The following is a 219611-nucleotide window of genomic DNA, read 5'->3' on the forward strand; positions in this document are numbered from 1 at the left end:
TTCAGAGAGGCCACCGATATTGGAATGATCGCGGTTCGATTCCGCGAATCGGCGTTCAGGCGGCCACAGCGGCGGGGCCCCTCCCGTACCCATCCCGAACACGGAAGATAAGCCCGCCTGCGTTTCGGGGAGTACTGGAGTGGGCGACCCTCTGGGAAATCCGATTCGCCGCCACCACTCATACTCACCTTTCAGCCCGCACAGCAGCCGCTGTGTGGGCTTTCCGTATTTATACAGTACGAATGTTATTGCCGTTGTCTCCCGTTGGTAATACGAGCAGTGCGCTCGAGCACACCCCCGAGATCGGTCCGTACCGCTATATTTAAACGACCACAGTGACAACAGAGAACCGCGCCAAGGTGGCAGAGTCCGGCCGAACGCAGCGGCCTGCAGAGCCGCCCACCGCCGGTTCAAATCCGGCCCTTGGCTTGCTTCTATATGGTGAGTGACTGGACTAGCTGGCGGACGGGTCGTCACTCATAGTCGCTCCGTCGAGCGTAGTGATCACCACAACGTACATTACGAACCCACAGAGCGATCACCGGGTCTCGAACAGACGGTCGTTTCAGACCCCATGTCGTCACACCACCGGTAGTCGAACCGTTTCGGCAGCACTCTCGAGGTCGTTCCGGCAGGAAGGTGCCGAGTGTACTTCGAGCGTGTGGTTGCGGTGACGTCACTTTGCTATCCAACTCGTATGGGTTTCATTACCTGTCGCTTGTGGATTCATTTGTGACAGGAAAGCGGGCCGGGCGCGATTATGAACGACGCCGAGACGTTCCTGCTCACTTCGTTGCGCGGGCTGTGACTCGTCTACTTCAAATCGCTCTAGCCGCTTTGCTCCTCGCGTAATTGCTCGGAGCAAAAGCGGGCCGGGCGCGATTTGAACACGCGACCGTCTGGTTAAAAGCCAGACGCTCTGCCAAACTGAGCTACCGGCCCTCTGTTCTGTACTATCGGGGAGTGCCGGTTAAACGTTTCTTTCTCGGTTTGTGATACTGTAGACCTCAGTCGAAGTACTCCTCGAGCGCGGCCGTAACGAGCTCCCCGGGAGCGACGTCTTCGATCGATGCGCGGCGTCGAAGGTCTCGGTAGCTATCGGGAGAGAGGGCAACCTCGATCCGGCCGAGTTCGACATCGTACTCTCTGAGCGCGTGCTCGATCGGTGTTCCGTCGTTGACGGCGCTGGCGACGCTGCGGACCTCTCGGACGGTAAGGTCGCCGTCGAGTGTGGCCCAGGCGAGGAGCAGTCGAGCCTCACCCCCGACGCGAGCGATATGCTTGGCCGCCGTCGGCGCGATACGGCCGAGTGCGACCTGCTTGCGGACCGACCGTGGCAGGTCGTGAACGCGAGCCCACTTGCGGATGAACGAAACCGTCGCGTTCCCGCCGGTCCGCTCGGCCGCGGCCTTGTACGATCCCTCGCCGCGAACGAGCGTGGCACAGGCGGCGGCACCGCGAAGCATGTACAGGTGGTCATCGTTCGTGTCGCCGCTTGCGAACTGCCGAACGGTCTCGGCGGCGTCGGCGAGGCGGTCGGGATCGTCGGGATCGAACTGAACGGCCTCTCGAGCGTGTGGCCCGGCGACCGATTCGTCACCTCGGATGACGGGTGCGCCGACCGGCGACTCCCGGTCAGTGGGGACGGGTTCGGGAGGACCGTCTGTGTCGTCCCCCATCTGATTCCGACGACGATCGTCAGTCATGTCGAAGTAGATGGTCCGTGAAGCCAAAAAGAACGAGGTTTTGGCGACACCCGCCGGTCATTCGTCTCGCTTTTCGGCGAGGTGCTCCCAGATTTCTGTGCAACCGGCTCCCTCTTCGATTCCGTCGAGATGTGAATCGTCCGAATCGTCGTCGTCGTCGATTGGTTCCGGTTTGCAGTCCGGGGCGTGTGCCATGGACGACTGTTAGGGGTCCGAACGAATAAGTGGCGCTTCAGCCGCAAAGGATACCCGTGCTCACCCGTCTCGGACAATGGTGCCGCTATCTCGGACCGTCCGGCGGTTGGCCGCGTGGCGGACCGACGCCGGCAACGATACGCCAGTGCCGATCGAACGGTGCGCTTGAGCCGAATCGCGCGTTCGAACGCCCGACGCTCCGGATCGGCGTCCGTTCGGTCCCCGATCCCACCAGAGGTGACAGGAGAAACGGTTTCTCGGGTCACCGTGTGGGGTAGGGAGCAGGCAAATTTGGCCGATAAGTGTGGAGTCGCTGGGAAACTGGACGACCCGGGCCGAAACGAGGACCTGGAGCCGACGGAGACTCGGTTTCGGGATCGGCTCGCACACCTCTTGCTCCGATCGATCGGCCGGACTGTGAGTTCGATTGTCGCCTGCCCTCGCAGGGAGTCGACTTTTTCTTTCGGTCGGCGGAGGCGCTGGTGGAACGATGACAGTCGAAACCATTCAGGAGCTGTTCGAGCACGGTCTCGAGGACATCTATCACGCTGAGCACGAACTGCTCGACGCACTCGAGGACCTCGAGGAGAACACCGAACGCGAGGAGATCTCGTCGGCGTTCGCCGAACACCGCGAGGAGACCGAGGGACAGATCGACCGTCTCGAGGAGGTGTTCGAAATCTTTGGCGAGCCGCCCGAGAAGGAGGAGTGTGAGGGCATCAAGGGATTGATCCAGGAGTACGAGGAGTTTACCGCCGAGGATCCCTCCCAGGAGGTACTCGACTATCACAGCATGGCCGCCGCGGAGAAGACTGAACACTACGAGATCGCGGCCTACGGGAACCTCATCCCGCTCGCCGATCAGCTCGGGATGGACGAGGCGGCCGACCTCCTCGAGGAAAACCTTCGAGAGGAGCAGGAGGCTCTCGACGAGCTGACGGAACTGACCGAGTCCTTCGAGATGGACGCGATTCCTGCAGAGTAACACCATGACGGACGAGACCGAAAACGAAACCGACGACGAGACGCAGTACGGCGGCACCGAGGACGAACAGCCCGAGACCTCTATCGACGACGAAGACGACGAGGACGACGAGGAGTAACCCCGTCTTTCTCGTGGCACCGGTGTACGGGGCCCGTCCCTACTCGAACTGAAACGCGCTTCCGTTGCATCGATCGATGGAGCGTCTGCCGACGCCGATGTATGATTTCGACGGAACGACGGCTCTCGTTACTGGTGGAAGCTCCGGTATCGGACGCGCGATCGCGCGCCGGTTCGGGGATGCGGGTGCGACAGTGCTGAACGCCGACCTACTGGAGGCGCCGAAAGACGTCGGCGCAGAGACGCCAACCCATCTGGCGATCCGCGAGGCGGGTGGGGAGGCCGAGTGCGTCGAGACGGACGCTTCGCAGCCGGCTGATCTGACGACTGCAGTCGAAGCGGCTCGCGAGTTCGGGGGTGTCGACGTGATGGCCAACAACGCCGCCGTGATCGAGAACCGTTGCCTCGACGAGTGGACCCACGAGGCGTTCGATCGGGTGTTCGACGTCAACGCTCGTGGACGTTCTTCGGAACGCAGGCGGCTGCCACCGACGTGCGCGACCGCGAGACGGACGGCTGTATAATCGACACGGCGTCGATCAGCGGGCGGTTCGCACAGCCGAACCTTGCCCCGTACGAAGCGGCGAAGGCGGGCATTCGGATGCTCACGCGCAGTACGGCACTCGAACTCGCCGCCGACGGAATCCGGGCGAACGCGATCGTCCCCGGAAAGATCGCCACGGAGTTTCTCGAGGGAGTGACTGAGGACCAACGTCGCGCGGTCGCCCAAGAAGACACCGTCAAGACGGTTCCGCTCGCCAGGGCCGGAACGCCGGCGGATATCGCCGGCGCCGCGCTCTTTCTGGCGTGTGACGACGTCGGCTACGTTACGGGCGAACTCCTCCACGTCGACGGCGGCTATCAGGTCGTCTGATCGGTTGGGATTCGATCGGTCGGTCGCAAGACCCGTGCTGGCACATAACACATATAATCCTGCTCGAGGTAGACACCTGCGGAGGAACACAGCATGGCAGATGCCAAGACGGCTCGAGCGGAGTGGGGGACGCGGTTCGGCTTCCTGATGGCGATGATCGGCGCCATGGTCGGCGCCGGGAACATCTGGCGGTTCCCGTACGTAATGGGCGAAAACGGCGGGGGTGCGTTCGTTCTCGCCTTCCTCGTCCTGTTGTTCCTGCTTGCGGTACCGGGACTGATGGCCGAGGTCGCCCTCGGCCGCTACACGAACAAAGGTGTCATCGGCGCCTTCCGGGACGTCCTCGGACGGGGCGGGTTGGTCGGGCTCGGCGTGATCGTCCTGCTCGTCAACATCGCGCTGATGTCGTACTACTCGCCGCTGATCGGGTGGACGCTGTACTACGCGGTTCACTCGCTGTTGTTTTCCTTTACCGCAACCGGGTTCGAAGCCGAGGCGTTCATGGACGCGTTCTTCGCGAATCCGGCGCTGATGATCGGACTCCACACCGTGGTCATGATATCTGTTGCCGCGGTCCTCCTGCTTGGGATCCGGCGCGGCGTCGAACGGCTGGTCGTCTACGCCGTGCCGGCGCTCGTGATCGCGCTCGTCATCATGACGGCTCGCGGACTCACCCTCCCGGGTGCGAGCGAGGGGATCGCCTTCACGTTCGGCGTCCAGTGGGACGCCCTGCTCGAGGGGTCGACGTGGATCGCCGCGCTCGGTCAGGCGCTGTTCTCGACGGGACTGGGCTGGGGAATCGCCCTGACGGTCGGGAGCTACCTGCGGGAGTACGACGACGTTCCCCTCGGTGGCGGCGTCTTCACCGCAATAGGCGAGTCGAGCATCGGGATCCTCGCGGCGCTGGCGATCTTTCCCGTCGTCTTCGCGGTCGGCGTCGAACCCGACGCGGGCGCGGGACTGGCCTTCGTCTCGCTCGTCCAGGTCTTTCCGGAGATTCCGCTCGGTGGGCTCGTCGCGGTCCTGTTTTTCGTCGGGTTCTTCCTCGCGACCTTCACGTCGGGGGTCGTCATCACCGAGGTCAGCGTCACGACGCTCACCGAGGAGACGAAGTACAGCCGGAAGCAGACGGTACTCGGGGTTTGCGGGCTAATCTGGCTGCTCGGCATTCCAAGTGCGTACTCCGCCGACATCCTCGATTACCTCGATTTCGTCTTCGGCAACTGGGGACTCCCGCTCGCGACGCTGGCTATCATCGGCGTCATCGGCTGGGTCCTCGGTCCGGAGCGACTCCGCCTGCTGGCGGTCAACCGCAACGCGGGAATCTACGTCGGCAAGTGGTGGGACCCGGTCATCAAGTACGTCATCCCGGCGGTGATGATCTTCATCATGGCCTACTTCGCCTGGGAGGACTTCGGCTCCCCGGAGATGATCGGCGGGATGCTGGTCATCGTGTTGTTCCCGATCATCGGCTACGGGATCATGTCGGTCCTCGAGGGCCGCGGCGGCGGCCCGGACACTGCGGACGTAACCGGAGGTGACGACTGATGGTGCTGACCGCCGAAGTGATCGGGATGCTCGTCTTCACGCTAGCGGCGTTCTGGGGTCTGGCGACCTGGTCGCTCGTGCGAACGATGCGCCAGGAGGGACGCAAGGTCGAGATCCTCGAACAGCAGGATCGGATGGACACCTACTCACCGGAGGCGCTGGCGGAGCTCCGGGAGTGGATCCAGGCCAATCCCGACGATCCGCTCGTCGACGACGCTCGCCGCCGACACAACGAGTGCATCGAGGCCCTCGAGGAGACGGACAGGCGGTTCTACGACTGGTCGGATGAGGAGATCGACCGCCTCGAGCGAGTCTGAGCGGGAGGGCTTTTGGTACTCGAGGAGGTAGACCGAGTGTGACGACGTCGGCCCCGGCCCCCGAGGAGGAGTACTCGATTCGGCCTGCGGAGCGTGCTGATCTGCTCGCGGTCGTTCGAATCGAGCGCGAGTCGTTTCCTCAACCGTGGCCCTACGACGCGTTCGAGCGCTTTCTCGACGAACCCGGCTTCCTGGTCGCCGTCGACGCCCTCGGCGCGGTGGCGGGGTACGTCGTCGCCGACGTGAACCGTCAGTACGGCCGCAACCGCGGCCACGTCAAGGACATCGCGGTCCGTCCGGAGCGCCGGGGAAGCGGCGTCGGCTCCGCGTTGCTGTCGCGTATCGTCGCCGTCCTCCTCTCCCACGGTGCCGACTCGATCAAACTCGAGGTCCGGGAATCAAACGACGCGGCCAAACGCCTCTACCGGAAGTTCGGCTTCGAACCGCTCCGGCGTGTGCCGGGCTACTACGACGACGAGGACGCCATCGTGATGGTCCGAAAGCTCGAGTGAGCGGTACGGGAGCGGGGAGGTTTTAGGACCGACGACCCTACCCCTCGGTATGGGATATCGCTGTCCGATCTGTGAGACCGAGGAGGCCGACGCCGTCCACCTCGCGAACCACCTCGCCGTCACCGCCTCGCTGGGACGGCCGGATCACGAGGCCTGGCTCGAGGACCACGCCCCGGACTGGGGCGACTGTACTCCGGAGGAACTCGGCGAAATCGTCAGCGAGCACGCCGAGACCGTCGAGACGCCCGAGTTCGACGGTCACGACCACGCCGATCACGGCCGACCGGGCGGGCTCGAGGGGGACCTCGCCCGCCAGAGTCGCCAGCCGGGTCGCGGCTCGATGACGGCCGAGGCGGAGCAGGTACTCCGGGAGGCCCGGGAGCTGACCGAGCAGATGGCAGACGGTGAGGCTGAATCCGGGACCGAGAACGGAAACGAAAACGCGTAACTGGCGGACCCGCGAGGATCCTCGTATGGAGATGACGGGAACGTTCACGTTCGAGTCGGCCGCGGAAGCGCGCGAACGCTACGAGTCGATCGGCCCGACAGCACAGACGGTCGTCCGCGAGGTTGCGAAGGCGATGGCGTTCGATCGCGAGGAGTACGACGAGCGCGTCGACGGCGACGTCGTCGAGATCGCCCGCGATGCGCTGTTCGCGAGCCTACTCGAGGTGCGGGTCGGCTCCCGCGAGGAGTACGAGGAGTGGCGCGAGCGCTACGATGGCGAGGTGACCGAGGTCGGCCACGAGCGCGTCGACCGCGTCGTCTGGCACGCCGGGCCGACCGGCGAGGCCGTCGCGGCGACCTTTCAGGACGAGGAGGCGGCCGCCGTCGCGACGCTTCGTCGCCAAGCGTTCGGTCGGCTCTACCGGGAGCTCCTCGAGGACTGATACGGATTGCTGTAACGATTTACCGGCGCAACCGCCGCCCGGGTCGCGGTTGCGCCGGAAGTGACTTACAGTAAACCGTATGACGACGTCCTCGAGCGCGGAGGCGATATCTATTCCCACCTCGAGCACGCAGCCGTTCTCCATGACCGACATCGACGACTGGGAGCTCCTGGAGGAAGTGACCGAGTACGACACCCCCTGGTACGAGGGCGGCTACGACCGGCTCCGCCAGCCCGACGGCTCCGAAAAGCAGTACTACTGGGCCGATCTCCCGCCCGCGGTCGTCGTGGTCGCCCGGGTCGACGCCGACGTTCTCGAGAGCGACGAGAACGGGCAGGATCACCTGCTGTTCGTCGAGCAGTACCGCCCGACGATCCGCGAGACCCACCTCGAACTTCCCGCGGGGATCGTCGAGGACGGCGAATCCTACACGACCGCGGCCGCCCGCGAACTCGAGGAGGAGACCGGCTTTCGCCCCTCGAGCACCGCGCTCCTCCAGGAATACGCCGTCGCGACGGGCGTGCTCCGTCACGACCGAGCGGTCGTCTACGCCGAGGGTCTCGAGCCCGGCGAGCGCGAGCTCGACAACAACGAGTTCCTCGAGGTGACGACGGTGCCGATCACCGAAGCCTTCGAGCGCGCCCGCGAACAGCCGGCCAACGACTCGACGCTGACCGCGCTGTTGCTCGCGAAGGAAGACGGGCTGCTCTGACCGCGGATCGGTGCCGGAACCCGTGGCGCTTATTCGAGCGGCGTTCCAACCCCGGAGCAATGGACGGCGAAATTTCGACGTCGGAGGTACGTGAGTTACTCGAGGACGACGCCGACGTTCGGGTCGTCGACATCCGCGACGAGCACAGCTTCGCGCACAGTCGGATCCCGGACAGCGAGAATCTGCCGTTTCAACAGCTCTCGGCACGGATCGAGGAACTCGAGGGAGCGGACCACATCGTCACCGTCTGCCCACACGGAAAGGCGAGCGTCCAGGCGGCCCAGCTCATCGGCTCCTACGAGGGAACCGCCGACGCCCGCGTCGAGAGCATGGCCGGCGGACTTGAGGAGTACGGGATGAGATACGGGCTCGCCCGCGGTGAGGACGGCGAGTCCGACGACGCCGCGGACGCCGAGCCGCCGGAGTCGCCGTTCTGAGTTCGGTTCGGCGCCTCGCTCACGGAAAATTCGAGCCGTCGGCTCGGCGGTTTCTCCGTCGAAAAAGATCGATCGCTGAGAGACACGGTGCGCGAGTCGTGGAGTTCGGAAGTCGTCTCAGAGCATCGCGGGCTGGATCAGGCGACGTTGAAGCCGCGGTCCCGAAGGAAGTCCTCGATGCGACCGGTGTGATTACCCTGGAGTTCGATCTGACCGTCCTCGACGGTCCCGCCGCAGGCGAACTTCGATTTGAGATCCGACGAGAGACTGTCCAGGTCGACGTCCTTCGGATCGAATCCTTCGACGATCGTTACCTCTTTTCCGTATCTGCGCTCGTCAATGCGGATGTTGAGTTGCTGTTGTCCCTTGGCTACGTCCTCACAGACGCAAAGCTCTTCGGGCAGCCCGCACGTCGAGCAGACTTCCGACATTACGATCGAAAGTACGGAATGGGCATATTAAACACTATCGGGACCCGCGCCGCGTCGGGCGGTCTTTTTAAAATCGATCGAGAAGCGGGAGTCGCTCTCGAGCCAGGTCGTCGACGATCGCAATCGCCTCGTCGGCCGACTCCCGATCGACCCCGCCGCCGTAGGTCGCCCGCTCGTAGCAGCGCGCGACCCGCTCTGCGCGCGGGTCCAGTGACTCCGCCGCGGACAGCGCCGAGAGGTACTGTCGGCTCGACTCGCTGCGGCGCCGCGGACGGTACTCGCGGGCTAGGACTCGCTCGAGACGACGGTACGCTCGCCGTGCGTCCTCGTCGGGGTCGCCGCGGCGGCCGTGCCAGTAGAGGCGGAACTCCCGACGGGCCCGCCGGCTCGCGCCGGTTCGCCGGACCCCCGCAGCCAGCCCGATCAACGCGAGGAGCCCGATCGCGAGCTGTTCGCGAGTGATCGTTACGACCTCGCGCGGATCGAAGCCATCGTCACTTCCCGCGTCAGCGCTCGCGCCGTCGTCGCCGTTGCCGTCGTCGACGTTGGCCCCGTCGTCAGCGTCGTCGGGTTCCGTGTCGTTGGGATCGTCGTCGTCCGCCTGGCCGTCGTCGTCGGACTCGTTCGGCTCCTCGTCGCCCTCCGACTCGTCGTCATCTTCGTCGTCGGAGATCGGAACGTCCTCGCTCTCCTCGATGTCGACGCCGTCGTGGCCGTCCTCGCGGGCCTCCTCGAGGCGGTCGTTGTGCTCGTCCTCGCGGGCGTCGCCCGGCGTCGGCTCGAAGGCGACCCAGCCGTGGTCGGGGAAGTAGACCTCGACCCAGGCGTGGGCGTCCAGTCCGCGCACGACGTACTCGCCGTCGTCGATCTCCTGCCCGCTGGTGTAGCCCGTCGCGTACCGGGCCGGGATCTCTTCGGACCGCAGCATCTGGACCATCGACGTCGCGAAGTAGACGCAGTAGCCCTCGTCCATCTCGAAGAGGAACTCCTCGGCGACGTTACCCGAGGGCTGGTCGACGTCGAGGGAGTATCCCTTCGACGAGCGGAGGTACTGTTCGATCGCGACGGCGGCGTCGTAGTTCGTCTCCGCGTCGGCGGTCACCTCGGCGGAGTACTCCTCGAACTCGCTCGAGGTGTCCTCGGGAAGCTGGAGGTAGTCGCTGTCGTCGATCACGTGGTCGGGGTAGTCGGTCCCCGCCGCCCGGAGCTCGTCGGGGTCGGGGTCGACGACGGCGCTCTCGACGGCGTACTCGTCGCCCTCGACGAGCGTGTCGGCCGGCTGGGGCTGCCCGTGAGCCGAGACTTCGGCGTGTCTCACGGGCGGTCCCTCGAGTTCGACCTGCTGGGCCGCACCGGGGAGCACGCCAAGTTCGGTCTGTGCGGTGACGCGCTGGCTGACCGTCTCGGGATCGCCCGGCGGCCCGTCGATCGAGCCGTCGTACTCCTCGAGGGAGCCGGACCTGACCCACTCGTCGCCCGCGAAGCGATCGTAGACGCCGGTTCGCCAGTACGATTGCTCCTCGGAGTCGACCGTGAACCGGACCTCCGGCGAGAGGTCGACCTGGCCGCTGATCCCGGAGCGCTCGTCGGCGGTGTCGATCGTCCCCTCGAGCGTGCCGTCCCCGCCGCCGGAGAACGTCGCTCCCTCGTCCTCGCCGGGGAGGATCGTGACCGACAGCGAGAGGACGATCATCGCCGCGAACACCACCGCGAGCAGGTCGGCCTGGGCGACCGAGCCGCCGCGGCGCTCGAGCTCGCCGAAGCCAACGGCGCCGATCCCGGAGGCGGTTCCGATCAGGGTGATCGTCGTCCCGGCGTCGCCGGTCAGCACGAGGAACAACAGCGCGAGGCCGCCGGGGACGACGGCGAGGGCGTAGCGACCGCGCACGGCGAGATACCACGAGAGGAAGGCGGGGCCGGGTGCGAACCCGAGCGTCCAGAGTCCCGCCTCGACCATCCGGAGCAGGGGAAGTCCGGTCGCGAGCGCGGCGGTGTCGTCGAGGATCGTTCCGGTTGCGGCGAGCGCAGCGTCGACGCCGACCCCCGTGGCCTCGAGGTAGTAGGCGAAGCCGACGGCAACAATGACGATCGCTGCGGCCGTCGCCGTCCGAGGACGGATCGCCCGCGCGAGGACCGTCGCCGCGACGAGCATCGACCCGACCAGCAGGAGCAACGACCCGGTGCCGCCGACGACCTGGGTCACCTCGCGCAGCACCCAGACGTACGAGCCGATCAGCGCCGCCACGCAGGCGAGCGCGAGCAGCCGGAACGGGCCGGTGCCGACCGACCGCTCGAGGTCGACGTCGACGGTCCGTCCGCGCGAGTCGGTGCTCACGCGGCCACCCCCGGGGAGCCGTCCGTCTCCGTGTCCGCGTTCGACGATCCGTTTCCGTCGCTCCGGCTGTCAACAGCCGTCCGACCGTCGGCGCCGCGGAGCCGATCGAACGGAATCTCGTGGCCCTCGACGACGACCGTCGTTCCGTTTGCGTCCGCCTGGACCAGGACGTCGGCCTCGGTTCGGCTCCGCTCGTCGAGCTCCTCGGCCTCGAGGACGGCGAGCGATCGGAGCAGCGACCGATGGTGCCGGCGGCCGGTGCCCGGCGGGTGTCCCTCGGCTCCGACGGTCAGCCCGACCCTGACCTCGCACTCGAGGAGGTAGGTCGCGACGCTGGCGACGGCCGCGGCCAGCTCGTCCTCCCGACCGGGGGTACACTCGGCGGCGACCCTGGCGGCGCCGACGGTCTCGTCGGCGGCGAACTCCTTGACGACGAGTTCGTCGTCCGGCCGCTTGGCCGCGGACTTCCAGTGGACCTCCCGGAGCGGATCGCCGCGCTGGTACTCCCGAAGGTGGTCGAACTCCTCGCGGTTGGCCTCCCGCGCGACGCCGGCGAGGACCTCGAGGTCGCGACTCGCACCGTTCTGCAGGTCGTAGATCCGCGGGTAGGCGAGTACCGTCGTCGTCTCTTCGTACTCGAACCGCCGCTTGAAGAGTCCGAACACGTCCCGCACCGCGATCGACACCGGACCGATCCGGTGTTCGCCACGCTCCTCGAGGGTGAGATCGTACTCGAGTTGGGTCTCGCCCTTGAGGGTCGTCTCGACGGTCGGGTCCGGTGCGGCGAGTCCGTCGCCGACGTCGTCGCGGACGGTCGCGGCGACGCTGGAGTCGGTTTCGATCGCGACGGTGACGGTTCGGGTCTCGCCGAGGAACCCCTCCGGAACCGGGGCTCGCCTGACCGCGGGTCTGTCGGCTCTGACCGTCGTGAGGACGCCGGCGACGACGACCACCACCAGCGGGATGACGACGGCGTCGAGCGAGCGCGGCCCGTACTGCCAGCTCATCACGGCTCCGAACGCGACGACCGCGACGACCCCCCAGCCGCGACTCGTGAGTCTCATTCGACGGTCGTGTACTCGAGGGCGTCGGCGACGACCGACTCGCCGTCCCTGTCCCGGCTCTCGGTCTTGATCCGGTGGCTCAACACGACCGGGGCCTCCGTCTGGAGATCGTCCGGAACGACGTACTCGCGGCCCGCGAGGGCGGCTCGAGCCTGGGCAGCCCGCAGCAGCGAGATCGTCGCCCGCGGGCTGACGCCGATGCGGGCGTGTTCGCGGGTGTAGCCCGCCAGCCGCGTCGCGTACGCTCGAACCGGCTCCTCGACGCGGATCTCGGCGACGGTCTCGCGGGCGCGAACGAGCGTCTCCAGATCCGTTACCGGCTCGAGGGAGTCGATCGGGTGGCGGCCGACGGCCCGGCCGAGCAGCTCCGTCTCCTCCTCGGCGTCGGGATACCCCAGACTGAGCTTCTTCATGAAGCGGTCGATCTCGGCGAACGGCAGCTCGTATGTCTGGTTGGGTTCGACGGCGTTCTGGGTCGCGATGACGGTGAAGGGATCCGGCAGCGCGCGGGTCTCGCCGTCGACGGTGACCTGTTCCTCGGCCATCGCCTCGAGCAGCGCCGACTGGGTCTTCGGCGGCGCGCGGTTGATCTCGTCGCCCAGGACGACGTTGGCGAAGATCGGTCCCGGGTTGAACTCGAACTCGCGGGTCTTCTGGTTGAAGACGTTAACGCCGGTGACGTCCGCGGGCAGAAGATCGGGTGTAAACTGGATCCGTCGGAACGTACAGTCGACCGAACGGGCGATCGAGCGGGCGAGCATCGTCTTGCCGACGCCCGGAACGTCGTCGAGCAGGACGTGTCCGCGCCCGAGAAGCGCCGTGATCGCGTGTTCGATCGCGTCGTCGTGTCCGACGATGACGCGGGAGACGTTCGACTCGACGTCCGTACAGAGGTCCTCGATCGTCGAGACGGGGAGGGGTTCCGGTTCGGAGGGAGCGCGGTCGGCCGCGGACTGGGAGGTCGGCTCGCTCATGGCTCGAGACGGTCTCCGTTGGGAACCCGCAAGCTACTCATCAGTACGGTATCAGGGAGTTAGAACCATATGTTTTGTGTTGACGGGGACCGGTCTGCGGTTCGTACTCGAATGCCAGCCTAACGGTCCGTTCGAGCGTCGCCACTACGGGGATGTAGCAGTCAGAAAACGATACCTCCGTCGTGACACCTCAGAGCCGTTCGACGTCGTTCGCCCGCGGGCCCTTGTCGGCTTCCACGATCTCGAACTCGACTTCCTGGCCCTCCTCGAGGTCGGGGCCACCGACGTCTTCCATGTGGAAGAACACGTCCTCGTCCGCGTCCTCGGTTTCGATGAAGCCGTAACCGCCCGTGTCGTTGAAGAATGCGACCGTACCTTTCGCCATTGCAAGTTCATAGAACCGCGACAGAGATATAAATGTTCGGGAGGGAGTACCGCACTCGGGATCTCGAGCGGTTACCAGGACTTACAGTCCGGACAGACGAGCGCTCCGTCCTCTCGCCAGACGCGCTCGACGGTCGTCTCGCAGCGCTGGCAGGTGTAGGAGCCCCAGGCGTAGGTCGACAGCGCCGTTCCGTGCTCGCTCGAGTCGCGGTCGCTTCCCTGATCGGCCTCGTCTTCCGTGGAGCCGTCCCCATCGGATTCCTCGCGTTCCCGCCCGCGTTCGCCGTCGTCGGCCCGATCCGTCGACCCGGTGAACGAGGAGAGCGTCGCGTCGTCGGTCATCGCTCTCGCGTACGATCGGGGACGGGTTAAGTTCGACCGTTCGGTGCCGGGATCGGCACCCCCAAGTACCATCCCTGACAACACGCAGCTATGGACTCCGCCGTAGTGATGAACGTGATCGTGGACAACGTTCGGGAGATGAACGAGTACTTCACCGAGGTCGCGATGGGCGACGGGCTCGCCCCGCTGCTCGTTCTCTTCGGGACGTTGCTGATCGTCTTCTCGCTGGGCGTCTTCGGCGCCCTGACGCTGGGCGCCGTCGGCGACCTCTTTACCTCGAGCTAGAACCGCCCGACTGTTTCGGACTACGCGACGCGCTCGAGCGCCTCGCTCGCCCGCTCGATCGAGTCCTCGAGCTCCGGCCCCAGCGGCGAGCCGACGACGATCCCGTCGACGTGCTCGAGGGCGGCCGCGAAGCGGTCTGCGACCGTTTCGGTCGTGCCGGCGATACAGAAGCGGTCGATCATCCGCGGCGTCACGTGCTCGAACGCCTCCCCTAGCTCGCCGTTCTCGACCGCGTCGCTGATCTCGCTCGCTGCCCCGCGGTCGATGTCGTGGCGGTCGAGAACGGGATCGGCCGCGCCGCCGACGATGAAGGCGACGGGCGGTCGGGCCGCCTCGCGGGCCGCGTCCTCGTCAGCCGCGACGCTGGTACTGGCGAACGCGAGCGACTCGAAGCTCCCGTACTCCTCGAGACGGTCCTCGAGGCCCTTCTCGAGCTGTCCTGCAGCCCACTCGAGGTCGTCCGGGTGGGCCGCGTTGATCAACACCCCGTCGGCGTGTTTCGCGCTCATCCGGAGCATGTGGGGCCCCTGCGCGCCGACGTAGACCGGCAGCTCGCGGGGCTCGAGGTTGAGCGAGGCGTCGCGGGCGGTGAACGTCCCCTCGTGGGTGATCGTCTCGCCGGCCCAGAGGTCGCGAGCGACGTCGAACGACTCGAGCACCCGCCGCAGCGGCCGCTCGTGGTCGTACCCCAGATTCGAGAGCGCGGAGCGATCGCCGGCGCCGATCCCGAAGACCCCGCGGCCGTCGCTGACCTCGTCGATCGTCGCGGCCTGGCTCGCGAGCCTGACGGGGTGGGTGTCGTAGGGGTTGACGATTCCCGGTCCCAGTCGCATGGAATCGGTCGCCTCGGCCATCTTCGCGAGCGCGACGAACGGGTCGCGGTTGAAGTAGTGGCTGCTCGCGAACGCGACGTCGAACCCCTCGCGTTCCGCGACGCCGGCGAGTTCGCCCATCCGCTCGGGCGCGTGTTCCGGCGTGAGTTCGATGCCTCGAGTCGTCTCCTCCGTCGATGTCTCGTGATCAGTCATTGTTCGAATTCCCACTCCCGCAGGGCCTGGCGAACCAGATCGTCCTCGACGTCTCTGAACAGCTCGTCGCTTCCCTCGAGGTCGCCGAAGCTCCAGTCGCTGACGACGACCGCGGGGGTGCCGTCGGCGCCTTCCCCGGTGACGAGGTTCGCGGCGCTCGCGAGTTCGTCGACCACCGACTGGACGGTGACGCCGAGTTCGCGGCCGTCGCGGTCGGGTTCGCCGCGCCAGTCCCGGCTCGCCGACATTCCGGCCCAGCCGAGCGCGACGCCGCGCTGGCCGTGACGGAACGGCCGCCCGCAGGTGTCGGTGACGATCACGGCGACGTCCTCGTGGCCGCGGGCCGCGAGCCCCGCGCGGATTCGCTCGGCGCTCCGGGTCGGCCTCCGCGGAAGCAAGAGGAGGTCGTGGTCGGGAACGTTCGAGCGGTCGATCCCCGCGTTGACGCAGATGTGGCCGAAGCGGGTCTCGGTGAGCATGAACGGACGCTCGATCAGCAGCTCCGTGCTTTCCTCGAGGACGGCCTGGGCGAACCGGGGGTCCTTCTCCTCGCCCGCGACCGCGCCGATTCGTTCGGCGAGCTCCTTCGCACGACCGCTGACGGGGTAGTCCTCGAGATCCGCCGTCCGCCCCTCGGCCTTCGAGACGATCGTGCTCGCGACGGTGAGCACGTCGCCGGGCTCGAGGGCGGTCCGATCGGCGACGAGATCGGCGATGTCGTCGCCGGGCCGGATCTCGGGCAGATCCGCCACTGCGTGCAGTTCCATACCGGAGCGTGGGGCAGCGCCGTCAAAAGCGCACCGTCACCGGAGCGTTTGTCCGGTCCGAAAGCGACTCCTGGGTTCCCGACCTCGATTCGGATATGACCGCGACTACCGACGCCGACGACGACCGTGACCGTTCTCACGTCGTCACCGCCTTCCTCCGCAGCGACGGCGACGTGCTCCTGTTGTGCCGCAGCGACGCCGTCGGCACCTACGCGGGCTGGTGGGGCGCAGTTTCGGGGTTCGCCGAGGGGGAGCCGGACGCACAGGTCAGCACGGAGATCCGCGAGGAGACCGGCCTCGAGGACGACGCGGTGTCGCTCGTCCGCTCGGGCCGGCCCGTCGAGTTCGCCGACGCGGAGCTCGGGCGCGAGTGGGTCGTCCACCCCTACCTCTTCGACTGCGAGGACCGCGAGGTCGAACTGAGCGAGGAGCACGACACCGCCGAGTGGGTTCCCCCGACCGAACTCGTCGATCCCGACTCGGATCGCGAGACGGTGCCGGAGCTGTGGACCGCCTACGAACGAGTCGCGCCGACGGTTCGCTCGATCGCCGCCGACGGCGAGCACGGCGCCGCCTCCCTGTCGATCCGCGCGCTCGAGGTTCTTCGGGACCGTGCGGGCTTACTCGTCGCCGAGCGCGACGCCGGCGAGCCCGCGAGCGATCCCGACGAGGAGTGGGACGAACTCGTCGAACTCGCCCGTCGGCTGCTCGAGGCCCGGCCCTCGATGGCGGTCCTGCGAAACCGAGTGAACCGAACGATGGCCGACGCCGAGGCTGCAGCAGACGGAGCGCGAGCCGGCGCGCCCGCCGTCCTCGAGGCTGCCCTCGCGGGCATCGACCGCGCGCTCGAGGCCGACGCGGAGGCGGCGGCGACCGCGGCCGACATGCTCGAGGGAAGCGTCATGACGCTGTCGCGATCCGGCACCGTCCTCGAGGCGCTCCGCGCGGGCGAGCCCTCGCGGGTGTTCGTCGCGGAGTCCCGACCCGCCCGGGAAGGCGTCGGCGTCGCCGAGGCGCTGGCCGCGGACGTCCCCGTTACGCTGCACACCGACGCGGCCGCAGCGCACCTGCTCGCGACCGAGGACGTCGACCGGGTGCTCGTCGGCGCGGACACGATTCGCGCCGACGGCGCCGTCGTCAACAAGACCGGAACTCGGACGCTGGCGGTCGCCGCCGCACGGGAGGACGTTCCGGTGACCGTCGTCGCCGCCACGGACAAACTCTCGACCCGCGAGGAGCTGAACCTCGAGTCCGGCGACCGCTCGGCGGTGTACGACGGCGAGGCCGGTATCGACGTGGCGAACCCGACGTTCGACGTCACGCCCGCCGACTGCGTGAGCGAGGTCGCCACCGAGCGTGGGTTACTCGAGTCGGAGGCACTCGAGGACGTCGTCAAGGAACTGCGCGAACTCGAGGAGAGGCGGGCGTAGACGAAGACGTCGGTGGACGTTCGAGAGCCGGACTCCGTTCGAGCCGTCGGTGTTCGGTCCGCTCGAGCGGTCCGTTGCGTGGGGTTTTTGCGTGCGACCGGCGTAGGTCGGTCGTGGCGGCCGTGACGAAGAGTTACCCCCTCTGAGCCCCTTGTGACGAGGGATTTTCCCCGAGCCGCCATCGCTTTCGAACTCCCTGTAGTGCTGACTGAATCAGTTCACACACCGATCGTGTGATCCGGTGTGCACCGGCTTTCAGTGGCTACTGGAGTCACGACGCCGTTCTCCGTACTGCTAGTTACTGGACCCAACGATCTCAAAGCGAACAGCTCTCGTCGCAATCGAGTCCCCGCGTTCTCGTTTTGATCCTCCCTTCGAACGGGCAGATCCGGACGGCGAGCGTCGGTGGAAGTTCGCCGTTAGATTCCTATGAGTAGTATAATAAACCTAGTTAAACCGGTCGTTGTACTAGGTTCGTTCGTGCTTAAGTAACGGAAGCTTATGGGAACACAGTATGGGAGTGGAAAACTCACACGATCCCGGCCGGAGGACACAGAACCACGACGACCGAGCCGACGAGGACGCCGACTCCGAGCGCTACACGGCCGCGGCGGCGGCCGAGTTAGACGAGACGGCGTTCGAGGGCGGACCGATCGGCCGGCGGACGTTTCTCCAGGTAGCCGCGGCAGCGGGCGCGGCGTTTACGCTTCCGGGAACGGCGACGGCCGACGACGTTTCCGACGACGCGATGACGGACGTTTACGAGTTCGTCGTCAACTACTCGCGGGACGACTACGCCGCGCCGACGGTGCTCGAGTTCGAGGACCGCGACGCGCTGGCGGCGTTCGCCGACACCTACGAGGAGCCGATCGCCGACGACCTCGACCGCCCGCCGAAGGCGGTCACGCGAACGGAGCCGACGCCCGCTGCCCACGCCCACCTCACTGCCGACGAGGTCGGGGACGTCCTCGAGGATATCGGAGACGTCGACTCGATCGACTTTTCGCCGGGCTCGAACCCGTTTTGGAAGCTCGAGGGCGGGTACGACGACGGCGTCTTCCCGCCGGTAGAGGAGGCCCGAAACTACGCCTCCCATAAGGAAACTGAGGCGGCAATGCGCCACCTCGAGCGGGAGTACGACGATCGCGTCAACTTCGAGCGGATCGGTCACGGTCCCGGGCACGAGAACCTCTACACCGAAGCCGAACAGGATCCGCGCGACGTCTTCGTCGTCGAGGTGACGAACGATATTCAGGACGAGCGGGCGTTCGAGGAGAAGGAGAAGTCGGTGAACCTGGTCGGGATTCACGGCGACGAGCGCCAGGGCGTCGAGGCGGGGATCCGCGTCATCGAGGAGGTCGCGAAGGGCGAGGCCGAGGACTTCATGCATCTGCTCGACGACGTCGTCCTCGTTTTCATGTTCGTCAACCCGGACGGCTGGGTCGTCCGCAAACCTCACTACGAGTTTACCGACGACGACGGCGAACAGGTGTACAACTTCCAGCGGGGTAACGCGACGGGGCTTGACACCAACCGGCAGTACCCGACGATCGGCTGGGCCAACCCCGAGTTCTGGCCGGCGGAACCCGAGAACACCCCGGAGGTAAGGCCGGACGACGAGGAGGGACGGGGCTACCACGACATGGTTCCCGACGCGCTGGCGAACGTCGAACACCTGCGCGGGTACGAGAACGTCACGTTCCTCGTCGACTTCCACGGGATGCACGCCTCCGACTGGTTCATGCTGAACCTGGAGACCAACGCGCCGTTCGACCACGACGGACAACACGAACTCGACCAGGTCAACGTCCAGATCAGCGAGGACATGGAGTCGTCGCTCGGCGGGATCGAGGGGATCCAGGAGGACGTCGACCGCGTCGCGGTCGATCGCTTCGACCTCCCGGAGGAGGAGGCGCCGTACAACCCGAACGGGCTGTTCGACTACGGGACGATCTACGACTGCATCGGCTACCAGATCACCGGCGGGTTCCTCGGCTGGGCCGGCCAACCCGAGGAGTGGGGCGGACTCGGCGCCCGAACGGTCGCCCCGGAGATGGCCTGGGCGAACAACGACACTCACGACGAGAAGGAGTGGAAACCGTACATCGTTCGCCATCAAACCGAGGCTTACCGCATCGAGATGCGCCAGTACGCCGAGATAGCCGCCGCCGAGACCGAGGCCACCATCGCTACCGGCGACGCCGACACCGCCTACGTCGGCTCCGACACCCTCACCCGCGCCTCGAGCGATCTCTCCCACACCGACGGCTCGGAGACGGGACGCGGGCAGGGACCGCCCGCCCACGCGGAGGGAACCACTGTCGACAAACTCCACGACCTCGTCGAATCCGGTCTGGACGGCGGAACGACCGCAACTGCCGTCGAGGAGACGTCGACGCTCGCGGTGCGGTTTCACGCCCACGACCACGAGGGTGGGACGATCCGCGTGCGGAACCCGGCGGGCGAGGTCGCCTACGAGATCGACATGGCTGCGGACGCCGAGGGCGCCTGCTGTCTGAGCGGGCGGGAGCACTTCTACGTCTCCGACCCGAAACCCGGCGACTGGTCTATCGAGTGTGAGGGACCAGCCGTCGAGGTCGATATCGTGGCCATCGAAACCGACGCGGAACACGAGGATCCGGAGGCCGTCTTCGGCTATCCCCAGCGGGAGTACGAGGTCAACCCGATGCGGTTCTTCGAGGATCTCGAGCCGTTCCTCGAGGACGGGTCGATCGACGAGCTGAGCGTCCACCACGTTCGGGTCGGACGGCTGCTGCGGGGTCGGTCGGGCGAACGACAGTACGACAATCTGGTCGTCTCCCACGCCGAGGGGCTCGCCGACGGGGAGTACGTGGCCGCACTCGAGGCGTTCGTGGAGGCGGGGGGGAACCTCGTGTTGACAGACACCGGGGTCGCCCTGCTCGGCGCACTCGAGGTCGGCGGCGCCGCAGAGATCGGCGACGAAGATCTGCGGTCGCTCGAGGTACAGATCGCGAATCTCCGGGATCGGGAGTTCGATCACCACCTGCTGACCGACATCCGCGAGATGCAACAGGAGATGTGGAAACCGTCCCAGATCGGCTACACTGAAGACAACGACTCGCCCGCGACGGTCGTCGACGAAGCGGCGTTCGAAGCCGCTGGCGGTTCGGTCGCCGGCCGAATTGAGCAGTGGGAGGGCCCGTGGGATGAAGAAGAACTCGTCGACGAAGGTATCGCTGCCGGCTCGATCGAGGCCGGAGACGGCGAGATAACCGTCCTCGGATCGCTGCTGCCGCCCGCCCAGCAGACCGAACTCCACCCGTTCGGGATGGCGAACTACGCGCTGTCGTTCATGGGGCACACGCTGCTGTGTAACGCGCTCGGGTTCGAGCAGCGCCGGTACTACGACGGCGACCTGATCGGGACGTGGGGAACGGTGCGGTAGCGCCGTCTCAACGAGGTAAAGCTTCAACAGTCGGTCGCGCCTATCGGCGGCCGTATGACTTCCGTACCCGCACGGATCGGCGTCCACGAATCGGTCGAACTGGTGTTTCCGCCGTCGGAGCTCGCCGACTCCCTTTCGGAGCTTCCCGTCGACGTCGCCGTCATCGGCGACGACGAGATCGACTCCTGTGACGCCGTCGTCACCCTCGAGCACCGCGACGCCTTTCTCGAACTGGAGTGGGTCCACTCCATTCAGGCCGGCGTCGATCGCTTCCCGTTCGAGGAGTTCGAGGAGCGCGGCGTCCTGCTGACCAACAGTACGGGGATCCACGACCGCTGGGTCGGCGAGACGGTTGCGAGCTACCTGCTTGCCTTCGCCCGACGTCTCCACCGACACGTCGCGAACCAGCAGGAGCGACGCTGGGAACAACCCGACTGGGACGATGGCTTCACGCTGCCGGGGACGACTGCCTGCGTCATCGGTACGGGTACCCTCGGCAGCGGCGTCGCCGAGGTATTGGGCTCGCTGGGCGTTCGGATCACGGGCGTTCGCCGCTCGGGTGACCCCGTCGAGGGGTTCGAGGAAGTCTACGCGAGTGAGAACCTGCTCGAGGCCGTTTCCGACGCTGACTTCGTGATCGTGACGCTCCCGTTAACCGAGGAGACCCGCCACATGTTCGACGCCGACGTCTTCGAGTCGATGGCCGACGACGCCTACCTCGTCAACGTCGGCCGCGGCCCGGTCGTCGACGAGCCGGCGTTGATCGACGCCCTCGAGACCGAGTCGATCGCGGGCGCGGCGCTAGACGTCTTCGAGACCGAACCGTTGCCCGAGGAGTCACCGCTGTGGGAGATGGAGGAGGTGATCGTCTCACCTCACTGTGCGGCCTTCTCCGAGGACTACTATCGGGCCGTCGGCGACCTCGTCCGGGAGAACGTCGACCGGGCGGAGCGCGGCAAATCGTTCCACAACCGGGTCGTCTGACCGTGTCGACCGTCGGGGTCCGACGCGCGAAACCGGACGACGCCGAGGCGATCGCGGAGGTCCACTCCGCGGCGATCCGCGAGCGCGGCGCGGGCTACGACGAGCGGGAGCTGCGAGCCTGGCTCGCGAACGTCCATCCCGAGCGGTATCCGATCGGCGAGCGCGAGGCGGGGATCGACGTGCTCGTCGCCGAGCGCGACGATCGGATCGTCGGGTTCGGCTGGCTCGATCGCGATCCCGCCGAGCGGGACGGGTCGATCGGCGAGGTCGTAGCCGTCTACGTTCGTCCGGACGCCGTCCGCGAGGGGATCGGCACGGCGATCCTCGAGCGACTCGAGGGAATCGCCCGGGAGGCGGGACTCGCGGAACTCGTCCTCGTCCCCTCGAAGAACGCGATCGACTTCTACCGCGGCCGGGGGTACGACCCCGACGAGACCGTCGCACTCGAGATGACCGCGGACGTCTCGCTTGCGGGCCTCCGGATGCGAAAGCACCTCTCGTAGCGCGGATCGCGGGCGTTCGACGGGATACAACGCGGAGTTCGTTCGATCGTCACTCCCCCGACGACGGGTCCTCGCGCACCTCGAGCACCTCGAGTTCGATCTCTACCGGAACGCCCGCGAGCTCGTGGTTGAAGTCGACGGTGGCGGTGTCGTCGTCGACAGCCGTGATCCAGCCGGTCTTCCCATCGTCGGTGTGGACCTGCGTCTCGGTCTCGAGCGAGCCCTCGGCCGGCGAGTCGTCGATCTCCTCGAGCGGGAACTCGACGACCCACTCCTCCTCGTGCTCGCCGAACGCCCCCTCGGGCTCGAGGCGAAACGTCGTCTCGACGGGCAGCTCCTCGGGTTCGGCCTCGAGTTCCCGCAGCGCCCGCTCGACGCCCGGTACGACCGCCCCCTCGCCGACGCGGATCTCGAGTGGCTCGTAATCGCGCTCGTCGTGGTAGATCCCCGTCTCCCTCGCGAGTTCCGGGTCGGTGGTGTCGAACGGCTCTCCCGCCTCTCCGTCGTCGACGATACGTCCCGTGTAGTGACAGATCGCGACCTGCCCGAGTTCGACCATCGTCTGTACCGACCACGGTCACGTCCAAGAAGCCGTCGCCGGCCGTCGTCTGCCGAGGGTCTGTATGGGTAGCCTCGAGGATGTGTCCTGACCGCGTTCACTCCCTGAGACGCTGAAGAGCAGCTCGCCCGGCGACCGCGACGGTCGCGAGCAGCCCCGTCCCGGCGGCGATCGCGGGACCGTTCTCCCGAACGGTCGAGCCGGCTCCGTCCCCGCTCGAGTCGCTCGCGCTCTCGTTCGTCGCCGCCTCGCCGTCGTCATCGCTCTCGATTTCCTGACCGTCGTCTTCCTCGCCGTCTTCCTCGGTCCCCAGCATCTCGTCGGGACCGACGTCGAGGTCCGAGAGCGCCTCGCGGAGCGTGACGATCTCGAGGTCCCGCGCTTTCGCCTCTTGAATGGCAAAGCGGACGCGCTCTTCGGTCGTCTCGTCGAACTGGCTGTGGCCGACGACGATCCCGAGGTACTCGCCAGCGGCGACCTGGTCGTAGAACGCCTCGATCTCGGACTCGGTCGAGGACTGGCCGTCGATGCTCGTCCGTCCGAGATCGTACGGGTCGATGTCGGCGATCCCGTTCAGCCCGTCCCCTTCGCGGTTCGCAAAGCCCGCGTAGTGCTCTTCGACCAGCTCCTCGACCAGTCCCTCGCTGCGGCCGAAGGGGGAGACGAAGTAGTCGACGTCGACGCCCATCTCCTCGAGCTCCGCCTTCGAGCCGACGACCTCCTCGCGGATTCGCTCGTCGGTAAAGCGGACGAACGTCTCCCCCGCTGTGAACGACTCGCCGACGGGATCCTCGAGCTCGAGGTAGAACCCGTCGTCGTCGTCCTCGCCGCCGCCGGCGATGGCGTTCTCGACCGTTCCGTCCTCGTTTCCGACGACGATCGGTTCGTCCTCGTGATCGCCGAGGAAGCTACCGTCGACCGAGAGCCGCTCGTCGTCCGGCTCGGCCGGTGCGGTCAGATAGAGGTTGCCGACGACATCGTGACTCGCCGTATGGGACATGATCTCCCACCCCGCCGACTCCATCTCGCGGAGATGTTCCGGAAGCAGCCCCCACCCGGTGTCGACGTACTCCGTGACGGCCGCACAGCAGGCCGGTACGCCCTCCTCCTGGTGAACCGGGAACGTCTGGTCCCAGTCCTCGCGCCAGCTATCGTCGTAGATGAACACGAGCCGTCCGTTCGTCTCTCCGTCGTTGCCGTCGCTGGCCGCGGTTGTTCCGGCGCCGACCAGCGCGAGCAGGCTCGCCGCACCGAGTCCGAAGAGTCCGCGTCGGGTGGTCCGCACCTCGAGGGCCGAGACACCGGCCCCTCGATCGTCGTCCATACTCGAGGACGTCCCGTCCGGGCTATTATTATCGTTCGATTAAGCGCCGAGAGTACTCGAGCACCGTCCCGAACCGTGTCGGAGACCAACATAGCTCGTCTGCTCCGGGGGTCGAAGTGGAGACGCCACCCGAACCCGGGAGAGCGAACGAAACGGGGACCCGATCAAAAGAACTTGAACAGGTCGTCCCGGCCCTGCTCGTGGAGGTGGTCGCGAACGGCCTCATTCAGGGGGTCGATCCGCCCCTTCTTGGCGGTGATCGGCGCGATCGTCTCCTGCCACTGTTTCCAGGGCGGGAGCAGCCCCAGCCGATCACAGAGTTCGTTCAGGCGCTCGTCGCGGTCGTCGACCTTGTCCATCTTGTTGACCGCGACCACCGTCGGAATATCGAGTTCGCGCAGGAAGTGGTACATCTCGACGTCGTAGGGGATCTCGTCCGGGCCGGAGTGACGGTCGATGATGTCGATGACGCTCTTGCCGTCGACGACGAGGACGGCCACGAGAACGTTGTCGGCGTACTCCTCGAGGTAGCGGACGATATCGGTCTTGATCTGCTCGCGGCGATCCTCGTCGACGCCGCTCATGAAGCCGAAGCCGGGGAGGTCGGTGACGACGAAGTCCTCGGCGGTCCAGTCGAAGTGGTTAGGCTCGCGGGTGACGCCGGGTTTACCGCCGGTGTCGAACGTGTGACCGGTGATCTCGCGCATGAGCGTCGACTTGCCCACGTTCGAGCGGCCGACAAGGGCCACCTCGGCCTCGCGGTCGGGACGGGTGTCGAACATACTCGATCGTCGTCTCGCCGCGGTTTATACGTGGCGCGACGGCTCCGGGAACAGCGCTCCCGGCGCCTCCACCGCGATATCGAGGCGGCGACAGAGATCCCACAGCGTCGCGCCGTTGCTCGTGACCACCGGGACGCCGAGTTCGGCCTCGAGATCGCCGACCGCCTCGAGCGAGCGGTAGTTCGTACACGAGAGAAACACGGCGTCGATCGACGCGGCGAGGTCGGCGTCGACCACCTCCAGCACCTGTTCGTGCGCATCTTCCGGCTCGAGCATGCCGATTTCTGTATTCGCTTCGATCCTCCGGCCCTCGATCGCGACGACCTCGAACCCCGCCGCCTCGAGGAACTCGCGTTCCTTTGCGTCGAGGTCGGCGGTGTAAGGCGTGACGACGGCGATTCGCTCGGCGCCGAGGGCCTCGAGGGCCCGACACACCGATCGAGCCGTCGCGACGGCCGGAACGCCCGCCGCCTCGCCGATCTCGGCCTCGAGCTCGGCGTCGAAGCCGGGACCGTGAAGCAGGCTGCCGGTCGTGCAAGCGTAGGCGACGGCGTCGACGTCGGCGTGGCCGAGCAGCTCGCCCCCTCGAACCGCGTTGTGACTCATCGCGTCGAGCGCCTCGACGGTGACCGACTCGAGGGCCATCCGCGCCGCGTGGACAGTCGTCCCCTCGGGGGCGAACTCGCGGAACTCCGGTTCGGCCGTCGTGTTCGAGGAAGGAACGATTAGCCCGAGTCGGAGGGGTCGGTCGGAGTCGTCGTCGCTCACGGCTTCTCACCGTCCGTGACCGTGCCGTCGGCTCGATCCTCCTCGAGCGCCTCCGGGTCGCGTTCGTCGGGGTCGCCGTGGCCGCCGCCGCCGGGCGTCCGGACGGTGATCGTCGTTCCGGCCTCGACGTCGACGGTCGTCTTCGCGGCGACGGGTTCGCCGTCGATCAGATTCTCGCCGACGGTGCCGTCCTCGCCGCCCGCGACGCCGCTCGGCGCGTGCCGTCTGCGTTCGGTCAGCAGCGACACCGTCGCGTCGGTCTCGACGGTGAGGCTGCGCTCGAGGCCGAGTCCGCCCCGGAATCGGCCGCGACCGCCACTGTCGGGACGCAGGGCGTAGCGGTCGACCCGGAACGGGTACTCCGTCTCGATCGATTCGACGGGCGTGTTGAGCGTGTTCGTCATCCCGACCTGGACGCCGTCCATGCCGTCGCTGTCGGCTCGAGCGCCGAACCCGCCGCCGATCGTCTCGTAGTAGGTAAAGGAGCCGTCGCGGGCGCCGACGGTCAGGTTGTTCATCGTCCCCTGGCTCTGGGCGGGGACGCGCTCGGGCGCGGCCTTCGCGAGCGCCGTAAAGACGACGTCCGTCGCCCGCTGGCTGGTCTCGACGTTGCCGCCGACGACCGCGGCGGGCGGGGTCGGATTCAACAGCGACCCCTCCGGCGCGTCGACGGTGACGGGCTCGTAGCAGCCGTCGTTCGGCGGGATCTCGGGGTCGGTCACACAGCGGACGACGAAGTAGACCGCGCTCTTCGCCACGGCCAGCGGCGCGTTGAGGTTCCCCGTTACCTGACTTGCCGTCCCCGCGAAGTCGACCTCGACCGACGCGCCGTCGATCGTCACCGACGCCCGGAGTTCGATATCCTCGTCGGTGATACCGTCGCCCTCGAGGACGTCAGTCGCCTCGTAGGTGCCGTCCGGAAGGTCGCGAAGCTTGGCGCGCATCCGGTCGCCGGAGTAGTCGATCACGGCGTCAAAGCCCGCGAGGACGGTTTCGCGACCGTGTTCGTCGAACAGCGCCTCGAGGCGCTCGGCGGCCCGCTCGTTCGCCGCCAGCTGCGCCCGGAGGTCGGCCCGCCGCTCTCTGGGGTTACGGACGTTCGCGAGTACGAGCGCGCGGACGTCCTCGCGAACCTCGCCACCCTCGACGAGCTTCGTCGGCGGGAGCCTGAGTCCCTCCTGGTAGATCTCGCGGGCGCCCGCTGGCATGCTGCCGGGAGTCATCCCGCCGACGTCAGCGTGGTGGGCCCGCGAGACGGCGTAGCCGACGATCTCTTCGGCGACCGTGATCGGCGACACCATCGTCACGTCGGGCAGGTGGGTGCCGCCGGCGAAGGGGTCGTTGAGGACGAACACGTCGCCGGGTTCGGGATCGTACTCGCGGACGGCGTCGACGGCTTCGGGCATCGCGCCAAGGTGGACGGGGATGTGTTCGGCCTGGGCGACCATCCGCCCCTCCGCGTCGAACAACGCCGTCGAGCAGTCACGACGTTCCTTGATATTCGGCGAGTAAGCACCTCGAATGAGCGTCTGGCCCATCTCCTCGGCGACGCCCTCGAGCTGGTTGCGCAGTACCTCCAGAGTGATCGGGTCGATCTGTGCGTCGCTCATCGGGAATCATCCTCCGTCATGACGACGGTTCCGTCCTCGAGCACGTCGCCTGCCCAGCCGGGCGGGACGACGGTCGTGCTCTCGGCCTGTTCGAGCACCGCAGGGCCGTCGACGACCCTCTGAGACTGGAGGCGATCGCGCTCGTAGACGGTCGCGGTTCGTGCGCCGTCGACGTCGGGGAAGTACGCCTCGCGCGTACCGAGACGGGCGTCGCCCCCTCCCTCGTGACGGACGGTCGGCGAGGCGCCCTCGACGGTGGCCGACGCTCTGAGCGTGACGATCTCGACCGCCTCGTCCATCCGGTAGCCGTAGGCGCGCTCGTGAGCGGCGTGGAACCGCTCGGCGACGGCCTCGAGGTCGACGGCGTCGTCGACCCGAACGGTCAGCTCGAAGCTCTGTCCGGCGTACCGGCAGTCGGCGGCGCGTTCGATCCGCGCGGCGCCGGGGTCGGAGGCGTCGGCGAGCACGCGCTCGACGAGCTCGTCGTAGACCGCGTCGACGCGGTCCGGCTCCGCGTCCGCGCGGGCGAGCTGGACGGTCCGGGCGGCGTCGTAGCTCTCGTCGGCCGCGAGCAGCCCGAACGCCGAGAGCACCCCGCCGGGCCGGGGGACGACGACGCGGTCGACGCCCAGCGAGTCGGCCAGCGCCGCGGCGTGCATCGGTCCCGCGCCCCCGAAGGCGACCAGCGCGAACTCGCGGGGGTCGTGGCCCTGTTCGACGGTTACCGACCGAATGGTTCGGGTCATCGTCGCGTTCGCGACCCGGTAGACCCCCTGTGCGGCCTCCAGCGCACCCTCGAGGCCGGTCTCCTCGGCCAGGTCGGCGAGCGCGTCGCGGGCCGCATCGACGTCTAAGGTCATTTCGCCGCCGAGCGCGGTGTCGGGGCCGATGTAGCCAAGCACCACGTTGGCGTCGGTGACGGTCGGCTCGGTGCCGCCCTTGCCGTAGCAGACCGGGCCGGGCTCGGCGCCCGCGGATCGAGGGCCGACGCGGAGGGCGCCGCCGTCGTCGACCCAGGCGACCGAGCCGCCGCCCGCGCCGACGGTGTTGACGTCGACCATCGGCGTGCGGATCGGGAGGCCGTCGATCTCGGCGTCGGTCGTCCGCTCGGCCTCGCCGTCACGGACGAGGCTCACGTCGCTCGAGGTGCCGCCCATGTCGAACGTGACGAGCCCCTCGACGTCGGCGTCGTCGACGGTCGCCGCGGCGCCGACGACGCCCGCTGCTGGCCCCGACAGCGTCGTCGTCACGGCGTGTTCCCGAACGGTCTCGGGGTCGGCGATCCCGCCGTTGGCCTGCATGATCTGCGGGGCCGGCAGTCCGAGCTCCTCGGACTCGTCGACCAGTCGGCCGACGTAGCGGTCGATCGCGGGCCGGACGTAGGCGTCGACCGCGGTGGTCGAGGTGCGCTCGAACTCGCGGAACTCCGCGAGCACCTCGTAGGAGGCCGAGACCGGCACCTCGAGCTCCTCGCGCAGGACCTCCGCGACTCGTCGCTCGTTGTCGGCATCGGCGTAGGCGTGGAGCAGACAGATCGCGACGCTCTCGACGTCCTGCTCTCGCAGGGTCGCCGCGAGGTCGCGGACCTCATCGGGGTCGACCGAGCGCTCGACGCCCTCGGCGGTGGTCCGCTCGTCGACCTCGAACCGCCGCCGTCGGGGGACGAGCGGCTCCGGCTTCTCGGCCTCGAGATCGTACAGATCGGGCCGATCCTGTCGACCGATCTCGAGGACGTCCCGGAACCCCTCGGTCGTCACGAGCGCCGTCTTCGCGCCGCCGCGCTCGAGCAAGGCGTTGACCGAGACGGTCATCGCGTGGGCGAAGGCGTCGATCTCGCCGGGATCGATGCCGGCGTCGTCGCAGGCCTTCGCGATCCCCTCGAGGACGCCGACGTGCTGTCTGTCCGTCGTCGTCGGCACCTTGGCCGTGACGAGGCGGTCGTCGGCGGAGAGGGCGACGTCGGTGAAGGTGCCGCCAACGTCGACGCCGATTCGGGTGGCGTCGTCGCATGCTGGTTGCGTGTCCGTGCGTCCGTCGGATGCGGTTGTGTCGTACATGTCTGAAAGTGAGAGGTTCTTCAGAAGACGGCGAAGCCGAGCAACACCTCGAGCCAGCCCTCGACGATCAGGACGTCGTAGAGCGTCTGGACGCCGATACCGACGACGACGAGGGTGACGAGCCCGCCGAGGACGTTCTGGAGCGTGCTGTTCGTGTACTCGCCGAGCAGTTCGGTGTTGTTCATCGCGTAGATGAGGAACAGGGCGATGACCGGTAACAGCAGGCCGTTGGCGACCTGCGCGAAGACGATCACCTGTACCGGATCGAAGCCGACCGCCGAGAAGAGGACTCCGACCGAGAGGATCGTCACCCAGATCGCCCGGAACCGGGTCGATTTCAGATCGCGCTCCCAGCCGAGCGCGCCGGCGGTCGCGTAGGCCCCCGCGAGCGGCGCGCTCATCGCGCTCGTGAAGCCGGCCGCGAAGAGGCCGATCGCGAAGAAGGTCAGCGCGTAGCCGCCGAAGACGGGCTCGAGCTGGTCGGCCATCTCGCCGACGTCGGCGATTGAGGTTCCCTCGGGGAACACCGCGGCCGCGGTCACGACGATCGCCGTCGTGATGAGCCCGCCGACGACGACCATCCCGATCGTGTCGGTGCGACACTCCGCGAGGTCGTCGGGACCGTCCCAGCGTTCCTGGACGGTGCTGGCGTGCAAGAAGAGGTTGTAGCCGACGACGGTGGTGCCGACGAGGCCGGCGATCAGGTACGCCGACCCCTCCGGTACCGTCGGCACGAGGCCGCCGGCGAGCGCCCCGAGGTCCGGCCGGACCATGATCGCGTTGAGCAGGAACGCCCCGCCCATGACGGCGACGAGGCCGATAAACACGCGCTCGATCAGCTTGTAGTTGCCCGACCAGAGCAGGGCGCCCGCGACGATCCCGATCAGCGGTCCCCAGACGTTCTCGCTGACGCCGGTGATCGTCGCGAGGCCGGCCGCGCCGCCGACGATGTTGCCGGTCTGGAACGCCGCCGTGCCGATCCCGATCGCGCTGACGACGAGCAGGACCGACGCCCACTTCGCCAGTGGGTTCGAGAACTCGTCCCTGAGCGCCTCGCCGAGTCCCTCGCGCGAGATCAGTCCGAGGCGCGCGCTCATCTCCTGGAGGACCATCGTCGCCAGAATCGAGAAGGCGATCGTCCAGACGAGCACGTAGGCGTACTCCGCGCCGATGACGCTCGCGGTCGTGACGGTTCCCGGACCGACGAACGCCGCCGCGACGAGCGCGCCCGGTCCGATCGCTTTCAGCCTGTCTACTATACCCATGGTGAGTGTACACAGTATCCGCTCTCCGAGAGCAGCATAAGGGTTGTTGAGCGAAGCTCATACGGCTCCGCCGACGTGACCGCTCGAGCAGTCCATCGTATGATCGAGTATGATCCCGTATGAAGAGCTGGCTACTCGGGGCTCGAGCGCTCGGTGACGATCGTCTTCGAGACGCCGCGTTCGATCTCGAGGTCGATCGGCATCGAGGCGGTGCTGCGCTCGATAAAGCGGGTCATGAACCACTGGATCGCCTCCGAGGGAAAGACGACGTGGTAGACGCCGTTGGCCTCGTCGCGCACTTCGAGGAAGCCACAGAAGGAGAGCCACTCGAGGAGTTCGCCGACGCGTTCGAACCGCGCTTCGTACTCCCTCGCGTGGTAGTCCGAGACCCGGTCGGCCGCCTCGACGAACGCCGGATCGGGATCGCCGCCCGCGTAGAGGTGCTCGAGGAAGGCGTGCAGGAAGTCGACGTCGAGCAGGACGTGTTCGCCGGAGGAGAGCATCTGGTAGTACTGTTCTAAGTTGTCGCTCGGTCGCCCGCTCGCGGCCTCGAAGTTGGCGGCGTAAAACGATAGCGCGCGCCGGACGACCTCGCTCTGTCCCCTCCCGGTCTCGCCGGCGAGCGTCTCGAGGGCCGCCTTCGTCTCGTCGTCGAGCGAGACGGTGACGCGGTGTGCCATAGCGTCCGGGAGGAACGCGAGACGGGTATAGTTCACGAACCGACGAGTGCCGACCACCGGTCTCCGAGCCGCGCGGCTCGGAAATCGTCGCGGCGGCGAAACCGACCGACAGCATACCGAAAGCGTCCGGAGTTATGACCCCTGGGGTCTACCTACCTGCTGTGCGGCTCGTACAGCTGACGGTTCCGACGGGAAAGCGACAGACGATCCTCGAGACGCTCGACGATCGAGGGATCGATTACGTCGTCACCGACGAGGAGAGCGACCGGGACTACACGGCGGTCGTCTACTTTCCGCTGCCGGCGCCGGCGGTCGAACCGGTGCTCGACGAACTCCAGGAGGCGGGGGTCGGGGAGGACGCCTACACGGTCGTGGTCGACGCGGAGACGGTCGTCTCTCGACGGTTCGAGGCGTTGCGCGAGGAGTACGAGGAGGGAAACGTCGAGTCGGATCGGATCTCGAGACAGGAGCTCCAGACCGAGGCGGAGTCGCTGACGCCGACGTTCGGCGTCTACTCGACGATGACGATCATCAGTGCGATCGTCGCAACGGCCGGACTGCTGCTGGACTCGCCGGCGGTCGTCGTCGGCTCGATGGTGATCGCGCCGCTGATCGGCCCGGCTCTCGGTGCCAGTGTCGGCTCGGTGATCGACGACGAGGAGCTGTTCGTCGAGAGCCTGACCTACCAGATCATCGGGGTCGTCTTCGCGATCGGTGCGGCGGCCGTCTTCGCCTGGTCGGTACAGGTCACGAATATCGTCCCACCCGGGCTCGAACTCGCGGAGGTCGACGAGATCTCCGAACGTCTCGCGCCCGACCTGCTCTCGCTGGCGGTCGCCCTCGGAGCCGGCGTCGCCGGGATCGTCAGCATCGCGACGGGGATCTCCGTCGCGCTCGTCGGCGTCATGATCGCCGCGGCGCTGATCCCGCCCGCCGCGGCCGCGGGAATCGCGATCGCCTGGGGCCAGCCCTCGGCGGCGATCGGGTCGACGGCGCTGGTGTTCGTCAACGTTCTCTCGGTGAACCTCGCTGGGCTGTTGACGCTATGGTATCTCGGCTACCGTCCCGAGAACCTGTTCGCGCTCGGGGAGACCGAACAGCGGGTGCGAAAACGGGTCGTCGGACTCGTCGTGATCGTACTCGTCTTCTCGGTGTTTCTCGGGGCGATCACCTACTCCTCGTACCAGGCCGGAAACTTCGAGGAGAACGCCCGCGAGGAGATCACGCTCGCGCTCGACGAGGAGGAGTTAGAGCAGTACCGCCTGCTCGAGATCGAGGTGATCATGGACGAGGACTACCCGATCCAGAGTCCCGAACGCGTGATCGTCACGATCGGGGGGCCGCCCGGCGAGACCGCGCCCGGACTGGCGCCGGAACTCAATCAACGGGTCGAGCAACACGCCGACGGCGACATCGATATCGAGATCCGGTACGTCAGTATCGTCGAGGAGTGAGCGCTGCCCACCCCGCTATCGGACGTTCGCCTCTCGGTCAGTTTTCCGCTCTCAACGGCTCCGGAGCCGCTCGAGCGTCGATCGGGGATCGACGCCGGACGATCGGTCGGCGTCCGATCCGTCGTCTGTCGCGGTCCCGTCCTCGTCCTCGGTTCCGTCGTCGCCACCTCGTCCGAGCCGACGTCGGACCCACGCTCGCGGCCCGCCGATGCGGTTGACGAGGTACGTCGGGAAGTAGAGCACGAGCAGCCCGAAAAACAGGAAGCTCACGCCCCAGGCGTAACGCCCCGCGAAGAGGTAGTTCGCCGCGAGGAAGAACAGCGGCCCGGCAAGCGAGAAGCCGGCCGCGGTCTGTAACATCCAGAGGATTCCTGGTCCCTTCATCGTCCCGTGACCCTCACTCCTCGAACGGCAGTTCCGGTTCGTAGCCGATCGCCTCGACGGCCGCGTCGAGGACGGTCTCGACGTTCTCGCCGGTCTCGACGCTCATCTCGTAGTCGGCGTCGACGTCGGCCGTCCAGCGGTCGGCGCGGTCGACCTTGTTCGCGACCGTGAACACGGGAACGTCCTCGAACTGCGCGGCGATGGCGTCCCGAAGCTCGAGCTGGGACTCGATCGGATACCCGCACTCGCCGCTGGGGTCGAGGACGACGAGCATACAGTCGGCGAGGTGTTCGATCGCGCTCACCGCCTGCGATTCGATCTCGTTTCGATCCTGTGGCGGGCGGTCGAGCAGGCCGGGGGTGTCGACGATCTGGTAGCGGATGTGGTCTCGCTCGAAGTGACCCAGCCCGATCCCCTTCGTCGTGAAGGGGTAGGAGGCGGTCTCGCCGCGGGCGTTCGTGACGTCGTTGACGAACGACGACTTCCCGACGTTCGGGTAGCCCGCGACGACGATCGTCGGCTCGTCGGGGTTGATCTCGGGGAGGTCCCGCAGGTCGTTGCGCGACTCGTTGATGTACAGCAGCTCGTCGTCGATCTGTTCGACGATGTCCGCGAGCCGGGCGAACGCCTGCTTGCGGTGTTTGCGCGCGGTGTCGATGTCGGTCTTGCGCAGCTTCGGCTGGTACTCCTGGTGGATCTCGCGGGCCTTGCGGCTGGCCCACATCGTTTCCGAGAGGCTCTGCCGAAGACGGTCCACGTCGACGATCGCGTCCGCGATCTCGTAGTAGAACGGGTCGACGTCGTCCTCGTAGGCGAAGTCCGGCCAGGCCGTGACGACGTTCTCCAGGTTGTCGGAGATGATGTTCGCCGCGGTCTGGAGCATCGACTGCTGGGCCTCGAGGCCGCCCTTGGCCTTGCCGGCCCGCGCCGCCCGCGAGAACGCCTTGTCGATCAGCTCTTCCGACGTGGGCGTGGTCGGAAGGTCTTCGAAAATCATGCCTCCAGCTAGAACCCGCGGTCGTAAAAGGTCGTTCGTTATCCCGCGGCCGTCGCGGGGGCCGTTCCGACGGCCGTCCGGGTCCCGACCCGCAGTATCCACGCCGAGTCTTATGTCCGCTCGAGCCTACCTTCACCTATGACAGACTGGCGTTCCGTCGTCATTGGCTTTCTCGTCATCACCATCTTCGGGATCGTCGGGCTCACGCTGCCGGGCGTCGGCCAGCTCGCGGCGGGACTGATCGGCGGGTTCGTCGCCGGCTACCTCGCCGGCGGCGGGCTCGGGCGCGGGTTCTGGCACGGGCTGCTCGCCGGCGCCCTCGGCGGGATCGTCGCCGGCGTGCTCGTCGCGCTCGTCGTCGGCGTCGCCGGCTGGGCCGGCGGGCCGATCGGCGGCGCCATGAGCGGCCTCGCCGGGTTCGGGATTTTCCTCGTCGCGCTGGCGCTGTCGTTTATTATGGCCCTCGAGAGCGCGATCGCGGGTGCGATCGGCGGCCTCTTCAACTCCGGCTCCTCGAGCGAACCGGGGGCTCCGGAGCGCCGCGTGTAGACCGATCGCTCGAGCGACGAGTTGCGAAGAACGTCGCGGGAACGGACGCCGTGCGGAAACTGATCGTCTGGGTTCAGGAGGCGATCGGGGCGGGAAAACCGGTTCCGGACCTCGTGGAAATCCGAAAATGCGGTGCCGAGATCTGTTGAAAACGAGAAATGGGGGATCTCGACTGGAAGCTGCCTGGGCGCGTCGCTTCCGCGGACGTTCGCGTCAACTGGAGGCCATCTCGCGGCAGCTCTCGACGCAGTTCGGGAGGATCTCGGCGCAGGCCTGACAGTGGTCGTGGTCGTGGCCCTCGCACTCCTCGGCGCACTCCTCGCAGAGGTCCGCACAGAGCTCGCCCAGTTCCGCGTGGTAACTCGAGTTGCGGGCCATGAATCGGGCGTGCAGCGAGGCGATGTCGGCCACGTCCCGGCAGAGCCGGATGCAGCGGGCCATCTCCTCGCCCTCGTCGACGCAGGCGTCGGCACACCACTCGCAGACCTGCGCGGCCTCGAGACAGTTGTCGATACACTCCTGCATGTGGTCGTCGGCGTGTTCGATCTGTTCGACTGCCATGCAGACTCTCTCACACCGACCGGGACAATCAATCTGGGCCGGGCGGCTGCAAGCGTCCGCGCCGTCGGGCGCTCACCTAGCGCCGCGCCTCGAGTTCGGCCTCGAGCTCCTCGAGGTCCATGTCCTTCATCGACAGGAGGACAAGCAGGTGGTAGACGATGTCGGCGGCCTCGTAGGCGATCTCCTCGCGGTCGTCGTCTTTGGCCGCGAGCACGAGTTCGGTGCTCTCCTCGCCGAGTTTCTCGAGCACCGCGTTCTCCCCCTTCTCGTGGGTGAACAGCGACGCGGTGTAGGAGTCCTCGGGTAGCGTTTCCTTGCGATCCTCGATGACGGCGAACAGGGCTTCGAGCGTGTCGTCCATTCAGAACTCACCGGAGACGTCACGGATCGATTCGAGGTGCTCGAACTTCTCCCTGTCGTCTCGGCCGTCCTCGAAGACGTCCTCGGTGACCTCGATCGGTGCGTTCGTCCGGGCGGCGAGCGCGAGCGAGTCGCTCGGGCGCGCGTCGATCACCGTCTCGCCACGAGGGGTCTGGAGGTGGAGGTCGGCGATGTAGGTGCCGCCCCGGTTGTTCGCCCCGGATTCGATCGCGCTGACGACGACGCGCTCGATCCGGCTGCCGAGTTCCTCCATGACGTCGAGCAACAGGTCGTGAGTCAGCGGCCGGCCGATGTCCTCGGCCTCGAGGCCGCGATCGATGCTGACGGCCTCGTTGAACCCGATGAATATCGGGACGACGTCGTCTTCGCCCTCGAGTTCGAGAACGACCACCGGAACCGGACCCTGGGGTGTTCCCGCGACGCGGACGGCGTCGATCGCTGCGTTCATGTTCGGTTCGACGGGGGGCAGCGGAAAAACGTGTTCGGTCGCACATGCTTGCACGACCGAGTGCGGGCGAGCGATCGTACCGATCGATTCGGTCCTACGCGGGACCCTCGAGCGCCGGTCCGATCGACTCCTCGTTCTCGAAGAACGCGAGCCCGTGGAGGCGGCTGTCGGGGGTCAGCTCGGGGTGGAAAGCGGTCGCGACGACCGGGCCGTCTCGCACCGCGACCGGTCGTCCCTCCCAGCGCGCGAGCACGTCGGCGTCACCGACGTCGTCGACGGCGGGCGCGCGGATGAACACCGCCGGAAACGGCTCCGCGAGCCCGTCGATCTCGAGGGGCGCCTCGAAGCTGTCCCTCTGTCGCCCGAAGGCGTTGCGCTCGATCGACGCGTCGATCAGGCCGAGGTCGTCGACGCGGTCGTCGTTCGCGTCGCTCGAGGCAAGGATCAGGCCCGCACAGGTCGCAAGTAGGGGCTTCTCGGCCGCGACATGGCCGCGGATTTCGCCGGCGATCCCCTCGCCGTGGACGAGCCGCGAGATCGTCGTCGACTCCCCGCCGGGCATCGCGAGCAGGTCGCAGTCGGGGACGATTCCGGACTCGCGGATCTCGCGGACGGTAACTTCCCGTCCGTGGGCTCGCGCGGCGCGTTCGATCGCGTCGGCGTGTGCGTCGACGTTACCCTGAACGGCGACGACGCCGGCGGTCAGTGACATGGCTGTCGGGTACGGAGCGGACGGGCAAAAACGCCGCGTCACGGACGCGCCGCGAGCGCTTCGGCGCTGCAGCTACCGAGACGCTCGTCGAGAACGACGGGCGTGAGGATCAGGAGACGAAAATCAGCAACTGGACGAGCACGCCCAGCATGATCCCCGTAGCGATAACCGTCTTCGGGTCGATACGGATCGCGTTCGAGTCCTCTGCGTCGAAGTACCGGACGAGTCCGGCACTGGACATCAGCCCGCCGGAGTTCTGTCCTCTGTCCATACGTACACCATCGGGTCGGGCTGAACTAAAGCTTTCGACGATCGAACGGGTTCGAGGGAACGGCAGTAGCGTTCACGAATTTCTCGTCGAACTGACGCTCGGGGCCGCCGCGAACGGCCTCGAGAGCGACCCGGTCTGGATCGACGCCGATGGCGACCCCCATTACCGACGCCGAGTGGACCTCCGTCGCCGTCGGCGGGAGACGCTGTTCGAGGATTCGTTCGCCGATTGGATCGTGCGACGGCGGGAATCGGCCCGCGGCGTCCTCGACATCGGCGTGAACCCCCGAGTGGGAAACCCTTATGCGCGGCGCGTGGCAAGTACCCCTGATCACATGTCCGTCACGCTCAAGGACTTCTACGCAGACTGGTGTGGCCCCTGTAAGACCCAGGATCCGATCCTCGAGGAGCTCGAGGACGACTGGGAGGGGCGCTTCGATGTCGAGAAGGTAAACGTCGACGAACAGCAGGACGTCGCCAACGAGTACCAGGTACGTTCGCTGCCGACCCTGATCATCGAGAACGACGACGGCGTCGTCGAACGGTTCGTCGGCGTCACCCAGCGCGAGGACCTCGAGGACGCCCTCGAGGACGCCGGCGCGTAGTCCGTCGATCAGCGGACGTTTCTTGCGTCGTTTTCCCGCCAATAGTGGGCCGTAGAGCTTTGTTTCTCTACCGGGGTGGGTGACGGTAAACTGTCGTCTAATTGCCGAGGGGGTTTCAATGCCTGAAATAACAGGCCGTGGCTGGATGGGGACAGCGTTCACAGCTACGTACATGTCGGATGGCGCCGGTGGACTACCAGCCACGCTGGAGATCTTACTCGTCGAGGACAACCCTGGGGACGTGCGGCTGACGAAGGAGTCGTTACGAGCGACGCCGATCGACCACACGTTCCACGTCGTCGACGACGGGAGCGACGCGCTCGACTTTCTCCACCGCCGTGGAGAGTTCGCCGATGCACCCCGCCCCGATCTCGTGCTGCTCGATTTCAAGCTGCCGCGGCTGAACGGCGACGAGGTCGCGACCGAGATCGAGGGAACGCCCTCGATCGAGGAGATTCCCCTGGTCGTGCTCACCGGCCACCCCGCACAGGACCGGGTGCTCGGGCTCGACGAACTCCCCATCGACGACGCGATCACGAAACCCGTCGACGCCGACGGCTTTCTCGAGACGCTGCGCTCGCTGGAAACGTCGTGGTCCCGAGCCGAACTCGAGACCGAATCCGCGCCGGCATCAGAATCCGAGTCAGAGCGCGCCCGCTAGTCGAACTTCACGCCGACGTCGTGGAGGTCGTCGTTGTACCGCGCGATGTTGATCACGAGCGGCGTAACGCTCTCCACTTCGGCCGCGTTGGCCAGCGGGCCGACGTCGAGCCCCCGAAGCCCCTCGACCTCCTCGGCCAGCGCGATCACCCGTTCTTTCGCGTCCGAATCGTCGCCGACGACGAGCGTATCAAGATCCAGCTCGAGTTCGAGGTCCGTGAGCGCGCCCGCCGCGAGGTTGTGGAACGCGCCGACGACCGGCACCTCGTCGGGCGCGCGCTTCGCGACGAGTTCGGTGACGCTGCCGGCGCTCGGGGGGTGGTAGTGGAGCCCGTCGTCGTCGCCCTGCATGCCGACCGCGGGCGTGACCACCACGGTGTCCTCATCGAGGACGTCCGCGACGGCCTCGACCGTATCACCCACGTAGTACGGCGGGACCGAGAGCACGACGACGTCGGCCCGATCCGCGGCCATCTCGTTGACAAAGCCCTTCAGGTTCGACTCGGCGCCGATCGCCTCGAGGACGTCCTCGTACTCCGCGACCGCGTCGCGGGCCTTCTCGGGATCGCGAGAGCCGATGAGGATCTCGTGGTCGGTATCTCGCGCGAACCGAAGCGCGAGCCCCTCGCCGATGTCGCCGGTGCCGCCCAGTAGTGCGATTCGCATACGACTCCCTGGGGACGGCAGCCGAATAAAACGGTGGGGGGTCGGCCGATCTCGCCGGGTTCTCGGGCGCCAGTTCGTAATCAGTAGTCGCCCTGGTTGCTGTAGATGCGTTCGTGGCTGTGAGTGTAGATCTCGACGATGTTGCCCCACGGGTCCTTGCAGTAGGTCATCCGGTAGGGCTGGTCGGGGAACAGCTCCCAGACGTCGGTGTGGTGCTCGCCGCCGCTGTCTTCGATCTCGGCGGCGAGTTCCTCGATCTCAGGATCGATGACGCAGACGTGGAAGTAGCCGGCGTCGGACGGCTCCGGATCGGGGCCCGACTCGGTGTCGTCGAACTCGAAGAACTCGATCGCGACCTGGTTGCCCGTCGCGACGTGGGCGATCGAGACGGTGTCGAACTCGCCGAGCACGTCCGCACAGAGCCGTCCGATGTGGTCCTCGCCGTGGTCGACCTCGACGGGACCCATAATTGTCTCGAAGCCGAGCACGTCCTCGTACCACTCGAGCGCTGCCTCGATGTCCGGAACGGTGACGCCGACGTGTGCCACTCCGCGGGGGTAGCGAGCCATACCTGACGGTGGGGTCGCCCGCGGCAAGTGCGCTCGCCCGGCAGCTGACACCTCGGTATCAGGGCGCGTCGTGATCCTCGGGGTTCATCGCCTCGCCGACGTTGCCGTCGTAGGCGTCCCGCTCCTCGATCTCCCGCATCCGCTGGTTGAGGCGGTCCTCGAGGGCCTGGCGGCGCTCCTCGTCGACATCGGCGTCGGTGCTCATCGCCTCGAGGTCCTGCTTTGCCGTCTGGAGCACCGAGATCGCCTCCTCCTGCTCGAGGTCCTCGACGCGGCCCAGGTTCCGCTCGACGTCGTCCAGCGTCGTGTCTGTCATACGCCCTCTGTTCGCTCGGTAGCGTATTGAAAGGCAACCCGGCAGGCGAACGCCAGGAGCGTTGTCGTCGCAGCGGATCGGTGTAGAGGAGGCGGATCCGCTAATTACGCACACGTACCTTTTTCCGCGTCGGGATTCCGCGCGAATCGCGGAACCACTCGCGCAAAAATCTACGCTAAAAAGCCGCTCGCTCCCGATGGTCGCTCGCGGGTGCTGTGCTCGAGCCGCACCGCAGCGGTATCAGTTTCGGCTGTACTGAACGCAAGTCACACAGCGACCCGACCGAACCGCACTGCCAACTACTGATAGGGATCGCCGCCGTGGTCGTCGGTATGCATACTCCTGCCGTCATCGCCCACCGCGGTTACGCCGGCGTCGCTCCCGAGAACACGATCGCCGCCGCCGTCGATGCGGCGGGACACGAGGGAACCGCGATGCTCGAGATCGACGTCCAGCCCGCCGCCTGCGGCACCCCGGTCGTCTTCCACGACGAGCGCCTCGAGGGAACGCGGGACGGGCGCCCCGTCACCGACGCCTCGGGGATTCTCTGGGAGACGCCCCTCGAGACGCTCGAGTCGCTGTCGGTGCTTGGAACCGACGAGTCGATCCCGACGCTGTCGGCGCTGTTCGAGGCCGTCCCGGAGACGGTCGGAATCAACGTCGAGCTGAAGTCTCCGGGGGCGGCCGACCTGCGCGTCGGCGAGTCACTGCCGGCGGACGCCTTGGAGAAGCGCCGGGAGCTGTGGCGGCCGTTCGTCGAGCGCGTCCTCGAGGACTGCGAGGCGTTCGACGGCGAACTCCTCTTCTCGTCGTTCTGCGAGGGGGCGCTCGCCGCCCTTCGAGCTACTGCCGACTACGCGGCTGCGCCGCTCGTCTGGGACGACCTCGAGGCCGGCCTCGAGATCGCGCGCCGGTACGACTGCGAGGCGATCCACCCGCCGCGGAACGCGATCGCGGGGACCGCGCTCGCGAGCGAACCCTACTACGGGCTCCCGACGAGCGAGCCCGCACTCGACGTCGTCGAGGCGGCCCACGAGGAGGGCCGCGCGGTCAACGTCTGGACCGTCGATAGCTGGCTTCAGTTCGACGAACTCGCCGCGGCGGGCGTCGACGGGATCGTCGCGGACTACCCGGGACTCGAGGCGAGGGCGGGAGCAGGGATGGGAACGAAATCCGCCCGGTAGCTCACCCCTCTCGAGCGGGCAGGTCCTCGTTCGCCGGCCCCTCGAGGACCTCGCCGTCGGGATCGAACCGCGAGCCGTGGCAGGGACAGTCCCAGCTCTCCTCGGCGTCGTTCCACTCGACGAGACAGTACATGTGGGTACAGACCGCCGAGACGGCGTGGAGCTCCCCGTCCTCGTCTCTGGCGCAGGCGATCGGCTTCCCGCCCTTGCGAACGATCTTGGCCTCGCCGGGCTCGAGGGAGGTGAGGTCCGGCGTCACGAGCGTTTGGAACCAGTCGGTGACGAACTCGCTCGCCGTGTCGGCGTTCTCGGTGAGGGTCTTGCCCAGCGAGGCCTTCGGCGTCAGTCGGAGCGGGTCGAACAGATCCAGCTCGGGAACCGGTTCGCCGTCGATATCGGCCGCCAGCAGCCGGCCCGCGGCGGTGCCGTTGGTCATCCCCCAGCCCCGAAATCCGGTCGCGACGGAGACGTTCTCGGTTCCGGCGCCGGCACGACCGATGAAGGGCACCTTGTCGGCGGGCTTGTAGTCCTGGGTCGACCACCGGTAGGCGACCTCGTCGACGGGGAACCGCTCGCGGGCCCACGACTCGAGCCGGCGGTAGCGGTCGGCGGTCGAGCCACCCTGTCCGGTCTTGTGGTTCTCGCCGCCGACCAGCAACAGCTCCTCCCCGTCGTCGCGGTAGGTTCGAACGGAGCGGTAGGGGTCGCCGCTGCGGTAGTACATTCCTTCCGGAGGCTCGCCGTCGAGGCGGATCCCGAGGACGTAGGACCGCTTCGGGTGCATCCGGGCGAAGTAGCCCGCCCGATCGCGGATCGGGAACCCCGTCGCGAGGACGACGTGTTTGGCCCGGACGGTTCCCCGCTCGGTTCGGACGAAGCAGGGCGTCCCATCCTCGAGATCGGTCACGCTGGTCTCCTCGTGGAGGTGGGCACCCCCGTCCTCGCGGAGTTCGTCGGCGACCGCGAGCAGGTACTTCCGGGGGTGGAACCAGGCCTGGTCGTCGAACCGGACCGCGGCCTGGGCGCGCTCGAACGGCGGGACGGAGGTCACGTAGCTCGCCTCGAGCCCCGCCGCGCGGGCGGCGTCGACCTCGCGTTCGATCTCGTCAGGCTCGTTGCTGTAGAGGTAGGAGGGGTGGCGTTCGAACCCGCAGTCGATTCCCAGCTCCTCGATCCGACGCTCGACGCGATCGATCGCCTCCTCCTGGACGGTGGCGTACCGACTCGCCTGCGCTGGACCGAACTCCCGGCGAAGGTGGTCGTAGATCGCCCCGTGCTGACTGGTCAGCTTCGCGGTCGTCTTCCCCGTGATCCCCGTCGCGACGCGATCCCGCTCGAGGACGGCGACGGTCAGGTCCCGCTCGCGTAGCTCGATCGCCGTCGAGAGTCCGGCGATCCCGGCGCCGACGACGGCGACGTCGACGCTGCGATCGCCCTCGAGCGGGTCGGGATCGGGATCGTCCTCGCGGGTGCTCGCGAGCCAGACTGAGGTCGCCTCGCCGGGGAGGTCGCCGCTTGCGAAATCGGACATCGGAATCTGACGGTAGTACACCGAACGCGCGGAAAAAACGGATGGGGGGAGCTGCAGGCCGCACGGTTTCGGCCGCTTCAGTTTTGGCCGATCGACGCTGCTCGACCGCGTCGATCTACTCGAGCAGGTCTGGTAGCTCGTTAACCGACTCGAGGACGGCCGCGGCGTCCTCGCGCTCGTAGGCCCGACGGCCCTCCTCGCCGGTGAGCCCGCCCGTCAGCACGCCGACCCCGCGGTAGGTTCGGTCGGGATCGGCCTCGCTCGCGTTGGTTGCCGTCCGCACGTCGTCTAAGGTGTCGCCGACGAAGACGACGTCGTCGGCGCCGAAGCGCTCGGCGAGGACGGTCAGCGCCCGGGGGTGAGGTTTCCCCTCCTCCCAGTCGTCCATCGTAAAGCGGTGCTCGAGGGGGATCGCCTCCTCGAGGCCGACCCGCTCGAGGGCGATCTCGGCCTCCGCGGCGGGACGCCCGGTCAGAACGCCGACGTCGTACTCGGCGAGGAGCCGATCCCGGGTCTCGGGCTCGAGGACGACGGGCTCGTCGTGGATGAACCCCCGCGTCTCGAGGTCGGGCTCGCCGCCCTCGAGACCCCGGTAGAGCTCGCTGCCGAGGTACAGCTGCTGGAAAACGTCCCGGAGCCCCTCGCGGTCCCACCGATCGGTCACGCGCTGGGTCGCACGAGCGCCGATCGCCTCGCGGACGACAGTTTCGGCGGCCTCGAGCCCGCCGCCGCGCTCGGCGATCCCGTCGGTGAACTCCTCGATCGAGGCGCGGTACCCCTCCCCGGTCGCGAGCACGTACAGCGCCGCGGCGTAGGTCAGCTCCCAGTCGTTGTTGAACCCGCCGGCGTTCTTGAACGCCTGGATGTCTTCCTTGCGGATCGTGCGATCGTGGACGTGCTCGACGGACTCGAGGATCGCCCGGCGGTAGGAGTCGGCGACGTCGACGAGCACGCCGTCGATGTCGAGGACGACTGCGTCTGCGTTCATACGGGGACGAACGCGCCCCCGGAAATAAAGCCGGACGGTTCAGATCGCGAGCGCGTCGACGGCCGCGAGCGCGAGGACGAACAGGCCGACGGCGTAGAGGACGTGGGCCCACAGCCAGGAGAGGACGTTGACGACGTAGATCAGCGCGACGACCGGGAGACCGAGTAACACGACCGGGGATCGGCGCCACTCTCGCCGGGAGCGAGTCCACAGGGTTCGGGCGTCGGTCGTGCTCGGGAAGGCGGCCATCCCGACCGAGAGCCCGATCCAGCCGAGGACGCCGGCGACGACCGCGTACTCGAGGGGGGCCGTCAGAACGCCTCCGGCCGCGGAGACAGCAAGGGTAGCGCCGACGAACGCGGCGACCGCGACGAGCGTGTTCAGCAGGAACGGGGCGACGCTGATGACCACCGACTGGCGGTACCGGTCGGGCGTGGCGTGGCGGACGTACCCCGGTGGGTTCCCGAACCGGAAGTAGACGGCCTCGATCACCCTGACGCCGACGAGCCGACAGGCGCTCGCGTGGGCGAACTCGTGGACGACGACACCAGGAAGGACGAACAGGGAGATCGCGATCCGTAGGAGGAATCCCAGCCCTCGCAGGACGACCGCGAGCGAGACGAGGAGCCCGAGGACGGCGAGGACGGTAGTGGCGGGTGGCAGCGATTCGACGGCCATCGTTCCCGCTACTCTCGCGAACCCGTGTAACTCCTTCGCGTTCTAACGGGGCGCGCCGTCACTGCGGGCGACGTACAGCGTCCCCTCGCGAACCGTCCGTCGTTCGACCGGTACCGCCGGCTGGTCGCCCCCCAGCGTCGTAAACAGGAAATCGGCGCCGACATGCTCGGCGACCTCGAGCGTCGGCCGGTGGAGCTCCGGGGGCAGGTTCCGGGCGTAGATCACGTCGGCACCCTCGTAGACCTCGAGGTCGGGGTCGACGACGTCGTCGGTGACGAACTCGACGGCGACAGGGACCGCTCGCGGAGTGATGTCCGTCGCCGTCACGGAGACGCCCGTCTCGGCGAGGGTCGCCGCCAGCTCGGTTCGGCGCCCGATTCCGACCTCGACGACCCGGTCGTAGGCGGCGAGGTGCGTCTCGAGCCTCCCGGGTTTTCTGCGGGAATCGGCCATGGCGGGACGTTTATGCTACCCGCGATCATAGCAGTTGTCATGCTCGTCGATATCGTGCCGGTCGGCAGCGTCTCCGCGGAGGTCAAGCGGGCCGCCTCCTCCGCGTTGCGATCGGTCTACGACTGCGACGTCACGGTCAACGACTCGCAGTCGGTTCCGACCGGCGCGTACGACTCCGGCCGGAACCAGTACTGCGCGGAGACGTTCATTCAGCTCGCCGAGCGGGTCGGTCGCGGCGAGAAGAACATCGCCATCACCCCCCACGACCTGTTCTACCGGCGTCGCAACTACGTCTTCGGCCTCGCCTACCTCGACGGCAGCGGCAGCGTCGTCTCCACGTACCGCCTGCAGACCTCGAGCGACGGCGGCTTCTCGAACAAGAGCGCGAGCGAGATCTTCGAGAACCGCGTCCGCAAGGAGATCGTCCACGAGATCGGCCACACCTACGGACTCGAGCACTGCGACAACAACCGCTGCGTGATGAACTTCTCGCCGACCGTCCGCGAGGTCGACATCAAGGAGGAGAACCTCTGCGGAAGCTGCCAGCGACACGTGCACTGACGACTCGAGTCCGCGTCCTCGGGAAGCGCCCTCGTTCTCGAGCGGCCCCTCTCAGTAGTTTTCGATCCACCGGTCCGGAACCGTCGTCGAGTCTGGCGATTCTCGGCCCGGTGGTGAAAAGCGCTGAACGGCCGTTCAGGGCGCCGTACGTGTTCGTGGTTGCGATTCTCCGGGAACACGTTTATTTCCGTTCCGTGTAGATGTATCCGTATGGTAAAACAGCAACTCGAACTCGCGCTCAGTCGTGCACGGTACGCAGCCATCGGCGCCGCCGTCGGCGCCGGCCTCGGCGGTCTGTTCAACAAAAACGCCGCGAGCTCCGGTGCGGCGGTCGGCGCCCTCGTCGGCGCGACGGTCGGCGAGAGTCGCCTCTCCGCCCAGTCGCGCCTCGACGAACTGCGAGCGCGCAAGGACGAACAGTTCGGCGACGTGCTCTCGAAGTCGAACAACGAGTAAGTTCTCGAGTCGACTTACGGCGAGTAGTAGTACTCGCCTTCCCGCTTTTGCTCGCGATCGAGCTGTGACTCCGGCTTGTTGATCCGCGGACGCGAGGTGCGCTCGTCCCGCCGGAACGTGATCTCGAGGTTCGAGAGGAACTCGTTCATTCCCTCCCGCATCGGCTGAGGCTCGCTGGCGTGGCCCTCGACTGCGGGCTCGCCCTCGAAGACCATCAGCCGGTCGGCCAGCAGGTCGATCGTGTAGATGTCGTGATCGATGACCATCACGGTGGCGTCCTGCTGTTCGGCGTAGCGCCGGATCGCGCTGGTAGCTTGGACCCGCTGTTCGACGTCGAGGTGGGCCGATGGCTCGTCGAGCAGGTACAGATCCGCCGAATCGGAGAGACAGGCCGCGATGGCGACCCGCTGGCGCTCACCGCCCGAGAGATCCGAGAGGTTCTGCTCCATGATGCGCTCTAACTGCAGCGGCTGAGCGATCTCGGTGTTCCAGTACGAGGAGCCGAACTGATCCGTAATGGAGGAGAGGAAGGCGTCGACCCGCATGTGCTGGTCGATGGTGACGTACTGCGGCTTGTACGAAATATCGAGATCGAGGTCGGCGTCGCCCGCGGTCGGCTCGAGGTTCCCCGTTAGCAGCTTCGCGAACGTCGACTTCCCGATCCCGTTGGGGCCGACGATGCCGAGCACCTCGTTGCGGTGAATCTCCCCGCCCTCGATCTCGAGGGAGAACTCGCCGTCGCCGTAGCTTTTGGTGAGGTCGGGGTAGTCGACCAGCACGTCGCCGTGGGACGCGATCCGGGGGGCGTGTTCCTCGAACTCGATGGGGTCCTGTCGGATCCGCATGTTCTCGTTGTCGAGATACCCGGAGAGGTACTCGTTGATCCCGTTGCGCACCGACTTCGGCGAGGTGATGACACCGTAGGCACCGGGCTCACCGTAGGCGACGTGGAGGGTGTCGGCGAGCAGGTCCAGGATCGCGAGGTCGTGCTCGACGACCAGCATCGATCGGTTCTCCTCCTCGGCGAGTTCGCGGATCAGCCGCGCCGCGGTGACGCGCTGGCCGATGTCGAGGTAGGGCGTCACCTCGTCGAGGAAGTAGAAGTCCGTATCCCGTGCGAGCGTCGCCGCGATCGCAACCCGCTGGAGCTCCCCGCCCGAGAGGTCCTCGATCGCCTGGTCCATCACGGGCCCGATCTCGAGGCGTTCGACCAGCGAGTCGAGCGCCCCGCGTTCGTCCGTTCGCTCGAGCAGTTCGCGGGTGTTGCCGTCGAAGCTCTCGGGAATCTGGTCGACGTACTGGGGTTTGCGGGCGACGGTGACCTCGCCGTCGCGGACGTCGGCGATGTAGTCCTGCAGTTCGGTCCCGCGGTAGGCCTCGAGGACGTCGTCCCAGCCGACCTCGCCCTCGCGGCCGAGGTTTGGCTCGAGTTCGCCCTCCAGAATGCGGACGGCGGTGGTCTTCCCGATCCCGTTCGGACCCAGAATTCCGGTTACCTTCCCCTCCTGAGGCGCCGGCAGACCGTACAGCGAGAAGGCGTTCTCGCCGTAGCGGTGGACGGGGTCGTCCTGGAGCTCCTGGGGCAGGTTGATAATCTCGATGGCGTCAAACGGACACTTCTCGACGCAGATGCCACAGGTTTCCCCCAGACAGATCTCCTCGGAGATGTGGATCTGGTCGGGCTGGCCCTGGTCGGCCTCCTCGCCTCGGAGGGTGATACACTCCTTGCCCGTGCGGTTCGGCGGGCAGTAGTTCTTGCACTCGTAGCTACACCGGTCGGGCTGGCACCGATCTAAGTCTACGACGGCGATGCTGTCGTCGGCCATCTCAACCCATTGCCTCCGTCGTGAGGAGGATCCCCAGAACCACGAACCAGAACGAGAACGTCATGAACGTGATGAACAGGTAGTGTTTCACGCCGAACTCGTCGTCGCCGTAGATGTCCGTGAAGTCGTAGAGGACGAACTGGACGAGGATTGCCCCCAGAACGAGCAACAGTCCCCGCGTGTCGGTCGCGGCGGCGCTGGCCGCCTCGACGGACGACACGTCACCCGCCATCGCCAGCGAGGCGAACGCCGCACCGACGCCGAGCAGCGCTGACAACGCCGTCACGCTGACCGAGCGGATATGCTCGCGTCGGTCGCTAATCGATTCGGTCGACATGGCTCGAGTTCTGTCGTCGGTGGTGAAAAGGGGTTCGCATTGTGGAGCGAGCCAGCGCGTTCACTCGGCCTCGAAGGAGTCCGTCGCCGTCTCGCTCGTGTCGGTTCGTGTGAACGCCACCTCGCCGGGGCCGGGATCCGTTGCCTCGACGCCGACCGAGACGACGATTTCCTCGCCGCCGGTCCCCCTGTCGTTGACCTGGTAGACGAGTTCGCCATTGTTTCGCCAGACGTCGCGGTCTTCCCCCGGCCCCTCCTCAATGACGACGTCTTCGCCGTACTCGAGGCCGTCCACATCACCCAGATCGATGCGGACCTCGTCCTCCCACGGAGCGAGCCCATCGCTGGGTGTGAAGCTAAACGTCTGACGGTCGTCACCTGGGCGAACGTCGCCGGCTTCGACGTCGAGGAACGGTTCGTCTCCGGCGCCCTCGCCATCGATTCCGAACTGAGCCGTCCCGACGTCCCCGGTTTGCGACCGCGTGAACGACGCTTCGTAGGGGCCGCCGCTGCCGTCGGTTGCGTACCCTCCGACCTCGAGGACGATCTCGTCGCCGTGGTCGTCGTCCGAGTCAACCTGGTAGACGATTGATTCGCCACCGGACCCCCACACCTCGCCGCTCCCCTCGACGATCTCGAGGTTATTCTGGTCCCAGAACGTCTCCTCGTAATCGACGCCGTCACCCTGGGCGTCGCCGAGATAAATCTCGATCTGCTCGTCGGGCTGTCGGTTCTCGGCGAGCGTGAAGCCGACTTGCTGGCGTTCCTCGCCCGGACTCACGAACCCGGAGACGTCGTCGACGAAGATCGAGTCGAAACCGGCTCCCGGGTTCGCTCCACCTGGCGGTCCTGGATCTGATTCTCCGGGACACTCTCGATCGATCGCGAACGACCGCTCTAGGTCCTCGATCGAGATCCCGTTCCCGCTGGCGGAGTCGACCGCGACCTCGAGGTCCGTCTCTCCGGCACCCGTCCCGGGTTCGCAGGTCACCGCGTAGGTCGTCTCCTCGCCCGGCGAGAGCGTGTCGTCGAAGCCGCTCGCCTCCTCGAGTCCAGACCCTTGAATCGTCACGTCGGCGTCGATCGACAGCTCCTCGTCGGCGTTGTTCGTCATCACGAGGACCGTTTCGGCGTCGTTCTGATCGCTGACGACGGTGTCGACCGCCTCGATGCCGAGGTACGCCTCCTCGTCGTCGGCGGTCCCGACCGAAACGCCGCGGTCCGCGGAGATCGAAACGAATCCGAAGGTCGGCCCCGCGAGCAAGACGACGCCGAAAACGACACAGAGTATCGCCAGGGATTTGATCGTTCGCATGTTACGGTGGGCGTTCTACCTCTCCCAGCCGCATCCGTCGGTTCTGAACGACGTGGACAATCGACGACGCCGCGAACAGCCCGACCACGAGGGTCGTCCAGCCGAGCGCCGGAATTGTCCCGGTCGGAACGACCTCGAGCCACAGGCCACCCATTACGATCGACGCGATCACGGACAGTCCGAGATAGTAGACACCCCATGGGACGCTGTCGCCGGGAACGATATCGAGGTAGACGTCGAGTTCGGCGGCCTCCTCGGTGAGTTCGATCGTCCGATCGTCGAAGACGACCATCCCAGCCCGCTCGAGGGTCGGCAGGTGGCTCTGCTGGAGGGAGGTGTAGACGCGCTTTCGTTCCGCAGCGGTCAACTCCGAGATCTCCTTCTCGAGTTCCCAGGCGGCGACGTGCTCGGCGAGGTCGCCGAGCTCGACCGGTCCGTCCTCGCGTTTGCAGTAGTGGATCGCGTACCGCCGCCGCTGGTTGGAAAGCAGGCCGAATATCTCGCCGCGGTCCGGCGTCGGCTCGTCGAGATCCGTCTGCGCCTCGCCGGCGGCCCTGTTCGTCGCCATTAGAACGTCAGTACAGCGCACAGTACTGACTACCGATAGATAAGCCTACTGGCCAACGCGTTCGTTTCACCGTTCGTTCCGGAGCTGAAACGGTACGATGACCGTTGTGGTCCGCTTCTGGGAGGGCTTGAATAGATAACAACTATCTAAGCTGACTTTCAGGGTAACAAATACAAAGTGTGTGGGCCGTGTAGCTCGAGACAGGAACCGTCCGCGACCTCGCTCGAGATCACGGTCGCCGGCGGCAATAGGTAACTTCCATAATGAAACTCAATCGACGAAACACGCTCATCGGACTCGGAACGATCGTCGCCGGCGGCGGCGCAGCACTCGGCACCGGCGCGTTCAGCACTGTCGAGGCGGATCGAACGGTCAACTTCGGAACGACGGACGACTCCGACGCGCTGCTAGCCTTTGAGATCAACAGCGAAACGCTCGGCGGAGAAGATGACGGGCAGATCGAAATCAATGTCGATGATCTAAACGAGGACGCCAAGACGACGTTTGATGGGGCGATTACGGTTACGAATAACGGTGAGAACACTGTCGATCTGAGTATCGACGAGATTCCTGGAGATATGGCTATTGAGCACGATGAAACGGATCTGGAGGAGGAGGAAAACGGGGTGGGACTCGATACCGGCGAGGATAACAGCATTGATCTAGACGTAATCTTCGATACCGAAGATGAACTGTCGACAGAAAATGGAACGGTGACGTTCGTCGCTGAAGCGCAAGAAGAGTCCGAAACATAACTCTCGAATCGTTCGCCTCTCTGAAGCGCGCATGATTTCGGAACGAAACCGTTACGATTGTCACTTACCTGACCGACGAGCTGCCCGCGCTCGACTCGAGCGACTGCGACCGGGGTTGATAACAGGCACCCTCGTTTGATACTTTCCCAATCGGCAGACAGGTTTAAGATATTCACACTCGCTACAGTAGACAGATACTGAATGCGAACGCTCCTCGCTCGAGGCGCGGCCGGACTCGTCGTCCTCGCCGTCGCCCTGCTCGTCGTCGGGCAGGTGCTCGGCCAGCCGATCCTGCTGGGCTACGTCGCGACGGGGAGCATGGAGCCGACGATGGACGCCGGCGACGGGTTCGTCGCCATACCGGACACCGTCGCCGGCTCGCCCAGCGAGGGCGACGTCGTCGTCTTCGACGCCCAGGAGCTCCACGGCGGCGAACTGACGACCCACCGAATCGTCGAGGAAACGCCCGAGGGGTACGTGACGGCGGGTGACGCCAACCCCTTTACTGACCAGGGTGGCGACGAGCCGCCGGTGAGCGACGAGCAGATCGTCGCCGTCGCCTGGCAGCCGGGCGGCGAGGTCGTGACGATCCCCTATCTTGGAACTGCGATAATGGGCGTCCAGAGTGCCCTCGAGTCGGCGTACGGGACGGTCGCGTCAGTTATCGACGTCTCGCCGGCCGACAGCCACGGTATGGGTTCGGTGTTGGTCGGGCTCGGCGTTGCGCTGTTCGGCGTGGGACTCCTCCTCGATCGAGTGGGTGTTACGCGACGCGAGACGGCGCGGTCGACCGCCCGGGAGAACGTCTACGCGTTCTGGGGAACCGTCGTGCTCGTGGTGTTCGTGATCGTCGCGCTGGCCACCGCGGCGATGGTGGCCCCCGCCGGTACCTACGAGTACGAGGTCGCCGTCACGGAGTCGCCGACCGACGATCCCCAGATACTGGCTCCGGGCGAGACGAGCGAACTGACTCGAGAGGTCGAAAACGCCGGCTACGCCCCGGTGGTCGTCGTCCACGAAACCGGCGGGGGGCTCGAGGCCGAGCCCGGATCGCAGACGCTCGGTCCCCGCTCGGAGAGCGCGACGACGCTGTCGGTATCGGCTCCCCAGGAGACCGGCGAGTACACCAGCCACGTCGGAGAGTACCGCTATCTGACCGTCCTTCCCCCTTCGCTGCTCGTCTGGTTGCACGGAATTCACCCGCTCGCCGCGATCGCCGCCGTGGATCTCGTGCTCGTCGGCGCCGTCGTCGGAACCGTCATACTCCTGTTCGGACGGGGCGACTTCCGGATCCGAAGCCCCGGCGATCACGTTCCGCTCTCGACGCGGCTTCGGCGTCGACTGCGTCGGTGGCGGTAGGTATTTGGGGCCGCTACCGTTATCACGATCGGGACTCTTGCCGCACGTATGAACAGTTCTCCCCAGCGACCTGTTCGCTCGAGGGACACTCGGGTTCGAAGACGGCGCGAACACCGGGAGAGGGCGCTGGGTGGAGGTGAGCGTGATCGATAACCCACGTCTTGATCTGGTGATCGCGGACCGCGGTCGATCCCTCGCGATCGCTCTCGCGCTCGTGGGAGTGCTCGCACTCGTCGGCGCCGGCTGGGTTGCAGCGACGCCGGGGACGTCGACGACGACCGAGGAGGTCGATCAGGAGACCGTCGCAACCGAGGTGACGACGAGCGCGACGATCGTCGAGGACGGCCCCTGGGAGGCCGGGACGGAACTCGAGGAGAACCCGGTCTACACGCTGCCCGAGGCGCCGGAGCTGACCCTCACCGCGGAGACGTCGGTTCCGAGCGACGACGCCGAGGTCGTCCACGAGGTCCACGTCCGCCACGAGGCCGAACACGAGGACGCGGTCTTCTGGGAGGAGACGGTACGGGAGGAACGGACCGCCGCAGCTATCGAGGACGACGTCGCGCGATCGGAGACGACGATCGACGTCGACGCGCTCGCGGCCGAACGAGCCGACGTCGAGGCGGAGTTCGACGACGTCGGAACCGTCAGAACGGTGCTCGAAGTCGTCGCCGTCTACGATACGGGAACCCACGCCGACGAGCAGACGGTGTCGAGTCAGCTCGAGCTGACCGAGGACGCCTACTGGCTCGAGGAGTCGGAGCTGACGGAGTCGACCGACCACAGCGAGACGGCCCAGGTCGAGGTCGGGGAGTCGCCGAACGCGGCGGCCGTCGCCGGGTTAGCAGCGCTCGGACTGCTCGCACTCGCCGGAGCCGGAGTCGTACACACGCGACGACCGATCGATCCCGAGTCGGCCCGTCGATCCGTCCACGAACGCCGCTACGCGGAGTGGATCTCGGAGGGATCGATCCCGATGTGGGTCGGCGACTACCACGTCGAGCTCGATACCCTCGAGGACGTCGTCGACGTCGCTATCGATACGAACGCACGCGTTGTCCACGACCGACAGCGCGGACTGTTCGCCGTCGTCAACGACAACGTCGTCTACTACCATTCCGAACGCGGCAAATGGGAGCGAACCGCCTGGCCGGAACTCGAACTCGGCAATACGGCCGCAGAGACGAGCGACGGATCCGCTATTGCCGCCGAGGAGTCGGTCGGCGAACTTCCGGATCCCGACGACGACGACGCCTGGGAACGGATCTGACCTGTCCATCGACCGAGCCGTGGCCGGTGTCCCCGCTCCCGACGGCCGTTTTTGAGAAGTCCCCGGCCAGACTGACTGATCGGTCAAATAGTCGGGATTTTGCGGCATAGAACCCATGGAACCATTTTACTCGCTCCGTGTGGGCGATATATTATGTCGAACTCCATCCCTGTAAGGCTCAACTTTTATACTACTGGGAGCTTTCGAAACGTAATATGACCGCGACTGACGGCGAGGACCTCGAGGATCTGCCACCGAGCGCGAAACTCGTGTTCAAGGTTCTCGAGTACGACGGTCCGCTCACGCAGAAACAGATCGTCGAGGAGTCGATGCTCTCGGCTCGAACCGTCCGCTACGCCCTCGAACGACTCGGAGATATTGGCATCGTCGACGAGGATATCTACTTTGCGGACGCCAGACAGAGCCTCTACCGCCTCGAGGAACCCGTCGCGGCCGACGGCAGCGGCGTCGAGGAATCCCCGAAGAAGGACGCCTGCTGCGCGGAGTAGACCGGAAACGGCAGGATTATTTTTCAGTGGTGATCGCGTCCGTGTATGGACAAGGAGCGATTGCCGCGGTGGGGGTGGCTGCTGGCCGGACTGTTCGTCATGTCGATCCTGGCACAGATACTCAACCAGCTCGTGTTGTTTCCCGCGGGACTGCCGGAGGCGTACCAGTCGATCACGGTCATCACGCTCATGTCGCCGGTGTTGATCTACGTCGGCGTCTGGTACGACGAGAGTCGCCAGCACTACTGGGACCGATCACAGGAGCGGATCGCGGGCGACCTGGCGTTCGTCGTTGCCGGCGCGGCGCTGGGTTCGTCGATCGTTCTGGTCGCGATCGTCGATCTCGGACTGCCCCAGATCGTCCAGGACATCGTCGCGATGGCCGTCGGTTTCATGCTCTCCTGGGGACTGTTCTGGTGGCGGAACCCGGACGTCTACCTCGAGTAGCGGTCAGGGATCGACCGACGCGAACCCGTCCCGGTTCGCGATTTCCGGCGTGTGCGGCGTCGTCCGCTTGTGTGCCGTTTCGGCGAACAGCGAGACGATCTCACGGGCGAGGTCGGGGTCGATCTCGAGGGCGGCGACCGCCTCCTCGAGGGTCTGGCCCTCGTCGACGAGGCGGTAGAGCAGGGGATCGATGACGTCGTACGGAGCGCCGAGCTCGCCGGCGTCGGTCTGAGTCGCCCAGAAGCCGGCGGTCGGCGTCTTGCTGATGATGCGTCTTGGAACGCCGAGTCGCTTGGCGAGCGCCCAGACTTCGGTCTTGTAGAGGTCTCCGATCGGATACGTGTCCGCAGCACCGTCGCCGTACTTCGTGAAGTAGCCAAGCAGGAGCTCCGAGCGATTTGCCGTTCCGACGACGAGCCGGGAGCCGCGGTTCGCGGCGTAGTACGCACAGCACATTCGCAGTCGCGCGATCACGTTTCCGATCGCGCGGTTGCGCTCGTTCGGTCGCTCGGCAGACGCCGACTCGAACTCGGCCCCGATCGTCTCCTCGAAGGCTCCCAGCAGCGGCTGGAGCTGGATCTCGCGGAACTCCATGCCGAGCCCGTCGGCGATCGTCCGGGCCTCGTTGACCTGCGTCCGATCGCTCTTGTGACAGGGTAAGCCGAGCCCAAGCACTCGGTCGCTTCCCAGCGCCTCGACGGCCAGCGCGGCAGTCACCGTCGAGTCGATCCCGCCGCTCATCGCGACGACGATACCGTCCGCGCCGGCGTCGGCGACGGTCCGGCGGAGGTCGTCGGTGATCCGGTCCCGAACGGCCTCGAGGGCGTCACGATCAGTAATGAACGGTCCGACACCGTTCTCGAGCTCCGAGTAGACGAACGTTTTTCTTTTAGCACCCATAGTTGAATCACGTGGTATTGATCTACAACAACTCAGACATTTGTCTTTGTTAAGTGCTTTACGGTTATACAGCTAGTACCCTCTGTATGGGTGGTCGTAGCACGACTGTGGAGTGGAAAAGACGTTCATCTATCTCAATACAGTCGAAATAACTGGACGAAACAAAATCTGATTCACGAACAGCGGTCCGTATCTCTAAAGTCAAGCTATCGAAAGAAGGGACCCGTCTCGACCACTCGCTCGCTGACTCACGGGCGCTGCCCGTCCGTCCTCTGGGGGCGTTGCGCCGCGCTCTCGTTCGGTCGCGGTCGGAGTCTTAGGAGGGAACAACCGTGATCGGATCCTTGCGGTCGATCGCCTGTTCGAGATCGTCCGCGATCGCGCTGCCTCGCGAGACCTGGATCTCACGCACGGACCTTTTTCCGCTCGGGTCGGCGAGCCGACCGCTCGCGCAAAAATCTCCACCAAAAAGCCGCTCGCTTCGCTCGCGGTCGGAGTCTTAGGAGGGAACAACCGTGATCGGGTCCTTCCGATCGATCGCCTGCTCGAGATCGTCCGCGATCGCGCTGCCTCGCGAGACCTGGATCTCGCCGCCGCGGCTCACCGTCGCGGTGAAGAGGTAGTCGCCGCCGGCCTGGACCTCGACGGTCTCGCCGTGGCTGCCGTCGACGGGGATGACGATGTGCCTCGAGGTGATCTCCGGCGTGACCATCTCGCCGGGCTGGGAGCTGGCAGTGTTTCCGCCGGCTCCGCCGCCGCTACCGCCGCTTCCGGCTCCGTAGTTCGGATTCTCGTCGTGGGTTCGGACGTCGATATCGATCCCGAGTCGGTTCTCGATGTCGGTGATGCGGCCGCCACCTTTGCCGATCACGCTTGAGATGTCGTCCTCCTCGACGTAGGTGATCGCCTTGTCCTGGCTCTTGAGGTCGACGTCGACGTACCCTCGCGCGACCGAGCGGATCTCGCGTTCGATCTCCTGTTTGGCGATGCGGTCGACGCCCGACTCGCTGCCGGGGCCGCCCTCGTCGTCGTTGAGCGGGACGGTGACGACCTGGCGGTTGAACGTGTAGATCTCGTAGTCGGGTTCGCCCGTCTCGAAGTCGGTGACCTGGATGACGGGTCGAGCGAGGTCCTCTTCGGTGAGCCCCGCGGGGACCTTGACCTCGGTGCGGACGTCGTAGACGGTGTTGACCTCCCCGGCCTCGATGTAAACGACGGTGTCGACGACCTGGGGGATCATGCCGAGTTCGACGCGGCCGACGAGTCGCTGGAGCGCGTCGATCGGTCGGGTCGCGTGGACGACGCCGATCATGCCGACGCCGGCCAGGCGCATGTCCGCGAAGACCTCGAAGTCATCGGTCTTGCGGACCTCGTCGTAGATGGTGTAGTCGGGTCGGACCATCAGCAGGGCGTCGGCCGTCTTCTCCATTTCGCCGGCCAGCTCGGTGTACTGGGTGATCTCGGGGCCGACCTGCAGGTCACGCGGTTTCTCCATCGTCTTGACCGCGTAGTCGTTGTTCGAGATGAAGCGGGCGACCGCCTGTGCGAACGTCGACTTCCCGGCGCCCGGCGCCCCCGAGATGAGGACGCCCCGCTGGCGCTCGAGCAGCCGCTCTTTCAGCTCGTCGGCGTTCTCGTAGTCCTCGATGTCGGTCTGGGCGATCGGGCGGACGGCGGTGATCTCGATGCCGTCCGAGAACGGGGGTCTGCCGATGGCGATCCGGTAGTCCCGGAACTGGACGATTTTCATCCCCGGTTCCGAGAGTTCGATGAATCCGTCGTGGGACTCCTTGGCGCCGTCGACGATCTCGCGGGCGTACTCGTCGATCGTCTCCTCGTCGAGCGGTTCGTCGGCGATCTCCTCGTAGCGCATCTCGCCGAGCTCGCCGCGTTTGGCCTTCGGGACGGCGCCGGCTCGCAGGTGGACGCTCATCGTCCCGTCGTCGAAGAACTCCTCGATCGTCAGCGTGCCGACCTCCCGGACCTCTGGGGAGACGTGCTCGACCTCGAGACCCTTCGCCTGGGCGACCTCGGCCTGGACGATGTCGCTCGTCAGGAACGTGGCGCCCAGCTCCTCGGCGAGGTCGCGGATCAGCGCGTCGATTTCGCCCTCGGAGGCGTGGCCGCGCTCGATGGCGTTCGGTCGGTCGCCGACGTACTCGAGCGTAATGGCGCCCTCGTCGGCGAGGTCGGCGAGCCGCTGGAGCTCGGAAAGTCCGTCCCAGCCGCTGTCGAGGCCGTCGTTGGCCTGCGCCTCGAGTTCCGCGACGACGGCTTCCGGCACCGAAATCGTCGCTCCCTCGAACTGCCCGTCTTCGATCGTCGCCGAGACGCGGCCGTCGATGACCACGCTCGTATCCGGCACGACATTCATACCGTCTACTGGGTCCCGAACGCCAATAAGGGTGTTCAAGCACATGAAGGGGGCGTCAGTCGGTCCCACGACTGCGGTGCAATCAACTACTCCGAAATGAAAGGGACGCCCATGTCGGTCATCGATCTGACTCGGGAGCTCGTACGGACGCCGAGCCACGAGGACGAGACGGCTGCAGGAGACCTGCTCGAGGAGTGGTTGCGCCGCGAGACCGCGGCCGAGGTAACGCGGGACGAGGTCGGCAACGTCCTCGCCAGCAAGGGAACGGGAAAGGAGACGCTTGCGCTCGTGGGCCACCACGACGTCGTCGAGCCCGCCGACTCGCAGGTCCGCCCGGGCGGCGACGAGTACGTCGTCGAGGAGCGCGACGGCCGACTGTACGGTCGGGGAACGGCGGACATGAAGGGAGCGGTCGCCGCGGCAGCGGTCGCGTTCCGCGATGCGGACCCTGCCGGCGAACTCGTCTTCGCGAGCTTCGTCGGCGAGGAAGTCGGAGGGGTCGGCGCTCGCCACGCCATCGAGAACGGGTTCGCGCCCGACTACGCGATCGTCGGCGAGGGATCGACCGGGTACTCGGCGCCCGGCGTCACCGACGTCGCCGTCGCCCACAAGGGACGCCGCGGGAGCACGATCACCGCCCGCGGAGCGCGAGCTCACGCGAGCGAACAGGAGGCCGGCGAGAACGCGATCTACCGGGCGAGTGACGCCGTCGACGTCGTTCGGAATCTCGAGGCGCCGACGGTCGAGGTGGCCGGCGAGCGGCTCGCGGGCAGCGTCGTCGTCACCGAGATCGAGGGCGGGACGGCGATGAACGTCGTTCCCGACCGCTGTGAGCTGACGGTCGACGAGCGGACGGTGCCCGGCGAGCGGGCGACTCTCGAGCGGGTCGAGGACCTCGAGGGCGTCGAGTGGACGATCGATCAGGACCTGCCGCCGATGGAGTGTGACGACGAGGCGTTCGCCGAGGCGGTCCTCGAGGCGGCTGACGGTGCCCAGTCGGGCGCGCCGAAGCTCGTGACGAAACCGCACGCGACCGACGCCGGTTGGCTCTCGCGAGCGGGGACCGAGTGCGTGATCTGTGGCGCCTCGGAACCCGGTGAGGCCCACACCGATACGGAGAGCGTCTCGATCGCGGTGCTCGAGCGCTGTGTCGACCTCTACCGTCGCGCGGCCGAGACGTGGCCGCGCTGACGCCGCTGTCGCGCTGTCCCCTCACTCGCGGTCGGTCGTATCGTCGGTTTCGCCGGTCGGCGCGGAGACGTCGGCGGAATCGGTCGACGGTTCGGATTCCTCGTCGCTTGCCGGTTCCGTCGCGTCACCCTCGCCGCTGGATCCCTCCGTCGCGTCACGTTCGTCCGGGCTGTGCTCGTCGCCAGCGTTCGCGTCGCGTTCGGTGACGTTCTCGCTGCCACACTCCGGGCACGCCTGCTCGGTGTAGAACGTGTTTCCACACTCCTCGCAGCGGTACCCCGCCTCGTCGGCGGCCGCCTCCTTCGCCTCGTGCGTGAACTCGCCGACCTTGCGGCCGAGTTTCTCGAACAGTCCCATTGGTCACGAATTGGCGATCGAATCGGATAACTCTTCACCGTCGGTGAGCGCGACGCCGCGCTCGTATTTTCACGTCGGAAAAGCGAGTGCGTATCTGACTTCCTCCCACGACTGAAGTCGTGGGTTTTCTCCTCGAATCTCTGTAACGCGATGCAGTAGGACGGTTAGGCACCGGGGACGCCGGCCGCCTCGAATCCGGTAAGCCCGACGAACGCGAGCACGTACAGCACGACGAGCACCGACAGCCAGGCGACGACGGTGATCGTGAGTGCCTCGATCCAGCCGCCCGGATACCGGGAGTTGATCACGGCGAGGTACGCGAGGAACACCAGTATCGGACCCAACAGCGGGATCCAGCCAAGGAAGAACCCAACGACTGCCCAGACGATCGCCCCGACGAGGGCAGTGATGAACGCGTAGGTGTAGTCCTCGACATCCGCGACGAACTTCGCCCCGAGGAAGATCCCGAGGGCGCCGATGAGCAAGCTGACGATGAACACGACGAGTGATGCGACGACCATTGCATCACGTTACTCACCAGTCTCGACAAACAGTCCGTGGCTTGCAGTTCCCACAGATGTATCATTCTCGAGCTTTTTTCGGAGAACTGAACTCGAACCGCTACGGCGAGTGGATTCCGGAACCACGACGTTGATGGCACTTCCGTAAGTATTGCGAGCTAATGGCAACCGACCAGGCTCAGAGCGAGCAGCGCGGCGAGACCTACGATCAGTTCGAAGAACGCATTACACGCATCTCGAACGTCGGCAACGCGGCCGGAATCCTCCGCTGGGACCAGGAGGTCGTCATGCCCGAGGAGGGGACGCCCGCCCGCGCACAGCAGCTCTCGGCGCTGTCCTCGATCAGCCACGAACTGCTGACCGCCGACGAGACCGGCGACCTGCTCGAGACCCTCGAGTCCGCGGAGCTCGGGGACGAACAGCAGGCCGCGGTTCGGGAAGTGCGACGTCAGTACGACCGCGAGACGAGCGTCCCACAGGAACTCGTCGAGGAGATCTCCGAGACGAGCGCCAACGCCCACCCGACCTGGAAGCAGGCGAAGGAGGAAGACGACTTCGAGCAGTTCGCGCCGACCCTCGAGAAGCTCGTCGAACTCAAGCGGGAGTACGCCGAGCACATCGACCCCGACGCCGACCCCTACGCCGTGCTCTTCGCCGACTATGAGCCCTACCTGGATCTCGAGACGGCCGAGCGAGTGCTCGATCGCCTGCGCGAGGAGCTCGTTCCGCTGATCGACGCGATCCAGGACAGCGACGTCGACCTCGCCACCGATACCTTTGCGGGAGAGTTCGACGACGACGACCAGGAGGCGCTGGCCCGCGACGTCCTCGACGCACTGGGGTACGACTGGGGTCGCGGTCGCCTCGACACCGCACCCCACCCGTTCTCCTCGGGGACGCAGTTCGACGCCCGCGTCACGACCCGCTTCGAGGAAGACGACCTGCTGGGCTCGCTGACCTCGACGATCCACGAGTTCGGCCACGCCAACTACACGCTCGGACTGCCCGACGAGGCCTACGGCACCCCCCTCGGGGACTCCCGTGACCTGACGGTCCACGAGTCCCAGTCCCGCCTCTGGGAGAACCACGTCGGCCGCTCGCAGCCGTTCTGGGAGCAGTTCCTGCCGACCGTCGCCGACCGGTTCGGAGAGCTCGAGGACGCAACTCCCGAAGAGGCCTACGAGGCCGCCAACCAGGTGTACGACGACAACCTTATCCGGGTCGAGGCGGACGAACTCACCTACCACCTCCACATCGTGATCCGCTTCGAGATCGAGCGCGACCTCATCTCGGGCGACCTCGACGTCGAGGACGTTCCCGAAGTCTGGAACGACAAGTACGAGGAGTACCTCGGCGTCCGGCCCGAAACCGACGCGGAGGGCTGTCTGCAGGACATCCACTGGTCTCACGGCTCCTTCGGCTACTTCCCGACGTACTCGCTCGGCTCCGTGCTCGCGGCCCAGCTGTACGCCGCTGCCGAGGACGACCTCGGCGATCTGGACGACGATATTCGAGCGGGGGAGTTCGACGAGCTCAACGGCTGGCTGCGCGAGCAGATCCACCAGCACGGCTGCCGGTACACCACTCCTGACCTGATCGAAGAAGCGACCGGTGAGGAGTTCACGGCCGACTACTTCCTCGGGTACGTGAAATCGAAGTACGGCGAGCTGTACGACCTCGAGGACTACTGAGACCGTTCGTCGGGATCGCTTCTCGCTTCTCCGAACGAGTATCCCCTATTCGGGTGTCGATCGGGAGTCCGTGCGATCGGGAGCGCGACGACGTAGTTCCGCGTCCGAAAGCGGGCCCACGGACGCGGCACGAAATCCCCCAGCTGAAGCCGCGGGGGAATCAGTCGGCCGTCTGTTCAGTTTTCAGCGTCGAAAGCTCCCGTGCGATGAACCGCCGCTTCGTGAGGACGAATCCGACGGCGATGAGGACGAATCCGAAGACGGTCGAGAGGTAGATCTCGTCGCCGAGATAGAGCCACCCGACGACCGCGGCGATGGCGGGCGCGACGTACGAGACCATGTTGAGTTCGACCGGGCCGAGATTCTCGAGCAGGGTAAAGTACAGGAAGAAGCCGAGCACGCTCGAGACGACCACGAGAAACGCCAGCGAGCCGATCGCCTCCGGGTGTGTCCACGCGCCGACGTCGATCGGTTCGCCCACCGACGCGCTCACCGCGTGCATGAGAATCGCTCCGCCGAGCATCGCCCACGCCTGCATGGTAAGCGTGGGAAGCGACGACTCGATCCGCTGCGAGAGGACGCTTCCGAGCGCCATCGCCGAAGCGGCACAGAAGATGAGACCGGTAGCGATGACGTCCGAGGACAGCAGGTTTGCGGGGTCAGGCCGTGCGATGACGACCACGCCGGCGACGCCGAACAGAAGCCCGCCGATGCCGATCGGAGTCAGCGAGTACTCCGGGACGAACACCCGCGAGAAACCGGCCGAGAGAATCGGGGTAAGACTCACGACGATTGCGGCCGTCGCGGCGGTCGTGTACTGTTGGCCGGTAAAGAGGAACGCGTGGTACGCGGCGATGAGAAACACCGCACCGACGGCGACCTCCGCCCACTCGTTTCGCCCCCGTGGACGCCACGCGGTCTCCGCGTGATAGACGTACGCGAGGAGCAGTATTGCGGCGAGATCGTACCGAAACGCGGCGAGCAACACCGGCGGAAAGTGCAACAGCCCGGCGCTGATCGCGACGAACGTCGTTCCCCAGATGAGACAGAGGGTGAGAAACAGACCGCCGTTCCGATATCGGGTCACGGATCGGGTGTTCTCTGCACCCGTGCTTGAGCGTACCGAACCGTTTCTGTGGGTCGGTTCTCGAGTTCGCTGGAACGAGCCCGACTTGAATTTGCTGCCAGCTCGCGTCTCGATCCGAGCGTTTAGTATTCCCTACCGTATACTTCGAACCGAAACATGGGGACCGCTGACGAAACCCACGACACCGCTGACGCGCCCGACGCCTACCACGCCCTCCTCGAGCGCTCCGAGAAGCTCACCGATGTCCAGATGGCCTCGATGGCGCTGGGCTGGGACCAGCGCGTGATGATGCCCGAGGGCGGAACCCCTGCTCGAGCCGGCCAGCTCTCGACGCTGTCCGGACTGGGTCACGAGCTGCTGGTCGACGACGAGGTCGGCGAGTGGCTCGAGGAGCTCGATTCTATCGGCCTGAACGAGGAACAGGCGGCCGTCGTCCGCGAACTGCGCCGGGAGTACGACCGCTCCGCCGAGGTGCCCGCAGCGCTGGTCGAACGGCTCGCGGCCCACCAGGCCGAGACCCAGCAGGTCTGGCAAGAGGCGAAAGCCGCCGACGACTTCGAGCGCTTCGCGCCGAACCTCGAGGAACTAATCGGCCTCCACCGCGAGCGGGCGGCGGCGATCGACCCCGATGCGAACCCCTACAGAGTGCTGTACGAGGACAGCCTGCCCTACCTCCCGCTCGAGACCGTCGAGGGGATCTTCGACGAGCTTCGCGAGGGGCTCGTCCCGCTGATCGAAACGATCGAGGCCGAGGGCCGGGAGCTTCCCTCGCCGTTCCGGGATCCGGAGTACGCGTACGACGAAGCCGATCAGATGACCCTCTCTCAGGAGGTCGTCGATCTGCTCGGCTATCCCGAGGGACACGGTCGCCTCGACACCGCACCACACCCGTTCATGTCGGGCAACCAGTTCGACGCCCGGATCACCACCCGGTTCCGGGAGCACGACCCGATCGACGCCCTGATGGCGACGATCCACGAGTTCGGCCACGCCAGCTACCAGCTCGGACTGCCGAAAGAGGAGTACGGCAACCCCCTCGGCGCCTCGCTCTCCTCGGGCGTCCACGAGTCCCAATCGCGGTTCTGGGAGAATCACGTCGGCCGGACGCGGGCGTTCTGGGAGTTCTTCCTCCCGACGATGAAAGACCACTTCCCGCACCTCGAGGACGTCACCGTCGACGAGGCCTACGCCGCAGTCAACCGGATCTACCCGGAGAACCTGATCCGCGTCGAGGCGGACGAACTCACCTACCACCTCCACATCATCCTCCGGTGTGAGATCGACCGGGCGTTCGTCGAGGGCGACCTGTCGGTTTCCGAGATTCCGAGCGTCTGGAACGAGAGGATGGACGACTACCTCGGCGTCGTCCCCGAAACCGACACCGACGGCTGTCTCCAGGACACCCACTGGTCGTACGGCTTCGCGGCGTTCCAGGGGTACACCGTCGGCAGCGTGCTCGCAGCCCAGCTCGACGCCGCGATCCGCGAGGATCTCGACGTCGACGGCCTGATCCGCGAGGGCGAGTTCGAGCCGCTCTGGGAGTGGCTGGCCGAGCACGTCCACCGCCACGGCCAGCGCTACCCCACCGAGGAGCTGATCGAGGTCGCGACGGGCGAACCGCTCACGGCGAAGTACTTCCTCGAGTACGTCGAGTCGAAGTACGGCGAGCTGTACGGACTCGACGATTACTGACGAACCCGAACCGGACACATTCGAGCCCTTCGGAAACGCTTAGGGGGTAACGGCCGTCCGACTCGGTACGATGACCGACACGCTCGAGCAGCAGACGGCGATCGTCACCGGAGCGAGCGCGGGGATCGGCGCGGCGACCTGCCGGGAGCTTGCGGACGCGGGGGCGAACGTCGTCCTCGCGGCCAGAAGCGAGGGCGACCTCGAGGAGTTGGCCGACGACCTCGAGAGCGAACACGACGTGGAGACACTCGTCGTCCCGACGAACGTCCGCGAGGAAGCGGACGTCGACGCCCTGATCGAGGAGACCGTCGATCGCTTCGGCGGGTTCGACATCCTGGTGAACAACGCCGGGCTTTCCCGGGGAAGCGAGATCGCCGAGATGAGCACCGAGGAGTACGAGACGATGCAGGAGACCAACGTCGACGGCGTCTTCTACGCGACTCGCGCGGCGATTCCCCACGTCCGCGAGCGGGAGGGTCACCTGATCTTCCTCGGCAGCTTCGCCGGGCAGTATCCCCGCTCCTTTAACCCGATCTACGCCGCCTCGAAGTGGTGGGTTCGCGGGTTCGCTAAGAGCGTCGCGGCACAGGTCGGGGACGATGGCGTCGGCGTCAGCATTGTCAACCCCGCGGAGGTCCGCTCGGAGTTCGAGACCACCAGCGGCGAGACGTTCGCCGAGGCGTTCGACGAGAGCGAGGCCAGCGAGCCCGAGGAGGTCGCCGAGGCGATCCGCTTCGTCGCGAGCCAGGACCGCTCGAGCGTGAGCGAACTCGACATCAACAGGCGGGACAAGTTCGCGGACCGGTTCTAATAAAAGGGGCTGGGAGTGCCGGCTCCAGTCTTACCCCCGAACGGACCGACTCTTGGGTATGCGCATCTCGATTCCCGGCTTCGACGGCGTCTACTTCGACACCGACGCGGAGTCGTCGGCGCTGACCCTCGCCTTTACCGCGGCGGGTCGCCGCGCGCCGAAACCGCAGGGGTACGCCGTGCAGCTGCTGCCGTACCTCTGGTCGTTTAACGTCGACCTCCGCGAAGTGCCCAACGATCACCCGATTCAGTACCTCCACCCGGAGGGCGCCCAGAGCCTGGGCGAGCTCCCCGCCGAACGAGGGGTTCGGCAGGCGGGCACCGAGCTCGAGACAGTCCTGCGGTTCGCGTGGGCGGTCAACGACGAGCTCGAGTCCGCGACCGGGAAGATGGTCGGCCGCCAGCGCGACCACGACGGCGTCACCATCGAGATCACCGACGGCAGCGTCGGCGTCGACGGCGAGGAACTCGGGACCGACGAGTTCGACATCGACGAGGACTCGACCGAGACGACGATCGACATCGAGGACGATCCGACCGAACAGCCGGGCGACTCGGCGGATCCGGACCACGAGTTCGGCGACGACTCCGAGCGGGATCTCGACGAGTACTGATTTCGTCGCTTCGCCGGGGCCGCAGCTTTTGATCCTGCCGTTCCTACGGGAGGTATGCGAATCGTTACGACGCTTCCATCGGCGACGGAACTCGTCACCGCGCTGGACCTCGAGCCCGTCGGCGTCTCCCACGAGTGTGACTATCCACAGCGCGTCGCGTCCCTGCCGTCGATCACGCGCTCCCGCGTCGACGCTGACGCCTCGAGCGAGGAGATCGACCGCCAGGTCCTCGAGATCGGCGAGACCGACGGCGGCGTCTACGAGGTCGACGTCGACCTGCTCGGAGAGCTCGAGCCGGACCTGATCGTCACGCAGGGGATGTGCGACGTCTGTGCGGTCGACGAGGCGGTGATCGCCGACGCGGTAGATCGCATCGAGGACGATCCCGACGTCCTGACGGTCGACCCCCACACCGTCGAGGACGTGCTGGACGACCTCGAGCGAGTCGGCCGTGCGACAGGTCGCGAGGAGCGCGCTCGAGCGGTTCGAGCGGAGCTCGAGGACCGAATCGAATCCGTTCGGGAGCAAACAGCCGCTATCGCGAGCGAGGAGCGACCCCGGGTCGCCATCTTCGACTGGACCGACCCCGTCATGATCGCGGGCCACTGGACGGCCGAACTCGTCGACTGGGCCGGGGGCGAGTACGGGCTGGCCGACGTCGGCCAGCGCTCGACCCCTCGCGAGTGGGAGGAGATCCTCGAGTACGATCCCGAACTCGTGGTCGTCGCGCCCTGCGGGTTCGGGCTCGAGCAGACCGCCGCGAATCGGGCTGACCTCACCGAGCGCGAGGGGTGGGACGAGCTCGCGGCGGTCCGCGAGGGTCGAGTGTGGGCGATGGACGGCCACCACTATCTCAACCGGCCCGGACCGCGGCTCGTAGACACCCTCGAGGCGCTGGCACCGATCGTCAGCCCCGAGCTGTTCGACGGGCCCGCCGACTCGGTCGCGGTCCCGTTCGACGAGCTCGAGGGGCTCGAAACCGACAGAAGCGATTCCTCAACCGAGCCGCGAGCGGATCCGACCCCGTAGCCGTGCTGGCACTGCCTGAAACCGTTCGCGACGAGATCGTCGACCGAGCTCGTGACGGGATACCGCTCGAGATCTGTGGCGTCCTCGGGGGCGAGTACGAGTCGAACGGTCGAAGCGAGGTTCGATCGCAGTACCCCGCCGAAAACGCCGCCGAGCACCCTCGAACCCGGTACCGGATCGACCCCGAGGAACAGCTCGCAATCTTCGATCGCCTCGAGGATCGGGGCGAGGAGATCGTCGGCTTCTATCACTCTCACCCGCAGGGCCCACCCCACCCCAGCGAGACCGACGCGGCCGACGCGACCTGGCCCGACCGGTCGTACGTCATCGTCTCGCTCGACCCCTTCGAGATCGGCTCCTGGCGCTGGCGCGAGGACGACGGGTTCGAGCGCGAGGACGTCGCCGTCGAGTGACCGTGCCCGGTTCAGGTACCGAGTCGGGTACCGTCACACACTGGTTAGCTGGCAACAATTATGCCGTTCGAGGGGTAACCGAACGTCATGGGTGAGCCCCCGCCGAGCGACGGCCGCCGATACGAGGCGGACCGACGGTCGTTCGTCGGTCGGCCGCTGCTGATCGCCATCGCGATGACCCCGCTCTTGCTTCTGGGTCCCGGTCGCGAAATCGTCTCGACGGAGGCGACGCTGCTCGCCGCTGGCGTCGGTGTCACAGTCGGCGCCTCGGCGTCGTTTGCCCTCGAGGAGGTTGATCTCTCCCACGTCGACGACATCGCGGCGACGATCGGGAGCGTCCTCGGTATCGTCGTCGCAACGGTCGGGCTGTGGCTCCTAGTGCCGACGGACTACGCGCCGACGCTGCCGCAGTTCGCGGTCGCGTTCCTCTGGGGGTTTGCGCTCGCGGACGTGGCACGCCGACGCCTCGAGCCGGAACGTAATTCGCCGGAGTTCGGCGCCTGACGGTCGTCGACGCCGAGCGCCGTGGCTTTCGTCCTGGCCTCTCACCCCCGGCAGAACGGACTCGAGACGGAGCCGACCGAACGGGGAGTCGAGCCCTCGCTCAGCAACACCGCACCGTCTCCGTCCCCGGCTCCAGTCGGAGGCGACCTCCGATCGGCAGCGGCGCGATCGGGGTCGTGTGTCCCCAGTCGAGACCTAACAGGACGGGCGCCTCCGAGTTGTACCGCCGAACCTGCTCGACGATCTCCGCGTACAGTCGCTCGCGGTAGGTCTCCCGTTGCTCGCGGGGCGGCTCCTCCAGGAAGCTCCGGGTCGGTGGACGCGCGATCGCGACGCCGTCGAACCGCTCGAGCAGCCCGCGCTCGCCGAGACACATGAGGGTCCCGCCGACGGTGTCGGGCCCGGGGACCGATTCGGCGGTTTCGAGACACAGGATCGCCCCGTCGAGGTCACTCCGTGCTGGCATGAACCGATCGGTCGCCAGGAACCACTCGACGATCGCGCGACACCCGCCCCACGCTCGCCCTTCGACGGCGTCGCTTCCACCTGCCCACCGTCGGCCCGGGTTCGGCTCGTAGGTCGGCGGCGAGTCCATCGCCGAGGGATCGGTCCACCACGTCGAGGGCTCGTCGGTCCATTCGGCGGCCGGCTCGAGACGACCGAGGACGTCCTCGAAAAACGCGCGCCGACAGTACCGCTCAGTGTAGCCGGGCAGCTCGCCCGGGACGGCGAGCTCGTTCATCAGCTGTGCGCCGTTGTACGAGACGACGCCCGCGTTCCACAGGAACAACTGGAGGGCGGTGTTGTCACTCATCCCGTAGAACCGGGTCGGATTGGCACGGAGGACGTCCGGGTCGAGATGTTTCAGGATCCGTAGCTGGTCGTTGCCGCCGATGGTGGCAACGATTCCACCGATATCGGGATCGCGGAAGGCAGCGTGGACGTCCGCAGCTCTGGCGCGGGGGTTGGCAGCCAGAAACTCGTTTCCCTGCCGGGCCGTCGGGTAGATGACTGGCTCGAGCTCGAATCGGTTGCGAAGCCGTTCGAGGCCCAGCTCGAAGATGTGGGGTGCTTCCCGCGCCCCGCCGCTCGAGGGAGCGAGGACGGCGACGAGATCGCCCCGTTCCAACGGTGGCGGCGTGACGAATTCGGACATACATCATCGTCACGCCGACCTGATATACTTCTGTCGCGACTCGTTGCCGTCGGCCGCGAGGAGTCATCCTCCGTTGCCGTCGGTCTCGAGGTCCGCGGCCTCCTGTTGTTTCTTCGCGGCCTCCTCGCGGAACTCGGTGATCCGATCCTGGAGCTCGCGGCCGACCTGATACTTGAAGTCGTCGGGCATCAGCCCGCGCTGGATATCGATCGTCACCATCGTGTCGCAGTCGTCGACGATCTCGGGGGCCCACTTCCCCGCCGCGAGTTTGGATTCGTCGGTGACGACGGCGTCGCCGTCCTCGACGTCGATGAAGGCGGTGACGGTGTTCCAGATCCCCGGATCGCTGGTCGTCGCCTCGTCGAACAACCCCTCGAGTCGGCTCTCTTTGACCGGTTCGTCCCGGAGCTCGATGACGAGGTCCTCGAGCGCGTCGGCGATCGCCTCGTCCTCGGCGGCTCGCTCGCGAAGCTCCTCGGGCCCGGGGTCGTCGCGTCCGGATCGGCTCATCGGTTCCCCTCCGTCGCGATCGGTCCGTCGGTCATGGGCGTGGCTACCCGCTTCGGGACCGTAAACGTACGCTTCCGGGTCGGGCGACGGATCCTGCCTCAGTCCCGTTCTCGTAGGACGTCCGGCACCCACTTCCGGTTCGGGTCGTCAGTCCGGTCCATCCAGGCGACCAGTCGCTCCCGCATCGCCTCGCGAACGTCGGCGTAGCCGGGGTGGTCGATCAGGTTCTGCAGCTCCGCGGGGTCGTCCTCGAGATCGTACAGTTCGTCGATATCGGGCCCGTTGTAGACGTACTTGTACCCTCTCGTTCTGACCATTCGCTGGGTGTAGAGCCCGAACTCGTCGCCGTGGTACTGTGCAAACACTGAATCCGGCCGATCGTCGGCCGCGTCGGCGTCCCCTTCGAGCAGAGAAACGAGACTCCGCGAGTGGAACGAGTCCGGAACCTCGAGACCACCCATCTCGAGGAAGGTCGCGGCCAGATCGTGGAGGTGAACGGGGTCCTCGCAAACCGAACCGGGGTCGACGACGCCCGGCCAGCGAACCTGTAGCGGGATCCGGTAGGTGTCGTCGTACATCAGCGGCCCCTTGTTGAACTGGCGGTGGCCCCCGACGAAGTCGCCGTGGTCGGAGGCGTGGACGACCGCAGTTTCCTCCTCGAGCCCGCGTTCCTCGAGCGTCTCGAGGATCCGCTCGAGCTGGTCGTCGATCATGGTCACGAACCCGCGGTACTTCGCGACCGCCTCGGCCCAGGTGTCCCAGTCGAAGTCGGCGACGCCCCGGTAGTGCAGGAAGTTCTCGTGGACCCGGGGTTTCCCGTCGAACGTCTCGGCGTAGCTGTCGGGGCGGTCGATCTTCGCTGGGTCGTACATCGAGGCGTACGGCTCGGGGACGACGTAGGGGTGGTGGGGACCGTAGAAGTCCGCCCGGTGGAAGAACGGCTCCTCGCGGTCGTCCTCGGCGTGGGCCTCGATCGCGTCGATCGTCCGCTCGGCGAGGAAGTAGGCTCGTGTGTCCTCGACATCGACCGGCGACGTCGCGGCGACGAAGGTTCCGTCCTCGCTTCCGCCGCGGGTGTAGATCTCGTCCTTGAGCTCGGTCTCCTCGAGGGGGGTCCCGCGCTCCTCGCGGTACTCGCGGAACGCCTCGTCGATGTCGTCGTGGTGTACGTCGCTGCCGCCCAGATAGGAGAAACCGAAGTCCTCGGGCGTCTGGTCGTCGCCGACGTGCCACTTGCCCGTGTAGGTGAGTTCGTATCCCGACTCGGCGAGCAGCTCGGAGAACGTCGGCAGCTCCGTCGGCAGGTTCGCCCGGATCGCGTCGGCCTCGTGGCTGTTGTTCAGCATCCCGTGACCGTGGGGGAACAGCCCCGTCAGAAGAGAGGCCCGAGCGCTCGTACAGATGCTGATCGGAGTAACGGCCCGCTCGAAACGCATCCCCTCGTCCGAGAGCCGATCCACCGTCGGGGTCTCGACGGACGGGCCGTCGGGCGCGGAGTAGTCGTAGCGCTCCTGATCGGTGAGGACGAACAACACGTTCGGACGACCGTCGGCGTCTGGCATCGGGCGTCGTACGGCGAGCGCGCAGTTAACGGTGGTCCTCGACTCCCGGAGGACTGCTCCCGTAATTCACTGAATTGAACCAGATAATTCAAGAGCCCGTACTCGAAACTCCGGATGTGCCAGTCGCGTACTGCGAGGAGTGTGAGTGGAGCCGTCGCGTCGACGACGACGGCGAACTCAACGAGGTGATGATCCGCCACTACGTCGAGACCGGTCACTCGGTCGAGCAACGCGAGCTCCGGGAGTCGGATCGGGAACTCGAGTCCTAGCAAGGGTTGAGTAGACGGGTTCTTCGTTCAGTCGGAGTCGTGCTCGAAATCGATCGATTCGTCACGTAATGCGTGCGTATGGAACAGAGAGGAATACGCCGAGCGAAGCGAGGCGTTTCACCGACGGCGAGCCCCGTGGGCGAGCCGTCGGCCTTTTTTCATCGAAGTTTTTTGCCGGGGGTTGAGGCTGACGCCTCGGCGTCAGCCGATGCCCTCGGTAAAAAAGTTCGCTGTACAGAACACGTGTTTCACGCGACTTTCTCGAGAAGCACTCTGCTACGTCCGTCTATCAGCCAGCTTCGCGTAGGCGTCCCACGAGGGATCGACACGCGGATGTTCGAGCCGTTCGCCGTCGGCGAGGACGCCCCCTTCGTCGCCGTCGGAACTCGTCTCGACCCGCCCGATGTCGGCCACGACGGTGCCGCGTTCCTCGAGTGCCTCGCGAACCACGTCGACGCCGCCGGGGTCGACGGCGATGACGAGCGAGCCGCAGCTGGTCGCCGCCCAGGGGTCGATCTCGAGGTGCTCACAGACTTCGGCGACCCCGGGACGTATCGGGACGGCGGCGCGGTCGATTTCGAACCGCGCGCCCGCACCCGTGGCCATCTCGTTTAGGGCGCCCGCCAGCCCGCCCTCGGTGACGTCGTGCATCGCTCGGACGGGTCCCGCCGCGGCTGCGGTGAGGGCGTCCCGGACGCAGTGGACCTCCTCGAGCCGTTCCTGGGCGTCGGCGATCACGGCGTCGGGTAGCTCGAGTTCCTCGGGAAAGAGCGTGCTCAGGAGCCCGACCGATTCGACGGCGGGACCAGTGGTCAACAGGAGGCGGTCGCCCGCCCGCGCGCCGTCCGGACGGACGATGGCAGCGTGGTCGCCGACGCCCATCGCGGTCGCGGCGCCGATCCAGGGGTGGGAGGGGTCGGAGTAGCGGGCGGTGTGGCCGGTCACGACGGCGACGCCGAGGTCGGCACACTCCTCGTGGATCGTCTCCCAGACGGTTCCGAACGCCTCGTCGCTCATCGTCTCCGGAAGCGTAAAACAGATCGAGAGATGCGACGGCGGGATGGCGCTGACGGCGACGTCCGCGAGGATCAGATCGAGCGCGAACCGGGCGGCGCGCTCGAGGCCGAGCGCGGGAAGGATCGAGACGGGGTCGGTGGCGGTCACCAGCGCCCGCTCGCCGACGTCGATGACGCCGAAGTCGACGCCGTGGCTCGGCCCTAGGACGACGTCGTCGCGCTCGGCGCCGAGGTTGGGTGCGATCCGCGATTCGAAGAACTGCCGATCGATCTTGCCGAGGTCGCTCACGATCGGTGAATGCGGGGACGGGCTCTTAGCGACGGCGGTTCCCGGAACGAACGATCGCGTCTCCTCGTCCGGGACGCGGTCGGCCCGCCGCGACCGATCTCAACTACGCAACAGTCCGCCGTCGATCGGCACCTCGGCGCCGTTGACGAAACTCGCCCGCGGGCTCGAGAGGAAGGCCACGACCTCCCCTAGTTCGCGTGGATCGCCGATGCGATCCATCGGGATGTCGTCCGCGAGGTCGATCAGTCCCGACTCGTAGTCGTCGTACTCGCCGCGCTCGACGCGGGCCTCGACGAGTTCCTCGATGCGGGGGGTCTCGATCGTTCCCGGAAGAACGGCGTTGGCCCGGACCTCGGGGGCGAACTCCCGCGAGACCGTCTTCACCAGGCCGATCACGCCGCGACGAACGGAGTTCGACAGCAACAGACCGTCGGCGACCTCTCTGACCGTTCGGGAGGTGATGCAGGTAATCGTCCCGTGTTCGGAGTCGCGCAGGTGTGGATGCGCCTCCTCGATCGTCCAGACGACGCTCATCACCAGCAAGTCGTAGGCCTGATACCACTGCTGTTCGCTGGTCTCGAGGAAGGTCGTGCTCGGCGGGCCGCCCGCGGAGGTGACGAGGTGGTCGAGTCCGCCGAAGGTCTCGACCGTCTCGCTCACCAGTCGCGAAACGTGGTCGGGATCGGTGAGGTCGGCCTCGACGGCCAGCACCTCGCCCGCGGCCGTCTCCTCGAGTTCCTCGCGGGCCGCCTCGAGCCGTTCCGCGTCCCGGCCGCAGATCGTTACGTTCGCACCCGCCTCGGCCAGCGCCTGCGCGCTCGCGAATCCGAGTCCGCTCGAGGAGGCCGTCACTAGCGCCGTCGTGTCGTCGAGATCCAGTTCCATGTCGCGACCGACGTCGTCCGGATACAAAGCCCTCCGGACTCCGGCACCGCGGTCACTCCTGGTGGCGAACCCGAACGACGCCCTCGGAGCTGACGCTGACGGTCAGCGGCGCGGACACCTGCCGACCCGTGATTGCGCTTCCGGCGGCGTCGCTAACGACCTTCATCAGATCCGGGGCGGTGTGGTCGACCTTGACGCCGGCTTCGTCGCAGGCCTCGTAGACGAGCTGTGGAACGTCGTAGAGATCGGTCCCCTCGGGAACCCGAACGCGGACCGGGGCCTGCAGCGCCTCGGCGAAGGCGACGGTCTCCCTGGCCTTGGCGACGTTCTCTCGGGCGCTGGCCTCGATCGAGGAGACGTTGGCACGTGAGGTTCCCAGCGCGTCGGCGATGTCGGCCTGGGAGACGTCCCGTTCGCGTAACGCGAGCACCTGCGCCTGGCGGTAGGTCAACACGCTGTTCTCGGGATCGAAACCGATCTCTTCGAGGACCGTCGCGACGTCATCGATCACGACGATCCCCTCTGTCGGCGCTCGGGTGGGCCCGCGTCGGCATACGAGACACTAGCCGGTTGCGGGATGAAAGCTTCCACGGTCACAGGCGGGTCCGCGAGCCGTGCCGTGGTTCGAACGAAATCGACACTGTCCACTCGAGGGGATCTACGAGCCCCAGAAGTTCTCGCGGCTACCGAGTCGCTCGCGCTTCGGTGCGGTGTGTCTCTCGTTGGACTCGGTCTCGTCGTCGGCGGTAACGCGGCCATCGTCGTCGACTCCCTCGCCGCCGTTGTCGTCGTCTTCGTCCTCGTCCTCGTCCTCGTCGTCCTCCTCGCCGTCCATCGGCAGGAGCTCGAGTTTCTCCGCGCGTGCGTGGTTGCTGTGGACTCGGGTGATTTCGACTCGTGCCCGAGCCTCCGGCAGGACGCCGTCGACCATCACGATGAAGCCGTCCTCGGTGCGACCGACGCCGGCGCCGCTCTCGTGCATGTCGACGACGTCGATCACGACCTCCTCGCTGGGTTTGACGGGCTGGGTCTTCAGATCCTGGATCGGCTGGTTGTAGTGGTTACACCACTCCTTGCCACCCCGATCGCCGTAGTGTTGACAGCCCATCCCCGAGATCCGCTCGGAGAAGCTCGGGCAGTCATCAGCGAGTGGACAGTCTGCCATGCGGTATACTACCGGTGGCGCCGTTAAACCGTTTCCGTCTCGAGATCCGGGCTGGGACCGTCTCCCACGGGATTCGCCCGCCGAGAGTGTGATGGGTGAACGACGAGCGGAGGATTCGTGGGACGAACACCGAATCAACTGGTCGTTCGTGAGGCGGTGTTTCGAAAACGTTTACGGGAGGGGCGCCCGATCGATAAATGATGAAGATCCTCGTTACGGTAAAAGAGGTCTCGACCGTCGAAGACGAGTTCGAGATCGAAGGCACGACGATCGCCGACCAGTACCTCGGTGCCGACCTCAACGAGTGGGACGACTACGCCGTCGAGGAGGCCGTCCAGCTCCAGGAAGCGGGCATCGCCGACGAGGTCGTCACGGTAACGATCGGCCCCGAGGACTGCGAGCAGACGATCCGTCAGGCCCTCGCGAAGGGTGCCGACCGCGCGATCCGCGTCTGGGACGACGCCCTCGAGGGCGTCGACCTGCTCGACGTCGGCGCCAAGACCGAGATACTCCGGGCGGTCGTCGAGGCCGAAGAGCCCGATCTTGTGCTGACCGGCGTTCAGTCCGGCGACGACAACTGGGGCGCCACCGGCGTCTCCCTGGCCGAGGAGCTCGGCTTCGAGTGGGGCGCCGTCGTCAACCACCTCGAGCACGACCTCGCCGAGGGCACTGCGTCGGTCCGGCGCGAGCTCGAGGGCGGCGTCGAGGAGCTGACCGAGATCGAACTCCCCGCGGCGCTGACGATCCAGACGGGGATCAACGAACCCCGCTACGCCAGCCTGCGAGGCATCCGACAGGCCCAGCGAAAGGAACTCGACGTTCACACGCTCGGTGACCTCGGCGTCGACGAGGGGGCAGTCGAGGGTGCCGTGACGGTCACGGACATGTACGAGCCCGAAAGCGAGACCGACGCGACGGTCTGGGAGGGCAGCCCCGAGGAGACCGCCGCGGAGCTCGGTGAGCTCCTTCGCGAGAAGGGGGTGGCGCCATGACCGCCGTCGCACGCACTGCGCGCGACGAAATCATCGCTTTCACCCGAGGTGAAAGTCGATGACTGATATCCTCGCAGTCGCCGACCACCGCAGGGGCGAACTGCGCGACGTCAGCTACGAGACGATCACCGCGGGTCGCCAGCTGGCGGACGAAACCGGCGGCGACCTCCACGTCGCCGTCATCAGCGGTCCCGTCGGCGAGTTCGCCGAGAAGCTCAACCGGGAGGGCGTCGACGTCGTCCACACCGTCGAGTACGGCGAGGAGTTCAACCACGACGTCTACGCGCAGGTCCTCGCCCAGCTCTACGACGAGCTCGCACCCCAGTACGTCGTCGCGCCAAACAGCGTCAACGGCCTCGACTACGCACCCGCCGTCGCGAACGCCCTGGACCTGCCGATCGTCACCGACACCGTCGGCCTCGAGACCGACGGCGAGACGCTGACTGCGACCCGCGAGATGTACGGCGGCAAGGTCGAGACGGCCAACGAACTGACGGGTAACGCCGTCGTCACCATCCGCGGCGCCGAGTGGGCCGGCGCCGGCGGCACCGGTGACGCCGAGATCCGGGAGTTCCACGCCGAGATCGACGAGGACACGATCCGCTCGACGGTCACCGGCTTCGAGGAGGTCGGCGGCGGCGACGTCGACATCAGCGACGCCGACGTCCTCGTGAGTGTCGGCCGAGGGATCGAAGAGGAGGAGAACCTCGAGCTCATCGAGGAGCTGGCCGACGCCCTCGACGCGACGGTCTCTTCCTCGCGCCCGATCGTCGACAACGGCTGGCTGCCCAAGAACCGCCAGGTCGGCCAGTCCGGGAAGGTCGTCACGCCCGACGTCTACATCGCGATCGGCATCTCGGGCGCCGTCCAGCACGTCGCCGGCATGAAGGGCTCGGACACGATCGTCGCGATCAACACCGACCCCAACGCCCCGATCATGGACATCGCCGACTACGCGATCCACGACGACCTCTTCGACGTCGTTCCCGCACTCACCGAAGAGTTCCAGTAACTGTTCCGCACGAGCGGAGCGCGGTTCGAACTGAGTCCGTGAGCGAGAACCCCGAAGAAGCCGAACGGACGTGGAAGTCCGTGATGGAACGAGGGCGGTCTTTTTGGTCGAGGTTTTTGCACGAGCGGTCACGAACGAAGTGAGTGATCCGAGTGGAAAAAGGTCGTTCTGATGTCGTCCCGGCGCTGACCGAGGAGTTCCAGTAGTCGATCGATCCGCCAGCGGTTCCGGCGGGCGCGTCTCGCGACGGGAACTCGAGCGAGCGTCGTCGACAACCGTCACCTACTTTTTCGCCCTCTCCTAAGCGCGGGTAATGGAACTTCTGGAGCGTCGACGGGCGCTGATCGAGGAGCGTCTCGTGGCGGTCGTCGACGGGGTCGAACCCGAGACGCTCAACGAGGAAGTTCGCCACGTCGCGCTCTCGGGCGGCAAACGCGTGCGACCGATGGTGACGCTGCTGGCCTGCGAAACCGTCGGCGGCGAGCCCGAGGACGCCGTCGACTTCGGCGTCGGCATCGAACTCGTCCACAACGCCTCGCTGGTGATCGACGACATCATCGACCGCTCGGACCTACGTCGAGGGACCGCAAGCGCCTGGGCCGAGTTCGGCCACGGGCCGGCGATCATCACCAGCGACGGCCTGCTCGGAGAGGCGTTCGCCCTCTTTTCGGCGGATCCCAGGGCTACCCAGGTCGTCGCCGAGGCGATGGTCGAACTCGGCGTCGGCGAGGCGACCGAGCTCTCCTCGAAGCCGACCAACGAGGAGGAGTACATGACCCTCGCGAGACGGAAGACCGGTGCCCTGTTTCGAGCGGCGGCCGAACTCGGGGCGATCGCCGCCGACTCCGACCCCTTCACCGTAGAGGCCCTCGGCGAGTACGCCGAACGCGTCGGCGTCGCCTTCCAGATCCGCGACGACGTTCTCGACGCCGTCGCCGACCCCGAGGAGCTCGGGAAGCCGACGGGCCACGACGCCGAACTCGAGCGTCCCTCGGTCGTCCAGGTGACCGATCTGAGCCCGGCCGAAGCCAATGCCCGCGCCCGCGAGGAGGCCAATCGGGCGATCGATGCCCTCGAACGGGTCGACACCGTCGACCGCGAGTCCCGGGACTACCTGCGCGAGCTGGCGGAGTTCGTCGTCGAGCGCGAGCAGTAGTTCCGCGCCGGCCGTACCGTTTCAGGCGCTGTCGGGTCGGTGTGGCTCCTCGCTCTCGTCCTCCGAGAAGTGCGATTCGGCGACCGCGAACGCGAGCGTGCTCACGATCCCCAGCAGCGTTCCCGCCGTCAGCGCCGTCGCGAGGAAGGTGAGCCCGACGGCGTCGAGGAAGTACGCGCTCACCGCGTAGAGCACGATCGCGATCGAGACGACGTAGAAGGGCGCGTTGAGGTAGCGCCACTCGAGGCGGCCCGCGATGTACTCGTCGGTGATCTGGCCGAGGCTCGTGGTGACCCCTGCGGCGGCGAACCACTGGACCGAACCGTACAGCAGCGCCGAGAGCATGACGGGGACGCCGACCTCGCCGGCCGCCTCGGCCTGGACCCGCTCGAGTTCGTTCGCCCCGCTGACGCCGCCCAGAACGAGCAACGCGGTCGCGACGACGTAGGCGAGGATCGTCGTTCGGCCGGCGTACAGCGACCGCCTCGCGCTCTCGACGGCGTCGTCGAGGCGCTCTCCGAGGCCGAGCCCCCGCGAGATGAGGTAAAGCCCGAGCAGCGTCGAGGTCACGCCTAAGACGACCCCGGGCATCTCGAGGACGGTTCCGATCAGCGCCAGCGGATAGATCAACAGCAGAATCCCGAGCGGGATGAGGACGGTTCCGCGGGTCTCGGGATCGTTCAGCACCTGCTTGAACGTGTAGTACATCGACTCGAGGTTCTGGGCCTGTCTGACGACGACGCGGCGCACGCCGTCGATCGGCACTCGAGAGCGGATGACGGGGATAACGGACTCGTCCTGTGCGCCGTCGGTGACGACCAGCGCGGTGACGTCTTCTGCCGTCGAGAGGCTCGCGAGGACGGTGTCGACCTCGTCGCCGACCTCGCGGTTGGCGTCGACGTCGCCGTCCTCGTTGCCCGTGACGATCGCGACCTCGACGCTCTCGTTTCGGGAGGTGAGGTCGTCGTAGATGTGGACGCCCTGAAAGGCGACGTTGACGTCGGAGTCCTCGGGATCCGCGGTCGCCAGCGCGACAGCCGCCTTCTCGACGGCGTCGCGACCGATCACCGGTGTCGTAAAGTCGGTCTTGCGGCCGAGGTCGTCGTCGAGGTCGACACACAGGACCAACAGCATCGCTTCGTGGTTGGACACCGCAGTATTTCCGTCTTCTGGGAGCGACGGAATCCGCCGCGCGCTCGCCTCGTTCGGCCCGTGTGAACCACGGACAGGATCGAACGCCGACGTTCCGCACAGTTTTTGGGGCTCGGCCGGCTACGTCCCTTCGAATGATATCGAAGGGCTGTGAGCAGTGCGCGAAAGGCGGCAAGATGGTGCTGTTCGTCTACGGTTACTGCGACCAGCGCGACTGCTTTTACTGCCCGCTTGGCGAGAACCGCAAGAACGTCACCGACGTCTACGCGAACGAACGACAGGTCGAACGCGACGAGGACGTTCTCGAGGAGGCCCACCGGATGGACGCCCTGGGCACCTCGATCACCGGCGGCGAACCCCAGGAGGCCCTCGAGCGGACCTGTCACTACCTCGAGCTTCTCAAGGAGGAGTTCGGCGAGGACCACCACACCCACCTCTACACGGGGATCACGGGCGGCCGCGAGAACATGCGCAAGCTTTCGGAAGCTGGACTCGACGAGATCCGCTTCCACCCGCCGTACGAGCTGTGGGGGGACATGCACGGCACCGAGTGGGAGGAGATCCTCTACATCGCCCGCGAGGAGGGGCTCACTCCTGCCTTCGAGATCCCCGGCATCCGCGCCGAGGAGGAGTTCCTCGAGTTTCTCGACGAGGGCGCCGCCGACTTCTGTAACGTCAACGAGTTCGAGATGTCCGACGGGAACTACCGCCGAATGCAGGAGGAAGGGTACGAGCTCAAGGAGGGCCACATGAGCGCCGTCGACGGCTCCCGCGAGCAGATTCTCGAGGTGATGGGCGACCACGAACGGGTCTACTTCTGTACGTCCGTATTCAAGGACGCGGCCCAGCACCGCCGCCGACTGAAGCGGGCCGCCCGAAACGTCCGGCGGGAGTTCGACGACGTCACCGACGACGGCACGCTCGTCTACGGAAAGACGTACACCGATCCCCGGCGATTCGCCGAGCTGGGCGTTCCCGAGGAGTTCTACACCGTCAAAACCGAGCACGTCGAGGTCGCCTGGTGGCTCTTAGAGGAGATGATCGAGGAGGGCGACCTCGAGGACGGGGAGATCATCGAGCAGTACCCGACGTACGACGGGCAGGTCGTCGAGCGGACGCCGTTGGCATAGAGCACCGCGAGTGAGCGAGGCGAACGAGCGGCTTTTTGGTGCAGATTTTTCGAGGAGGGGTGAGTGAGCAGCGCGAACGAACCCGACGAGAAAAAGGTGCACGTGGCAGGTCGTCGAGCGGACGCCGTTGGCATAGAGCACCGCGAGTGAGCGAGGCGAACGAGCGGCTTTTTGGTGCAGATTTTTCGAGGAGGGGTGAGTGAGCAGCGCGAACGAACCCGACGAGAAAAAGGTGCACGTGGCAGGTCGTCGAGCGGACGCCGTTGGCATAGAGCACCGCGAGTGAGCGAGGCGAACGAGCGGCTTTTTGGTGCAGATTTTTCGAGGAGGGGTGAGTGAGCAGCGCGAACGAACCCGACGAGAAAAAGGTGCACGTGGCAGGTCGTCGAGCGGACGCCGTTGGCATAGAGCACCGCGAGTGAGCGAGGCGAACGAGCGGCTTTTTGGTGCAGATTTTTCGAGGAGAGGTGAGTGAGCAGCGCGAACGAACCCGACGAGAAAAAGGTGCACGTGGCAGGTCGTCGAGCGAACCCCACTGGCGTAAGCCGCAGTTTGTGGCCGGAAGCGTGACTCGAGCGACAGTGAGAGTCGCGCGACCCGGGGGAGGGCAGGCGGTTGGCCGGTGTGTGGCAAGCGACCGTAGAGAACGGACGGTTCTACCGAACGTCTCGGAAATCGGCTGTCCGTCCGAAAATCGTTCGGGCTCGAGGTCGTCCGGTTCTAGAGGGACCGACGAGAACTCGAGTGCGTTTTCCATCCCGGAGTCGTGCGTCGAACCCCGCGAACGCTCTCCGGTTGCCGAGACCGTTTTCACCGGGGCCGACCGCAGGCCCCACAAGCCGTGCGAACGGCAGGGGATCGCGAACGAAGCTAACTCTGCCGACGGCGCTCTCGAGCCGAAAAGGGACCGTCAGCCGAGTTCCGTCGGATCGACTTCCGGCAGCGTGATGAGGTTCTCGCGGCCGATCCGGAGCTTCTCGATCTCCTCGTCGTCGGCCATCTGTGAGAGCAGTTGGGAGACCTTGGCGTTCGACCAGCCGGTCTCGGAGACGATCGAGCCCTGTTTCATCCGACCGCCGTTTCGCCTGAGCAGCCGGAGGACCCGCTCCTCGTCGCTCAACAGCTCGGGATCGACTGCCTCATCCGACTCGTCCGCCCCGGATTCCTCGGCGTACGCGAACGTCTGGCCCGACGATTCTCGAGACGTTGATTCGACACCGCCAGTCGACGCTCGAGTCGCGTCGGCGTCGACCGCGCCCGGTTCGGCGTCCCGCTCCGAAGCGCTGCTCGGGTCGTTCCCTCGGGTCGGCGGCAACCCTCCGCTGGTACGTTCCCCTGCGTTCGACGGGAGGAGCCCGGAGACCCACAGCGCCGGCGACCACTCCGAATCCGAGGACCACCGCGCCAGGGCGTAGCTTCCCGTTCCGATCAGGATCGCGAGAACGAACACCCCACCGAAGAGTAGCTCGGCGCTGGCGGGGTAGAAATCGGCGCCTCCGGACGAGCCGTCGTCGGCCCCGCGGAGGAAGGTCGCCTCGAGTTCGTCCTCGTCGAACTGGTGGGGGCCGTCGACGATGAGCGCGCTATCCTGTGGACTCACCGAGAGGTTGTAGTCGTGAAAGCCGTGGTCCGAGGGCGCCTGAATCACGAGACGTTGCTCCTCGGCCAGCGCCGAGAGCCACGGTCCGTCGTCGCTCTGGAACGCATCCCCGACGTGGATCTGCGTTCCGTCGACTGCCGCAAACTCGGTCCAGGTAAACGAGTACGAGAGGACGCCGACCGTCGATCCAGACTCGTTCGATCCGTCATCGCCGTCCGCGGAACGGAGCTGCGGGTCGTCCCAGCCGGCGTCTTCGATCGTCATCTCCCGGTCGGTCGCGTCCGCGGCGGTCTCGACGTGGGGTTCGAACAGGCTTCGATCGTAGACCCCCTCGTCTTCGTCAGTCGAAACCGTCTCGGCGTACTCGAGGAACGCCTCGGCCTCGCTCTCGTCGCTCAGAAGAAACCGGCTCTCGATCGTCCAGACGGCATCCCCGGTCTCGGTGACGTTGATTCGGATTTCCTGGGCCGGATCCGCGCTCTCGAGTATCGGACCGTCGTCGACCGCAGGCTGTGTCGCCTGCACCGAGGGCGTGCTCGCTGGTTCCGACGCCGTCGCTGTCGATCCGGTGGCGGCTGCTCCGAGGACCGAACCAGCAAGTACCACCACCAGTACGACCGACGCGACGATCGAAACCCGCATACATACCACCAATACTCTCAGAGTAAAAAACACTTTCTATGGGTGAATAAAAAATCACAGCGGTGCTTGAAGCGTTTCCGGTCCTCTCGAACGGTCCCGAAACGACGGTCGGCCGATCGTATTTTATATCATGAGTTCTTATGCTGTATTGATGAAGGGTGTGATGGCCGTCGTTCTCGCAGGACTACTCGTCCTCTCGGTGCCCGCAATGGCCGTTTCCGCGGTCGATGGGGAGCCGAACGAGACGGATGAGATCGTCTTCGAGGCGAACGAGGCCGACCAGGGAGCGACGTTCGTCGAGGCGAACGGGACGTCGAACCGACTCGATCCCGGTGAGGAGCAGCGAAGCGAACGGGTCGAGCACGGCAGCGGTCTCGGCGCGTCGCTCATGGCCGCGGACGACGAGCTCAGAGTCGACTCCGAACAGGAAATGCTCGTCCGAAGCGGGTTCGACAACGCCTCCGACGAGGAGCGCGAAGAGCGGGTCCGGGCGGGGTACGATCGGCTACAGGAGCGGATCGACGAACTCGAGGATCGCGAGCGAACGGCGGTGCAAGCCCACGCGGCGGACGAGCAGTCGACGGCCGAACTACTCCAGACGTTCTCGCGGAACTACCACGAGTCGGAGACGGTCGAGCGTGCGCTCGACGATCTCGTCGGATACGCGAACGAGGTTCCGGGGTACTCGCTCTCGACTCGAGACGACGCGAGAAAGCTGGAGATGCACCGCAGCGATACCCGATCGCAACTCGAGACGGCGAGTCGGTCCGACGGTGGCGGACAACCGCTGGCCGTTCGGACCGCCGAGACCGGCTACACCCTCTCGTTGCTGGATGGGAACTACGTCCGGGAAACGACTCGGTTCGACAGCCGGAACACGACGCAGTCGAACCAGTTCGACGACATCACCGACGCGCACGGAACGGCCCAGGAGCTGTATCCGTGGGTGTTCGGAGCCGACCACGAGAGCCACTCCTCGGACGCCGTCGAGAGCAGGACGGGACAGCTGTACCGAATTCAGGCGATCCACGATCAGGGACAGCTAACCACGTACCTCGACGGCGGGACGGGCGCGGCCTACCGGGAGGTTCAGACCCTCGACTATCGGCAGCTGCCGACGATCAACAACAGCCAGTGGAACGACGACGGGCTGGCGCTCTCGATCAACGAGACCGCGGCGAACGGACCGGCCGAAGTCGTCGTGACGGACGCCGAAACCGACGAGCCGGAGCCCGCCACGGTTTCGGTCGACGGTGAAGCGGTCGGTGAGACGGATTCGAACGGTTCGCTGTGGCTCCTCCCGCCCGACGGCGAGTACGACCTGCGAGCGGAGACCGACGACGGCAGCATCGAGGGAACCGTCTCGAGTAGCGACGCGCCGAGCGACGGCGAGTAGCGGTCGTGACCGACTCTTTATATAGGGAGGCGAGGCCAGAGAGCGCCGTGATACTGGGATCGGCGTTCCGCGCCCATGGATCCGACGACCGCGGGATCAACCCCGTGATCGGCGTAGTGCTCCTGATCGGCGTTACCGTGGCACTGGCGGCGGTCGTCGCGGTCGGTGCCGGGGGGCTGAGTCCGACATCCCCCAAGAACCCGGTCGCGTTCGACCTCGCGGCCGACGGGAGCGAGGGGACGATCACGGTCGAACACGTCGCCGGCGATCCGATCGACGTCGAGGAGCTCGCGCTGACGGTCGCAGTAAACGGTGAGCAGCTCTCCGAGCAGCCGCCGGTTCCCTTCACCGGTGCCGCGGGCTTCGACCAGGCACCGAGCGGTCCGTTCAACTCGGCGAGCGGTTCGACCTGGAGCGCCGGTGAACGCTCGACGCTCTCCGTCGCGGGAACCAACACGCCGACGATCAGCTCCGGTGACACGGTTTCCGTGACCATCGCCGTCGACGGCCAGCAGGTCGCCTCGCTCGAGACGACCGCCGACTGACTACTCGGGGGCGCGGGCGACGGTCGTGATCGCGACCTCGGGCTCGTACTCCGGCCCCATGAAGGCGTGTCTGACGTCCTCGAAGCCGGCTGCCTTGAACATCCGATCGGCCTCGTACTCGTCGTAAAACAGCATCATCGCGTCGGCGAGGCGCTGCGCGATCGGGTTCTCGGGGTAGTTGGGCCCGACGACCAGGACCTGGCCGCCGGGTTTGAGCACGCGGCGGAACTCGCGGAGCGCGAGGATCGGGTTCGGCCAGTACTCGATCGAGCCCGACGACCAGACGACGTCGAAGGTGTCGGTCGCGAACGGGAGCCGTTCGGCGTCGCCGCGGTGGAAGTGAACCGGCGGCGCTCGCTTGCCGAGCTTGGCGTAGGCCTGCTCGAGCTGGTGTTCGCTCTGGTCGACCGCGTACACCTCATCGACGTGCTCGAGCAGTCCCTCCGTAGCGAACCCGGTGCCACAGCCGACGTCGAGCACCGTGGCTTCGGGCTCGAACTCGAGCAACTCGAGGGCCTCGCTGCGCATCTGCTCGTTCCAGATAAACGGGTTGATGCGGTCGTACACCTTCGAGAGGTACTTATAGAACAGCCGAGCTCGGGCCTTGTTCTCGAGGACTCCCATTGGAGAGGGGTTTTGATCCGACGGCAATATGTCTGCTGTTCCCGGTCGATTCGGCGCCGGACAATCGCTGACTACCACCGACCTGCGTCGCGATCGACCGCGATACTTTCGCAACTACCATATACGCGTTGCCGCAAACGTTCGTTTGCTTAGAATATGCCGAGGCCACAGGTTCTCGAACGAATCAAGTCGGCGGAAGAGGAGGCCGACGAGATCGTCGCACAGGCAGAAGACGACCGCGACGAGCGGATAGCCGAGGCCCGGAAACGTGCCGAGGAGATTCGCACGGAAGCGGAACAGGAAGCGCGGGATCTCAAGGAGCGCCGCCTCGAGGAGGCGCGCGCCGAGATCGACGAGGAGTGTGAGCGCGTCCTTCGTGAGGGCGAACAGGAGCGCGAGGCGCTCGCCGAGCGTGCCCAGAGCCGGGTCGACGAAGTGACCGACTACGTCGTCGAACTGTTCCAGGAGGACGTTCATGTTCAGACCTGAGCGGATGAGCAAGGTCTCGGTGGCCGGTTCGAAGGGCGTCATGCCCACGGTCATCGAGACGATTCACAACCTGAATCTGGTTCATCTCTCGGACTACGACGGCTCCTGGGAGGGGTTTGACAACGGGACGCCGATCGAGGGGGCCGACGACGCCTCCGAGAAGCTGGTTACCGTTCGCGCCCTGGAGAGCACCCTCGAACTATCGGCCGACGAGACGACCGTGGGTTCGGTCGACGACGGCTGGGAACAGCGACTCGAGGAGACGCGGACGCGGGTCAACGAACTCGACGACGATCGCAGCGAGATCCGCGAGGAGCTCCGGCAGGTCGAGGAGCGACTCGACCGCGTCGAACCCTTCGCGGAACTCGAAGTGGATCTCGATCTGCTCTCGGGCTACGAGACGGTCGACGTCGTCGTCGGCGAAGGGCCTGCCGACGAGATCGAGGCCGCCCTCGAGATGGCCGACGAGATTCGGGCGTTCGAGACGTTTACTGGCGGTGACGTCGTCGCCATCGTCGCTGCACCCGCCGAGGGCGTCGGTGCCGACGACGGCCTGATCGACGACGCGCTCGTCGGCGTCGAGTTTACGCGCCACGAGATCCCCGAGACCGACCGGGCGCCGGAAGCATACGTCGCCGAACTCGAGGAAGAAAAACAGGAACTGCAGTCTCGTACCGACGAGCTCGATGCGGAGCTCGAACAGATCAAGGCCAACCAGGGGGGGTTCCTGCTGGCGCTCGAAGCGGAGCTGACCGTCGAGGTCCAGCGTGCGGAAGCGCCCCTGCAGTTTGCGACGAGCGACCGGGCGTTTATCGCCGAGGGCTGGATTCCCACCGAGCAGTACGAGGAACTCGTTGCCGCGTTGCGCGATACGGTCGGCGAAAGCGTCGAAATCGAGGAACTCGAGCGGGCCGAGTACGACGAGCACGAACACGGTGCCGTCGAGCACACCGACGACGCGGAGACGGAAGCCGACGCCGACGCGGACTCCGACGAAGCGTCCTCGCCCAAACAGAAGGCAGCAACCGACGGCGGACAGCCCACACGCGCCGATGGCGGCGGCCACGGCAACCGTGCCGTAACGATGGACAACGAGCCGCCGGTCAGGCTCGACAACATCACGCCGGCAAAGCCGTTCGAGCTGCTCGTGAAGATGGTCAGCCAGCCCAAGTACAGCGAGCTGGATCCGACGTTTTTCATCTTCCTGACCTACCCGTTCGCCTTCGGCTTCATGATTGGTGACATCGGCTACGGGATCCTCTACATGCTGATGGGCTGGGGAGCCTGGAAGGTCTTCGACTCCGACGCCGGCAAGGCGATCGGAACCATCGCCATCTGGGCCGGTGTGTTCACGATACTCTTCGGTTACCTGTACGACGACTTCTTTGGCGTCTACATGAGCGATGTCGGCATACACCTGCCGCTTGCCGGCGTGCTCACCAAGGGCCTCCAACACCCCGAGAGCTGGGCGATGCTGTGGATCGTCATGAGCGTCGTGTTCGGGATCATCCACCTCAACATCGGCCTGGTGCTGGGCTTCATCAACGAGCTCAGCCACAGCCTGAAGGCAGCCGTCATGGAGAAGTTCTCCTGGATCCTCGCGATGAACGGCCTGTTCCTCTGGCTGTTCAGCACCCACGGGGAGGGCCAGAAACCCGACTTCCTCGTCGGGACCGAGAGCGTCCTCTACGAGACGGACCAGTTCGCACTCGGGTTCGAGGGACTTCCGGAGGTCGTCGGCCTTGCGGGGATCGCGATGTTGGTCGTCGGTGTCGTCATGGTCGGCAGCGCCGAGGGCGTCGCCGGCCTCCTCGAGACGCCGGCCTGGGCGTTCGGTCACGTCCTCTCGTATCTCCGAATGGTCGCCGTCCTGCTCGCGAAGGGTGGGATGGCGTTCGTCGTGAACCTCCTGGTCTTCGGTGCTGCGGCCGACGAGACCGGCTACATGGAGTTCGCGTACTTCGGCGCGCCGGCGGCTCCCGAGGCCGGTGAAGTCGTCTTCGAAGGGCTCGTCTGGATCGGGTTCGACGGCGGCCCCATCGTGATGGCGCTGGCACTGATCGGCGCCGTCGTGGTGTTCGTCCTCGGCCACATCGTGGTCCTCCTGCTGGGGATCACCGCAGCCGGGATCCAGATGCTCCGCCTGGAGTACGTGGAGTTCTTCCAGAAGTTCTACGACGGCGGCGGCGAGGAGTACGATCCGTTCGGCCACGACAGCCAGTCCGACGGTCAGCCAGCTCCACAGGCTGACTGAGCACACTGCTGTCGGCCGTTCTCGTCGTTTTTTCTCTCGAGCTGAGACGATCCGTATCGATATCTTTCGGAGTCGACCGATCGACGGTGAATTTTATCGTGGTAATAGGTACCGTCCCTGCCTGAGTCGGTGGTACAGCACGGCTCCGTCGATTCGTTTCGAGAGTTTTATAGGGTGTGCAGAGACAGATACGCTTGTTCGGAGCAATCGATCCACAGAGGAAGTATATAAGCCATGATGGAAGAACTTGTACTCGCGACCGAGACCGTGCTACAGAATGGAACCACCGAAGAATCGCCGTTCCTGACCGATTCGGGTGCAGCCGCCCTCGCCGTCGGTCTGTCGGCGCTCGCAGCCGGATACGCCGAGCGTGGTATCGGGGCCGCTGCAGTCGGCGCGATCGCGGAAGACGACGACCTCTTCGTGCCGGGCCTGATCATGACAGTCCTGCCGGAGACGCTCGTTATCTTCGCGCTCGTCGTCGTCTTCGTTATCTAAGCATACCCCCCTTCTCCCACCAATGAGTTTGGACACAGTCGTCGAGGATATCAGAGAAGAGGCCCACGCGCGTGCGGAGGAACTCCGCGAAGAGGGCGAATCTCGCGCCGAGAAGATCATCTCGGAAGCCGAGGATGATGCCGACGAAATCCTCGAGGAGGCCGAAGGAGATGTCGAGCGCGAGATCGAGCAACTGCGTGAACAGCGACTCTCCAGTGCCAAACTGGAGGCGAAACAGAAACGCCTGGAGGCCAGACGCGACGTCCTCAGTGACGTCCGCGAGCACGTCGAGTCCGAACTCGCCGACCTCGAAGGCGAGACCCGCGAAGAACTTACGCGGGCGCTCGTCGAGACATCCAGCGTCGAGTTCGAGAACGCAGACACCGTCCGCGTCTACGGTCGTGCCGACGACGAGGAGCTGATCGAGTCGGTTCTCGAGGAGTACGACGGCTACGAGTACGCCGGCGAATACGACTGTCTCGGCGGCGTCGTCGTCGAAAGCGATCAGTCCCGCGTTCGGGTCAACAACACCTTCGACTCGGTGCTCGAGGACGTCTGGGAGGACAACCTTCAGGAGATCAGCAACCGGCTCTTCGAGCAATGAGCTCAGGCGCCTCGAACACGGAGTACGTCAGCGCTCGCGTCCGCGCACGAAAAGCAGCGCTGTTTACGGACGAGGATTACCGCAAACTCGTGCGTATGGGGCCAAGCGGGATCGCACGCTTTATGGAGGAGTCGGAGTACGAACGCGAAATCAACGAACTCGGTGCGCGGTTTTCGGGTGTCGACCTGATCGAACACGCCCTCAACCGCAACCTTGCGAAACACTTCGGAGACCTGCTCGAGTGGTCCGAGGGTCGGCTGTACGATCTCATCGCTCGGTACCTCCGAAAGTTCGACGTCTGGAACATCAAGACGATCATCCGTGGGATCTACACGGGCACACCTGCCGAAGAGTTCCAGACGGACCTGATTCGTGCCGGCGAGCTCGACGATGCGACGCTCGACCGCCTGCTCGAGGTCGAGACGATCGAAGACGTTGTCGAACTGCTCGACGGGACGACCTACGCCGAGCCGCTCGGGGACGCCCGCGAGGAGTTCGAAGAGACGAACACGCTCGTGCCCCTCGAGAACGCCCTCGATCGGGAGTTCTACGTGCACCTGCTCGACAACCTCGGCCGCCCACAGGAAGGGCCGGAGGCCAAATACGTCGAGTTCCTCCAGGCCGAAATCGACTTCAGAAACGCCCGAAACGCCCTACGACTCGCCCGCAGTGGCGCGGACCTGGATCCGGCCAGCTACTACATCGAGGGCGGTGTGCTGTTCGACGAGTCCGACCTCAACCAGCTCGTCGCCAATCCCGACGAACTCGTCGATCACATCGCCGACAGCAAACGCTACGGCAACCGGCTCTCGGAGGCACTGTCACGGTTGCGCGATGCTGATAGCCTTATCCAGTTCGAGCACGCAATAGATGCTGCACTGCTCGAGTACGCCGACATGCTCTCGAGTATCCACCCGACCTCCGTGTCGGCCGTCCTGTCGTACATCCTCGCGAAGGAACGCGAGGTCGAGAACATCCGTGCGATCGCACGCGGTCGCGAGGTCGGACTTTCAGAAAGCGAGATCGAGGAGGAACTGGTGATCCAATGAGCCAGGAAATCGCAGTCGTCGGCAGTCCGGAGTTCACCACCGGGTTCCGACTCGCGGGCGTTCGCCGCTTCGAGAACGTCCCCGAGGACGAGAAGGAAGACTCGCTCGACGACGCCGCGACGGCCGCCCTCGAGGACGAGGGAGTCGGGATCGTCGTCATGCACGACGACGACCTCGAGTACCTCTCGCGGGGCGTTCGTCAGGACGTCGAAACGAGCGTCGAACCGGTCGTCGTCACAATCGGGAGCGGAACCGGCGGCGGCGGACTGCGCGACCAGATCAAGCGCGCGATCGGTATCGACCTGATGGAAGAGGACGATCAAGAGTAAACTATGAGCCAGGCAGAAGACATCGAATCCGTCGACGAAGACGGTGTAATCGAAAGCGTGAGCGGTCCCGTCGTGACCGCCACGGACCTCGACGCCCGGATGAACGACGTCGTCTACGTCGGCGACGAAGGACTGATGGGCGAGGTCATCGAGATCGAAGGGAACCTGACCACGATTCAGGTCTACGAGGAAACCTCCGGGGTCGCCCCGGGCGAACCCGTCGAGAACACGGGCGAACCGCTCAGCGTCGACCTCGGACCGGGGATGCTCAACGCGATCTACGACGGCGTCCAGCGCCCGCTCGACGAGCTCGAGGAGAAGATGGGCTCGGCGTTCCTCGACCGCGGGGTCGACGCACCCGGCATCGACTTCGAGCGCGAGTGGGAGTTTACCCCATCCGTCGCCGAGGGCGAGATCGTCGAACCCGGTGACGTCATCGGGAAGGTTCCCGAGACGGCGAGTATCACCCACAAGGTGATGGTGCCGCCGAACTACGAGGGCGGCGAGATCACCTCGATCGAGACCGGCGAGTTCACGGTCGACGAAGTGATCGCCGAACTCGACTCCGGCGAAGAGATCACGATGCACCAGGAGTGGCCCGTCCGCCGGGCCCGCCCCTCTGACGAGAAGGAGACGCCGACGGAGCCGCTGGTTTCGGGCCAGCGGATCCTCGACGGCCTGTTCCCGATCGCGAAGGGCGGGACCGCGGCGATTCCCGGTCCCTTCGGTTCCGGGAAGACCGTCACCCAGCACCAGCTCGCGAAGTGGGCCGACGCCGACATCGTCGTCTACGTCGGCTGTGGCGAGCGCGGCAACGAGATGACGGAAGTCATCGAGGACTTCCCCGAGCTCGAGGACCCGAAGACGGGCAAGCCGCTCATGTCCCGGACGTGCCTCATCGCGAACACCTCCAACATGCCGGTCGCGGCCCGCGAGTCCTGTATCTACACGGGGATCACCATCGCGGAGTACTTCCGTGACATGGGGTACGACGTCGCGCTGATGGCCGACTCCACCTCCCGGTGGGCCGAGGCCATGCGCGAGATCTCGAGCCGGCTCGAGGAGATGCCCGGCGAGGAGGGCTACCCCGCCTACCTCGCCGCGCGGCTCTCGGAGTTCTACGAGCGCGCCGGCAAGTTCCAGCTGATCAACGGCGAGGAGGGATCGATCTCGGTCATCGGCGCCGTCTCCCCGCCCGGCGGGGACTTCTCGGAGCCGGTTACCCAGAACACGCTGCGTATCGTCAAGACGTTCTGGGCCCTCGACGCCGACCTCGCCGAGCGACGCCACTTCCCATCGATCAACTGGAACGAGTCGTACTCGCTGTACCGCCAGCAGCTCGACCCCTGGTTCCGGGAGAACGTCGCCGAGGACTGGCCCGAACGGCGCCAGTGGGGCGTCGACGTCCTCGACGAGGAGGGCGAACTCCAGGAGATCGTTCAACTCGTCGGCAAGGACGCGCTGCCCGAGGACCAGCAGCTGACCCTCGAGGTCGCTCGCTACCTGCGCGAGGCCTGGCTCCAGCAGAACGCGTTCCACGACGTCGACACCTACTGCGAACCGGAGAAGACCTACCGCATGCTCGGCGCGATCAAGACGTTCAACGACGAGGCGTTCGACGCCCTCGAGGCCGGCGTTCCCGTCGAGGAGATCCAGGACGTCGACGCCGCACCCCAGCTCAACCGGATGGGCGTCGCCGACGACTGGAACGAGTTCATCGACGAACTCGAATCGGACCTCAAAGAGCAGATCAGAGCACTGTACTAACATGAAAGAGTACCAGACAATCACGGAAATCAGCGGTCCGCTGGTGTTCGCCGAGGTCGACGAACCCGTCGGATACGACGAGATGGTCGAGATCGAGACGCCGCAGGGCGAGACCCTGCGCGGACAGGTACTGGAGTCGAGCGAGGGGCTCGTCTCGATCCAGGTGTTCGAGGGAACGGGCGGTATCGACCGCAACGCCTCGGTCCGGTTCCTGGGCGAGACCATGAAGATGCCCGTCACCGAGGACCTGCTCGGCCGGGTGCTCGACGGCTCCGGGAACCCCATCGACGGCGGCCCGGAGATCGTTCCCGACGATCGCGTCGACATCGTCGGCGAAGCGATCAACCCCTACTCCCGGGAGTACCCCGAGGAGTTCATCCAGACCGGCGTCTCCGCCATCGACGGTATGAACACGCTGGTCCGGGGCCAGAAGCTGCCGATCTTCTCCGGGTCGGGGCTGCCCCACAACGAACTCGCACTCCAGATCGCCCGCCAGGCATCGGTGCCCGAAGAGGAGGAGGGTGACGACGAGGAAGGGTCGGAGTTCGCGGTCATCTTCGGCGCGATGGGGATCACCCAGGAGGAGGCAAACGAGTTCATGCAGGACTTCGAGCGCACGGGCGCACTCGAGCGCTCGGTCGTCTTCATGAACCTCGCGGACGACCCGGCGGTCGAACGCCAGGTCACGCCGCGGCTCGTACTCACCACGGCCGAGTACCTCGCCTTCGAGAAAGGGTACCACGTGCTGGTCATCCTGACCGACATCACCAACTACTGCGAGGCGCTGCGCGAGATCGGTGCGGCCCGCGAGGAGGTTCCGGGCCGGCGTGGCTACCCCGGATACATGTACACCGACCTGGCCCAGCTCTACGAGCGCGCGGGCCGGATCGAGGGCAATGAGGGGTCGGTGACGCAGATTCCGATCCTGACGATGCCCGGCGACGACGACACCCACCCGATTCCCGACCTCACCGGTTACATCACCGAGGGACAGATCGTGATGGACCGGGACCTGAACAGTCAGGGGATCGAACCGCCGGTGAACGTCCTCCCGAGCCTCTCGCGGCTGATGGACGACGGGATCGGCGAGGGGCTGACTCGCGAGGACCACGGCGACGTCTCCGACCAGATGTACGCAGCCTACGCGGAGGGTGAGGACCTGCGCGACCTCGTGAACATCGTCGGTCGCGAGGCGCTGTCCGAGCGAGACAACAAGTTCCTCGACTTCGCCGATCGCTTCGAGACGGAGTTCGTCCAGCAGGGGTACGACACCAACCGCTCGATCGAGGAGACGCTCGATCTCGGCTGGGACCTGCTGTCGATGCTGCCCAAGGAGGCCCTCAACCGGATCGACGAGGACCTCATCGAGAAGTACTACCGCGAAGATGAAGCCGAGACCGCCGAAGTCGAGGCCTAACGCGGCGAAAGACTGCGAACGCGGTTGCAGCTGTAGTTTCGATTTTTCGACGGACATCAGACGCAGTGATAGCACCGATCGTTCGGCGATGAGTGTCTCGATCGTTGGAAGCAAAACGATCATAACGATCGTTGCTTGAGGTTGATCCATGCAGAAGCCACTGCTCGTCACGGAGTTTCTCGACCGGGCACGAACGCACTACGGCGAGACGGAAGCCGTCGTCGGGACGGACGGTAAGCGGTTCACCTACGACGAACTTGGCGAGCGTGCCGATCGGTTCGCCGCGGCGCTGCAGGAGCGTGGTATCGAGAAGGGCGATCGCGTCGCGGTGCTCGACCCGAACACCCACTACCACCTCGCAGCGGCCTACGGCTCGATGCAGGCCGGCGCAGTCCACACGCCGTTGAACTACCGGCTCACGCCCGACGACTTCGCGTACATCCTCGAGGACGCCGGGGTCGACGCCGTCTACGCCGACTACGAGTACGCCGACCGAATCGAGGAGATCCGCGACGAGGTACCGACGGAGACGTTCATCACGAACGACGTCGACGCCGTTGAAGGGGGTGAGGCCGCCGAAGGCGGTCGATCCTCGTCGGACTCGTCCGACGGTAAGTGGGAGGACTTCGAGCAGGTCCTCGAGGACGCCACGCCCGAGTACGACCGCCCCGAGATGCACGAGGACGAGATCATCACGATCAACTACACCTCGGGGACGACGGGCGACCCAAAGGGCGTCTGTCGGACCCACCGCGGCGAGACGATTCATGCCTACCTCGTGGCGGTCCACCAGAACCTCACCGACGACGACATCTACCTCTGGACGCTGCCGATGTTCCACGTCAACGGCTGGGGACACATCTACGCCGTCACGGGGATGGGTGCGAAACACGTCTGTACCCGCGGGGTCGACGCCGAATGGCTCTTCGAGACGATCCGCGAGGAGGACGTCTCCTACCTCTGTGGGGCGCCGACGGTGTTGAACATGCTGATCGACTACTACGGGGACAACGCAGTCGAGACGACGGGCGCGAACGACGTCCGGATCGCGACCGCGGGATCGGCGCCGCCGGAGGCGACGCTGCGGACCGTCGAGGACGAGTTCGGCTGGTACCTGAAACACGTCTACGGCGCCACCGAAACCGGGCCGCTGATCACGACCTCGGACGCCCGGCGCCACTTCGACGACGACAGCGACAGCCGGTTCGCGGTCAAGAAACGCCAGGGACTTGGCTTCATGGGCACCGAGGTTCGGGTCGTCGGCGAGGACGGCGAGGACGTTCCCTGGGATGGCGAGACGCTCGGCGAGGTCGTCGTCCAGGGCAACCAGGTCATGGAGAAGTACTGGAACAAACCCGAGGAGACCGAGGAAGCCTTCTCCGACCGCGCGGAGGGCTACTACCACACCGGCGATCTCGCGACGATCGACGAGAACGGGATGATCGCGATCCAGGATCGCAAGAAGGACATCATCATCTCCGGCGGGGAGAACATCTCGAGCATCGAACTCGAGGACACGCTGTTCGACCACCCGGAGGTCTCCGACGCCGCCGTCATCCCGTCGCCGAGCGAACAATGGGGCGAGACGCCGAAGGCGTTCGTCGTGCCGGAGAGCGGCGACCCGGACGAGCCGGGTATCAGTGAGGACGACCTCGTCGCGTTCACCCGGGAGCACCTCGCGAACTACAAGACCGTCCAGCGGATCGAGTTCGTCGAAGCGCTGCCGACGACCGCGACCGGGAAGGTCCAGAAGTACGAACTCCGCGAGCAGGAGTGGGACGACGAGGAGGGAATGGTTGGCCAGGGGTAGCGGCTCCGACCGCTACCGGCGGTTTCGGGTCGTTTCCGGTACCGACTGCGGCGACGCGGAACTGTACAGGAGCGGGCAGACGAGCGACACGGACGACCGCTTTCTCGGCTGAACCCCAGGTTCTATCCGAACTCTCCCGCCGCGACTGGTCGTTCAAGAGAGCGGTCGTTGCCTCCGCAATCGTTACCCGACTGGTCGTCGGCATCGAACGTATGGCACCCGTTCGGGCGTCTACGTTCAACGTCCGGTACGACGACTCGACGGACGAGTATCCGTGGGGCAAGCGGTGCCCGCGAGTTCTCGAGACGGTCGACCGGATCGATCCGGATCTGCTGGGCTGTCAGGAGGCACTCGCCCACCAGTACGACGACTTGCAGGCCGGCCTCGAGGCGTACGACTGGCACGGCGTCGGCCGACGGGACGGCGAGTGCGAGGGGGAGTTCGTTCCGGTCGCGTGGCGACCGTCGCGGTTCGAGCGCCTCGAGACGGGTGCGTTCTGGCTCTCGGAAACGCCGGCCGAACCGAGCGTCGGGTGGGACGCGTCCCTGCCCCGGGTCGCCACGTGGGTTCGCCTGCGGGACCGGAAGCGCGACGAGACCGTCTGGTTCTGTAGCGTCCACCTCGACCACCGCGGCGAGCGGGCACGCCTTGAATCCGCACGACTGCTGCGTCGGCGGGCGATGGACCGCCTCGAGCAGGGAGATGTGCCGGTCGTGACCGGGGACGCGAACTGTACGGTCGGATCTGCGCCCCACCGGACGCTGACGACGGGCCCGCTCGCGGATGCCCGTCGAGTCGCGAGCGAGCGGTCGGGTCCCGCCGGAACGTTCCGCGGTTTCGACGACGGCATCGGTGACCGGATCGACTACGTGTTCGTTCCGTCGACCGTTGACGTAAGGCAGTATCGAACGCTCCCACCGAACGAGACGACGCCCCGGTCGGATCACCTGCCAGTGGTCGCCGATCTCGAACTCGAGGACTGACGTGCCCGGTCACGTCGCGAGTGCGGCCGCGAGAGGCCGATCGCTCGAGCCGGCAAAACTGTAAACAGTTATCCGACTGGGAGCGCAAATCCTCCACAAGATGGCCAAGGACGTCAAACCGACCCGCAAGAACCTGATGGAGATCGAAGACCGGATCGAACTCTCCGAGCGCGGGCACGGGACCCTGGAGAAGAAGCGGGACGGGCTGATCATGGAGTTCATGGACATCCTGGACAAGGCCCAGGACGTCCGCGGCGACCTCGCCGACGACTACGAGGACGCCCAGAAGAAGATCAACATGGCCCGGGCGATGGAGGGCGACGTCGCGGTTCGGGGCGCCGCCGCGGCCCTGCAGGAACACCCCGAGATCACCACCGAGTCGAAAAACATCATGGGCGTCGTCGTCCCGCAGATCGAGTCCTCGCGCGTCTCCAAGAGTCTGGATCAGCGCGGCTACGGGATCATGGGCACCTCCGCGCGCATCGACGAGGCCGCCGAGGCCTACGAGGACCTGCTGGAGAGCATCATCCTCGCCGCCGAAGTCGAGACGGCAATGAAAAAGATGCTCCGGGAGATCGAGACCACCAAGCGGCGCGTCAACGCCCTCGAGTTTACGATCCTCCCCGACCTCTACGAGGGCCAGGAGTACATCGAGCAGAAACTCGAGGAGAAAGAACGCGAGGAGACCTTCCGACTGAAGAAGATCAAGGACAAGAAAGAGCAGGAGGAAAAGGAGGCACAGCAGGCTAAAGACGACGTCGAGGAAACCAGGGAGGCCGCGACCGGCGACACCGCCGGTACCGAGTCTGAGGAGATGGGTCAGTCGACCGCCGGCAGCGTCCCCGGCGGCGACTGAGTCGCGATGGCCTGTTCGGCGTGTGGGTCCGGCGCGACGATCGCACTCTCCCTTTCTGCCGAGTATCGCGACCACGCACCGTCAAACGCCGCGGTGATCGACGTCTGTACGCAGTGTCTCACGGTCGATCCGATCGAAGGTACACCCGATTCGGTTATCGAACCCGACGACGAGCCCGACTTCTCCCGGATCAGCGACGCCCTCCCGACTCGCTCGGAGCGAGCGATTCCGCTGCTCCTCGCGATCGACCTGTCGTCCTCGCTGGCGACCAACCGATCCGCGATCGAGTCGCTGCTCGAAGACGTCGAACGCGCCGGCACGGACCCGCTGCTGGCGATCGATCGACTCATTGCGGATCCGACCCTCGAGCCGGCAGTCGACCTCGAGCGACGACGCCACCAGCTCGAACAGCTGCTGTACTAGAAGGGGTCCCCGGAACTACTTCGCCGTCGGCGTCACGTTGTTGCTGACCGCCTGCTTGACCTGCAGCGCCGCGCTCGCGGCCAGTCCACGGGCGACCTCGTCGCGTTCGTCGGCCGAGATGAGTTCCTCGGTCGGCTCCTCGAGGTCGGGCTGGAAGCCGGCGCTGACGGGATGGCCGATTGGCGGCTGGACGGCGACGGTCACCTGAAAGCCGGCCTGGCCGCTGGCGACGTCGGCGTCGACGATGTACTCGTTCGGCAGGAACTCGCGGGTTCGGGCGGCGATCCGCGACACGTCGCGGCTGAGCGTCCGCCGCTGGGTACTCGAGAGCTCCGGAACGTCCGCCGCGGCACGCTGACCAGCACCGGTCTCGCCCGGCAGCCCCGCATACGGCGTATTTCCGTTCATGAGAAGTTGTATCCTGTGTATAGAGGCCACAGGTGAAAAGCGTTCGCCTTCGGGCAGCTCAGCAGATCGGCTCGCTCTCGCCGTAGACCGCGAGCGCCAGTGCCGTCGTGTACGTCCCGGCATCGGCTCGGCTGCTCTCGACGGCGACGCTCGGTTCGTCGAAGGGCCAGTCGCGCAGCTCCTGGCCCGCCTCGAGCCCCTCACGGACGCGGCGTTCGACGTCGTCGCGGTCCATCTCGCCGGCGGTCTCGTAGAACAGTCCCGGTCCGCCGTCGACGGACTGGTTCCACGCGAGTGCCGCACTCGCCCGGCCCGGCCCAGCGGTAGTCGCTCGAGCCTCGACGACGGTCAGACGCTCGCCCGCGGGACCGAGGTCGGGCGCGGTGCCGACGGCCTCGACGTCGGTGTCGGCGGGGATCACCGACGAAACCGAGACGAGGTTGTAGTTCTCGACGCCGGCGCTAGCGAGTGCGGCGTCGTAGGAGGCCATCTTCGTGGGTCCCGAACCGGTACCCCAGACGACTCGGATCATGCTCATGGCCGGGATAGGGGTCCCGCGGCGTAAGGCGTTGCGATCCTCGATCGTGCCGTGGTCGCGAGCGGCGTCCGAAGAGATGAGGACGTCGCAAGCCGGGAAAGGGCAGGCGGTTCACGACACTCACCGCGAGCAGTCGTCGGCTGCGAGCGGGCCGACGATTAACTTGGAGCGAGAAGCGAGCGGAGAGGAAAGAGGAGTGCTTTTAATCGAATCTGAGCGGGATCTTTGATCCCGCGAGGTCGTCGGCGTGCTCAAAAATCGAAGATTTGTGGCATCACGAAACGGCTTCGCCGTTTCGAACGACTTCGCGCCGACTGCAAGCGATTCCGCGGGAATCGCCCAGTCCAAAAGGGCGCTTCGCACTCTTTTGAAGATTTTGCCGAGGGTGCGCCTTCGGCGCACCCGTAGAGCAAAACTTCGCGTTACTGGTAGAAGTAGCCCGCCGACGAGATCACGTCGCTCGAGTCGTCCTCCTCGATCTTCTCCAAGGCGTCGAGAAAGTCTTGCTGACGGACCTCCTCGCGCTCGTTCCGGATCGCGAACATGCCGGCCTCGGTCGCGAGGCTCTCGATCTCGGCGCCGGAGTAGCCGTCGGTCTCCTCGGCCAGCGCGGCGAAGTCGACCTCGTCGTCGACGTTCATGCCGCGGGTGTGGATCGCGAGGATCTGCTCGCGACCCTCCTGGCTGGGTTCGGGGACCTCGATGAGCCGGTCGAATCGACCGGGACGGAGGATCGCGCGGTCGAGCATGTCGAAGCGGTTGGTCGCGGCGATGATGCGGATCTCGCCGCGAGCCTCGAAGCCGTCCATCTCGCTGAGCAGTTGCATCATCGTCCGCTGGACCTCGGCGTCGCCCGACGTCTTGGACTCGGTTCGGGTGGTGGCGACGGCGTCGATCTCGTCGATGAAGATGATGGCTGGCTCGCGTTCGCGGGCCATCTCGAAGAGGTCACGAACGAGCCGAGAGCCCTCGCCGATGAACTTGCGGACCAGTTCCGAGCCGGCCATCTTGATGAACGTGGCGTCGGTCTCGTTGGCGACGGCTTTGGCGAGCATCGTCTTCCCGGTGCCGGGCGGACCGTGTAGGAGCACGCCGCTTGGCGGGTCGATGCCGACCTCCTCGAACAGTTCGGGGTTCGTCAGGGGCTGCTCGACGGCCTCGCGGACCTCCTGGACCTGCTCGTCGATCCCGCCGATGTCGGTGTAGTCGACCTCCGGCCGCTCGGTGATCTCCATCGCCTGGGCGCGGGCGTCGGTCTCGGCCTCGAGGATCGTCTGGATCCCGAAGGAGTCGTTGACGGCGACGCGGTCGCCGGCCTCGACGCGCTCGAGCAGCCGCGGGGAAACGTCGGTCAGAACCTCCTGGTTGTTGCCGTGCTGTTTGACGATGACTTCCTCGTCGATCACGTCCTCGACGGTCGCGATGTACAGCGACGAACTCTTCAGCGTCTCGTTCTCGCGTTCGACCCGGTTTGCCTTCTCCTGGAGGCGCTGTCTGCGGCCCTCGGCCTCGTCGAGTTGCTCCGTGAGCTGCTCGTTGATGTCGACGAGATCCTCGAAGTGGTCGCGAAGCGCATCGAGCCGCTCGTCGTCGGGGAGATCGGGGTCGATCTCGCGGTGTGGTCGGTCGGGGATAGACGGGCTTCGAGACATCTGTTATAGGTCGATTAGTTTTCGACGATAAATGTGCCTTTGGGTCGCGGTGGGATTGTGCGGCGAATTCCGTCGCCCGAGGGCGGACACGACGGTATCCGCGCTCGAATCAACACCCCGTTACTCGAGCTCGAGTTCGGAGACGGGGTACTCGAACAGTCGCTCGTCGGTTTCGGCGCAGGTGATCGCGATGACGTCGTGGGAGCGACAGCAGGACTCGACGGTTTCCTCGCCCATGACGACCTCGCCCCCAGCCGTCGGGCAGGTCTCGAGGAACAGCCGCAGGCTGTTGAGCAGTTCGCCCCTCGCCCGCGGGTCGTAGGCCGTCCAGTCGTCGTCCCACGACTCGAGGACGCGGGCGGCGGTGACGTCGGCGACGAGGGCGGCCCGCGAGGGCCACTTGCCGAGCAGCCGCCCGTCTCGCCGGAGCGTGCGCGCGTCGCCGCCGTGGCCGGTGATCTCGAACGCACCCTCCTCGGCGTCGAATCCGAGGGCTCTCGCGGCGTCGGTCCCCTCGAGCGCGTCGGTATCGAGGTGATCGATCTCGTCGCTCCAGGCGCTCTCGAACGACTCGGTCAGACAGAGGTCGTCGATCTCCTCGCAGGGTTCGACGATCCCCTCCTCGAGGAAGTAGGTCTCGGGTTCGGGGGGTTGCGGACGGTCGGCTGTGTCTCCGGTCTCGTCGACCGAGGACCCGCCCCCGGAATCCGCATCCGGTTCGTCGGCGTCGCCCTCGAGATCGATCTCCTCCGCACCCACCTCGTCGGCTCGCGACTCACGCGCGACGAGCCCGCCGCGGATCTCGGGCTCCGACGCCTTGCCGAACAGTCGGAGCACCCGCTCCGGAAGGTACCGCTTGGTCAGCTCGGGGGTTCCGGGGACGAGATACCCGCGGAGGTAGATCGCGGCGGCCGACGCGCCGACGACGGCCGCGCCCGCGATTCTGGACCTGCGTGCGACGGCCGCCCCGATCGCGCCGGTGATGGCGAGGTTGAGTACCGTACACGGCGTACACCGGTTCTCGCCGGTGTACTCCGGTTGCCGGAGGCGATCGACGATGGTCTCTCGCATTCGCCCGTAGCATCTCCCGGCGATCGTATCGCTCTTTCGGTGGCTTCGACGACAGCGAACGGACACCCGCTCGCGCCGGCTCGTCGCATCTCGAGGACGAACGATATAACGGGTCGGACCGTCTGGGTCGAAGCGTGAATCGGGAACGTCGGCGACCGCTGATCGTCGCCTCGCACGGCGTCGCCGGGATCGCGCTGGTCGGCTACGGACTCTTCGCCGGCGAGATACTCGCCGTCGGCTTCGGGGCGGTACTGGTCGCTATCGGAGTCGCGTACCTCCGGCTCGATCTTCGAACCGAACGATAGCGTCGAAAACGGCCTACGCCAGCAACTCCTCGAGCTGCTCGAGCCGTCGGCCGTAGGTCTCGAGCGCGCGGTCGACGGGTTCGGAGGAGCTCATGTCGACGCCGGCGATCCGCAGGAGCTCGAGGGGGTACTCCCGGGAGCCCCGCCGGAGAAAGTCGAGGTAGTCGTCGGCGGCCTCGTCGCCGTTTTCGTCGATGCCGTCGACGATCGCCAGCGCGGCGGAGATCCCCGTCGAGTACTGGTAGACGTAGAACGCCCGGTAGAAGTGGGGGATGCGCATCCACTCGCGGGCGATGCGGTCGTCGGTCTCGGCGGGCTCGTAGTAGCGTTCCTTGAGCCCCCCGTAGATCTCGTCGAGGCGGTCGGCGGTGAGCGGCTCGCCCTGCTCCTCGAGACGGTGGGCCTCGTGTTCGAACTCGGCGAACAGGGTCTGTCGGTACAGCGTCGAGCGCACTCGCTCTAAGAACTCGTTGAGCACGTGCTTGCGGAAGTGGGGGTCCTCGACGGTCTCGAGCAAGTGATTCGTCAGCAGCGCCTCGTTGACCGTACTCGCGACTTCGGCCACGAAGATCTCGTAGTCCGAGTAGACGTAGGGCTGTTCCTCCTTGGCGAGCTCGGAGTGCATCGAATGTCCCAGCTCGTGTGCCAGGGTGTACATCGAGGCGATGTCGTCCTGGTAGTTCATCAGGATGAACGGTTGGGTGTCGTACGTACCGCCCGAGTAGGCACCCGCCTGCTTGCCCTCGTTCTCGTAGACGTCGACCCACCGCGATTCGAGGCCCTCGGCGACGCGGGACTGGTACTCCTCCCCGAGGGGTTCGAGGGCGTCGACGACGTACTCTGCGGCCTGATCGTACTCGATGTCGGGCCCCTCGTCGGCGGTCAGGGGCATGTACAGATCCCACATCTGCAGCTCCTCGACCTCAAGGGCCTCGCGTTTGAGTTCGGCGTGACGGTGGAGCTTCTCGAGGTTGTCGTTGACGCTGTCGACGAGCGTGTCGTAGACCTCGACGGGAACGTTCGGGCCGTCGAGAGCGGCCTCGCGGGCGGTGTCGTAGTCGCGGGCCTGAGCCATCTTGACGTCGGCCTTGACGCTGTTCTTGTAGGAGGCGGCGACGGTGTTGCGGACGTCGCTCCACTCCTCGAAGTAGGCCTCGTAGACCTCGCGTCGGAACTCGCGATCGGGGCGCTTGAGCAGGTTCGTGAAGTTACTCTGGGTGATCTCGACGGGCTCGCCCGAGGGATCCTCGACCGTCGGGAACGACATATCCGCGTTCGAGAGCATGTTGTACACCTCCCCCGTCGCTCCCGTCACCTCACTCAGATCCGCCAGCAGGGCCTCGACCTCGGCCGATCGCGTGTGGGGTTTCATCCGCAACACGTCGTCGACGTAGTGGTCGTAGGTCTCGAGTTCGGGAACGTCGTCGACCATCGCGTCGAACTCTTCGCGAGTCAGCGCCTGGAGTTCGGGTTCGATGAACGACGCCGCGGACTGGGCGTCGGCCGCGAGCGACTGCGCCCGGGCGGTCATCGCCTGGTACTCCTGGTCGGTCGTATCCTCGTCGCGTCGCATTCGGGCGTACGAGAAGACCGTCGCGACCTCCCGCATGATCTCGTTGCGAAGCTCGAGGACGGCGTACAGCGTTTCGGCGTCGTCGGTCGCCTCCCCCTCGTAGTCCGCGAGTTCGTCGACGCGCTCGGCGACCGCCTCGTAGGCGGCCTCCCAGTCGTCGTCGGTCGCGTAGATGCTCTCGAGATCCCACGTGTACTGCTCGTCGATCTCGGAGCGCTCTGGAACGGAACTCATGGACGAACGTTCGGAATGAAGCTGGTAAAGCGTATCGAAGCCCCGCGTCGACCACCCGACGGCTTTTGATCGTCGCCGCGAAACGGCGGGGTATGGACGATACCGGCGGATCGACGACTCGCGAGCGCGACCTGACCCTCGAGCGAGCGCTCGGCCGCGCGTGGGCCGACGACCGAACCTGGAACCTGCTGAGTCGACTGACCGCCCTGCCGGATCGAATGGGCGGCTCCTCGGGCGAACGGCGAGCCGCAGCGTTCGTCCGCGACAGCCTCGAGGAGGCAGGGGTCGCCGACGTTCGGACCGACGAGTTTTCGATGCGACGCTGGCAGCGGGGGACGACCGAGTTCGCGGTCACCGGCGTCGATGACGACGGGACGGACGCTCCCGCAACCGAGCGCAGCTTCGAGGCGATCGCCCTGCCGTACTGTCCGCCGGGCGACCTCGAGGGGCCGCTGGTCGACGTCGGCTACGGCACCCCCGATGAGATCGACGAGGCCGATCTGCGGGGCGCGATCGCGGTCGCGAGCACGACGACGCCCTCGGATCGACGGTTCGTCCATCGGATGGAGAAGTTCGGTCACGCGGTCGCCGCGGGCGCCGAGGCCTTCGTCTTCGCCAATCACGTCCCCGGCCAGCTCCCGCCGACGGGCGCGCTGAAGTTCGACGCCGAGGCCGCGATCCCCGGCGTCGGCGTCAGCGCCGAGACACACGACTGGCTCGTCGAGTACGCAACGCGGGACGCTCGAGCTCGACTGCGCGTCGACGCCTCGACGACCGACGGAACGAGCCGGAACGTCCACGGGACCCTCGGTCCGGAGACCGACGAGGAGATCCTCGTCCTGGCTCACTACGACGCCCACGACATCGCCGAAGGGGCGCTGGACAACGGCTGCGGGATCGCGACCGTCGCGGGCGCCGCGGCGATCCTCGCCGATCTCGAGGGCGACCTCGAGCGTCGGGTTCGGCTCGCCGGCGTCGGCTGCGAGGAGATCGGGCTGCTGGGCGCCGAGGCCCTGGCCGACGAGCTGGACCTCGAGTCGGTCCGGGCGGTCGTCAACGTCGACGGTGCCGGCCGATTCCGGAATCTGCAGGCGCTCTCTCACGCCTCGAAGCCGCTGGCGGAGCTCGCCGAGGACGTGGCCGAGTCAGTCAATCAGCCGATCGTTCACGACCGGGATCCCCACCCGTTCAGCGACCACTGGCCGTTCCTGCGTGCGGGCGTCCCCTCGCTGCAGCTCCACAGCGAGCCGGCCGACGGCGGCGAGCGAGGGCGGGGCTGGGGTCACACCGCAGCCGACACCAGAGACAAGGTCGAACCGCGGAACCTGCGCGAACACGCCATGCTGATCGCACTGCTGGTCCGGGAGCTGACTGGGGCTGAGGTCCCGCGAATTGCGGCCGACGAACTTCGGGAGCGTTTCGAGGACCAGAACTACGTCCCCGGAATGCGGGCGGCCGAGGTCTGGCCGTCGGCGTGGGAGTAGCCGACCCGCTTCGGCGGGCGAGCATATGCAGGCTGTAGCGGTTTGTCCGCAGTTGGCAAATATTGAAGGAGAACATGACATTCGATCCACCAGTTACGTGTCCGGTCTGCGAGGAGGTTCTGGAGTTAGATCGCGGACTCGAGGATCATCTCGTGGAAAAACACACCCAGCGTGAGGTCGCTCGGTACGTGGTCTCCCGGGAGGATCGAACCGAGCCCGAAGCGCTCGTCAGGTGACGGCCCTCGAGCGGTTTCGTTCTCACCCTCGCATCTCCGCGTCGACGGCAGTTCGGACGACCCGCGCGACGCCCAGCATGGCGACAAAGCAGCCTGCGAACGTCAGCGTCCCGAACAGAAACAGGCCGATCGCGATCGGACCGCCCTCCGACTGGGCGAACAGCGTCGAGATGACGAACCGATAGCTCAGGAAAACGAGGACGACGCCCGCGGCGACGTAGATCGACGCGCGCCAGTAGGCGCCGTACTCCTCGGGAGAGAGCTCCATGTGCCGTCGATCGAACGCGGGGGGGCAAAAACGCTCCCCCGCGCAGGGTCGAACGGGAGTTATCGCAGACCGTCCCGGAGCTGTCCCGCAACCCGCGACCCGGTCCGGCGCTCGACCCGGTGGGCGTCGAACACCGCTCGAGCGCTCGCCGCGGCGTCCTCGTCGACGTCGAACCCGAGATCCGGATAGTCGACGCCGGCGAGCACGAGCGGTTCGGGCGGGGCGGGCGCGATCCCCTCGTGGCCGGGCAGCGACTCGGGCTCGAGCGCGCGCTCGAGGTCGTCGAACGATCGCTCGCCCGTTCCGACCGACTCGGCGAGCGAGACGAGCCGCCGAACGAGCTCGCGGGCGAAGCCGCCGGCCGAAACGGTGACGACGAGGTAGTCGCCGTCCCGCGTCGCCTCGAGCGTCGGCGCCCGCTCCGTATTACGGTCGTCGGGCGTGAGGTTGTGGAAGTCGTGCGTGCCCGACAGCGCGTCGCAGGCGGCTCGAAAGCGGTCGTCGTCGACGGCGGCTCGAGCCGGCTCGTTCTCCTCACGGCGGTTTGCAGGCGGTGCGTACAGGTGATACGTGTACTCGCGTCGGGTCGCGTGGTGGGTCGCGTGGAACCCCTTGGGTGCGGCGGCGGCCGCCCACGCCCGCACGTCGGCCGGGAGCTCCCCGTTGAACGCCCGCGGCGTCAGCCAGTCGGGCGCCTCGAGGGCGATCGTCTGGGCGAGCGCGGAGACGCCGGCGTCGGTTCGTCCCGCTGCGGCGTAGCCGGCGGGTTTTCTCGCGTCGGACTCGAGGACACCGTGGGCCCGGAGTGCGTCGAAGAGCGCGCCCTCGACGGTCGGCACGTCGGGCTGGCGCTGGAAGCCGTAGTAGTCGCTGCCGTCGTAGGCGATCCGGAACGCGCGCAGTTCCATCGACTGGATCCAGCGGTTCCGGGGTGTTAGCCTCGTCGAACCCGACGCCGGTGGCTCGAGCCGTTCGATCGTCCGCCCCTCCACTCGCCGGCTGAACCCTTACCCCGCCGGTTCGGCAACTCGTTCACGAGATGCTCGAACTGTACCAGGCCGAGGGCTGCCCGCACAGCGCCGAAGTTCGCGAGACGCTCACCGAACTCGGCTGCTCGTACGTCGTCCACAATCCGCGCCTCCCCGGCGACGAGGGCGGCGACGTGCTCAACGAGCGGACCTACCACGAATTGACCGAACTCGGCGACGACGAGATCCCTTACCTCGTCGATACGGACCGCAACGAAGCGTTCTCCGAGAGCGAGGCGATCGTCGACTACCTCGAGGAACAGTACGGCTGACGGACGGGATCAGTCGTCCTCGAGGGCGTCGACCAGCCGACACAGCTCGGAGACGGCAGCGTCGACGAGCGCCGCGCCCTTCCCTGCGGTCGCGACGGTCGGATCGCCGATGTTTCCGGTAGGCGTCAGTTCGTCCATATCGCCGGCGGTGAGCGACCAGCCGACCCTGTTGTCGCCGAGGGCGTCGTACTCCGTAAGCGGCAGCGACTCCGCGGGCGGGTCGACGCGCTCGGCAGCGTCCATATCGACGAGCTTCGGGAGGAGCTCGAGCATGATGCTGGTCTCGAACTCCGAGGCGTGAAAGGAGACCTCGCCGGTACGGATCTCTTCGGCGACCTCCGCGAACAGGTCGACCAGCGGCGCGTGGAACGCCTCGATTCCGTGCTCGGTCCGCAGTTCGCGGACGACGATCTCGAGTTCGGGATCCTGGGCGAGGTAGTGGCCGTTGAGCAGGACGACGTTCTCGATCCCCCAGCGGCCCGCGGAGGCACAGACGTCGGTGACGTAGCGTCGGAACGTCTCGGAGGAGAGCGTGAACGTGCCTGGCTTGAACGTGTGGTGGGGACTGACGCCGTACCAGATCGGCGGCGCCAGCAGCGTGGAGCTGCGCTCGGCGACGCGTTCGCCGATCGCCTCGGGCATGTAGACGTCGACCCCCAGCGGCAGGTGATGGCCGTGTTGCTCGGTCGTGCCGACCGGGAGCAACAGCGTCGACGTGGACTCGAGAGCCGTCTCGATCTCCCGCCAGGTCATCTCGGCGACGCGGTAGGGGTCGTCGGCACCGCTCGGTTCGTCTGTCACGTCCGTGTGTCGCTGCGTAGCGACTAAACGGGTTCGGTTGATAGGGGTTCGGTTCCGGTCTCGACGGACCCGGACTACGGTCCGTCCTGCTCGGGTTCGCTCTCGATCTGGGGGTGGATCGCGTCCCAGTCGCTGGGTCGGACCGGTCCCTCGAGCAGCGGGTCGTCGGTCTCGAGCATCCACCCGATGAGCTCGTCCCGGAGTCGGCTCCTGACGTCCTCGTGGTCGGGATCCTCGGCGAGATTCTCCCGCTCATGGGGGTCGGTCTCGAGGTCGTACAGTTCGACGTAGGGGCGTTGCTCGCAGTAGTACTCCTCGCGAACCTCGCTGCCGGCGGCGCTCTCGTAGATGTCGCGGGTGAGGTAGACGCCGGGCAGGTGCCAGAAGTTACGGACGTACTTGTAGCGGTCCGTGCGGACGGCCCGCACCGGGTTGTAGCGGTCGTGCCAGGTCATCCCCGCGAACAGCCGCTCCCGAGGTTCGTACTGGCCCTCGCTTCCGTCGGATTCGTCGACGAGACGGCTGCGAAAGCTCCGTCCGGCGACGTTCTCGGGACTCTCTGTTCCGGCGAACTCGAGCAGCGTCGAGAAGACGTCGACGTTGCTGACGAGGTCGTCGACGACGCCCGGCTCGAACTCGTCCGGATACCGCATCGCCAGCGCGGCGCCGATGCCGGCGTCGTAACAGCAGCCCTTCGCCCGAGGGAACGCCAGCCCGTGTTCGGTCGTGAAGACGACGAGGGTATCCTCGGCGAGGCCCGCCTCCTCGAGGGCGTCGAGCACCGTCCCGACGCCGTCGTCGAGCGCCTCGAGCATCCCCTGTACTTCGGCAATGTCGCTGCGAATCCCCGGTCGGTCGGGGAGAAACGGCAGCGGCTCGACGCGCTCCGGGTCGGGCGTCTCGTAGCGATCGGCCTCGAAACCGAACCCGTCCTCCTCCTCGACCCGGTGGAGTTCGAAGAAGCCGACGGAGGCAAAGAAGGGAGCGTCGTGCTCGCCCGCCGAGAGCACCGACGCGACCTCCTCGCCGACCTCGCGGGCGCGAGCGGTCTCGTGGACCGACGGTGGCGTGTTCACCCGCAGCGGCTCCTCGACGTGTTCGCGGTCGTAGCCGAGCCGATCGGGGTACTCGGTAATGTGCTGAAGTCCGAACCGGTGGGTCTCGTAGCCGGCATCACCGAGCAGCTGCGGGAGCAGGCGTTCGTCGGGACCGATCTCCCAGTCGCCGTGGGCGAGCCCGAGCATCCCGTTCTGGTGGGGATGGCGTCCGGTCATCAGGCTCGAGCGACTCGGCGAGCACTGCGGGGCCGTCACGAAGTGACGGTCGAAGCGGACTCCCTCGTCGGCGAGCCCGTCGATCCGTGGCGTGTCGACGGCCGCACCGTAGCAGCCGAGGTAGCGCCCCAGGTCGTGGCAGTGCATCAAGACGATGTTCGGCGGGGCCATGGCTCCGGCGTACGTAACCGGAGGGAGTAAACATTGGGCCGGCGACGGCCTGATCGGTCGCCGACGGAGACGGTCACTCGACCCGATCCGAATCCCTGAATCCCCTGCATTAGCCGGGTCTGGCGCCTTCCCGACGAGAGGCGGAGGTGATCTATCATGAGCGAACCCAACGAGCGTGACGGAGAGTCACACACTAACGTTCGGAACGTCGTTCTCGTCGTTCTCGACACCGCTCGAGCGAAAAGCGTCGGCCCGGAGACGGCACCGACGCTGACGACACTCGCCGAAGAGGGGACGAGCTTCGAGAACGCGTTCGCGACCGCGCCGTGGACGCTGCCGTCTCACGCCTCGATGTTCACCGGCTGCTACCCGTCCGAGCACGGCGCCCACGGCGGGCACACGTTCCTCGACGACGATCTTCGGACGCTGGCGGAGGCATTCTCGGCGGGCGGGTACGAGACGGTCGGCGTCTCGAACAACACCTGGATCACCGAGGAGTTCGGCTTCGACCGCGGGTTCGACGACCTCCGGAAGGGCTGGCAGTACATCCAGTCCGACACCGACATGGGCGCCGTCGTCAGGGGCGAGGACGCCCGCGAAAAGCTCCAGGCGACCCGCGATCGGCTGTTCGAGGGTAACCCCCTCGTCAACGCGGCGAACGTCCTCTACAGCGAGGTGTTCCAGCCGACCGGCGACGACGGCGCCTCGCGGTCGGTCGACTGGATCGGCAACTGGCTCGAGAGTCGGGGCGACGACCCCTTCTTCCTGTTCTGTAACTTCATCGAGCCCCACGTCGAGTACGACCCGCCGCGGGAGTACGCCGAGCGCTTCCTCCCCGAGGGAGCGAGCTACGAGGAGGCGACCGCGATCCGACAGGACCCGCGCGCCTTCGACTGCGAGGACTACGACCTCACCGAACGGGAGTTTCGACTCCTCCGCGGGCTCTATCAGGCCGAGCTGGCCTACGTCGACGACCAGCTCGCTCGGCTTCGCGAATCGCTCGAGGCGGCCGGCGAGTGGGAGGACACCCTGCTGGTCGTCTGTGGCGACCACGGCGAGCACATCGGCGAGCACGGCTTCTTCGGCCACCAGTACAACCTCTACGACACCCTGATCAACGTTCCGCTGGTCTGCCACGGCGGTCCCTTCACCGGCGGCGGCAAACGGCGGGAGCTGGTCCAGCTGCTCGACCTCCCCGCGACGCTGCTCGAGACGGTCGGGATCGACGATCCGGAACTGCTCGAGCAGGGTCACGGTCGGTCGTTCCATCCCGATAGCGACGGCGAGCGACGGGACGCTATCTTCGCCGAGTACGCCGCCCCCCAGCCCTCGATCGATCGCCTCGAGGCCCGGTTCGACGAGATTCCCGACCGCGTTCGGGCGTTCGACCGCCGGCTCCGGGCGATCCACACCCGCGACGAGAAGTACGTCCGCGGCGACGACGGCTTCGAGCGTTACCACGAGCTCGAGGGCGATCCCGACGAGCGGACCGACCTCGCGGCCGACCGTCCCGAGCGCGCTCGGGAGCTACGGGCGCGACTCGAGGAGCACTTCGACTCGCTCGAGGCGTCCGAGGCGGGCGGGGAGGTCGAGATGCAGGCCGGAACCAAGGAGCGGCTGGCGGATCTGGGGTATCTCTAACGGTAGATCGGAGACGGTTTCGTCGTTTGGAGGGCGCCCAAAACTCACGTCATGTACAGCTCGAGTGAGGGTATAGTACCTAAAACGAGTGGTGGTCGCCCACAACGGTACGCGGATCGCGTTCGCTTCCGGCTCTGAGCGTAAACGAGAACGTCGCTCCCTCACCGGGTTCGGAGTCGACCCAGATCTCGCCCCCGTGGCGCTCGACGATACGCTGACAGAGCGCCAGCCCGATACCAGTCCCCTCGTACGCCCCGTGACTGTGGAGGCGGTCGAATACCGTGAAGATACGGTCCTGATCCTTGGAATCGATCCCGATCCCCTCGTCGTCGACTGAAATCACCCAGTCGTTGTGTCTCCGGTCGGCGCTCACGCGAATCCGCGGCGGCTCGTCTCCGCTGTAGGTGATGGCGTTGTCGAGCAAATTCTGAAACAGCTGTCGAAGCTGGCTGGCATCGCCCTCGAGACGCGGAAGATCCTCGACCGTAACTTCGGCATCGCTTTCGACGATCCGAACGTGGAGATCCTCGAGCACATCCTCGAGGACGGCATTCAGATCGATTGATTCGACCGAATCGCTCTGCGTATCGACCTGGGAGTACTCGAGTAGCCCCTCGATCATGTCGCGCATCCGGTCGGCACCGTCGATGGCGAACTCGAGGAACTCTTCACCGTCGTCGTCGAGATCGTCCTTGTATCGGCGCTCGATGAGTTGGAGATAGCTCGAAACCATCCGCAAGGGTTCCTGGAGGTCGTGGCTGGCGGCGTAGGCGAACTGTTCGAGGTGCTCGTTGGACACCTCGAGTCGTCGCTCGAACTGCTTGCGCTCGGTGATATCGGCCAGGGCGCCGGGGAACGACACCGGAGTACCGTCGTCGTCGTACTCGATGTGGCCGCGCGCAACGACCCACCGGAGGTTGTCGTCGTCGTCCCGCACGCGGTACTCCCCTTTGTACTCTTCGCCCGATTCGATAGCGTCCTCGATCTTCCGTTCGACCCGCTCGCGATCGTCCTCGTGGATGGCCGAGATGAACCGGTCGAACGAGACGCCCTCGGTGGCCGCCTCGGGATCGATCCCGAACTTCTTGGCGAACGACGCACCCGTGACCATCCGGTCATCGGGAATGTTCCACTCCCAGGTTCCGACAGCGCCGGCTTCTGCCGCCGCTTCCAGCCGCTCCTTTGCATCCTCGAGATAACGCTCGCGTTCAACCCGCTCGGTTACGTCGTTCGCCGTACCCAACCATCGAGTGATTTCGCCGTTCTCATCCAGGAGCGGCGTAGCGCGCGAGACGATCCAGGCAACTGTGCCGTCTTTGCGAACGACTCGGTGTTCCAACTCGAAGCTGCTTTTCGTGCGAATGGCTTCGCCAATGTTTTTTTGAACGCGCGACTGGTCTTCGGGCGGAACGTATTCTTCGACCCACGACGGCCCTTGCTCGTCGATGCCCGCGAGGAAATCCGACCCCTCCAAACTGTGCACCTCGCTCCAGTCTGCGTTCGTACTGAACACCGCATCCGACGTGGTGGTGACCAACGCCCGAAAGCGTTCCTCGCTCTCGCGCAGTTGTTCGTACGCCTCTCGTTTTGCTTGTTGTAGTAGCTCCTGTCCGCGCAGCACGATATCCGACGCGAGCTGTGACTCCGCCGTGTCGGGTTCCTCTAGCAGCTCCTGCTCGCCGTCGGCCTGGAGTTCCTGGACGATCGGAGTGACGTCCTCGACGCTGTGGATAATGTAATCGATCTCGCCCGTCGTGGTGAACACGGGCGAATTGCTCGGGCTCCACCAGCGCTCTTCGAACTCGTCGCCGTCGGACGTGCGGTCGGGGATCGGATAGTGCGTCACCGGCATAACGTCGGCCTCTCCGGTCTCCGCTACTCTCTCGAGCGACTCGCGCAGGTTCTCGACGCCTTCGGCTGGATCGTCGGGATTGTTCGGAAAGATCTCGAACAGCGACTTACCCAGGATCTCCGCCCGATCGGTCATCGTCGCGTCCAGATATGCATCGCTCACAGCCACGGCTTCGTAGTCGCCGGGCTGTACGATGAGATAGTTGCCGGGGACGTTCTCGAACAGTCGGCGAAAGGTCGCTTCGGTGGTTTCCGTTTCCGCCTGGTTACGTTCGTCAGTTTCGCGAACGGTTCCGACTGTTCCCCGTACGGGATCACCCGCGTCGATCACGTTCATCCGCATTTCACAGCGAATCTGTTCCCCTTCGGCGGTTTCCAGGGTGAGCTCGAGCGGCTCGCTTCGCCCGGAGTCGTTCGCTCGGAGACGGTCGATCTCGCGTTCGATCGTCCCACTGTCGCCGCCGAAGAGCACGGACACGTGTTCGCCGAGCAGTTCCTCTCGTGTGTATCCGGATACCTCGACGATGACGTCGTTTACCGAGACGAGGTGGCCGTCGACGTCGAGTCGATAGATCCCATCGTCGATCGTCTCGACGAGGGTACGATAGTGCTGGAGGGCCTCGGTGTCATCCATCTCTCCCCAGAACGTCGTTTCGGAAGACCCGGCCCGATCACTCATGTATTTGCCAAAGACCCTCGACTCGGATAAGGACCGTGTTCGGACGGTTTCCCGTACTGTTCGGCACTTCGAGATCGAACAGTACCGCATCGATAGCCTCGTCGTCACGTTCCCGTCACTCGTCGGTCGAACGGTTCGCATGCCGAAAGCAGCCCCGTTTCATACGGTTTGCTGGACGTCAGTTCCGCCACAATCGCGGCCCGGGTCGCGGTTGAGCCTACGTCGGTACAGCAATCCGTATCAGTGACACGACTTCCCGTGCTGATCGATCACTACGCTTTACAAACTGAGCCCGGCCTGTACGGCGTTCGCGCTATGTGCTATTGATAACTCTCCGGATGATGACGGCTCTTCGCTTCGTCCGCACCCCTCTCGGTTCCGCCACCGAGCACCGTTATAGTCCTCCGTCGTCTTACGAAAAGACGTGTCCGATACCCGCGCGGAGACGAGCAGTTGTCGGCTCTGTGGCGCCGACATCGACGGCGGCAAGCGGTTCTGCTCGAGGGGCTGTCGGGAGATCCACGAGAGCCTCGGCGAGCCGCCCGAGGACGGCACGGACGAGCGACCCGCCGACGCGACGGGCTCGAGCGACGACACCGCGCTCGACGATGACAGCGCCGCTCGAGCGTTCTTCCGGATCGACGGGATGTACTCCGCGCTCTGCGAGGCCTACCTTGAGTCCGTCGCCGAGGGCCACGAGGGCGTCCTCGAGGCGACCGCGAGCTACGTCACCGAGACGGTGCGGGTCGACTACGATCCCGCGCTGACCTCGGCCGACGAGATCAGATCAGCACTGACCACGACCGGGTACACGGCCTACCGCAGGGAGGGGATCGCCGGCGGGAACTCGACGACCGAGAACGCCGGGGGCCGGAGAGCCAACGGAGACCGCGGGGCCGACGGGAACGACTCGAGCGAGACCACCCACCGCTCCCGGGAGATGACGGGGCTGCGTAAGCGGCGCACGGAGGACGTCCTCGAGATGCGCTACGTCGTCGGGGTCGTCTTCGGCTCCTTTCTGCTGGTGCCGTACGTCACGATCCTCTACCCCGTCTACCTCGCGGAGGTCGTCGACTGGCGGTTTCTCGCGCCCTACGAGGGGATGTTCGCCACGCTCGACGGGCTGGTACTGCTTCCGCTGTTTCTGGTTGTCACCGGAGCCGTCCTCTACCTGAGCGGGATGCCCCTGCTTCGGGGCGCCTACGTCAGCCTGAAGCTTCGCCGGCCGAACACCCAGCTGCTGGCCGCCGTCACCGTCGTCGCCGCCTTCGCCTACGGCACCGTCGCGCTCGCGCTCGGACGCAACGACGTCTACTACGACTTGACGATCCTGGTCGCCGCGACGGTGATGGCGGCGCTGTTCTACGAGGCGACGGTCAAACGGCGGGCGCTGGCCCGGCTCACCGACCTCACCGTCTCGGACGTCGGCGAGGCGCGCCTGCTCGAGGCCGACGGCACGACCCGGACGGTGCCGACCGAGCGGCTGGCCGCGGGGGATCGGTTGCTCGTCCGCGAAGGCGAGCGGATCCCGGTCGACGGCCGGCTTGCGGAGGGGAGCTGCACGGTCGACGAGGCGGTCGTCACCGGCGAGTCGCTCCCGGTGGCGAAGCGGGCGGGCGACGACGCCGTCGGCGGCTCGCTCGTCGTCTCCGGTGCGGCAGTCGTCGACGCTGCCGACAGAACCGAGAGCAGCCTCGAGCACCTCACCGAGACGGTCTGGAACCTCCAGAGCGCGACCCACGGGGTCGGCCGGCGGGCCGACCGGCTCGCCGCGCGCGCGACCCCGCTGGTCGCCCTCGCCGTGGCGGGGGTCGGCGCGGCCGCACTCGCGCTGGGCTGGGACGCGCCGACGGCCGTGACGGCCGTTCTGGCGACCGCGATCGTCGCGAGCCCGTGGGCGCTCGGCCTCGCGGCCCCGGTGTCGGTTGCGACGAGCATTCAGGAGGCCCTGGATCGGGGGATCGTCGTCTTCGACGAGACGGTGTTCGAACGGCTCCGGGAGGTCGACGTCGTCGTCTTCGACAAGACCGGGACGCTGACGACCGGCGAGATGCGGGTGCTCGAGGCCGACGCGCCGCCGGAGCTGCTCCGGTCCGCGGGCGCGCTTGAGGACCGGGCGGCTCACCCGGCCGCGAGCGCGATCCGAGACGCCTTCTCCCGCGGGAACGACTCCGAAGACGGCGAGGACGGAACCGACGCGGGGGAAACGGCCGCCGACGACGGTGCCGGCGCTCCGCCGACGGTCCGGGAGTTCGACTCCCACGAGACCGGCGTCGAGGGCGTCGTCGACGGACGCCGAGTGCTGGTCGGCCACCCGGACCTGTTCCGCGAACGGGGCTGGACGCTCGAGGGAGATCTCGCCTCGCGGGCTGCGACGGCTCGCGGGGGCGGTCGGCTCCCGGTCCTCGTCGGGGCCGACGGCCGCGCGAGCGGGCTCGTCGTCGTCGGCGACGAGCCCCGCAGCGAGTGGGTCGAGAGCCTGACCCGGCTTCAGGACGCGGGCGTCGAGGTCGTCGTCCTCACCGGCGACGATACGGCCGCGAGCGCGTTCCTCGAGCGTCGGGCCGACCTCGAGGTCTTCGCCGACGTCCCGCCGGCCGGCAAGACCGCGGCGATCGAGCGGCTGGCGGCCGACCGGCGGGTGGCGATGGTCGGCGACGGTACCAACGACGCGCCCGCGCTGGCCGCAGCGGATCTGGGAATCTCGCTGGGCGGGGGTACCGCGCTCGCGGCCGACGCCGCCGACCTCGCGATCCTCGAGGACGACCTGGCCGGCGTCGAGCGGGCGATCGCGCTCGCTCGAGCCGCAGGGGATCGCGTCACTCAGATCCTCTGGCTGGCGCTTTCGTACAACGCGATCGCGATCCCGATCGCACTGGCCGGACTGTTGAGCCCGCTGGTGACGGCGGCCGCGCTCGCGGTGACCGCGTCGCTCGTCGCCGCGAACGCCTCGCGGCCGCTGCTCGACCGGTAGCGCTCGAGCGTCGTCGCCGTTCTCGGGTACGCCTCGAAACCGCGAAGCGGCAACCGGGCGGGGCAAGGCCAACCTACAGGACGGAACGCCCGCATCTCGCGGACGAATGGCCGACGATACCCTCGGGCGACGACGGACCTACGGGATCGTCGTCGCCGCGACGCTCGCCTACACCTGCCTGATGTTCGTCTGGTTCTCGCTGCCGGCGTACCTCTCGACGATCATCGCGGAGCTCGAGCTGTCGGGTACGCAGGCTGGCGTCGTCGCGGGCGCGGTGCCGCTGACCTACATTCCGCTGGCGCTGTTTTCGGGACTGGCGGTCGATCGGATCGGCCCCGGACGGAGCCTCGCGGCCGGCGCGGTGATCTTCGGCGTCGCACAGGCGGGCCGGAGCGTCGCCGAGGGATTCCCGTCGTTGCTGGCGCTGACCCTGCTGCTCGGGGTCGGGGCGACCGCCGTCACGTTCGGCCTGCCGAAGCTCGTCTCGACGCTGTTTCCGCCGAGTCGAACGGGGTTTCCGTCCTCGATCTACCTCGTCGGCGCGTCGGCGGGGACCGCGCTCGCCTTCGGGGTCGGACGGCCGATCCTCGGCCCGTGGCTCGGCGGCTGGCGTCCCCTCTTTCTCTGGAGCGGGCTCGTCGCGATCGGCTACGGGCTCGGCTGGTATCTCATCGCCCGGCGATTGGGGCTCGACGACCGCGCCGCGGCAAAGGACGCGAACGAGAACGACCACGGCGACCGATCGCCGCTCGAGTCGATCCGCCGGGACCTCCGGCTGATCCTCACCCACCGGGAGCTCCAGCTCGTGGTCGTCGTCGGCACGATGTACCTGCTGGCGAGTCACGGGATCCAGGGCTGGCTCCCGACGGTGCTCGAAGCCCGGGGCGTCTCGCCCGGGCTCGCGGGCCAGACGACGAGCCTCTTCGTCGCGGCCTACGCCGTCGGCATCTTTACCGTACCGGCGCTGGCCGACCGCTACGAGGCTCGTCCGTCGGCGCTGATCGGCTGCGGCATCGTGTTCTTTGTTGGGATGGTCGGTATCGTGCTCGCCGATCGGATGTGGATCGCGCTCCTGGCGAGTATCGTCGTCGGCGGGCTCGGCGTCGGCGGGCTCTCGCCGCTCGTTCGAGCGATCCCGCCCGCGCTCGAGGGAATCGGCGCGCGGCTGACGGGCACCGCCGTCGGCTTCATCTTCGCGGTCGGCGAGATCGGCGGCTTCCTCGGCCCGGTGCTGATCGGGACGAGCCACGACCTGACAGGCTCGTACGCCCCTGGACTGGGACTGATCGCAGCGGCGGGGATCGTGGTCGCGGCCGCGGGCGCGGCGCTGCGTCGCCTCGCCGACTGAGGTCCGAGGGACGTATGCAGGACATCGCCTGAAGAGGCTCCGGTTCGTAACGCCAGTATGGCCAGTATCCGTATCGGCTCGGCGTTCGGCATTCCGATCAAGCTCGGCGTCTCGTTTCTCCTCGTCGTTCCGCTGTTAGCCTACCTCATCGGCGTCCAGATGGAACTCACCGTCGAGTTGCTCAACGACACCTTCGGCGCGGGGATCGATCCGGCCCCGCTGACCGACGGCGCGACGCCGTGGCTGCTCGGGCTGGCGGCCGCGCTGGGGCTGTTCGTCAGCGTCTTCTTCCACGAACTGGGTCACGCGCTGGCCGCGCGCCGCTACGACCTCGAGACCCAGTCGATCACGCTGTGGTTCCTGGGCGGACTCGCGCAGTTCGCCGAGATGCCCGAGGACTGGCACAAGGAGTTCGTCATCGCGATCGCGGGCCCGATCGTCAGCGTCGCGGTCGGGGTCGTCTGTTACGTCGGCTTCGTCCTGCTGCCCGCCGAACTGCCCGCGGTGCTGTTCGTGCTCGGCTACCTGGCGATACTCAACGTCGTACTGGCGATCTTCAACATGCTGCCGGGGTTCCCGATGGACGGCGGCCGGGTGCTCCGTGCGCTGCTCTCGCGGAACCGATCGCGGCTGGAGGCGACGCAGATCGCCGCCGGCGTCGGGAAGGGGTTCGCGCTCCTGCTGGGATTCGCCGGCATCATAACCCTCAGCATCTTCTGGATCGCGATCGCCTTCTTCATCTACATCGCCGCCTCGAGCGAAACCCAGCAGATCTTCGTCGAGACCGCCTTCGAGGGGTTGTCCGTCGCGGATCTGATGACTCCCGCAGCGCGACTCGATACGGTCACGCCGGAGTTCCCGCTCGATCGACTCCTCGAGCGGATGATGCGCGAGCGCCACACCGGCTACCCCGTCCTCGACGACGGGGCGCTCGTCGGCATCGTCACCCTCGAGGACCTCCAGGAGCGGGCCGACGACGGTGACGCCGTCGTCGCGGACGTGATGTCGACCGACCTCATCACCGCCGCGCCCGGCGACGAGGCGACGACCGCGCTGCGGACGATCCAGCGCGAGGATATCGGACGGCTCCTCGTCGTCGACGACGACGGCTCGCTCGCGGGGCTGCTCTCGCGGACGGACCTGATGACGGCCCTGGAGGTCGCCCAGGGGAGCCGATCGATCCCGGCCGAGCCGCGGTCGCTCGAGCAGTGAGCGCCCGCGGCGGCTGCAGCCGCGACTCCCGTCGACGACGGTTCGACTGCCGGGCGTAGGTCTTTGGGGCGCGTGCTCGTGGTAGGACTGCACGCGACCCAGGGATTACTATGGACAGCCACAATCCGGCGACCGGCGAGCGACTCGAAACGTACGACGACCACGACGAGGACGACATCGAGGAGATCCTCGCGAGCGCGGACGACGCGTTCGAGTCGTGGGCCGAAACACCGATCACGGAGCGCCAGCAGCTGCTCGAGCGGGCCGGCGAGATCGTCCGGGAGCGCGAGGACGAGTACGCCGAGCTGATCAGCGAGGAGATGGGGAAACCGATCGCCGAGTCCCGCGCGGAGCTCGAGAAGTGCGCCTGGGTCTGTGACTTCTACGCCGAGCGGGCCGACGAGTTCCTCGCCGACGAGGCGCTGGGCAGCGAGCCCCACTCGCGGACGTTCGTCTCCTACGAGCCGCTGGGGGCCGTTCTCGCGGTGATGCCCTGGAACTTCCCGTTCTGGCAGGTGTTTCGGTTCGCCGCCCCCCACCTGACCGCGGGCAACGTCGGCCTGCTCAAACACGCCTCGAACGTTCCGGGGTGTGCGCTGGCGATCGAGGAGATCTTCGAGGACGCGGGCTACCCCGAGGGCGTGTTCTCGACGCTGCTCGCCGGCTCGGACGAGATCGAGGACGTGATCGCCGACGACCGTCTCGACGCCGTCACCCTCACCGGCAGCGAGGGCGCCGGCCGCGCCGTCGCCGAGCAAGCGGGCGGCGAGCTGAAGAAACACGTCCTCGAGCTCGGCGGGAGCGACCCGTTCGTCGTCTGTGCGGACGCCGATATCGAGGCCGCAGCCGAGACTGCGGCGACGGCCCGGACGATCAACTCCGGGCAGTCCTGTATCGCGGCCAAGCGCTTCATCGTCGTCGACGAGGTCTACGACGAGTTCCTCGACCGATTCGTCTCGGAGATGGAGAGCCTCGAGATCGGCGACCCCCTCGAGTCGGACACCGACATCGGTCCCCAGGCCCGCGAGGACCTCATGGAGGACCTCCACGAGCAGGTCGAGGACAGCGTCGAGGCCGGCGCGTCCCTCGAGTGCGGCGGCGAACCCCTCGACCGGGAGGGACACTACTACCCGCCGACGGTGCTCTCTGAGCCCCCGCGGGACAGCCCCGCGGCCGACGAGGAGGTGTTCGGCCCGGCCGCGGCCGTCTTCCGGGTCGACGACGAGGACGAGGCGATCGAGCTCGCCAACGACGCCCGCTACGGGCTCGGGGGCTCGGTCTGGACCGAGGACCTCGCTCGCGGGGAACGGCTCGCCCGCGAGGTCGAGGCCGGCTGCGTGTTCGTCAACGAGCTCGTCAAGTCCGACCCGCGCCTGCCCTTCGGGGGCGTGAAGGCCTCGGGGTACGGCCGCGAGCTCGCCGAGGCGGGGATCCACGAGTTCGTCAACCGCAAGACCGTCTGGGTCCAGTCGGCCGGCGCGGACGACGACGTCCCCGACACCGAGTAGCCGGCGGCCGTCCCACGAAGGTATCAGACTCATGCGTCCCGGGCGAGTCAAGTGAGTCGTGTCAACAGCATCCGATCTACTCGTCGACTGCCTCGAGGCCGAGGACGTCGAGTACGTCTTCGGGCTCCCGGGCGAGGAGATCGAGGACCTGCTCTTCTCGCTTCGCGACTCCTCGATCGAGTTCGTCCCGACCCGCCACGAGCAGGGCGCGGCGTTCATGGCCGACGTCTACGGGCGACTCACCGGCGACGCCGGGGTCTGTCTCTCGACGCTCGGGCCCGGCGCGACGAACCTCATCACGGGCGTCGCCGACGCCCAGCTCGACAAGAGCCCCGTCGTGGCGATCACCGGCCAGGGCGGGCGCGAACGGCTCCACAAGGAGAGCCACCAGGCGCTCGACGTCGTCGACGTCTTCGAACCGATCGTCGAGTGGAACGCCCAGATCGCCGAGCCCGAGATCGTCCCCGAGTCGGTTCGCAAGGCGTTCAAGCTCGCCGAACTCGAGAAACCCGGCGCCACCCACCTCGAGTTTCCCGAGGACGTCGCGAGCGAGGAGATCGACGAAGAACCGATCCCCGTCCGAGATTCGGTCCGCCGCCCGGATCCCGACGACGCGTCGGTCGAGCGGGCCGCGACGCTGCTCGAGGACGCCGAGCGGCCGCTCCTGCTGGCGGGTAACGGCGCGGTCCGCACTCCGGCGGCGGACGGCATCCGCGCGCTCGTCGACCGACTCGAGCTGCCCGTCGTCGCAACCTACATGGGGAAAGGCGCGATCTCGGACCGCGAGCCAGCCTCGTTGCTGACCCTCGACTCCGGCCCCGACGACGAGGCCGCGCGGGCGATCGAGCGGGCCGACTGCGTGATCGCGGTCGGCTACGACATCGCCGAGCACGACCCCGAGGGGTGGAACCCCGACTGCGAGAAGCAGATCGTGCACGTCGACTACGAGCCCGCGGAGGTCTACCGCCACTACACCCCCGACGTCGAGATCGTCGCCGACGTCGGCGCGACCTTGGAGGCGATCGGCAATCGGCTCCCACCGGAATCGTGCTCGCTGTGGTGTCGCGACGCCCACGATCGGATTCTGGAGGCGGCCACTCGAGCGCCCGAGGACGACGACCCGGTGACGGTTCGTAACGCCCTCCCCCTGCTCCGGGAGGCGACGGCCGACGAGGACGTCCTCGTCTCCGACGTCGGCAGCCACAAGATGGCCATCGCGCAGTCGTATCCGACCTACGAACCCAACACCTGCGTGATCTCGAACGGGCTGGCAAGCATGGGGATCGCGGTCCCGGGGGCGCTCGCGGCCGACCTCGCGACCGATTCGAACGTCGTCGCGGCCACCGGCGACGGCGGCTTCCTGATGAACGCCGCCGAGATCGAGACCGCGAGCAGGCTCGACTGCGGCTTTACCATCGTCGTCTTCGTCGACGACGACTACGGGCTCATCTCCGAACAGCAGGTCGAACACCGCGGCGAGTACACCGGCACGGCGCTCTCGAACCCGGATCTGGTCGCGTTCGCCGAGAGCTTCGGGATCGACGCCTACCGCCCCGAGGGCTGGGACGAGATCGAGCGAACCTTCCGGGAGGCCGTCCCGTCGGACGAGCTCTCGCTGATCGAGATCCAACTCGAGGCGTAGTCGACCGGCAACGGCGGTCACGTCGTCGGTCGGCGAGTCGTTCGCGGACGCGAGGGTTACTATTGCCGACCCTAGAGTTTACTACAGCGAAAGTATGGGGGAATTATGGCGATCGAGGCCGCCTTCGACGTGTCGGGGGAGTGGTTTCCGCTGACGTGTGTGTTCGAGGAGCTCCCGGACGCGATGGTCGAACTCGATCGGATCGTCCCGACGAACGGGGAGACGATACCCTACTTCTGGCTGCGCGGTCCGAACGTCGAGTCGTTCGATCCGGCGGCGGTCTCACACCCGGATCTCGGGGCGATCAGCGTCGTCGAAACCGTCGGCGAGGAGGCGCTGATGCGGGTCGAGTGGGAGCCCGACCGGAAGACCCTCCTGACGGTGTTGCTCGAGTCGCCGGTCGTCCTCGTCTCCGCGGTCGGCACGAGGCGACGCTGGTCCGTCGAGATCCGGGGCGACGACCGCGAGGCGCTCGCCACGTTCCAGTCGGCCTGCCGCGAGGCGGCGATCCCGATCGACCTCACGCGGCTCCAGCCGCTCTCGTCGCACACGGACGAGAGCGACGCCCTCACGCCCGCCCAGCGCGAGGCGTTGCTCCTGGCCTACGAACGGGGCTACTTCGACTCGCCGCGACGGATCACCCAGACGGAGCTCGCCGCGGAACTCGACATCACGCGCCAGTCGGTTTCCTCGCGGTTGCAGCGTGGGCTCCGGCGGCTCGTCGGTGATACGATGGTCGACTGACACGGTGAGCTTAGTACAAAAAGGATGCTGCCTACGCAGCAGTATCCTCAACTGTTCGAAGTACTGGAGTTCAGTAATGGCAGACGGGTTCGAGTTTATTTTATCTGTACGCTCACGGCGAAAATTGATTCGGGGATCGCGGTCGCAACGGACGAGGGCGTTGGTCGCTCGCGAAACACCAGCGGACGGAAGCTGGCGAACGGCCGTCCGAGGACGGCGATGACCCCTTCACGAGAGGTGTTGCTGGTCGAGGACAACCCTGGAGACGTTCGGCTCGTCCGCGAGGCGTTCGCCGAGGCCGACGGCGATCACACCCTCCGCGTGGCGACGACCGGCGAGGAGGCGCTGGCGGTTCTCGAGCGACGGGGCGACAAGGACGCGGTTCCCGATCTCGTCCTGCTGGACCTGAACCTACCAGGCACCAGTGGGGAGAGCGTCCTCGAGCGGATCCGCTCGTCGCCGGCGCTTCAGCGGCTTCCGGTGATCGTCCTTTCGAGTTCGGACGCCGACGAGGACGTCGAGAGCTGCTACCGCGCCGCCGCCAACGCCTACCTCACGAAGCCGATCGCCCCCGACGACCTCGTCTCGATGATCAGGAGCCTCGAGGAGTTCTGGTTCGGTCACGTCCGGCTCCCGCCGCAGTAAGCCGGCCCGTTCCGGCGGTATCTCTTTGCCCGTTCGCGCGTTCAGGGCGGAACGTGTTCCACGGCGAGGAGTTCTGGCTCGTTCGCTTCCTCTTCCAGCGCGGGCTGGCGCTCCTCTATCTGCTCGCCTTCCTCGTCGCCGCCGTCCAGTTTCGCCCGCTGGCCGGCGAAAACGGCCTGTTCCCCCTCGAGTGGTACCGCGAGGGTGCCTCGTTCAAGGAACGACCGAGCCTCTTCTATCTCGTCCCCAGCGACCGCGCGATCGGGATCGCCGCCTGGACCGGGGTCGGCCTCTCCGCGCTGGCGCTGTTCGCGGTTCCCTACCAGCTCCCGGACGGGTACGCGACGCCGGTCTCGATGGCGCTGTGGGCGACGCTGTGGCTGCTGTACCTCTCCTTCGTCAACGCCGGCCAGCTCTTCTACGGCTACGGCTGGGAGTCGATGCTGCTCGAGACCGGCTTCCTGGCGATCTTCCTCGGCGCCGGCTCGACCGCCCCGCCCGCGGTCGTCTTCCTCCTGCTCCAGTGGGTGCTCTTCCGAAATATGTTCGGCGCGGGGCTCATCAAGATCCGCGGCGACGACTGCTGGCGCGACCTCTCCTGTCTGGACTACCACTACGAGACCCAGCCGATCCCGAATCCCGTGAGCTGGTACGCCCACCACCGCTCGAAGCTCTTTCACCGCCTCGAGACCGTCGGCAACCACGTCCTCGAGCTCGCGGTGCCGTTTCTCTACTTCGCGCCCCAGCCCGCCGCGGCGCTGGCCGGCGCGGCGACGATCGGCTTTCAGGGCTGGCTGATGGTCACCGGGAACTTCGCCTGGCTGAACGCGCTGACGATCGTGCTGGCGATCGCCACCTTCAGCGACGGGGTCCTCGAGGCGCTGCTCCCGGTGACGGCGCCGGCGACGACCGCGACGCCGATCTACCTCGAGGCCGCGGCCGTCGTGGTGGCGGTGGTCGTCCTCGCGCTGAGTCTCTACCCCGTCCGGAACATGCTCTCGGAGCAGCAGGCGATGAACACCGCGTTCGACCCGCTACACCTGGTCAACACCTACGGGGCGTTCGGTTCGGTCACGCGGGACCGCTACGAGCTCGTGATCCAGGGGACGACCGACGAGCGAGTCACGGACGTAACGGAGTGGAAAACGTACCGGTTCCGGGGGAAGCCGACGGATCCCGAGCGACGGCCACCCCAGATCGCCCCCTACCACCTGCGGCTGGACTGGCAGCTCTGGTTCGCGGCGATGTCGCCGACCCCGCGTCGCAGCCCGTGGGTGTTGCGACTCCTCCGACGGCTGCTCGAGGAGGACGAGCCCACGCGCTCGCTGCTGGCCGAGGACCCCTTCGAAGGCGCCGACGAGTCACCCGAACACGTCCGCGTGCTTCGCTATCGCTACCGCTTTACGACTCCCGAGGAACGCGCCGAAACGAACGCGTGGTGGCACCGGGAACGGGTCGGTACCTACGTCAATCCGGTTTCGCTCGAGGAACTGCGGGTTCGGCGGTTCGGCCCGTAGGGCGAACTCCGCGCCGAAGAAACGGAGTGCGAACGTCGTCGAAACCGCACGGGACACTGATCACCTCGTTTAGTCAGATGTTTACGCGAAACGCTGCGTGTGAGAACCTCACAGTCGGCACCGGTGAAACGGGTAACCGTCGACTAACGTCAGGAAACAACTACATAACAATACCTGCGACCTCCGTCGTTAGTGACATGAGCGAGGAGATCACCGTCGGACTGACGGACGGACGGGAGATCACGGTCGACGAACTGACGGTACTGGACCGGGACAACCGTTCGTGGATCCGGTGTGTGCGATCCGAGCCGAGTCGGCGGATGGAGTTCGACGAGACCACGACGTACTACCACCTCGGACGCGACGTCGACTATGTCGTCGCGAACGGTACGGACGACCGGGATGTACACGACGTCGTCGACCGCCGACCGAACCTCGCCGCGGCGCCGACCGACGCCGCTCGCCGATGATCGAGCTTCCGAGTCTGAGCGTCCTGCTGATCGGTAGCGGCGCGTACCTCGTGGCGGTCGCCGCCGTTCTCCGGTCGCTGGGTCGAACGCGGACGCTTCACTGGCGAGCCGAGCGCTCGAGCGAGGGGCCACCGGAGAACGAGGTCTCGTCGTAGCTCGCGGTCGGGTGCGAAACGTTGGCCGGCCGATCAGGTGCGTCGCCGCTTACTCTTCCCGCCGGACCGGTGGGGTTTTCGAGAGGTACTGTCCCCAGAAGTCGCGGTTGTCCGCTACTCGTCGGTACCCCTGCTCGCGGACGCGCTCGTAGTCCTCGAAGTTCCGGAGAAACCCGACGGCCTCTCGCACGACCCCAGCGTCGTCGACTCGAGCGAGACCCTCCTCGAGCGAGGCGCCACAGGAGTGAACCGCGTCGTCGGTCACGAAGTGCGAACAGTCCTCGTAGTCCTCGGGCAGTCGCTCGCGTAGCTCCGGGGTGAGGTCGGTGAAGCCGACGATGCGGACGTCGGTTCGGTCGTCGAAGAACTCCGCCCACCACGTACAGAAGCCGCAGTCGTCGTCGAAGACGAGCGTCGGTTCGGTCATCCTATCGAAAATATTCGGGGTCGGCTCACTTAGCTTCTCGCCCGACGGGGCCGGGATACTTGGCTCGGGCAACCGACCGACCGGTATGGAGCGATTCGTTGGACTGATCGTCGCCGGCGGGCTCGCCCTCGTCGCCGGGCTCTGGCTGCTCGCGCTCCTCGAGTTGGGAGCTGTGGGCTGGATGCTCGGACTCGCGCTCACGGTCCTGGGGACGGGCGCGCTGGGTTCCGGAATCGCGAGCGAGCTCGACCTCGAGGGCGAGTTCGGACGGCGGCCGTAGACCGGTAGTCGCCGTGGCTCGAGGAGGGGGCCGGATCCGACGCACGCCGTATCGCTCGAGCCGACAGTCACCGCGCCGGAACGTTCTTGGCCCCGACGGCCGACTCCGAACCATGAGCGTCCGGTCACTGACCGAGCCCGAGGTGCTGGCCGACGCCAAGAAGGGACTCTTTCCCGACGATGGTGGGCCCGCCTACGCGGTCGCAGACACGCAGTTCGCCCGCGAGGAGTGGCTCCCCGGACGGGCCGTCGACTCGGAGGTCAGGGACCGGCTGGCGCCGTTCAACCACGTCCGGATCGGCGGCGGCTACCCGGATCTCGTCGGCGTCGGCCGGCTCGAGCCGGAGCTCGTGGCCGTCGATCGACTCGGCGACGAGCCGCCGCTGGTCGCCGTGGAGGCGAAGGGGTACGCGAGCGACGGCGTCGACACCCAGCGCGGGATCGTCCAGGCCTACGACCGCCTCGGGGAGGCCAACGCGGCCTACCTCGCCGCGCCCGCATCGGCCGTCTCCGAGACCGATCGAACGCTGGCGCGGGAGCTGAACGTCGGCGTCCTCGGCGTCGAGTCCGACGGTGGAGTGGCGCCCCTCGAGGTACCGCGCGTAGTCGGGAGCAAAACGACGACCGAGGCGACGGCGATCCGGTTCCAGGCGACCGCGCAGGGCGTCGCGGACCGGTCGTTCGGCCTGAATCACCCGAAGAACTACCTGGGGTATCCGCTGGCCCACTACGCCGACGGCGACACCGAGACGCTGCTGGCGACGTACGACGTGGTCGGCGCTGTCGACGACGCCCGACGGGGCGCCGCGTTCCTCGGCCTGATCGAGGAGGCGCCGGGCGGGGCGAGGCTCACCTCGCTCGGCGAGGAGGTCGTCCGGTTCGCGAAGCGCAACTGCGGGACGGTCGAGGGCGCTCTCTCGGAGTTCGAGGCGTGGTACGGCTCCCCGAAACGGTTCCTCGACCTGGCGCCGGCCTGGGGGCAACTCGCCCGCCGGGTCGTCTTCGACTACCCCGCGACCGAGCTGCTCGTGACCGAACTCCAGCGGCTCCACCGGGACGGGAGTCGCGAGCCGTCGCTCGTCGAGTTCGTCACGTACCTCCACGAGCTCCACCCGACGTTCGCCGTCGAACTGTTCGTCCGGGGCAACCGGGGGGTTCGGCGCCGCGCGCTGACGACCGACGGCGAACTCCGTCGGGAGCCCCTCGAGGAGGGCGCGACCTACCACGCGCCGACGGTGTTCCAGCTGAAGACGATGCTGTACCACGCCGGGATCCTCACCGAGCGCGGTCGCGAACCCCACCGGCTCGAGCCGACCAACGACGTCTGGGCGCTGTGCGAATCGGTCTGAGACGGGATCGGTAGGGTGTTCGTACCGCGACGGCCGCGTTTGTCGATCGGCGCAATACTATCGCTATCCGGGGAGTCGACCTCGAGAAGATCGAGAAAGCGCCGTCTAGGGACGGTTCTCCGGCCCATACTTATGCCGTCGAGAGTGTCACCGGCGATTATGCGCTCAGTCGGGTGGACGGACGAACGGTGGGGATCGAACGCGAGGACGAACCGACCGGGTGGTCGGCCGTGACGGACGAGTACCCGATCGCGACGGGCGGCTCGTTTCCGGGCAAAGAGCGAGTGCTGGCCGAGTTCGAACGGATGCTCGACGGCGACGCGCGGCTGACGATGGGCGAGCACTGCGACGCGTTCGAGCGGGAGTTCGCCGACTACGTCGGCCGCGAGCGCGGGATCGTGACCAACTCGTGTACGTCGGCCCTCGAGACGGTCTTTCGCGCGCTCGAGGGTCGCGGCGGGGAGGTGATCGTCCCGGTCCAGACGTTCGCCGCGAACGCCTCGTCGGTGCTGACCGCCGGTTACGAGCTCCGGTTCGCCGATATCGAGCCCGACGATCACAACATCTCGCTCGAGTCGGTCGCCGAGCTGATCGGCGACGACACCGCGGCCGTGGTCGCCGTCCACTTCGCGGGCAACGTCTGCGAACGGACGGCCGAGCTCCGGGCCCTCTGCGAGGCTCACGACGCCGTCCTGATCGAGGACTGCTCGCACGCCCACGGCGCGACGATCGACGGGCAGCCGGCCGGCAGCGTCGGCCACGCCGCCTGCTTCTCGTTCTACGCGACCAAGGTGTTGACCACCGGGGAGGGCGGGATGGTCCTGACCGACGACGAGGCCCTCGCACGACGGGTGGCGGCGATCCGCAACCGGGGGCTCGACCCCGAAAGCGGCGACTCTCGGTTCACCCGTCTCGGAAGCAACTACCGCCTCTCCGAGTTCGCGGCCGTCCTCGGCCGGAGCCAGCTCGAGCGCGTCGAGGCGTTCGTCGCCTACCGAAACGAACTCGCCCGGATCTACGACGATCGACTGTCGGAACTCGCCGAGCAGGGGATCGCCGAGCCGATCTCGCCGCCGTCGGCCGTCCGCTCGAGCTACTGGCGCTACCCCGTCGCGCTCGAGCCCGGCTGCGACCGGACCCGCGTTCGGGACCGCCTCGAGGCCGAGGGGATCACGATCGACTGGGCGTACGATCCCCCGCTGCACCGCCAGCCGTTCGTCACCGACCGCTACGACACCGACGGGGTCGCACCCGTGGGAACCGCGGCGATGAGCCGGCACGTCTGTCTGCCGATCCACCGGGACCTCTCGCTCGAGGACGCGAAACACGTCGGCGAGCGCGCGGTCCGGGCGATCCGTCGGGCGCGATCTGAGCCGACGGCGGCCGCAAAACGGGGCTACGAGAGTCGGTAGACGGCGGCCTCGTACGGTCGCAGCTCGAGCGTCCCGCTGAACGACGGTTCTTCCTCGTAGTTGCCGAGCAGCCGGTTCGCGACCTCGCCCTCGAGGCCGAGTTCGATCGCCGATCGCTCGTCGAAGAAGTTACAGACGACGAGCAGCCGCTCGTCCTCGAGGCTGCGCTCGTAGGCGAACACCTCGGGATGGTCGGTACACAGGAGTTCGTACTCGCCATAGACGAGCGTCTCGTACTCCTCGCGGAGGGCGAACAGCTCGCGGTAGTAGTGCCAGATCGAGTCGGTGTCCGCGCGGGCGGCTTCGACGTTGATCTCGTCGTAGTTGTCGGTGACGCCGAGCCAGGGCTGGCCGTCGGTGAAGCCGGCGCAATCGTCGTCGGACCACTGCATCGGGGTCCGGGCGTTGTCCCGGGAGCACTCCTCGAGCACCGGACGGACGTCCTCGAAGGAGTCGTACCGGTCGCCCTCGAGGGCCTCCTCGAGGAAGTTCTGCGCCCAGACGTCCTCGACATCGGCTGGATCCTCGAAGCTCGTGTTCGTCATCCCGATCTCCTGGCCCTGGTAGAGAAACGGCGTCCCCCGGAGGGTACACAGCACCGTCGCAAGCATCTTGGCGGACTCCTCGCGGTACTCGCCGTCGTCGCCGAATCGGGAGACGGTCCGGGGCTGGTCGTGGTTGCTGAAGTACAGGCAGTTCCACCCTTCGTCGGCCAGCGCCTCCTGCCAGCGGGTGACGATCTCCTTGAACTCGAGCAGGTCGAGGTCGACAGGATCGTACTTCCCGCCATCGCCGCGGTCGACGTTCATGTGCTCGAAGTGGATCGCCATGTTGAGCGCCCGATCGTCGCCGATGTACGCCGAGGCCTCCTCGGCCTCCATCCCGACCGTCTCGCCGACGGTCATCGCGTCGTAGTCTGCCAGGGCCTCCTCGTACATCTCCTCCAGGTGAGCCTCGAGGTTCGGCCCGTTGACGTAGTGTTCGGCGCCGACCGGAAGGCCCTCGGTCTCGGGATCGCCGTCGGGCAATCCGTCGGATTTCGAGATGAGGTTGATGACGTCCATCCGGAAGCCGTCGATCCCCTTCTCGAGCCACCAGCGCATCATCTCGAAGACGTCCGCACGAACGTCGGGGTTCTCCCAGTTCAGATCCGGCTGGCTCTCGTCGTAGAGGTGCAAAACGTACGCCTCGCGCTCGTCGTCGTAGCGCCAGGCCGACCCCCGGAAGAACGACTCCCAGTTGTTCGGCGCCGGGCCGTCGGGCTCGCCTTCCCGCCAGACGTAGTGGTTCCGGTACGCCGGATCGCCGGCCCGCGAGCGGACGAACCACTCGTGTTCCTCGGAGGTGTGGTTGACGACCAAGTCCATGATCAGGCGCATGCCCCGTGAGTGGAGTTCCTCGAGCAGGCGCTCCCAGTCGGCCATCGTCCCGAAGCGGGGGTGGATCGCCCGGTAGTCCGCGATGTCGTAGCCGTTGTCTTCCATCGGCGACTCGTAGACGGGGTTGAGCCAGACGCCGTCGACGCCGAGGTCCTCGAGGTAGTCGACCTTCTCGACGATCCCGGGGATGTCGCCGACGCCGTCGCCGTCGCTGTCGTTGAAGCTGCGCGGGTAGATCTGGTAGACGATCGCCTCCCTCCACCACTCGCGTTCGGGCATGGGGACGGCTACCCACCGGTGGGTATAGTAGCTGTGGCTCTCGGCTCGAGGGAGCGGCGAAAACGGACGCTGTCTCGGTCGGGCTACGCGTCGTCCGCGTCGTCCTCGTCGGATTCCGCGTCGGGGTCAGTTTCGTCCTGTCGCGATCCGTCCTCGGGTATCTCCTCGGTTTTCTCGTCGTCAGTCATACGTCGGAACCATCGGACCGACGGTTCTGAAGCTTCGCCCGGAGTTCGACGGGTCGGCGCTCGAGGACGGAACGATGCTCGAGAACCGTCGATAAAACAGCGGGCGCGACGGGAGTGAGCGAACGCAACGCGTTCGCGAGCTACGTCGCGCTCGCGAGGCGAGTGAAACGAGCCGAGCGGGCGCGACGGGAATTTGAACTACGCGAACGGCTCGCTTCGCTCGCCGTTCTCTACTTCAAATCCCGCGCGGTTCGCTGTTCGTGCTCACTGTCGCTCGCACAGAACAGCGGGCGCGACGGGATTTGAACCCGCGACATCTTGGTCCGGAACCAAGAACTCTGTCCACTGAGCTACGCGCCCTCGTGTCTACAGATAGCGATACCGATCGTATAACGGTTGCTCTTTTTTACTGCTTACAGCGACGATTCGGCGTCGGGGACGTCGGTAACCGCGCCGTCGGGCGACGCGGGTTCCGACAGCGCGATCTCGAGCCCGCCCTCGCGGGAGTCGACGGTAACCAGCCAGCCGGCGTACCGGAACGACAGCGACCGGAACCCGGAGCTCGGATCGGAGATCGAATCCAGCGTGTCGGGGTCGATCGCGTCGTAGAGGGGCTCGAGCGCGATCGGATCGACCTCGTCGACGCGAGCGACCAGCTCGACAACCGCCGTACTCGTTCGTCGATCCTCCGTCGCGGCCACGCTCGTCGTCGGTCGGTGAGAGGTCACTACTAACGGTGAGCGGACCGGGAGTAAAGAAAATGACCCAATATTTCAGCGCGTAGCTAACGGTGAAAATGAGTGTTCTCTCGGCGGACCGATCGCACAGCCCTCCGAAACGGCCTCACGTTCGGCGGGGAACGTCGTGGCGGCCGAAGCCGTATCGAAGCCGACTCGCCAGCCGCCTCGAGAATCGACCCTCGTCGGCCCGCGAGCCGAACCGCTCGGAGAGGGCGGTGTAGATCAGCGGCAGCGGCACCTCCTGCTCGAGGGCTTCCTGAACGGTCCAGGTGCCCGTCGAGCCGCCCTCGATGCGGTCGGCGACGGTCCCCAGGTCGGTCCCCTCCTCGCGGAACGCCTCCTCGCAGAGCTCGAGCAGCCACGAACGGATCACGGCGCCGTTGTTCCAGACCGAGGCCACGTTCTCGAGGTCGAGGTCGTACCGACCCTCGTGGAGCAGCTCGAACCCCTCGCCGTAGGTCTGCATCAGCGCGTACTCGACGCCGTTGTGGACCATCTTGACGTAGTGGCCCGATCCCGCAGGCCCCATCCGACCGTGGCCGTCGGGACCGGTCGCGACGGCGTCGAAGACCGGGATGAGTTCGTCGTAGGCCCACTGCGGGCCGCCGACCATCAGCGAGAAGCCGAGTTCCGCACCCGCGGGACCCCCGGAGGTGCCGCAGTCGAGGTACGCCGCCGAGCAGGCCTCGGCCCGGCGCACGGAGTCCTCGAAGTAGGAGTTGCCGCCGTCGACGACGACGTCGTCGCCGTCGAGGTGGGAATCGAGATCGTCGAGGGTCGCGTCGACGGCTTCGCCCGCGGGGACCATCAGCCAGATCCGTTTCTCCTCGCCGAGTCGGTCCGCCAGGTCCGATACGGAGTCGGCCGGCTCCGCACCAGCGTCGGCCGCGGTGGCGACGGCTGCCGGATCGAGGTCGAAGGCGACGACCTCGTGGCCCGCCTCGAGCACCCGATCGACGACGATCTGTCCCATGCGTCCGAGTCCGATAACGCCCAGTTGCATGCGTCCGGATGGGCGGGGCCGCGAGGTAGTGGTTGTGATTCGTGGCGGAGGCGCCGCTCGAGAACGAAACGCGAAGCAGAAGTCGCCGCGGCTGCAGCGAAGCCGATCGTCGCCGTCAGTGGATCGGTTGCTCGAGGCGAGCCCAGCCGATCGCGTCGAGCACGACGATCCGGCCCTGGTGTTCGACGTAGACGCCGTTGTACTCGCCCCGATCGGCCTCGTAGTACGGTAGCGAGTCCCGGATCGTGTCGACGACCGACCAGGCGCCGTCGCGCTCGAGGGTGACGTGTTCCCACTCCTCTCGGGCGTCGTTGCGCACCGCGCGCTCGAGCGCCCGTCGGGCGCCCGGAATCTCCGCGAGTCGGCGGGCCGATGCGTCGATAACGGTCGCACCTGCGGGAACCTCGTCGACGACCCTGGCGCCGAGGTTCGCCTTCGAGCGTCCCGTTTCGGTCGGCGAACGATCGTTCTGAAGGACGTACCCGGCGGCCGCGGCGGTCCCCACCGCGAGCAGCGACAGGGCCATCCCTTTGCCCCTGAACATCATACACATACCTCTCAGTAGCTAACTAAGTATCTTTCGTAACAATCTTCTTTACAAATATATCTAGGAAGGAATTACACGTCTACGACACGACCGCGGCGACGTTGGTCGTGATCGCCCCGGCGACAACCAGGAGGAGGACGGCGACGACCGCTCCCGCTCGGTACAGCGGCAGGGCGTTCGCGGCGGGTTCGCGGAGCTTCTTTCCGTTGAGGCCCGACTCGAACCGTTTCGCGCCCACCTCGACGAGCCCCGCGAGGACGAGCCAGAGGGCGACCATCGCGAGCACCAACTGCCCGTTGATCGTGTTGAACAGTCCCTCGGCGGTGTAGCGGGTTCCCGCGAGATGACCGCCGCTGAGCAGCAGGACGAGCGCGCTCACGCGCGAGATCGATGTCAGTTTGCTCGAGATCGTTTCGAGGGGTTTCGTCGAGTTGAACGCGCCGTCTCGAGCCAGCGGGAGGACGACGAACGCGACGTAGAAGACGCTACCGGCCCAGAGCGAGGCGAAGACGAGATGAGTCGTCTGGGCGAGAAACGTATCGACCATACGGAATGGGTTCGCGAGCGGTGGTATCAGCGTTCCGACTTCCCGCGCTCACTCGAGCCAGTCAGGAAGCCACGCGACCAGCCGTCGCCGAACCAGGACGTAGGCGAACGAGACTGCGAGACAGCCCACGACGGCCGAGACGATCCACCCCTCGAAGACGAGCAGCACTGGTGCCGCGAGCGCGAGAGCGAGGACGCCGTCCTCCGGCGCGCCGTCGTAGCGGATCCACCGCCGCGGGCGTAGCCACCGACCCCGGACGTGGTCGTAGACCGCGCGGTCGCCGACGTCGGTCCAGGGGTCCATCTCCGGCCCGTCGCCGAGGACATCGCTCGCGGCGTGGAGCCAGGCGGCGACGACTGCAGCGGCGACCCCGACGACGGGGCTCGAGGGGACCAGCACCGCAGCGCCGACCGCGAGCGCGGCGACGGGCAGCCCGGCGACCGGGAAGTGCAGACTCCGCCGGTGTTCGAGGACGAGATCGAGATCGGGTGCGAGCCCGCCGACGATCGCACCGACGGCAAGCGGGCTCGAGAGCGTCGGAACGGCGGCGGCGACCGGGGCGACGAGTGCGAGTCCGGCGAAGACGTGGGTGGTCGCCATCATCTCAGCGGTCCGGCGACCCCGTCGGGGTTCGGGTCTCCGCGCTCCGATCGTAGACGATCACGACGGTGAGCGCGGCGCCGACCCAGATCCCAATCCAGAGGGCGATCGCGGGGCCGGCCGCTCCGATCGTCCCCTGCTGGAGCGAGAACAGGGCGAGATAGCCGAGCAGGGCCGTCGCGAGGGCGAGGACGGGGACGGCGATTCCGAGGACGAGCCAGCCGACGTACCGCCATCGGCTCGTCCGCTCGTGTCCACAGTCGGGACAGCGAGCCGCCGCTCGAGGACGCTGCGATCCGCACCGTTCGCACGGCTCCGTCCCGGACATCGCGTTCGAGTTCGTCGCCGGTCGCCTTCGTTCTGTCGGCCGTAGAACCTGTTCTCAGTCCGACCGCTCCGGTGCGAGTCCCTTCTCCTCGAGCTCCGCGATCGCCCCGTCGGTCTTCTCGAGTTCGTCGAGACCCATCCCCTCGAGGACGTGGTCGGCTTTCGTGAACTGAATCTCGGAATACCCGACGAGCTGGACCCGGTTCCCCCAGGGATCGTGAAACTCGAGGCCGGGGACGTCGAGGCGCTCGACGCTGCAGTCCTCGAGCCGCCGCTGAGCGGCGTCGGTGTCGTCCACGACGAGCCCGAAGTGACGCTGGCCGTCCCGGTCGGTATCGTCGCTCTCGGCGAGCGCGATGAACTGATCGCCCATATCGAGGAAGGCCTTCGAGTCGGATCGACTCCGCAGTTCGAACGCGAACAGATCCTCGTAGAACTCGAGCGCGTCGTCGATGTCGCCGACCTCTAGTGCGACGTGATTGATGCCGACGAGCGAGGGTCGTTCCGTTTCCGCGTCAGTCATGTGCGAACGGTCGTCGCGGACGGCCGTCAATCCCCTGCCGGCAGCCCGGCGGCTACTCGAGGTTCTCGCCCTGGTAGCTGCCGTCGTAGGCGCCCTCGTGGTTGGCCTCGGCGAACACCAGCTGGGCGATGCGGGCGCCGCGGGCGATCTCGATGTCGTGGTGGACCTGTAACAGCCCCTCGCCCCGGCCCTCGTAGCCGGCGTCCCACACCGCGGTGTTCAGCATACAGGAGTTGCGCATCAGCGACGAGCGCGGGTAGACGAAGCCGACGTGCCCCTCGGGGATCTCGATGCGTTCACCGTAGCGGGCGACGTAGGCGCCCTCGGGCAGGTAGTAGGTGTCCGGCGCCTTCTGCTCTAACTCCTCGAGCGGGCGGGCCACCCGGTCGCCGATCTGCTTGCCGTCCCGGCCGATCCGACCGGGCTCGAGCTGTTCGAAGACGACGTCGAGGGTGAGGTCGACGCCGTTGGGCTGGATCTGGTCGTCGCTCGTCGGGGAGACGTACTCCGCGACGAAGGCGCCGGAGCGGAACATAGCGTCGATACGCTCCGGAGTTGAAAAAAGGGTATCCGTTCGGATCGGCCGTGGCAGGGCGTTACGGGACACCCTCGAGGAAGCAGCGTCGGCCGGCTGCGCGCGAGTGTACGAACGGTCACCGCCGTGGCAATACTTACGCGAAACCCCGTCGAATGCCCGGAAATGACACGGTCGTTCCCGATAGAAACACGCTGGATTTATCAAGCCAGGAAGCCGAAATCCGGATGCTATGGGACAGACTCTCACCGAAAAGATTCTCGACGATCACCTCGTCGAGGGCGAGCTCGAGACCGGCGAGGAGATCGGGATCGAGATCGACCAGGTACTTACCCAGGACACGACCGGAACGATGGTCTGGCTCCAGTTCGAGGCGATGGGACTGGACGAGGTCCAGACCGAAATTGCCGCCCAGTACTGCGACCACCAGACCTACCAGTTCGACTTCAAGAACACCGACGACCACCGCTTCCTGCGTTCTGCAGCCGGCACCTACGGGGCCCACTTCTCTCGCCCCGGTAACGGTATCTGCCACAACGTCCACCGCGAGAACTTCGCCGCGCCCGGCAAGACGCTGCTCGGCTCGGACTCCCACACGCCGACCCCCGGCGGCCTCGGCGAACTCGCCATCGGCGCCGGCGGGATCGACGTCACCGTCGCGATGGGCGGCGCGCCCTACTACATCGAGATGCCGGAAGTCGTCAACGTCCGACTCGAGGGCGAGCTCCCCGAGTGGGCCACGGCGAAAGACATCATCCTCGAGATGCTGCGACGCCTGAGCGTCAAGGGCGGCGTCGGCAAGATCCTCGAGTACACCGGCCCCGGCGTCGAGACGCTCACCGCCCCTGAGCGGATGACGATCACGAACATGGGCACCGAACTCGGCGCGACGACGTCGATCTTCCCGACCGACGAGCAGACCGAGGACTACCTCGAGCGCGTCGGCCGCGGCGACGAATACGAGGAGATCCAGCCCGACGACGACGCCGAGTACGACGACGAGATCGTCGTCGATCTCTCGGACCTCGAGCCGCTGATCTCAACGCCCTCGATGCCGGACAACGTCGTCCCCGTCAGCGAGGTCGAGGGCGAGTCCGTCGAGCAGGTCATCGTCGGCTCCTGTACGAACGGCGGCTACGAGGACATCCTCCCCGTCGCCAAGATGCTCGAGGGTCGTGAAACCTCGATGGAGACCGAGACGATCGTCGCCCCCGGTTCCAAGCAGGCCTCCGAGATGCTCGCCCGCGAGGGCTGGGTCGCGGAGATGATGGCCGCCGGCGTCAACTTCTCCGAGGCCACCTGCGGTGCGTGTATCGGCATCGGTCACGTGCCCGCCTCCGATTCCGTCTCGCTGCGGACCTTCAACCGCAACTTCGAGGGTCGCTCGGGTATCGAGGACGACAACGTCTACCTCTGCTCGCCGGAGGTCGCCGCCGCCGCGGCGCTCAAGGGCGAGATCACCGATCCGCGGAACCTCGACGACGTCGAGGCTCCCGGCGTCGAGCTCCCCGACGAGTACGACGGTTCCAAGACGGACCTCATCGCCCCCGACGAGGCCGTCGACGACGAGCTCATCAAGGGCCCGAACATCGGCGACGTCCCGATCCGCGACGAGCTCGGCTCCGAGATCTCCGGCGAGGCGCTGCTCAAGATGGAGGACAACATCACGACCGACCACATCATCCCTGCGACCCAGGACATCCTGATGTACCGGTCGAACGTCCCCAAGCTCTCCGAGTTCACCCTCTCGCGTGTCGACGACACGTTCGCCGACCGCGCGCTCGAGGCCGACGGCGGCTTCCTCGTCGCCGGCGAGAACTACGGCCAGGGCTCCTCGCGAGAGCACGCCGCGCTCTGCCCGATGTATCTGGGCATCGAGGGCGTCCTCGCACAGAGCTTCGCCCGGATCCACCGCGCGAACCTCTTTAACTTCGGGATCGTCCCGCTGACGATCGACGAGGACACCTACGACTCGATCGACCAGGGCGACGAGATCGAGATCGTCGACGACGTCTACGAGGCCGTCACGAGCGGTCAGGAGGAGTTCACCGTCCGCGTCAACGGCGAGGAGTTCACCGCGACGCTCGACGCCTCCGAGCGCGAGCGCTCGATCCTCGCGGCCGGCGGCAAGCTCTCCTGGACCCGCGACCAGGCCGAGGACAGCGGCGCCGCGACCGCCGACGACTGATCCCAACGCGGGACGTCGATCCTTCTCTCTCTATCTTTGTGCCGACCGAGAGTCACGCGTCTAGGTTCAGGTGACGTCTACCTGCCGACGCGCAGCCCCGTTCCAGGGTTACGGACGCCGTAACTACACGCCGCGGACGGCTACGGCCGGCCATGTGGCCCTGGGGACACCTCGGCGTGGCCTACCTCGTGTACTCGCTGTACGCCCGCGGCCGGTTCGGACGGCCACCGCGAGCCGAACCCGCCCTCGCGGTCTTCGTTGGCTCGCAGTTCGCCGACCTGATCGACAAGCCGCTGGCGTGGTGGTTTGGAATCCTGCCGAGCGGCCGCTCGCTCGCCCACTCGTTGCTGTTCGCCGCAGCGCTGATCCTCGTCGTCTACGCCGTCGGGTTCGCCCTCGAGCGAGTCGAGACGGCCACCGCGTTCGTCGTCGCACACCTCTCGCATCTCCTGGCCGATATCCCGCCCCGGGCGTTTCTCGGGTATCCGTTCGAGACGGAGTTTCTGGTCTGGCCGCTGCTCGAGCAGCCGACGTTCCGGTACGGCGAGCGGCTGTTCGAACCGCCCACGGTCGTCGAACTGCTCGTGGGGCCGTTCACGAACCCCGTGACCGTCTTCCTGTTCGAGTGGGTCCTGTTCGGGGCGGCGATCGCGCTGTGGTACCTCGACGGCTGTCCGGGGCTGGAATACGTCAGCTCCAGTTCCCGTCGCTGAGTCCGATACTTGGATTCGAGAACGAACAGCGTCTTGTGAACGCGGCCGATAGCTCGAGCGAATGCCCTCCGATCACGCGAACGCGGGCTACCGACGGCTGTTCGATCACGACGGACTGACCTTCGGCGCGGGCTTTCCCCTGACCGGGGCGAACCGCTCGACGCCCGACCACGAGGCCGAAATCGAACTCGCGGTCCTCGCCGAGGAGCTGGGGTTCGACGGGCTCTGGGCGCGGGACGTCCCCACGTTCTGGCCGAAGTTCGGCGATGCGGGTCAGACGTTCGACACCTGGCCGTGGCTCTCCCACGTCGCGGCCCACACCGACGAGGTCGCGCTGGGGACCTCGAGCGTCGTCCTTCCGCTTCGCCACCCGTTGCACGTCGCGAAGTCGGCCGCGACGGTCGATCGCCTCTCGGACGGCCGCCTCGTGATGGGGGTCGCCTCCGGCGACCGGGACCCGGAGTACCCTGCCTTCGGGGTCGACCGCGAAAATCGAGGCGAACTGTTCCGCGAGGGGGTCGAGGCCCTGCGGACGGTCTGGCGGGAGGACTACCCCACCCTCGAGGGCCGGTGGGGTCGCCTCGAGGGCGACCTCGACGTCGTGCCGAAACCGGTCAGCGGAACGATCCCCCTGCTGCCGACCGGAAACTCCCGGCAGTCGGACGACTGGATCGCCGAGCACGGCGACGGCTGGCTGTTCTATCACCTCCCGGAGTCGACGCTCGAGAGTTACATCGCACAGTGGCGCGAAGCTGCCGACGAGAAGCCGTTCGTGATCGCGATTCGAGTCGAACTCACGGACGATCCGACCGCCGACCCCGAACCCCTGCATCTGGGCTACCGGGCCGGCGTCGAGTGGTACCGCGACTACTTCCGCCGGCTCGAGTCCTACGGCCTGGACCACGCGATCATCGGGCTGCAAAGCGAGGACCGCCAGCGGGCGTTCGAGCGGTTCGCGGACGAGATCATCGACGAGCTGTAGGCCGTCGTCGACGATCCCAGGCGCTTACGTCGGGTACCGATCGCGCCACGGCCGCCGTCGCTCGAGGGCGGCGCTGGCCGCGAGGACGTCGGCATCGCCAAAGCGCTCCCCGGCGAGTTGCATGCCGACGGGCAGCCCGTCGACGAACCCCGCGGGGACCGAGGCTGCGGGGTGGCCGGTGAGGTTGTACGGCTGGGTGAGCACCCAGCCCCGTCGCGGGCCGATATCGACGCCGTCGATCGTTTCGGGGGGCTCGCCGTGGGGAAACGGGATCGTAGCCAGCGTCGCCGACGCGATCAGGTCGTACTCCTCGAAGCGCTCCTGCAGGCCGTCGAAGATCCGCGAGCGGACGACGTCGGCTCGCTCGAGCTCTCGGACCGTCGGGGGTTCGGCGTCCAGGACGGTCTCGACGAAGCCATCGTACAGTCGGTCGCGGTCCTCGCCGCGCGGATCGAACCCCTGGGCCTCGAGGGCGTCGAGGCCCGCCTGCCAGCGAACGGTCGCCATCGCGTAGAACGCCTCGAGGATCTCCGCGCGGTCGTGGCCGAACTCCGGGTCGACCTCGTCGACGGTCGCGCCCGCCCGCTCGAGGGCGCCGACGGCGTCGTCGATCGTCTCCCGGACCGCGGGCTCGAGCGGGTAGATCCCCAGGTCTGGGCTGTAGGCGATCCGCAGGTCGTCGATCGGCTGATCGACCGCGGCGAGGTAGTCGTCGGTCGCGGGCACGGAGTGAGGGTCGTCGCGATGGGGTCCCGCCATCGTCGAGAGCGAGCGCGCGGCGTCCTCGACGGTGCGGGTCATCGGACCGACGTGGTAGAACGGCGTGTGGCTCGCGAAGGCGTTGGGACGATCGACGTTCGGCACCAGCCCGTACGTGGGTTTGTGCCCGTAGACGCCGCAGGCGCTGGCCGGGATACGGATCGAACCCCCGGTGTCCGAGCCCGGCGCGAGCGGGACGAGCCGGTCGGCCAGCGCCGCCCCCGCCCCGCCCGAGGAGCCGCCGGCGGTGCGCTCGAGGTCGAAGGGCGTGCTCGTCGGGCCGACGACGCGGTTGTCGGTCGTCGTCCCGACACCGAACTCGGGCGTGTTGGTCTTGCCGACGACGATCGCGCCCGCGGCCTTCAGACGGGCGACGTACGCCGTGTCGGCGTCGGCGACGCGCTCGGCGCGGAGCCGCGATCCGTGGGTGGTCTCGATCCCCGCGACGTCGTCGATGTCCTTGACGGCGACGGGGACGCCGTGGAGCGGCCCTGGCGACTCGCCGTCCTCGAGCGCGCGCTCGGCCTCGCGGGCCGCCTCCCGGGCGGACTCCTCGGCGACGGTGACGAACGCGTTCGTCCGGTCGTTTCGCTCGCGGATTCGCTCGAGGTGGTCGTCGACGACCTCGACGGGGGACAGCTCGCCGTCTCTGATCCCCCGTACGATTCCGGCTGCGGAACGCCGCGTGCTCTCTCTGCCCATAGTGACGGTCACACGAACGAACGGATAAGCGTGGTTCCGGCGGCTTCAACCGCGGGCGGTCCGCGATGACTCGAGGGGCTTTGGGAGCCCCGTCAGAACCTGTCGATCGCGAACGACTCGATCGGGTGGTCGGTCTCTCCCTCGAGGGCCAGATCGGCGAGGATCTCGCCGATGACGCTGGCGAACTTGAACCCGTGGCCGGAGAAGCCGGCGCCGACGACGACCTGCGAGCTCCCGGGAAGCGTATCGAGGACAAAGTCGTCGTCGGGCGTGTTGGTAAAGAGGCAGGTCTGGAGTCCCATCGTCGGTCCGGCGCCGTCGGGGAAGTACCGTTCGGCGAACTCCCGGAGGAGCCGCTCGTCGGTCTGGGTCGGCTCGCGCTCGAAGGCGTCGGGGTCAACGGCCTCCTCGCGGTGGTTGTACCGGCCGAGCTTGAACCCGGGAACGTCGTGGACCGGGAACCCGTAGTACCGGCCCTCCGGGACCTCGAGGTTCCAGACCGGGAACCGCTCGCGGTCGAAGGAGTCGGGCTCGGTCGGCTGGAACCACGCGAGCACCTGTCGCTCGGGGACCAGCACCGACTCGAGGGCATCGACGAAACGCCCCGCCCACGCGCCGGCGGTGACGACGAGGCGGTCGGCCTCGTAGCCGTCGTGGTCAGTCTCGACGCGGACGCCGTCGCTCGTCGGGCGCCAGTCGACGACCCGCTCTCGGGCCCGGATCGTCGCCCCCGCTCGGTGGGCGCGCTCGACGTGGGCGACGGTGCAGGCCTCTGGCTCGAGGAACCCCCCGTCGGGCTGGTAGATCGCGTCGTACCCCGCCGGGAGCTGGTAACCGGGGTAGCGCTCGGTCAGCTCGCTACTCGACAGGCCCTCGTACTCGAGGTCGTGTTCCGCACAGGAGCGTCTCGAGCCCGCGACCAGCTCGCCGTCGGCGGGCCCGGCATCGACCGATCCCGTGCGGTAGAACAGTCGCCGGTCGGTCGAATCCTCGAGGTCGTCCCACAGGTCGGCGGCTCGCTTCGCGAGCGGGACGTAGGCCGGGTCCTCGGCGTAGGCGAGCCTGAACATTCTGGAACGGCCGTGCGAGGAGCCGTAGTCGTGGGGGACGTCGTAGCGCTCGAGGCCGAGGACGTCGGCGCCTCGCGTCGCCAGGTGGGCGGTCGCGGCGCTCCCGATTCCGCCCACCCCGAGAACGATAGCGTCGTACCGATCGGTCATGGGTTCGTCTACGGAGCGGGGTTCGAAAACAGTTAGCAGTCGTCGGTCGTCACTCCCGCCGAGCGCGCTCGCGGATCCGGCGCTGCTGGCGGCGTTCGGTGACGTGACCGATCCCGTCCGCCAGTTCCTCTCGAACCTCGTCCTCGAAGGCGTCGGCGTCCTCGAGGAAGCCGTCCGAGAACTCCTCGACCAGTTCGTAGGTCCACCGGTCGCTAATCGCGCCCGCCGGAAGATGATCGTCGCGCAGGCGGTCGGCCAACTCCTCGTGGCCGGCCTCCCGAAGCTGGTCTTCGGCGTCGCCGATTCGGTCCATGGCGTGGCCGAGCTCGTGGTGGAACTGGAGCAGGTTCCCGTAGGCCCGATGGACGTACTCGATGCCGAGCTGGAGCTCGTGCAGAGCCGCCTCCTCCGTTTCGCTCAGCTCGAGGGCCTCGAGATCGGTGTCAGTATCGTGTGCCATCGTCGTTGGGACGGCGACCGACGCAAAAGGCGTTTCAGGTCCGGAAGCCGGTACCGGTTCCCGTACTCGGGGCGTTACCGGAACGGCTCGAGCTCCGGTCCGGCACCGCATCGGTCCCGGATCCGGCGTCGACGATCGTTCCCGTTGCCGGCATCGCCAGCACGCTCACCAGTCCGCTGATCGACCCGGTGTGGTTCGCCCCGCGGCGGTGCTCCCGGCAGAGGCGACAAAACTCCTCGTACTCGATACCGGGAAGCGCCCGGATCGTCGATTCGTGCTCGCGGACGAACGTCGGGAGCCAGTCCTCTCGCAACGCGGCCGCGTTCGTCCCGTCGCTCGAGTCGCCGACGCGCTCGCGGTAGAGCTGGCCGACCCAGTGCAGCGCCTGCGGCCGGGAGAGCGAGACGCCGCTCTCGTTGTGCGGGATCGCCGCGAGGTCGGGTGCGAGCCGCGACACCGCGCGGTTGACGACGTTCCGTCGCACCGCGTCGGATCGGGGAAGCTCGAGCGAGAGCTCGATCAGCCGGCGGTCGAGAAACGGGTAGACCGTCGGCAGCACCTGAACGTCGGCGTACCGGTCGAAGGAGCTCTCGTTGGTCAGGGGGTACCAGAAGTCGACTCGTCCGAGCTCCGCCATCGACGGGTAGTCGACGCCGTGGTCGCGGACGCCCTCGGTGGTGTCCGTCAGAGATCGCTCGAGCACCCGGCGGGCGGACGGGACCGCGTCGGTGTCGACGTACGCCGGAGTCGCCTTCGACCGCGTCTCCAGAAACTGCCGTCGATCCTCGGCGGCCCGTCCGACCGGGAGCGTGATGTCGCCCAGCGGCGTCGAGAGCTGGCGGTCGGGAAGCGTCCATCCCTTGAAGAAGACGTCGGCGTACAGCCCGGAGACGAGGGTGTCGACGTCCTCGCGGATCTCGTCGGCGACCGCGAGGGTTCGCGCCTCGTTGAACCAGCCGATCCCGTTGCCGTGTCGGCCGTACGCCTCGAGCAGCGCCGGGGTTCGGTCCGGATCGAGTTCGAGTCGCGTGAACGGAACGTCGATGGTTCGGGCGACGCGGGCCGCGATGGACGACTCGTCACCCGACGTCGTCGAGCCGGTAGTGAAACCGTACGTCCGGTCGGGATCGACCGTCGCAGCGAGGAGCCGGGAGTCGCTGCCGCCCGAAAGCAACAGGCCGTGGGTTCGTTCGGACCGAACCCGGTCGTCGACGGCGGCGGCGAAGCGGTCGAGAAACCGATCGACGAACCGATCGGCGGACAGCGACGTCGGCTGTGGAGTCGGGTACCAGTAGCGGTCGTGTGCGATCGAGTGTTCGTCCCCGAGTTCGACCGTCGTGATCGAGGCGGGTGGCAGCTGCGCGACGCCCTCGTAGAGCGTCTGCGTCCCTCGGACCTGCTTGTGAGCGAGGTACTCGACCAGTCCGGGGGGATCGAACGCGGCCGGAACGTCGGGGTGGTCGACCAGCGACTGGACGGCCGTCGAGAACAGCAGGCAGTCGCCGCTCGAGTGGTAGTACAGCGGCCGACTGCCGAGGAGGTCCGTCACGAGCCGCAGCCGCCGGTTCGCGCGCTCGAGGACGACCGCGACGAACTCGCCGTTGAGTTCGGTCAGCGCCTCGAGCCCGTCGGCGGCGTACTCGCGTGCACAGAACTCCGGCGTCGAGACGCCCACAGGCCGTCTCCGCTGCGAGCCGTCACCGAGACGGCTGTAGACGGTTCCGGAGACCAGCAGCGTCGCGTCTCGCTCCGGAACCCGAACCGGCTGTGGGGTCTGTCGGTGTGTCGCCGCGAGGCAGGTCAGCCCGTCGCCGTCGTGTCTCCCCGCTTTGCCGACGTCACCTCGACCGATCCACTCGGCCATCGACTCGATATCCGGTCTCTCTCTTCCGAACGCACCGCAGACCCCAACCATTACAAAAAGTATGGCGAAGGAGGGGTATTACGCTTCGGCCTACTAATCCAGATGCCGCCCGCTACGACTCCGTCTACGGGCCAGCCATACGCCCGCTGATCGTCGTCTTGATACAGCCGAAGGAACACGGGGAGCGCGCCGGTAACCGGTCACGAGAAGCCGTCTCAGGCGTCGGCCCGGAGCAGGGTCGTGAACTCTTGAGCGAACGACTCGACGTCGTCCCAGTCGGTGTACTCGTAGTCCCGGGCGGTGTCGGTGTCGCCGCTGGCCCGGCCCGCGATCCAGCGCATGACGAAGCGTTTGAGCCGGCCGTACTCGCTGTACTTGAGCGCGCCCGCGACCGCCAGCGTTCCGTCGGGGTTCCACCCGGTTTCGTCGAGGAATGCCTCGAGGAGCTCCGCGGCGGGCGCGCGCTCGCTGGGATCGTCGTGGGCCGCCGTGAGACTAACCGAAAAGAACGCCGACGGCCGCCGATTCAGGGTCTCGAGGTGATCCCGAACGAACGAGCCCACGTAGCGCTGGTGGGAGCCGCCGTGGATCGACGCGCCGACGACGATCCCGTCGTAGGCGCCGGGATCGAGCCCGTCGGGCGGGTGTTTCAGGTGTGTGAGGGTTACCTCGTGACCCTCGCTGCCGACGACGTCGCCCATCCGCTCGGCGATCGCCTCGGTCTGTCCCTCGCTCGTGCCGTAGCAGATCAGGACTCGGGTCATCGACGGTCACCTCGAGCGGTCGGAGTGAAACCCTCCATACGGGTGTTCCGACCCGCAGTTCTATCAAGGCGCAGGGACCCTCAGAGCGACAGCTCCTCGCCGAGCGAGGGAGCTTCCGCCGCGAACCCTTCCCCTCGGAGTGCTTCCGCGAATCGTTCACAATGATCGCCGTGGTTTACGAGGACCCGGGCGTCGGCGTAGGGAGCGAGGAACTCGAGCAGCCCCTCCCGATCCGCGTGCGCGGAGAAGTTGTACTGTTCGACCTGTGCGCTGACCCGCATCGAGCGCCCGTCGATCACCGCGCTGCCGGTCTCGTACAGTTCGCGACCGGGGGTGCCCTCGACCTGATGCCCCGTCATGGCGATCTTGTTCGTCGGGTGCGAGCGGATCGCCGGGACGTACGTCATCGCGGGGCCGCCGTGGAGCATCCCGCTGGTCGTGACGATCACGGTGTTTTGCTCGGCGATCCGTTCCCGCTGCCCATCCCGCCCGTCGACGAACCGGGCGTTGCCCTTCGCCCGCCGGAGCAGGTCGGGATCGCGCAGGAACTCGCGGTTTCGCTCGCGGAGAAAGAGTTCGGTGACGCGCTTTCCCATCCCGTCGACGTAGCACTCGAGGTCGTACGCCTCGCAGAGACAGAGCACCTCCTGGGTGCGACCGATCGCGAACGCGGGGACGACGACGGTGCCGCCCTCCCAGAGGGTGGTCTCGAGGCTGTCGACGAACGATCGCTCGATCTCCGCGCGTGGCGGGCGCTCTACGTCCGAGTAGGTGCTCTCACAGATCACGGCGTCGGCGTCGGGACGGGCCGCGGTACCGGAGAGGAGCTGCTGGTCCTCGGTGTGGAAGTCGCCGGTGTAGAGCAGCCGCGTGTCGCCGTCGGAGACCAGCACGTGGGCGCTGCCGGGGACGTGGCCCGCGTCGAAGAACGTGACCTCGTAGCCCGCAGCCTCGAAGGACTCGCCGTAGCCGTGAGTCTCCGAGACCTGTGCGAGGCGGGCGACCTCGCTTTCGGTGAAGGGGCAGTTGTACGTTCCCCCGTGAAGCTTGAGCGTGTCGCGGGCGAGCACCGTCGCGAGGTCGTACGTCGGCGGCGTCCAGTGGATCGGCGGGCGGGCGTCGCCCGCCAGCAGAGTAGGGACCGAACCGACGTGGTCGAGGTGGCCGTGCCCGACGACGACCGCGTCGGGATCGACATCGTCGATGGGAAACGACGGGGGGTTTCCCGAGTCCATGCCGAAATCCAGCAACAGCGAGTCGTCGATCAACACCGCGCTGCGACCGATCTCGCGAGCCCCGCCCAGAAACCGAACGTCCATACCCGGCCTTTCCGCTCGAGTCGCTTGCCTCCGTCGGTTCGCCGGCCGCCGTCAGCGGTCGTCGCCCAGCGCCCGCCCGACGAGAAAGAGCAGGGCGAAACACAGCACGACCATCACGGTCTGGGAGGCGGCCCCGACCGGGCTGTCGACGGAGCCGCCCGTCGCGAGCGTCCAGACGTCCGCGAGCCCGCGCGTGCTGCCCGCGATGCCGAGCAGCGCCAGCAGCCCGTAGCCGTAGACGGGAAGCCGTCGCCGACCGGTCGCGCGGCCGAGCCAGCCGATCGCGACGACGGCGATCCCGAAGAACGCGGGGATGAGCGCCGTGACGCTCGCGAATCCGGTTCCCACATACGCGACCACACCGAGCAGGATCAGGAGGACGCCGATCGCGATTCCGCCGCCGAACAGCCCCGTTTCGTCTGTCTCCATGGCTGATACGAGTTCCGGCGGGGTAATACTGGTTACGCTCGAGCGTCGCCGACGAAACGAGTTTTCCGAAGCGCGAGCGCTCAGGAGGAGCCGTTCGACCGAGCCTCACCGGCCGGCGGATCGCTCGAGGGGGCCGTCCGCTGGAGGACGCCGATGAGGTAGACGTCGAGCAGGCAGACGATCAGGACGGCGAGCGGGATCGCAACGTCGGCGTAGCTGACCGACTCGAACTGCAGGGCGGTGACGACGAACGGGTCGCCGAGCTCGAGGGCACCCGAGATCGATCGGGCGCTGAGAAAGCCGAGCGCGAGGACGTAGAGGGTAAACCAGATCGTCCCCCGCTTCCACTGGCCGAGATACCAGTGACCCAGGCCGGCGATCAGCGCCGTGAGGAGATAGGCCGGCCAGAACGGTCGTCTGCGATCGGTCATACCCGACAGTTCGGGACGGGGCACAATCGGTGTTTCCCCTCCGGTCCCGCGGGCGACGTCAGTCGCTCGGCTCCGGCTCCGTCGGCGACGGGGCGTCGCCGACGACGTTGTCCGTCCAGGTCCCCCGCAGGAACCAGGCGGCGGTGACGATCGCCGAGAGGACGTAGGAGACCGCGATGGCGTACCAGACGCCGATGACGCCCATGTCGAAGACGACGATGGCGATCGCGGCGATCGGGATGCGGTACAGCCACAGCTCCTGGATCGACAGCACCATTGCGGCGCGGGTCGACCCGCTGCCCCGGATCCCCCCGAGCATGATCTGGAAGACGCCGAGGAAGAGGTAGGAGGGCCCCGCGATCGTGATGTAGGCGGCGCCGTAAGCGATCACCTGCGCCGACTCATCGCCCTCGATGAAGATCGCCGTGATCGGTTCGGCGAACTGGTAGGCGACGCCGATCACGACGGCGAAGATCGAGAGGACGAGCGCCGCGCTGAGCGTGACCGCCTGCTTGGCGCGGTCGACCTGCTCGGCGCCCAGGTTCTGCCCGACGACGGTCTCGGTCCCGCGGGCGAGCCCGAGCGCCGGCAGGAACATCAGCGACGAGAGTCGGTTGACGATCCCGTAGGCGGCGACCGCCTCGGTGCCGGCGACGGCGATCAGCGCCGTGAGGACGGTGATCCCGAACGCGCGAAACCCCTGTTCGGTCGCGATCGGGCCGCCGATCTCGAGGATCTTCCGAACGGTCTCGCTCTCGAGGCGCAGATCCGACAGCGAGGGCTCGAGCCCGACCCGACCCGAAAACAGCAGGTAGAGCCCGACGGTCGCGGCGATACCGCGGGAGAACACCGTCGCGATGGCGGCGCCCGCGACGCCGTACCCCTCGAAGCCGGTGGCATCGTAGAGGGTCGTCTCGAGGCCCGCCAGCCCGACCCAGGCGAACATCGGGTTGTCCTGAAAGCCGAGGATGAGAAACGGGTCGATCACGACGTTGATCGCGACGCTGATCACCATCAGGTACAGCGGCGTTCGCGTGTCGCCCCACCCTCGCGAGAGCGCGTCGAAGATGAAAAACCAGAACATGAACGCAACGCCGACGAAGATGATCCGGGTGTAGGTGACCGCGTAGGTGAACGCGTCGGTCCCCGGCTCAGCGCCGATCAGCCGGATCAGCCAGGGCGAGAGGAGGTAGCCGACAATGCCGAAGACGATCGCGACGATCGTCACGAACGAGAGGGTCTGGCCGGCGACGTGCGAGGACCGCGTGAAGTTACCGGCACCCTTGTGCTGGGAGATCAGCACCGTCCCGGCGACGGTCAGGCCGCCGCCGACGCTGACCATCAGGAAGACGATCGCCCACGAGTACGACAGCGCGGCGACGGCGTCGCCGCCGAGCCGACCGACCCAGTAGGTGTCCGCGAGGTTGTAACCGACCTGTAAGAGCTGGCTGGCGACGATCGGCGCCGAGAGAACCATTAGCGGCTTGAACAGGTCGCCGTCGGTGACGTTGACCGAGCGATCGGTGCCCTTGCTCGACCTGCTCACTCCCGATCACGCTCGGCCGGCTCGTCGTCGTTACTCTCGTCCGCATCACCGTTTCCGTCGTCACCCAGGTCGGCGGCGAGGCGGTGTTGCTGGTCGGGCTCCGGAAGGGTACTCGGATCCCGATCGGCCGGGAACGACGCGTCCTCGGCGAGCAGGTCGTCGAACACCCACGTGGCGGTCCCCCTCCGGACCTGCTCGAGGTACTCGTCGCGGCCGATCGTTAGCTGACGGATGCGAGCCCCGTCGAAGGCCGCGATCAGCAGCGCTGCAGTCTCCTCGGGATCGTGTTCGTTGAACTCGCCGGCCTCAAGCCCGTCCCGAAGGATCTCCTCGAGAACTTCGCGGAGCTGGTCGTCGCTCTTGCGGAGCTTCTCGCGGAACGCCTCGTTGTACGGCGCCTGCGTGCGCAACTCGAGCATCGCGACGTGGAACGACTGGCGGTCGTTCTCCTCGGGACCGTAGAGGAACCAGTCGACGAACACCGCCAGCCGTTCGACCGGCGGACGGTCGCGAGTCTCGGCGACGCGCTCGTCGAAGCGCTCGAAGAGGAACTCGAGGAAGTCGCCCAGGATGTCTTCCTTGGAGTCGTAGTGGTAGAACAGCAGCGACTTGCTCTTGTCGGTCCGGTCGGCGATATCCTGTGCCGTCAGCTCCGTGTAGCCGCGCTCGCAAAGGGCCTCGTACACTGCGCGCATGATCGACGCGCGAACGTCGGGATCGGTCACTAACTGACTAGTTAGTCAGCATGGATAAGGGTATTTCGGTTCGAAGGGGTGTTCGAGAGTCACACGCTCACTCCCGGTACCGGTGAATCCCGAACGGTTCGTAGCCGCCAAAGGCGATCTCGAGCGAGCCGATCCACCAGTTCCAGCGTTCGGGCGGGCCGCCGTCGGGGGCGTCTTCGAGCTCCTCGAGGACGATTTCCGTCGTGAGTCGGATCCCGGTGTCGGCCTCGTAGCGCCCGGAGTCAGCGAGGTCCGTGGCCTGGCGAGCGACGACGCGAGCGGCGCCGCTCGAGCCGCCGAACTCCTCGCGCAGTCGTCGCTCGAGGCGGTCGCGGTCGATGCTCACGGGAACCAGTACGCACCGAGGGCGGTAAACGGCACCGAACGCTGGCGAGCGGGCGTCGCGTCGAGACCGTGTTTCGATGTGTTTTTGAGCGCGCGCCGTTTTTCACCGGGCATGGCAAGTTTCACAGTCGTCGTCGGCGATCCGGACTCCGGGTCGACCTACCAGCTCGAAGCGGAGGAACAGGACGCGAACCGGTTCATCGGCAAGTCGATCGGCGAGGAAGTCGACGGCGGTGCCGTCGGCCTCGACGGGTACACCCTCGAGATCACCGGCGGCTCCGACGAGGCCGGCCGCCCGCTCAGCCCCGACGTCGGCGGTCCGAACCTCGAGGAAGTGCTGATGAAGGGCCGACAGGTCGGCTACCACCCCACCCGGGACGGCGAGCGCCGGCGCGTCACGGTTCGCGGTCGCGAAGTTTCGGACGCCGTCGCACAGATCAACGCCTCGGTCGTCGAATCCGGCAGCAGCGAGATCGACGAGCTGCTGGGCGGCGACGACGAGTAACTTCCCCGTTTCTCTACGATGGCAGACAGAATCTCGAGTGACCACCCGTCAGTCCGAACCGTTCGCTCGACGTGTACCGAGACGGCAACGGGAACCAAACTCGACGTTCCGGCCGAGGATCGCGAGGCGTTCGTCCACGACGAGGTCGTCCGCGTCGTCCTCGACGGGAGCGAGCGGTTCGCGCGAATCGAACGCGCCCTCACGGGCGAGGAGCTGTCGGTTCCGGGCGTCTACGACACACCCGAGATGGCCCGAAACCCCGGCGAGGGAACGGACCGCCTCGAGGAGTGGATCGACGACCACGGGATACGCTCGGGCGGATCGGTGCTGATCGACGTCGTCGAACCCGAATTTCTCTACGGGCTCAGAGCGCCCGGCGAGACGAACTTCTACGACGCCCGCGAACCGCCGAGCGACAGTTTGAGCGATATCGCCGACGGGCTGGGGTCGGAGTAGCGGCTGAGCGAGAGCGCTCACTCCGAATCCGCGGCCGGATAGGAGGAGAGAAACCGATCCAGCAACAGCCCGAAGGCGAGGTGCTGGGTCATCGTTCGCTCGAGGGTCGCGCGGACGTAGGCCTCGTCGACGACGGAGTACTCCTTCGTTCGAACCTTCGCATGCATCGACAGCACGTCCTCCTCCTCGAGTTCGTGCAGACAGGGGTAGACCGTCCCGGGACTGAGCTGGGCGTCGAACGCTTCGGTTAGATCCGCGAGCAGCTCCTTTCCGTGTGTCGACCCGTGGACGCAGACGAGCACGAGCAACAGCTCCTCGAGGTTTTCTTTGATCAGCGACTCGTCGAACGCGACCTCCTCGGTCGCGAGCGCGGCGGTTACTTGATCGAACAGTTCGTCGAGTTCGTGGTCCGTCGTCCCCGGCTCGGCCGCACCGAGGCCGGCAGCGTCGATGCTTCCGGTTTCGGCACTCGAGCGTTCGTCGAACGCGGACGCGACGGAGGAGTCGTGTTTACTCATTGATGATCACGGGGTGTCGCGGCTGGGCCACCGTCGGGACCGACGACGTCGCGGCGCGACGATCGCGTTCGTCCGACAGTCGTTTCGGTCCGACGCGTTGTGGTGATCCCGGGCGGTTCCGAGAGGTGCGGAGTTGTGCCCATCCGACTACTGGTTCCTCGTATCGGAACGTAATAAGTAACAGGGTTCTTTACTTTCATTATTTAGTTAACTAGTGGCGGATAAAATGCTCGAAACGGCGCTCCGGGCCGATTCGGCTGGGGATGGAGCATCGGTCGACGCGCCAGCTACGGCTGCCGCTCCGGTTTCGTAGTAATTCCTGAACGTTCTACCGACGGAGAAGTGCCGATCCGGGTTACTCGTCGACGACGCCGACGACGTCACCGACGTCCGCCGATCGGTCGTCGAGCTGTCGGTCGATCCGCTGGTCGGCCATCCGTCCGACCAGCACGTCGTCGGCCAGGCTCTCCCCGTTGATGCGGGCCACGTAGGCGAGACTTCGCGCGTGTGCGGCGAAGGCGCTTCCCTCGAGCGAGTCGATCGGCGAGGCGACGTCGTCGTCGTCGTCGGGGTGGGCGGCGTCGCCCCGCGAGACGCCACGGACGTAGGCGACGAGTTGCTCGCGGGCGCGCGGGCCGATCCAGCCCAGTTCCTCGTAGTAGCGCAGGCAGTTCAGCGCCCCCGTCGTTCCGAACCGGTCGGTGAGATATCGCACCCACTCGATCGTTACGTCCGTCCGATCGGTCGGTCCGTCGAGCGTCTCGAGGTACGGCGTCATTTTTGTCATTTCTACTGAACGTATCTTCACCCGAGAGACAAGAAGATTCGCTCGATTACGAGCGCTGAGCCGTCAGACGGCGACGACGAACTCGACGAGGTACTGCGTCGCGGCGGCGACGACCGCACCGACCCAGGTGAGGAGGACGAAGTGTACCAGCCCGCTGATGAGGTGGCCGCGGTCCGTGAGCCGGATGATGACCGCCGACAGCGCCGCGTTGAGCAGGATGGTAAACGACAGCAGGTACTCGATGGCCGCGATGTTGTACTGTTCGGTGTGGAGCAGGCCGTCGGTGAAATCGCCCGGTGCCGGTCCGCCGGCGACGTTGCTCTCGGGGTCTTCGGTGTCGTCGAACTCCATCTCCGTGGTGATATCCATCATGATGTCGACGATTTCGAGCCCGATGAAGAAGGCAAAGACGCTCGCGGCGGTGATCCCGTACAGGACGCCGATGAGGGTCATCGTCTCCTGCTGGCGCTGCTCGCGGACCTTCAGCACCTGGTTGTAGTTCTTGCTGATGAGCTGACCCAGCAGCTTCGGATCGCCTCCCATCCGGCGGCCGACGACGTACATATCGCCGAACTTCTGGATGAGGTACGAGCCGGTCTCGGCGGCAAACAGCCGCCAGGATCGGACGCCGTCGATCCGCATGTTGAGCCGCTTGTACAGCGCGTCGATGTTCGCCGTCAGCGCGCCGAAGTCCTTGTGGCGCAGGCTCGAGAGGACGCTGCTCGTCGAGGTCTGTTTGACGCTCTCGATGGCGCCGAGCGTCCGGACGAAGCTCGGGAACTCGCCGTCGCGGATCTTGACCCGCTGTTCCTCCCGTCGCATCTTCCACCCGGGGTACAGAAGCGGCGTCACCGGGACCGCAAGCAGGATCGGCAGCGGGACGTCGAGGTCGGGCACCGGTACGAACCCGAACAGTGCGACGAGGACGCCGAGCGCCAGCACGGCGCTCGTTCCGACGCCGATCGCCAGCGCGGTCGGGATCCCGTCGGTCGGACCGAAGCCGGCGGTCTCCTCGAGGTACCAGACCGGGTCGGCGGGCGCGATGAGGTGGATCGCGTAGACGAACCCGAGCTGGACGATCAGGAACATGACGATCGTGCCGGCGATCAGCAGCGTCGGGTTCGCGCCGACGAGGATCGGGAGGACGATCGCGAACACGAGGACGAACGCGACCGACAGCATCATCGACATGTACAGCTCCTTCATCACGTCCAGTTTCGCCAGGTCGGCCTCGTAGCGGGTGACGAACTGCTGGATGATCGTGTCCTGCTCGTCGATCAGGAACTCGCTGATCTGTTGGCCGCCGCCGACCGTGTACGCGAGTCGCTCGAGGAAGTCCGTCAGCAGCGGGCTCGCGGTCTGTTTGGCCCGTATTCGACAGGCGTCGTCGAGGCTCATGTTCCAGGTGTCGACCATCGCGACGAGGTGTCCCATCTCGTCGGCCAGCGCGTCGTACTCCTCCTCCTCGGCCAGGGTGCGAAAGATCTCGACGCGGTTGATGTTCGTCATCGAGAGCACCGTGATGTGGGTCAGAAAGAGGTGAAAGCGCTGTCGGACCTGCTTGCGTTTGCGCTCCTGGAGCAGCTTCGGGTAGCTGACCGCGACGGCGACCCCGAGCAGTCCGAGCAGGACGACCGGGAGCGTCAGCAACAGGGGGAGACCCAGCAGCAGCGCCAGCACGGGGGTAAACAGGAAGAACCCGACCGCGGGCGCGACGACGAACAGGAGGTACCGTTCGGTCGAGAACCCCATCTGTTCGTAGGCCATCCCGAGCTCGCGAAGCGCCGAGCGGGCGGCGAGCTCCGGCGACGACTGGGTCTCCGAGGACATGTTAGGCGAACTGATCGAGCCCCCTGATCCGAACCGGCAGCCCCTGCAGGCCGTCGCGCTGGAAGTCGGCGATCGCTCGGTTGACCTCGTGGTAGCCGAGCACGTCGGCGTCGATCAGCTGGCGGACGATCTCCGCACGGCGGTCGAGCTCGTCGTAGATCCGGCGGGTGTCCTGGTAGCCCAGCAGCGTCGCGATCTGTTCCTCGAGGACGTAGGAGTTGTTCCGACCCGTAAACGAGACGTCGTCATCCCTTGGATCCCAGCGAAAGGCCTGCCGGGTGACGACGCCGCCCTCGTAGTCGGAGTAGCCCTCGATCTCCTGGACCGAGGTGACCCGACGGAGGACGTCGTCGCCCTGCTTGACCCGGTTCTGGAACAGCGCGACGTCGCAGTTGTCCATGAACGTCTCCGGGACGTTTATCGGACTTCCCGTAAAGCGCTGGATCATCGAGACGATGTCGCTGGCGTGGAAGGTCAGCATGACGGGGTGGCCGGTCTGGGCGGCCTGGAACGCCATCTGGCCCTCCTCGCCGCGGACCTCGCCGACGACGATGTAGTCGGGTCGCGAACGGAGCGCGGCCGCGACCAGGTCGAACATGTCGACGTCGGCGCTCTCGTCGCCCGACCCCTCCCGGGTCAGGAGCTGCTGCCAGGTGTCGTGGGGCGGGATTACCTCCGCGGTGTCCTCGGCGGTGTAGATCTTCGCGTCCCGCGGGATAAACGAGAGCGCGGCGTTCAGCGTCGTCGTCTTCCCCGAGGCGGTCTCGCCGACGACGAACACCGTCTGCTCGTTCTCGAGACAGAGCCAGAGGTAGGCCGCAAGCTCGGGGCTGAGCGTGCCCCACTTCGTGATCTGGAGGATCGAGAGGGGGACCTCCTCGCCCTGTCGGATCGTCAGCGAGGGACCCTGCACCGAGACGTCGTCGGAGTAGATGATGTTGATCCGGGAGCCGTCGGGCAGCGTCGCGTCGATCACCGGATCGGAGTCGCTGACGGGGTGGTCCATCCGTTCACCCATGTTTCGGAGCCACTGTTCGAACTCCGCGGGCGTGCCGAAGTCGACGGTCGCCTCGATCATCCCGTAGGTGCCGTGGTCGAGGTAACACTGGTCGGGACCGATGACGTGGATGTCCTCGTTGGCCGTGTCGGTCATCACCGGCTCGAGCGGGCCGAGGCCGACGATGTCGCGCTGGAGCTGGTAGCGCAGGCGGGAGAACTGCTCCTCGGTCACGGAGAGCGTGCTCGTCCCGAAGGCGTCGAACAGCCCGCCTGAACTCGGTTCCTCGGTCGCCCCGGAACCGATCTTGACGACCTCGTCTAACAGGGCGTCGATGTGTTCCTCGAACGCCTCGCTGTCGGTCGGGGCGGGCCGCGTGACGCTCTTGTCGAGGATCCGCTGGCGGATCTCATCGTACAGCTCCCCGTCGCCGTCCTCGAGGATCGGCTCGACGCAGTAGTACGTCGTCGAGATGCCCACGTCGCCGTGGACGTGACAGAAGATCGGCTCCTCGGGGGTGTAGATGACGTTCGGCCGGGGGGACTCCCAGCCGGGACCCGGCTCCTCGATCAGGACCGGGTACTCGTTGTGCTCGGCGTAGAACCCCTCGAGGTGTTCGTCCAGGTGGGGGTGGTCGTCGGCGAGGGCGGCCAGGTCGTCCTCGAGCCGCGGCGTTCCGAAGTCGGACATCTCAGGCGACCGTCCGGCTGATGATCGAGACGCCCCGTCCCTGCTGGACGCTGAAGCCGATCGTGTCGTCGACCGGGGCGTTCATGTTCTGGAACCGCCGGACGCGGATGCTCCGCCTGACCTCCTGGCCGACCGCCGTCGTTTCGATGTCGAAGTAGACGTCGGCGACGCTTCGCAGCGGGTGCAGGGCGTCCTCGGCGATCCCGCTCGGATCGACCGTCAGCACGATCGACTTGCCGCCTCTGGTCATCCGCCGGAGGAAGGTGACGAGCCGCTGGAGCACGCGGTTCTCCTCGCCGGCCGCGCTGCCGGCCTCGTAGTTGGGGTCGTGGCGCAACAGCGCCGAGAGCGTGTCGACGTAGACGACGTCGGCCCGCCAGAGTCGCTCGGCGTCGACTAGCCGGGCGAGCAGCTGGCGCGTCGGCCCCGCGTCGTGGGTGTCGACGTTCGCGTGCAGGAAGAGGAGCCGTTCGGCCAGCAGGAGGTCGACGACGTCGTAGGACAGCGAGTGCATCTGGTCGACGAACTCGCCTGCCTCGAGCTCGCTCGAGACGTAGCTGACGTCGGTCCCCTCGGTCGCCATCCCGTAGGCGAACCGCTGGGAGAGCGCGCTCTTGCCGGCGCCGTCCTCGCCCTCGATCAGTACGATGCTTCCGGTCGGGATGCCGTCGCCGACGGCGTTGTTCACCCGATCTCGATCCGTCAGTCCGATAGAGTAGTGGTCAGTCATGGTTAGGTTCGAAATTCGAACACCGCGCGGCTGTCGTTTTTCGTGACGACCGCCCGGTGTTCCTCGCCGGTCTCGAGGGTTCGATCGATCTCGAGTTCGGCGACGGCGCCCGATCGCCAGTGGTCGTCGTCGTGGATCTCGATCTCGAGTTCATCGCTCGAGACGTACTCGCCGTCGACGAGCACGTCGAGGCCGGTGCCGTCGCTGGCGAGGGTCTTCTCGCCGGTGTTTTTGACGTACAGGGTGACGGTGCCGTCGTCGCCGTCGTCCTCGTCGTCCTCGTCGTAGACGGCGTCGCTGCCCGCGTCGCTGATGATTGCGATGTCGGTGTCGATCGCGTCCGCGGTGTTGCCGGTCTGGGTGCTGACGGAGCTGCTTACGTCGGTCACCGTGGTCACGAGCGTCCCGGCGACGCCCGCGGCGACGATCATCGCCGCGATGAACAGGATCAGACTCGAGATCGAGGTGCTCGACACCTCAGACCGCCTCCGTGGTCGCGACGCCGTGTTCGGTGACCAGCTTGATCCGCTCGGGGTCGTCGGGGAGGGCGGAGTCGTCGACGGTGATCGTCAGCTCCTCCTCGGGGAGCCACAGCTCCTGGTCGGGCTCCCCGTCGACCTCGACGTCTCGGTCGTCGGGGATCGCGCCGTCGACCAGCAGCGTCGTATCCGCGGCCGACAGCGACGTCGAGCCGTCGTTTCTGGCGGTCACCATCAGCTCACCGTCCTCGGACGTGATCTCGACGTCGTCGATCGCGGTGTTGTGCGTCTCGAGGACACGGTCGTCCCGGTCCTCGATCGCATCCTGGCGTAAGTCTTGTGCCGCCTGCAGGGTCGGATACGCCACGCTGACGGCGACGAGAACGCCGATGAGGAGGATCGCGGTCGCGCCACTGGTGCTGAAGCCCATCTTCGATCACCCACTCGTCAGGGCTCGACGGTTCGCCTGATCTCGCGAATTTCCCGAAGCTGCATCACGTAGGCGTAGCTGTCGGCGTGGTCGTCGGCCGTCAGCTCCGCGGTCCCCGCGGGGGCCGCGGCCTCGAGTCCCGGTCCCGCGAGGACGCCCTCGAGGTGGACCCGGACCTCCTCGTCGATCCAGCCGACCTCGACGTAGTACGACAGCGCCTCGAGGGTCGCCCGCGGTCCGCCCGCCTCGAGCAGGTCCGCGAGCCACTCGAAGACGACCACGTCGGTCGCGTAGGTGTCGGGCAGCTCCCGGAGTGCGGGCTCGTCGGGACTACGGCGCTCGAGCTGGGGTTCCGCGGTCGGCTCGGGCTCTTCGTCCTCGATCTCGTCGACGGGCTCGATCTCGACCTCGTCCTTGAGGTCGTCGAACGAGACCGTTTCGCCGTCGGCGTCGGCGCCGTCGGGGCGGTCGCCGCCGAAGACCTCGAACCCGTTGTCGGCCTCGCCCTCGCCGGTGAAGGGGTTGATGTCGTCGGTCACCTGATCGTACAGTCCCAGCAGTCGTCGCACGCGGTCGTTGAGCTCGTCGACCTGCGAGACCACCTGCTCCTGGGAGTCCTGGATCGCGTCCAGGCGCATCTCGGTGTCCTCGAGCGACTCCTCGAGGCCCTCGGTGCGGTAGTACAGCTCGTCGACCGCCTCCTCGTCGGGGCCGTCCTCGCCGCCGTCGGCCTCGGCCTCGTCGCTCGAGCGCGAGAAGGAGCTGGCCCAGCTGAGGTCGACGCCCCCCGAGTCGTCGTCGGGGTCGTCCAGCGGTGCGGGCTCGAGGGCGGCGAACTCGCCGTCTTCGTCCTCTGCGTCCTCGAGGGCGGCCTCGTCGTCGGCGTCCTCGAGGTCGCCGTCCTCGCCGTCTCCGTCCGCGAGGCTCTCGTCGAACTCCTCGAGTTCGGAGTCGAGCTCCTCGTCCCAGTCGGCGGGCTCGAGGCCCGCCGGCTCGGAATCGGCGTCGGACTTCCCGCGACCGAGCACCCGTAGCAGCCAGTTCAGTCCCGCGGCCATCCTATCGATCCTCCGTCGGTGCCCCGTCGCCGGCTTCGGCCGGCCCGTTCCCTATGATTCCTTGTTCGGACATACCCGCCTCTTGTGACAGGACCGCTAAAGTTCTCTCCACGAGTTCAGCGCTCGTTTCGAGCCGTGAGTCGAGACTCGAATCGAGACGTGAACTGACAACTACCTTGATTATCAACTCTCTTGAAATTAGGGCGGGGACGACCCCCTAAATCCGCGCTTCCGTCAGATTCGCCCGAGCCGGCCTCGAGCCCCGGTGCAGCTCTCAGCCCGCTGTCACGCAGTGTGGTCGCGGGGTGGCGCTCGAGTCGGCGGCCGCCTCTCGAGGTGGCTCGCGCACCCACACGGGTGCGCTCGGGGACGTGCGGGGCGCGGACACGAGACAGATACAATGTTCGAAACAATCGCAAACGAAGACGACCGCGGTCAGGTCGGGATCGGGACGCTCATCGTATTCATCGCGATGGTCCTGGTCGCGGCTATCGCCGCAGGTGTACTGATTAACACGGCTGGTTCGCTCCAGAGCCAGGCGTCAGATACCGGTTCAGAAACGCAAGAGGCAGTCGCGAATCAGATCGAAGTGGTTCACGCTGTCGGTGAGCTAGATACCGAAGACAGAGAGGACACCGATGGTGATCTCGGCATAGATGATGTAGATGAGGAGATCGTCCAGCACGTTGATCTAACGATCAAACAGTCGGCCGGGGCTCAAGCTATTGACCTCGAATCGATGACCGTCCAGTACACGAGTGCTGACGCATCTGAGACGCTTGTGTTTAGTGATGAGGATGAATTCGACACCGATCGAGATGGTGGTGACGCAGATGGTGCTGAAGAATTCATCACTGAGGACCTAACGGGTGATGATGGGAGCTCGCTTACAACTACTGACGAGCGAGTCAAGCTGTCGATCGACGTTGGTATGCTTGAAGCTGCAGCAACTGACGAGACTGCAGGTCTCGAAGGTGGCTCGAGTGCGACCATCGAACTCGTCGATCAGTCCGGTGCGCAGTACAGCTACGGTGTGAGTGTCCCGTCGACCTTCGGTGACGCGAGTGTTGTAGAGGTCTAACTAATGTTCGAAGCAATTATAGACAACAGTGACCGCGGTCAAGTCGGAATCGGTACCCTCATCGTGTTCATCGCGATGGTGCTGGTTGCGGCAATTGCAGCAGGCGTACTGATCAACACGGCTGGCTCCCTCCAGAGCCAGGCTTCCGATACGGGTTCTGAAACACAGGATGCGGTTGCGAATCAGATCGAAGTAGCGCATGCCGCCGGTAGCGTCGAAGAAGGCGGTGAATACATCGAAGAGGTCGATATGACGCTCATGAAATCGGCGGGAGCTAATGAAATTGACCTCGAATCGATGACTGCCCAGTATACCAGCTCACACACGGATACAACACTCACCCTGGATGATGATTCAGTGAGTACAACGCCACTTGCCGGAGACAACGATGGATCCTCGTTGATCACGACAGAGGACCGAGTACAGCTCACGCTCGATACGGCTGCTATTGAATCGGCAACCGATAATGGTGTGACTGGTGAGATGGATGTCGACTCTGAAGACGACATTGGAATTGAGGTTGAACTTCAAGATTACGAAGGCCTTAGCGATGTCGAAGGCGAAGATGATGTTGAGTTTGAAGTGACTATCGACAATAACGAAGATGAGGATATTACTGCTGACCTTCATCTTGAACTAGATGGCGATGAGGTAGACGATGAAGAAAGCGTCACCGCTAATAATGAAGAGGAAACTACTACCCTCACTGCTAGCGATGTCGAAGAAGGGACCTATGATTTCACCATTATTGCTGACCGGAATGGTGGAGATATAGATTTTGACGCGGACGACTACACGGGTGAATTCTCTGTTGGAGAGACGGGACTGATGCCCGGCTCGAGTGCAACGGTCGCGCTCGTTGACCAGTCCGGTGCACAGTTCACCTACGGTATCAGCGTCCCGTCGACCTTCGGTGACGCCACGGTTGTCGAGGTCTAATCTCGCAACCACACCGTATAGATAGCCTATTTGCCGCTTTTTTGTTCGACGTCGATACGCGAGGACTCGAGTTCGAACGCTACTAGTCGAGCGCAAGTAGCAGAGAACGTCCTCGAGCACAACTCACCACTCGATATCGTCCAGAGATTTTTACACATATACTAACCACTGGGAGTATGATCGACGATGGCACCTCGAGACGCCGCTTCATAGCCACAGCCGCCACCGCCGTAGCAACCGCAGGACTGGCCGGCTGCACCGGCTCCACCGGACAGATCCACCCGCAAGAACCGTCCGAGCCTCGAGAGGGCTCCCCGGAGGAGTTCTACTACTTCCTCGAGGACAACGACATCGCGGTCGAGGAACTCGCTCGAGAGGACGACGAACTGTTCCTGACCTACGACTCCGAGGCCGAGACGATCGACGAATCGGACGAGGAGATCATGGTGATCTACGAGGTGTACAAGCTGGCGCTGATCCACCGCGGCTCGGAGATCGAGTACCTCTACAGCGAGATCGCGGATCCCTTCGAGGAGCAGGCGCTTGGCTGGGGGATCGACAGCGAGTGGGTCCACCGGTTCGATAGCGACGAGGAGGGCGAGGGTAACGAGACCGACGCCAACGAGTCGACGAACTCGAGCGTGGGCAACGAGTCCGCCGAAGAGGAACTGGACATGGACCAGGTCACCCTCTGGAGCAACATCATGAACACCAAAGTGTACGAGGACGACGTCGAGGCCGTCGGCAACGAAAGCGACGCGAACGAGACCGCGGCCAACGCGACGAACGCGAGCGACGACGTCCTCGAGAACGAGAGCGACTGACCAGCCATGAGCGAGGACCTCCCATACGACGAGGGCGTGCTCACTCCCGAGGAGCTCTCGCTCGAGACCGACGCCGTCGACGAGCTCGAGGAGAACCGCTTTCTCGTTCGCTCCGAGGGCGACGACCCCTCGAGCGAGGCTCCAAGCACGGTGCTGACCGACGGCCGCGGCGCAGTCGAGCGCTCGAGCTCCGACGTCGGCAACGGACTGGCCGACGCCCCCGAGCCCCACGCGGTCGATATCGCGCTGAAGGTCGACGGCGAGGTCGCGCGCCACCGCGCGGCCTCGAGCGACGTCCGCGAGGTGTTCGCCGAGCTGCTGACCTGGTACGCGACCCAGCTCGACGACGACCTCTCGCCCGAGGCGACCCTGCGGCTGATGCTCGAGCACGCCGACCTCGACTCGAGGGGATGACGCGTCCTTTTTCCCGCTCGAGCGAGGATAGCGCCGTATGAGCAACCCACGCGAGGAGTTTCTGGCAGGGGAGCGTCCCGACGACGTCGCCCTGTTCCTGGCCGACTCGTACGTCGCGGACGAGCGCTTCGAGAAGTTCGGCGACCCCGTCGACGACGGGATCGTGATGATCGTCGACGGCGAGAGCGGGCGCAACGCGTTCAAGGCCGCAACCGACACCGACGCGATGGGCTTCGCCAAGACTGCGATGCAACAGGAAGGGAAGATCAACGACGACCTTACCAGCGGCGAGTGTCCCGACGCCGACGCGGACGGCGACCACGAACCCCAGTTCGTCTTCGCGTTCGCCGAGGAGCAAAACGAGGACGTCGGCGGGATCTACGCCGAGGGCGCGGTCGTCCACGCCTACGCGCAGTGTGCCTGCGGGACGGCCTACTCGGATCGCTGGAACGTCGCCGACTCGTAGCCACGACTCGTCGTTGCGACCGCAAATTTCGTACTCACGGCCGACGGCTCGAGCGCGCCACACCGACCGACGACCCGGACGGCGACGAGCAGCCGTAAGGACCAGCCTTTTCTCGACGACCCGACTAGAACCCTCTAATGAGTTCCTTCGAGACGCCACAGAAGACCGACCGCGGCTTCGGGCTGTCGCGCCGCGAGGTGACGGTCGTCGGCGGCGCGAGCAGCCTGATGGCCGTCACGATCGCGCTGATGTACGCCTTCGCGATGACCCCGATCGCCGAGATCAACCAGCTCGTGTTCTCGGTGCCGATCGCCGGCGTCGTCGTCTACGGCGCGGCGATCACGATCGGCGACCTGATCGCCGAACGGGGCGTCAAAAACGACAACATGGGAACGGCGTTTTTCGGAATGGTGATCCTCCAGGTCGCGTTCGCCGCCTTCGGTGCTGGCGTGATCGCCTTCGCCCCGCCGGATCTCCGGGTGACGATCCTCGGCGTCACGGCGGTCATCACCGCGATCATGATGGCCGTGATCTCGGGGTACGTCTATGCCCGCTCGATCACCTTCGAACACTGGGGTCGGTTCTCGACGTACGCCTTCATCGGCGGCGTGATCGCGATCCTCGTCGGTAGCTTCGTCCTGCCGGAGCTGCTGCTGGCCGGCTTCGCGCTGTTCTTCCTCGGCTTCGTCCTCCGACTCGGTTACGAAATCTGGCAGGTCCGGGACAACCACAACGCCTCGGTCGGCCTGCAGACCATCGGCGTTTACGTCGCCGTCGCCGGGGTGTTCGTCCACGTCCTGCAGCTCGTCCGGGCCTACGTCCTCTCCCAGCAGTAGCTCCCACCGGCCGATTTAGGTCCCCGTTCGTGGAACCGTTCGCCGTGACACGTTACTACGAGGATCTGACGGTTGGCGACGTTTTCGAAACCGGTGGCTACACCGTTACGAAGGAGGAAATCGTCGAGTTCGCCGAACAGTTCGATCCGCAGCCGTTCCACGTCGACGAGGAGGCAGCGGCGGAGTCGATGTTCGGCGAGCTGGTCGCCAGCGGGCTGCACACGCTCTGCCTGTCGGTTCGGCTGTTCGTCACCGACGTCGTCCAGGGCGAAAACGGCGTCGCGAACATGGGCGGGCTCGGGATGGACGACCTGCGGTGGCACGAGCCGGTCCGTCCCGGGGAGACGCTCCGCGTTCGCGTCGAAGTACTCGAGAAGAACCCGTCGGAGAGCCGATCCGATCGCGGCTACGTCACGTTCGGCAGGAGCGTCGTCGTCGACGACGCGACCGTGCTCTCGATCACCTCGTCGAACGTTATCCGGCGACGGGACGCCGGGAGGTAGTCGACTCCAACGACGAAAGCGAGAACGCGCCTTCGGCCCCGGTCGATCTCGAGGGACTACGCGTCGTCGGACGACTCGTCTTCGTCCGCTGACTCCGCAACGTCGCGGAACGCGTCGAGCAGCACCTGCTTCGCGACCGCGCCTCGAGAGGTCCAGTGCATCGCGTAGTCGAGCATGTCGTCGTAGATGTCGGGCTTGCAGCCCGCGGCCTTGGGGTGGCCGCCGCCGTTTACCTGCCCCGCAACCTCGTGGCAGCGCTCGAACTCGTCGGTTCCCCGAATGGAGGCCGAGCCGGCGGGTTTGACGATGATCGAGGCGTCGGCCCCGCGCTCGCGCATCGCCTCGGCGACCTCGTTTTGCGAGCAGCGCCCGTAGGTGATCCCCACGGTGTAGCCGCCGATCTCGCGGAACTCCGAGCGGCCGACGGCCTGCTCGATCAGGGCTTCCTTCTCGACGCGGCGCTCCGTCAGGAACTCCCCGACCCACTCGGGGAGGTCGACGCCGTACTCTCGGACGACCTCGACGTACTCGGCGGGGTCGGTCCAGTAGGCGTAGTCGGCCAGGTCGTCGCTGCGGGGATCCTCGCGAAGCCAGAGATCGTGATCCCGCGTCACCTCGGCCAGCTCCTCGTACATCGGGGAAAAGTCGTACTCGAGCGAGCGGTAGACGACGTCGGCCGAACACTCCTCCTCGGAGTCGCCGACGACGAGGTCGACGCCGGCCTCCCGAACCGCATCGGCGACGTCGTCGCCCCACTGGTGGTGGTCGTACCACGAAACCCGGTCGGCCGTCTCGAGGGCTGCATCGAGCTCCTCGTCGACGTACTCGTACCGATCGGGACAGAGGTCACAGACGAAGAGATCGATTCCCGGCTCGGCGTACTCGGCGACCCGCGCCAGCGCGTCCTCGACGTTGTGGGGACTCGCGGGGATGAGCGCGACGCCGTGGGGCGTCGGCTCGGGTTCGGCGAGCGGGTCGTCGGCCTCGCCTGCAGCGAGCGCGAGGTTCTCCTCGTGGGCGTCGTCGGCCGCTTCGGTATCCACATCGTCCTCCTCGTCCGTGTTGGGCTCCGGCACGTTCTGAACGTCGTCGTAGGCCTCACGGAGCAGGGCGACGCAGGCCAGCCCGTCGGCGTCGGCGTCGGCGACGACCGCGACCTCGGCGCCCTCGAGGGCCGCTTTGGTCTGTTCGTCCTCGAGATCCTCCTCTAAGTCGTCGGGGAGGAAGAAACCGGTTCCGGGGAGCACCGACTTGCGAGCGGTCGGCAAGTCGGCGCTGTCGATGAGATCCTCGTACATGCTCCCCACTGGGCGGGCTGGCCGGAAGTACCCGCCGATCGAGGACCCCGACCCGACTCAGGCCGCAGCGCCGTCGTCAGCGGTCTCGAGCTGGCGGACCGTCAGAACCGGCGCGGGCGAGCGACGAACGACCCGCTCGGCGACGCTGCCAAGCAGGAGGCGGTTCTCGCCGTGGCGGCCGCGGGTCCCGGTGGCGACGACGTCGGCGTCGACCTCCCGGACGTACTCGCAGATCTCGGAGGCGGGTCGGCCCTCCCGAACTGCGGTCGTCACCTCTCCGTCGGTTCGCTCCTCGACGGACGCGAGCGCGGCGTCGGCGGTCGTCTCGAGCGCCGTTCGAAGTTCCTCGCGGAGCTGTTCGGGCGAGGCGTCGACTTCGCTGGCGTCGATTACCGAGAGCACGTGGACCTCGGCGTCGAACTTGTCGGCGAGGTCGAGTGCGACGTCGACCGCGCGGCTGACGCTGTCGGAGCCGTCCGTGGCGACGACGACCGTATCGAACATAGCCGACACGTACGGGCGCCAGGGCTTAAACGCTCCCGTCGCGCTCGATTCCGGAGAACGACCGACCCGCACTCGGGACGCGGGGCTCCGCGAACCCGCCGCCGTGGGGAGTCTTTTTGACGCCGGAACACACACTGCCGCGTATGGATGCCAGCGAGTCGTTTACCGTCGACACGGTCCTCGCACCGGTCGACGGGAGCGAGGAATCCGCGACCGCCGTCGAGTACGCCGTCGCCGTCGCCGACCGCTACGACGCGTCGGTCCACGCGCTGTTCGTGCTCGGCCGCGGCGTCGTACAGGGGATAGACGCCGGCACCGTCGAGGAGGAGACCGTCGCCGACAGCACGCAGGGGTTCCTCGACGACATCAGTCACATCGCCGACAGCGAAGGCGTCTCGCTGTCGACGTCGGTCGACCACGGGTTCTCGACGACGCGAAAGACTCGGCATCCGGGTAACGTCGTCCTCGACACCGCCGACGCCGTCGACGCCGACTTCATCGTCCTGCCCCGAGAGCCCGTCACCGGCGCCTCGGCGGAGATCCTCGAGAAGGCCGCCGAGTACGTGCTGTCCTACGCCAGCCAGCCCGTCCTCTCGGTGTAGCGGGAGAGCGAAACACACTTTCGTCGCCTCGGATCCCGCTAATTCGGCCGTTATGTAGGTGTACGAATGGGCCGTCCGGTGTCGTGTCTGCAGCCCCAACTGACCACCGCTGGGCGGGACTGAAAGGGCTGGCGCGCTCGAGCGTTCCGACGACGCAAGCACGCGACTACAAGGAGCGCGCGCAGCGAGTCAGAACGCTCGAGAACGGCAGGGGCTTTCGCGGTGATACCGACGGAACAGACGCTACTCGCACGAACACAGGGGATCGCCACGCCCTCCCCAACCGATTCACTCACTCCCTGCGGTCGTTTGCTCATCCACTGGAAGACGCGCTGCGTCTTCCAAGCCGTTCGCTCGCATGGCTCGCGAAGACCTCGAGCAGTACCGTCGACCGTCCTCACTGGCGCTCACGGTTCCCTTCGGTTACCGTTCGTTTTCCGAGGTGCTCGCAGGCTCGCACCTCGCTACGTTCGGCCGGTCGACAGCGCGCGCCACCGCAGAAGGGATGGTTGGATCGTACTGATACGTCGTTCACTTGTACGGAACGAATCGCTGTGCCCGCTCGCACTCGGTCCTGTTCCCGAACAGATATCCGCCGTCAGTCGAGCAGGATCCCCATCTCCTGTTCGAAGTTCTCGGTGCCGGTGGGTTCGAACCCGACGCGTTCGTACAGCGCGATCGCGGGCGTGTTCCAGCGCTCGACGGTCAGCCAGACGTGGGTAATCCCCAGCTCGATCGCGTGCCCGAGCAGGTGTTTCAACAGCTGCGTCCCGATCCCCGACTGCTGGTAGGCCTGGAGGACGAAGATCGCCAGCTCCCACTCGACGTCGCCGACGTCCTCGATCGAACCGGGGTCGTCGGCGTCGGGGACGAGCACGGCGTGGCCGATCACGTCCTCGCCGTGTCGAGCGACGACGTTGACGCTGTGTTCGGCGATCGTCTCGAGCCAGTTGCGGATCCGATCCTCGCCCGTCGGCGGGATCCCCTGGGCGCGGTCGGTCGGATCGAACTCGGCGTACATCTCGACGGTGTCGTCGAGCACTTCGCCCTCGAACTCGTCGACGGCCCGGAACTCGATCTCCCGACCCGACTGATCCTCGGCGGTCGACGGCGGCGCGGGAAACGACCCCGATGCCGTGTCGGGATACACTCTCCCGGGCATCGTTATCGCACCAGCTTGACCGTCGTCGGAGCGTTCAACAGGACGAACTCCGTGATCGATCCCAGCTGGATCTTCCCCATCGGACTGATGGTGCCGCCGCCGATTACCAGCTGATCGAACTCGCCCTGTTCGGCGTAGTTGACCAGCGAGGGACCCGGATCGCCCTCGAGGCGCTCGAGTTCGGCGTCGAAGTCGGCCTCCGAGAGCAGCGTCTCGGCCTGGCGGTACATCTCCTCCTGCGAGCGATCCGTGTCGCCCTTCTCGAGGACCGCGACGGTGAGCTCGTCGCCGACGTCGTCGGTTCGCTCGATCGTTCGGCGCAACGCCGTGATCGATTCGTCGCTTCCGGCCAGTCCCAGCAACACGTTCATGCGTACGTCTGTGAGCTAATGGAGCAAAACCGTTGTGCCGCTCGAGCCGGCCTTCGAGCGTCGCCGCGTGACGACGACGTTAAGGGTGCGTAGAGAATACGTTGACCGAATGAGTGACGCAGCGCTCGATGTCGTCGAGTTCGTGCTCACGACGAGCGTGTATTCCGACGACAGGACGCTGGACGAGAACGATCTCCCGCCGTCGTACCGCCGCGTCTTCTGGACGGGCGGGAGCGACGAGAGCGAGGACGACGACGATGACAGTCGAACGCGGGGCGGGATCACCCGACCGCTGTCGGCGACCAACACCACCGCACGACAGGCGACGGACGTCGATCGACCCTGGGAGGCCGTCTCGGGGCTGATGTTCACCGATCGCGACGAGTTCTCCGGAACGATCACGTTCACCGAGGAGGGGATGGCCGAACAGTGGTACCTCGACCGGACCGACGACGAACGGCTGCTCGAGAACCCGACGCTTGCAAAACACTTCGCGGAACACGACGAGTACGACGTCGACGTCAGCCACGAGGCGGCCCGCGAGCGAAACCGGCCGATTCAGGCCGATCGGGTCTGGATCGACGGCCTGCTCGAGGAGTACTTCGACGAGGAGGAAGACGAGGAGATGCTCGACCTCGTCGACGTCCGGGCCCCCGAGGAGGTCGACGTCACGCTCGACGATCTCGTGTTGACGGCGGGCCAGGAGGCCGAGATCGACAAGATCGCGAAGGCGATCGAACACCGCGACTACCTCGCGGAGATCGGCCTGCGCGAGATCGGGAAGCTGCTGTTCGTCGGCCCGCCGGGCACCGGCAAAACGTCGACGGCACAGGCGCTGGCCCAGGACATGGACCTCCCGTTCGTCGAGGTCAAGCTCTCGATGATCACGAGCCAGTATCTCGGCGAGACGGCCAAGAACGTCGACAAGACCTTCGAGGTCGCCAAACGGCTCTCGCCGTGTATCCTCTTTATCGACGAGTTCGACTTCGTCGCCAAGACGCGGCGCAGCGACGAACACGCCGCGCTGAAGCGAGCGGTCAACACCCTGCTCAAGAGCATCGACAACATCTCGCTGATCCAGGACGACGTGCTCCTGATCGGGGCGACGAACCACCCCGACCAGCTCGACGCGGCCGCCTGGCGGCGCTTCGACGAGATCGTCAACTTCCCCAAACCCGACTACAACATGCGGGCCGACATCCTGCGAGTCATCACCCGACAGATGCGTATCGACGAGTTCGACCCCGAACTCGTCGCCGAGGCGACCGAGGGGATGACCGGCAGCGACCTCCGGATGGTGCTCCGGGAGGCCGTCCTCGAGGCGCTGACCGAGGATCGCACCATGCTCACCCAGGAGGACCTGCTCAACGCCGTCGAGGAGTTCGAGGAGCGGGACAACCTGAAGAACATGGACATGATCGACGGCGACCACGACGCACTCGTCGCGGGCGGCGACGTCGGCGACAGCGGCGACGGTCACGATCACGACCACGACCACGATCACTGACGACGTCAGTCGGACCCACCACCGGTGTCGAGAGCGCAACGATCAACTGTTCGGGCTTCCTCAAGCCGGTATGTACGATTTCCACGCGCACACGAGCTACTCCGATGGCTCCTTTCTGCCGGGGATGGTACGGGCCGCCGAGGAGGCGGGGCTCGAGGGGATCGGCCTCACTGACCACTGCTCGATCAGCGCACGCGACGGAGCTAACGCCACTCGCAATCGCTACGGGTTTAACCTCGATCTCACCTACGAGCGGCGCCGCGACGCGATCGAGCAGGTTCGGGAGCACACCGGGATCGACGTCTACGACGCCGTCGAGATGGACTACGATCCCCGGGACGAGGACGAGATTGCGGCCTTTCTCGAGGAAGCGAACTTCCAGTACGCGATCGGCAGCGTCCACGCCGTCGAGGGGGAGAACGTCCAGGTGTCCTCGAACTTCGAGGGGCTTTCGGAAACCGACAGGGACACCGTCGTCGACGACTACATCGACCGGCTGGTGGCGCTGATCGACTCGGAGCTGTTCGACGTCGCGGCCCACCTCGACCTGATCGAGCGCACGCCGCCGCTACAGGGACGGACGACCACCGATCACTACGAGCGGGTCGCGAGGGCCTTCGACGACTCGCGGACGGTTCCCGAGATCAACGCCGGCCGGGCGACCCGAGAGGAGTCGATCGTCCACCCCTCGGAGGAGTTCCTCGAGGCCCTCCGGTCGTACGACGTCCCCGTGACCCTCGGCACCGACGCCCACGAACCCGAGGAGATCCGCGAGCGGACGACATTCCTCGAGCAGTACCTCACGAGTCACGACCTCGAACCGGTGAGCCCGCCGAGCCTGAAGTCACACACGCGGGAGTGACGGTCTCCCTGGGGTCGCTGTAGTGAGCGACGGCGACACACGTCCCGCCGACACCACGTTTTTCCGCGCTCCGTCCGACGATTCGGTATGACCACCGATCCCGATCGGAACGTGTTCGGCACCGAACTCGAGCCCTGTAGCACCGATCCGATGACCGGCTTTCTGCGGGACGGCTGCTGTCGACGCGTCGAGGGCGACCGCGGCCGTCACGAACTCTGTGCCGTCCTCACCGAGGAGTTCCTGCAGTTCAGCAAGGCCCACGGCAACGACCTCACGACGCCCCGTCCGGAACTCGAGTTTCCCGGCCTCGAGCCCGGCGACCACTGGTGTCTCTGCCTGGGACGCTGGCTCGAGGCTGAGGAGGAAGGCTGTGCGCCCCCGGTGGTGCTCGAGTCGACCCACGAGGCCGTCCTCCGAGACGTCGAGCCGGATCTGCTCCGCGAACATGAGTACGACCCGCGAGACGACGATCCGTCGGGCTCGAGTTCCGGTTCGGTTTCGGGGTCGACGAACTGATCAGTGACACGCTCCTCCACTTTCTCCCCGTTTCCGAGAGGACCCTCGCTCCAGAAACCCACCACGTGTCGGCCAAACTGAGTCACAATGGTTCAAGGAGAAAGCCCACGACTTCAGTTGTGGGATGAATCCGACGGGGGCCGAAACAACTCCGCCAGTTCGTTCCGTCGGTTGTGCTACCGAGTCCGGGGTAAGGATACACACCTCAGCAGGAGGGTAGATGAAGCCCGCTATCCCGGTCGGGGGTCGTATTGGCTCGGCCCACAACCCCACCGTCTCGGACGAGTGAGGAACCTCCCCGCCGTGGCTCTCCAGTCTGTGACTGGAACCCCACGACTTCAGTCGTGGGAGGAAGTCAGTCATCCCTAATAGGTTGTTTGCACGTCACTTAAACACGGCTCCCGCTCAAAAGAGCGTCTGAGACGTCAGACTGCGCTCCTCTCGCGAACTGCTGGATACGTTTTCGATCACCAGCCCTTCGCCGACGGGGATCGGGTACGTTGCGATCGACCGCGTCACGCCGGTCTCCGATTCCGTCTACTCCTCGAGCAGCTCCCAGAACCGCTCCTGGTCGCCCTCGAAGCGCTCGAGCAGGTCCCGGACCTCCCGGCGCACCTCGTCGTCGACGACGACGTGGACCATCCCCTCGTCGGGTTGGCCGTAGACGACGCTGGCGCCGTCGGGCGCGACCATGATCGCCGGCAGCACGACCAGATCCTCCTCGCCGTCGACCAACACGGTCGTCGGCTCCTCGCGCTCGAGGCTCTCCCGGAGCGTCTCGAGGACGTCGGCGGTGAGCTCGGCGGGCGGATTGTGGGCCTCGACGTTCACTCGTTCGGTGACGGTCTCGCGGATCTCCTCTTCGACGAGCTCGCGTTTGGTCCGCTCGTCGACGAGCGCGACGTCGGGGTCGCGTCCCGTCCTGACGATGTGGTAGGTGACGACGTCGCCGACGGCGATCAGCGGCCCCGAGACCCCCTCGAGCAAAATCTCGGCGTCGGTCTCGATCGGGCCCATCGGCTCCTTGAGCTCGTGGCGCAGTTCGTCGGGTAAAACTAGCAGCTGGTCGTCCGCGCGGACGTCGTCGCCGTCGTCGTCGCGAGCCACGTTACCGAACCTTCAGCGCGTACGCGCCGGGCTCGGTGACCTGCATCTCCGTGGCGATCTCGCTGTCCTCGGGGTGGGCGATGACGACGTAGCCGGCCCAGTCCTCGGTCAGCGAGGAGGAGTTACAGGAGTCACAGGTGCCGCTGTCGGGATCGTTGACCCGGTGGCACTCACGACAGACGAGTCGATCGGATGCCATCGTTACTCACCCGTGGCCGCTTCGCGCTTCTCGTGGTCCTCCTCGAGCCAGCCGTGTTTGCCGAGTCCGGGCTGTTTTGCGGTGAGACCGATCTTCGAGTCGCGCGGGTTGCGTTCGTCGATGCTCTTGGTGACGATGCGCGCTCGAACGGCGTCGTCGACGCCCAGCGTGCGGTTGGACTCGTTCGAGGCGAGCTGCTGGTTCTCGCCGTCGAAGGCGAGGTACTCGTCCGAGATCTGGGAGACGTGGAGCAGCCCGTCGACGGGGCCGATCCCGACGAAGGCGCCGAACTCGACGACCTCGACGATCGTGCCGTCGACGACCTCCTGCATGTCGGGGTCGAACGTGACGGCGTCGAACTCGGCCTCGTAGTAGACCCCCGGCTTGTTCGGGAGCACGGCTCCATCCCCGATGTCGTGGACCTGGGTGACCGAGACGACGCTGCCGACCTGTTCGTCCATCCGACCCTCGAGTTTGTCCTGCAGCAGTTGCTTGACCAGCTTCGGCGAGACGTCACCGAGCGCTTTCGGCGGTACTTCGACCGTATCCTTCAGTTTGACCCGTTTGTACATCTATGGTTGAGTGATTGCCAGCTTGTTTCTCCCGCGTAATGCAAGTACCGGTATGCTCGCCTCGAGCACCCGGTCGCACAGCGGGCGATCGTTCGTGACGACGTAGTCGACGCTCCCCTCCAGGGCGAGTTCGACCAGGGCGTCGTCGGCGTACGACTCCTCCGTGTCGACGACGAGACAGCGTTCGGTTGCCAGGTCGTGGCCGACCGACGCGGCGGTCCCCTCGGTGCCGCCCTTCTCCGAGAGCCGCCGGAGCTCCTCGATCACGGGCTGGGGTGCCACCAGCTCCGCAGAGCCGATCAGCCGCTCGAGTTCGTCGAACAGCCGGACGTCCAGCTCGACCGGCATCATCAGCGCGCTCGTGTCGAGGGCGACCCGGGTGCTCATGGCGCTGTCGTCGTGTTACTCGCGAAGCGTTCCCAGCCCGATCAGTCGCCAGCGGGCGCCGATCCGGCGATTGATCGCGATCTTCGCGCCGGGCTCGGCCGCGACGGGGCGTTTGAGCTTGACCTCACACTCCCCGCTGCGGGCGCTCGTAACCGCGCCGACGGTCGTCGCGGTGCCGACGGTCATCATCAGGGGCTCGCCCGTGCTGATCTCGTCGATGTCGGCTGCGTCGCCCGGTCCGCTCGTCTCCTCGACGTTGCCGACGACGCGGTCGAGCAGGTCGACGTCCATCGTGAACTGCTCCCAGGTCGGTGGCAGCGACCCCGGCGGGCCGGCGATCCGTCCCGCGAGGGCGTCGCCTTTCGTCAGCGAGGGATCGAGTCCGGTGCCGACCCCGAGCAGCCCGCCGGGCGTAACCGACTCCGCGTCGGCGCCGCCGGCCTGCAGCGATCGAACCGTCGTCTGGATCGGGACGTACTCGGTCTGGCCGCCCTCCTCGACCTCCCGTCCCGGACGGATCTCGAGGTCGTCGTCGAGCTCGAGTTCGCCCCGAACGAGGCTGCCGCCGAGGACGCCGCCGGCGAGGTTCGCGGCGGTCGTCCCGGGTTTGTTGATGTCGAAGCTCCGGGCGACGTGCATCCGGGCGTCGGTTCCGGGATCGCGCTCGGGCGTGGGGATTTCCTCTTCGATCGCCTGGATCAGCAGGTCGAGGTTGACCTCCTGGCCGGCCGAGACGGGGACGACTGGTGCGTCCTCGGCGACGGTGCCCTCGACGAACTCCTGGATCTCCTGGTAGTTCTGTCGGGCCTGCTGGGAGTCGACGAGGTCGACCTTGTTCTGGGCGATGACGATGTTGTCGATCCCGATGATGTCAAGCGCCATCAGGTGCTCCTCGGTCTGGGGCTGTGGGACCGGCTCGTTGGCGCTGACGACCAGCACGGCGCCGTCCATCAGCGAGGCCCCCGAGAGCATCGTCGCCATCAGGGTCTCGTGACCCGGCGCGTCGACGAACGAGACCGTTCGAAGCGGCTCGCTCGGCGAGCCGTCCGCACACTCCTGTTCGACGGTGTACCGTTCGGGCTCGTCGAGGTCGGGACAGTGACGGAACGTCGCGTCCGCATAGCCCAGCCGGATGGAGATGCCGCGTTTCATCTCCTCGCTGTGCTGATCCGTCCACGATCCGCTGAGAGCCTGCACCAGCGTCGTCTTGCCGTGATCGACGTGGCCGACGAGTCCGATGTTCACCTCCGGTTGTTGATTTCCTGCCATAAGACGATGAGTAATCTTAGGTAGAGGTTCCGCCGTGCGACTGATAAACCTACTGTTCTCGGAGCGTATCACGGTGCCAAACAGTTCCGTGCAGTCGGGCGATCTCGGCCTCGTTACTCCTCGACAGGGGTGTCGATCGGGGGCGCCTCCCAGACGACGTCTCCGTCCTCGAGCAGCTCGAAGACGGTTGCCGTCTCTCCCGCCTGCTCGCCCGAAATCGAGACGGTCGCGGGGTCGACGTCAATGTCGACAATTTCGTCGTCCCCGTCTGCGAGTTCGACACCCAGGCGGTACGGCTCGTCCTCGCCCAGCGGGAGCTCCTCGCCGTCTTTGGTGAAGACGGCCTCGAGTTCGATCGCCGATCCCGGCTCGATCGCCGGCAGTCCGCCCGTCTCGGTCTCGTAGTGCCAGTGGCCGGCGTGGGAGTTCGCGACCTGTTCGCCGTCACGGTCGTAAACGAGCAGCTCGGAGACGTCGACCTCGTGGTCCGCGTCGTCGACCGGATCGTCGACCAGATCGTCGTCGAACTCGCCGTCGTCGGGATCGTCGGTCTGTTCGTCGTGGTCTTCGTCACTCGAGTCATCCGTCGATTCGCCGGGCTCGCCGTCGTCGAGACAGCCGGCAGCTCCGAGAACCCCGATCGAACCCGCGCCGGCGAGTAGCCGACGGCGCGTCGTCGGGCGTCGGTTGTTGCTCATCGATCACAAGCGGTCACAACGACCTAAACTCCTTCCGATCGCGAACGCGTCCGTCGATGGCTGGGCCCGTGATCCCAAAGATCGGGTCGTGCCGAGACCCGTCCCCGCCAGAATAACAGCTCCGTTACAGAAACGACGTTGAGCGAACGCTTTAGCTCGGTTAGGTGGTAGACCTTCGCATGAGTGACTCATCCGCTTCGAGCGACACCGGTCCCGAATCGGTTCTCGAGTGTACGGAGTGCCTCGAGCCGGCCGACGCGTTCGCCCTGATCGGCAACGAGACCCGCCTCGCCATTCTCGAGGCGCTGTGGGCGGCCGACGAGCGTCCCGTGTCGTTCTCGGAGCTGCGCCGAGCGGTCGGGATGCGCGACTCCGCACAGTTCAACTACCACCTGCAGAAACTCACCGGCCACTTCGTCACCCGCCGAGAGGACGGGTACGCGTTCAAACACGCCGGCCGGAAGGTCGTCCGCTCGGTGATCGCGGGCTCGTTCAACCAGCGGCCGACGCTCGAGCCGTTCCCCGTTGCGGGGGAGTGTTTCGACTGCGGCGGTTCGCTCCGGGCCGCCTACGCGGACGAGCACCTCGCGATCGACTGTCGGGACTGCGGACAGTGCCACGGCGAGTACGGCTTTCCGCCCGGCGGTCTGAACGATCGGACCCCCGCGGAGATCGCCGACGCCTTCGACCAGCGCGTCCGTCACCTCCACTGTCTGGCGGCCGACGGCGTCTGTCCGGAGTGCAGCGGGCGAATGGAAACCCGAATCGCCGAGTCCGGCGAGTGCTGTCTCGGCGTCGGCGTTCGCGTCGACCACGAGTGCGTCCAGTGCGGTCACGCCCTCTGTTCGGCCGCCGGGCTCCGACTGCTCGATCACTCGACGGTGGTTCGCTTTCACGACGAGCGAGGCGTCTCGCTCGACGATCGACCCTACTGGACGCTTCCGTGGTGTGTCTCCGCCGAGTACACGCGAATCCTCGAGCGTGACCCCTACCACCTCGAGGTGCGGCTGGCGGTGGCCGGCGACGAACTCCGGGTTAGGATGGCCGAGGATCTCTCGGTGCTCGAGACGAGTCGGTGAGCGAACGCGACCGATGGACGGTAGGATAACCGCCGCGGAGGAAGCGCGGCTGGAACCGATCGTGGGGTCGACAGCGGACCGTCACCGCGTGGAACTGCGGCAGCCTCCCCTGGGAAGCCGTCGATTCTCGAGGCCGAACGGCCGAATCGATCGAACAGTCACACAGTCGGCCACCCGTCCTGAAATCTCCTTCAGTAACGGACGTTACAGAAATGTTTTTCAGATTACACTTAATCCGCATCGGCGCGTCGGTACGGTCGAGAACCGATGCACCCACCGCACTCTCCATCCCCGACCGTACCGCCCGGCACCGATCGCAGTCTCGCGTCGGCGTTCGCCTCGTGTGTCCTCACCGTCGTCGCGTTCAGCGCCGCGCTCGTGACCGCGACGACCGCCGCGGCGACCGTCGCCGGACCGCCGCTGGTCACCGCTTCGGTCGCGCTATCGGTCGGTTTCGCAACCGTCGTCGCCGTTCCCATCGGAGCGTCGGTCGCCGGCCGATGGCTCCTCGAGTGGTATCGCCGACGCGGTCGTCGGCCGTCGACCGACGACCTGAACCACCCCAACCCGCGGCCGAGGGCGCGCTGAGCCTCGGTCCGTTCGAGGGCGTCGCGGCTCGTCACGAACGTCACTCGGCGGTGTGGCCGGCTACTCCGCTTCGTCCGGCGGCACCGTCTCCTCGTCGGTCTCGACGAGAGCGAAGTCGGTGCACCCACACTGACAGCTCTCGCTTCCGATCGCCTTGATCGTCCCGTTTGGCCATTGTCTGGCCGCGTAGACCGTGCCACACTCCGTACACTCCGCGAGTTCTCTGGAAACGTCGTCCCTGTTCGCCATTCCTCATCGGCGGATAGTGCCGTTCGTAAATCAGCGTTTCGCTCGCGGTGAGCGACGTACTCCGGCCGTTCGGATCTCAGACGGTAAAGCCAAAACGACGTCAGAACTCGTAGTGTGCGATCTCGCCGGAGCCACAACCGGTACACTCCTCGGCGTCGGCCGCCAGCTCTCTCCCGCAGTTTCGACACTCGTACCGCGTCGTCCCGTCGTGGCCTCGAACACCGAGTGCATCGAGTACCCCCATATACCATCCGGCTTTGGACCGCAGGGTGATTAATCCTGTTGTCTCTCGTGACACTGTCTCTCACTGGAGTAGGCGACCGGCCTCCTTTTCTCGTCACCGCCCGTTCGGTCCCTCGTGAGCGAGTTCGCGTTCGAACTCGAGCTGTGTGCCGCCCTCGAGTCCCGCGGCGACCGCCTCCTCGCCCGACAGCTCGGCGCGGGCGTCGCGGATCCGGGCGGGCGCATCCTCGATATCGTCGCCGTCGCTCCCGGCCACCGATTCGCGGATCGGACCGCGATCACGGCCGAGGCGATACCCACCGCAGCGATCGAATCGCGGGTCGGCCCCGGCCGCACGCGGTACTGGAAAGACGCGTTCGACTGCCATCCCGAACGGGCGCGGCGGGCGACCGAGCGCGCCCTCGAGATCGGCTTCTTCGAGCCCGAGCGCCACAATGGACGGGAGTACGTCCGCCAAGTCACACGGTACCCCGACTGGTACGATCGGATCGTCGGTATCGAGAACAAGCCCGATCTCGGACGACCGGGCGATCTCGAGGCTCAGCTCCGGACGGACGTCAGCCTCGGACTCGTCGACGAGGTCGTGCTGTCGACCGAGAGCTACGTCACGGGCGCTCACCGCAACCGGATCCCCGACGAGGTCGGGATCTGGCGGGTCCACCGCGAGGAGGGAGCGGTCCGCGAAATCGACGTGCTCCGCGAGCCGACTCCCCTCGCGGTCGCCGAGCCGGGAGTCGAGCCCCTCGAGACTCATCCCGGCCGGACCGACGTCGCCGTCGTCTCGCCTGCGGCGAAGGCACGCGCCCGTCGGCGCCTCGCCGAGCGAGCCTACGGCAAGGGGTGGCGAACCTACGGCTTTCCCGACTGTAGGAACTGTCGAGTCGAGGACTCGAGCGGCGCGACGCTGCCGTACTGCGAGTGGGCGGGCCGAGTCGTCGACGCCGAAATCGACTGCGGCACCGACTGCCCGGGGTACGAACCCGAAGCCGGACCGGACGTCGACCTCGAGACCGAACGGGACGACCGAACCGATTGGGTCGCGGATCCGGACGGAAAGCGCCACAGCCAGGCGGGACTCGAGCGCTTTCGGTGAGCGATCGCCGATGAATACGGATCGCTTTCGATACTGAGTATCGAAGGCTCTCGTCCCCTTCCCCTGGAAAGTGAAACGCCGAGCCTTTTACGTACGGAGTCGTTATATTTGGTTGACTTCGCGATACTATCTCTGTACATTGACCGAACTGCCTCGGGCGGAACTTCCGGAAATTTAATTCATGGGAACCACTGAAAACTTCACGACACGAATCGCGCAAGAATTGTCAGATGCGGTACGGGAGTACGGACTGGCGTTCGTCATGGTCGCCAGCTACTTCGGCTCCGGATCCGTGTTTATCGCGAGCCAGGCCGGGCTTATGCACGGATACACGCTGCTATGGGCCGTCGTCGGTGCGGTGTTGCTCGGCGTCATGGCACAGGATATGAGCGCACGACTCGGAATACACGGACAGCCACTCATGCCGTTCGTCCGCGAAAAACTCGGCAGGGGGCCCGCGACGGCGATCGCGGTCTTTCTCTCGATCGGCTGTGTCGCCTGGACACTCGGACTCGTCGCAGCCGTGGGTGCGGGCGTCTCGTTCGTCACGGGAGGGGCCATCGCCTGGCAGCCGATCGCCGTCCTGACGACGCTGCTGGCCATCGGGGTCGGGCTGTTGAACTACGACAAAGTCGAGAAGCTGATGATCGTCATGATGCTGTCGGTGATGGTGCTCTACCTCGCCGTCGCCGGCCCGAGCAATCCGGATCTCGGCGCGCTCGCGCTCGGATTCGTCCCGACGTCGGACTCGCTGGGCGCGCTCGCGATCGCCGCTGGTCTACTGGGGACGACCGCGCTGTGGCCCAACTTCTTCCTCGAGTCGATCCTCGTCGAGCAGAAGGGCTGGACCGACGAGAGCGACGTCTCCGACGCCCGTCGGGACCTCGTCGTCGGCTTCACCGTCGGCGGGATCACCACGGTCGCGATCCTGGTCGTCTCGGCCGCGGTGTTACAGCCGATGGGCTTTACCGAACTCGAGTCGTTCATCACGCCCGGCGAGGCGCTCGTCGAGGTGTTCGGCACGTGGGCGATGGTGCTGTTCGTCGCCGGCGTGACGGCCGCGGCGTTCAACAGCATCATCCCGATCATGTGGACGCCGGCGTACATCATCCCGCAGGCGATGGACATCGAGGTCGACCAGAGCAGCCGACTGTTCAAACTCATCTTCGTCGGCCTGACCGGGATGGGACTCGCTTCGCCGCTGATCAGTAGCGTTCTCGACCTCTCGGTCGTCGACATGGTCATCCTCTTCCCCACGTACAACGGGATCTTCGGCCTGCCGCTGGCCGCCCTCCTGCTGTTCTGGGCGGTCAACGACAAGGAGACGATGGGCGAGTACCGGAACACGACGCTGCTGAACGTCGTCAACGCCTTCCTCGTGTTGCTGGCGTTCGTCCTGGCAATCTTCGCGGTCCAGGACTTCCTCGACCTGCTCCTCGGCGGCGGCTTCTAACCGCCGTCGCGGTCGAGGCCGCTCACTCGAGAACGTACCGCTCGCCGTCGACCGCGAGTGGCTCCTCGAACGCCTCTTCTGCGGGATAGTAGTGTGCCAGGTGGACGAGCCGGGTTCGGCTCGCCTCGAGTTCCTCGGCCAGCGTCAGCGCCCCCTCGCGGGTCATGTGCTTCGAGCCGAACGTGTAGGGTGTCCCGTCGGGACCCTCGTGGCGTCCGCCGGCGGGGTGGGAGGCACAGAGATGGGCCGGGACGATCGCGTCGGCCAGCAGGAGATCCGGATCGGCGAGGACCTCTCGAGAGCCCTCGGGTACGGCGTAGCTCGTATCGCCCGTGATCGACAGCTTCGCGCCCGTCTCCGGGTCCTCGATCGCGAGCCCGTAACAGACCAGCGGCGGGTGGTCGACCGGGACGAACGTCACGTCGAGCCCGCAGATCCGGGTCGACTCGAGCGGCGTCGTCGGCAACACGGTGATCGTGTTCAGGTAGTGGTAGTCGTCGGCGACGGTTTCGGCGACGCTCTTCCCGGTTCGCGGGTCGGTCTCGTCGGCCGCGTACACCTCGAGCGAGTCGAACACTCGGAAGGCGTTGCCCAGTCCGTCGAGGTGGTCGAAGTGGATGTGCGTGATGATCCCCGCGTCGGGCAGAGCGACGTCGTCGCGCAGGAACTGGTAGCGAAAGTCCGGGCTAAAGTCGACCAGCAGCGACTCGCCCGTGCGCTCGTTCTCGACGTGGACCGAGAAGCGAGTCCGCTCGAGGCCGCGCTCGCGGGCCGTCCGACAGGTTTCACAGTCACAGCCCACGGTCGGCGTTCCGGTGGTGTCGCCGGTGCCGAGCAGCGTGACTCGCATCGTCACCGATCCGTCACCTCGAGGGTGACGCCGCTCGAGTGTGCGCGACTCGATCCCGAACCGGCCGCGGGTGACCGCTGCCTATACATATACCTCCCCTTCGGCGAACGCTCGCTCGACGAACTCGTGGTCCGTTTGCTCCTCGTACCGATCCGCCGGCAGGACGTGTACCGAGAGCACGGTGCCGTGCTCGAGGCCGATCTCCCGGGCCAGCGCCTCGAGGTCGCGCTCGGGCTCCGTGTCCTCGAGTACCAGCAGGAGCTCCGCCTCGCTGTGGACGTCGCGGTCGTCGCCGCGAACGGCGCTGCCGAACGCGACGAGGTGACGGATCGTCTCGCCGTACTCGGCCTCCGCCCGCTCGGCGAACGCCGCCGCCGCGTCCGTCGGGTTCGATCCATCGCTCATCGTCGGCCATTCGAAGCCGTCGTATAAAGGGTGTTCCCCGATCCGTCGTCGGTCGGAATCCGGCGATTGAAACGCGACCAGGGGCTTTCGCCGAAGGTCTCGCACGACTCGCTTTTCGAGGGACTCGCATACTCCACCTCGCGACGCTCGATCGGTCGACAGCGCACGCCACCGCAGGAAGACCCATCGGCCCGAGTTCAGTCCGGTAGCTGATACACGAGTTCCCTGTCGCACTCTCAGAAGCTAGCTGAAAAGTAGTACACCACTCTACGGCACTCTCCGAACAACGAACCTGTGTTACTTCTAAAGTAACCACTGACAGTCAGTGCACACCCGATCGCACGACGGCTGTGCGATCGGTGTCCAAACAGTTTCAGTTGTTACGATAGTGGCTGCTGAGTCGGTTTTCGTCCGCTCAGTCGTCGACTCGAGGCGCGACGTTCCCCGGGAGTCGGAACAGGTTCTCCGGATCGTACGCGGTCTTGAGGTCGACTATCCGATCGTAGTTGTCGCCGTAGCGCGCCCGTGCGGGCTCCTCGTACATGCCCGGGAAGTTGCCGTACCGTCCCGACGCGATCGACAGGGTCTCCGCCTTCGCGATGGCCTCGCGAGCCCACTCGAGGTTCGCGTCGTCCTGGTCGGGATCCGCCCAGTTGGCCTCGACGGTGAGCATGTGAGGTTTGTCGCGGTGCCAGAACGCCGTCTCGTCTTGCGGAACGTCGGCGACCGCCCCGTCGAGATGCCAGAGGTCGAGCGTCGACAGCGCCGACGGCGCGGCCTCGTTGTACTCGAGCATGAGTTCGACGATCGCGTCGTCGAGTTCCTCGAGGTAGATCGCCTTCCAGTAGTAGCGCAGCCCGTCGGGGTAGTCCTCGTCGAGCATCGACTGCAGGTCGACGTACGCTCGCTCCCCGCTGAGATCGACTAGCGGGGTCGTGCCCTCGAGCAGCGATCCGAAGAGTTCGTCGGCGTCCGCGGGGTCGCCGCGGGAGGAGCCGAGCATCGCGATCGCGGCCTCGCCCCACGCCGCCTCGGGAAACTCCTCGAGGTCGGGAACGTGGGCGGTGAAGACGAGCACGCCCGCGTTTCGCGGCGCGTCGGCGATCCACTCCCGGTAGCGGGCCATCACCGCGGGCGCGTCGTCGGCACGGAACCAGGGAAAGAATGCGTACACTTCGGGACCGACCTCGTGGAGTTCGTACTCGAAGGAGGTGACGATCCCGAGGGCTCCGCCGCCGCCGCGCAGTCCCCAGAACAGGTCCGGGTTCCGATTGCGACTCGCCGTCCGGACCCGCCCGTCGGCGGTGACGACGTCGACGCTCACTAGGTTGTCGAGCGCCAGTCCGTGCTCGCGGCTCAGGTGGCCGTAGCCGCCGTTGAGCGTCAGTCCCGCGATCCCGGTCTGGGAGACCGCGCCGAGCGCCGTCGCGAGACCGAACAGCTGCGTCTCGCGGTCGACGTCGCCCAGGGTCGCCCCACCCTCGGCCCGAACGGTTCCCGTCCCGCGGTCGACCCGCACGGCGTTCATTTCGGAGAGGTCGACGACGAGCCCGCCGTCGTTGACAGCCGTTCCGGCGACGTTGTGGCCACCGCCGCGAACGGCGACCTCGAGGCCCTGCTCGCGAGCGAAGTTCACCGCGGCGACGACGTCGGCGACGCCGGAACAGCGCGCGACGAGTGCGGGATAGCGGTCGATCATCCCGTTCCAGATCTCTCGCGAATCGTTGTACGTCGGGTCCGAGGGCCGAACGATCTCGCCGGCGAAGTCGGCTGCCAGCGACGCGACGTCCTCGCTCGAGAGCAGCGCGAACGTCTCCTCTCCCGGTGTCCTGTCAACAGTACCCATACTCGAACGGACGCCTCCGGCGTAGATAACGTCGTAGTCAGGAAAACAGGGCGATCAGCCGAACTGGAGCGTCGATAGCCGTTCGGAGCCGTCGAACTGCCCTCTTCTGATGGAGGGCCCGAACGCGGAACGGTCGTCACGTCCCGGCGCCGGGATCGCGCTCCTCGGTGACGACGTACTGGACCTCCACGATCGGTCCGTCGGCGGGCGAGCCGATCGCCTCGGAGAGACGGTCGGCCAACCCCGGAACCGGTCCCGGCTCCGACCCGGCGATCGTTACGGTGATCCGATCGGCCGACTGGATCGGGTAGTTTCCGTCGAGTTCGACCGCGACGTCCCGTGCGTCGAGCCCCTCGTACTGCGGTTCCTCGAGCACCGACGCGACCTCCTCTTCGGCCGACGACTCGAGTTGAGTCGTCTGGAAGTCGAACAGCGTGATGCCGGCCAGCGGCGCGGCCAGCACCAGCAGCGCGACCCCGAAGACGGCCGCGTACCGGTAGGTCGGTCCGCGGGTCGGCGAGGCCTCGAACAGGCCCTGCGGACGGTAGCCGGCGATCCACAGCGTGGCGAGCGCCGCGAGGTTGATCGAGAGCAGATTGACGGCGACGAGCACCCCCGAACCCAGGGCCGCGCCGTACATGCCCCAGGCAACCGTGATGCCGACCGCGGCGGCGGGCGGGATGAGCGCCGCAGCGATCATCACGCCGACGATCGCCTCCGAGAACCCGCGCGTGAGACTCAGGATCCCCGCCACGCCGGCACCCAGCGCGACGGCGATCGAGAACAGGTTCGGCGAGACGCGCTCCTCGAGTTCGGTGGCGACGACGATGTCGACCCCCGCGGGCTCGAGGCCGGCCAGCCGCGCGAGGGTCGCGAGGCCGATCGACGCGACGACGACGATCGCGACGCCGAGGGCCTGGTAGCGAAACCCGGTCGCCTTGAGCGCACTATCGCCGGTGACGATCCCGACGCTGGCGGCGAGCGCGGGGCCCAGCAGCGGCGCGATCACCATCGAGCCGACGACGACCGCCGGCGAGTCCGCGAGCAGTCCGGAGGTGGCGACGACGGCGCTGATCAGCAGCATAACGACGTAGATCGAAACCGGCGGCGTGAACTCCTCGGCCTTCGTTCGAAGGACCTGTCTCGAGGTGCGCGCGCCTCGCTGTCCGCCCCGGCTGTACTGGTCACGGAGCGTCGTGAACTCCTCCGAGATGACCGTCTCGGCGTCGATGACGACGACCTGGGCGTCGTCGCTCACTCCTGCCTGCCGCAGCCGGTCGAGCACCGGTTCGACCGCCCGCGTCGGCAGCGGGAATCGAACGACGGCAGTATACCCCCTGCCGCTGGTCTCGTCGCTGACGACGTACTCGATCGCCTCGTCCTCGAGGATGTTCAGGACGGCCTGGCGCCGCCCCTCCGGCACCGTGATCTCGAGATATCGCATAGGTCCACGACGACGAGCCGACGAATAGTACCGAAGGGGGGTCGCCGTGGAGACGACGGCTCCTCAGTGGTCGCTCCCGACGATCCCGCAAGCGATCGACTCGGGCTCGAGCAGCTCCTCGCCGTCGACAGCTTCGGGATCTAACAGCAGGATCGTGTCGTCGGGCATTCCTTGCTCGGCTCGCACCTCGCGGCCGAGTTCGGCCTCGAGGTCGTCGATACCCTCGAGGTCGTGCTCGCGCTCGAGCAACAGGTCCGCGTTCGCTCTCGAGAGAACGAATACGAGCGAGCCGGGTTCGGAGGCGTCGGTCTCGGCAGCCTCGAGCAGCTCCGAGAGCGCGTCGGGGGAGAGTTCCTGGAACGAGCGGATCGTTACGCGATCGGTGTCGGAGCCGGCGGCATCCTCGGACTGGGTTCGGACGCGCGAGGCCAGCTCCTCGAAGTCGGTGCTCTCGTCCATAGTCGGACGCCACCGTCGACGTCCTTCACGCTGGTCCCGGCCAGTTCCGGCTCGTATCGATCGATCTACACACAACCCGGCGACGTTGTGTACTACTCCCCGATTCTGATGGCTGACGATCGGAACGATGTGTCCTGCTATCCTGGCAACAGGGATTTCCACTTCCTCCCCAGCCGATTCCTGCTCACGGGCACGCAGTGCCCGTTCGCATGGTTCGCGGAACCTTCGGTTCCGCGCTAACCTCGGTCGCGTCGCTCCTTCGTTCATCCCTCGCACGGTTTCATCGACTTCCCTCGCTACGCTTGCTCAGTCTGCTCACGGGTCACTCCGTTCCCCGTTTGCTCTTTCGATGCGCTCCCTTCGGTCGCGCCTCCCCGACAGCGCGCGCCACCGCAATGCGGATGACCGAAACTGCGACCAACACGGGCCAAAAACGACCGCTACTGGTACTCCGGCAACCGGTCAGAGCGGTCCGAGCCGTCGACGAACGGCAACTCGGTGCGCGCAGCCGGGATCTCCTCGCCGCCGACGCGGACCGTTAGTTCGTCGGCCTCGAGGCCGAACTCGACGACCGCGAGCGCGATCGGCTCTTCGAGTAGCGGGCTCGTATCCGCTCGGGTCACCTCGCCGACCGACGAGTCGCCGTCGAAGACCGCGGCGCCGGCGTCGGGAACGGCCTCACCCTCGAGGGTCAGCCCGATGAGGCGCTTGCTGGGCTGGCCGCGGTTCTCGACCCGGGAGACGACCTCCTGGCCGACGTAACAGCCCTTCTCGAAGTCCAAGGCGTTTCGCAGGCCGAGCACGTTCGGGATCTGCCCCTCGAGTTCACTCTCGAACAGCGGCGAGCCGGCCTCGAGCGAGAGGCTGTCCCAGGTCCGGTAGCCGAACGGGGCGGCGTTGAGCCCCTGGTTCAGGAGGACGTCGTAGACGTCCTCGGCGGCGTCGACGGTACAGATCACCTCGTAGCTCTCCTCGCCGGTGAGCGCGTCGGTGCGGACGACCGTGACGCCGTCGTCACCCATCGTCCCGCGGACGAACGAGTACCGTTCGTCGGGCGAGGCGGCGCCGTTGAGCACGCTCGCGATCTTCTCGGTCGCGTGGGGGCCGTGGACGCCGAAGACGGCGTAGTCGTCGGTCGCGACCCGGATCTCGACGTCCTGGATAAAGACCTTCTCGGCCCACTCCTCGGCGAGGTCGTCGGCGTGGGCGGGCGGGGTAAAGAGGAGCAGCCGCTCGCCGGCGTTGTAGACGTAGAGTTCGATCTCGATGCGGCCCTGCGGGCCGAGGACGAGCGCGTAACAGCCCTGCCCGTCCTCGCCCGGAACGCGATTCGAGACGACGTTGTCGACGTACTCGACTCGATCGTCGCCCTCGACGACGACGACGCCGTAGGCGGCCTCGAACAGACCGACGCCGTTTCTGACCGCGCGGTGGGCCCGCTCGGGACGGCCGTAGTGTTCGACGACCGTTCGGCCGGTGCGATCGCCGAACGTGGCTCCGAGATCCGTGTGGATGGCCTCGATAACGCTCATGGATACCGAGAGGGGACAGGCACCCACAGGCGTTTCGATTCAGAAGGGCATCCGTTCGCGGAGCCAGTCGCCGATCGACTGCTCGTCGGCGTCGTCGGTCGGTATCTCCGGAACAACGCGCTCGTCGGGCTTGATCACCGTCTCGCTGGCCCCCGCGTCGACGTCGATCAACCCGTCTTCTTTGAGCGTCGCGAGCGCCTCCTCGAGTTCGTCGATGTCGACTCCGGCCTCCGCGCGGAGTTCGAAGACGGTCATCCCGTCGTCGGCCCGGTCGACGAGCGCGTCGAGTACCGCCACCTCGGTCTCCGCTCGGTCCCGGTACTCCCGCTTTGCTCTCATCCGTCGGTCTATTCGTCGACCCGGGATTTGACGTTTGTCGTTCGGCTACCGTCCTCGAGCGATCGACAGGCGGGACCGACAGCGCCGCGACAGCGCCCATGCAGTACGTTTTTTATGGCCTGACTCGATACGGTGAGACAATGGTCCTGCGATGTTCGCTGCTCGGTCACGACTACGGAGACGCCGACGTCGAACGCGAGCGCGAAGAGCGGGGGAGTGAGGTCGTCGTCACCGTCCGGGAGTACGAGGAGTGTGCTCGCTGTGGCGACAAACACGTCGTCAGCGAGAACACCGAAGTGCGGAGCATCTCGATGGCGGATGCCGGCCCACGACCCGACGAACCCGAGCCGCAATCGACACCCCGATCGGCGGAGCCGCCGGCAGCCGAACCCGGCGGCGACACCGGCGGATTCACGGCCGAACCGGGAGCAACGGACGCGACGTTCATCGACGCCGACGACGCCGGGAGCGAGCCCGCGCCGCCACAACCCTCGTCGCCGGCCGGAACCGAGGAGGGAACCCCCGGGATCGAACCCCTCGAGGGCGACGCCGCCGAGAGCGACTTCGCCGAAACCGACGCCACCAGCTTCGGCTCCACGGGTTCGAGCGCCACCGAAACCGACGCCGCCGACACCGGAGTCGAGCTCCCGACCGACGAGAACGGCGACCCGGTCACCGACGACGGCGAGATTCTCGAGGACGACAGCACGACGACCCGCGACCGTGAGTACGGCGAGTGGCCCGACTCCAGCGACGTCGGTCCACCGGTCGAGCGCGGGAGCGACGACGAGCCCGACGACTGGCCCGACAGGGAGTCCGAACCGCTCGAGGACGACGCGATCTTGCTCGACACCGGTGCCGAGATGATCGAGGCGAACTCGAGCGACGGCAAGACCGAGCCTGAAACGGGACCCGAACCGTCAGGACCGGGGAGTTCGCCCGCAGGCGGTCCGCCGGCTTCGAGAAGCGAGGGGGCGGCGACGGTCGACGCGGAACCCAGTGCCGAACCCGGGAGCGGCATCGAGCGAGCGAGCGAGGCGCCGACGCCCGGCAACGAAGGGGGGATCCCGGGCGGCGACGGCCAGGCGAAACTGCACTGCCCCCGCTGTGGCTTTACCGCGGGCACCGAACGCAGCTCCCTTCGGACCGGCGACATCTGTCCCGACTGTCAGATGGGATATCTCGGCGCACAGCCCGACCGCTGACGCCGGTTTCGCGGTTCACGTTCTATTTCCTGAGTTTCTCACGATCGTGAGGTCGTTCCCGACTCGAGCGACGTTCGGGTTTGTCGCCCGACTCGAGCGGGAACCCCGACAGCGGCTATGAAAAGAGGTAAACACTCCCCCGTGTATCACCAATTCATGAAGGAGTACAAGATGCGCCGCGGTGAGTATCTCGAGGAGCGAGTTCCCGATATGGAGGCCACTGTCGAGGACTACTTCGGACCGATTACGGACACCCAGGAGTTCAAGGGAAGCGACCTGTACGTGATCGCCGAACCCGACAACCCCGTCTTCGAGAAAATCGTCGTCGGCACCGTCGAATACTCCGGCAAGAAGGACAAGCTCGCCGTCGAGTTCCACGAACGCGACCCGACCGAACTCGGCCCCGACGAGCTCGAGGCCGCAGGCGAGGCCGTCGACGCGAAAAACGACTTCCTGCTCGAGGCGACGGGCCGGGACGCCAAGTCCCGCCGCGACTCGATGAAGCGGACGGTCGAGGACGATCCGGATCACGACTTCGACTAACTGTACTCACCGAACGCGGCGGAACCGCGTTCCCGACGATCGAATCGACGAGAACCGCCCCCGATTTTCGTTCGGGCGATCGGATCCCTTCTCCGACGGCCGGCTCGCAGCGTCGACTGCCCGCGGTGGATCTCGAAGACGTCCGCTCTCGAGAAACCGAACCAGCGGATAACGGTCCGAAACGGCTATCTGACCGACGCCGAACCCTACGAACGATGGAAACCGTTTCGTTCCTGCTCGCGATGGCGGTCGCGAACGTCGGCTTCGCCGTCGTCATCGTCGCACACGCCACGTTGACCGACCACGACGCCGGCAGGTGGCCCTACCTCACGCTCGTGCTCGGGCTCGCTGGGGTCGCCGGCTACCTCCTCTACGACGGAATCGGGCCGTCGGATCCCTTCTAGGCCAGGAAGACGTGCCGCGGTCGCTTCTCGAGGACGTCCCGGCCGAACTCGACGGCGTCGGCGAAGGCGTCGCTGCGGAAGAACTGCATGGCGTCCTCGCGGGAGTCCCAGCGGCTGGCGATGAACATGTCGTTCTCATCCTCGAGATTGGCCAGCAGGTCGGTCTTGCGGTGGCCTTCCATGTCCGCGAGCAGGGCGCCGGCGTCCTCGAAGGTGTCGACGAAGTCCTCGCGATGTTCGGGCTTGACCGCGTAGAACATCCCCATCGTCCCCCAGGAGTCGTCGCTCGCGGGGCCGTCGCCCCGCTCGCCATCGGCACCGGCAGGCGCCCTATCGTCTCCCGCCTGCCGCACGATCTCGGGGAGGTCGGCGAGGAACCCGGCGGCGGTGTTGGCCGCCCGCTCGGTCTCCCAGAGGCTGACGACGGCGGTTTCGCTCTCCTCGTCGGCGAGTTCGCTCGGCTCGTAGACGGCGGTCTTGACGTGGGTGTCGTAGTGATCGAAGTTCGTCCGGAGGCCGTCGACCTCCTCGTACAGCTCCTCGGGGTCGGCCGCCGAGTAGAGCACGACGGCGTGGACGTCCTCGCCGTGGGGCTGACCCGCGTAGACGCCCATCTCCTCGAGTTCGCTGCGGACCGACTCGTCGTCGTCCCCGTCGTCTCCGCCGTGGTGGCCGTCGGAATCGCCGCGATGGTGGCCGCTCGAGTCGCCGTGGTGGTCACCGTGTGCGGACTCGCCGTGATGGTGGCCGTGTTCGGTCTCGTCCTGTGGAATCGGCTCGCCCGCCAGGAACGCTCCTAACTGCTCGGGCGGGAACCGCCGCCCCGAGAGGAACCGACCGAACTCCGCGAACCGGGACGTCGAGGGGTCGAACCGCATCTCGTAGAGCAGGTCCTTGACGTCGGTCGGATCGTCGGCGAACAGCGTCACGCCCCACTCGAAGTCGTCCAGGCCGATGCTGCCGGAGATGATCTGGGTGACCCGGCCCGCGTACTCCTTGCCGATCTCGCCGTGACTCGAGAGGTGGTCGGCCCGCTCGTCGAACGGCAGGTCGTACCAGTTGTCCGCGTCGCCGCGGCGTTTGTCCATCGGGTAGAAGCTGACGAACTCGCTGTCCGGAATCGTTGGCTTCAGCCGGGTTTCGATATACCGGCGCATCCCGGTGTCCTCGACCTCCTCGTCGTCCTCGAAGAACTCCTCGGACATGTACCCCGACACCTCGGTCACCGAGAGGTACGAATCCGCGCGCTCGGTGTACTCCGCGAGCGCGGTCTGTTCGAACCCGCGCTCCAGCGCGTCGATGTCGGAAAGCGTGGGCCGCAGGTGGAGCACCAGCAGATCGGCCTTGTGGCCGAGCATCGCGAACGTCGCCGACTCGCCCTCTTCGGCGTCGACGGCGTCCTCGGCGGCCGAGAGGTAGTCGACCCCCTCCTCGAGCGCGCTCGAGCGGTGCCGTTCGGGGGCGTCCCGCCAGGCGTCCCAGTCGATCGACCGGAAGTCGTGGAGCACGTACCAGCCCTCTTCGGTCTGTGGCGGTCGTCGTCGTTCCATACGCGCGGGTTAGACCGGCGCCGTCAAGAAGGACAGGGTTTCGCGCTACCGTTCGACTATCGAACCCCCGCGAATGTCTGCCGCCACTTCAGGTACCTCGAGAACGACCGCCGACCGACCGAACCGATTCACGGTCGCGCCGATCGACGCTTCGGCCGGTCGGCGCGACCGCCGGAGTCGCGCTCGCCGCCGGCTGCACCGAAGGAACGGGCGACGGCGAGGGCGATCAAAACGAGAGCGACGAGACGGTCACCGACGAAGCCGACGAGGACGATCCCGATCCACCGGAGGACGACAAGGACGAGTGGGCGGACGTCCCGACGCTCGAGTTCGAGGCCGACACCGACGGCTGGATCGGGATCGAGCCCGAGGCTATCGAGGACGAGGAAAACCCGGATATCGCCCTCTACGAGGGCCGCGAGTACGATTCCCAGCTATGGTTATATTTTCTATATCATTCCCAGTTATGAGCAACGGGGCTCGCGTTTCGAGCTATCCTCAATAGTACACTCGGCACGAAGCGTGACAACCGTCACTGCCATCTTGGAATCACCTCGTACTACACTCGGTATGAGGTGTCTTCTTCCACGGTACACTCGGTGCGAGGTGTACCAATCCACACTGCCGTCTCGGAATCAGCTCGTACTACACTCGGTACGAGGTGTCTCCCTTCCGTGGTACACTCGGTACAGGGTGTCCCTCCACCGGTCGCCAGAACTCACCGGGCGGTTCGAATCGCCGACGACGGTCGACGGATCCGTCACCCCTCGATCGGTCGCGCGCCCCTCGACCCTCCGTAAACGGGGGGTGACCGAAACCCTTTACGTACATCCCTCAAAACCTCGAGCCACATGCGGAAGAGTGGCCCGCCGAAGGGAGTGATCGCGTATCTCGTCCTCGAGTTACTCGAGGAGAAACCCCGCTACGGCTACGAGATTCTCAAGGAGATCCGCGACATCAGCGGCGGCCACTGGGAACCGTCCTACGGCTCGGTCTACCCCATCCTCTACAAGTTCGAGGAGAAGGGGTGGGCTGAACGGATCGAACGCGAGGACGAGCCCGACCGGAAGTACTTCGAGCTGACCGACGACGGACGCGAGGAGCTCGCCGACCGCCGGGAGAGCGGCGCCGAGAAGGCTCGAGACTTCGCCGACGTCATCCTCGGGTTCTTCCACGTCTACGCGGCGTTTTCGACGGACGAGCGCTTCGAGATACCCGAGATGGAGGGAGAGTGGCGCTTCAACGAGGAGTTCAGCGCCTGGATCGTCGAACAGGTCGTTCGCCACCACGAACACTACTTCGACGCCGACTTCGAGCGCATCAAGGACACGCCCGAGGAGTTCTACGAGCGCCACGGGATCGACGAGGAGTAGCCGTTCCGTCGCCCTCGAGGGCGCGACGTTTCCTTTGACTCGCTTCACGCGAATCCGATCGACACTGAGAGGCACCGCACGGGCTGTCGAAACCGGTTCGAACGCGGTCGCGCTCGAGCGGGGGCCCGTCGATGAACGACGCCAGCCGACGATCGAATCGACCGCTCAGTTCAACAGCTGCGGCCCGAACAGCATCAACACGAAGCTGGCGAGCATCGCCAGCCCGACCGTCGTCGTCACCATCCTGACCATCCCGCGGGTGGCGTCGATCGGCAGCCGCGACATAACCGCCTCCGTGCTGGTCCGGAGGATGTGACCCCCGTCGAGCGGGAACGCCGGGATGCAGTTGAAGAAGCCGAGCTGAACGTTGATCCAGCCGGTCCAGAACAGCAGGTTGGCGATGACGAACACCGTCCAGTCACCGAGTATGGAGAGCGAGCCCTCGACCTGATAGAAGTTCTCGACCCCACCGGTGAAGCCCGCGAAGTTGAACGGCAGGACGTCGAGAAAGCCCGCCAGCGGGAGGAACAGCGCGAAGCCGATCTTCCCGAGGAACGAGTCGACGAGCGGGCTGACCTGCTCGTCGCCGTCGCCACCGAGGACGGAGAGGTACGCCTCGGCGGGGTAGTGCTGGACGCCGAGCGCCTCGGCCGAGATGCCGGAGACGCCCTCGACCGGCTGGTAGCCAGCGGTTCCGCCGCCGGTGACCTGGCTTCGGTCGCCGAGGGTAATCTCGTACTCGACGCGCTCGCCGTCGAGGTAGCCCGCGATCGTGACCTCGTCGTCGGGATCGGTCTCGCCGAGTCTGTCCTGGAGCACCGACGCGGACTGGGTGCGATCACCGTCGAGTTCGGTGATAACCATCTGTTCTCCGGCGGGAGCGCCGGCGTCGGCGAGCGGTCCGTCCTCGACGATCGTAACGGCCGCGCCGATCGGGACCTCCCGTTCGTCGGTGTCGCCGTCCTCGCCGACGGTCAGCGTGACGATCTCGTCGTCGCCGGCTGCCTCGAGCAGTTCGTCCTCGGTCGCGACCGGTTCGCCGTCGACCGCGAACACCGATTCCCCGGTGTCGACGCCGGCCGGGTTCCCGTCGATGGCCGCGGTCACGACCAGCGATCGCTGGACGGTCACGGTCTCCTCGTCGTTGCGCTCGAGTTCGACGGTCTCGCCGTCGGCGGTCTCGAGCAGCTCGAGGAAGTGATCGTTGTCTTCGATCTCCTCGCCGTTGATCGCGGTGATGCGGTCGTTGGGTTCGAGGCCGGCGTCGGCGGCTGGCGAGCCGGGGGCGACCCCGCCGACGGCGGCACCGGGAGCGACGGCGATCGAACCGACGACGGGTCCGAAAAGCAGGGCGAACGCGACGATCGTGATCGCGAAGTTGTTGGTGACGCCGGCGGCGAACATCCGGGTCTGGGCCCCGCGATCGGCCTTCTTGCTGCTCTCCTGGTCGGGTTCGACGAAGGCCCCGATCGGGAGAACCGCGAGCATCGCGACGCCCATCGAGTTGATGTCGATGTCCTCGACGCGACAGAGTAGGCCGTGACCGCCCTCGTGGACGACCAGACCGACGAGCAGTCCGAAGACGATACCGGGCGTCGCGGAGAGGGGGAGAAAGTCGTTGACGCCGGGGATGATCAGTACGTTGCGGGGCTGCTGGACCGACGACGTTGGTTGGGGTGCCGATAGCGCGGCGATCGCCGCGAACAGGAGGAAGGCGAACATCGCGACCATGACGACGATCGCGATGCCGATTCCGACGTTGGCCCACGCTCGCCAGAACCGCTTCGGTCCGGAAAGCCAGTCCAGGAACTTCCGGCCGCGCTTGGTGTGAAACGTCGTGATCGGTCCCTGCGTCCCGACGTAGCTGGGCAACAGTCCGGCGTTGCGAAGCGAGAGGATCAGGAACCAGTAGGCGAGAAGGCCGATAACTACCCACGTCAGCGTCGTCGAACCGAAGAGCTCCGGAACCGAGACGAAAGCTGGAGCGCCGTGTTGCATCTACCGTAGTTCGGGGTGGGGCTCTCAAATGGTTTGTGTTGGCCGGAGCCCGCCGGGCGACGGCAGAGAACCTGTTAGCGATCCCGACGGAGTCGCGCGACGACGAACTCCCGGTCGACCTTCTCGAGGAATGGGCCGAGCTTCGGTCCCTGTTTCTCGTCGAAAAAGAGCCGGTAGCCGGCGCCAAAGAAGTCGCCGATATCGACGTCGTGGCGCTTCGCCGTCTCGTAGATTTCGCCCTGGATCTCGTCGGGCCCGTGGCCCGCCGCGACGAAGTCGGCGAGCTCCTCGAGGGCGTCCTCGGTCGCCGCATCGAACTCGTGGTCCGGAATCGCGCTGCGCTTGAGCTCGTAGTCGAACTCGTTTTCGGTCCGACGCGCCCAGTTGCGGGCCTGCTCGACGCGCTCCAGGGCGCCTTCGACGGCCCACTCGGGGGCGTCCTCGGGGATGTGGCCCTCCTTGCGGGCGACCTCCTCGCGCAGCTCGGGGTCGTCGAACATGCCGAGCACCGCGGCAAAGGTGTAGGGCAGGCGAATCCGCTCCTCTCGCGGTTCTTCCACGACGAGGGGATAGACCCGTTCGGCGAACGCCTGCTCGTCCTCGCCGGCGTCGACCTCGTCAAAGTACGTTGCCTCGAAGCGGTCGAACTCGTCGACGAGCTGGTCGAGGCGCTCGATGCTGAAGTCCCGGGCCTTCGAGGGATCCTTCGCGAAGAAGTACCGCAACACCTCGGGCTCGAGTAGCTCGAGGACGTCCGAGACGAGGATGACGTTGCCCTCCGAGGAGGAGAACGGTTCGCCCTCGAGGGTGAACCACTCGTAGACCATCGGCACCGGTGGTTCGATCTCGAGGACGTTCCGCGCGACGTCCTGGCCGCTGGGCCACGATCCCTCGGCGTGGTCCTTGCCGAACGGCTCGAAGTCGACGCCCAGCGCCTGCCACTGGCCGGGCCACTCGAAGCGCCAGGGCATCTTTCCCTCGCGGATCGTGGCCGTTCCCTCGTGGCCGCAGCCGTCGATAGTCCGGTCGCCGGCGTCCATGTCGGTACAGCGGTAGTCGACGGTCACGGGGTCGCTCTCTAGATCGACGCCCGTCACCGTCTCGGTGACCTTGCCACACTCCTCACAGATCGGATTGAACGGGACGTAGTCCTCGTCGACCTTGTCCTGGTACTGTGAGAGCACCTCGCGGGCCCGCTCTCGGTTGGCCAGGACGTGACGGGTGACGTCGTCGAACTCGCCGTCGGTGTAGAGCTCGGTCGTCGAGACCAGGTCGATCGGGACGTCCATCGCATCGGCGCTGTCCTGGATAATCCCCGAGAAGTGCGCGCCGTAGGAGTCACAGCAGCCGAACGGGTCCGGAATGTCGGTGTACGGCGAGCCGAGGTTCCGCCCGAGTGCGCCCGCGTCGACCTCGCCAAGATCGACGAGATTTCCCTCGAGATCACACAGCGTTCGCGGGAGCTTCCGAAGCGGGTCGCGGTCGTCGGCGGTAAACACCTGTTGGACCTCGTGACCGCGCTCGCGGAGCACCTCGGCGACGTAGTAGCCTCGCATCACCTCGTTGACGTTACCCAGGTGCGGGACGCCGGAGGGAGAGATCCCGCCCTTGATCACGATCGGCTCGTCGGGATCCCGCTCCTCGACCCGGTCGGCAACCGTGTCGGCCCAGAAGACGTGACGAGCGCCGTCGCCGTCCTCGCGCTGGAGGGTGTAGGGGCTCTCGGCGTCCGGCTCGCCGTCGTCGGTCGTTTCGTCGTCGTTTGCACTCATCGTTCGTTGCTCGCCCAGTAGGTCGGCTCCTCGCCGACGCCGTCGGGAACGACGTCGGTTCCCTCGTGGTCGCCGTGGCGGACCGCGCGGGCGATGCGGTCGGGGTCGGTTCCGTCGAGGACGATCGTTCGCATTCCGGATCGCTCGATGATCTTCGCCGCCAGCAAGTCGACCGGTGCGGAGGCGCCGGCGTTCATCTCGAGGCCGGCGATGACGTCGACGAGGTCCGCCGCGGAGAGGGTGTCGTACTTCGTCGCGTCGTCGACCTCGTTGGGGTCGTCGCTGTAGACGCCGGGGACGCTGGTCGCGTAGACGAGCAGGTCGGCGTCGACGTACTCCGCGAGGGCGGCGCCGACGGCGTCGGTCGTCTGTGCGGGTGCGACCCCGCCCATGACCGAGACGTCGCCGCGGCGAAGCGCGTCGCCGGCCGCTTCGTAGTCCTCCGCCGGTGCGGTGACGGCGTCCTCGCCGAGCGCGGCGATGAGCAGGCGTGCGTTGAGCCGGGTGACGTCGATCCCCAGCTTATCGAGTTCGATCTCGTTGGCCCCCAGCTCGCGGGCGGCGCCGATGTACTCGCGGGCGACGCCGCCGCCCCCGACGACGGTCCCCACCCGGCAGCCGTCCGCGACCAGGTCCTCGATGACCGCGGCGTGTTCGGACACCCGATCGGCCCCGGGCTCGGGGACGAGGACACTCCCGCCGATAGAAACGACCACTTTCATCCTAACGCGGTGTAGCGGGGTCGCTATCTTAAGGATTGCCAACTCCGCGGCGGCTGTGACACCCTCCCGTGACGACCGGCGGACCGCCCCGCGAGCCGCCAATCAGTCCTCGAGCGACAGGACCATCGCTGCGCCGTCGCGCTGGAAGGCGGTTCCGAACGGAGCCGACAGCTCGTGCATTCGCTCGCGGGACCAGTCGGCGGCGTCGGGACTCGCTTCGTGGACCGCACAGTCGTCGATCTCGGTCGGATACAGTCGGAGTTCGGTCGGCACCCCCGCCTCGGAGACGGCGAGGACGAACAGGAAGCTCCGGTCGTTTCGCAGCCGCGAGTCGACCGCGTAGTCGTCGACGAAGTCGCCCGTATCGTAGAGGATCGGCCGTCCCTCGTGGATCTCGACTCCCTGGAAGACGTGGGCGCTGTGGCCGTGGACGACGTCGGCGCCCGCCTCGACTAGCCAGCGGCCGAACTTCCGGAACGGCGCAGGGGGCTCCTCGACCATGTTTGGCCCCCAGTGCAGGGAGGCGACCAGCAGGTCGGGGTCGGCCCCGCGGGCGCGCTCGAGCGCCTCGCGAACGCGGCGTTTCGTCTCCTCGTCCTCGCGGTCGATCTCGATCCGGGCGGTTCCCGGCGAGGCGTCGTCGGCCGCGTACTCGGGCGTGTTATCGGTGAGGGCGACGACCGCGACCGTGAGCCCCCCGATCGAGACGACGGCAGGCTCGAGCGCCTCCTCGAGGGTCTCACCTGCGCCCGTTCGAGCGATCCCGGACTCGTCCAGGTGCTTCAGAGTGTCCCGCAGCGCGGCCTCTTCGTAGTCGAGGACGTGGTTGTTCGCCAGCGCGCAGACGTCGACCCCGGCTCGCTCGAGGGCGGGCACGGCCCAGTCGGGATCCGCGCGGAAGTGAAACGGGCGGTGCGTGCGTCGCCACTGTCGCCCTCGCGTCGAAAGGACGCACTCGAGGTTGATCACCAGCCCGTCGAGTTCGCGAAGCCGCTCGAGGACGGTCCCCCACACCGCGTCGACGGGACGTCGCCGCTGGCGGTCGTCGACGACGCGGCCGAGCATGACGTCGCCGGTGAAGCCGATCCGAGTGGCCATGCGCTCGACTACGGGTCGCAGGGACAAAGATCGCCACCCGTCGACAGCTACAAACCGCAACCGAACCAATCCTCCGACATGTACGTACTCGGCTGTCTGAACCGCGGGACGAGCGAGGACCGACTCGAGCGCGTCGTCGACCGGGTCGTCGACCGGCTCTCCAGGGAGGGACGCGTCGGCGTCGTTCGGTACGACGCGACGATCGCCGACGGCACGCAGGAATCACTGACGATAGGCGGCGACGTCACCTACGCGCTCGGGGCCGATGGCGACTGGACCGCCTCGGGAACGGGAATGTCGGTCGCGGACGCGCTGGCGGCGCTCTCGACCGACTGCGAGTACGCCGTCGTCGTCGGCGTCCCTCGGCTCCGGCACCCGACGCTCGTCGTCGGAGAGCCGTCCGACGACGTCGAGCACGTCCTCGCGACCGTCTCCGGCCCCGGCGACCTCGAGGAGGACGCCCTCGTCGAGGCCCTCGAGGCCGAAGAGTCATACGAGACCCTCGAGTCACTGGTAGCGCGGGTCAAGCGTTCCCCGCGGGCCAACCGGGCGGGTGCGATCGCGACGTTCACCGGACGGGTTCGTGCGAAAGACGACGACGACGACGCCCGAACCGAGTACCTCGAGTTCGAGAAGTACGAAGGCGTCGCCGAGGAGCGGATGGCCGCCCTCGAGACGGACCTCGAGTCCCGGGAGGGGGTACTGGACGTCGAACTCTACCACCGAACCGGCGTCGTCGCCGACGGCGAGGACATCGTCTTCGTCGTCGTCCTCGCGGGCCACCGCGGGGAGGCGTTTCGAACGGTCGAGGACGGGATCAACCGACTCAAGGACGAGGTGCCGCTGTTCAAGAAAGAAGTCACCGTCGAGGACGAATTCTGGGTTCACGAGCAGTCATAGCCCTCGTTCCGGCGGATTCTCGAGTTTGGGCTCGAGTAGGGAGAGGGGGTCGTTTTCTGGCTTGCCATAGCAAGTATAATCTCCGATCATCGTTGACCGGAATGACACTGCAAGCTCTACTGAAACAGTATATTAAATTGACATCTTGTATAATTCCGTGTTTTAGAAATGAATAATACGTTAGGGTGGAGTATAAAATATCTAAAGACGTCTCGTGCCGTCGTGAAACGTCTCGACGACGGCGATAAAGAACCTATTATTCGACTGTACGCTGAATGCAACCAAAAACTCGCTAAACGTCCTTACTTTATAACATATACTGGCTGCAAGAGAGTGTTGTCGATGAGCACGACAGCCCAATCCTCCACGGAAAGCAAAGAACGGCGGCTAAAGAACTACCTGCGCGAACAGGTCGAAGACGGCGAGCTGTACTTCAAGGGGAAGTTCATCTCTGACGACGTCGGCATGTCCCCGAAGGAGATCGGCGCGCTGATGGTCAAACTCTCGGATTCGGACGGCGACCTCGAGGTCGAGAAGTGGTCGTACACGAGCGCGACGACCTGGCGCGTGCAGTCCGCCTGAGCTGTCGTCCACACAACGAACGACGCTCACCCGCGCCGGCGCGCCACGGACGCCATCCGGCGCGGTCTCCCCCCTGATCAAACGGTTGCGGTCTCGCCCGCGTCCGACTGACTGTCTCGGCACGCGGGCTCACTCACTTCTTCGAGAGCGATCGCCGCAGCTTAGGGAAGGCGATTTATACGAGCAACCGCTGACTTCGGACGATGGACGACGTCGATTCGTCCGACTACGGGGCGGCGAGCGACGGGAACCCGTTCCCGGAGGACGGACCGCCGCTCGAGCGCGTCGAGTCGGTGTTTGCGGTTTACGAAACCCGACGGGAGGACGACCAGCTCGTCTACTACGGCGATCCGCTGGTCGCCCCCGAACCACTGATGCAGGAGCTGTGGCCGGTGTTTCGCGAGGCGGGGTACGACGTCGAGCTGACGCGGCGCCACGGCGAGTACGCCCTCGTCGCCGAGCCCCGGTCTATCGGGATCGACGGGGTCCCCTGGACGAACGTTTTTCTGTTACTCGCAACCGTCGTCTCGACGCTGTTCGCCGGCTCGATGTGGTATCATATCGATCCGTTCGCGAATCCGCTGGCGATGTGGGAGGCCTGGCCGTTCATGGTCGCGATCCTGGGCGTTCTCGGCGTTCACGAGATGGGCCACTACGTGCTGAGTCGCTACCACGGGGTCGACGCCTCCCTGCCCTACTTCATCCCGGTGCCGACGCTGATCGGGACGATGGGCGCCGTGATCAAGATGAAGGGCCGAATGCCCGACCGCAAGGCGCTGTTCGACATCGGCGTCGCCGGCCCGCTCGCGGGACTGATCGCGACGGTCGTCATCACGATCGTCGGACTCCACATGCCCCCCGTCACCGCGCCCGAGGATGTCGTCGCGGACCCGAACGCGATCCAGATCGACCTCGGCTACCCGCTGTTGCTCGAGTGGCTCGCTGCCCTCTTCGATCAACCGCTCTACCAGGATGATCCGGCGACAGCGGTAAACCCGGTCGTCATCGGCGGCTGGGTCGGGATGTTCGTCACCTTCCTGAATCTCATCCCGGTTGGCCAGCTCGATGGCGGTCATATCCTCCGAGCAATGGCCGGGAACCTCCAGGAGACGATCGCGGCGCTAGTTCCCGGCGCGCTGTTCGGACTCGCGGCGTACCTCTACTACGTGAGCGGCTACAGCGGCAACTCGGTGTTCATCTGGGTGTTCTGGGGGATCTTCACCGCGGTGCTGGCCTCGGTCGGCCCGGCGCGTCCGGTCCAGGACGAACGGCTCGGAGCCGGTCGGTTCCTGCTCGGCGTCGTCACCTTCGGGCTCGGCCTGCTGTGTTTCATGCCGGTTCCGATCGCCATCGTCCAGTGATCAACCCTCGCCGTGGGTGTAGCCTCGATCCGCGAGCGACTCCCCGTCGAGGCTGATTCCGTCGTCGCTCTCGAGAACGGCCCCGATTCTCGAGAGTGGAACGTCGACCGCGTTGCGAACGGCCTCGAATGCCGTCTCTGGTACCGTCGCGACGAGTTCGAAGTCCTCGCCGAACGTCGTTGCGCGCTCGAGGGCCTCCCGGTCGGTCTCGGAAACCGACCGAACGACGTCGTCGACCGGAATCGCCTCGCCGTCGATCGCGAACCCGCAGTTGCTCGCCTCCGCGAGCTGGTGGAGCGACCGCGCGAGGCCGTCACTCGAGTCCATCATCGCCGTCGCGTGCGGGGCGAGCGCCCGTCCGGCCGCGATCCGCGGCTCGAACCGGAACAGCTCGTTCGCACGCTCGCGGGCGTCGGCGTCGTCCCCGCGCTCGCCGCGTCGAAATAGCTCGAGAGCGGCTGCGCTCCGTCCGAGAGTGCCGGTGACGCAGACGACGTCGCCGGGTCGGGCGCCGCTGCGCGGAACCGGGTCGTCGGTCCGACCGATCGCCGTCGTCGCGACGGTAAACTCCTCGTGGCCGTCGAGGTCACCGCCGACGTACTCGCCGTCGACGAGCTCGCAGACGTCGCGTGCGCCCTGGACGAACGCAAGCAGTTCGTCCTCGACGAACTCCGGAGCCGCGTAGGCGGCGACTGCGGCCGTCGCATCGGCTCCCATCGCCGCGACGTCGGACAGCGAGGCGCCGACGGACCGCCAGCCGGCCGTGTAGCGGCTCGTCCCCGGCGGAAAGTCCGTCCGCTCGTGGAGCATGTCGGTCGTCACGACCAGCCCGTCGACGACGGCCGCATCGTCGCCGACCGGGTCGAGTTCCCCCTCCAACAGCGCCAGTGCGGCGCGTTCGTCCATACCCGGCGTTTCGGGGCCAGCACGAAAAGCGATCCGGACCGAGAGAACGGTTCTCGAGGTCGAGCTCGGGGAAAGACGATGGCCTTAAATGCCGCGGCAGGGAACCCAACGCCAATGGCTACGATGTACGACGTTCCGGCGGACGACCTCATCGAGGCGCTCGCCGAGGACCTCGAGGACCGACTCGACGAACCCGACTGGAGCCAGTTCGCCAAGACTGGCGTCGACCGCGAACTGCCACCCGAGCAGGAGGACTTCTGGGCGACCCGCGCCGCGAGCCTCCTCCGGAAGGTCGCCGACCGCGGTCCCGTCGGCGTCGAGCGACTCTCCACCGAGTACGGCGGCGGTAAGGCCGGAACGAACCGTTACCGCGTCGCCCCGGACCGACGAACCGACGGCTCGAAGAACGTGATCCGGACGATCCTCCAGCAGCTCGAGGAGGAGGACCTCGTCGAAACCGCCGAGGGCGAGGGACGGCGCATCACGCCCGCCGGCCGGAGCCTGCTCGACGACACCGCCGGCGAGGTTCTCGAGGAGCTCGACCGTCCGGAACTCGAGCGCTACGCGTAAGGCTCGCTTTCGAGCACTCTTTTCGGACCGCTCGCCGATCAGCGACGTCTCTCGCTCTCATCGTCCGTAATCATTTTCTGCGCCCGCGCGCAACGTCTCCCTATGAGCGGCTCACCCGACGAGGAGAAACTCGAGGAGCTCCGACAGAAGAAGATGGAGCAGCTACAGGACCGCGCCGAAGGGGGCGGCGAGGCCGACCGGGCGAGCCAGGAGGCCGCCCAGCAGCAGGCCGAAGCCCAGAAGCAGGCGCTGCTCCGCCAGCACCTGACCGACGACGCGCGAAAGCGACTCAACACGGTCAAGATGAGCAAGGAACAGTTCGGCGAACAGGTCGAACAGCAGGTAATCGCGCTGGCTCGCAGCGGACGCATCCAGGGCAAGATCGACGACGAGAAGATGAAACAGCTCCTCCAGGAGCTCAAACCGGACTCGAAGAGCTTCGACATCAAGCGTCGCTGATGGAGCTCGGACTGCTCTACAGCGGGGGCAAGGATTCGACGCTCGCGGCGCTCGTCCTCGAGGACTTTTATGACGTCACGCTCGTAACCGCCTGTTTCGGCGTCAGCGACGACTGGAAACACGCCCGCGAGACCGCCGAAACCGCCGGCTTCGCGTTCGAGCGCCTCGAGCTCGACGCCGACGTCGCGAGCGAGGCCGTCGAGCGCATCCGCGAGGACGGGTTCCCCCGGAACGGCATCCAGCACGTTCACCAGCAGGCCCTGGAGGCGCTCGCTGCCGGTCGATTCGACGCCGTCGCCGACGGCACCCGCCGAGACGACCGGGTACCGACCGTCTCACGGGCTCAGGCCCAGAGCCTCGAGGACCGCCACGGCGTCGACTACATCGCGCCGCTGTCGGGATTCGGCCGGACGGCTGTCGACCGGCTCGTCGAGGACCACCTCGAGGTAACCGTCGGGCCGAGCGAGTCGATCGACCGCGCGGACTACGAGGCGGAGCTGCGGGCGATCATCGCCGCGGAGGACGGCCACGGGGCCATCGAGGAGCTGTTCCCCGACCACGAGCAGACGTACGTGACGAACGTCCGATAGTATCCTACCGACCGCGGTTGCGTTTCCAGAGCCCGTAGTTCAGCGCCGTCGCGAACGCGACCCAGCACAGGTACGGCACCAGCAACAGCGCCGCCCGGCGATCGATGCGCGCGAACGCCACGATCGTCACGGCGATCGCCGGACCGAGCAACGCGATGACGAGGAGTTCCCCGAGAATCGATCGTCGGCCGAAGAAGACGAGCGACCAGAGCGCGTTCAACGCGAGCTGGGAGAGGAACACCCGTTCGGCCCGCCGCTTTCCCCTCGCGCTCGCCGTTCGGTCCCGACGGATCAGGTGCCACGCGACCCCCATCGTCGCGAACAGGGCCGTCCAGGCGGGTGGAAACACCCAGCCCGGCGGCGTTTTCGGCGGTTTCTCGAGCGTCGGATACCACTCGCTCACGTCGTCGGCGGTCAGCAGACCGGGGACGACGCCGACGAGCTCGCAGAAGCCGACGGCCAGACCCAGCTCCCGCCACTCGCCGTCGTCGAGCGTCTCGGGTGCGGTCCGATCGATTCGCGAAGGCATACGACGCCTTCACCGTTATAGTATAAACCTCTCCGTCCGCTCGGTTGCGAGCGCGGTTCGTCCCGCCCGGCGCTTCGGGTTCGCGCGATCGACGCCCAAACGAAAGGTTAGAAGGTTGCCGTCGCCGAACGGTGGGGTATGTACGACGGCATCAAGGGGTTTCGTGACTTCTACCCCGGCGAGATGGCCGCCAGGCGGGCGACCATCGATACGATCGAGGACACTGCCCGCAGGTACGGCTTCCGCGAGATCGGGACGCCCGCGCTCGAGCGCGCGGAGATGTGGACCGACAAGAGCGGCGACGAGATCGTCGAGGAGCTGTACGCCTTCGAGGACCAGGGCGGGCGCCACGTCACGCTGACCCCCGAGCTGACGCCGACGGTCGCGCGGATGGTCGTGGCGAAACAACAGGAGCTCTCGAAGCCGATCAAGTGGTTCTCGACGCGCCCGTTCTGGCGCTACGAGCAGGTCCAGCAGGGCCGCCAGCGCGAGTTCTACCAGACAAACGTCGACATCTTCGGCTCCTCGGAGCCGGAAGCCGACGCCGAGATCCTCGCGTGGGCCGCCGACGCCCTGACCGACCTCGGACTCACCGGCGACCACTTCGAGTTTCGGATCTCCCATCGCGACATCCTCGGGGGCGTCCTCGAGAGCTACGAGACCGACGTCGACACGACCGAGGCGATCCGGGCGGTCGACAAGTCCGGCAAGATCCCCACCGCGGAGTACCACGACCTGCTAGCGGAAGCGGGGCTGACGTACGACCAGGCCGCCGAGTTCGACGATCTCATCGCGGGTGGCGACCTCGAGGCCGTCGAGTCGTTCGCCGATACCGAGCGCGTGACGGCGGCCGTCGAGAACCTGCAGCACGTGCTCGGCGCCGCCGAGGACTTCGGGGCCCGCGAGTACTGTACGATCTCGCTCGAGACGGCTCGCGGACTCGACTACTACACCGGCGTCGTCTTCGAGTGTTTCGACTCGACGGGCGAGGTCTCCCGGTCGATCTTCGGCGGCGGGCGCTACGACGACCTCATCGAGAGCTTCGGCGGCCAGCCGACCCCCGCGGTCGGGGTCGCGCCCGGCCACGCGACGCTGTCGCTGCTGTGTCAGCGCGCGGGCGTCTGGCCCGAGGAGGAGGTGACGACGGACTACTACGTGCTCCGGGTCGGCGACACCCGCGCCGAGGCAGCCCGGATCACCCGCGAGCTGCGCGAGCGGGGCCACGTCGTCGAGACCGACGTCGCCGGCCGCTCCTTCGGCGCCCAGCTCGACTACGCGGACTCGATCAACGCCGAAACGGTCGTCATCGTCGGCGAGCAGGACCTGGCGAACGACGAGGTGACGGTCAAGGACATGGAGACCGGTGATCAGCTCCAGACCGCCGTCGAGGAGTTCCCGGGCGACCTCGAGCGTCCGACCTACGAGGACTTCGCGTAACGCTCCCGCGCGCCCTCGCGACCGATACGATCTTCTTCAGTTCGCCTCTGCGTCGGGGCGATACCGCCGACTCACCGCTTTCCAGCGCCCCCGCCGGAACAGCCAGTAGTTGATCCCGCCGGGGACGTACGTCTCGAGCAGGAACGCGAGGTAGAGTCCCGCGACGCCGAGCGGGGTGACGAGGCCGAGCGCCGCCGCGGGCAGCGCGAAGACGTACCGACCGATCAGCGAGGCCACCAGCGGCAGTCGGGTGTCCCCGGCGCCGAGCAAGGCGCCCGCGGCGGCGCCGTCGACGCCGAGCCCGATCGCGCTGACGGCGCCGACGGCGACGAACGTCGCGGCCAGCGAAATCTCGTCAGGTTCGCTCACGAACAGCCCCGCGATCGGGTCGGCAAAGGCGACGACGGCGGCGGCGATCCCGACGTAACAGACCACGGAGAGCCGGACGATCCCCTCGCCGTAGGCGCCGGCTTCCTCCTCCTCGTTCGCGCCGAGGTGCTGGCCGACGAGCGAACTCGAGGCCAGCCCCATCCCCCAGTTAACGCTGTTGATCAGGCTGCGGACCCGACGGCCGACCTCCAGGGCCGTGACGACAACCGGGCCGAACGAGGCGGCGATCCATAGCATGGGGAAGACGACGACCCCCTGTGCGAGCCGGCGGCCGATCTCGGGCGTCGATATCTCGACGAGGTCGCGGATCACGCCGGCCTCGAGCCACGGCCCCTCGAGGGTGATCGGGACGGGACTCGGCTCCATCCCGAGCGCGCCGTAGGAGCGTCCGACCATCCCCCAGGCGAGGACGAGGGTGACGAACCCCGTCGAGAGGGTCGTACCGAGCGCCGCGCCAGCGACGCCCATGTCGAAGCCGAAGATGAACGCGGCGCTGAGCAGGATGTTGAGGACCGCGCCGCCCGCTCGAGCCATCATCTCGGTGAACGTGTCGCCGACGCCGGTGTAGGTGCGGCTGGCGATCAGGTTCAGCAGCTCGAAGACGACGGCCGGCGCGACGTAGACGAGGTAGGTGCTGCCGTGGGCCAGCGAGTCGGGGCCGGCGCCGAACAGCCCGATCAGGCGATCGGGAACGATGAGGAACGCGGCCGCGAGCGGCACCGAGATGACGATCGCGAGCAGGACGCTCTGGGTGACGACCAGCGACGCCCGCTCGTTCTCCTCGCCGCCGTAGTTTTGGGAGACGAGGCTGACGGTCCCGCCAGCCAGTCCGAGCCCGAGCATCGCGACGATCTCCCAGTAGGCCAGCGCGAAGGCGAGTCCCGCGGTGCCGGCGGTTCCGACGGCGATCCCGACCATCGCGAGGTCGGCCGTCTGCTTGGACATGATCGCGACCCCGGTGACGATCCGGGGCCAGGCCAGATCGACCGTCGGGCGCAGTCGCTCGGCGTCGATGATCCCCAGGCGCTCGAGGAGATGCGCGACGAGCGCGGCGATGGCCGCCAGCCGTCCGGTCATCGCTCGAGTGTTTCGCGACGAGGGTCTTCGGTTCGTCGCCTTCGGCTCCGGGAAGACACGTCCGAGCGACGCCTCGAGGGAGTCACGGCCGCAGTCTCGAGAGCATCGCCTTCAGATGGGTCGGCGAGATCAGCGACGTCGGGCGATCCATGTGGACGCCGATCTCGCCCGACAGCGCGCTTAGTCCGACGCGCTGGATCGGCTCGGGCAGCGAGTACGCACGGCGGAGCCAGTGGCCGAGCTGCTGGTCCCGTTCCAGATCCTCGCGCCAGGCGTGTTCGTAGGCCGCGAGGCTGGTCGGACGCTCGGGGTCGATCTCGCGAGCGGCGTGGTCGGCAGCGGTCGTCCCGTAGAGGATCCCACCGCCGGTGAACGGCTTGGTCTGGGCCGCAGCGTCGCCGATCAGGAAGCCTCGACGGCTCGTCACCCGATCCGCGGGGCCGATCGGGATCGCCCCCGAACACCGGTGGGCGACGTCGATCTCGTAGCCGTCGATCAGCTCCTCGAAGTGTTTGGTGACCTCGACGCCCGGCGGGGCCGCGAGGCCGTACTCGACGCCGGCCTCGCCGCGGGGGATCCGCCAGGCGAAGAAGGTCGGCGGCGTGAGGTGGACGTCGACGAAGTCCTCGGAGTCGTCCTCCTCGGAGAACGCCAGCACGCCGTGGAGCAGCTCGTCGGGTTCGGGGAGTCCGAGTTCCTGTCGAACCCGCGAGCGCGGGCCGTCACAGCCCGCGACCATCTTCGCCTCGTGGGTGACGGGACCGTCGGGACCGCTCGCGACGACCTCGACGCGGTCGCGGTGTTCGGTGACGCTCGTGACGGAGTGGTTCTCCCGAACGTCGGCGCCGGCCTCGCGAGCGAGGTCGGCGAGGTGGCGATCCAGCCCGACGCGGTCGATGACGTTCGAGGCGACCTCGCGCTTGTAGAAGGGGTAGGCGTCGCTGCGGGGGCCGCCGACGTGAAAGCGCGCGCCGTGGATCTCGTTCTGGAGGAGTTCCTCGCGGGCGCCCTCGCCCGTGACGCTCCAGATATCCGTACTGACGTGGCCCGAACAGGCCAGCGGCGTGCCGATCGTCCCCTGCTCTACGGCGAGGACGTCGTGGCCGCGCTCGGCGGCTTGCCGGGCAAAGCGCGCGCCAGCGGGGCCGACGCCGACGACGACGAAATCGTACATATTCCGTACGTCTCACTCGGACGGTAAGAAGCTCTCGAGTATCGCCCGCCGAGCGTCGACGGTCATCGCGTCCGTGTCACTGGTTCCCGGTGAGAAGATTATAACTTGTCCGACAACACCTCACACGTATGCAGACCGGGAACGCAGTCGACGAACGAATGCTCGACCGCGAGCGACAGCTGCTCGCCGTCCTCGTCCTCGGTCCGCTCTTGCTCGCACAGGTCGTCCTGCTGTACGCAGGGTTCGGTGATCGCGGCGTTGCCGGACTCGGTCCCGGCCTGATCGGGCTCTACGCCTGCGGGGCAGTCGCCCTCGCCGTCCTCGTCGACGGCCAGCGCACGCTCGAGTTCCAGCTTCTGCTTTCGGGTGGACTGGCCGTCCTCACTGGAACCGCCGCAGCTCTGGTCCCGGCGACGACGTACACCGTCGGGGCGATCGGCTTCGCCGCGACAACGCTGTACTACGGCTGGCGCTGGTGGGCTCGAGAGGGTTCGGTTCGACGGTAGTCGAAGCGAATCCGTCCCCTGGGTTGGGGTCCGGGAGGAAAGAACACACTCTCGAGTTCCGGCCCAGGGTGGTACTGCTTGGTTATGGTGAGCGGACGTCTCGATAGCGAACCTTACTTCCAGCTGTCGATTTTACGGGCGCTGAGTATATGTCCCATCACGTATACGAACACGGAGACGATCGCGCCGATTCCGAAGCTGGCCACGACCGCGGTCGAAACATCGAACTGAAACGCGATCACCGCTGCGACGAGTGCGGCCACCGCAGTCGTCGCGATCCGTCCAGCGCCACCGATCTCTCGGAACCAGTTACCTGCCCGTAGACCGACCGCCGAGTTAGCCAGCGGTCCGAGGGAGCCGAGTCCCGTTAGAAAACCGACAGTCACCCATCCCCAATGAATGGAACCTGTCCCGATCAGGTGCCGCGACAGCACTACCAGTGCCAGAACTACGACGAATACGTCCGCCCACGTCGGCGCACGTTCCGGATACCACCGGTCCAGAACCATTGGATCAGGCATATCTAGATTTGGAGATAAGCATTGGGGCACAGTATCGGTATCCGTAGTTGGGAGCACGGGTTCGGTATTCGGAGTAGGTGGTGAAACTCGTGTTACGTACAGCAACCTCTTTTACCGGGGGCATCGGCTGGCGTCTGCGACGCCAGCCTCAACCCCCGGCAAAACCCGTTGATGCCAAAAGGCCGCCGTCGCGGGGTTTCATCCCGCTCCGGCGGTGAACCGCTCGCTTCGCTCGCGGATGCTCGGCATTTTCCGCAGTGTTCCATTCGCACGCTCTACGTAACGAACCGATGGTTCGACCGATTCGCGTCTACGCTCGAGGATCGACGTCCGGTCCCGGATACTCGCCGCCGACGGTCGCCTCGTAGAGGCTCTCGGGGTCGAACAGTCGGGCGAACGCGTCGGGCGGGCGGACGCTGACCGAGACGCGGGGCTGGAGCGAGAGCCCCGCCTGCGCGGAGTTCAGCCGTTCGTCGTACGAAAGGAGGTGTGCTGCCTGCCCCTGGTAGGCCGAGGCGAGCGCCGGATGGTCGTCCTCGGGCTGGTCGACCGCGACGCGGTCGGCCTCGAGTCGTTCGCGGTGGTCGGCCGCGAGTTCCGGGTCGGCCAGCGAGGCGACCAGCCGTTCGGTCTCGGCGAGCAGTTCGTCGCTTGCGACCAGCTCGAGCCAGGAGTGGCGACGAACGTGATCGAGCGCCTCGCGGGCCTCGCCGCCGACGAGCAGGTCGGCCGCGAGCACCGCCGGATCGGCGACCACTCGAGTTGGGTCTGGTTCGTCGCGACGCTCACTCATCGTCGTCCTCGGTTCCCGCCTCGTACGTTGCTCGGACGTCCTCGAGTGCGATCCCGTACTCGCTCGCGCGGTCGAACAGGTCTTCCCAGCTGTCGGTCATCGGTAGAGGGTTCGAGTTCGGGAACAAAAAGCCCGTTCGCCCGCGTCGACTCGACGGCGTCTCGAGCCGGCTCACGCCCGTCTCGAGAGCAGCCAGAAGACGACGGCGCCGAGCACGAACGCGACGCCGACGTTGACCGCGAGGCCGACGACGCCGACGCCGACGACCAGCGCGAGCGCTCGCCCGTCGTCGACGGGGGCGAACGCGGCCCGCCCGAGCTCGATCGCGACGACGACCAACAGAACGCCAAGGAGGGCGAGCGGGAAGGCGGCGAGCAGGGCGCCGGCGGCGACCAGCGCGAGCGCGAGGTAGCCGATCCCGAGCAGGACGTTCGCTCCGGCGGTTCGGGCGCCGAAGGCGTACTTGCCCGCGAGCCCGCCGCTGCCGTGACACATCGGCACGCCGCCGATCGGGACCGCCGCGAGGCAGGTGACGCCCATACTTTGAGAAAGATCGTCGGCCCGGACGTCCCGATCGTAGAGGTCGCCACAGAGCAGGGCGGTCGCGATGGCCGCGTTGCCGATCGTCATTCCCAGCTGGGCGATGGTGGCCTCGAGCGCCCCCGTCGTAAGCGACGGCCCGCCGGCGGGGAAGAGCGCGGGCTCGGGCACCCGGGGTGTCGGGACGCCCGCGGTCGCGACGGCCGCGACGGCGCCGAGCAGCAGAACGACGAGAACACTGGTCTGACGGTAGCCGACGACGGCGAGGACGGCGACGACGGCGAGTCCGGCCGCCGCGATGGGGAGGCTCTCGAGGGAGAGCCCGACCGCGGACTCGAGCAACAGCAGGGCGACCGCGAACTGTACACCCCGGATGACGGGCTCGCCGACGACCCGCTGGAGGTGGCCGACGAGTCCGAGCCGACCGACGACGAGCAGGACGATCCCGGCGAGCAGCCCGGCTGCGGCGAGTTCGGGATACGAGAGGGAGCCGACGATCGCCAGCCCGATCAGGGCCTTCATCGGCTCGACCGAGAGGGGCATCCCGTAGTACAGCCCCCAGACGATCTGGAAGACGCCGAAGCCGACGAGAACGTGGGGCAAGGAGACGGACGTCGTCGCGGCCAGCGCCACGACGAGCGGAAGGACCGTAACCGAATCTCCTAGCGCACCCGTCAGCTCGGACGTCGAGAACTCGAGGTCTCGGCTGGTCTTCGAACCGATCGAGTACGCCATCTACCCGCCATTTGGCGGGGGAGAACTTGACGCTTTTCAGTAACCTCGTACGATTCATTCGTCCGGACTCAAGAACCAAACCTGGTTACGTCTCGAGGGTTCGCTCGAGGATCGACTCGAGATCGGTTTTCGCGTCGGCTTCGAGTTCGTGAAGCGGCCGCCGAGGGCGGCCGACCGACTGTCCCCGCATCGCGAGGGCGGCTTTGACGCCGGGGACGCCGAACCGCGAGGTGACGGCGTGATTGAGTTCGACGATCGCGGCGTTTCGCTCGCGGGCTGCCTCCGTTCGATCCTCGCGGTCGAGCCGGTAGATCTCGCTCGCGAGTTCGGGAACGACGTTGGCGACCGCGAGCACGCCGCCGTCGGCGCCCGCCGCGAGCCCGGCCGCGTAGACGCTCCCGCTGCCGACGAAAACGGAGAAGGCGTCGTCGGTGTGATCGAGCAGCCGCTGGATCGACTCGAGACTCCCGCTCGAGTCCTTGATCCCGGCGACGTTCTCGTGGGTCGCGAGCTCCGCGACCGTCTCGGGGGCGAGCGCCCGGCCGGTGAACTTGGGGACGCTGTAGAGGTAGACCGGGACCGGCGAGGCGCTCGCGACCTCCTCGTAGTACGCGACGAGGGCCGCGTCGTCGGTCCCGTAGAAGGAGGGCGTGACCACGAGCGCGGCGTCGGCGCCGGCGTCGGCCGCGCGCTCGGTCGTCTCGAGGGTCGGCTCGAGTCCCTCTCGGCCGGTGCCCGCAAGCACCGGGAGGTCGGTCGCCTCGCCGACCGTCTCGACGACCGCGACGCGCTCGTCGGTCGTCAGTGCCGGCCCCTCGCCGGTCGAGCCACAAGGAACCAGGAAGTCGACGCCGGAGCGCTCGAGCCACTCGGCGAGCGCCCGCAGTCGCTCGTGGTCGACTGCGCCGTCGGCGAACGGAGTGACGAGGGGAACGCCGGTGCCGTGCATGGACCGGGGTACGACCGTCGGCCACATGGAACGTGGGGTTCGGGCAGCGTTCGCTGCGGGCGGACAGAGAGCGCTCGAGGAATGGGTGGGCGTGACACACCGCCCAAGCTACTTTGGGTGGCGACGACGAGCCGAGAGTATGGAACTGCGCCGCCTCGAGCCGGGAACGGCGGACGCTCGAGCGATCACCCGCGTCAACGCGCTGGCCTTCCGCGAGGCCTACGACGAGTTGCTCCCCGAGGAGGTGCTCGCGGGGTTCGGCGCCGCCCCGTCCGACGGGCAGCTCCGCGAGTATGCCGACCGCCTGCGCGAGGATCGTAGGGGCATCTTCCTGGCGGAACTCGAGGGAGAGGTTCGAGGCTACGGCTACGTCCGGTGGGGCGAAGGGACGAAGGCGTTCGTCGGCCCGGACGAAGCGGGCCTCAAGGAGCTGTACGTCGAGCCCGACTACTGGGGCGAGGGGGTCGGAACGGCGCTGCTCGAGCGGTGTCTCGAGGCCCTGCCGAACGAAGTCGAGCGGTTGCGCCTCGAGACGCTGGCCGGAAACGACGTCGGACGACGGTTCTACGAGGCTAGGGGATTCGAGCGAACCGGACGTTCGGAGTTCGAGATCGCCGGCGAGGCGTACCCGACGGCGATCTACACGCTCGAGATGGCACCGGAGCGCTGAAAGCGACGGACGGGAGCGTTAGTCGGCCGAAATCGAACAGCTCCCCTCGTAGGCGACGTCCTCGACGGATTCGATCTCGGGCTCGTCGCCACAGACCGGACACTCCGGGTTCTGGAGGACGTCGACGGTGTCGAAGGTCATCCCCATCGCGTCGTACATCAGGAGCCGTCCCTCGAGCAGGTCGCCCTTGCCGAGGAGGTACTTGACGACCTCGGTGGCCTGGATGCAGCCGACGGTGCCCGGCAGCACGCCGAGCACGCCGGTCGTCGCGCAGTCGGGAACGGTTCCCGGTTCGGGCGCTTCGGGGAAGATACAGCGGTAACACGGCGGATCGTCGGCCGTCTCACCCTCCGAGTCGGCTCCGTTCCCGTTCCGGTCGTTCGTAAACATCGTCACTTGCCCCTCGAAGCGATAGATCGCACCGTGAGAGAGCGGCGTTCCCGTCAGCACGCAGTGGTCGTTGAGCAGGTAGCGGGTGCCGAAGTTGTCGCTGGCGTCTAAGACGACGTCGTACTCGCCGACGAGATCGTCGACGTTCGCCGCCGACAGCCGCGTCTCGTAGGTGTCAACGTCGACGTCCGGATTGAGTGCCGCGACGTAGTCGGCCGCGCTGTCGACCTTCGGACGGCCGACGTCGTCGTCGCCGTGGACGATCTGGCGCTGCAGGTTCGAGCGCTCGACGACGTCGTCGTCGACGATCCCCAGTCGTCCGATCCCCGCGGCCGCGAGGTACTGGATCGCCGGCGACCCCAGCCCGCCGGCGCCGACGACGAGGACGCTGCCCTCGAGCAGGCGCTGCTGGCCCTCGGGGCCGATCTCGTCCATGATGACGTGTCTCGAGTAGCGATCGAGCTGCGTCGCGTCGAGGCGGAGTTCGCTCATACCCGATCTTCGTGCGAGACCGAGAAAAGTCCGCGGGTCAGCCGAGTGGATCGATCCGGTCGCGGGATCCGGCAGATTACTGTGTGAACCGCGGTCTTTAATATCATGGTTCCCGTTGTCACGGGTATGGCAACCTCACCCAATGATGCCGGTGACGATGTCTTCGATGAATTCCTTTCGGACCGCGGTCACACGGTAGAACGAGTGGGGTGGGAGCAGGAGTATAACAAGAAGCAGTGTCCGGACTGCGGCGGGCTTCACGAGCAGTCGGCCAGTAGCTGTACCGTCTGCGGGTGGACGCCGACCCCGTAGTCGGCGGACGCGAGGACCGGGACCGACGGTATTCGGTCCAACAGCGGTTTTCCGGCCGTAACCCACGTCACTTATGGGTATTGCGACCCTGAACAGCTACAATGGCTACTACGGAGACGAAGGTCACCCGGCTGTTCGGTGGGCCGGGAAGCGGGAAGACGACCGCGCTTCTCGATCACGTCGAAGAGATCCTCGAGCAGGACGGGGTCACGTTCCGGGATATTCTCGTCGTCTCGTACACTCGAGCGGCCGCACAGGAGGTTCGCGAACGGCTGGCAGAGCGCCTCGACGAGAGCCCGCGCGCGCTGCAGGGCAACGTCTGTACGATGCACGCGAAGGCCTACGAGCTGCTGGATCTCTCTCGAAGCGACGTCATCGGCGAGAAGGACAAAGAGGAATTCTGCGAGGAGTACGGCATCGAGTACGAGGACGAGTACTCGGGAGCGGGCCGTCGCACGGCCCGCTCGACGACGATCGGGAACAAAGTTATCGCGACGAGCCAGTGGCTCCAGCGGACCAGCCGCGAGGTCTCCGACTGGTACGACGTCCCCTTCCAGTGGGACGACGAGGAGGTTCGGCTCCCTCCCGAGATCGACGACCGCGCCCAGGAGGGCAACAAGTACACGCCGACCTGGCCCTCCGACGACGATCGGATCGACGTCCCCGAGGCGATCCGCGGCTGGCGCAGCTACAAGGGCGAGCAGGGCAAGATCGGCTTCGCGGACATGCTCGAGCGGGTCAAACAGCGCTCGCTGCTGCCGAACGTCGACTACCTGGTGATCGACGAGTTCCAGGACATCACCACGCTCCAGTACGACGTCTACGAGGAGTGGAAACCCCACATGAAGGAGGTGCTGATCGCCGGTGACGACGACCAAGTCGTCTACTCCTGGCAGGGCGCCGACCCCGCCTTGCTGCTCGACGAGGAGGTCGACGAGGACGTTATTCTGCCTAACTCCTACCGACTCCCCTCGAACGTGCTCAACGCGGTCAACAAGGAGATCCGCCACATCGATCAGCGCCAGGACAAGGACCTCAAGCCCCGCAAGGAGGGCGGCTCAGTCGAGGCCCGTGCGAACGCCTCGATGCTCGACGTCGTCCGGATGGTCCGGCGTACCCTCGTCGAGGGCGACGGGACGATCATGCTGCTGTTTCGCGCCCGGTATCAGATGTTCCAGTTCATCGACGAGTTCATCACCGAGGGCGTGCCGTTTCGGTCGCTGACCGACCAGCGGATGTGGACGGACCGGCTCACCCAGTACGTCCGCGCCGTCGAGGCGATCGACGCCGGTGACGACGTCACCGGACTCCAGGCCCGCCGCCTCGCGGACATGCTCCAGGACTCGGCGTTCGGCACCAACGAGCGCGACGCCCTCTTCGACGAGATCGACGAGCGCCAGGAGGAGGCGGGCGTCGAGGACTTAGAGGAGCTCACCGTCCCCGCCGAGGTCATCGAGGACCACGCGCCGTTCATGCCCGGCCCCGCCTCCGCGGGCGACATGGTCCGGAAGGTGACGAACTTCCAGAAGAAGAGCATCCGCTCGTACTTCAACATCGGCGAGTACCAGGGGATGGACACCGACCGAGTTCGCGTCGGCACCATCCACTCCGCGAAGGGCCGCGAGGCCGACCACGTCTTCATCGGCACCGACCTCACCGAGAAGGTCGTCGAGCAGATGGTCGCAACCGTCGACGACCCCACCGACGTCCCCGGCTGCGAGGAGTTCACCAAGACGACCTCGCCCGTTCCCGTGCTCACGGACAACGAGCGACGGGTGTTCTACGTCGGCATGTCCCGGGCCCGCGAGCGACTGTACATCCTCGAGAACCTGGTCGACGGCGCGCCGACGCTACCGATCGACGTCCTCCTGACTAACCAGCTGACCGATTTGAGCCTCGAGGAGCTGCTCGAGCAGGCACAGGCACCCGACGGCGAGGCCGAGGAGCTCGAAGCCGAAGCGCCGTGACCGGCGACGCGTCCGTCGAGTCCGCCCTGCGTACGGCCCTCGAGCGTGAGGGCGCGAGCGCGTTCGTTCACGTCGGCTCCGCCGACGATCCCGCGATTCGGTACTGTCGATCCGAACTCGAGCGAGAGTTGGAGCGAGGGCGCCGCGCCGTCGCGTTCGACGGCCGCGAGTGGCGCGTCCGATCGGCGACCGACACCGAGGCCGATCCCGCCAGTAACCTCGCCGACGACCTCGCCGGCGCCGGACTCGAGGGAACGGTACTGACGCCGGCCCGGATCCCCCACGACGCCGCGCTCTACCTCGAGGGGGCGGGCTTCTCGCTTGCCTCGACCGACGTCATCGAACAGTCCAGGGCGACGAAGACACCCGCCGAACGAGAACGGATCGAAACGGCACAGACCGCTGCGGGTGCCGGAATCCGACGCGGCGCCTCGCTGCTCGCGGGCGCCGACGTCGTCGACGGACGGCTCCGCCTCGAGGGCGAGCCCCTGACCGCCGATCGGCTCCGTGCTGCGATCGACGAGGGGATCGTCGCCGCGGGCGGGTTCCCGGACGGCAACACCGCGGTTTCGGTTCCCGACGGCGACCCGGCTCGATCGGGCGTTCCGGTCGTCCTCGAGACCGCGCCGCGGGAGCCGTCGGGCTACTACGGCGGGCTCGCCCGAACGTACGTTCGCGACGGCGACGGCGGCGACGAGCGACGCGCTCACGTCGGCGTCACGCGCGCGTTTCGCTCGGCCGCGTCGATGCTTACCGCCGACGCGCAGTCGGTGACCGCGGTCGAGGCCGACCTCGAGGCCGAGGTGCGGGCGTTCGGGTTCGAGGACGGGATCCGAACCCGCGTTGCCGGCGTCGGTCTCGAGCCCGTGGAGCGTCCGAACCGCGGACGCCAGGAGATCGACGGGGGAGCCGTCGTTCGACTCGACGTCGGCGTCGAAACCGAGAACGGCCGAATCCGACTGAGGGAGCTGTTCGCGGTCGACGAGGCGGTCGACCGGCTCGAGTCGATCCCACAGTCGCTCGATCCGGCGGCGCTCGAGTGAGTCCGGCGATTTCGCCGGTCGTTCCTAACATATATACTCAGGGGCTGCACACGCAGTCACTCCCAACGTGTATAGTGAGCGGTCTTATTGAGGTGTCTCGAGAAACTACCGTATGAGAACCGTGACTCCGTCCGAGCCAACCAACATTCTTCTCGTCGAGGACAATCCCGGCGACGCGACGCTGATCAGCGACGCGTTCGACCAGGTTGCCGACGACGTCCGAGTCCACACCGTTTCCGACGGCGCCGAGGCGATGAGCTATCTCTCCGATCACCGCAACACCGTCTCGTTTCCCGATCTACTGTTGCTCGATCTCAACGTGCCGCGGGTACACGGGCTCGAGCTGCTCGAGACGCTCCAGGAGGAGTCCGACCTGCTCACGCTCCCGGTGATCGTGCTAACCTGCTCCGAGGACGAGTCGGACATCGCCGAGAGCTACGATCGATGCGCGAACGCCTATCTCACGAAGCCGAACAGCCACGACGAGTACGTCTCGCTCGCTCGAGCGGTCGACGAGTTCTGGGTCAGGACGGCCCAGCTGCCGTCGGTGACGGCGGCATAGCGATTTCGTTCGGACGGAGTGGCGTCCTCCCACAACTGAAGTCGTGGGCTTCTGCTATGTTTGTGTCACTCGGCGCCCTCGAGAGCGCTCGATCGCTGCTCACCGATCGTCGGCGTCGTCGGGGTCTTTGCGTACCGTTCCGGCCACTCGTTTTGCGACGGCAGCCGGAACGTCGGAGGGAAGGGTGAGTCGGTGCTGGACGAGCACGAGTCCGATCGCGAGGCCGATCAACACCGCGCCGACGGCCGTCTCGCCGCGGACCAGAAGGAACTCGAGCCCGGCGAGCGCGGCCGGCAGCGCGAGCACGAGGGTACCCGCTAGCTTGATCGTGTCGATGATTCCGGCCATCGACGCCGGCTACGAAGGGGGCCGCCAAAAGCGCGGCGGCTGTCGAACCGTCACGGAACTGGAACGCATCCGCGTTCCGGAGCGGTTTTGTCCGTCGGCTCGAACCCTCGGATATGTTCACGGGAATCGTCGAGGAGACCGGAACGATCGACGCCCGCTCCCGAACCGAGGACGGCCTCCGGCTCCGGATCGGCGCCGACGAGGTCGCGACCGGGCTCGAGCACGGTCAGAGCATCAGCGTCAGCGGGGTCTGTCTCACGGTCGAGCGCTTCGAAGCGGGCGCGTGGTTCGAGGTCTTTCTCGCGAGCGAGACGGTCGAGCGGACGTATCTGGGCGACCTCGAGGAGGGTGAGTCGGTGAACCTCGAGCGGGCGATGCCGGCGGACGGCCGGTTCGACGGCCACGTCGTCCAGGGTCACGTCGACGCGGTGGCGACGGTTTCGAGGATCGAATCGGTGGAGGAAGACTGGTTCTTCGAGTTCGAGCTGCCGGCGGGCTACGAGCGCTACGTCGTCGAGAAGGGATCGATCACGCTCGACGGGATCAGCCTCACCGTCGCCGAGCTGACGGACGACGGGCGAGTAACGGTCGCTATCATCCCCACGACGTACGAGCTGACGACCCTCTCGGAGAAGGACGTCGGCGACCCGGTCCACCTCGAGGTCGACGTTCTCGCGAAGTACGTCGAGCGGCTGCTCGAGGCCCGATTCGAGTAGCTCAGCGCTGGCGGGTCGGGGGGTCGAACTCTGTCAGCTCGGGCGACGGCACGTCGTCGGTGTCGCCCCGAATCTCCCGGTAGGTTCGCCGGTAACGGGCGATTTTCCGGTAGAGGTAGTAGCCGATCGCGAGGTCGAAGACGATCACGTACGCGACGAACGCGACACCGAACCCGATCGGGTACAACGAGGTGAGGATCTCGGGAACGATCCCGACGGTAGTGTTGTAGGCGCCGTGGACGAACGCGGCGATCAGCAGTCCCTTGACGACGATCGGTCCGGCGTACTCGCGGTTGAACTTCGCCAGACCGAGGTAGTAGCCCGCGATCGCCGAGTAGATGACGTGGCCGGGGCCGACCAGCGCCCGCTGGGTCGCGATGTCGGTCGCCGCGGCGAGGGTGCCGACCTGGGCCTCCGCGACCGTGCCCGCGACGTAGATCGTGTTCTCGATGGCGGCGAAGCCGAGCCCGGCGATCGCGCCGTACACGGCGCCGTCGATAACGGCGTCGAACGTGTCGCTGCGGTACGCGAAGACTCGGACCGCGAGGAGCTTGACGGTCTCCTCGACGGGGCCGACGATCAGGAAGAAAAAGAAGACCGTGCCGAGCGCGCCGAACAGCTGGAAGTACGGCCTCGTCACCGAGTTGACGATGGCCGCGAACGTCGCGAAGAGAACCGCCAGAACGAACGTCGCGACCAGCAGTCCCAGCGGCTCGTTCGTCGTGATATCGGAGTACCAGATGAACGCCGCCAGCAGGGCCGCCGGAACGACCGAGAGCCCGAAAAAGAGCGCGAGCCACGGATCCTCGAGCACGAGCACGCCGGGCTGGACGAGCAGGAAGGCGGTGATCGCGAGGGCGACCCCGATGATGATCGCGTGGAGCCCGTAGGCGATCCCGTTGTACGTCGCGACCGAGAGCCGGTCGAGGGCGTTCCGTGGCTCCCACGTCGAGACGTCCTGGAGGTCCGTCGACTCGTCACTGGCCCGTTCGACCGGGTCCCGCCGTCGTTTCATGTAGCGCGATACTCCGCCCGGCCCGGTAATAGTTCGGCCCGCCGCAGTCCGGGTCGGCGCGTCCTAGTATGATATGATATCTCATGATCCGTATTAGGATCGAGCTTATGTGTACTCGATCGTGAGAACGAATCACGATGTACAACGCGAGCCGCGGTATCCACTACACCGCCCCGCCGGGTCCCAAGGACGAAACCGAGGAGACGACCGAGAACGCAACCGAGTCGGCGACGCCCGTCAGCGCCGACGACGCCTCGTCGCCGGCCGAAACCGGTCTCGCCGCCGACGACTGAGACGCGACTTGTTCCTGTGGATTCGTGGAACTCGTTCCACCCAGCGGCCGCTCCGGTAACGACGCGCGGCGGACGGCATGCCGGAGAAGCTGGCGACGAACCGAACGCACAAAGTGGCGTCGCGCCAACGTCCCCGCATGCACTTCGATCAGCGAACGCAGCGGGCGCTTCGCGAGGTCGGCCTCGAGACCGACGAGCTCCGGGCCGCCTCGGAGGCGGTCGTCGAGGCCGTCGAGGAGGACGTCACCGCGCTCGAAGCCTTCTTCGACGCCCACGAAACGGTGTACTCGGACATGGAGATGGCCCACTCGAGCGCCGACTACCCCGAACACACCGTCGAGAACCTCGATCTGACGACCCACGCCGACGAGATGCGCGGCTGGCTCCGCTTCGACAGCTGGGGCGTCTACGTCGAGGACGGGCGGGTGCTTTCGGACGGCTCCGTCGAGCTGACGCTGGGGCCGACGATCCACGACCGGGTCCGGTTCGCGCCCGACCGCGAGACGCTGCGGTGATCGCCGTGTCGGGAACCGAACCGCGGCTCGCGGAGGGGCGGCGATGACGACCGCTCGAGTGCGGGGGATCTACACGACGGCGCTGACGCGGCTGTTGAACGACGACGGGCTCGAGGTCGTCCAGGCCTCTGACCCGATCCGCGAGCGCTTCGACGAAGCGTCGTTCGCGGCCGCACCCGCTGACGTCTCGCTCGAAACGACCCGCGACAGACAGGGCGTCGAGGTTTCCGGCGCGCCGGAGGCGGTCACGACGGCCGCCTCGCGTCTCGAGGACCTCGCTATCGATACGTTTTGCTGGGACGACGACGTCCCCCGCGGCGCGGTCTTCGACGCCGAGGTGCTCGAGGCGGAGGGCGGAGGCGGCGCCGTCGTCGACCTCGGTGACGGCCGCCGGGGCTACCTGAGCTACGACGACGTCGACGGCTACGTCGACTCGGGGAACCGCTACCGCGTGCAGGTTCGCGAGCCGACGCCGCCGTGGGCCGACGACGACCCCCGGGTCGCCCCGGGGCTCGAGGCTGCGGGCGGACTTTGCACCCTCTCGCGCGCTCGTAGCGGCGTCTCCGCGAGTCTTCGCGGGGAGCGGGCCGAGGAACTCGTGGGCATGACCGACCTCCTCTCGGTCGACGTCCCCGAGGGCTGGGGGCTGCGCTGGCACCGTCCGGCCGCCGAGGCCGATCTCGAGGCGATGGAACGGGCCCTCGAGGACGCCGTCGAGCGCGCCCGCGGGCTCGAGGACGCCCTCGCCGATAGCCCCGAGGAGCCCGGCTCACCGGATCGGCTGGCGACGCCCGAAGCGAACCGCTGGCTCTGGTTCGGCCGGAAATCCCGCTTTGCGCTCGACGAACACCGTCGTGAGGTCGAGTCGACGATGCCGGGCCACCACCGGACCAAGGCCGCCGATCGGGCTGCGAGCGCCGCGGTCGACTTCGCCGAAGCCGTCTGCGGTTCTGCCGGGAACGGGTTCGCCGACGAATTCCCGTTCGACGCCGTCTCCCGACAGTTCGGCCCGCTCGAGGGCGACCGCCTCGAGATCGGCCACGGGAAACCCGACGGCCGCCTGATCTCGCTCGGCTACGGCGACGTGACCGACTGGGATCCCGAGGGGACGATCACGCTCGAGCGCTCGATGCGCGGCGGCGGCACGTACGACGCCCTCGGCGTCCCCAAGGAGGAAGGCGACGTCGCGGTGACGAAGTTCCGCGAGGGACGGTGGTGGTATCCGACGACGTACAGGGGCGACGACGGCTCGGCGAAGGGAACCTACGTCAACGTCTGTAC

At 66.6% G+C, this 219611-nt stretch carries 237 protein-coding genes, 3 tRNA genes, 1 rRNA gene and 1 pseudogene (1 of these 242 running past the window's edge); 115 read left to right on the plus strand and 127 right to left on the minus strand.

Annotated elements, in window-relative coordinates; all coding sequences use genetic code 11:
• Positions 1–55 precede the first annotated feature (55 nt).
• Both rrf and ACFEMD_RS00010 read left to right on the plus strand, forming a co-directional pair.
• Positions 56–177, plus strand: a 5S ribosomal RNA gene (gene rrf, locus ACFEMD_RS00005).
• Positions 178–353: 176 nt separating this feature from the next.
• Positions 354–429, plus strand: a tRNA-Cys gene (locus ACFEMD_RS00010).
• Between the two features lie 439 nt (positions 430–868).
• Here the strand turns inward: ACFEMD_RS00010 and ACFEMD_RS00015 are convergent.
• From ACFEMD_RS00015 to ACFEMD_RS00025, 3 genes are all read right to left on the minus strand, one after another.
• A tRNA-Lys gene (locus tag ACFEMD_RS00015) sits at positions 869–942 on the minus strand.
• 65 nt (positions 943–1007) lie between these two features.
• Positions 1008–1706 carry a DUF7119 family protein gene (locus ACFEMD_RS00020; protein ID WP_394738844.1) on the minus strand — a complete coding sequence of 233 codons (699 nt, stop codon included), beginning with the start codon at positions 1704–1706 and terminating at the stop codon, positions 1008–1010.
• A 57-nt stretch (positions 1707–1763) separates the two neighbouring features.
• Entirely contained in the window at positions 1764–1901 is a 138-nt protein-coding gene (locus ACFEMD_RS00025; RefSeq protein WP_278303485.1) for a hypothetical protein, read from the minus strand.
• 490 nt (positions 1902–2391) lie between these two features.
• Here ACFEMD_RS00025 and ACFEMD_RS00030 point away from each other — a divergent pair, with 490 nt between their 5' ends.
• The 9 genes and pseudogenes from ACFEMD_RS00030 to ACFEMD_RS00070 all read left to right on the plus strand — a co-directional run bounded on the left by ACFEMD_RS00030 (position 2392) and on the right by ACFEMD_RS00070 (position 8293).
• Positions 2392–2886, plus strand: a complete 495-nt coding sequence (locus tag ACFEMD_RS00030) for a ferritin-like domain-containing protein (RefSeq protein WP_005553396.1) — start codon at positions 2392–2394, stop codon at positions 2884–2886.
• 203 nt (positions 2887–3089) lie between these two features.
• Positions 3090–3877 (plus strand): annotated as a pseudogene (locus tag ACFEMD_RS00035) (SDR family NAD(P)-dependent oxidoreductase).
• Between the two features lie 93 nt (positions 3878–3970).
• On the plus strand, positions 3971–5425 hold the full coding sequence (locus tag ACFEMD_RS00040; protein WP_394738845.1) for a sodium-dependent transporter: 1455 nt from the start codon (positions 3971–3973) through the stop codon (positions 5423–5425).
• Positions 5425–5742 (plus strand): hypothetical protein, encoded by a 318-nt coding sequence (locus tag ACFEMD_RS00045; protein WP_394738846.1) that lies wholly within the window; start codon positions 5425–5427, stop codon positions 5740–5742. The genes ACFEMD_RS00040 and ACFEMD_RS00045 overlap by 1 nt, the downstream gene beginning before the upstream one ends.
• A 38-nt stretch (positions 5743–5780) precedes the next feature.
• Positions 5781–6254 carry a ribosomal protein S18-alanine N-acetyltransferase gene (gene rimI / locus ACFEMD_RS00050; protein ID WP_394738847.1) on the plus strand — a complete coding sequence of 158 codons (474 nt, stop codon included), beginning with the start codon at positions 5781–5783 and terminating at the stop codon, positions 6252–6254.
• Positions 6255–6303: 49 nt separating this feature from the next.
• A complete protein-coding gene (locus tag ACFEMD_RS00055; RefSeq protein WP_394738848.1) occupies positions 6304–6702 on the plus strand; it encodes a DUF5810 domain-containing protein in 399 nt (132 codons plus the stop codon).
• 25 nt (positions 6703–6727) lie between these two features.
• On the plus strand, positions 6728–7144 hold the full coding sequence (locus ACFEMD_RS00060; RefSeq protein WP_394738849.1) for a DUF5809 family protein: 417 nt from the start codon (positions 6728–6730) through the stop codon (positions 7142–7144).
• A 142-nt stretch (positions 7145–7286) separates the two neighbouring features.
• Positions 7287–7856, plus strand: a complete 570-nt coding sequence (locus ACFEMD_RS00065) for an NUDIX hydrolase (RefSeq protein ID WP_394738850.1) — start codon at positions 7287–7289, stop codon at positions 7854–7856.
• A gap of 59 nt (positions 7857–7915) precedes the next feature.
• The gene (locus ACFEMD_RS00070) at positions 7916–8293 is read left to right on the plus strand and encodes a rhodanese-like domain-containing protein (protein WP_394738851.1); all 378 of its coding nucleotides are present in this window, start codon (positions 7916–7918) and stop codon (positions 8291–8293) included.
• Positions 8294–8430: 137 nt separating this feature from the next.
• Here the strand turns inward: ACFEMD_RS00070 and yciH are convergent, their stop codons facing one another.
• The 6 genes from yciH to ACFEMD_RS00100 form a co-directional block, all read right to left on the minus strand.
• Positions 8431–8724 (minus strand): stress response translation initiation inhibitor YciH, encoded by a 294-nt coding sequence (gene yciH / locus ACFEMD_RS00075; RefSeq protein ID WP_005553381.1) that lies wholly within the window; start codon positions 8722–8724, stop codon positions 8431–8433.
• 67 nt (positions 8725–8791) lie between these two features.
• Positions 8792–11059 (minus strand): transglutaminase family protein, encoded by a 2268-nt coding sequence (locus tag ACFEMD_RS00080; RefSeq protein ID WP_394738852.1) that lies wholly within the window; start codon positions 11057–11059, stop codon positions 8792–8794.
• Positions 11056–12123, minus strand: coding sequence for a DUF58 domain-containing protein (locus ACFEMD_RS00085; RefSeq protein ID WP_394738853.1), 1068 nt, complete (start codon positions 12121–12123; stop codon positions 11056–11058). Before ACFEMD_RS00085 ends, ACFEMD_RS00080 begins: the two co-directional genes overlap by 4 nt.
• Positions 12120–13097, minus strand: coding sequence for an AAA family ATPase (locus ACFEMD_RS00090; RefSeq protein WP_394738854.1), 978 nt, complete (start codon positions 13095–13097; stop codon positions 12120–12122). Before ACFEMD_RS00090 ends, ACFEMD_RS00085 begins: the two co-directional genes overlap by 4 nt.
• A gap of 190 nt (positions 13098–13287) precedes the next feature.
• Positions 13288–13482 (minus strand): cold-shock protein, encoded by a 195-nt coding sequence (locus tag ACFEMD_RS00095; protein ID WP_005553374.1) that lies wholly within the window; start codon positions 13480–13482, stop codon positions 13288–13290.
• A gap of 71 nt (positions 13483–13553) precedes the next feature.
• On the minus strand, positions 13554–13823 hold the full coding sequence (locus ACFEMD_RS00100) for a DUF7573 domain-containing protein (RefSeq protein WP_394738855.1): 270 nt from the start codon (positions 13821–13823) through the stop codon (positions 13554–13556).
• A 90-nt stretch (positions 13824–13913) separates the two neighbouring features.
• Between ACFEMD_RS00100 and ACFEMD_RS00105 the strand changes: the two genes are divergently transcribed.
• Positions 13914–14108, plus strand: coding sequence for a hypothetical protein (locus ACFEMD_RS00105; RefSeq protein ID WP_394738856.1), 195 nt, complete (start codon positions 13914–13916; stop codon positions 14106–14108).
• 20 nt (positions 14109–14128) lie between these two features.
• Here the strand turns inward: ACFEMD_RS00105 and ACFEMD_RS00110 are convergent, their stop codons facing one another.
• The gene (locus ACFEMD_RS00110; RefSeq protein ID WP_394738857.1) at positions 14129–15136 is read right to left on the minus strand and encodes a 5,10-methylenetetrahydromethanopterin reductase; all 1008 of its coding nucleotides are present in this window, start codon (positions 15134–15136) and stop codon (positions 14129–14131) included.
• The gene (locus ACFEMD_RS00115; RefSeq protein ID WP_394738858.1) at positions 15133–15903 is read right to left on the minus strand and encodes a coenzyme F420-0:L-glutamate ligase; all 771 of its coding nucleotides are present in this window, start codon (positions 15901–15903) and stop codon (positions 15133–15135) included. The genes ACFEMD_RS00110 and ACFEMD_RS00115 overlap by 4 nt, the downstream gene beginning before the upstream one ends.
• Positions 15904–15998: 95 nt before the next feature.
• Here ACFEMD_RS00115 and ACFEMD_RS00120 point away from each other — a divergent pair, with 95 nt between their 5' ends.
• The 4 genes from ACFEMD_RS00120 to ACFEMD_RS00135 all read left to right on the plus strand — a co-directional run bounded on the left by ACFEMD_RS00120 (position 15999) and on the right by ACFEMD_RS00135 (position 22247).
• Positions 15999–17333 (plus strand): NUDIX domain-containing protein, encoded by a 1335-nt coding sequence (locus ACFEMD_RS00120; RefSeq protein ID WP_394738859.1) that lies wholly within the window; start codon positions 15999–16001, stop codon positions 17331–17333.
• 514 nt (positions 17334–17847) lie between these two features.
• Positions 17848–20760 carry a M14 family metallopeptidase gene (locus ACFEMD_RS00125; RefSeq protein WP_394738860.1) on the plus strand — a complete coding sequence of 971 codons (2913 nt, stop codon included), beginning with the start codon at positions 17848–17850 and terminating at the stop codon, positions 20758–20760.
• Positions 20761–20814: 54 nt separating this feature from the next.
• Positions 20815–21744: a D-2-hydroxyacid dehydrogenase gene (ddh, locus tag ACFEMD_RS00130; RefSeq protein ID WP_394738861.1), complete on the plus strand. Its 930-nt coding sequence runs from the start codon at positions 20815–20817 to the stop codon at positions 21742–21744.
• A 2-nt stretch (positions 21745–21746) separates the two neighbouring features.
• Positions 21747–22247, plus strand: coding sequence for a GNAT family N-acetyltransferase (locus tag ACFEMD_RS00135; RefSeq protein WP_394738862.1), 501 nt, complete (start codon positions 21747–21749; stop codon positions 22245–22247).
• Between the two features lie 49 nt (positions 22248–22296).
• Here the strand turns inward: ACFEMD_RS00135 and ACFEMD_RS00140 are convergent, their stop codons facing one another.
• The 8 genes from ACFEMD_RS00140 to ACFEMD_RS00175 all read right to left on the minus strand — a co-directional run bounded on the left by ACFEMD_RS00140 (position 22297) and on the right by ACFEMD_RS00175 (position 31292).
• A complete protein-coding gene (locus ACFEMD_RS00140; RefSeq protein ID WP_394738863.1) occupies positions 22297–22806 on the minus strand; it encodes an FKBP-type peptidyl-prolyl cis-trans isomerase in 510 nt (169 codons plus the stop codon).
• 97 nt (positions 22807–22903) lie between these two features.
• Entirely contained in the window at positions 22904–24130 is a 1227-nt protein-coding gene (locus ACFEMD_RS00145) for a polysaccharide deacetylase family protein (protein ID WP_394738864.1), read from the minus strand.
• Positions 24131–24294: 164 nt separating this feature from the next.
• Complete coding sequence (engB, locus tag ACFEMD_RS00150; RefSeq protein WP_394738865.1) at positions 24295–24912, minus strand: GTP-binding protein EngB; 618 nt, start codon at positions 24910–24912, stop codon at positions 24295–24297.
• A gap of 24 nt (positions 24913–24936) precedes the next feature.
• Positions 24937–25680: a maleate cis-trans isomerase family protein gene (locus tag ACFEMD_RS00155; RefSeq protein ID WP_394738866.1), complete on the minus strand. Its 744-nt coding sequence runs from the start codon at positions 25678–25680 to the stop codon at positions 24937–24939.
• Positions 25677–27290 (minus strand): hydantoinase B/oxoprolinase family protein, encoded by a 1614-nt coding sequence (locus ACFEMD_RS00160; RefSeq protein WP_394738867.1) that lies wholly within the window; start codon positions 27288–27290, stop codon positions 25677–25679. The genes ACFEMD_RS00155 and ACFEMD_RS00160 overlap by 4 nt, the downstream gene beginning before the upstream one ends.
• The gene (locus tag ACFEMD_RS00165; protein ID WP_394738868.1) at positions 27287–29347 is read right to left on the minus strand and encodes a hydantoinase/oxoprolinase family protein; all 2061 of its coding nucleotides are present in this window, start codon (positions 29345–29347) and stop codon (positions 27287–27289) included. Before ACFEMD_RS00165 ends, ACFEMD_RS00160 begins: the two co-directional genes overlap by 4 nt.
• Before the next feature lie 20 nt (positions 29348–29367).
• The gene (locus ACFEMD_RS00170) at positions 29368–30612 is read right to left on the minus strand and encodes an Nramp family divalent metal transporter (RefSeq protein WP_394738869.1); all 1245 of its coding nucleotides are present in this window, start codon (positions 30610–30612) and stop codon (positions 29368–29370) included.
• Positions 30613–30743: 131 nt separating this feature from the next.
• Complete coding sequence (locus ACFEMD_RS00175; protein WP_394738870.1) at positions 30744–31292, minus strand: ribbon-helix-helix protein, CopG family; 549 nt, start codon at positions 31290–31292, stop codon at positions 30744–30746.
• Between the two features lie 161 nt (positions 31293–31453).
• Between ACFEMD_RS00175 and ACFEMD_RS00180 the strand changes: the two genes are divergently transcribed.
• The gene (locus tag ACFEMD_RS00180; protein WP_394738871.1) at positions 31454–32746 is read left to right on the plus strand and encodes a TIGR00341 family protein; all 1293 of its coding nucleotides are present in this window, start codon (positions 31454–31456) and stop codon (positions 32744–32746) included.
• A gap of 51 nt (positions 32747–32797) precedes the next feature.
• On the opposite strand, the gene ACFEMD_RS00185 is transcribed toward ACFEMD_RS00180, so the two are convergent.
• Together ACFEMD_RS00185 and ACFEMD_RS00190 are read right to left on the minus strand one after the other, a co-directional pair.
• Entirely contained in the window at positions 32798–33130 is a 333-nt protein-coding gene (locus ACFEMD_RS00185) for a hypothetical protein (RefSeq protein WP_394738872.1), read from the minus strand.
• A gap of 13 nt (positions 33131–33143) precedes the next feature.
• On the minus strand, positions 33144–34127 hold the full coding sequence (locus ACFEMD_RS00190; protein ID WP_394738873.1) for an NOG1 family protein: 984 nt from the start codon (positions 34125–34127) through the stop codon (positions 33144–33146).
• Between the two features lie 138 nt (positions 34128–34265).
• On the opposite strand from ACFEMD_RS00190, the gene ACFEMD_RS00195 reads away from it, so the two are divergent.
• The gene (locus tag ACFEMD_RS00195; protein WP_394738874.1) at positions 34266–34676 is read left to right on the plus strand and encodes a DUF5518 domain-containing protein; all 411 of its coding nucleotides are present in this window, start codon (positions 34266–34268) and stop codon (positions 34674–34676) included.
• A gap of 213 nt (positions 34677–34889) precedes the next feature.
• Here ACFEMD_RS00195 and ACFEMD_RS00200 read toward each other — a convergent pair whose 3' ends face one another.
• The 5 genes from ACFEMD_RS00200 to ACFEMD_RS00220 form a co-directional block, all read right to left on the minus strand.
• Positions 34890–35237 carry a four-helix bundle copper-binding protein gene (locus ACFEMD_RS00200; RefSeq protein WP_394738875.1) on the minus strand — a complete coding sequence of 116 codons (348 nt, stop codon included), beginning with the start codon at positions 35235–35237 and terminating at the stop codon, positions 34890–34892.
• Between the two features lie 76 nt (positions 35238–35313).
• The gene (gene hisE, locus ACFEMD_RS00205) at positions 35314–35598 is read right to left on the minus strand and encodes a phosphoribosyl-ATP diphosphatase (protein WP_005553340.1); all 285 of its coding nucleotides are present in this window, start codon (positions 35596–35598) and stop codon (positions 35314–35316) included.
• A complete protein-coding gene (locus tag ACFEMD_RS00210) occupies positions 35599–36066 on the minus strand; it encodes a bifunctional nuclease family protein (protein ID WP_394738876.1) in 468 nt (155 codons plus the stop codon). It abuts the gene before it with no gap.
• A 94-nt stretch (positions 36067–36160) separates the two neighbouring features.
• Positions 36161–36778, minus strand: coding sequence for a pyridoxal 5'-phosphate synthase glutaminase subunit PdxT (pdxT, locus tag ACFEMD_RS00215; protein WP_394738877.1), 618 nt, complete (start codon positions 36776–36778; stop codon positions 36161–36163).
• Between the two features lie 109 nt (positions 36779–36887).
• A complete protein-coding gene (locus ACFEMD_RS00220) occupies positions 36888–37049 on the minus strand; it encodes a preprotein translocase subunit Sec61beta (protein WP_005553336.1) in 162 nt (53 codons plus the stop codon).
• A gap of 334 nt (positions 37050–37383) precedes the next feature.
• Here ACFEMD_RS00220 and ACFEMD_RS00225 point away from each other — a divergent pair, with 334 nt between their 5' ends.
• Together ACFEMD_RS00225 and ACFEMD_RS00230 are read left to right on the plus strand one after the other, a co-directional pair.
• Positions 37384–37653 carry a thioredoxin family protein gene (locus ACFEMD_RS00225; RefSeq protein ID WP_278292869.1) on the plus strand — a complete coding sequence of 90 codons (270 nt, stop codon included), beginning with the start codon at positions 37384–37386 and terminating at the stop codon, positions 37651–37653.
• A gap of 172 nt (positions 37654–37825) precedes the next feature.
• On the plus strand, positions 37826–38314 hold the full coding sequence (locus ACFEMD_RS00230; protein WP_394739756.1) for a response regulator: 489 nt from the start codon (positions 37826–37828) through the stop codon (positions 38312–38314).
• Here ACFEMD_RS00230 and npdG read toward each other — a convergent pair.
• From npdG to ACFEMD_RS00245, 3 genes are all read right to left on the minus strand, one after another.
• Positions 38311–38979, minus strand: a complete 669-nt coding sequence (npdG, locus tag ACFEMD_RS00235) for an NADPH-dependent F420 reductase (RefSeq protein WP_394738878.1) — start codon at positions 38977–38979, stop codon at positions 38311–38313. The genes ACFEMD_RS00230 and npdG overlap by 4 nt on opposite strands.
• Before the next feature lie 80 nt (positions 38980–39059).
• Positions 39060–39548: a VOC family protein gene (locus ACFEMD_RS00240; RefSeq protein ID WP_394738879.1), complete on the minus strand. Its 489-nt coding sequence runs from the start codon at positions 39546–39548 to the stop codon at positions 39060–39062.
• Between the two features lie 58 nt (positions 39549–39606).
• Entirely contained in the window at positions 39607–39864 is a 258-nt protein-coding gene (locus tag ACFEMD_RS00245) for a hypothetical protein (RefSeq protein ID WP_394738880.1), read from the minus strand.
• A gap of 332 nt (positions 39865–40196) precedes the next feature.
• Here ACFEMD_RS00245 and ACFEMD_RS00250 point away from each other — a divergent pair, with 332 nt between their 5' ends.
• The gene (locus ACFEMD_RS00250) at positions 40197–41048 is read left to right on the plus strand and encodes a glycerophosphodiester phosphodiesterase (protein WP_394738881.1); all 852 of its coding nucleotides are present in this window, start codon (positions 40197–40199) and stop codon (positions 41046–41048) included.
• Position 41049: 1 nt separating this feature from the next.
• Here ACFEMD_RS00250 and ACFEMD_RS00255 read toward each other — a convergent pair whose 3' ends face one another.
• The 4 genes from ACFEMD_RS00255 to ACFEMD_RS00270 form a co-directional block, all read right to left on the minus strand.
• Positions 41050–42579 carry an FAD-dependent oxidoreductase gene (locus tag ACFEMD_RS00255; protein WP_394738882.1) on the minus strand — a complete coding sequence of 510 codons (1530 nt, stop codon included), beginning with the start codon at positions 42577–42579 and terminating at the stop codon, positions 41050–41052.
• A 115-nt stretch (positions 42580–42694) separates the two neighbouring features.
• Entirely contained in the window at positions 42695–43567 is an 873-nt protein-coding gene (locus ACFEMD_RS00260) for a TIGR01548 family HAD-type hydrolase (RefSeq protein ID WP_394738883.1), read from the minus strand.
• Positions 43568–43606: 39 nt separating this feature from the next.
• Positions 43607–44245, minus strand: a complete 639-nt coding sequence (locus ACFEMD_RS00265) for a DUF3267 domain-containing protein (protein WP_394738884.1) — start codon at positions 44243–44245, stop codon at positions 43607–43609.
• 42 nt (positions 44246–44287) lie between these two features.
• On the minus strand, positions 44288–44698 hold the full coding sequence (locus ACFEMD_RS00270; protein ID WP_394738885.1) for a UPF0146 family protein: 411 nt from the start codon (positions 44696–44698) through the stop codon (positions 44288–44290).
• Positions 44699–44737: 39 nt separating this feature from the next.
• On the opposite strand from ACFEMD_RS00270, the gene ACFEMD_RS00275 reads away from it, so the two are divergent.
• A complete protein-coding gene (locus tag ACFEMD_RS00275; RefSeq protein ID WP_015321632.1) occupies positions 44738–45259 on the plus strand; it encodes an archaemetzincin family Zn-dependent metalloprotease in 522 nt (173 codons plus the stop codon).
• A 210-nt stretch (positions 45260–45469) separates the two neighbouring features.
• Entirely contained in the window at positions 45470–45715 is a 246-nt protein-coding gene (locus tag ACFEMD_RS00280) for a YMGG-like glycine zipper-containing protein (RefSeq protein ID WP_005553316.1), read from the plus strand.
• Between the two features lie 14 nt (positions 45716–45729).
• On the opposite strand, the gene ACFEMD_RS00285 is transcribed toward ACFEMD_RS00280, so the two are convergent.
• From ACFEMD_RS00285 to ACFEMD_RS00300, 4 genes are read right to left on the minus strand one after another with little or no spacing between them, the layout of a single operon-like run.
• Positions 45730–47541 (minus strand): ribosome biogenesis/translation initiation ATPase RLI, encoded by a 1812-nt coding sequence (locus ACFEMD_RS00285; RefSeq protein ID WP_394738886.1) that lies wholly within the window; start codon positions 47539–47541, stop codon positions 45730–45732.
• Position 47542: 1 nt separating this feature from the next.
• The gene (locus ACFEMD_RS00290; RefSeq protein ID WP_394738887.1) at positions 47543–47878 is read right to left on the minus strand and encodes an EMC6-like membrane protein; all 336 of its coding nucleotides are present in this window, start codon (positions 47876–47878) and stop codon (positions 47543–47545) included.
• A gap of 60 nt (positions 47879–47938) precedes the next feature.
• Positions 47939–49192: a hypothetical protein gene (locus ACFEMD_RS00295; RefSeq protein WP_394738888.1), complete on the minus strand. Its 1254-nt coding sequence runs from the start codon at positions 49190–49192 to the stop codon at positions 47939–47941.
• Position 49193: 1 nt separating this feature from the next.
• Entirely contained in the window at positions 49194–49760 is a 567-nt protein-coding gene (locus ACFEMD_RS00300; protein ID WP_394738889.1) for a DUF7344 domain-containing protein, read from the minus strand.
• 263 nt (positions 49761–50023) lie between these two features.
• Here ACFEMD_RS00300 and ACFEMD_RS00305 point away from each other — a divergent pair, with 263 nt between their 5' ends.
• From ACFEMD_RS00305 to ACFEMD_RS00325, 5 genes are all read left to right on the plus strand, one after another.
• Positions 50024–50515: a hypothetical protein gene (locus ACFEMD_RS00305; protein WP_394738890.1), complete on the plus strand. Its 492-nt coding sequence runs from the start codon at positions 50024–50026 to the stop codon at positions 50513–50515.
• 201 nt (positions 50516–50716) lie between these two features.
• A complete protein-coding gene (locus ACFEMD_RS00310) occupies positions 50717–51874 on the plus strand; it encodes a S26 family signal peptidase (RefSeq protein WP_394738891.1) in 1158 nt (385 codons plus the stop codon).
• A gap of 142 nt (positions 51875–52016) precedes the next feature.
• The gene (locus ACFEMD_RS00315; protein ID WP_394738892.1) at positions 52017–53144 is read left to right on the plus strand and encodes a DUF5305 family protein; all 1128 of its coding nucleotides are present in this window, start codon (positions 52017–52019) and stop codon (positions 53142–53144) included.
• 215 nt (positions 53145–53359) lie between these two features.
• On the plus strand, positions 53360–53653 hold the full coding sequence (locus ACFEMD_RS00320) for an ArsR family transcriptional regulator (protein WP_394738893.1): 294 nt from the start codon (positions 53360–53362) through the stop codon (positions 53651–53653).
• A gap of 45 nt (positions 53654–53698) precedes the next feature.
• Positions 53699–54100, plus strand: coding sequence for a hypothetical protein (locus tag ACFEMD_RS00325; RefSeq protein WP_394738894.1), 402 nt, complete (start codon positions 53699–53701; stop codon positions 54098–54100).
• Between the two features lie 3 nt (positions 54101–54103).
• Here the strand turns inward: ACFEMD_RS00325 and ACFEMD_RS00330 are convergent, their stop codons facing one another.
• Together ACFEMD_RS00330 and ACFEMD_RS00335 are read right to left on the minus strand one after the other, a co-directional pair.
• Positions 54104–55000 carry an NAD+ synthase gene (locus ACFEMD_RS00330; protein WP_394738895.1) on the minus strand — a complete coding sequence of 299 codons (897 nt, stop codon included), beginning with the start codon at positions 54998–55000 and terminating at the stop codon, positions 54104–54106.
• A gap of 499 nt (positions 55001–55499) precedes the next feature.
• Positions 55500–57374 (minus strand): PINc/VapC family ATPase, encoded by a 1875-nt coding sequence (locus tag ACFEMD_RS00335; protein WP_394738896.1) that lies wholly within the window; start codon positions 57372–57374, stop codon positions 55500–55502.
• Between the two features lie 111 nt (positions 57375–57485).
• Here ACFEMD_RS00335 and ACFEMD_RS00340 point away from each other — a divergent pair, with 111 nt between their 5' ends.
• Positions 57486–58565, plus strand: coding sequence for a M20 family metallopeptidase (locus ACFEMD_RS00340; protein ID WP_394738897.1), 1080 nt, complete (start codon positions 57486–57488; stop codon positions 58563–58565).
• A gap of 21 nt (positions 58566–58586) precedes the next feature.
• On the opposite strand, the gene ACFEMD_RS00345 is transcribed toward ACFEMD_RS00340, so the two are convergent.
• Together ACFEMD_RS00345 and ACFEMD_RS00350 are read right to left on the minus strand one after the other, a co-directional pair.
• The gene (locus tag ACFEMD_RS00345) at positions 58587–58922 is read right to left on the minus strand and encodes an FmdB family zinc ribbon protein (protein WP_394738898.1); all 336 of its coding nucleotides are present in this window, start codon (positions 58920–58922) and stop codon (positions 58587–58589) included.
• A 164-nt stretch (positions 58923–59086) separates the two neighbouring features.
• Complete coding sequence (locus ACFEMD_RS00350; protein WP_394738899.1) at positions 59087–59443, minus strand: hypothetical protein; 357 nt, start codon at positions 59441–59443, stop codon at positions 59087–59089.
• 161 nt (positions 59444–59604) lie between these two features.
• Between ACFEMD_RS00350 and ACFEMD_RS00355 the strand changes: the two genes are divergently transcribed.
• Positions 59605–61134 carry a carboxypeptidase M32 gene (locus ACFEMD_RS00355; protein WP_394738900.1) on the plus strand — a complete coding sequence of 510 codons (1530 nt, stop codon included), beginning with the start codon at positions 59605–59607 and terminating at the stop codon, positions 61132–61134.
• 160 nt (positions 61135–61294) lie between these two features.
• Here the strand turns inward: ACFEMD_RS00355 and ACFEMD_RS00360 are convergent, their stop codons facing one another.
• Positions 61295–62221 carry a DMT family transporter gene (locus ACFEMD_RS00360; protein WP_394738901.1) on the minus strand — a complete coding sequence of 309 codons (927 nt, stop codon included), beginning with the start codon at positions 62219–62221 and terminating at the stop codon, positions 61295–61297.
• Positions 62222–62377: 156 nt separating this feature from the next.
• Here ACFEMD_RS00360 and ACFEMD_RS00365 point away from each other — a divergent pair, with 156 nt between their 5' ends.
• The 6 genes from ACFEMD_RS00365 (at position 62378) to ACFEMD_RS00390 (ending at position 67283) form a co-directional block, all read left to right on the plus strand.
• Complete coding sequence (locus ACFEMD_RS00365) at positions 62378–63913, plus strand: carboxypeptidase M32 (protein WP_394738902.1); 1536 nt, start codon at positions 62378–62380, stop codon at positions 63911–63913.
• Positions 63914–63983: 70 nt separating this feature from the next.
• Entirely contained in the window at positions 63984–64724 is a 741-nt protein-coding gene (locus ACFEMD_RS00370) for an SDR family oxidoreductase (protein ID WP_394738903.1), read from the plus strand.
• 58 nt (positions 64725–64782) lie between these two features.
• A complete protein-coding gene (locus ACFEMD_RS00375; RefSeq protein ID WP_394738904.1) occupies positions 64783–65337 on the plus strand; it encodes a hypothetical protein in 555 nt (184 codons plus the stop codon).
• A gap of 54 nt (positions 65338–65391) precedes the next feature.
• Positions 65392–66366 carry an ABC transporter substrate-binding protein gene (locus ACFEMD_RS00380; protein ID WP_394738905.1) on the plus strand — a complete coding sequence of 325 codons (975 nt, stop codon included), beginning with the start codon at positions 65392–65394 and terminating at the stop codon, positions 66364–66366.
• 2 nt (positions 66367–66368) lie between these two features.
• Entirely contained in the window at positions 66369–66779 is a 411-nt protein-coding gene (locus tag ACFEMD_RS00385; RefSeq protein ID WP_394738906.1) for a desampylase, read from the plus strand.
• 87 nt (positions 66780–66866) lie between these two features.
• Entirely contained in the window at positions 66867–67283 is a 417-nt protein-coding gene (locus ACFEMD_RS00390) for a hypothetical protein (protein ID WP_394738907.1), read from the plus strand.
• Between the two features lie 100 nt (positions 67284–67383).
• Here ACFEMD_RS00390 and ACFEMD_RS00395 read toward each other — a convergent pair whose 3' ends face one another.
• The 3 genes from ACFEMD_RS00395 to ACFEMD_RS00405 form a co-directional block, all read right to left on the minus strand.
• Positions 67384–68439 carry a S66 family peptidase gene (locus tag ACFEMD_RS00395; RefSeq protein WP_394738908.1) on the minus strand — a complete coding sequence of 352 codons (1056 nt, stop codon included), beginning with the start codon at positions 68437–68439 and terminating at the stop codon, positions 67384–67386.
• Positions 68440–68502: 63 nt separating this feature from the next.
• Positions 68503–68949, minus strand: a complete 447-nt coding sequence (locus ACFEMD_RS00400; protein ID WP_394738909.1) for a hypothetical protein — start codon at positions 68947–68949, stop codon at positions 68503–68505.
• Positions 68950–69047: 98 nt separating this feature from the next.
• Positions 69048–70511 carry a sulfatase-like hydrolase/transferase gene (locus ACFEMD_RS00405; RefSeq protein ID WP_394738910.1) on the minus strand — a complete coding sequence of 488 codons (1464 nt, stop codon included), beginning with the start codon at positions 70509–70511 and terminating at the stop codon, positions 69048–69050.
• Positions 70512–70627: 116 nt separating this feature from the next.
• Here ACFEMD_RS00405 and ACFEMD_RS00410 point away from each other — a divergent pair, with 116 nt between their 5' ends.
• Entirely contained in the window at positions 70628–70780 is a 153-nt protein-coding gene (locus ACFEMD_RS00410) for a hypothetical protein (RefSeq protein ID WP_394738911.1), read from the plus strand.
• A gap of 276 nt (positions 70781–71056) precedes the next feature.
• On the opposite strand, the gene ACFEMD_RS00415 is transcribed toward ACFEMD_RS00410, so the two are convergent.
• The 4 genes from ACFEMD_RS00415 to ACFEMD_RS00430 all read right to left on the minus strand — a co-directional run bounded on the left by ACFEMD_RS00415 (position 71057) and on the right by ACFEMD_RS00430 (position 74135).
• Complete coding sequence (locus tag ACFEMD_RS00415) at positions 71057–72085, minus strand: HypE family hydrogenase expression/formation protein (protein WP_394738912.1); 1029 nt, start codon at positions 72083–72085, stop codon at positions 71057–71059.
• A 99-nt stretch (positions 72086–72184) separates the two neighbouring features.
• A complete protein-coding gene (locus ACFEMD_RS00420) occupies positions 72185–72970 on the minus strand; it encodes an SDR family oxidoreductase (protein WP_394738913.1) in 786 nt (261 codons plus the stop codon).
• A 52-nt stretch (positions 72971–73022) separates the two neighbouring features.
• Complete coding sequence (locus tag ACFEMD_RS00425) at positions 73023–73481, minus strand: Tfx family DNA-binding protein (RefSeq protein WP_005553270.1); 459 nt, start codon at positions 73479–73481, stop codon at positions 73023–73025.
• A 147-nt stretch (positions 73482–73628) separates the two neighbouring features.
• Positions 73629–74135, minus strand: a complete 507-nt coding sequence (locus tag ACFEMD_RS00430; RefSeq protein ID WP_394738914.1) for a TRAM domain-containing protein — start codon at positions 74133–74135, stop codon at positions 73629–73631.
• Positions 74136–74335: 200 nt separating this feature from the next.
• Here ACFEMD_RS00430 and ACFEMD_RS00435 point away from each other — a divergent pair, with 200 nt between their 5' ends.
• The 3 genes from ACFEMD_RS00435 (at position 74336) to ACFEMD_RS00445 (ending at position 77295) form a co-directional block, all read left to right on the plus strand.
• Complete coding sequence (locus ACFEMD_RS00435) at positions 74336–75127, plus strand: electron transfer flavoprotein subunit beta/FixA family protein (protein WP_394738915.1); 792 nt, start codon at positions 74336–74338, stop codon at positions 75125–75127.
• A 58-nt stretch (positions 75128–75185) separates the two neighbouring features.
• Positions 75186–76139: an electron transfer flavoprotein subunit alpha/FixB family protein gene (locus tag ACFEMD_RS00440; RefSeq protein ID WP_394738916.1), complete on the plus strand. Its 954-nt coding sequence runs from the start codon at positions 75186–75188 to the stop codon at positions 76137–76139.
• Positions 76140–76452: 313 nt separating this feature from the next.
• Positions 76453–77295, plus strand: a complete 843-nt coding sequence (locus ACFEMD_RS00445; protein WP_394738917.1) for a polyprenyl synthetase family protein — start codon at positions 76453–76455, stop codon at positions 77293–77295.
• A 21-nt stretch (positions 77296–77316) separates the two neighbouring features.
• Here the strand turns inward: ACFEMD_RS00445 and ACFEMD_RS00450 are convergent, their stop codons facing one another.
• Positions 77317–78429: a DUF373 family protein gene (locus ACFEMD_RS00450; RefSeq protein WP_394738918.1), complete on the minus strand. Its 1113-nt coding sequence runs from the start codon at positions 78427–78429 to the stop codon at positions 77317–77319.
• A 152-nt stretch (positions 78430–78581) separates the two neighbouring features.
• Here ACFEMD_RS00450 and ACFEMD_RS00455 point away from each other — a divergent pair, with 152 nt between their 5' ends.
• Positions 78582–79577 (plus strand): radical SAM protein, encoded by a 996-nt coding sequence (locus tag ACFEMD_RS00455; protein ID WP_394738919.1) that lies wholly within the window; start codon positions 78582–78584, stop codon positions 79575–79577.
• A 910-nt stretch (positions 79578–80487) separates the two neighbouring features.
• Here the strand turns inward: ACFEMD_RS00455 and ACFEMD_RS00460 are convergent.
• Positions 80488–81819 (minus strand): helix-turn-helix transcriptional regulator, encoded by a 1332-nt coding sequence (locus ACFEMD_RS00460; protein ID WP_394738920.1) that lies wholly within the window; start codon positions 81817–81819, stop codon positions 80488–80490.
• A gap of 151 nt (positions 81820–81970) precedes the next feature.
• On the opposite strand from ACFEMD_RS00460, the gene ACFEMD_RS00465 reads away from it, so the two are divergent.
• Both ACFEMD_RS00465 and ACFEMD_RS00470 read left to right on the plus strand, forming a co-directional pair.
• On the plus strand, positions 81971–83215 hold the full coding sequence (locus ACFEMD_RS00465) for a DUF7096 domain-containing protein (protein WP_394738921.1): 1245 nt from the start codon (positions 81971–81973) through the stop codon (positions 83213–83215).
• Between the two features lie 47 nt (positions 83216–83262).
• Complete coding sequence (locus ACFEMD_RS00470) at positions 83263–83760, plus strand: type IV pilin (RefSeq protein WP_394738922.1); 498 nt, start codon at positions 83263–83265, stop codon at positions 83758–83760.
• Here the strand turns inward: ACFEMD_RS00470 and ACFEMD_RS00475 are convergent, their stop codons facing one another.
• Complete coding sequence (locus tag ACFEMD_RS00475; RefSeq protein ID WP_394738923.1) at positions 83761–84384, minus strand: methyltransferase domain-containing protein; 624 nt, start codon at positions 84382–84384, stop codon at positions 83761–83763. It abuts the gene before it with no gap.
• Positions 84385–84540: 156 nt separating this feature from the next.
• Between ACFEMD_RS00475 and ahaH the strand changes: the two genes are divergently transcribed.
• From ahaH to ACFEMD_RS00535, 12 genes are all read left to right on the plus strand, one after another.
• Positions 84541–84873 (plus strand): ATP synthase archaeal subunit H, encoded by a 333-nt coding sequence (gene ahaH, locus ACFEMD_RS00480; RefSeq protein WP_278292814.1) that lies wholly within the window; start codon positions 84541–84543, stop codon positions 84871–84873.
• Positions 84860–87127 (plus strand): V-type ATP synthase subunit I, encoded by a 2268-nt coding sequence (locus ACFEMD_RS00485; RefSeq protein ID WP_394738924.1) that lies wholly within the window; start codon positions 84860–84862, stop codon positions 87125–87127. The genes ahaH and ACFEMD_RS00485 overlap by 14 nt, the downstream gene beginning before the upstream one ends.
• A 234-nt stretch (positions 87128–87361) precedes the next feature.
• On the plus strand, positions 87362–87625 hold the full coding sequence (locus tag ACFEMD_RS00490; protein WP_005553242.1) for a hypothetical protein: 264 nt from the start codon (positions 87362–87364) through the stop codon (positions 87623–87625).
• Between the two features lie 22 nt (positions 87626–87647).
• Positions 87648–88229: a V-type ATP synthase subunit E gene (locus ACFEMD_RS00495; protein ID WP_005553240.1), complete on the plus strand. Its 582-nt coding sequence runs from the start codon at positions 87648–87650 to the stop codon at positions 88227–88229.
• Complete coding sequence (locus tag ACFEMD_RS00500) at positions 88226–89278, plus strand: V-type ATP synthase subunit C (protein ID WP_394738925.1); 1053 nt, start codon at positions 88226–88228, stop codon at positions 89276–89278. The genes ACFEMD_RS00495 and ACFEMD_RS00500 overlap by 4 nt, the downstream gene beginning before the upstream one ends.
• A complete protein-coding gene (locus ACFEMD_RS00505; protein ID WP_394738926.1) occupies positions 89275–89607 on the plus strand; it encodes a V-type ATP synthase subunit F in 333 nt (110 codons plus the stop codon). Before ACFEMD_RS00500 ends, ACFEMD_RS00505 begins: the two co-directional genes overlap by 4 nt.
• Before the next feature lie 3 nt (positions 89608–89610).
• Positions 89611–91374: an ATP synthase subunit A gene (locus tag ACFEMD_RS00510; RefSeq protein WP_394738927.1), complete on the plus strand. Its 1764-nt coding sequence runs from the start codon at positions 89611–89613 to the stop codon at positions 91372–91374.
• Position 91375: 1 nt separating this feature from the next.
• The gene (locus ACFEMD_RS00515) at positions 91376–92791 is read left to right on the plus strand and encodes an ATP synthase subunit B (RefSeq protein ID WP_394738928.1); all 1416 of its coding nucleotides are present in this window, start codon (positions 91376–91378) and stop codon (positions 92789–92791) included.
• Between the two features lie 148 nt (positions 92792–92939).
• Positions 92940–94601: a long-chain-fatty-acid--CoA ligase gene (locus ACFEMD_RS00520; protein WP_394738929.1), complete on the plus strand. Its 1662-nt coding sequence runs from the start codon at positions 92940–92942 to the stop codon at positions 94599–94601.
• Positions 94602–94813: 212 nt separating this feature from the next.
• Complete coding sequence (locus ACFEMD_RS00525) at positions 94814–95584, plus strand: endonuclease/exonuclease/phosphatase family protein (RefSeq protein ID WP_394738930.1); 771 nt, start codon at positions 94814–94816, stop codon at positions 95582–95584.
• 100 nt (positions 95585–95684) lie between these two features.
• Positions 95685–96440, plus strand: coding sequence for a V-type ATP synthase subunit D (locus tag ACFEMD_RS00530; RefSeq protein WP_005553229.1), 756 nt, complete (start codon positions 95685–95687; stop codon positions 96438–96440).
• A 6-nt stretch (positions 96441–96446) separates the two neighbouring features.
• Entirely contained in the window at positions 96447–96863 is a 417-nt protein-coding gene (locus ACFEMD_RS00535) for a DUF6276 family protein (protein WP_394738931.1), read from the plus strand.
• Between the two features lie 15 nt (positions 96864–96878).
• Here the strand turns inward: ACFEMD_RS00535 and ACFEMD_RS00540 are convergent, their stop codons facing one another.
• From ACFEMD_RS00540 to ACFEMD_RS00555, 4 genes are all read right to left on the minus strand, one after another.
• Entirely contained in the window at positions 96879–97271 is a 393-nt protein-coding gene (locus ACFEMD_RS00540) for a DUF5811 family protein (protein WP_005553227.1), read from the minus strand.
• A 58-nt stretch (positions 97272–97329) separates the two neighbouring features.
• Positions 97330–97809, minus strand: a complete 480-nt coding sequence (locus tag ACFEMD_RS00545) for a pyruvoyl-dependent arginine decarboxylase (RefSeq protein WP_394738932.1) — start codon at positions 97807–97809, stop codon at positions 97330–97332.
• A gap of 422 nt (positions 97810–98231) precedes the next feature.
• Positions 98232–99461 carry a proteasome-activating nucleotidase Pan2 gene (pan2, locus tag ACFEMD_RS00550; RefSeq protein WP_394738933.1) on the minus strand — a complete coding sequence of 410 codons (1230 nt, stop codon included), beginning with the start codon at positions 99459–99461 and terminating at the stop codon, positions 98232–98234.
• 120 nt (positions 99462–99581) lie between these two features.
• Positions 99582–100532 carry a hypothetical protein gene (locus tag ACFEMD_RS00555; protein WP_394738934.1) on the minus strand — a complete coding sequence of 317 codons (951 nt, stop codon included), beginning with the start codon at positions 100530–100532 and terminating at the stop codon, positions 99582–99584.
• A 134-nt stretch (positions 100533–100666) separates the two neighbouring features.
• Here ACFEMD_RS00555 and ACFEMD_RS00560 point away from each other — a divergent pair, with 134 nt between their 5' ends.
• On the plus strand, positions 100667–100837 hold the full coding sequence (locus tag ACFEMD_RS00560) for a hypothetical protein (RefSeq protein ID WP_394738935.1): 171 nt from the start codon (positions 100667–100669) through the stop codon (positions 100835–100837).
• Between the two features lie 13 nt (positions 100838–100850).
• On the opposite strand, the gene pepF is transcribed toward ACFEMD_RS00560, so the two are convergent.
• On the minus strand, positions 100851–102644 hold the full coding sequence (gene pepF / locus ACFEMD_RS00565; protein ID WP_394738936.1) for an oligoendopeptidase F: 1794 nt from the start codon (positions 102642–102644) through the stop codon (positions 100851–100853).
• Positions 102645–102736: 92 nt separating this feature from the next.
• Here pepF and ACFEMD_RS00570 point away from each other — a divergent pair, with 92 nt between their 5' ends.
• Positions 102737–104128, plus strand: a complete 1392-nt coding sequence (locus ACFEMD_RS00570; protein WP_394738937.1) for a M28 family peptidase — start codon at positions 102737–102739, stop codon at positions 104126–104128.
• Between the two features lie 74 nt (positions 104129–104202).
• Entirely contained in the window at positions 104203–104364 is a 162-nt protein-coding gene (locus ACFEMD_RS00575) for a hypothetical protein (protein WP_394738938.1), read from the plus strand.
• A 22-nt stretch (positions 104365–104386) separates the two neighbouring features.
• Here the strand turns inward: ACFEMD_RS00575 and ACFEMD_RS00580 are convergent, their stop codons facing one another.
• Both ACFEMD_RS00580 and truA read right to left on the minus strand, forming a co-directional pair.
• Positions 104387–104632, minus strand: coding sequence for a hypothetical protein (locus tag ACFEMD_RS00580; RefSeq protein WP_005553210.1), 246 nt, complete (start codon positions 104630–104632; stop codon positions 104387–104389).
• A 59-nt stretch (positions 104633–104691) separates the two neighbouring features.
• Positions 104692–105540 (minus strand): tRNA pseudouridine(38-40) synthase TruA, encoded by an 849-nt coding sequence (gene truA / locus ACFEMD_RS00585; RefSeq protein WP_394738939.1) that lies wholly within the window; start codon positions 105538–105540, stop codon positions 104692–104694.
• Positions 105541–105671: 131 nt separating this feature from the next.
• Here truA and ACFEMD_RS00590 point away from each other — a divergent pair, with 131 nt between their 5' ends.
• Entirely contained in the window at positions 105672–105932 is a 261-nt protein-coding gene (locus ACFEMD_RS00590) for a glutathione S-transferase N-terminal domain-containing protein (RefSeq protein WP_394738940.1), read from the plus strand.
• A gap of 9 nt (positions 105933–105941) precedes the next feature.
• On the opposite strand, the gene ACFEMD_RS00595 is transcribed toward ACFEMD_RS00590, so the two are convergent.
• Both ACFEMD_RS00595 and ACFEMD_RS00600 read right to left on the minus strand, forming a co-directional pair.
• A complete protein-coding gene (locus ACFEMD_RS00595) occupies positions 105942–106733 on the minus strand; it encodes a creatininase family protein (protein WP_394738941.1) in 792 nt (263 codons plus the stop codon).
• Positions 106734–106807: 74 nt separating this feature from the next.
• Complete coding sequence (locus ACFEMD_RS00600; RefSeq protein WP_394738942.1) at positions 106808–108178, minus strand: sulfatase family protein; 1371 nt, start codon at positions 108176–108178, stop codon at positions 106808–106810.
• Positions 108179–108334: 156 nt separating this feature from the next.
• On the opposite strand from ACFEMD_RS00600, the gene ACFEMD_RS00605 reads away from it, so the two are divergent.
• Positions 108335–109819, plus strand: coding sequence for a sulfatase family protein (locus ACFEMD_RS00605; RefSeq protein ID WP_394738943.1), 1485 nt, complete (start codon positions 108335–108337; stop codon positions 109817–109819).
• Positions 109820–109898: 79 nt separating this feature from the next.
• Here the strand turns inward: ACFEMD_RS00605 and ACFEMD_RS00610 are convergent, their stop codons facing one another.
• The gene (locus ACFEMD_RS00610; protein ID WP_394738944.1) at positions 109899–112349 is read right to left on the minus strand and encodes a PAS domain-containing sensor histidine kinase; all 2451 of its coding nucleotides are present in this window, start codon (positions 112347–112349) and stop codon (positions 109899–109901) included.
• Positions 112350–112773: 424 nt separating this feature from the next.
• Here ACFEMD_RS00610 and ACFEMD_RS00615 point away from each other — a divergent pair, with 424 nt between their 5' ends.
• From ACFEMD_RS00615 to ACFEMD_RS00660, 10 genes are all read left to right on the plus strand, one after another.
• Positions 112774–115323, plus strand: coding sequence for a heavy metal translocating P-type ATPase (locus ACFEMD_RS00615; RefSeq protein ID WP_394738945.1), 2550 nt, complete (start codon positions 112774–112776; stop codon positions 115321–115323).
• 106 nt (positions 115324–115429) lie between these two features.
• A complete protein-coding gene (locus tag ACFEMD_RS00620) occupies positions 115430–116671 on the plus strand; it encodes an MFS transporter (RefSeq protein WP_394738946.1) in 1242 nt (413 codons plus the stop codon).
• Between the two features lie 57 nt (positions 116672–116728).
• Positions 116729–117883 (plus strand): CBS domain-containing protein, encoded by a 1155-nt coding sequence (locus tag ACFEMD_RS00625; protein WP_394738947.1) that lies wholly within the window; start codon positions 116729–116731, stop codon positions 117881–117883.
• A gap of 110 nt (positions 117884–117993) precedes the next feature.
• Positions 117994–119391 carry an NAD-dependent succinate-semialdehyde dehydrogenase gene (locus ACFEMD_RS00630; protein ID WP_394738948.1) on the plus strand — a complete coding sequence of 466 codons (1398 nt, stop codon included), beginning with the start codon at positions 117994–117996 and terminating at the stop codon, positions 119389–119391.
• A 58-nt stretch (positions 119392–119449) separates the two neighbouring features.
• Positions 119450–121033 (plus strand): acetolactate synthase large subunit, encoded by a 1584-nt coding sequence (locus tag ACFEMD_RS00635; RefSeq protein WP_394738949.1) that lies wholly within the window; start codon positions 119450–119452, stop codon positions 121031–121033.
• Between the two features lie 105 nt (positions 121034–121138).
• Positions 121139–121777, plus strand: coding sequence for a helix-turn-helix domain-containing protein (locus ACFEMD_RS00640; protein WP_394738950.1), 639 nt, complete (start codon positions 121139–121141; stop codon positions 121775–121777).
• A gap of 219 nt (positions 121778–121996) precedes the next feature.
• Positions 121997–122422, plus strand: a complete 426-nt coding sequence (locus ACFEMD_RS00645; RefSeq protein WP_394738951.1) for a response regulator — start codon at positions 121997–121999, stop codon at positions 122420–122422.
• A gap of 53 nt (positions 122423–122475) precedes the next feature.
• Positions 122476–123939, plus strand: a complete 1464-nt coding sequence (locus ACFEMD_RS00650; RefSeq protein ID WP_394738952.1) for a lipase maturation factor family protein — start codon at positions 122476–122478, stop codon at positions 123937–123939.
• A 197-nt stretch (positions 123940–124136) separates the two neighbouring features.
• Entirely contained in the window at positions 124137–124409 is a 273-nt protein-coding gene (locus ACFEMD_RS00655; protein WP_394738953.1) for a hypothetical protein, read from the plus strand.
• Positions 124406–124564 (plus strand): hypothetical protein, encoded by a 159-nt coding sequence (locus tag ACFEMD_RS00660; RefSeq protein ID WP_394738954.1) that lies wholly within the window; start codon positions 124406–124408, stop codon positions 124562–124564. The genes ACFEMD_RS00655 and ACFEMD_RS00660 overlap by 4 nt, the downstream gene beginning before the upstream one ends.
• Before the next feature lie 49 nt (positions 124565–124613).
• Here the strand turns inward: ACFEMD_RS00660 and ACFEMD_RS00665 are convergent, their stop codons facing one another.
• The gene (locus ACFEMD_RS00665) at positions 124614–124991 is read right to left on the minus strand and encodes a DCC1-like thiol-disulfide oxidoreductase family protein (RefSeq protein WP_394738955.1); all 378 of its coding nucleotides are present in this window, start codon (positions 124989–124991) and stop codon (positions 124614–124616) included.
• Between the two features lie 85 nt (positions 124992–125076).
• On the opposite strand from ACFEMD_RS00665, the gene ACFEMD_RS00670 reads away from it, so the two are divergent.
• The 3 genes from ACFEMD_RS00670 (at position 125077) to ACFEMD_RS00680 (ending at position 128031) form a co-directional block, all read left to right on the plus strand.
• Positions 125077–125271 (plus strand): hypothetical protein, encoded by a 195-nt coding sequence (locus ACFEMD_RS00670; RefSeq protein WP_394738956.1) that lies wholly within the window; start codon positions 125077–125079, stop codon positions 125269–125271.
• A 112-nt stretch (positions 125272–125383) separates the two neighbouring features.
• Positions 125384–126619, plus strand: coding sequence for a hypothetical protein (locus tag ACFEMD_RS00675; protein ID WP_394738957.1), 1236 nt, complete (start codon positions 125384–125386; stop codon positions 126617–126619).
• Between the two features lie 188 nt (positions 126620–126807).
• Entirely contained in the window at positions 126808–128031 is a 1224-nt protein-coding gene (locus ACFEMD_RS00680; RefSeq protein ID WP_394738958.1) for a DegT/DnrJ/EryC1/StrS family aminotransferase, read from the plus strand.
• On the opposite strand, the gene ACFEMD_RS00685 is transcribed toward ACFEMD_RS00680, so the two are convergent.
• From ACFEMD_RS00685 to ACFEMD_RS00730, 10 genes are all read right to left on the minus strand, one after another.
• Positions 128016–129689 carry a glycoside hydrolase family 13 protein gene (locus ACFEMD_RS00685; protein ID WP_394738959.1) on the minus strand — a complete coding sequence of 558 codons (1674 nt, stop codon included), beginning with the start codon at positions 129687–129689 and terminating at the stop codon, positions 128016–128018. The two genes, ACFEMD_RS00680 and ACFEMD_RS00685, sit on opposite strands and share 16 nt — an antisense overlap.
• A 475-nt stretch (positions 129690–130164) precedes the next feature.
• Positions 130165–130237, minus strand: a tRNA-Arg gene (locus tag ACFEMD_RS00690).
• Positions 130238–130290: 53 nt separating this feature from the next.
• Positions 130291–130605 carry a HalOD1 output domain-containing protein gene (locus ACFEMD_RS00695; RefSeq protein WP_394738960.1) on the minus strand — a complete coding sequence of 105 codons (315 nt, stop codon included), beginning with the start codon at positions 130603–130605 and terminating at the stop codon, positions 130291–130293.
• 115 nt (positions 130606–130720) lie between these two features.
• Positions 130721–131620, minus strand: a complete 900-nt coding sequence (gene gnd, locus ACFEMD_RS00700) for a phosphogluconate dehydrogenase (NAD(+)-dependent, decarboxylating) (RefSeq protein WP_394738961.1) — start codon at positions 131618–131620, stop codon at positions 130721–130723.
• Positions 131621–131735: 115 nt separating this feature from the next.
• A complete protein-coding gene (locus ACFEMD_RS00705; RefSeq protein ID WP_394738962.1) occupies positions 131736–132167 on the minus strand; it encodes a hypothetical protein in 432 nt (143 codons plus the stop codon).
• 79 nt (positions 132168–132246) lie between these two features.
• Entirely contained in the window at positions 132247–132714 is a 468-nt protein-coding gene (locus ACFEMD_RS00710; protein ID WP_394738963.1) for a copper resistance protein CopD, read from the minus strand.
• A 48-nt stretch (positions 132715–132762) separates the two neighbouring features.
• On the minus strand, positions 132763–133317 hold the full coding sequence (locus tag ACFEMD_RS00715) for a metal-dependent hydrolase (RefSeq protein WP_394738964.1): 555 nt from the start codon (positions 133315–133317) through the stop codon (positions 132763–132765).
• Position 133318: 1 nt separating this feature from the next.
• Entirely contained in the window at positions 133319–133642 is a 324-nt protein-coding gene (locus ACFEMD_RS00720; RefSeq protein ID WP_394738965.1) for a hypothetical protein, read from the minus strand.
• A 54-nt stretch (positions 133643–133696) separates the two neighbouring features.
• Positions 133697–134164 (minus strand): VOC family protein, encoded by a 468-nt coding sequence (locus tag ACFEMD_RS00725; RefSeq protein ID WP_394738966.1) that lies wholly within the window; start codon positions 134162–134164, stop codon positions 133697–133699.
• Between the two features lie 52 nt (positions 134165–134216).
• A complete protein-coding gene (locus ACFEMD_RS00730) occupies positions 134217–134708 on the minus strand; it encodes a deoxyuridine 5'-triphosphate nucleotidohydrolase (RefSeq protein ID WP_394739758.1) in 492 nt (163 codons plus the stop codon).
• Positions 134709–134931: 223 nt separating this feature from the next.
• Here ACFEMD_RS00730 and ACFEMD_RS00735 point away from each other — a divergent pair, with 223 nt between their 5' ends.
• The 3 genes from ACFEMD_RS00735 to ACFEMD_RS00745 all read left to right on the plus strand — a co-directional run bounded on the left by ACFEMD_RS00735 (position 134932) and on the right by ACFEMD_RS00745 (position 138582).
• A complete protein-coding gene (locus ACFEMD_RS00735; RefSeq protein WP_394738967.1) occupies positions 134932–136887 on the plus strand; it encodes an aconitate hydratase in 1956 nt (651 codons plus the stop codon).
• A gap of 152 nt (positions 136888–137039) precedes the next feature.
• Positions 137040–137600, plus strand: a complete 561-nt coding sequence (locus ACFEMD_RS00740; RefSeq protein ID WP_394738968.1) for a metal-dependent hydrolase — start codon at positions 137040–137042, stop codon at positions 137598–137600.
• Between the two features lie 61 nt (positions 137601–137661).
• Entirely contained in the window at positions 137662–138582 is a 921-nt protein-coding gene (locus tag ACFEMD_RS00745; RefSeq protein ID WP_394738969.1) for an LLM class oxidoreductase, read from the plus strand.
• Between the two features lie 24 nt (positions 138583–138606).
• Here the strand turns inward: ACFEMD_RS00745 and ACFEMD_RS00750 are convergent, their stop codons facing one another.
• The 11 genes from ACFEMD_RS00750 to ACFEMD_RS00800 form a co-directional block, all read right to left on the minus strand.
• Positions 138607–140043: an amidase gene (locus ACFEMD_RS00750; protein ID WP_394738970.1), complete on the minus strand. Its 1437-nt coding sequence runs from the start codon at positions 140041–140043 to the stop codon at positions 138607–138609.
• 92 nt (positions 140044–140135) lie between these two features.
• Positions 140136–141263 (minus strand): N-methyl-L-tryptophan oxidase, encoded by a 1128-nt coding sequence (gene solA / locus ACFEMD_RS00755; RefSeq protein WP_394738971.1) that lies wholly within the window; start codon positions 141261–141263, stop codon positions 140136–140138.
• 49 nt (positions 141264–141312) lie between these two features.
• On the minus strand, positions 141313–141723 hold the full coding sequence (locus tag ACFEMD_RS00760; RefSeq protein ID WP_005553158.1) for a hypothetical protein: 411 nt from the start codon (positions 141721–141723) through the stop codon (positions 141313–141315).
• Between the two features lie 34 nt (positions 141724–141757).
• Positions 141758–143638, minus strand: a complete 1881-nt coding sequence (locus ACFEMD_RS00765; protein WP_394738972.1) for an asparagine synthase-related protein — start codon at positions 143636–143638, stop codon at positions 141758–141760.
• A 164-nt stretch (positions 143639–143802) separates the two neighbouring features.
• Entirely contained in the window at positions 143803–144351 is a 549-nt protein-coding gene (locus ACFEMD_RS00770) for a flavodoxin domain-containing protein (protein WP_394738973.1), read from the minus strand.
• A gap of 80 nt (positions 144352–144431) precedes the next feature.
• Entirely contained in the window at positions 144432–145670 is a 1239-nt protein-coding gene (locus ACFEMD_RS00775; RefSeq protein ID WP_394738974.1) for an MBL fold metallo-hydrolase, read from the minus strand.
• A 51-nt stretch (positions 145671–145721) separates the two neighbouring features.
• Positions 145722–146099, minus strand: a complete 378-nt coding sequence (locus ACFEMD_RS00780) for a hypothetical protein (protein ID WP_394738975.1) — start codon at positions 146097–146099, stop codon at positions 145722–145724.
• A gap of 80 nt (positions 146100–146179) precedes the next feature.
• The gene (locus ACFEMD_RS00785) at positions 146180–146530 is read right to left on the minus strand and encodes a hypothetical protein (protein WP_394738976.1); all 351 of its coding nucleotides are present in this window, start codon (positions 146528–146530) and stop codon (positions 146180–146182) included.
• Positions 146531–146588: 58 nt separating this feature from the next.
• Entirely contained in the window at positions 146589–148076 is a 1488-nt protein-coding gene (locus tag ACFEMD_RS00790) for an MATE family efflux transporter (protein ID WP_394738977.1), read from the minus strand.
• Positions 148073–148801, minus strand: a complete 729-nt coding sequence (locus tag ACFEMD_RS00795) for a TetR/AcrR family transcriptional regulator (RefSeq protein ID WP_394738978.1) — start codon at positions 148799–148801, stop codon at positions 148073–148075. The genes ACFEMD_RS00790 and ACFEMD_RS00795 overlap by 4 nt, the downstream gene beginning before the upstream one ends.
• Positions 148802–148868: 67 nt before the next feature.
• Complete coding sequence (locus tag ACFEMD_RS00800; protein ID WP_394738979.1) at positions 148869–149147, minus strand: hypothetical protein; 279 nt, start codon at positions 149145–149147, stop codon at positions 148869–148871.
• 111 nt (positions 149148–149258) lie between these two features.
• On the opposite strand from ACFEMD_RS00800, the gene ACFEMD_RS00805 reads away from it, so the two are divergent.
• Positions 149259–149651, plus strand: coding sequence for a 30S ribosomal protein S6e (locus tag ACFEMD_RS00805; protein WP_394738980.1), 393 nt, complete (start codon positions 149259–149261; stop codon positions 149649–149651).
• Between the two features lie 18 nt (positions 149652–149669).
• Positions 149670–150107: a DUF7112 family protein gene (locus ACFEMD_RS00810; protein ID WP_278290979.1), complete on the plus strand. Its 438-nt coding sequence runs from the start codon at positions 149670–149672 to the stop codon at positions 150105–150107.
• Between the two features lie 17 nt (positions 150108–150124).
• On the opposite strand, the gene ACFEMD_RS00815 is transcribed toward ACFEMD_RS00810, so the two are convergent.
• From ACFEMD_RS00815 to ACFEMD_RS00850, 8 genes are all read right to left on the minus strand, one after another.
• Entirely contained in the window at positions 150125–150625 is a 501-nt protein-coding gene (locus ACFEMD_RS00815) for a helix-turn-helix transcriptional regulator (RefSeq protein ID WP_394738981.1), read from the minus strand.
• 355 nt (positions 150626–150980) lie between these two features.
• Positions 150981–151412, minus strand: a complete 432-nt coding sequence (locus tag ACFEMD_RS00820) for a FlaD/FlaE family flagellar protein (protein WP_394738982.1) — start codon at positions 151410–151412, stop codon at positions 150981–150983.
• A 63-nt stretch (positions 151413–151475) separates the two neighbouring features.
• Positions 151476–153242: an archaellar assembly protein FlaJ gene (gene flaJ, locus ACFEMD_RS00825; RefSeq protein ID WP_394738983.1), complete on the minus strand. Its 1767-nt coding sequence runs from the start codon at positions 153240–153242 to the stop codon at positions 151476–151478.
• 1 nt (position 153243) lies between these two features.
• Positions 153244–154929 carry a type II/IV secretion system ATPase subunit gene (locus tag ACFEMD_RS00830; RefSeq protein WP_394738984.1) on the minus strand — a complete coding sequence of 562 codons (1686 nt, stop codon included), beginning with the start codon at positions 154927–154929 and terminating at the stop codon, positions 153244–153246.
• A 1-nt stretch (position 154930) separates the two neighbouring features.
• Positions 154931–155659 carry an ATPase domain-containing protein gene (locus tag ACFEMD_RS00835; RefSeq protein ID WP_394738985.1) on the minus strand — a complete coding sequence of 243 codons (729 nt, stop codon included), beginning with the start codon at positions 155657–155659 and terminating at the stop codon, positions 154931–154933.
• 2 nt (positions 155660–155661) lie between these two features.
• On the minus strand, positions 155662–156135 hold the full coding sequence (locus tag ACFEMD_RS00840) for a flagellar protein G (protein ID WP_394738986.1): 474 nt from the start codon (positions 156133–156135) through the stop codon (positions 155662–155664).
• 1 nt (position 156136) lies between these two features.
• Positions 156137–156568, minus strand: coding sequence for a flagellin (locus tag ACFEMD_RS00845; protein ID WP_394738987.1), 432 nt, complete (start codon positions 156566–156568; stop codon positions 156137–156139).
• A 17-nt stretch (positions 156569–156585) separates the two neighbouring features.
• Positions 156586–157626 (minus strand): FlaD/FlaE family flagellar protein, encoded by a 1041-nt coding sequence (locus tag ACFEMD_RS00850; RefSeq protein WP_394738988.1) that lies wholly within the window; start codon positions 157624–157626, stop codon positions 156586–156588.
• 400 nt (positions 157627–158026) lie between these two features.
• On the opposite strand from ACFEMD_RS00850, the gene ACFEMD_RS00855 reads away from it, so the two are divergent.
• The 7 genes from ACFEMD_RS00855 to ACFEMD_RS00885 all read left to right on the plus strand — a co-directional run bounded on the left by ACFEMD_RS00855 (position 158027) and on the right by ACFEMD_RS00885 (position 162689).
• Positions 158027–158707 carry an archaellin/type IV pilin N-terminal domain-containing protein gene (locus tag ACFEMD_RS00855; RefSeq protein ID WP_394738989.1) on the plus strand — a complete coding sequence of 227 codons (681 nt, stop codon included), beginning with the start codon at positions 158027–158029 and terminating at the stop codon, positions 158705–158707.
• Between the two features lie 3 nt (positions 158708–158710).
• A complete protein-coding gene (locus ACFEMD_RS00860) occupies positions 158711–159646 on the plus strand; it encodes an archaellin/type IV pilin N-terminal domain-containing protein (RefSeq protein WP_394738990.1) in 936 nt (311 codons plus the stop codon).
• A 176-nt stretch (positions 159647–159822) separates the two neighbouring features.
• Positions 159823–160470, plus strand: coding sequence for a twin-arginine translocation signal domain-containing protein (locus tag ACFEMD_RS00865; RefSeq protein ID WP_394738991.1), 648 nt, complete (start codon positions 159823–159825; stop codon positions 160468–160470).
• Positions 160471–160476: 6 nt separating this feature from the next.
• Positions 160477–160884: a DUF7500 family protein gene (locus tag ACFEMD_RS00870; RefSeq protein ID WP_394738992.1), complete on the plus strand. Its 408-nt coding sequence runs from the start codon at positions 160477–160479 to the stop codon at positions 160882–160884.
• Between the two features lie 37 nt (positions 160885–160921).
• The gene (locus tag ACFEMD_RS00875; RefSeq protein ID WP_394738993.1) at positions 160922–161350 is read left to right on the plus strand and encodes a DUF5807 family protein; all 429 of its coding nucleotides are present in this window, start codon (positions 160922–160924) and stop codon (positions 161348–161350) included.
• A 137-nt stretch (positions 161351–161487) separates the two neighbouring features.
• Positions 161488–162186 (plus strand): hypothetical protein, encoded by a 699-nt coding sequence (locus ACFEMD_RS00880; protein ID WP_394738994.1) that lies wholly within the window; start codon positions 161488–161490, stop codon positions 162184–162186.
• A 44-nt stretch (positions 162187–162230) separates the two neighbouring features.
• Complete coding sequence (locus ACFEMD_RS00885; protein WP_394738995.1) at positions 162231–162689, plus strand: MaoC family dehydratase; 459 nt, start codon at positions 162231–162233, stop codon at positions 162687–162689.
• Between the two features lie 56 nt (positions 162690–162745).
• Here ACFEMD_RS00885 and ACFEMD_RS00890 read toward each other — a convergent pair whose 3' ends face one another.
• Together ACFEMD_RS00890 and ACFEMD_RS00895 are read right to left on the minus strand one after the other, a co-directional pair.
• A complete protein-coding gene (locus tag ACFEMD_RS00890; protein ID WP_394738996.1) occupies positions 162746–163987 on the minus strand; it encodes a DHH family phosphoesterase in 1242 nt (413 codons plus the stop codon).
• A gap of 57 nt (positions 163988–164044) precedes the next feature.
• Positions 164045–164491, minus strand: a complete 447-nt coding sequence (locus ACFEMD_RS00895; RefSeq protein ID WP_394738997.1) for a universal stress protein — start codon at positions 164489–164491, stop codon at positions 164045–164047.
• Between the two features lie 143 nt (positions 164492–164634).
• On the opposite strand from ACFEMD_RS00895, the gene ACFEMD_RS00900 reads away from it, so the two are divergent.
• Complete coding sequence (locus tag ACFEMD_RS00900) at positions 164635–165093, plus strand: universal stress protein (protein ID WP_394738998.1); 459 nt, start codon at positions 164635–164637, stop codon at positions 165091–165093.
• Positions 165094–165691: 598 nt separating this feature from the next.
• Here the strand turns inward: ACFEMD_RS00900 and ACFEMD_RS00905 are convergent.
• Together ACFEMD_RS00905 and ACFEMD_RS00910 are read right to left on the minus strand one after the other, a co-directional pair.
• On the minus strand, positions 165692–166255 hold the full coding sequence (locus ACFEMD_RS00905) for a GNAT family N-acetyltransferase (protein ID WP_394738999.1): 564 nt from the start codon (positions 166253–166255) through the stop codon (positions 165692–165694).
• 2 nt (positions 166256–166257) lie between these two features.
• The gene (locus ACFEMD_RS00910; RefSeq protein WP_394739000.1) at positions 166258–166626 is read right to left on the minus strand and encodes a universal stress protein; all 369 of its coding nucleotides are present in this window, start codon (positions 166624–166626) and stop codon (positions 166258–166260) included.
• Between the two features lie 109 nt (positions 166627–166735).
• Here ACFEMD_RS00910 and ACFEMD_RS00915 point away from each other — a divergent pair, with 109 nt between their 5' ends.
• The 3 genes from ACFEMD_RS00915 to ACFEMD_RS00925 all read left to right on the plus strand — a co-directional run bounded on the left by ACFEMD_RS00915 (position 166736) and on the right by ACFEMD_RS00925 (position 169511).
• The gene (locus ACFEMD_RS00915; protein ID WP_394739001.1) at positions 166736–168133 is read left to right on the plus strand and encodes an ATP-binding protein; all 1398 of its coding nucleotides are present in this window, start codon (positions 166736–166738) and stop codon (positions 168131–168133) included.
• A 70-nt stretch (positions 168134–168203) separates the two neighbouring features.
• Positions 168204–168995 (plus strand): PHP domain-containing protein, encoded by a 792-nt coding sequence (locus ACFEMD_RS00920; protein WP_394739002.1) that lies wholly within the window; start codon positions 168204–168206, stop codon positions 168993–168995.
• An 87-nt stretch (positions 168996–169082) separates the two neighbouring features.
• Complete coding sequence (locus ACFEMD_RS00925; protein WP_394739003.1) at positions 169083–169511, plus strand: DUF2237 family protein; 429 nt, start codon at positions 169083–169085, stop codon at positions 169509–169511.
• 537 nt (positions 169512–170048) lie between these two features.
• Here the strand turns inward: ACFEMD_RS00925 and ACFEMD_RS00930 are convergent.
• From ACFEMD_RS00930 to ACFEMD_RS00955, 6 genes are all read right to left on the minus strand, one after another.
• Positions 170049–170618, minus strand: coding sequence for a GTP-dependent dephospho-CoA kinase family protein (locus ACFEMD_RS00930; RefSeq protein WP_394739004.1), 570 nt, complete (start codon positions 170616–170618; stop codon positions 170049–170051).
• Position 170619: 1 nt separating this feature from the next.
• Positions 170620–170817, minus strand: coding sequence for a transcription elongation factor subunit Spt4 (gene spt4, locus ACFEMD_RS00935; protein ID WP_005553101.1), 198 nt, complete (start codon positions 170815–170817; stop codon positions 170620–170622).
• 2 nt (positions 170818–170819) lie between these two features.
• Positions 170820–171389 (minus strand): DNA-directed RNA polymerase, encoded by a 570-nt coding sequence (locus ACFEMD_RS00940; protein ID WP_394739005.1) that lies wholly within the window; start codon positions 171387–171389, stop codon positions 170820–170822.
• Positions 171390–171776: a PIN domain-containing protein gene (locus ACFEMD_RS00945; RefSeq protein WP_394739006.1), complete on the minus strand. Its 387-nt coding sequence runs from the start codon at positions 171774–171776 to the stop codon at positions 171390–171392. It lies immediately after the preceding gene.
• Positions 171777–171791: 15 nt separating this feature from the next.
• A complete protein-coding gene (locus ACFEMD_RS00950) occupies positions 171792–173045 on the minus strand; it encodes a translation initiation factor IF-2 subunit gamma (protein WP_394739007.1) in 1254 nt (417 codons plus the stop codon).
• A 113-nt stretch (positions 173046–173158) separates the two neighbouring features.
• Positions 173159–173743 carry a hypothetical protein gene (locus tag ACFEMD_RS00955; protein ID WP_394739008.1) on the minus strand — a complete coding sequence of 195 codons (585 nt, stop codon included), beginning with the start codon at positions 173741–173743 and terminating at the stop codon, positions 173159–173161.
• A gap of 179 nt (positions 173744–173922) precedes the next feature.
• Here ACFEMD_RS00955 and ACFEMD_RS00960 point away from each other — a divergent pair, with 179 nt between their 5' ends.
• Positions 173923–174822 carry an ArsR/SmtB family transcription factor gene (locus ACFEMD_RS00960; protein WP_394739009.1) on the plus strand — a complete coding sequence of 300 codons (900 nt, stop codon included), beginning with the start codon at positions 173923–173925 and terminating at the stop codon, positions 174820–174822.
• A gap of 267 nt (positions 174823–175089) precedes the next feature.
• Positions 175090–175410, plus strand: a complete 321-nt coding sequence (locus tag ACFEMD_RS00965) for a hypothetical protein (RefSeq protein ID WP_394739010.1) — start codon at positions 175090–175092, stop codon at positions 175408–175410.
• 60 nt (positions 175411–175470) lie between these two features.
• On the opposite strand, the gene ACFEMD_RS00970 is transcribed toward ACFEMD_RS00965, so the two are convergent.
• Together ACFEMD_RS00970 and ACFEMD_RS00975 are read right to left on the minus strand one after the other, a co-directional pair.
• Positions 175471–175659, minus strand: a complete 189-nt coding sequence (locus tag ACFEMD_RS00970; protein ID WP_394739011.1) for a hypothetical protein — start codon at positions 175657–175659, stop codon at positions 175471–175473.
• 100 nt (positions 175660–175759) lie between these two features.
• Positions 175760–175903 (minus strand): hypothetical protein, encoded by a 144-nt coding sequence (locus ACFEMD_RS00975; RefSeq protein WP_394739012.1) that lies wholly within the window; start codon positions 175901–175903, stop codon positions 175760–175762.
• Positions 175904–176017: 114 nt separating this feature from the next.
• Between ACFEMD_RS00975 and ACFEMD_RS00980 the strand changes: the two genes are divergently transcribed.
• Both ACFEMD_RS00980 and ACFEMD_RS00985 read left to right on the plus strand, forming a co-directional pair.
• Entirely contained in the window at positions 176018–176995 is a 978-nt protein-coding gene (locus ACFEMD_RS00980) for a DUF5787 family protein (RefSeq protein ID WP_394739014.1), read from the plus strand.
• Between the two features lie 181 nt (positions 176996–177176).
• Entirely contained in the window at positions 177177–178448 is a 1272-nt protein-coding gene (locus tag ACFEMD_RS00985; RefSeq protein WP_394739016.1) for an NRAMP family divalent metal transporter, read from the plus strand.
• Between the two features lie 22 nt (positions 178449–178470).
• Here the strand turns inward: ACFEMD_RS00985 and ACFEMD_RS00990 are convergent, their stop codons facing one another.
• The 7 genes from ACFEMD_RS00990 to ACFEMD_RS01020 form a co-directional block, all read right to left on the minus strand.
• Positions 178471–179298, minus strand: coding sequence for an MBL fold metallo-hydrolase (locus ACFEMD_RS00990; RefSeq protein WP_394739761.1), 828 nt, complete (start codon positions 179296–179298; stop codon positions 178471–178473).
• A gap of 81 nt (positions 179299–179379) precedes the next feature.
• Positions 179380–179703: a hypothetical protein gene (locus tag ACFEMD_RS00995; protein ID WP_394739017.1), complete on the minus strand. Its 324-nt coding sequence runs from the start codon at positions 179701–179703 to the stop codon at positions 179380–179382.
• A gap of 415 nt (positions 179704–180118) precedes the next feature.
• The gene (locus tag ACFEMD_RS01000; RefSeq protein WP_394739018.1) at positions 180119–181549 is read right to left on the minus strand and encodes an FAD-binding oxidoreductase; all 1431 of its coding nucleotides are present in this window, start codon (positions 181547–181549) and stop codon (positions 180119–180121) included.
• 136 nt (positions 181550–181685) lie between these two features.
• Positions 181686–182993 (minus strand): TIGR00341 family protein, encoded by a 1308-nt coding sequence (locus ACFEMD_RS01005; protein WP_394739019.1) that lies wholly within the window; start codon positions 182991–182993, stop codon positions 181686–181688.
• A 63-nt stretch (positions 182994–183056) separates the two neighbouring features.
• On the minus strand, positions 183057–183452 hold the full coding sequence (locus ACFEMD_RS01010; RefSeq protein ID WP_394739020.1) for a hypothetical protein: 396 nt from the start codon (positions 183450–183452) through the stop codon (positions 183057–183059).
• Between the two features lie 440 nt (positions 183453–183892).
• Positions 183893–184984: a CAF17-like 4Fe-4S cluster assembly/insertion protein YgfZ gene (gene ygfZ / locus ACFEMD_RS01015; protein WP_394739021.1), complete on the minus strand. Its 1092-nt coding sequence runs from the start codon at positions 184982–184984 to the stop codon at positions 183893–183895.
• Between the two features lie 39 nt (positions 184985–185023).
• Positions 185024–185323: a DUF6432 family protein gene (locus ACFEMD_RS01020; RefSeq protein ID WP_394739022.1), complete on the minus strand. Its 300-nt coding sequence runs from the start codon at positions 185321–185323 to the stop codon at positions 185024–185026.
• A 140-nt stretch (positions 185324–185463) separates the two neighbouring features.
• Here ACFEMD_RS01020 and ACFEMD_RS01025 point away from each other — a divergent pair, with 140 nt between their 5' ends.
• The 3 genes from ACFEMD_RS01025 (at position 185464) to ACFEMD_RS01035 (ending at position 187475) form a co-directional block, all read left to right on the plus strand.
• Entirely contained in the window at positions 185464–186528 is a 1065-nt protein-coding gene (locus ACFEMD_RS01025; RefSeq protein WP_394739023.1) for a DUF7093 family protein, read from the plus strand.
• A gap of 156 nt (positions 186529–186684) precedes the next feature.
• A complete protein-coding gene (locus ACFEMD_RS01030) occupies positions 186685–187071 on the plus strand; it encodes a DUF5611 family protein (protein WP_394739024.1) in 387 nt (128 codons plus the stop codon).
• A 215-nt stretch (positions 187072–187286) separates the two neighbouring features.
• The gene (locus tag ACFEMD_RS01035; RefSeq protein WP_394739025.1) at positions 187287–187475 is read left to right on the plus strand and encodes a hypothetical protein; all 189 of its coding nucleotides are present in this window, start codon (positions 187287–187289) and stop codon (positions 187473–187475) included.
• Here the strand turns inward: ACFEMD_RS01035 and ACFEMD_RS01040 are convergent.
• The gene (locus ACFEMD_RS01040) at positions 187472–189025 is read right to left on the minus strand and encodes a heme-binding protein (RefSeq protein WP_394739026.1); all 1554 of its coding nucleotides are present in this window, start codon (positions 189023–189025) and stop codon (positions 187472–187474) included. The two genes, ACFEMD_RS01035 and ACFEMD_RS01040, sit on opposite strands and share 4 nt — an antisense overlap.
• Between ACFEMD_RS01040 and ACFEMD_RS01045 the strand changes: the two genes are divergently transcribed.
• Complete coding sequence (locus ACFEMD_RS01045) at positions 189004–189495, plus strand: hypothetical protein (protein ID WP_394739027.1); 492 nt, start codon at positions 189004–189006, stop codon at positions 189493–189495. The two genes, ACFEMD_RS01040 and ACFEMD_RS01045, sit on opposite strands and share 22 nt — an antisense overlap.
• A 381-nt stretch (positions 189496–189876) precedes the next feature.
• Positions 189877–190398 (plus strand): PadR family transcriptional regulator, encoded by a 522-nt coding sequence (locus ACFEMD_RS01050; protein WP_394739028.1) that lies wholly within the window; start codon positions 189877–189879, stop codon positions 190396–190398.
• Positions 190399–190563: 165 nt separating this feature from the next.
• Here the strand turns inward: ACFEMD_RS01050 and ACFEMD_RS01055 are convergent, their stop codons facing one another.
• The 4 genes from ACFEMD_RS01055 to ACFEMD_RS01070 form a co-directional block, all read right to left on the minus strand.
• Positions 190564–192396 (minus strand): site-2 protease family protein, encoded by a 1833-nt coding sequence (locus ACFEMD_RS01055; RefSeq protein ID WP_394739029.1) that lies wholly within the window; start codon positions 192394–192396, stop codon positions 190564–190566.
• A gap of 74 nt (positions 192397–192470) precedes the next feature.
• On the minus strand, positions 192471–194168 hold the full coding sequence (gene lysS, locus ACFEMD_RS01060; protein ID WP_394739030.1) for a lysine--tRNA ligase: 1698 nt from the start codon (positions 194166–194168) through the stop codon (positions 192471–192473).
• Positions 194165–194890, minus strand: a complete 726-nt coding sequence (gene pyrH, locus ACFEMD_RS01065) for a UMP kinase (protein ID WP_394739031.1) — start codon at positions 194888–194890, stop codon at positions 194165–194167. The genes lysS and pyrH overlap by 4 nt, the downstream gene beginning before the upstream one ends.
• A 102-nt stretch (positions 194891–194992) precedes the next feature.
• A complete protein-coding gene (locus ACFEMD_RS01070) occupies positions 194993–195988 on the minus strand; it encodes a CapA family protein (protein ID WP_394739032.1) in 996 nt (331 codons plus the stop codon).
• 78 nt (positions 195989–196066) lie between these two features.
• Between ACFEMD_RS01070 and ACFEMD_RS01075 the strand changes: the two genes are divergently transcribed.
• From ACFEMD_RS01075 to ACFEMD_RS01085, 3 genes are all read left to right on the plus strand, one after another.
• On the plus strand, positions 196067–196888 hold the full coding sequence (locus ACFEMD_RS01075) for a molybdopterin synthase (RefSeq protein WP_394739033.1): 822 nt from the start codon (positions 196067–196069) through the stop codon (positions 196886–196888).
• Positions 196889–197224: 336 nt separating this feature from the next.
• Entirely contained in the window at positions 197225–197470 is a 246-nt protein-coding gene (locus ACFEMD_RS01080; RefSeq protein WP_278303399.1) for a DUF7123 family protein, read from the plus strand.
• Positions 197471–197673: 203 nt separating this feature from the next.
• Positions 197674–198831 carry a site-2 protease family protein gene (locus ACFEMD_RS01085; protein WP_394739034.1) on the plus strand — a complete coding sequence of 386 codons (1158 nt, stop codon included), beginning with the start codon at positions 197674–197676 and terminating at the stop codon, positions 198829–198831.
• Here the strand turns inward: ACFEMD_RS01085 and thiL are convergent, their stop codons facing one another.
• Positions 198832–199737: a thiamine-phosphate kinase gene (gene thiL / locus ACFEMD_RS01090; RefSeq protein ID WP_394739035.1), complete on the minus strand. Its 906-nt coding sequence runs from the start codon at positions 199735–199737 to the stop codon at positions 198832–198834.
• A gap of 114 nt (positions 199738–199851) precedes the next feature.
• Between thiL and ACFEMD_RS01095 the strand changes: the two genes are divergently transcribed.
• The 3 genes from ACFEMD_RS01095 to ACFEMD_RS01105 all read left to right on the plus strand — a co-directional run bounded on the left by ACFEMD_RS01095 (position 199852) and on the right by ACFEMD_RS01105 (position 201356).
• Entirely contained in the window at positions 199852–200307 is a 456-nt protein-coding gene (locus ACFEMD_RS01095) for a 30S ribosomal protein S19e (RefSeq protein ID WP_005553061.1), read from the plus strand.
• A gap of 102 nt (positions 200308–200409) precedes the next feature.
• Positions 200410–200766 (plus strand): DNA-binding protein, encoded by a 357-nt coding sequence (locus tag ACFEMD_RS01100; RefSeq protein ID WP_005553060.1) that lies wholly within the window; start codon positions 200410–200412, stop codon positions 200764–200766.
• Positions 200766–201356 carry a DUF7411 family protein gene (locus ACFEMD_RS01105; protein WP_394739036.1) on the plus strand — a complete coding sequence of 197 codons (591 nt, stop codon included), beginning with the start codon at positions 200766–200768 and terminating at the stop codon, positions 201354–201356. The genes ACFEMD_RS01100 and ACFEMD_RS01105 overlap by 1 nt, the downstream gene beginning before the upstream one ends.
• A gap of 4 nt (positions 201357–201360) precedes the next feature.
• Here ACFEMD_RS01105 and ACFEMD_RS01110 read toward each other — a convergent pair whose 3' ends face one another.
• Positions 201361–201885 (minus strand): TspO/MBR family protein, encoded by a 525-nt coding sequence (locus ACFEMD_RS01110; protein ID WP_394739037.1) that lies wholly within the window; start codon positions 201883–201885, stop codon positions 201361–201363.
• Positions 201886–202023: 138 nt separating this feature from the next.
• Here ACFEMD_RS01110 and hisS point away from each other — a divergent pair, with 138 nt between their 5' ends.
• Complete coding sequence (gene hisS / locus ACFEMD_RS01115; RefSeq protein WP_394739038.1) at positions 202024–203322, plus strand: histidine--tRNA ligase; 1299 nt, start codon at positions 202024–202026, stop codon at positions 203320–203322.
• Positions 203323–203358: 36 nt separating this feature from the next.
• On the opposite strand, the gene ACFEMD_RS01120 is transcribed toward hisS, so the two are convergent.
• Both ACFEMD_RS01120 and ACFEMD_RS01125 read right to left on the minus strand, forming a co-directional pair.
• Complete coding sequence (locus ACFEMD_RS01120; RefSeq protein ID WP_394739039.1) at positions 203359–204789, minus strand: MATE family efflux transporter; 1431 nt, start codon at positions 204787–204789, stop codon at positions 203359–203361.
• A gap of 82 nt (positions 204790–204871) precedes the next feature.
• A complete protein-coding gene (locus ACFEMD_RS01125) occupies positions 204872–205963 on the minus strand; it encodes a geranylgeranyl reductase family protein (protein WP_394739040.1) in 1092 nt (363 codons plus the stop codon).
• Between the two features lie 128 nt (positions 205964–206091).
• Between ACFEMD_RS01125 and ACFEMD_RS01130 the strand changes: the two genes are divergently transcribed.
• Positions 206092–206469, plus strand: a complete 378-nt coding sequence (locus tag ACFEMD_RS01130; RefSeq protein WP_394739041.1) for a hypothetical protein — start codon at positions 206092–206094, stop codon at positions 206467–206469.
• Between the two features lie 113 nt (positions 206470–206582).
• On the opposite strand, the gene ACFEMD_RS01135 is transcribed toward ACFEMD_RS01130, so the two are convergent.
• From ACFEMD_RS01135 to ACFEMD_RS01150, 4 genes are all read right to left on the minus strand, one after another.
• Positions 206583–206978 carry a hypothetical protein gene (locus ACFEMD_RS01135; RefSeq protein ID WP_394739043.1) on the minus strand — a complete coding sequence of 132 codons (396 nt, stop codon included), beginning with the start codon at positions 206976–206978 and terminating at the stop codon, positions 206583–206585.
• A 322-nt stretch (positions 206979–207300) separates the two neighbouring features.
• Positions 207301–207783, minus strand: a complete 483-nt coding sequence (locus ACFEMD_RS01140; protein ID WP_394739044.1) for a DUF7384 family protein — start codon at positions 207781–207783, stop codon at positions 207301–207303.
• 171 nt (positions 207784–207954) lie between these two features.
• Entirely contained in the window at positions 207955–209058 is a 1104-nt protein-coding gene (locus ACFEMD_RS01145) for a putative sulfate/molybdate transporter (protein ID WP_394739045.1), read from the minus strand.
• An 85-nt stretch (positions 209059–209143) separates the two neighbouring features.
• The gene (locus ACFEMD_RS01150; RefSeq protein WP_394739046.1) at positions 209144–210007 is read right to left on the minus strand and encodes a dihydrodipicolinate synthase family protein; all 864 of its coding nucleotides are present in this window, start codon (positions 210005–210007) and stop codon (positions 209144–209146) included.
• Positions 210008–210146: 139 nt separating this feature from the next.
• On the opposite strand from ACFEMD_RS01150, the gene ACFEMD_RS01155 reads away from it, so the two are divergent.
• Complete coding sequence (locus tag ACFEMD_RS01155; RefSeq protein WP_394739047.1) at positions 210147–210677, plus strand: GNAT family N-acetyltransferase; 531 nt, start codon at positions 210147–210149, stop codon at positions 210675–210677.
• A gap of 18 nt (positions 210678–210695) precedes the next feature.
• On the opposite strand, the gene ubaA is transcribed toward ACFEMD_RS01155, so the two are convergent.
• Positions 210696–211559, minus strand: a complete 864-nt coding sequence (gene ubaA, locus ACFEMD_RS01160; RefSeq protein ID WP_394739048.1) for an SAMP-activating enzyme E1 — start codon at positions 211557–211559, stop codon at positions 210696–210698.
• 126 nt (positions 211560–211685) lie between these two features.
• On the opposite strand from ubaA, the gene ACFEMD_RS01165 reads away from it, so the two are divergent.
• From ACFEMD_RS01165 to ACFEMD_RS01180, 4 genes are all read left to right on the plus strand, one after another.
• Complete coding sequence (locus ACFEMD_RS01165) at positions 211686–211871, plus strand: HVO_0416 family zinc finger protein (protein ID WP_278290912.1); 186 nt, start codon at positions 211686–211688, stop codon at positions 211869–211871.
• Positions 211872–211972: 101 nt separating this feature from the next.
• Positions 211973–213838 carry a UvrD-helicase domain-containing protein gene (locus tag ACFEMD_RS01170; protein ID WP_394739049.1) on the plus strand — a complete coding sequence of 622 codons (1866 nt, stop codon included), beginning with the start codon at positions 211973–211975 and terminating at the stop codon, positions 213836–213838.
• Complete coding sequence (locus ACFEMD_RS01175; RefSeq protein ID WP_394739050.1) at positions 213835–214881, plus strand: M24 family metallopeptidase; 1047 nt, start codon at positions 213835–213837, stop codon at positions 214879–214881. The genes ACFEMD_RS01170 and ACFEMD_RS01175 overlap by 4 nt, the downstream gene beginning before the upstream one ends.
• 112 nt (positions 214882–214993) lie before the next feature.
• Positions 214994–215443 (plus strand): response regulator, encoded by a 450-nt coding sequence (locus ACFEMD_RS01180; RefSeq protein ID WP_394739052.1) that lies wholly within the window; start codon positions 214994–214996, stop codon positions 215441–215443.
• A 99-nt stretch (positions 215444–215542) separates the two neighbouring features.
• Here ACFEMD_RS01180 and ACFEMD_RS01185 read toward each other — a convergent pair whose 3' ends face one another.
• Positions 215543–215791 (minus strand): DUF7533 family protein, encoded by a 249-nt coding sequence (locus tag ACFEMD_RS01185; protein ID WP_394739053.1) that lies wholly within the window; start codon positions 215789–215791, stop codon positions 215543–215545.
• Between the two features lie 113 nt (positions 215792–215904).
• Here ACFEMD_RS01185 and ACFEMD_RS01190 point away from each other — a divergent pair, with 113 nt between their 5' ends.
• Positions 215905–216507 (plus strand): riboflavin synthase, encoded by a 603-nt coding sequence (locus ACFEMD_RS01190; protein ID WP_394739054.1) that lies wholly within the window; start codon positions 215905–215907, stop codon positions 216505–216507.
• A 1-nt stretch (position 216508) separates the two neighbouring features.
• Here the strand turns inward: ACFEMD_RS01190 and ACFEMD_RS01195 are convergent, their stop codons facing one another.
• On the minus strand, positions 216509–217522 hold the full coding sequence (locus tag ACFEMD_RS01195; protein ID WP_394739055.1) for a PrsW family intramembrane metalloprotease: 1014 nt from the start codon (positions 217520–217522) through the stop codon (positions 216509–216511).
• A gap of 137 nt (positions 217523–217659) precedes the next feature.
• Between ACFEMD_RS01195 and ACFEMD_RS01200 the strand changes: the two genes are divergently transcribed.
• From ACFEMD_RS01200 to ACFEMD_RS01210, 3 genes are all read left to right on the plus strand, one after another.
• The gene (locus ACFEMD_RS01200) at positions 217660–217815 is read left to right on the plus strand and encodes a hypothetical protein (protein ID WP_394739056.1); all 156 of its coding nucleotides are present in this window, start codon (positions 217660–217662) and stop codon (positions 217813–217815) included.
• A gap of 137 nt (positions 217816–217952) precedes the next feature.
• Complete coding sequence (locus tag ACFEMD_RS01205) at positions 217953–218330, plus strand: DUF7532 family protein (RefSeq protein ID WP_394739057.1); 378 nt, start codon at positions 217953–217955, stop codon at positions 218328–218330.
• Between the two features lie 43 nt (positions 218331–218373).
• Positions 218374–219611 carry the 5' portion of a DUF402 domain-containing protein gene (locus tag ACFEMD_RS01210; RefSeq protein ID WP_394739058.1) on the plus strand. 196 nt of this gene lie beyond the right edge of the window, so 1238 of the gene's 1434 nt are visible here — the first part of the coding sequence; its start codon is at positions 218374–218376; its stop codon lies off the right edge, out of view.

Source organism: Natronococcus roseus (genome assembly GCF_043677095.1).
In the GTDB taxonomy this organism is placed as follows: domain Archaea; phylum Halobacteriota; class Halobacteria; order Halobacteriales; family Natrialbaceae; genus Natronococcus; species Natronococcus roseus.

Coding starts and splice junctions, on each gene's coding strand:
- ACFEMD_RS00185 (WP_394738872.1), bottom strand. CDS start 33,130: ATGAAGGGACCAGGAATCCTCTGGATGTTACAGACCGCGGCCGGCTTC.
- ACFEMD_RS00945 (WP_394739006.1), bottom strand. CDS start 171,776: ATGAGCACCCGGGTCGCCCTCGACACGAGCGCGCTGATGATGCCGGTC.
- ACFEMD_RS01165 (WP_278290912.1), top strand. CDS start 211,686: ATGGCAACCTCACCCAATGATGCCGGTGACGATGTCTTCGATGAATTC.
- ACFEMD_RS00455 (WP_394738919.1), top strand. CDS start 78,582: ATGATATCGAAGGGCTGTGAGCAGTGCGCGAAAGGCGGCAAGATGGTG.
- ACFEMD_RS00190 (WP_394738873.1), bottom strand. CDS start 34,127: ATGATTTTCGAAGACCTTCCGACCACGCCCACGTCGGAAGAGCTGATC.
- ACFEMD_RS00440 (WP_394738916.1), top strand. CDS start 75,186: ATGACTGATATCCTCGCAGTCGCCGACCACCGCAGGGGCGAACTGCGC.
- ACFEMD_RS00575 (WP_394738938.1), top strand. CDS start 104,203: ATGACATTCGATCCACCAGTTACGTGTCCGGTCTGCGAGGAGGTTCTG.
- ACFEMD_RS00655 (WP_394738953.1), top strand. CDS start 124,137: ATGAGCGAGGAGATCACCGTCGGACTGACGGACGGACGGGAGATCACG.
- ACFEMD_RS00445 (WP_394738917.1), top strand. CDS start 76,453: ATGGAACTTCTGGAGCGTCGACGGGCGCTGATCGAGGAGCGTCTCGTG.
- ACFEMD_RS00020 (WP_394738844.1), bottom strand. CDS start 1,706: ATGACTGACGATCGTCGTCGGAATCAGATGGGGGACGACACAGACGGT.
- ACFEMD_RS01180 (WP_394739052.1), top strand. CDS start 214,994: ATGAGAACCGTGACTCCGTCCGAGCCAACCAACATTCTTCTCGTCGAG.
- ACFEMD_RS01055 (WP_394739029.1), bottom strand. CDS start 192,396: ATGCAACACGGCGCTCCAGCTTTCGTCTCGGTTCCGGAGCTCTTCGGT.
- ACFEMD_RS00515 (WP_394738928.1), top strand. CDS start 91,376: ATGAAAGAGTACCAGACAATCACGGAAATCAGCGGTCCGCTGGTGTTC.
- ACFEMD_RS00535 (WP_394738931.1), top strand. CDS start 96,447: ATGGCCTGTTCGGCGTGTGGGTCCGGCGCGACGATCGCACTCTCCCTT.
- ACFEMD_RS00720 (WP_394738965.1), bottom strand. CDS start 133,642: ATGTCCGGGACGGAGCCGTGCGAACGGTGCGGATCGCAGCGTCCTCGA.
- ACFEMD_RS00090 (WP_394738854.1), bottom strand. CDS start 13,097: ATGAGCGAGCCGACCTCCCAGTCCGCGGCCGACCGCGCTCCCTCCGAA.
- ACFEMD_RS00995 (WP_394739017.1), bottom strand. CDS start 179,703: ATGAGCGATGGATCGAACCCGACGGACGCGGCGGCGGCGTTCGCCGAG.
- ACFEMD_RS00160 (WP_394738867.1), bottom strand. CDS start 27,290: ATGAGCGACGCACAGATCGACCCGATCACTCTGGAGGTACTGCGCAAC.
- ACFEMD_RS01105 (WP_394739036.1), top strand. CDS start 200,766: ATGGAGCTCGGACTGCTCTACAGCGGGGGCAAGGATTCGACGCTCGCG.
- ACFEMD_RS00715 (WP_394738964.1), bottom strand. CDS start 133,317: ATGATGGCGACCACCCACGTCTTCGCCGGACTCGCACTCGTCGCCCCG.
- pan2 (WP_394738933.1), bottom strand. CDS start 99,461: ATGTCTCGAAGCCCGTCTATCCCCGACCGACCACACCGCGAGATCGAC.
- ACFEMD_RS00055 (WP_394738848.1), top strand. CDS start 6,304: ATGGGATATCGCTGTCCGATCTGTGAGACCGAGGAGGCCGACGCCGTC.
- ACFEMD_RS00870 (WP_394738992.1), top strand. CDS start 160,477: ATGAGCGAGGACCTCCCATACGACGAGGGCGTGCTCACTCCCGAGGAG.
- ACFEMD_RS00920 (WP_394739002.1), top strand. CDS start 168,204: ATGTACGATTTCCACGCGCACACGAGCTACTCCGATGGCTCCTTTCTG.
- ACFEMD_RS00370 (WP_394738903.1), top strand. CDS start 63,984: ATGACCGACACGCTCGAGCAGCAGACGGCGATCGTCACCGGAGCGAGC.
- ACFEMD_RS00025 (WP_278303485.1), bottom strand. CDS start 1,901: ATGGCACACGCCCCGGACTGCAAACCGGAACCAATCGACGACGACGAC.
- ACFEMD_RS00270 (WP_394738885.1), bottom strand. CDS start 44,698: ATGGCCGATTCCCGCAGAAAACCCGGGAGGCTCGAGACGCACCTCGCC.
- ACFEMD_RS00745 (WP_394738969.1), top strand. CDS start 137,662: ATGCCCTCCGATCACGCGAACGCGGGCTACCGACGGCTGTTCGATCAC.
- lysS (WP_394739030.1), bottom strand. CDS start 194,168: ATGAGTGCAAACGACGACGAAACGACCGACGACGGCGAGCCGGACGCC.
- ACFEMD_RS00070 (WP_394738851.1), top strand. CDS start 7,916: ATGGACGGCGAAATTTCGACGTCGGAGGTACGTGAGTTACTCGAGGAC.
- ACFEMD_RS00775 (WP_394738974.1), bottom strand. CDS start 145,670: ATGGACGTTCGGTTTCTGGGCGGGGCTCGCGAGATCGGTCGCAGCGCG.
- ACFEMD_RS01150 (WP_394739046.1), bottom strand. CDS start 210,007: ATGCACGGCACCGGCGTTCCCCTCGTCACTCCGTTCGCCGACGGCGCA.
- ACFEMD_RS00110 (WP_394738857.1), bottom strand. CDS start 15,136: ATGACTGATCACGAGACATCGACGGAGGAGACGACTCGAGGCATCGAA.
- ACFEMD_RS00675 (WP_394738957.1), top strand. CDS start 125,384: ATGAGCGTCCGGTCACTGACCGAGCCCGAGGTGCTGGCCGACGCCAAG.
- ACFEMD_RS00245 (WP_394738880.1), bottom strand. CDS start 39,864: ATGACAGACACGACGCTGGACGACGTCGAGCGGAACCTGGGCCGCGTC.
- ACFEMD_RS00785 (WP_394738976.1), bottom strand. CDS start 146,530: ATGACCGATCGCAGACGACCGTTCTGGCCGGCCTATCTCCTCACGGCG.
- ACFEMD_RS00725 (WP_394738966.1), bottom strand. CDS start 134,164: ATGACTGACGCGGAAACGGAACGACCCTCGCTCGTCGGCATCAATCAC.
- ACFEMD_RS00545 (WP_394738932.1), bottom strand. CDS start 97,809: ATGAGCATGATCCGAGTCGTCTGGGGTACCGGTTCGGGACCCACGAAG.
- ACFEMD_RS01025 (WP_394739023.1), top strand. CDS start 185,464: ATGGTCCTGCGATGTTCGCTGCTCGGTCACGACTACGGAGACGCCGAC.
- ACFEMD_RS00590 (WP_394738940.1), top strand. CDS start 105,672: ATGCTCGAACTGTACCAGGCCGAGGGCTGCCCGCACAGCGCCGAAGTT.
- ACFEMD_RS00705 (WP_394738962.1), bottom strand. CDS start 132,167: ATGATGTTCAGGGGCAAAGGGATGGCCCTGTCGCTGCTCGCGGTGGGG.
- ACFEMD_RS00435 (WP_394738915.1), top strand. CDS start 74,336: ATGAAGATCCTCGTTACGGTAAAAGAGGTCTCGACCGTCGAAGACGAG.
- ACFEMD_RS00490 (WP_005553242.1), top strand. CDS start 87,362: ATGATGGAAGAACTTGTACTCGCGACCGAGACCGTGCTACAGAATGGA.
- ACFEMD_RS01155 (WP_394739047.1), top strand. CDS start 210,147: ATGGAACTGCGCCGCCTCGAGCCGGGAACGGCGGACGCTCGAGCGATC.
- ACFEMD_RS00645 (WP_394738951.1), top strand. CDS start 121,997: ATGACCCCTTCACGAGAGGTGTTGCTGGTCGAGGACAACCCTGGAGAC.
- ACFEMD_RS00495 (WP_005553240.1), top strand. CDS start 87,648: ATGAGTTTGGACACAGTCGTCGAGGATATCAGAGAAGAGGCCCACGCG.
- ACFEMD_RS01020 (WP_394739022.1), bottom strand. CDS start 185,323: ATGAGAGCAAAGCGGGAGTACCGGGACCGAGCGGAGACCGAGGTGGCG.
- truA (WP_394738939.1), bottom strand. CDS start 105,540: ATGGAACTGCGCGCGTTCCGGATCGCCTACGACGGCAGCGACTACTAC.
- ACFEMD_RS00295 (WP_394738888.1), bottom strand. CDS start 49,192: ATGCGAACGATCAAATCCCTGGCGATACTCTGTGTCGTTTTCGGCGTC.
- ACFEMD_RS00955 (WP_394739008.1), bottom strand. CDS start 173,743: ATGAGCAACAACCGACGCCCGACGACGCGCCGTCGGCTACTCGCCGGC.
- ACFEMD_RS00320 (WP_394738893.1), top strand. CDS start 53,360: ATGACCGCGACTGACGGCGAGGACCTCGAGGATCTGCCACCGAGCGCG.
- ACFEMD_RS00905 (WP_394738999.1), bottom strand. CDS start 166,255: ATGCCCGGGAGAGTGTATCCCGACACGGCATCGGGGTCGTTTCCCGCG.
- ACFEMD_RS00140 (WP_394738863.1), bottom strand. CDS start 22,806: ATGGTCGAACTCGGGCAGGTCGCGATCTGTCACTACACGGGACGTATC.
- ACFEMD_RS00530 (WP_005553229.1), top strand. CDS start 95,685: ATGGCCAAGGACGTCAAACCGACCCGCAAGAACCTGATGGAGATCGAA.
- ACFEMD_RS00420 (WP_394738913.1), bottom strand. CDS start 72,970: ATGGAACTGGATCTCGACGACACGACGGCGCTAGTGACGGCCTCCTCG.
- ACFEMD_RS00665 (WP_394738955.1), bottom strand. CDS start 124,991: ATGACCGAACCGACGCTCGTCTTCGACGACGACTGCGGCTTCTGTACG.
- ACFEMD_RS00850 (WP_394738988.1), bottom strand. CDS start 157,626: ATGGCCGCGGGACTGAACTGGCTGCTACGGGTGCTCGGTCGCGGGAAG.
- ACFEMD_RS00765 (WP_394738972.1), bottom strand. CDS start 143,638: ATGGTTGGGGTCTGCGGTGCGTTCGGAAGAGAGAGACCGGATATCGAG.
- ACFEMD_RS00220 (WP_005553336.1), bottom strand. CDS start 37,049: ATGGACAGAGGACAGAACTCCGGCGGGCTGATGTCCAGTGCCGGACTC.
- ACFEMD_RS00660 (WP_394738954.1), top strand. CDS start 124,406: ATGATCGAGCTTCCGAGTCTGAGCGTCCTGCTGATCGGTAGCGGCGCG.
- ACFEMD_RS01195 (WP_394739055.1), bottom strand. CDS start 217,522: ATGAAACGACGGCGGGACCCGGTCGAACGGGCCAGTGACGAGTCGACG.
- ACFEMD_RS01040 (WP_394739026.1), bottom strand. CDS start 189,025: ATGGAACGACGACGACCGCCACAGACCGAAGAGGGCTGGTACGTGCTC.
- ACFEMD_RS01095 (WP_005553061.1), top strand. CDS start 199,852: ATGGCTACGATGTACGACGTTCCGGCGGACGACCTCATCGAGGCGCTC.
- ACFEMD_RS01110 (WP_394739037.1), bottom strand. CDS start 201,885: ATGCCTTCGCGAATCGATCGGACCGCACCCGAGACGCTCGACGACGGC.
- ACFEMD_RS00670 (WP_394738956.1), top strand. CDS start 125,077: ATGGAGCGATTCGTTGGACTGATCGTCGCCGGCGGGCTCGCCCTCGTC.
- ACFEMD_RS00040 (WP_394738845.1), top strand. CDS start 3,971: ATGGCAGATGCCAAGACGGCTCGAGCGGAGTGGGGGACGCGGTTCGGC.
- ACFEMD_RS00275 (WP_015321632.1), top strand. CDS start 44,738: ATGCTCGTCGATATCGTGCCGGTCGGCAGCGTCTCCGCGGAGGTCAAG.
- ACFEMD_RS00570 (WP_394738937.1), top strand. CDS start 102,737: ATGGACGATACCGGCGGATCGACGACTCGCGAGCGCGACCTGACCCTC.
- ACFEMD_RS00625 (WP_394738947.1), top strand. CDS start 116,729: ATGGCCAGTATCCGTATCGGCTCGGCGTTCGGCATTCCGATCAAGCTC.
- ACFEMD_RS00120 (WP_394738859.1), top strand. CDS start 15,999: ATGACCGCGACTACCGACGCCGACGACGACCGTGACCGTTCTCACGTC.
- ACFEMD_RS00770 (WP_394738973.1), bottom strand. CDS start 144,351: ATGACCCGAGTCCTGATCTGCTACGGCACGAGCGAGGGACAGACCGAG.
- ACFEMD_RS01190 (WP_394739054.1), top strand. CDS start 215,905: ATGTTCACGGGAATCGTCGAGGAGACCGGAACGATCGACGCCCGCTCC.
- ACFEMD_RS00105 (WP_394738856.1), top strand. CDS start 13,914: ATGGACTCCGCCGTAGTGATGAACGTGATCGTGGACAACGTTCGGGAG.
- ACFEMD_RS01085 (WP_394739034.1), top strand. CDS start 197,674: ATGGACGACGTCGATTCGTCCGACTACGGGGCGGCGAGCGACGGGAAC.
- ACFEMD_RS00510 (WP_394738927.1), top strand. CDS start 89,611: ATGAGCCAGGCAGAAGACATCGAATCCGTCGACGAAGACGGTGTAATC.
- ACFEMD_RS01050 (WP_394739028.1), top strand. CDS start 189,877: ATGCGGAAGAGTGGCCCGCCGAAGGGAGTGATCGCGTATCTCGTCCTC.
- ACFEMD_RS00875 (WP_394738993.1), top strand. CDS start 160,922: ATGAGCAACCCACGCGAGGAGTTTCTGGCAGGGGAGCGTCCCGACGAC.
- ACFEMD_RS00640 (WP_394738950.1), top strand. CDS start 121,139: ATGGCGATCGAGGCCGCCTTCGACGTGTCGGGGGAGTGGTTTCCGCTG.
- hisS (WP_394739038.1), top strand. CDS start 202,024: ATGTACGACGGCATCAAGGGGTTTCGTGACTTCTACCCCGGCGAGATG.
- ACFEMD_RS00310 (WP_394738891.1), top strand. CDS start 50,717: ATGCGAACGCTCCTCGCTCGAGGCGCGGCCGGACTCGTCGTCCTCGCC.
- ACFEMD_RS00845 (WP_394738987.1), bottom strand. CDS start 156,568: ATGGGCTTCAGCACCAGTGGCGCGACCGCGATCCTCCTCATCGGCGTT.
- ACFEMD_RS00340 (WP_394738897.1), top strand. CDS start 57,486: ATGTCGGTCATCGATCTGACTCGGGAGCTCGTACGGACGCCGAGCCAC.
- ACFEMD_RS00170 (WP_394738869.1), bottom strand. CDS start 30,612: ATGGGTATAGTAGACAGGCTGAAAGCGATCGGACCGGGCGCGCTCGTC.
- ACFEMD_RS00915 (WP_394739001.1), top strand. CDS start 166,736: ATGAGTGACGCAGCGCTCGATGTCGTCGAGTTCGTGCTCACGACGAGC.
- ACFEMD_RS00685 (WP_394738959.1), bottom strand. CDS start 129,689: ATGCCCGAACGCGAGTGGTGGAGGGAGGCGATCGTCTACCAGATCTAC.
- ACFEMD_RS00630 (WP_394738948.1), top strand. CDS start 117,994: ATGGACAGCCACAATCCGGCGACCGGCGAGCGACTCGAAACGTACGAC.
- ACFEMD_RS00815 (WP_394738981.1), bottom strand. CDS start 150,625: ATGAGTAAACACGACTCCTCCGTCGCGTCCGCGTTCGACGAACGCTCG.
- ACFEMD_RS00600 (WP_394738942.1), bottom strand. CDS start 108,178: ATGGCCCCGCCGAACATCGTCTTGATGCACTGCCACGACCTGGGGCGC.
- ACFEMD_RS00465 (WP_394738921.1), top strand. CDS start 81,971: ATGAAGGGTGTGATGGCCGTCGTTCTCGCAGGACTACTCGTCCTCTCG.
- ACFEMD_RS00285 (WP_394738886.1), bottom strand. CDS start 47,541: ATGGCCGACGACAGCATCGCCGTCGTAGACTTAGATCGGTGCCAGCCC.
- ACFEMD_RS01030 (WP_394739024.1), top strand. CDS start 186,685: ATGAAGGAGTACAAGATGCGCCGCGGTGAGTATCTCGAGGAGCGAGTT.
- ACFEMD_RS00345 (WP_394738898.1), bottom strand. CDS start 58,922: ATGGGACTGTTCGAGAAACTCGGCCGCAAGGTCGGCGAGTTCACGCAC.
- ACFEMD_RS00305 (WP_394738890.1), top strand. CDS start 50,024: ATGAAACTCAATCGACGAAACACGCTCATCGGACTCGGAACGATCGTC.
- ACFEMD_RS00830 (WP_394738984.1), bottom strand. CDS start 154,929: ATGTCCGACTTCGGAACGCCGCGGCTCGAGGACGACCTGGCCGCCCTC.
- ACFEMD_RS00925 (WP_394739003.1), top strand. CDS start 169,083: ATGACCACCGATCCCGATCGGAACGTGTTCGGCACCGAACTCGAGCCC.
- ACFEMD_RS00095 (WP_005553374.1), bottom strand. CDS start 13,482: ATGGCGAAAGGTACGGTCGCATTCTTCAACGACACGGGCGGTTACGGC.
- solA (WP_394738971.1), bottom strand. CDS start 141,263: ATGACCGATCGGTACGACGCTATCGTTCTCGGGGTGGGCGGAATCGGG.
- ACFEMD_RS00960 (WP_394739009.1), top strand. CDS start 173,923: ATGAGTGACTCATCCGCTTCGAGCGACACCGGTCCCGAATCGGTTCTC.
- ACFEMD_RS00605 (WP_394738943.1), top strand. CDS start 108,335: ATGAGCGAACCCAACGAGCGTGACGGAGAGTCACACACTAACGTTCGG.
- ACFEMD_RS00045 (WP_394738846.1), top strand. CDS start 5,425: ATGGTGCTGACCGCCGAAGTGATCGGGATGCTCGTCTTCACGCTAGCG.
- ACFEMD_RS01170 (WP_394739049.1), top strand. CDS start 211,973: ATGGCTACTACGGAGACGAAGGTCACCCGGCTGTTCGGTGGGCCGGGA.
- ACFEMD_RS00780 (WP_394738975.1), bottom strand. CDS start 146,099: ATGGAGACAGACGAAACGGGGCTGTTCGGCGGCGGAATCGCGATCGGC.
- ACFEMD_RS01125 (WP_394739040.1), bottom strand. CDS start 205,963: ATGTACGATTTCGTCGTCGTCGGCGTCGGCCCCGCTGGCGCGCGCTTT.
- ACFEMD_RS00710 (WP_394738963.1), bottom strand. CDS start 132,714: ATGGTCGATACGTTTCTCGCCCAGACGACTCATCTCGTCTTCGCCTCG.
- ACFEMD_RS01010 (WP_394739020.1), bottom strand. CDS start 183,452: ATGGACGAGAGCACCGACTTCGAGGAGCTGGCCTCGCGCGTCCGAACC.
- npdG (WP_394738878.1), bottom strand. CDS start 38,979: ATGCGAATCGCACTACTGGGCGGCACCGGCGACATCGGCGAGGGGCTC.
- ubaA (WP_394739048.1), bottom strand. CDS start 211,559: ATGAGCGAACTCCGCCTCGACGCGACGCAGCTCGATCGCTACTCGAGA.
- ACFEMD_RS00610 (WP_394738944.1), bottom strand. CDS start 112,349: ATGAGTGATCGGGCCGGGTCTTCCGAAACGACGTTCTGGGGAGAGATG.
- ACFEMD_RS00380 (WP_394738905.1), top strand. CDS start 65,392: ATGCGAATCGTTACGACGCTTCCATCGGCGACGGAACTCGTCACCGCG.
- ACFEMD_RS00475 (WP_394738923.1), bottom strand. CDS start 84,384: ATGGGAGTCCTCGAGAACAAGGCCCGAGCTCGGCTGTTCTATAAGTAC.
- ACFEMD_RS00265 (WP_394738884.1), bottom strand. CDS start 44,245: ATGGCCGTCGAATCGCTGCCACCCGCCACTACCGTCCTCGCCGTCCTC.
- ACFEMD_RS00125 (WP_394738860.1), top strand. CDS start 17,848: ATGGGAGTGGAAAACTCACACGATCCCGGCCGGAGGACACAGAACCAC.
- ACFEMD_RS00750 (WP_394738970.1), bottom strand. CDS start 140,043: ATGGGCAGAGAGAGCACGCGGCGTTCCGCAGCCGGAATCGTACGGGGG.
- ACFEMD_RS00145 (WP_394738864.1), bottom strand. CDS start 24,130: ATGGACGACGATCGAGGGGCCGGTGTCTCGGCCCTCGAGGTGCGGACC.
- ACFEMD_RS00255 (WP_394738882.1), bottom strand. CDS start 42,579: ATGTCCGATTTCGCAAGCGGCGACCTCCCCGGCGAGGCGACCTCAGTC.
- ACFEMD_RS00375 (WP_394738904.1), top strand. CDS start 64,783: ATGCGCATCTCGATTCCCGGCTTCGACGGCGTCTACTTCGACACCGAC.
- ACFEMD_RS00355 (WP_394738900.1), top strand. CDS start 59,605: ATGGCAACCGACCAGGCTCAGAGCGAGCAGCGCGGCGAGACCTACGAT.
- ACFEMD_RS00525 (WP_394738930.1), top strand. CDS start 94,814: ATGGCACCCGTTCGGGCGTCTACGTTCAACGTCCGGTACGACGACTCG.
- ACFEMD_RS00395 (WP_394738908.1), bottom strand. CDS start 68,439: ATGTCCGAATTCGTCACGCCGCCACCGTTGGAACGGGGCGATCTCGTC.
- ACFEMD_RS00805 (WP_394738980.1), top strand. CDS start 149,259: ATGGCAAGTTTCACAGTCGTCGTCGGCGATCCGGACTCCGGGTCGACC.
- ACFEMD_RS01075 (WP_394739033.1), top strand. CDS start 196,067: ATGTACGTACTCGGCTGTCTGAACCGCGGGACGAGCGAGGACCGACTC.
- ACFEMD_RS00865 (WP_394738991.1), top strand. CDS start 159,823: ATGATCGACGATGGCACCTCGAGACGCCGCTTCATAGCCACAGCCGCC.
- ACFEMD_RS00405 (WP_394738910.1), bottom strand. CDS start 70,511: ATGCCAGACGCCGACGGTCGTCCGAACGTGTTGTTCGTCCTCACCGAT.
- hisE (WP_005553340.1), bottom strand. CDS start 35,598: ATGGACGACACGCTCGAAGCCCTGTTCGCCGTCATCGAGGATCGCAAG.
- ACFEMD_RS00280 (WP_005553316.1), top strand. CDS start 45,470: ATGGTAAAACAGCAACTCGAACTCGCGCTCAGTCGTGCACGGTACGCA.
- gnd (WP_394738961.1), bottom strand. CDS start 131,620: ATGCAACTGGGCGTTATCGGACTCGGACGCATGGGACAGATCGTCGTC.
- ACFEMD_RS00520 (WP_394738929.1), top strand. CDS start 92,940: ATGCAGAAGCCACTGCTCGTCACGGAGTTTCTCGACCGGGCACGAACG.
- thiL (WP_394739035.1), bottom strand. CDS start 199,737: ATGGACGAACGCGCCGCACTGGCGCTGTTGGAGGGGGAACTCGACCCG.
- ACFEMD_RS00325 (WP_394738894.1), top strand. CDS start 53,699: ATGGACAAGGAGCGATTGCCGCGGTGGGGGTGGCTGCTGGCCGGACTG.
- ACFEMD_RS00890 (WP_394738996.1), bottom strand. CDS start 163,987: ATGTACGAGGATCTCATCGACAGCGCCGACTTGCCGACCGCTCGCAAG.
- ACFEMD_RS00900 (WP_394738998.1), top strand. CDS start 164,635: ATGGATGCCAGCGAGTCGTTTACCGTCGACACGGTCCTCGCACCGGTC.
- pyrH (WP_394739031.1), bottom strand. CDS start 194,890: ATGAAAGTGGTCGTTTCTATCGGCGGGAGTGTCCTCGTCCCCGAGCCC.
- ACFEMD_RS00990 (WP_394739761.1), bottom strand. CDS start 179,298: ATGCGAGTCACGCTGCTCGGCACCGGCGACACCACCGGAACGCCGACC.
- ACFEMD_RS00975 (WP_394739012.1), bottom strand. CDS start 175,903: ATGGGGGTACTCGATGCACTCGGTGTTCGAGGCCACGACGGGACGACG.
- ACFEMD_RS01135 (WP_394739043.1), bottom strand. CDS start 206,978: ATGGTTCTGGACCGGTGGTATCCGGAACGTGCGCCGACGTGGGCGGAC.
- ACFEMD_RS01005 (WP_394739019.1), bottom strand. CDS start 182,993: ATGCGATATCTCGAGATCACGGTGCCGGAGGGGCGGCGCCAGGCCGTC.
- ACFEMD_RS00580 (WP_005553210.1), bottom strand. CDS start 104,632: ATGGAGCTCTCTCCCGAGGAGTACGGCGCCTACTGGCGCGCGTCGATC.
- ACFEMD_RS00940 (WP_394739005.1), bottom strand. CDS start 171,389: ATGTACAAACGGGTCAAACTGAAGGATACGGTCGAAGTACCGCCGAAA.
- ACFEMD_RS00175 (WP_394738870.1), bottom strand. CDS start 31,292: ATGGCACACCGCGTCACCGTCTCGCTCGACGACGAGACGAAGGCGGCC.
- ACFEMD_RS00860 (WP_394738990.1), top strand. CDS start 158,711: ATGTTCGAAGCAATTATAGACAACAGTGACCGCGGTCAAGTCGGAATC.
- ACFEMD_RS00065 (WP_394738850.1), top strand. CDS start 7,287: ATGACCGACATCGACGACTGGGAGCTCCTGGAGGAAGTGACCGAGTAC.
- ACFEMD_RS00810 (WP_278290979.1), top strand. CDS start 149,670: ATGGCAGACAGAATCTCGAGTGACCACCCGTCAGTCCGAACCGTTCGC.
- ACFEMD_RS01130 (WP_394739041.1), top strand. CDS start 206,092: ATGCAGACCGGGAACGCAGTCGACGAACGAATGCTCGACCGCGAGCGA.
- ACFEMD_RS00485 (WP_394738924.1), top strand. CDS start 84,860: ATGTTCAGACCTGAGCGGATGAGCAAGGTCTCGGTGGCCGGTTCGAAG.
- ACFEMD_RS00835 (WP_394738985.1), bottom strand. CDS start 155,659: ATGACTGACCACTACTCTATCGGACTGACGGATCGAGATCGGGTGAAC.
- ACFEMD_RS01035 (WP_394739025.1), top strand. CDS start 187,287: ATGGAAACCGTTTCGTTCCTGCTCGCGATGGCGGTCGCGAACGTCGGC.
- ACFEMD_RS00740 (WP_394738968.1), top strand. CDS start 137,040: ATGTGGCCCTGGGGACACCTCGGCGTGGCCTACCTCGTGTACTCGCTG.
- ACFEMD_RS01185 (WP_394739053.1), bottom strand. CDS start 215,791: ATGGCCGGAATCATCGACACGATCAAGCTAGCGGGTACCCTCGTGCTC.
- ACFEMD_RS00985 (WP_394739016.1), top strand. CDS start 177,177: ATGGGAACCACTGAAAACTTCACGACACGAATCGCGCAAGAATTGTCA.
- yciH (WP_005553381.1), bottom strand. CDS start 8,724: ATGTCGGAAGTCTGCTCGACGTGCGGGCTGCCCGAAGAGCTTTGCGTC.
- ACFEMD_RS01200 (WP_394739056.1), top strand. CDS start 217,660: ATGTACAACGCGAGCCGCGGTATCCACTACACCGCCCCGCCGGGTCCC.
- ACFEMD_RS01205 (WP_394739057.1), top strand. CDS start 217,953: ATGCACTTCGATCAGCGAACGCAGCGGGCGCTTCGCGAGGTCGGCCTC.
- ACFEMD_RS01120 (WP_394739039.1), bottom strand. CDS start 204,789: ATGACCGGACGGCTGGCGGCCATCGCCGCGCTCGTCGCGCATCTCCTC.
- ACFEMD_RS00060 (WP_394738849.1), top strand. CDS start 6,728: ATGGAGATGACGGGAACGTTCACGTTCGAGTCGGCCGCGGAAGCGCGC.
- ACFEMD_RS00330 (WP_394738895.1), bottom strand. CDS start 55,000: ATGGGTGCTAAAAGAAAAACGTTCGTCTACTCGGAGCTCGAGAACGGT.
- ACFEMD_RS01070 (WP_394739032.1), bottom strand. CDS start 195,988: ATGGCCACTCGGATCGGCTTCACCGGCGACGTCATGCTCGGCCGCGTC.
- ACFEMD_RS00450 (WP_394738918.1), bottom strand. CDS start 78,429: ATGCTGTTGGTCCTGTGTGTCGACCTCGACGACGACCTCGGCCGCAAG.
- ygfZ (WP_394739021.1), bottom strand. CDS start 184,984: ATGAGCGTTATCGAGGCCATCCACACGGATCTCGGAGCCACGTTCGGC.
- ACFEMD_RS00895 (WP_394738997.1), bottom strand. CDS start 164,491: ATGTTCGATACGGTCGTCGTCGCCACGGACGGCTCCGACAGCGTCAGC.
- ACFEMD_RS00760 (WP_005553158.1), bottom strand. CDS start 141,723: ATGGCACACGATACTGACACCGATCTCGAGGCCCTCGAGCTGAGCGAA.
- engB (WP_394738865.1), bottom strand. CDS start 24,912: ATGTTCGACACCCGTCCCGACCGCGAGGCCGAGGTGGCCCTTGTCGGC.
- ACFEMD_RS01000 (WP_394739018.1), bottom strand. CDS start 181,549: ATGGGTACTGTTGACAGGACACCGGGAGAGGAGACGTTCGCGCTGCTC.
- ACFEMD_RS00300 (WP_394738889.1), bottom strand. CDS start 49,760: ATGGCGACGAACAGGGCCGCCGGCGAGGCGCAGACGGATCTCGACGAG.
- ddh (WP_394738861.1), top strand. CDS start 20,815: ATGACTTCCGTACCCGCACGGATCGGCGTCCACGAATCGGTCGAACTG.
- ACFEMD_RS00430 (WP_394738914.1), bottom strand. CDS start 74,135: ATGGCAGACTGTCCACTCGCTGATGACTGCCCGAGCTTCTCCGAGCGG.
- ACFEMD_RS00195 (WP_394738874.1), top strand. CDS start 34,266: ATGACAGACTGGCGTTCCGTCGTCATTGGCTTTCTCGTCATCACCATC.
- ACFEMD_RS00085 (WP_394738853.1), bottom strand. CDS start 12,123: ATGAGACTCACGAGTCGCGGCTGGGGGGTCGTCGCGGTCGTCGCGTTC.
- ACFEMD_RS01140 (WP_394739044.1), bottom strand. CDS start 207,783: ATGAGTGAGCGTCGCGACGAACCAGACCCAACTCGAGTGGTCGCCGAT.
- ACFEMD_RS01100 (WP_005553060.1), top strand. CDS start 200,410: ATGAGCGGCTCACCCGACGAGGAGAAACTCGAGGAGCTCCGACAGAAG.
- ACFEMD_RS00505 (WP_394738926.1), top strand. CDS start 89,275: ATGAGCCAGGAAATCGCAGTCGTCGGCAGTCCGGAGTTCACCACCGGG.
- ACFEMD_RS01145 (WP_394739045.1), bottom strand. CDS start 209,058: ATGGCGTACTCGATCGGTTCGAAGACCAGCCGAGACCTCGAGTTCTCG.
- ACFEMD_RS00335 (WP_394738896.1), bottom strand. CDS start 57,374: ATGAATGTCGTGCCGGATACGAGCGTGGTCATCGACGGCCGCGTCTCG.
- ACFEMD_RS00880 (WP_394738994.1), top strand. CDS start 161,488: ATGAGTTCCTTCGAGACGCCACAGAAGACCGACCGCGGCTTCGGGCTG.
- ACFEMD_RS00365 (WP_394738902.1), top strand. CDS start 62,378: ATGGGGACCGCTGACGAAACCCACGACACCGCTGACGCGCCCGACGCC.
- flaJ (WP_394738983.1), bottom strand. CDS start 153,242: ATGTCCTCGGAGACCCAGTCGTCGCCGGAGCTCGCCGCCCGCTCGGCG.
- ACFEMD_RS00555 (WP_394738934.1), bottom strand. CDS start 100,532: ATGCGAGAGACCATCGTCGATCGCCTCCGGCAACCGGAGTACACCGGC.
- ACFEMD_RS00210 (WP_394738876.1), bottom strand. CDS start 36,066: ATGAACGCAGCGATCGACGCCGTCCGCGTCGCGGGAACACCCCAGGGT.
- ACFEMD_RS00225 (WP_278292869.1), top strand. CDS start 37,384: ATGTCCGTCACGCTCAAGGACTTCTACGCAGACTGGTGTGGCCCCTGT.
- ACFEMD_RS00250 (WP_394738881.1), top strand. CDS start 40,197: ATGCATACTCCTGCCGTCATCGCCCACCGCGGTTACGCCGGCGTCGCT.
- ACFEMD_RS00970 (WP_394739011.1), bottom strand. CDS start 175,659: ATGGCGAACAGGGACGACGTTTCCAGAGAACTCGCGGAGTGTACGGAG.
- ACFEMD_RS00350 (WP_394738899.1), bottom strand. CDS start 59,443: ATGGTCGTCGCATCACTCGTCGTGTTCATCGTCAGCTTGCTCATCGGC.
- ACFEMD_RS00855 (WP_394738989.1), top strand. CDS start 158,027: ATGTTCGAAACAATCGCAAACGAAGACGACCGCGGTCAGGTCGGGATC.
- ACFEMD_RS00100 (WP_394738855.1), bottom strand. CDS start 13,823: ATGACCGACGACGCGACGCTCTCCTCGTTCACCGGGTCGACGGATCGG.
- ACFEMD_RS00500 (WP_394738925.1), top strand. CDS start 88,226: ATGAGCTCAGGCGCCTCGAACACGGAGTACGTCAGCGCTCGCGTCCGC.
- ACFEMD_RS00400 (WP_394738909.1), bottom strand. CDS start 68,949: ATGAGCCGATCCGGACGCGACGACCCCGGGCCCGAGGAGCTTCGCGAG.
- ACFEMD_RS00735 (WP_394738967.1), top strand. CDS start 134,932: ATGGGACAGACTCTCACCGAAAAGATTCTCGACGATCACCTCGTCGAG.
- spt4 (WP_005553101.1), bottom strand. CDS start 170,817: ATGGCATCCGATCGACTCGTCTGTCGTGAGTGCCACCGGGTCAACGAT.
- ACFEMD_RS00910 (WP_394739000.1), bottom strand. CDS start 166,626: ATGAACGTGTTGCTGGGACTGGCCGGAAGCGACGAATCGATCACGGCG.
- ACFEMD_RS00950 (WP_394739007.1), bottom strand. CDS start 173,045: ATGGCAGGAAATCAACAACCGGAGGTGAACATCGGACTCGTCGGCCAC.
- ACFEMD_RS00820 (WP_394738982.1), bottom strand. CDS start 151,412: ATGACAAAAATGACGCCGTACCTCGAGACGCTCGACGGACCGACCGAT.
- ACFEMD_RS00115 (WP_394738858.1), bottom strand. CDS start 15,903: ATGGAACTGCACGCAGTGGCGGATCTGCCCGAGATCCGGCCCGGCGAC.
- ACFEMD_RS00165 (WP_394738868.1), bottom strand. CDS start 29,347: ATGTACGACACAACCGCATCCGACGGACGCACGGACACGCAACCAGCA.
- ahaH (WP_278292814.1), top strand. CDS start 84,541: ATGCCGAGGCCACAGGTTCTCGAACGAATCAAGTCGGCGGAAGAGGAG.
- ACFEMD_RS00965 (WP_394739010.1), top strand. CDS start 175,090: ATGCACCCACCGCACTCTCCATCCCCGACCGTACCGCCCGGCACCGAT.
- ACFEMD_RS00620 (WP_394738946.1), top strand. CDS start 115,430: ATGGCCGACGATACCCTCGGGCGACGACGGACCTACGGGATCGTCGTC.
- ACFEMD_RS00260 (WP_394738883.1), bottom strand. CDS start 43,567: ATGAACGCAGACGCAGTCGTCCTCGACATCGACGGCGTGCTCGTCGAC.
- ACFEMD_RS00240 (WP_394738879.1), bottom strand. CDS start 39,548: ATGGCTCGCTACCCCCGCGGAGTGGCACACGTCGGCGTCACCGTTCCG.
- pepF (WP_394738936.1), bottom strand. CDS start 102,644: ATGAGTTCCGTTCCAGAGCGCTCCGAGATCGACGAGCAGTACACGTGG.
- ACFEMD_RS00390 (WP_394738907.1), top strand. CDS start 66,867: ATGGGTGAGCCCCCGCCGAGCGACGGCCGCCGATACGAGGCGGACCGA.
- ACFEMD_RS00540 (WP_005553227.1), bottom strand. CDS start 97,271: ATGAACGGAAATACGCCGTATGCGGGGCTGCCGGGCGAGACCGGTGCT.
- pdxT (WP_394738877.1), bottom strand. CDS start 36,778: ATGTCACTGACCGCCGGCGTCGTCGCCGTTCAGGGTAACGTCGACGCA.
- ACFEMD_RS00290 (WP_394738887.1), bottom strand. CDS start 47,878: ATGTCGACCGAATCGATTAGCGACCGACGCGAGCATATCCGCTCGGTC.
- ACFEMD_RS00200 (WP_394738875.1), bottom strand. CDS start 35,237: ATGGCAGTCGAACAGATCGAACACGCCGACGACCACATGCAGGAGTGT.
- ACFEMD_RS00230 (WP_394739756.1), top strand. CDS start 37,826: ATGTCGGATGGCGCCGGTGGACTACCAGCCACGCTGGAGATCTTACTC.
- ACFEMD_RS00030 (WP_005553396.1), top strand. CDS start 2,392: ATGACAGTCGAAACCATTCAGGAGCTGTTCGAGCACGGTCTCGAGGAC.
- ACFEMD_RS00460 (WP_394738920.1), bottom strand. CDS start 81,819: ATGCGGGTTTCGATCGTCGCGTCGGTCGTACTGGTGGTGGTACTTGCT.